205 protein-coding genes, 3 pseudogenes, 1 riboswitch and 1 other annotated feature (2 of these 210 running past the window's edge) are annotated in these 230,686 nt (G+C 42.3%); of the genes and pseudogenes, 116 read left to right on the top strand and 92 right to left on the bottom strand.

From position 1 onward, the window contains the following. Nucleotides 1-181: the 3' portion of a hypothetical protein gene (locus tag AC2VOY_RS02575; RefSeq protein WP_491832079.1), read on the top strand. Its footprint begins 83 nt before the window's first position; 181 of the gene's 264 nt are visible here — the last part of the coding sequence; its start codon lies off the left edge, out of view; its stop codon occupies nt 179-181. 10 nt (nt 182-191) lie between these two features. Here AC2VOY_RS02575 and AC2VOY_RS02570 read toward each other — a convergent pair whose 3' ends face one another. The 3 genes from AC2VOY_RS02570 to AC2VOY_RS02560 all read right to left on the bottom strand — a co-directional run bounded on the left by AC2VOY_RS02570 (nt 192) and on the right by AC2VOY_RS02560 (nt 3,204). Beyond that, complete coding sequence (locus tag AC2VOY_RS02570; protein WP_491832078.1) at nt 192-1,124, bottom strand: YeiH family protein; 933 nt, start codon at nt 1,122-1,124, stop codon at nt 192-194. A 154-nt stretch (nt 1,125-1,278) separates the two neighbouring features. Further along, nucleotides 1,279-2,592, bottom strand: a complete 1,314-nt coding sequence (locus AC2VOY_RS02565) for an MFS transporter (RefSeq protein WP_491832077.1) — start codon at nt 2,590-2,592, stop codon at nt 1,279-1,281. Nucleotides 2,593-2,604: 12 nt separating this feature from the next. After that, nucleotides 2,605-3,204: a TetR/AcrR family transcriptional regulator gene (locus AC2VOY_RS02560; protein WP_491832076.1), complete on the bottom strand. Its 600-nt coding sequence runs from the start codon at nt 3,202-3,204 to the stop codon at nt 2,605-2,607. 354 nt (nt 3,205-3,558) lie between these two features. Here AC2VOY_RS02560 and AC2VOY_RS02555 point away from each other — a divergent pair, with 354 nt between their 5' ends. After that, nucleotides 3,559-4,476: a Tim44 domain-containing protein gene (locus tag AC2VOY_RS02555; protein ID WP_491832075.1), complete on the top strand. Its 918-nt coding sequence runs from the start codon at nt 3,559-3,561 to the stop codon at nt 4,474-4,476. Nucleotides 4,477-4,622: 146 nt separating this feature from the next. On the opposite strand, the gene pta is transcribed toward AC2VOY_RS02555, so the two are convergent. Next, entirely contained in the window at nt 4,623-6,764 is a 2,142-nt protein-coding gene (gene pta, locus AC2VOY_RS02550; RefSeq protein ID WP_491832074.1) for a phosphate acetyltransferase, read from the bottom strand. A gap of 125 nt (nt 6,765-6,889) precedes the next feature. Beyond that, complete coding sequence (locus AC2VOY_RS02545) at nt 6,890-8,086, bottom strand: acetate kinase (RefSeq protein WP_491832073.1); 1,197 nt, start codon at nt 8,084-8,086, stop codon at nt 6,890-6,892. Nucleotides 8,087-8,480: 394 nt separating this feature from the next. Here AC2VOY_RS02545 and yfbV point away from each other — a divergent pair, with 394 nt between their 5' ends. The 3 genes from yfbV to AC2VOY_RS02530 all read left to right on the top strand — a co-directional run bounded on the left by yfbV (nt 8,481) and on the right by AC2VOY_RS02530 (nt 12,149). Next, nucleotides 8,481-8,948, top strand: a complete 468-nt coding sequence (gene yfbV, locus AC2VOY_RS02540) for a terminus macrodomain insulation protein YfbV (RefSeq protein ID WP_491832072.1) — start codon at nt 8,481-8,483, stop codon at nt 8,946-8,948. Between the two features lie 292 nt (nt 8,949-9,240). Continuing rightward, the gene (locus AC2VOY_RS02535) at nt 9,241-10,611 is read left to right on the top strand and encodes a sensor domain-containing diguanylate cyclase (protein ID WP_491832071.1); all 1,371 of its coding nucleotides are present in this window, start codon (nt 9,241-9,243) and stop codon (nt 10,609-10,611) included. Nucleotides 10,612-10,661: 50 nt separating this feature from the next. After that, a complete protein-coding gene (locus tag AC2VOY_RS02530; protein ID WP_491832070.1) occupies nt 10,662-12,149 on the top strand; it encodes a sensor domain-containing diguanylate cyclase in 1,488 nt (495 codons plus the stop codon). Here the strand turns inward: AC2VOY_RS02530 and dusC are convergent. Further along, nucleotides 12,146-13,096, bottom strand: a complete 951-nt coding sequence (gene dusC, locus AC2VOY_RS02525) for a tRNA dihydrouridine(16) synthase DusC (protein WP_491832069.1) — start codon at nt 13,094-13,096, stop codon at nt 12,146-12,148. The two genes, AC2VOY_RS02530 and dusC, sit on opposite strands and share 4 nt — an antisense overlap. A gap of 146 nt (nt 13,097-13,242) precedes the next feature. Here dusC and AC2VOY_RS02520 point away from each other — a divergent pair, with 146 nt between their 5' ends. Then, nucleotides 13,243-13,911 carry a YecA family protein gene (locus tag AC2VOY_RS02520; protein WP_491832068.1) on the top strand — a complete coding sequence of 223 codons (669 nt, stop codon included), beginning with the start codon at nt 13,243-13,245 and terminating at the stop codon, nt 13,909-13,911. 48 nt (nt 13,912-13,959) lie between these two features. Here the strand turns inward: AC2VOY_RS02520 and dsbB are convergent, their stop codons facing one another. Together dsbB and nhaB are read right to left on the bottom strand one after the other, a co-directional pair. Next, nucleotides 13,960-14,487 (bottom strand): disulfide bond formation protein DsbB, encoded by a 528-nt coding sequence (dsbB, locus tag AC2VOY_RS02515; RefSeq protein WP_491832067.1) that lies wholly within the window; start codon nt 14,485-14,487, stop codon nt 13,960-13,962. An 89-nt stretch (nt 14,488-14,576) separates the two neighbouring features. Next, nucleotides 14,577-16,175, bottom strand: coding sequence for a Na(+)/H(+) antiporter NhaB (gene nhaB, locus AC2VOY_RS02510; protein WP_491832066.1), 1,599 nt, complete (start codon nt 16,173-16,175; stop codon nt 14,577-14,579). A 512-nt stretch (nt 16,176-16,687) separates the two neighbouring features. Here nhaB and fadR point away from each other — a divergent pair. Beyond that, on the top strand, nt 16,688-17,527 hold the full coding sequence (fadR, locus tag AC2VOY_RS02505) for a fatty acid metabolism transcriptional regulator FadR (protein ID WP_491832065.1): 840 nt from the start codon (nt 16,688-16,690) through the stop codon (nt 17,525-17,527). Nucleotides 17,528-17,704: 177 nt separating this feature from the next. Here the strand turns inward: fadR and metG are convergent, their stop codons facing one another. After that, entirely contained in the window at nt 17,705-19,750 is a 2,046-nt protein-coding gene (gene metG, locus AC2VOY_RS02500) for a methionine--tRNA ligase (protein WP_491832064.1), read from the bottom strand. A 347-nt stretch (nt 19,751-20,097) separates the two neighbouring features. Here metG and apbC point away from each other — a divergent pair, with 347 nt between their 5' ends. The 4 genes from apbC to AC2VOY_RS02480 all read left to right on the top strand — a co-directional run bounded on the left by apbC (nt 20,098) and on the right by AC2VOY_RS02480 (nt 25,850). Beyond that, the gene (gene apbC, locus AC2VOY_RS02495) at nt 20,098-21,180 is read left to right on the top strand and encodes an iron-sulfur cluster carrier protein ApbC (protein ID WP_491832063.1); all 1,083 of its coding nucleotides are present in this window, start codon (nt 20,098-20,100) and stop codon (nt 21,178-21,180) included. Between the two features lie 181 nt (nt 21,181-21,361). Further along, a complete protein-coding gene (udk, locus tag AC2VOY_RS02490; protein WP_491832062.1) occupies nt 21,362-22,039 on the top strand; it encodes a uridine kinase in 678 nt (225 codons plus the stop codon). Nucleotides 22,040-22,194: 155 nt separating this feature from the next. Next, a complete protein-coding gene (gene dcd, locus AC2VOY_RS02485) occupies nt 22,195-22,776 on the top strand; it encodes a dCTP deaminase (RefSeq protein ID WP_491832061.1) in 582 nt (193 codons plus the stop codon). A 41-nt stretch (nt 22,777-22,817) separates the two neighbouring features. After that, nucleotides 22,818-25,850, top strand: coding sequence for an AsmA family protein (locus tag AC2VOY_RS02480; RefSeq protein WP_491832060.1), 3,033 nt, complete (start codon nt 22,818-22,820; stop codon nt 25,848-25,850). A 78-nt stretch (nt 25,851-25,928) separates the two neighbouring features. Here AC2VOY_RS02480 and cobO read toward each other — a convergent pair whose 3' ends face one another. Beyond that, entirely contained in the window at nt 25,929-26,534 is a 606-nt protein-coding gene (gene cobO, locus AC2VOY_RS02475) for a cob(I)yrinic acid a,c-diamide adenosyltransferase (RefSeq protein ID WP_491832987.1), read from the bottom strand. A 367-nt stretch (nt 26,535-26,901) separates the two neighbouring features. On the opposite strand from cobO, the gene AC2VOY_RS02470 reads away from it, so the two are divergent. After that, complete coding sequence (locus AC2VOY_RS02470; protein ID WP_491832059.1) at nt 26,902-27,516, top strand: cytochrome P460 family protein; 615 nt, start codon at nt 26,902-26,904, stop codon at nt 27,514-27,516. 116 nt (nt 27,517-27,632) lie between these two features. On the opposite strand, the gene AC2VOY_RS02465 is transcribed toward AC2VOY_RS02470, so the two are convergent. Further along, nucleotides 27,633-29,186, bottom strand: a complete 1,554-nt coding sequence (locus AC2VOY_RS02465) for a SulP family inorganic anion transporter (RefSeq protein WP_491832058.1) — start codon at nt 29,184-29,186, stop codon at nt 27,633-27,635. A gap of 261 nt (nt 29,187-29,447) precedes the next feature. Next, complete coding sequence (rne, locus tag AC2VOY_RS02460; protein WP_491832057.1) at nt 29,448-32,642, bottom strand: ribonuclease E; 3,195 nt, start codon at nt 32,640-32,642, stop codon at nt 29,448-29,450. 658 nt (nt 32,643-33,300) lie between these two features. On the opposite strand from rne, the gene rluC reads away from it, so the two are divergent. Further along, nucleotides 33,301-34,317 carry a 23S rRNA pseudouridine(955/2504/2580) synthase RluC gene (gene rluC / locus AC2VOY_RS02455; protein ID WP_491832056.1) on the top strand — a complete coding sequence of 339 codons (1,017 nt, stop codon included), beginning with the start codon at nt 33,301-33,303 and terminating at the stop codon, nt 34,315-34,317. Nucleotides 34,318-34,376: 59 nt separating this feature from the next. Here the strand turns inward: rluC and AC2VOY_RS02450 are convergent, their stop codons facing one another. Both AC2VOY_RS02450 and purU read right to left on the bottom strand, forming a co-directional pair. Then, nucleotides 34,377-34,955: a Maf family protein gene (locus AC2VOY_RS02450; protein WP_491832055.1), complete on the bottom strand. Its 579-nt coding sequence runs from the start codon at nt 34,953-34,955 to the stop codon at nt 34,377-34,379. Nucleotides 34,956-34,974: 19 nt separating this feature from the next. Beyond that, nucleotides 34,975-35,835 carry a formyltetrahydrofolate deformylase gene (purU, locus tag AC2VOY_RS02445; protein ID WP_491832054.1) on the bottom strand — a complete coding sequence of 287 codons (861 nt, stop codon included), beginning with the start codon at nt 35,833-35,835 and terminating at the stop codon, nt 34,975-34,977. A 216-nt stretch (nt 35,836-36,051) separates the two neighbouring features. Between purU and yceD the strand changes: the two genes are divergently transcribed. The 13 genes from yceD to AC2VOY_RS02380 all read left to right on the top strand — a co-directional run bounded on the left by yceD (nt 36,052) and on the right by AC2VOY_RS02380 (nt 47,120). Then, nucleotides 36,052-36,573 carry a 23S rRNA accumulation protein YceD gene (gene yceD / locus AC2VOY_RS02440; protein WP_491832053.1) on the top strand — a complete coding sequence of 174 codons (522 nt, stop codon included), beginning with the start codon at nt 36,052-36,054 and terminating at the stop codon, nt 36,571-36,573. Nucleotides 36,574-36,635: 62 nt separating this feature from the next. Beyond that, the gene (rpmF, locus tag AC2VOY_RS02435; protein WP_190329796.1) at nt 36,636-36,806 is read left to right on the top strand and encodes a 50S ribosomal protein L32; all 171 of its coding nucleotides are present in this window, start codon (nt 36,636-36,638) and stop codon (nt 36,804-36,806) included. A gap of 9 nt (nt 36,807-36,815) precedes the next feature. Then, nucleotides 36,816-37,847: a phosphate acyltransferase PlsX gene (gene plsX, locus AC2VOY_RS02430; RefSeq protein ID WP_491832052.1), complete on the top strand. Its 1,032-nt coding sequence runs from the start codon at nt 36,816-36,818 to the stop codon at nt 37,845-37,847. Beyond that, entirely contained in the window at nt 37,844-38,794 is a 951-nt protein-coding gene (locus AC2VOY_RS02425; RefSeq protein WP_491832051.1) for a beta-ketoacyl-ACP synthase III, read from the top strand. Before plsX ends, AC2VOY_RS02425 begins: the two co-directional genes overlap by 4 nt. A gap of 218 nt (nt 38,795-39,012) precedes the next feature. Continuing rightward, nucleotides 39,013-39,939, top strand: a complete 927-nt coding sequence (gene fabD, locus AC2VOY_RS02420) for an ACP S-malonyltransferase (protein WP_491832050.1) — start codon at nt 39,013-39,015, stop codon at nt 39,937-39,939. Nucleotides 39,940-39,968: 29 nt separating this feature from the next. Next, on the top strand, nt 39,969-40,706 hold the full coding sequence (gene fabG, locus AC2VOY_RS02415) for a 3-oxoacyl-ACP reductase FabG (protein WP_491832049.1): 738 nt from the start codon (nt 39,969-39,971) through the stop codon (nt 40,704-40,706). A 330-nt stretch (nt 40,707-41,036) separates the two neighbouring features. Beyond that, entirely contained in the window at nt 41,037-41,270 is a 234-nt protein-coding gene (gene acpP / locus AC2VOY_RS02410) for an acyl carrier protein (RefSeq protein ID WP_004406112.1), read from the top strand. An 89-nt stretch (nt 41,271-41,359) separates the two neighbouring features. Next, nucleotides 41,360-42,601: a beta-ketoacyl-ACP synthase II gene (gene fabF / locus AC2VOY_RS02405; RefSeq protein ID WP_491832048.1), complete on the top strand. Its 1,242-nt coding sequence runs from the start codon at nt 41,360-41,362 to the stop codon at nt 42,599-42,601. 104 nt (nt 42,602-42,705) lie between these two features. Next, the gene (pabC, locus tag AC2VOY_RS02400) at nt 42,706-43,563 is read left to right on the top strand and encodes an aminodeoxychorismate lyase (protein ID WP_491832047.1); all 858 of its coding nucleotides are present in this window, start codon (nt 42,706-42,708) and stop codon (nt 43,561-43,563) included. Beyond that, complete coding sequence (mltG, locus tag AC2VOY_RS02395) at nt 43,556-44,572, top strand: endolytic transglycosylase MltG (protein WP_491832046.1); 1,017 nt, start codon at nt 43,556-43,558, stop codon at nt 44,570-44,572. Before pabC ends, mltG begins: the two co-directional genes overlap by 8 nt. Nucleotides 44,573-44,605: 33 nt before the next feature. Further along, a complete protein-coding gene (gene tmk / locus AC2VOY_RS02390) occupies nt 44,606-45,247 on the top strand; it encodes a dTMP kinase (RefSeq protein ID WP_491832985.1) in 642 nt (213 codons plus the stop codon). 60 nt (nt 45,248-45,307) lie between these two features. Next, on the top strand, nt 45,308-46,297 hold the full coding sequence (locus AC2VOY_RS02385; protein WP_491832045.1) for a DNA polymerase III delta subunit-related protein: 990 nt from the start codon (nt 45,308-45,310) through the stop codon (nt 46,295-46,297). Nucleotides 46,298-46,346: 49 nt separating this feature from the next. Beyond that, complete coding sequence (locus AC2VOY_RS02380; RefSeq protein ID WP_491832044.1) at nt 46,347-47,120, top strand: TatD family hydrolase; 774 nt, start codon at nt 46,347-46,349, stop codon at nt 47,118-47,120. A 362-nt stretch (nt 47,121-47,482) separates the two neighbouring features. Here the strand turns inward: AC2VOY_RS02380 and AC2VOY_RS02375 are convergent, their stop codons facing one another. Both AC2VOY_RS02375 and AC2VOY_RS02370 read right to left on the bottom strand, forming a co-directional pair. Then, on the bottom strand, nt 47,483-47,590 hold the full coding sequence (locus tag AC2VOY_RS02375; RefSeq protein ID WP_491832043.1) for a MetS family NSS transporter small subunit: 108 nt from the start codon (nt 47,588-47,590) through the stop codon (nt 47,483-47,485). A 1-nt stretch (nt 47,591) separates the two neighbouring features. Beyond that, nucleotides 47,592-49,070, bottom strand: a complete 1,479-nt coding sequence (locus AC2VOY_RS02370) for a sodium-dependent transporter (protein WP_491832042.1) — start codon at nt 49,068-49,070, stop codon at nt 47,592-47,594. Between the two features lie 709 nt (nt 49,071-49,779). Here AC2VOY_RS02370 and AC2VOY_RS02365 point away from each other — a divergent pair. The 6 genes from AC2VOY_RS02365 (at nt 49,780) to AC2VOY_RS02340 (ending at nt 57,408) form a co-directional block, all read left to right on the top strand. Next, complete coding sequence (locus AC2VOY_RS02365) at nt 49,780-50,946, top strand: patatin-like phospholipase family protein (RefSeq protein WP_491832041.1); 1,167 nt, start codon at nt 49,780-49,782, stop codon at nt 50,944-50,946. 434 nt (nt 50,947-51,380) lie between these two features. After that, entirely contained in the window at nt 51,381-51,911 is a 531-nt protein-coding gene (locus AC2VOY_RS02360) for a hypothetical protein (RefSeq protein WP_491832040.1), read from the top strand. A 201-nt stretch (nt 51,912-52,112) separates the two neighbouring features. Then, entirely contained in the window at nt 52,113-52,670 is a 558-nt protein-coding gene (locus AC2VOY_RS02355; protein ID WP_491832039.1) for a hypothetical protein, read from the top strand. Continuing rightward, nucleotides 52,667-55,570, top strand: a complete 2,904-nt coding sequence (locus tag AC2VOY_RS02350; RefSeq protein ID WP_491832038.1) for a TcfC E-set like domain-containing protein — start codon at nt 52,667-52,669, stop codon at nt 55,568-55,570. The genes AC2VOY_RS02355 and AC2VOY_RS02350 overlap by 4 nt, the downstream gene beginning before the upstream one ends. 21 nt (nt 55,571-55,591) lie before the next feature. Then, nucleotides 55,592-56,314, top strand: coding sequence for a fimbrial biogenesis chaperone (locus AC2VOY_RS02345; protein ID WP_491832037.1), 723 nt, complete (start codon nt 55,592-55,594; stop codon nt 56,312-56,314). An 11-nt stretch (nt 56,315-56,325) separates the two neighbouring features. Then, nucleotides 56,326-57,408: a hypothetical protein gene (locus AC2VOY_RS02340; RefSeq protein WP_491832036.1), complete on the top strand. Its 1,083-nt coding sequence runs from the start codon at nt 56,326-56,328 to the stop codon at nt 57,406-57,408. A 78-nt stretch (nt 57,409-57,486) separates the two neighbouring features. Here the strand turns inward: AC2VOY_RS02340 and pyk are convergent, their stop codons facing one another. Continuing rightward, nucleotides 57,487-58,932 carry a pyruvate kinase gene (gene pyk, locus AC2VOY_RS02335; protein ID WP_491832035.1) on the bottom strand — a complete coding sequence of 482 codons (1,446 nt, stop codon included), beginning with the start codon at nt 58,930-58,932 and terminating at the stop codon, nt 57,487-57,489. 333 nt (nt 58,933-59,265) lie between these two features. Between pyk and AC2VOY_RS02330 the strand changes: the two genes are divergently transcribed. Next, nucleotides 59,266-60,498 (top strand): ROK family protein, encoded by a 1,233-nt coding sequence (locus AC2VOY_RS02330; protein WP_491832034.1) that lies wholly within the window; start codon nt 59,266-59,268, stop codon nt 60,496-60,498. Nucleotides 60,499-60,602: 104 nt separating this feature from the next. Here the strand turns inward: AC2VOY_RS02330 and AC2VOY_RS02325 are convergent, their stop codons facing one another. Further along, nucleotides 60,603-61,361, bottom strand: a complete 759-nt coding sequence (locus AC2VOY_RS02325) for a YciK family oxidoreductase (RefSeq protein ID WP_491832033.1) — start codon at nt 61,359-61,361, stop codon at nt 60,603-60,605. A 137-nt stretch (nt 61,362-61,498) separates the two neighbouring features. On the opposite strand from AC2VOY_RS02325, the gene sohB reads away from it, so the two are divergent. Then, nucleotides 61,499-62,551 (top strand): protease SohB, encoded by a 1,053-nt coding sequence (sohB, locus tag AC2VOY_RS02320; protein ID WP_491832032.1) that lies wholly within the window; start codon nt 61,499-61,501, stop codon nt 62,549-62,551. A 169-nt stretch (nt 62,552-62,720) separates the two neighbouring features. Further along, the gene (gene focA / locus AC2VOY_RS02315; RefSeq protein WP_491832031.1) at nt 62,721-63,575 is read left to right on the top strand and encodes a formate transporter FocA; all 855 of its coding nucleotides are present in this window, start codon (nt 62,721-62,723) and stop codon (nt 63,573-63,575) included. Nucleotides 63,576-63,682: 107 nt separating this feature from the next. Here the strand turns inward: focA and AC2VOY_RS02310 are convergent, their stop codons facing one another. Next, nucleotides 63,683-63,943 (bottom strand): DUF2498 family protein, encoded by a 261-nt coding sequence (locus AC2VOY_RS02310; RefSeq protein ID WP_491832030.1) that lies wholly within the window; start codon nt 63,941-63,943, stop codon nt 63,683-63,685. A gap of 306 nt (nt 63,944-64,249) precedes the next feature. On the opposite strand from AC2VOY_RS02310, the gene topA reads away from it, so the two are divergent. Next, on the top strand, nt 64,250-66,883 hold the full coding sequence (gene topA, locus AC2VOY_RS02305; RefSeq protein WP_491832029.1) for a type I DNA topoisomerase: 2,634 nt from the start codon (nt 64,250-64,252) through the stop codon (nt 66,881-66,883). A 123-nt stretch (nt 66,884-67,006) separates the two neighbouring features. On the opposite strand, the gene miaE is transcribed toward topA, so the two are convergent. Both miaE and AC2VOY_RS02295 read right to left on the bottom strand, forming a co-directional pair. Then, on the bottom strand, nt 67,007-67,789 hold the full coding sequence (miaE, locus tag AC2VOY_RS02300) for a tRNA isopentenyl-2-thiomethyl-A-37 hydroxylase MiaE (RefSeq protein ID WP_491832028.1): 783 nt from the start codon (nt 67,787-67,789) through the stop codon (nt 67,007-67,009). 100 nt (nt 67,790-67,889) lie between these two features. After that, on the bottom strand, nt 67,890-68,210 hold the full coding sequence (locus AC2VOY_RS02295) for a hypothetical protein (protein ID WP_491832027.1): 321 nt from the start codon (nt 68,208-68,210) through the stop codon (nt 67,890-67,892). 284 nt (nt 68,211-68,494) lie between these two features. On the opposite strand from AC2VOY_RS02295, the gene AC2VOY_RS02290 reads away from it, so the two are divergent. Then, a complete protein-coding gene (locus AC2VOY_RS02290; protein ID WP_491832026.1) occupies nt 68,495-69,712 on the top strand; it encodes a methyltransferase in 1,218 nt (405 codons plus the stop codon). Between the two features lie 22 nt (nt 69,713-69,734). On the opposite strand, the gene ald is transcribed toward AC2VOY_RS02290, so the two are convergent. Next, nucleotides 69,735-70,850 carry an alanine dehydrogenase gene (gene ald / locus AC2VOY_RS02285; RefSeq protein ID WP_491832025.1) on the bottom strand — a complete coding sequence of 372 codons (1,116 nt, stop codon included), beginning with the start codon at nt 70,848-70,850 and terminating at the stop codon, nt 69,735-69,737. 163 nt (nt 70,851-71,013) lie between these two features. Between ald and lrp the strand changes: the two genes are divergently transcribed. The 5 genes from lrp to serS all read left to right on the top strand — a co-directional run bounded on the left by lrp (nt 71,014) and on the right by serS (nt 78,937). Continuing rightward, entirely contained in the window at nt 71,014-71,508 is a 495-nt protein-coding gene (gene lrp / locus AC2VOY_RS02280) for a leucine-responsive transcriptional regulator Lrp (protein WP_491832024.1), read from the top strand. Nucleotides 71,509-71,690: 182 nt separating this feature from the next. Next, complete coding sequence (locus tag AC2VOY_RS02275) at nt 71,691-75,485, top strand: DNA translocase FtsK 4TM domain-containing protein (RefSeq protein WP_491832023.1); 3,795 nt, start codon at nt 71,691-71,693, stop codon at nt 75,483-75,485. Nucleotides 75,486-75,577: 92 nt separating this feature from the next. Then, nucleotides 75,578-76,192: an outer membrane lipoprotein periplasmic chaperone LolA gene (gene lolA, locus AC2VOY_RS02270; protein WP_491832022.1), complete on the top strand. Its 615-nt coding sequence runs from the start codon at nt 75,578-75,580 to the stop codon at nt 76,190-76,192. Nucleotides 76,193-76,198: 6 nt separating this feature from the next. Continuing rightward, nucleotides 76,199-77,548, top strand: a complete 1,350-nt coding sequence (locus tag AC2VOY_RS02265) for a replication-associated recombination protein A (protein ID WP_491832021.1) — start codon at nt 76,199-76,201, stop codon at nt 77,546-77,548. An 81-nt stretch (nt 77,549-77,629) separates the two neighbouring features. Then, the gene (gene serS, locus AC2VOY_RS02260) at nt 77,630-78,937 is read left to right on the top strand and encodes a serine--tRNA ligase (protein WP_491832020.1); all 1,308 of its coding nucleotides are present in this window, start codon (nt 77,630-77,632) and stop codon (nt 78,935-78,937) included. 97 nt (nt 78,938-79,034) lie between these two features. Here the strand turns inward: serS and AC2VOY_RS02255 are convergent, their stop codons facing one another. Both AC2VOY_RS02255 and AC2VOY_RS02250 read right to left on the bottom strand, forming a co-directional pair. Beyond that, a complete protein-coding gene (locus tag AC2VOY_RS02255) occupies nt 79,035-79,817 on the bottom strand; it encodes an ATP-dependent zinc protease family protein (RefSeq protein WP_491832019.1) in 783 nt (260 codons plus the stop codon). A gap of 149 nt (nt 79,818-79,966) precedes the next feature. Further along, a complete protein-coding gene (locus AC2VOY_RS02250; RefSeq protein ID WP_491832018.1) occupies nt 79,967-80,155 on the bottom strand; it encodes a hypothetical protein in 189 nt (62 codons plus the stop codon). Between the two features lie 285 nt (nt 80,156-80,440). Between AC2VOY_RS02250 and htpX the strand changes: the two genes are divergently transcribed. Further along, the gene (gene htpX / locus AC2VOY_RS02245; protein WP_491832017.1) at nt 80,441-81,346 is read left to right on the top strand and encodes a protease HtpX; all 906 of its coding nucleotides are present in this window, start codon (nt 80,441-80,443) and stop codon (nt 81,344-81,346) included. Between the two features lie 67 nt (nt 81,347-81,413). Here the strand turns inward: htpX and AC2VOY_RS02240 are convergent, their stop codons facing one another. Genes AC2VOY_RS02240 through dinG form a run of 4 tightly spaced genes read right to left on the bottom strand, consistent with a single transcriptional unit; the run spans nt 81,414 to nt 85,074 of the window. After that, nucleotides 81,414-81,608: a DUF2496 domain-containing protein gene (locus AC2VOY_RS02240; protein ID WP_491832016.1), complete on the bottom strand. Its 195-nt coding sequence runs from the start codon at nt 81,606-81,608 to the stop codon at nt 81,414-81,416. A 1-nt stretch (nt 81,609) separates the two neighbouring features. Then, nucleotides 81,610-82,167 carry a primosomal replication protein gene (locus tag AC2VOY_RS02235; protein ID WP_491832015.1) on the bottom strand — a complete coding sequence of 186 codons (558 nt, stop codon included), beginning with the start codon at nt 82,165-82,167 and terminating at the stop codon, nt 81,610-81,612. A 29-nt stretch (nt 82,168-82,196) separates the two neighbouring features. Further along, entirely contained in the window at nt 82,197-82,967 is a 771-nt protein-coding gene (locus AC2VOY_RS02230; protein WP_491832014.1) for a TSUP family transporter, read from the bottom strand. A gap of 19 nt (nt 82,968-82,986) precedes the next feature. Continuing rightward, the gene (gene dinG / locus AC2VOY_RS02225; protein ID WP_491832013.1) at nt 82,987-85,074 is read right to left on the bottom strand and encodes an ATP-dependent DNA helicase DinG; all 2,088 of its coding nucleotides are present in this window, start codon (nt 85,072-85,074) and stop codon (nt 82,987-82,989) included. Between the two features lie 741 nt (nt 85,075-85,815). On the opposite strand from dinG, the gene AC2VOY_RS02220 reads away from it, so the two are divergent. Next, complete coding sequence (locus AC2VOY_RS02220) at nt 85,816-86,832, top strand: porin (protein ID WP_491832012.1); 1,017 nt, start codon at nt 85,816-85,818, stop codon at nt 86,830-86,832. A 152-nt stretch (nt 86,833-86,984) separates the two neighbouring features. Further along, nucleotides 86,985-88,289, top strand: coding sequence for an inosine/guanosine kinase (locus AC2VOY_RS02215; protein WP_491832011.1), 1,305 nt, complete (start codon nt 86,985-86,987; stop codon nt 88,287-88,289). A 134-nt stretch (nt 88,290-88,423) separates the two neighbouring features. Here AC2VOY_RS02215 and AC2VOY_RS02210 read toward each other — a convergent pair whose 3' ends face one another. Continuing rightward, nucleotides 88,424-88,837: an H-NS family histone-like protein gene (locus AC2VOY_RS02210; protein WP_491832010.1), complete on the bottom strand. Its 414-nt coding sequence runs from the start codon at nt 88,835-88,837 to the stop codon at nt 88,424-88,426. 630 nt (nt 88,838-89,467) lie between these two features. Next, nucleotides 89,468-89,688: riboswitch (Lysine riboswitch) on the top strand. Nucleotides 89,689-89,793: 105 nt separating this feature from the next. Between AC2VOY_RS02210 and AC2VOY_RS02205 the strand changes: the two genes are divergently transcribed. The 11 genes from AC2VOY_RS02205 to AC2VOY_RS02155 all read left to right on the top strand — a co-directional run bounded on the left by AC2VOY_RS02205 (nt 89,794) and on the right by AC2VOY_RS02155 (nt 102,479). After that, on the top strand, nt 89,794-91,371 hold the full coding sequence (locus tag AC2VOY_RS02205) for a Na+/H+ antiporter NhaC family protein (RefSeq protein WP_491832009.1): 1,578 nt from the start codon (nt 89,794-89,796) through the stop codon (nt 91,369-91,371). A gap of 278 nt (nt 91,372-91,649) precedes the next feature. Further along, nucleotides 91,650-91,776 (top strand) — a sequence feature (His leader region). 96 nt (nt 91,777-91,872) lie between these two features. Then, a complete protein-coding gene (gene hisG / locus AC2VOY_RS02200) occupies nt 91,873-92,769 on the top strand; it encodes an ATP phosphoribosyltransferase (RefSeq protein ID WP_491832008.1) in 897 nt (298 codons plus the stop codon). 4 nt (nt 92,770-92,773) lie between these two features. Then, nucleotides 92,774-94,069, top strand: a complete 1,296-nt coding sequence (gene hisD / locus AC2VOY_RS02195) for a histidinol dehydrogenase (RefSeq protein ID WP_491832007.1) — start codon at nt 92,774-92,776, stop codon at nt 94,067-94,069. A 98-nt stretch (nt 94,070-94,167) separates the two neighbouring features. Continuing rightward, nucleotides 94,168-95,208, top strand: a complete 1,041-nt coding sequence (gene hisC / locus AC2VOY_RS02190) for a histidinol-phosphate transaminase (RefSeq protein WP_491832006.1) — start codon at nt 94,168-94,170, stop codon at nt 95,206-95,208. A gap of 160 nt (nt 95,209-95,368) precedes the next feature. Further along, complete coding sequence (gene hisB / locus AC2VOY_RS02185; protein ID WP_491832005.1) at nt 95,369-96,469, top strand: bifunctional histidinol-phosphatase/imidazoleglycerol-phosphate dehydratase HisB; 1,101 nt, start codon at nt 95,369-95,371, stop codon at nt 96,467-96,469. Next, nucleotides 96,470-97,090: an imidazole glycerol phosphate synthase subunit HisH gene (gene hisH, locus AC2VOY_RS02180; protein WP_491832004.1), complete on the top strand. Its 621-nt coding sequence runs from the start codon at nt 96,470-96,472 to the stop codon at nt 97,088-97,090. A gap of 224 nt (nt 97,091-97,314) precedes the next feature. Beyond that, nucleotides 97,315-98,052, top strand: a complete 738-nt coding sequence (gene hisA / locus AC2VOY_RS02175; protein WP_491832003.1) for a 1-(5-phosphoribosyl)-5-[(5-phosphoribosylamino)methylideneamino]imidazole-4-carboxamide isomerase — start codon at nt 97,315-97,317, stop codon at nt 98,050-98,052. Then, nucleotides 98,034-98,807 (top strand): imidazole glycerol phosphate synthase subunit HisF, encoded by a 774-nt coding sequence (gene hisF, locus AC2VOY_RS02170; protein WP_491832002.1) that lies wholly within the window; start codon nt 98,034-98,036, stop codon nt 98,805-98,807. The genes hisA and hisF overlap by 19 nt, the downstream gene beginning before the upstream one ends. Beyond that, entirely contained in the window at nt 98,804-99,547 is a 744-nt protein-coding gene (hisIE, locus tag AC2VOY_RS02165; RefSeq protein ID WP_491832001.1) for a bifunctional phosphoribosyl-AMP cyclohydrolase/phosphoribosyl-ATP diphosphatase HisIE, read from the top strand. The genes hisF and hisIE overlap by 4 nt, the downstream gene beginning before the upstream one ends. 333 nt (nt 99,548-99,880) lie before the next feature. Beyond that, entirely contained in the window at nt 99,881-100,918 is a 1,038-nt protein-coding gene (locus AC2VOY_RS02160) for an HlyD family secretion protein (protein ID WP_491832000.1), read from the top strand. A gap of 22 nt (nt 100,919-100,940) precedes the next feature. Beyond that, a complete protein-coding gene (locus tag AC2VOY_RS02155) occupies nt 100,941-102,479 on the top strand; it encodes a DHA2 family efflux MFS transporter permease subunit (protein WP_491831999.1) in 1,539 nt (512 codons plus the stop codon). A gap of 34 nt (nt 102,480-102,513) precedes the next feature. Here AC2VOY_RS02155 and AC2VOY_RS02150 read toward each other — a convergent pair whose 3' ends face one another. The 4 genes from AC2VOY_RS02150 to AC2VOY_RS02135 form a co-directional block, all read right to left on the bottom strand. Continuing rightward, nucleotides 102,514-103,041 (bottom strand): YchJ family metal-binding protein, encoded by a 528-nt coding sequence (locus tag AC2VOY_RS02150; protein WP_491831998.1) that lies wholly within the window; start codon nt 103,039-103,041, stop codon nt 102,514-102,516. Between the two features lie 123 nt (nt 103,042-103,164). Beyond that, nucleotides 103,165-104,415 carry an EAL and HDOD domain-containing protein gene (locus AC2VOY_RS02145; protein ID WP_491831997.1) on the bottom strand — a complete coding sequence of 417 codons (1,251 nt, stop codon included), beginning with the start codon at nt 104,413-104,415 and terminating at the stop codon, nt 103,165-103,167. A gap of 71 nt (nt 104,416-104,486) precedes the next feature. Then, nucleotides 104,487-105,212: a UDP-2,3-diacylglucosamine diphosphatase gene (lpxH, locus tag AC2VOY_RS02140; RefSeq protein WP_491831996.1), complete on the bottom strand. Its 726-nt coding sequence runs from the start codon at nt 105,210-105,212 to the stop codon at nt 104,487-104,489. A 115-nt stretch (nt 105,213-105,327) separates the two neighbouring features. Next, nucleotides 105,328-105,819 (bottom strand): peptidylprolyl isomerase, encoded by a 492-nt coding sequence (locus AC2VOY_RS02135; RefSeq protein ID WP_491831995.1) that lies wholly within the window; start codon nt 105,817-105,819, stop codon nt 105,328-105,330. Between the two features lie 222 nt (nt 105,820-106,041). On the opposite strand from AC2VOY_RS02135, the gene cysS reads away from it, so the two are divergent. Together cysS and AC2VOY_RS02125 are read left to right on the top strand one after the other, a co-directional pair. After that, the gene (cysS, locus tag AC2VOY_RS02130) at nt 106,042-107,424 is read left to right on the top strand and encodes a cysteine--tRNA ligase (protein ID WP_491831994.1); all 1,383 of its coding nucleotides are present in this window, start codon (nt 106,042-106,044) and stop codon (nt 107,422-107,424) included. 106 nt (nt 107,425-107,530) lie between these two features. Next, on the top strand, nt 107,531-108,112 hold the full coding sequence (locus AC2VOY_RS02125; RefSeq protein ID WP_491831993.1) for a thymidine kinase: 582 nt from the start codon (nt 107,531-107,533) through the stop codon (nt 108,110-108,112). A 238-nt stretch (nt 108,113-108,350) separates the two neighbouring features. Here the strand turns inward: AC2VOY_RS02125 and AC2VOY_RS02120 are convergent, their stop codons facing one another. From AC2VOY_RS02120 to cmoA, 4 genes are all read right to left on the bottom strand, one after another. Next, a complete protein-coding gene (locus AC2VOY_RS02120; protein ID WP_491831992.1) occupies nt 108,351-109,331 on the bottom strand; it encodes an alpha-L-glutamate ligase-like protein in 981 nt (326 codons plus the stop codon). A gap of 3 nt (nt 109,332-109,334) precedes the next feature. Further along, on the bottom strand, nt 109,335-110,849 hold the full coding sequence (locus AC2VOY_RS02115) for an inactive transglutaminase family protein (RefSeq protein WP_491831991.1): 1,515 nt from the start codon (nt 110,847-110,849) through the stop codon (nt 109,335-109,337). A gap of 303 nt (nt 110,850-111,152) precedes the next feature. Beyond that, nucleotides 111,153-112,127, bottom strand: coding sequence for a tRNA 5-methoxyuridine(34)/uridine 5-oxyacetic acid(34) synthase CmoB (gene cmoB / locus AC2VOY_RS02110; RefSeq protein ID WP_491831990.1), 975 nt, complete (start codon nt 112,125-112,127; stop codon nt 111,153-111,155). 314 nt (nt 112,128-112,441) lie between these two features. Continuing rightward, entirely contained in the window at nt 112,442-113,170 is a 729-nt protein-coding gene (gene cmoA, locus AC2VOY_RS02105) for a carboxy-S-adenosyl-L-methionine synthase CmoA (protein ID WP_491831989.1), read from the bottom strand. Nucleotides 113,171-113,471: 301 nt separating this feature from the next. Between cmoA and aspS the strand changes: the two genes are divergently transcribed. From aspS to ybgF, 18 genes are all read left to right on the top strand, one after another. Then, a complete protein-coding gene (aspS, locus tag AC2VOY_RS02100; protein ID WP_491831988.1) occupies nt 113,472-115,250 on the top strand; it encodes an aspartate--tRNA ligase in 1,779 nt (592 codons plus the stop codon). Nucleotides 115,251-115,327: 77 nt separating this feature from the next. Then, nucleotides 115,328-115,936 carry a LysE/ArgO family amino acid transporter gene (locus AC2VOY_RS02095; protein ID WP_491831987.1) on the top strand — a complete coding sequence of 203 codons (609 nt, stop codon included), beginning with the start codon at nt 115,328-115,330 and terminating at the stop codon, nt 115,934-115,936. Between the two features lie 4 nt (nt 115,937-115,940). Then, nucleotides 115,941-116,462 (top strand): crossover junction endodeoxyribonuclease RuvC, encoded by a 522-nt coding sequence (ruvC, locus tag AC2VOY_RS02090; RefSeq protein ID WP_491831986.1) that lies wholly within the window; start codon nt 115,941-115,943, stop codon nt 116,460-116,462. Nucleotides 116,463-116,602: 140 nt separating this feature from the next. Then, nucleotides 116,603-117,208 (top strand): Holliday junction branch migration protein RuvA, encoded by a 606-nt coding sequence (ruvA, locus tag AC2VOY_RS02085; RefSeq protein WP_491831985.1) that lies wholly within the window; start codon nt 116,603-116,605, stop codon nt 117,206-117,208. A gap of 200 nt (nt 117,209-117,408) precedes the next feature. Next, entirely contained in the window at nt 117,409-118,419 is a 1,011-nt protein-coding gene (gene ruvB / locus AC2VOY_RS02080; RefSeq protein WP_491831984.1) for a Holliday junction branch migration DNA helicase RuvB, read from the top strand. An 841-nt stretch (nt 118,420-119,260) separates the two neighbouring features. After that, nucleotides 119,261-119,881, top strand: coding sequence for a hypothetical protein (locus AC2VOY_RS02075; protein ID WP_491831983.1), 621 nt, complete (start codon nt 119,261-119,263; stop codon nt 119,879-119,881). A 94-nt stretch (nt 119,882-119,975) separates the two neighbouring features. Next, on the top strand, nt 119,976-123,635 hold the full coding sequence (locus AC2VOY_RS02070; RefSeq protein ID WP_491831982.1) for a polysaccharide lyase domain-containing protein: 3,660 nt from the start codon (nt 119,976-119,978) through the stop codon (nt 123,633-123,635). A gap of 587 nt (nt 123,636-124,222) precedes the next feature. Next, nucleotides 124,223-125,809: a cytochrome ubiquinol oxidase subunit I gene (gene cydA / locus AC2VOY_RS02065; RefSeq protein ID WP_491831981.1), complete on the top strand. Its 1,587-nt coding sequence runs from the start codon at nt 124,223-124,225 to the stop codon at nt 125,807-125,809. Nucleotides 125,810-125,825: 16 nt separating this feature from the next. Continuing rightward, a complete protein-coding gene (gene cydB, locus AC2VOY_RS02060) occupies nt 125,826-126,962 on the top strand; it encodes a cytochrome d ubiquinol oxidase subunit II (protein ID WP_491831980.1) in 1,137 nt (378 codons plus the stop codon). Between the two features lie 12 nt (nt 126,963-126,974). Then, nucleotides 126,975-127,082, top strand: coding sequence for a cytochrome bd-I oxidase subunit CydX (cydX, locus tag AC2VOY_RS02055; protein ID WP_017024739.1), 108 nt, complete (start codon nt 126,975-126,977; stop codon nt 127,080-127,082). Between the two features lie 28 nt (nt 127,083-127,110). Then, a complete protein-coding gene (locus tag AC2VOY_RS02050) occupies nt 127,111-127,383 on the top strand; it encodes a cyd operon YbgE family protein (protein ID WP_491832983.1) in 273 nt (90 codons plus the stop codon). 229 nt (nt 127,384-127,612) lie between these two features. Then, nucleotides 127,613-128,044, top strand: a complete 432-nt coding sequence (gene ybgC, locus AC2VOY_RS02045; protein WP_491831979.1) for a tol-pal system-associated acyl-CoA thioesterase — start codon at nt 127,613-127,615, stop codon at nt 128,042-128,044. Continuing rightward, nucleotides 128,034-128,720 carry a protein TolQ gene (gene tolQ / locus AC2VOY_RS02040; protein ID WP_491831978.1) on the top strand — a complete coding sequence of 229 codons (687 nt, stop codon included), beginning with the start codon at nt 128,034-128,036 and terminating at the stop codon, nt 128,718-128,720. The genes ybgC and tolQ overlap by 11 nt, the downstream gene beginning before the upstream one ends. A gap of 3 nt (nt 128,721-128,723) precedes the next feature. Continuing rightward, a complete protein-coding gene (gene tolR, locus AC2VOY_RS02035) occupies nt 128,724-129,179 on the top strand; it encodes a protein TolR (RefSeq protein WP_491831977.1) in 456 nt (151 codons plus the stop codon). A gap of 4 nt (nt 129,180-129,183) precedes the next feature. Further along, nucleotides 129,184-130,257 carry a cell envelope integrity protein TolA gene (gene tolA / locus AC2VOY_RS02030; protein WP_491831976.1) on the top strand — a complete coding sequence of 358 codons (1,074 nt, stop codon included), beginning with the start codon at nt 129,184-129,186 and terminating at the stop codon, nt 130,255-130,257. 148 nt (nt 130,258-130,405) lie between these two features. Continuing rightward, a complete protein-coding gene (gene tolB, locus AC2VOY_RS02025) occupies nt 130,406-131,773 on the top strand; it encodes a Tol-Pal system beta propeller repeat protein TolB (RefSeq protein WP_491831975.1) in 1,368 nt (455 codons plus the stop codon). Nucleotides 131,774-131,798: 25 nt separating this feature from the next. Next, a complete protein-coding gene (gene pal / locus AC2VOY_RS02020) occupies nt 131,799-132,305 on the top strand; it encodes a peptidoglycan-associated lipoprotein Pal (RefSeq protein WP_491831974.1) in 507 nt (168 codons plus the stop codon). 13 nt (nt 132,306-132,318) lie between these two features. Continuing rightward, nucleotides 132,319-133,050: a tol-pal system protein YbgF gene (ybgF, locus tag AC2VOY_RS02015; RefSeq protein ID WP_491831973.1), complete on the top strand. Its 732-nt coding sequence runs from the start codon at nt 132,319-132,321 to the stop codon at nt 133,048-133,050. A 101-nt stretch (nt 133,051-133,151) separates the two neighbouring features. Here ybgF and AC2VOY_RS02010 read toward each other — a convergent pair whose 3' ends face one another. Then, nucleotides 133,152-133,733 carry a biotin transporter BioY gene (locus AC2VOY_RS02010; protein WP_491831972.1) on the bottom strand — a complete coding sequence of 194 codons (582 nt, stop codon included), beginning with the start codon at nt 133,731-133,733 and terminating at the stop codon, nt 133,152-133,154. 136 nt (nt 133,734-133,869) lie between these two features. Between AC2VOY_RS02010 and AC2VOY_RS02005 the strand changes: the two genes are divergently transcribed. Further along, nucleotides 133,870-134,676, top strand: a complete 807-nt coding sequence (locus AC2VOY_RS02005) for a BPL-N domain-containing protein (protein ID WP_491831971.1) — start codon at nt 133,870-133,872, stop codon at nt 134,674-134,676. Here AC2VOY_RS02005 and AC2VOY_RS02000 read toward each other — a convergent pair. From AC2VOY_RS02000 to AC2VOY_RS01950, 11 genes are all read right to left on the bottom strand, one after another. Continuing rightward, a complete protein-coding gene (locus AC2VOY_RS02000; protein ID WP_491831970.1) occupies nt 134,639-136,393 on the bottom strand; it encodes a mechanosensitive ion channel family protein in 1,755 nt (584 codons plus the stop codon). The genes AC2VOY_RS02005 and AC2VOY_RS02000 overlap by 38 nt on opposite strands. Nucleotides 136,394-136,521: 128 nt before the next feature. After that, on the bottom strand, nt 136,522-137,754 hold the full coding sequence (locus tag AC2VOY_RS01995) for a hypothetical protein (protein ID WP_491831969.1): 1,233 nt from the start codon (nt 137,752-137,754) through the stop codon (nt 136,522-136,524). After that, nucleotides 137,754-139,436 (bottom strand): VWA domain-containing protein, encoded by a 1,683-nt coding sequence (locus AC2VOY_RS01990; RefSeq protein ID WP_491831968.1) that lies wholly within the window; start codon nt 139,434-139,436, stop codon nt 137,754-137,756. Before AC2VOY_RS01990 ends, AC2VOY_RS01995 begins: the two co-directional genes overlap by 1 nt. After that, entirely contained in the window at nt 139,429-140,454 is a 1,026-nt protein-coding gene (locus tag AC2VOY_RS01985; protein ID WP_491831967.1) for a vWA domain-containing protein, read from the bottom strand. Before AC2VOY_RS01985 ends, AC2VOY_RS01990 begins: the two co-directional genes overlap by 8 nt. Continuing rightward, nucleotides 140,447-141,025, bottom strand: a complete 579-nt coding sequence (locus tag AC2VOY_RS01980; protein ID WP_491831966.1) for a DUF4381 domain-containing protein — start codon at nt 141,023-141,025, stop codon at nt 140,447-140,449. The genes AC2VOY_RS01985 and AC2VOY_RS01980 overlap by 8 nt, the downstream gene beginning before the upstream one ends. Then, entirely contained in the window at nt 141,022-141,966 is a 945-nt protein-coding gene (locus AC2VOY_RS01975) for a DUF58 domain-containing protein (protein ID WP_491831965.1), read from the bottom strand. The genes AC2VOY_RS01980 and AC2VOY_RS01975 overlap by 4 nt, the downstream gene beginning before the upstream one ends. Before the next feature lie 35 nt (nt 141,967-142,001). Then, on the bottom strand, nt 142,002-142,985 hold the full coding sequence (locus tag AC2VOY_RS01970; protein WP_491831964.1) for an AAA family ATPase: 984 nt from the start codon (nt 142,983-142,985) through the stop codon (nt 142,002-142,004). 234 nt (nt 142,986-143,219) lie between these two features. Then, a complete protein-coding gene (locus AC2VOY_RS01965; RefSeq protein WP_491831963.1) occupies nt 143,220-144,518 on the bottom strand; it encodes an anaerobic sulfatase maturase in 1,299 nt (432 codons plus the stop codon). A gap of 108 nt (nt 144,519-144,626) precedes the next feature. After that, nucleotides 144,627-146,153 (bottom strand): arylsulfatase, encoded by a 1,527-nt coding sequence (locus AC2VOY_RS01960; protein WP_491831962.1) that lies wholly within the window; start codon nt 146,151-146,153, stop codon nt 144,627-144,629. 355 nt (nt 146,154-146,508) lie between these two features. Continuing rightward, the gene (locus AC2VOY_RS01955; protein ID WP_491831961.1) at nt 146,509-147,513 is read right to left on the bottom strand and encodes an HAD family hydrolase; all 1,005 of its coding nucleotides are present in this window, start codon (nt 147,511-147,513) and stop codon (nt 146,509-146,511) included. Nucleotides 147,514-147,661: 148 nt separating this feature from the next. Next, nucleotides 147,662-150,049, bottom strand: coding sequence for a YgiQ family radical SAM protein (locus AC2VOY_RS01950; protein ID WP_491831960.1), 2,388 nt, complete (start codon nt 150,047-150,049; stop codon nt 147,662-147,664). Nucleotides 150,050-150,262: 213 nt separating this feature from the next. On the opposite strand from AC2VOY_RS01950, the gene AC2VOY_RS01945 reads away from it, so the two are divergent. From AC2VOY_RS01945 to AC2VOY_RS01935, 3 genes are all read left to right on the top strand, one after another. Continuing rightward, a complete protein-coding gene (locus AC2VOY_RS01945; RefSeq protein WP_491831959.1) occupies nt 150,263-150,610 on the top strand; it encodes a DUF4112 domain-containing protein in 348 nt (115 codons plus the stop codon). 74 nt (nt 150,611-150,684) lie between these two features. Then, entirely contained in the window at nt 150,685-151,371 is a 687-nt protein-coding gene (locus AC2VOY_RS01940; protein WP_491831958.1) for an HI_1241 family integral membrane domain, read from the top strand. A 207-nt stretch (nt 151,372-151,578) separates the two neighbouring features. Next, on the top strand, nt 151,579-151,773 hold the full coding sequence (locus AC2VOY_RS01935; RefSeq protein ID WP_491831957.1) for a DUF4250 domain-containing protein: 195 nt from the start codon (nt 151,579-151,581) through the stop codon (nt 151,771-151,773). Nucleotides 151,774-151,882: 109 nt separating this feature from the next. On the opposite strand, the gene AC2VOY_RS01930 is transcribed toward AC2VOY_RS01935, so the two are convergent. Continuing rightward, nucleotides 151,883-152,809 carry a LysR substrate-binding domain-containing protein gene (locus AC2VOY_RS01930; RefSeq protein WP_491831956.1) on the bottom strand — a complete coding sequence of 309 codons (927 nt, stop codon included), beginning with the start codon at nt 152,807-152,809 and terminating at the stop codon, nt 151,883-151,885. Between the two features lie 245 nt (nt 152,810-153,054). Here AC2VOY_RS01930 and AC2VOY_RS01925 point away from each other — a divergent pair. Beyond that, nucleotides 153,055-153,159 (top strand): annotated as a pseudogene (locus AC2VOY_RS01925) (hypothetical protein); the annotation flags it as partial. Nucleotide 153,160: 1 nt separating this feature from the next. Beyond that, a pseudogene (locus AC2VOY_RS01920) lies at nt 153,161-153,298 on the top strand (hypothetical protein); the annotation flags it as partial. A gap of 93 nt (nt 153,299-153,391) precedes the next feature. On the opposite strand, the gene AC2VOY_RS01915 reads toward AC2VOY_RS01920, so the two are convergent. The 5 genes from AC2VOY_RS01915 to AC2VOY_RS01895 form a co-directional block, all read right to left on the bottom strand. Then, the gene (locus tag AC2VOY_RS01915; RefSeq protein ID WP_491832981.1) at nt 153,392-153,847 is read right to left on the bottom strand and encodes a GNAT family N-acetyltransferase; all 456 of its coding nucleotides are present in this window, start codon (nt 153,845-153,847) and stop codon (nt 153,392-153,394) included. A 37-nt stretch (nt 153,848-153,884) separates the two neighbouring features. Further along, complete coding sequence (locus AC2VOY_RS01910; RefSeq protein ID WP_491831955.1) at nt 153,885-154,484, bottom strand: pentapeptide repeat-containing protein; 600 nt, start codon at nt 154,482-154,484, stop codon at nt 153,885-153,887. Nucleotides 154,485-154,493: 9 nt separating this feature from the next. Then, nucleotides 154,494-155,285, bottom strand: coding sequence for a PhzF family phenazine biosynthesis protein (locus tag AC2VOY_RS01905; protein WP_491831954.1), 792 nt, complete (start codon nt 155,283-155,285; stop codon nt 154,494-154,496). A 265-nt stretch (nt 155,286-155,550) separates the two neighbouring features. Next, a complete protein-coding gene (locus tag AC2VOY_RS01900) occupies nt 155,551-156,024 on the bottom strand; it encodes an ASCH domain-containing protein (protein WP_491831953.1) in 474 nt (157 codons plus the stop codon). Nucleotides 156,025-156,164: 140 nt separating this feature from the next. After that, on the bottom strand, nt 156,165-156,488 hold the full coding sequence (locus AC2VOY_RS01895; RefSeq protein WP_491831952.1) for an antibiotic biosynthesis monooxygenase family protein: 324 nt from the start codon (nt 156,486-156,488) through the stop codon (nt 156,165-156,167). Nucleotides 156,489-156,714: 226 nt separating this feature from the next. Here AC2VOY_RS01895 and AC2VOY_RS01890 point away from each other — a divergent pair, with 226 nt between their 5' ends. Beyond that, nucleotides 156,715-156,999, top strand: a complete 285-nt coding sequence (locus AC2VOY_RS01890; RefSeq protein WP_491831951.1) for a type II toxin-antitoxin system RelB/DinJ family antitoxin — start codon at nt 156,715-156,717, stop codon at nt 156,997-156,999. Beyond that, nucleotides 156,996-157,274, top strand: a complete 279-nt coding sequence (locus AC2VOY_RS01885) for a type II toxin-antitoxin system RelE/ParE family toxin (protein WP_491831950.1) — start codon at nt 156,996-156,998, stop codon at nt 157,272-157,274. Before AC2VOY_RS01890 ends, AC2VOY_RS01885 begins: the two co-directional genes overlap by 4 nt. A 238-nt stretch (nt 157,275-157,512) precedes the next feature. Here AC2VOY_RS01885 and AC2VOY_RS01880 read toward each other — a convergent pair whose 3' ends face one another. The 3 genes from AC2VOY_RS01880 to AC2VOY_RS01870 form a co-directional block, all read right to left on the bottom strand. After that, entirely contained in the window at nt 157,513-157,989 is a 477-nt protein-coding gene (locus AC2VOY_RS01880; protein ID WP_491831949.1) for a GNAT family N-acetyltransferase, read from the bottom strand. Nucleotides 157,990-158,190: 201 nt separating this feature from the next. Then, nucleotides 158,191-158,958 (bottom strand): GNAT family N-acetyltransferase, encoded by a 768-nt coding sequence (locus tag AC2VOY_RS01875; protein ID WP_491831948.1) that lies wholly within the window; start codon nt 158,956-158,958, stop codon nt 158,191-158,193. A gap of 73 nt (nt 158,959-159,031) precedes the next feature. Further along, nucleotides 159,032-159,484, bottom strand: a complete 453-nt coding sequence (locus tag AC2VOY_RS01870; RefSeq protein ID WP_491831947.1) for an META domain-containing protein — start codon at nt 159,482-159,484, stop codon at nt 159,032-159,034. A 182-nt stretch (nt 159,485-159,666) separates the two neighbouring features. Between AC2VOY_RS01870 and AC2VOY_RS01865 the strand changes: the two genes are divergently transcribed. After that, nucleotides 159,667-159,930, top strand: a complete 264-nt coding sequence (locus tag AC2VOY_RS01865; protein WP_491831946.1) for a DUF1289 domain-containing protein — start codon at nt 159,667-159,669, stop codon at nt 159,928-159,930. Here AC2VOY_RS01865 and AC2VOY_RS01860 read toward each other — a convergent pair. From AC2VOY_RS01860 to radD, 4 genes are all read right to left on the bottom strand, one after another. Further along, nucleotides 159,908-161,320 (bottom strand): ATP-binding protein, encoded by a 1,413-nt coding sequence (locus AC2VOY_RS01860; protein WP_491831945.1) that lies wholly within the window; start codon nt 161,318-161,320, stop codon nt 159,908-159,910. The two genes, AC2VOY_RS01865 and AC2VOY_RS01860, sit on opposite strands and share 23 nt — an antisense overlap. Before the next feature lie 9 nt (nt 161,321-161,329). Then, the gene (locus tag AC2VOY_RS01855) at nt 161,330-161,986 is read right to left on the bottom strand and encodes a response regulator (protein WP_491831944.1); all 657 of its coding nucleotides are present in this window, start codon (nt 161,984-161,986) and stop codon (nt 161,330-161,332) included. Nucleotides 161,987-162,312: 326 nt separating this feature from the next. After that, nucleotides 162,313-162,597: a 50S ribosomal protein L25 gene (gene rplY, locus AC2VOY_RS01850; protein WP_491831943.1), complete on the bottom strand. Its 285-nt coding sequence runs from the start codon at nt 162,595-162,597 to the stop codon at nt 162,313-162,315. 351 nt (nt 162,598-162,948) lie between these two features. Continuing rightward, complete coding sequence (radD, locus tag AC2VOY_RS01845; RefSeq protein WP_491831942.1) at nt 162,949-164,703, bottom strand: DNA repair helicase RadD; 1,755 nt, start codon at nt 164,701-164,703, stop codon at nt 162,949-162,951. Between the two features lie 147 nt (nt 164,704-164,850). Here radD and AC2VOY_RS01840 point away from each other — a divergent pair, with 147 nt between their 5' ends. Next, complete coding sequence (locus AC2VOY_RS01840; RefSeq protein ID WP_491831941.1) at nt 164,851-165,465, top strand: HAD family hydrolase; 615 nt, start codon at nt 164,851-164,853, stop codon at nt 165,463-165,465. Between the two features lie 121 nt (nt 165,466-165,586). On the opposite strand, the gene asnS is transcribed toward AC2VOY_RS01840, so the two are convergent. Next, nucleotides 165,587-166,990, bottom strand: a complete 1,404-nt coding sequence (gene asnS / locus AC2VOY_RS01835; RefSeq protein ID WP_491831940.1) for an asparagine--tRNA ligase — start codon at nt 166,988-166,990, stop codon at nt 165,587-165,589. A 213-nt stretch (nt 166,991-167,203) separates the two neighbouring features. After that, nucleotides 167,204-169,033, bottom strand: coding sequence for a gamma-glutamyltransferase (gene ggt / locus AC2VOY_RS01830; RefSeq protein WP_491831939.1), 1,830 nt, complete (start codon nt 169,031-169,033; stop codon nt 167,204-167,206). Nucleotides 169,034-169,189: 156 nt separating this feature from the next. Here ggt and AC2VOY_RS01825 point away from each other — a divergent pair, with 156 nt between their 5' ends. The 4 genes from AC2VOY_RS01825 to AC2VOY_RS01810 all read left to right on the top strand — a co-directional run bounded on the left by AC2VOY_RS01825 (nt 169,190) and on the right by AC2VOY_RS01810 (nt 172,104). After that, nucleotides 169,190-170,371, top strand: coding sequence for an MFS transporter (locus tag AC2VOY_RS01825; RefSeq protein ID WP_491831938.1), 1,182 nt, complete (start codon nt 169,190-169,192; stop codon nt 170,369-170,371). Between the two features lie 106 nt (nt 170,372-170,477). Beyond that, nucleotides 170,478-171,029 carry a DUF924 family protein gene (locus AC2VOY_RS01820; protein ID WP_491831937.1) on the top strand — a complete coding sequence of 184 codons (552 nt, stop codon included), beginning with the start codon at nt 170,478-170,480 and terminating at the stop codon, nt 171,027-171,029. A 48-nt stretch (nt 171,030-171,077) separates the two neighbouring features. Continuing rightward, nucleotides 171,078-171,650, top strand: a complete 573-nt coding sequence (locus tag AC2VOY_RS01815; protein WP_491831936.1) for a GNAT family N-acetyltransferase — start codon at nt 171,078-171,080, stop codon at nt 171,648-171,650. 70 nt (nt 171,651-171,720) lie between these two features. Next, the gene (locus AC2VOY_RS01810; protein WP_491831935.1) at nt 171,721-172,104 is read left to right on the top strand and encodes a hypothetical protein; all 384 of its coding nucleotides are present in this window, start codon (nt 171,721-171,723) and stop codon (nt 172,102-172,104) included. An 87-nt stretch (nt 172,105-172,191) separates the two neighbouring features. Here AC2VOY_RS01810 and AC2VOY_RS01805 read toward each other — a convergent pair whose 3' ends face one another. The 4 genes from AC2VOY_RS01805 to pabB form a co-directional block, all read right to left on the bottom strand. Continuing rightward, entirely contained in the window at nt 172,192-173,598 is a 1,407-nt protein-coding gene (locus tag AC2VOY_RS01805) for an L-serine ammonia-lyase (protein ID WP_491831934.1), read from the bottom strand. Nucleotides 173,599-173,672: 74 nt separating this feature from the next. Continuing rightward, nucleotides 173,673-174,938, bottom strand: a complete 1,266-nt coding sequence (locus AC2VOY_RS01800) for an aromatic amino acid transport family protein (protein WP_491831933.1) — start codon at nt 174,936-174,938, stop codon at nt 173,673-173,675. Between the two features lie 306 nt (nt 174,939-175,244). After that, the gene (locus tag AC2VOY_RS01795) at nt 175,245-175,826 is read right to left on the bottom strand and encodes a CoA pyrophosphatase (RefSeq protein ID WP_491831932.1); all 582 of its coding nucleotides are present in this window, start codon (nt 175,824-175,826) and stop codon (nt 175,245-175,247) included. Between the two features lie 29 nt (nt 175,827-175,855). Further along, entirely contained in the window at nt 175,856-177,256 is a 1,401-nt protein-coding gene (gene pabB, locus AC2VOY_RS01790; protein ID WP_491831931.1) for an aminodeoxychorismate synthase component I, read from the bottom strand. A 186-nt stretch (nt 177,257-177,442) separates the two neighbouring features. Between pabB and AC2VOY_RS01785 the strand changes: the two genes are divergently transcribed. From AC2VOY_RS01785 to AC2VOY_RS01760, 6 genes are all read left to right on the top strand, one after another. Continuing rightward, nucleotides 177,443-178,957, top strand: a complete 1,515-nt coding sequence (locus AC2VOY_RS01785) for a fumarate hydratase (RefSeq protein ID WP_491831930.1) — start codon at nt 177,443-177,445, stop codon at nt 178,955-178,957. Between the two features lie 124 nt (nt 178,958-179,081). Then, nucleotides 179,082-179,267, top strand: a complete 186-nt coding sequence (locus tag AC2VOY_RS01780) for a hypothetical protein (protein ID WP_491831929.1) — start codon at nt 179,082-179,084, stop codon at nt 179,265-179,267. A 110-nt stretch (nt 179,268-179,377) separates the two neighbouring features. Further along, nucleotides 179,378-180,778 carry a YcjX family GTP-binding protein gene (locus AC2VOY_RS01775; RefSeq protein ID WP_491831928.1) on the top strand — a complete coding sequence of 467 codons (1,401 nt, stop codon included), beginning with the start codon at nt 179,378-179,380 and terminating at the stop codon, nt 180,776-180,778. Next, the gene (locus tag AC2VOY_RS01770) at nt 180,775-181,878 is read left to right on the top strand and encodes a YcjF family protein (protein ID WP_491831927.1); all 1,104 of its coding nucleotides are present in this window, start codon (nt 180,775-180,777) and stop codon (nt 181,876-181,878) included. The genes AC2VOY_RS01775 and AC2VOY_RS01770 overlap by 4 nt, the downstream gene beginning before the upstream one ends. A gap of 63 nt (nt 181,879-181,941) precedes the next feature. Beyond that, nucleotides 181,942-183,480: a transcriptional regulator TyrR gene (gene tyrR / locus AC2VOY_RS01765; RefSeq protein WP_491831926.1), complete on the top strand. Its 1,539-nt coding sequence runs from the start codon at nt 181,942-181,944 to the stop codon at nt 183,478-183,480. A gap of 59 nt (nt 183,481-183,539) precedes the next feature. Beyond that, nucleotides 183,540-184,013, top strand: coding sequence for a DUF2947 domain-containing protein (locus AC2VOY_RS01760; protein WP_491831925.1), 474 nt, complete (start codon nt 183,540-183,542; stop codon nt 184,011-184,013). A gap of 394 nt (nt 184,014-184,407) precedes the next feature. Here AC2VOY_RS01760 and AC2VOY_RS01755 read toward each other — a convergent pair whose 3' ends face one another. The 3 genes from AC2VOY_RS01755 to AC2VOY_RS01745 all read right to left on the bottom strand — a co-directional run bounded on the left by AC2VOY_RS01755 (nt 184,408) and on the right by AC2VOY_RS01745 (nt 189,797). Then, nucleotides 184,408-187,206 carry an Hsp70 family protein gene (locus tag AC2VOY_RS01755; protein ID WP_491831924.1) on the bottom strand — a complete coding sequence of 933 codons (2,799 nt, stop codon included), beginning with the start codon at nt 187,204-187,206 and terminating at the stop codon, nt 184,408-184,410. A gap of 57 nt (nt 187,207-187,263) precedes the next feature. Beyond that, nucleotides 187,264-189,084, bottom strand: coding sequence for an Hsp70 family protein (locus AC2VOY_RS01750; protein WP_491831923.1), 1,821 nt, complete (start codon nt 189,082-189,084; stop codon nt 187,264-187,266). A gap of 80 nt (nt 189,085-189,164) precedes the next feature. Then, nucleotides 189,165-189,797 carry a DUF2760 domain-containing protein gene (locus AC2VOY_RS01745; RefSeq protein WP_491832979.1) on the bottom strand — a complete coding sequence of 211 codons (633 nt, stop codon included), beginning with the start codon at nt 189,795-189,797 and terminating at the stop codon, nt 189,165-189,167. Between the two features lie 394 nt (nt 189,798-190,191). On the opposite strand from AC2VOY_RS01745, the gene AC2VOY_RS01740 reads away from it, so the two are divergent. Then, a complete protein-coding gene (locus AC2VOY_RS01740) occupies nt 190,192-190,722 on the top strand; it encodes a 3'-5' exonuclease (protein ID WP_491831922.1) in 531 nt (176 codons plus the stop codon). Nucleotides 190,723-190,865: 143 nt separating this feature from the next. On the opposite strand, the gene AC2VOY_RS01735 is transcribed toward AC2VOY_RS01740, so the two are convergent. Next, a complete protein-coding gene (locus AC2VOY_RS01735; protein ID WP_491832978.1) occupies nt 190,866-192,269 on the bottom strand; it encodes an L-cystine transporter in 1,404 nt (467 codons plus the stop codon). 368 nt (nt 192,270-192,637) lie between these two features. Then, nucleotides 192,638-193,255, bottom strand: a complete 618-nt coding sequence (locus AC2VOY_RS01730) for a LysE family translocator (RefSeq protein ID WP_491831921.1) — start codon at nt 193,253-193,255, stop codon at nt 192,638-192,640. A 214-nt stretch (nt 193,256-193,469) separates the two neighbouring features. Here AC2VOY_RS01730 and AC2VOY_RS01725 point away from each other — a divergent pair, with 214 nt between their 5' ends. Together AC2VOY_RS01725 and queC are read left to right on the top strand one after the other, a co-directional pair. Then, the gene (locus tag AC2VOY_RS01725; protein WP_491831920.1) at nt 193,470-193,964 is read left to right on the top strand and encodes a GNAT family N-acetyltransferase; all 495 of its coding nucleotides are present in this window, start codon (nt 193,470-193,472) and stop codon (nt 193,962-193,964) included. Nucleotides 193,965-194,015: 51 nt separating this feature from the next. Further along, nucleotides 194,016-194,729 carry a 7-cyano-7-deazaguanine synthase QueC gene (gene queC / locus AC2VOY_RS01720; protein WP_491831919.1) on the top strand — a complete coding sequence of 238 codons (714 nt, stop codon included), beginning with the start codon at nt 194,016-194,018 and terminating at the stop codon, nt 194,727-194,729. 93 nt (nt 194,730-194,822) lie between these two features. Here queC and infA read toward each other — a convergent pair whose 3' ends face one another. From infA to aat, 3 genes are read right to left on the bottom strand one after another with little or no spacing between them, the layout of a single operon-like run. Next, nucleotides 194,823-195,041: a translation initiation factor IF-1 gene (infA, locus tag AC2VOY_RS01715; RefSeq protein ID WP_491831918.1), complete on the bottom strand. Its 219-nt coding sequence runs from the start codon at nt 195,039-195,041 to the stop codon at nt 194,823-194,825. 50 nt (nt 195,042-195,091) lie between these two features. Continuing rightward, nucleotides 195,092-195,796, bottom strand: coding sequence for an arginyltransferase (locus AC2VOY_RS01710; RefSeq protein WP_491832976.1), 705 nt, complete (start codon nt 195,794-195,796; stop codon nt 195,092-195,094). Between the two features lie 21 nt (nt 195,797-195,817). Next, the gene (gene aat / locus AC2VOY_RS01705; protein WP_491831917.1) at nt 195,818-196,534 is read right to left on the bottom strand and encodes a leucyl/phenylalanyl-tRNA--protein transferase; all 717 of its coding nucleotides are present in this window, start codon (nt 196,532-196,534) and stop codon (nt 195,818-195,820) included. 148 nt (nt 196,535-196,682) lie between these two features. Here aat and aroA point away from each other — a divergent pair, with 148 nt between their 5' ends. The 8 genes and pseudogenes from aroA to AC2VOY_RS01665 all read left to right on the top strand — a co-directional run bounded on the left by aroA (nt 196,683) and on the right by AC2VOY_RS01665 (nt 204,943). Beyond that, complete coding sequence (aroA, locus tag AC2VOY_RS01700; protein WP_491831916.1) at nt 196,683-197,963, top strand: 3-phosphoshikimate 1-carboxyvinyltransferase; 1,281 nt, start codon at nt 196,683-196,685, stop codon at nt 197,961-197,963. A 130-nt stretch (nt 197,964-198,093) separates the two neighbouring features. Continuing rightward, nucleotides 198,094-198,771 (top strand): (d)CMP kinase, encoded by a 678-nt coding sequence (gene cmk, locus AC2VOY_RS01695; protein WP_491831915.1) that lies wholly within the window; start codon nt 198,094-198,096, stop codon nt 198,769-198,771. Nucleotides 198,772-198,910: 139 nt separating this feature from the next. Continuing rightward, entirely contained in the window at nt 198,911-200,581 is a 1,671-nt protein-coding gene (rpsA, locus tag AC2VOY_RS01690) for a 30S ribosomal protein S1 (protein ID WP_491831914.1), read from the top strand. 472 nt (nt 200,582-201,053) lie between these two features. Further along, on the top strand, nt 201,054-201,338 hold the full coding sequence (ihfB, locus tag AC2VOY_RS01685) for an integration host factor subunit beta (RefSeq protein ID WP_491831913.1): 285 nt from the start codon (nt 201,054-201,056) through the stop codon (nt 201,336-201,338). A 214-nt stretch (nt 201,339-201,552) separates the two neighbouring features. Continuing rightward, a pseudogene (locus tag AC2VOY_RS01680) lies at nt 201,553-201,789 on the top strand (LapA family protein); the annotation flags it as partial. 240 nt (nt 201,790-202,029) lie between these two features. Next, entirely contained in the window at nt 202,030-203,199 is a 1,170-nt protein-coding gene (gene lapB / locus AC2VOY_RS01675; RefSeq protein WP_491831912.1) for a lipopolysaccharide assembly protein LapB, read from the top strand. A gap of 80 nt (nt 203,200-203,279) precedes the next feature. Then, complete coding sequence (gene pyrF / locus AC2VOY_RS01670; RefSeq protein ID WP_491831911.1) at nt 203,280-203,981, top strand: orotidine-5'-phosphate decarboxylase; 702 nt, start codon at nt 203,280-203,282, stop codon at nt 203,979-203,981. A gap of 119 nt (nt 203,982-204,100) precedes the next feature. Beyond that, nucleotides 204,101-204,943 (top strand): alpha/beta fold hydrolase, encoded by an 843-nt coding sequence (locus tag AC2VOY_RS01665; RefSeq protein ID WP_491831910.1) that lies wholly within the window; start codon nt 204,101-204,103, stop codon nt 204,941-204,943. 31 nt (nt 204,944-204,974) lie between these two features. Here AC2VOY_RS01665 and AC2VOY_RS01660 read toward each other — a convergent pair whose 3' ends face one another. The 12 genes from AC2VOY_RS01660 to AC2VOY_RS01605 form a co-directional block, all read right to left on the bottom strand. Then, nucleotides 204,975-205,295: a putative signal transducing protein gene (locus tag AC2VOY_RS01660; RefSeq protein WP_491831909.1), complete on the bottom strand. Its 321-nt coding sequence runs from the start codon at nt 205,293-205,295 to the stop codon at nt 204,975-204,977. A 13-nt stretch (nt 205,296-205,308) separates the two neighbouring features. Beyond that, a complete protein-coding gene (locus tag AC2VOY_RS01655; protein WP_491831908.1) occupies nt 205,309-205,956 on the bottom strand; it encodes a CDP-alcohol phosphatidyltransferase family protein in 648 nt (215 codons plus the stop codon). A gap of 49 nt (nt 205,957-206,005) precedes the next feature. After that, nucleotides 206,006-206,674 (bottom strand): ATP-binding cassette domain-containing protein, encoded by a 669-nt coding sequence (locus tag AC2VOY_RS01650; protein WP_491831907.1) that lies wholly within the window; start codon nt 206,672-206,674, stop codon nt 206,006-206,008. Next, entirely contained in the window at nt 206,655-208,412 is a 1,758-nt protein-coding gene (locus AC2VOY_RS01645) for an ABC transporter permease (protein WP_491831906.1), read from the bottom strand. Before AC2VOY_RS01645 ends, AC2VOY_RS01650 begins: the two co-directional genes overlap by 20 nt. Nucleotides 208,413-208,423: 11 nt before the next feature. Further along, on the bottom strand, nt 208,424-209,560 hold the full coding sequence (locus AC2VOY_RS01640; protein WP_491832974.1) for an ABC transporter substrate-binding protein: 1,137 nt from the start codon (nt 209,558-209,560) through the stop codon (nt 208,424-208,426). A gap of 357 nt (nt 209,561-209,917) precedes the next feature. Continuing rightward, nucleotides 209,918-210,724, bottom strand: a complete 807-nt coding sequence (xthA, locus tag AC2VOY_RS01635; RefSeq protein WP_491831905.1) for an exodeoxyribonuclease III — start codon at nt 210,722-210,724, stop codon at nt 209,918-209,920. 36 nt (nt 210,725-210,760) lie between these two features. Further along, a complete protein-coding gene (locus AC2VOY_RS01630; RefSeq protein WP_491831904.1) occupies nt 210,761-211,912 on the bottom strand; it encodes a ribosomal protein uL16 3-hydroxylase in 1,152 nt (383 codons plus the stop codon). Between the two features lie 56 nt (nt 211,913-211,968). Next, nucleotides 211,969-212,928 (bottom strand): YeeE/YedE thiosulfate transporter family protein, encoded by a 960-nt coding sequence (locus AC2VOY_RS01625; protein WP_491831903.1) that lies wholly within the window; start codon nt 212,926-212,928, stop codon nt 211,969-211,971. A gap of 201 nt (nt 212,929-213,129) precedes the next feature. Continuing rightward, complete coding sequence (purB, locus tag AC2VOY_RS01620; protein ID WP_491831902.1) at nt 213,130-214,497, bottom strand: adenylosuccinate lyase; 1,368 nt, start codon at nt 214,495-214,497, stop codon at nt 213,130-213,132. 173 nt (nt 214,498-214,670) lie between these two features. Then, nucleotides 214,671-215,288 carry a high frequency lysogenization protein HflD gene (hflD, locus tag AC2VOY_RS01615; protein ID WP_491831901.1) on the bottom strand — a complete coding sequence of 206 codons (618 nt, stop codon included), beginning with the start codon at nt 215,286-215,288 and terminating at the stop codon, nt 214,671-214,673. A 65-nt stretch (nt 215,289-215,353) separates the two neighbouring features. Further along, nucleotides 215,354-216,520 carry a tRNA 2-thiouridine(34) synthase MnmA gene (mnmA, locus tag AC2VOY_RS01610; RefSeq protein WP_491831900.1) on the bottom strand — a complete coding sequence of 389 codons (1,167 nt, stop codon included), beginning with the start codon at nt 216,518-216,520 and terminating at the stop codon, nt 215,354-215,356. Nucleotides 216,521-216,615: 95 nt separating this feature from the next. Next, a complete protein-coding gene (locus AC2VOY_RS01605) occupies nt 216,616-217,257 on the bottom strand; it encodes a pseudouridine synthase (RefSeq protein WP_491832972.1) in 642 nt (213 codons plus the stop codon). A gap of 345 nt (nt 217,258-217,602) precedes the next feature. Between AC2VOY_RS01605 and AC2VOY_RS01600 the strand changes: the two genes are divergently transcribed. Next, complete coding sequence (locus AC2VOY_RS01600; RefSeq protein WP_491831899.1) at nt 217,603-219,834, top strand: NADP-dependent isocitrate dehydrogenase; 2,232 nt, start codon at nt 217,603-217,605, stop codon at nt 219,832-219,834. Between the two features lie 403 nt (nt 219,835-220,237). Beyond that, nucleotides 220,238-220,843: an HD-GYP domain-containing protein gene (locus tag AC2VOY_RS01595; RefSeq protein WP_491831898.1), complete on the top strand. Its 606-nt coding sequence runs from the start codon at nt 220,238-220,240 to the stop codon at nt 220,841-220,843. A 128-nt stretch (nt 220,844-220,971) separates the two neighbouring features. Here AC2VOY_RS01595 and cspD read toward each other — a convergent pair whose 3' ends face one another. Continuing rightward, complete coding sequence (gene cspD / locus AC2VOY_RS01590) at nt 220,972-221,190, bottom strand: cold shock domain-containing protein CspD (protein WP_491831897.1); 219 nt, start codon at nt 221,188-221,190, stop codon at nt 220,972-220,974. A 760-nt stretch (nt 221,191-221,950) separates the two neighbouring features. Here cspD and clpS point away from each other — a divergent pair. Then, on the top strand, nt 221,951-222,271 hold the full coding sequence (gene clpS / locus AC2VOY_RS01585) for an ATP-dependent Clp protease adapter ClpS (protein WP_491831896.1): 321 nt from the start codon (nt 221,951-221,953) through the stop codon (nt 222,269-222,271). A 40-nt stretch (nt 222,272-222,311) separates the two neighbouring features. Continuing rightward, complete coding sequence (gene clpA / locus AC2VOY_RS01580) at nt 222,312-224,576, top strand: ATP-dependent Clp protease ATP-binding subunit ClpA (RefSeq protein ID WP_491831895.1); 2,265 nt, start codon at nt 222,312-222,314, stop codon at nt 224,574-224,576. Between the two features lie 146 nt (nt 224,577-224,722). Here the strand turns inward: clpA and AC2VOY_RS01575 are convergent, their stop codons facing one another. Together AC2VOY_RS01575 and AC2VOY_RS01570 are read right to left on the bottom strand one after the other, a co-directional pair. Beyond that, nucleotides 224,723-225,076, bottom strand: coding sequence for a DUF2750 domain-containing protein (locus tag AC2VOY_RS01575; RefSeq protein WP_491831894.1), 354 nt, complete (start codon nt 225,074-225,076; stop codon nt 224,723-224,725). A 110-nt stretch (nt 225,077-225,186) separates the two neighbouring features. Continuing rightward, complete coding sequence (locus AC2VOY_RS01570; RefSeq protein WP_491831893.1) at nt 225,187-226,374, bottom strand: class I SAM-dependent methyltransferase; 1,188 nt, start codon at nt 226,372-226,374, stop codon at nt 225,187-225,189. A 260-nt stretch (nt 226,375-226,634) separates the two neighbouring features. Between AC2VOY_RS01570 and yccX the strand changes: the two genes are divergently transcribed. Continuing rightward, nucleotides 226,635-226,898: an acylphosphatase gene (yccX, locus tag AC2VOY_RS01565; protein WP_491831892.1), complete on the top strand. Its 264-nt coding sequence runs from the start codon at nt 226,635-226,637 to the stop codon at nt 226,896-226,898. Nucleotides 226,899-226,968: 70 nt separating this feature from the next. Here yccX and AC2VOY_RS01560 read toward each other — a convergent pair whose 3' ends face one another. After that, nucleotides 226,969-227,298 (bottom strand): TusE/DsrC/DsvC family sulfur relay protein, encoded by a 330-nt coding sequence (locus AC2VOY_RS01560; protein WP_491831891.1) that lies wholly within the window; start codon nt 227,296-227,298, stop codon nt 226,969-226,971. Nucleotides 227,299-227,515: 217 nt separating this feature from the next. Here AC2VOY_RS01560 and thrS point away from each other — a divergent pair, with 217 nt between their 5' ends. The 4 genes from thrS to rplT form a co-directional block, all read left to right on the top strand. Next, a complete protein-coding gene (gene thrS / locus AC2VOY_RS01555; protein ID WP_491831890.1) occupies nt 227,516-229,441 on the top strand; it encodes a threonine--tRNA ligase in 1,926 nt (641 codons plus the stop codon). Nucleotides 229,442-229,444: 3 nt separating this feature from the next. After that, nucleotides 229,445-229,996, top strand: coding sequence for a translation initiation factor IF-3 (gene infC, locus AC2VOY_RS01550; RefSeq protein WP_491832970.1), 552 nt, complete (start codon nt 229,445-229,447; stop codon nt 229,994-229,996). A gap of 146 nt (nt 229,997-230,142) precedes the next feature. Next, nucleotides 230,143-230,337: a 50S ribosomal protein L35 gene (gene rpmI / locus AC2VOY_RS01545; protein ID WP_491831889.1), complete on the top strand. Its 195-nt coding sequence runs from the start codon at nt 230,143-230,145 to the stop codon at nt 230,335-230,337. 39 nt (nt 230,338-230,376) lie between these two features. After that, nucleotides 230,377-230,686: the 5' portion of a 50S ribosomal protein L20 gene (rplT, locus tag AC2VOY_RS01540; protein WP_491831888.1), read on the top strand. The gene runs 44 nt beyond the window's last position; the window shows 310 of its 354 coding nt (coding positions 1-310); it begins with the start codon at nt 230,377-230,379; the stop codon falls past the right edge of the window.

Raw genomic sequence — 230,686 nt, 5'->3', positions numbered from 1 at the left:
TGGTCAAGAGCAGGAAAAAGCAATTGATCTAATTTTGCTGTGTCTAAGCATTTTTTTCATCATCATAGGAAGTGTCACGCAAGAACTGACAGCGGCTTGCGCACATTTTGCGGCTTTCATTGGGATTGGCTTGATTGCTTGGCGTCGCCAAAAATCCACTCAATCCCATAAAATAGGCTAATTAAAAGCTGTTATTTGATAGCGTATAAAATATAACTCAGTGAAGCAGTCGAGATGAGTACCCATAGCAAAACGGCATAAGTTAATGGTTTGCTACCGGCAGCTTTAAGTTTTTCAACTGAAATCGAGCAGCCAATCAAAAACAAGGCCAAAACTAAGGTTTGTTTTGAAACCTGATAGATGATTTGATAAATATCACCAAACTGTGGCATTTGATCACTAAAAATAATCGCCAAAATATAAAAAACGATAAAGTACGGAATGGTAATTTTTGAGTTTTTGGTTCGAAAAGCCAACGCACTGATAAAGGCTACAGGAACAATCCATAAAGCACGCGCCAGTTTTAGCGTGGTCGCAATTTGCAATGCCTTCTCGCCATACGCGCCAGCAGCGCCCACCACAGATGATGTATCATGAATCGCAATCGCCGCCCATGTCCCAAATTGGGTTTGAGTCATCCCAATGGCATGCCCGATCATTGGAAAAACAAATAAAGCCACTGAATTTAAAACAAATACGCAGGCAAGCGCTAAGCCGACAGATTGATCTTTTGCGCCGATTGCAGGCGCGACAGCGGCAATTGCACTGCCACCACAAATCGCTGTGCCTGAAGCGATTAAGTGGCCGGTCTTTCTTTCAATTTGCATAAAACGTGCAATCAAAAAGCCAAATATCAAGGTACAAAAAATACTCGTGACAATAATTCCAAAGCCTTGTGAGGTCGCTGCAATCGCTTCATCTAAGTGGATCCCAAAGCCTAAGCCGATGATCGAATAAGATAAGAGCTTTTTCGTCATTGACGTTAACTGGACATTCGCTGGCAAAAGGTGAAAGGTTGAAAGTAAAAAGCCTAATGTCAATGCAATCGGAGAGCTTATCCAAGGCGTTAAGCTAAGCAGCCCAAAACCAATAAAAATAGACCAACGCCCAGTATTCTTATTCATTAAAAACCTTAATTATAACAAAAAAACATAAGCCGCTATTCTAGACTAAAAATAGGGTCAAGTAAGTTTTTATATTCTTAATCCTAGGTTTAATTTTATTTAACTAAACGTGAGGATTGGTACGGATTGTTGTCGCAGACGTAAGCGAGCAGATTTAGGATCTCAAATGCGCTTTCAGATGTGGGATTGGTTTAATTAAAAGAGCGAGTAGCAAACAGACATTGAGACTTGATAACAACAAAAATAGATCTTCAATCTGCAACGAGAAAAGGCTAATTGTGACGATACCAAGTAGGGCGCTGACTACCATAAACAAAGAATTAAAGATATTGTTGGCGGCAATGACTTGTGCGCGAACCGTATCTTGGGCTTGTTTTTGCAGATAAATATATAAGGGAACAATAAATAAAGCGCCGCTAACGCCAAGGAGGAAGATGCAGCCAAAAATTGGCCAAAAGTGTAAATGGAGTAAAAATGCGACAACGCCATAATTATTCTGCGCAGCCTCTGGGGTAAAATAATGCAGCGCAAAGCCAGCCACACTTAACCCAAGTACGCCAAGTAATAAACTCGATACTTTGGGATGATTTCGGATAAGCCAGCCCGAAGTGAGAGAGCCGATGGCGATGCCAAAGGAGAAGAGGGCGAGTAAAATCGACACAGAGCTTGCACTTTCTGACAGATAAATCTTGGTGTAATTAGGTATTTGAGTAAGATAGGTTGCGCCAAGTAACCAAAACCAGCTAATAGCTAAAATTGCATAGCCAAGACCTTTATCTTGTTTACAAATCGCAAGGGTTTGTTTGGTGTGGGCTTTGGGTTTAAATTCAAAATCTTTGAGCGATAAACTTGCAGGCGCTTTGGGGATAAATAAGCTAAACATAAACCCAAGTACTGCCATCAAACACACGCCAATCGCAGCAAGGCTTTGTGCATCTTGGCTATCGACAATCACACCAGCGACAAGTGTACCGAATAAAATCGCTAAAAATGTGCCAAGCTCCACCCAGGCATTACCAGAAATTAGCGCTTTGCCTTTTAGGTGGACAGGCAATATTGCATATTTAGACGGGCCAAAAATAGCTGATTGGGTGCCCATTAAAAAGAGCAAGAAAAGCAAAAAGAAATAACTTTGCGTATAAAAACCTACCGCCCCTAGAATCATAATCACAATTTCAAAGGCCTTGGTGTACTGGATAAGACGTGACTTATCCATATGATCGGCAAGAACGCCTGCACTGGCTGAGAAAATGAAAAAAGGGAGAATGAAAAGCCCAGCCGCTAAGTTGATAAAAATATTTGTCGACAATACCATTTGCTCGCTTGCTGCAAAGGTAACAAATAGGATGAGCGCATTCTTGAATAGGTTATCGTTGAAAGCACCGCAAAACTGGGTCAAGAAGAATGGCAGAAATTGTCGATGTTTTAATACTGAACCTTGAGTTTCAAGCGGTGCGCTGGGTTTCATCTTAGACCTCGTTTAATCTTGCCATTTGGCAAAATAATTGCGTAAAAAATTCGCAATCAAACTTTTACCATCAATGCTTTCGTTGGCAAAAAACTTATCTTCTAAACTTAGCATAGTTAAACCATGTACAGAGCCCCATAAAACACGACTCGTTTCAATTATTTGCTCTTCACTCATGCCTGCAGGTGCAATATTTTGCACTTGTGACTCCAGTAACCCCATAATTCGGTCGATACGTGCTTTAGCATGCTCAGGTAGATTTTGACCATACATTTGATGCTCAAACACAAGGTGCCAGCGATGTGGGTTATTAATTGCAAAATCATGATAGCAATAGGCAAGCTGGGTGACGGTTTCAACAGTCGAAAGATTTTGTTGAAGAACTTGTTGGCATTCTTGAGTAAGCTCTTCCAGTGCTCGGCCAACTGTTTCTAATAGTAATAAATTGTAATTACCAAAGAGTTTGACGAGTGTACTTGGCGCATAGCCTATCATTGAGGCAATCTTACGTAAGCTGAGATCTTGGTAGGGTCTATCTTTTAAAAATTCATCTACGCTATCTAAGGTCAGGGTGACTAATTCTTCTTTGGTATGATCGTTGCGGCGCGCCATAAGTTTGTCTCGTTAATGTGTTGTGTGAAATTATATTTTTTAGTTTTTGTATGCTGTTTTTATACTTAGAGTGTCACAGCCCAACTTACCATAAGATGGGATTTTCTCGATAAGATCAAGTCATAAAGCCCAAGTGTGCGAATTTGATTCAAAAATTACTTATCTTTCTAAGTGTAACTATATTTTACAATGATAAATCAAGATATTGTATCAATTTTAATACCCATATTAGCGTTTAAATATAACACATAGCAATATTTAGAAACGATTGAATTCATGAGAAGACTACTTTTTTGCAGATCGAATCGCTATGATACCTAGGTTGTTCATTATCTATAATAAAAAGGAAATACAATGAAGCACTTTATCGTCAGTATCATTGCCTTGCTGATGTTTAGTATTGCCACAGTACCAGTCGCGGAAGCAAAACGATTCGGTGGCGGGAAATCATTTGGTAAGAGTTTTAAAACAGCGCCAGCGCCGAAGCAAAATACTTCAAGCTTAAATCAATCCAATGCACAAAAAAATAATGCCAATAAGGCTGCAACAAATAATAGCCGTAAAGGCCTATTTGGCGGTATCTTAGGTGGCTTACTTGCTGGTGGCCTATTAGCTGCTTTCTTTGGTGGTGCGTTTGAAGGTATTCAATTTATGGATATCTTAATTTTCGGCTTATTAGGCTACCTGATTTTCCGCTTGATAAAAAATGCACGCGGTGTCAAGCCACAACCAAGGGCGAATCAAAATGCTTATCAAGGCGCAGGGCAAAACCAAAGCTTTGATGCAAATATGCAAAACTTTGAACGTCAAAGCTCAGAAAATCAAGGAACATTTGGCGCAAACACTGGCGCACAAACAGGTGGTTTTGGTGCGACAGGTCAATCAGACGTACCTTATAACTTCCCTCCAGGTTTTGACGCGCATGCGTTTGTAGAAGGCTCACGCGAGCACTATCGCACCATTCAAGGCGCATGGAACTACAATCAACTGGATACAATTCAAGAATATGTCGATGCATCGCTATTTGAAAGCCTCAAAGCAGAACGTGCGAGTCTTGAAGGTGAGCAGCACACAGAAGTAATGTACGTGGATGCAGAAATCGTACGTGGTGACTACAACCAATCCAAAGCAGAGCTAAGTCTGCAATTTAGTGGTCGTTATCGTGATTCAGCAGAAGGCGTCGAAGAAGATATCGATGAAATCTGGCACTTAGAGCGTGATTTGACGCGTGCTGATCAGCCTTGGTTGATTGTTGGTATTCAAACGAACTAATTTATTCGTCATATTTGAACCAATAACTGCGTTAACGGCGCTCATGAGCCCTAGTCTCATATTGATAACGGATAGGGCAGATACAAAAAGACCAGAGGGGATAATCCACTCTGGTCTTTTTTATGCTTAAAGCTTAGGGCTTACAATTAAGCTTTTGCTTTATCCGCTTGGTCTGCTTGGATAGCAGTTAGTGCGATAGTGTAAACAATATCGTCAACCAATGCACCGCGAGACAAGTCATTTACCGGCTTACGCATGCCTTGAAGCATTGGACCGATAGAAACAAGGTCAGCAGAACGCTGTACAGCTTTGTAAGTTGTGTTACCAGTGTTTAGGTCTGGGAATACAAATACAGTTGCTTTACCTGCTACAGGCGAGTTAGGCGCTTTAGAAGCAGCAACGTTTTCCATGATAGCGGCATCATATTGAAGCGGGCCATCGATCACAAGATCAGGGCGTTTTTGCTTCGCAATTTCAGTTGCTTCACGCACTTTATCAACGTCCGCACCTTTACCAGATGTACCTGTCGAGTAAGAGATCATCGCAACGCGTGGGTCAATACCAAATGCTTTTGCAGAATCTGCAGATTGGATAGCAATCTCAGCAAGTTGTTCTGCGTTTGGATCTGGGTTGATTGCACAGTCACCGTAAACCAATACTTGATCAGGCAGTAGCATGAAGAAGATTGACGATACGATAGATGCATCAGGTGCAGTTTTGATGATTTGGAACGGTGGAACGATAGTGTTTGCTGTGGTGTGAACCGCGCCAGAAACTAGACCATCTACTTCATCACGCTCAAGCATCATAGTGCCAAGGAAAACAGAGTCTTCTAGTTTTTCTTGTGCCACAACTTCAGTCATGCCTTTTGCTTTACGTAGTTCAACGAGGCGATCAACATAGTTGTTACGAACTGCGTCAGAATCAATGATTTCAACGCCAGCGCCTAAAGTTACGCCTTGTTGGGCTGCAACACGTTTGATTTCTTCAGGGTTACCTAAAAGCACACAAGTCGCGATACCACGCTCCGCACAGATAGCCGCAGCTTTTACTGTACGTGGCTCTTCACCTTCAGGAAGAACGATACGTTTTGCTGCGCGACGTGCAAATTCTGTTAATTGATAACGGAATGCTGGTGGGCTTAGACGACGGATGCCTTCAGTACCTTCAGATAGTGAGTCAATCCAAGGACCATCAATGTGGCTTGCAACGTGATCGTTAATAAACTCGATACGCTCTTTATCGTCAGCCGGTACTTCAAGGCTAAAGCTTTGTAGGTTTAGCGACGTCTGCCAAGTGTTACCTTGTGCTTTGAAGATAGGAAGACCAGAATCAAATGCAGGCTTACATAGCTCATAAATTGATTCAGGAATGTCATAACCACCTGTTAACAATAGACCACTTACGTCTACACCATTCATTGAAGCAAGCGCTGCAGCAACGATAACGTCTGGACGGTCCGCTGAAGTCACAAGAAGTGAACCTGGGCGGAAGTGCTCAATCATGTTTGGTAGTGAACGTGCACAGAAAGTAATGCTCTTCACGCGGCGCGTGTGGATTTCACCTTCGTTGATGATTTCAGCATTTAAGTGCTTCGCCATATCGCTAGTGCGAGTTGCAATCAGCTCAATGTTCCAAGGCACACAACCTAGCACGCGAATTGGGCTAGAGTTGAAGATTTCCATGGTTTCAATGTTGCCAGCTTTGTTGTTTTCAAAAACTTCTGACAAATCAGGACGTGTACGACCTGCATCATCAACTGGTGCATTAAGCTTGTTGATGATAACGCCAGAGATGTTTTTGTTTTTCATGCCGCCAAAGTTAGAACATGCAACTTCGATACGCTCTTTAAGTTGCGCTGCGTTTAGGCTACCTGGGGTTGCCACGAACACAATTTCTGCGCCAAGTGTGCTTGCGATTTCCGCATTCACTTGGTTTGCAAATGGGTGCTTACGCGTTGGTACTAGACCTTCAATTAGCGTAACTTCAGCAGTGTTCACTTGGTTGAAACGCTCAACGATTTGCTCAAGTAGCACGTCCATTTTCTCAGAGCTGATTAAGTGCTCAGCTTCTGACATAGGTGTTGGCTCAGCAACAAGTAGATCGCTGCTAGCTTTGATGATGCTAGAAGTTAGATCTGGTTGATCACCACCGTGACGCGGCTGTGCGATAGGTTTGAAAAATGAAACATTAACACCTTTACGCTCCATAGCGCGTAGCACACCTAAGCTCACGCTAGTTAAACCAACGCCAGAGCTAATAGGGATAAGCATAATTGTACGAGACATGAATTAATTCCCTTGAAATATTGAAAGGAAGCCAAAGAAAGCTATCCACAAATGCATGGTTCAAATGTGAAGGATATGGCTTAGAAAAAACTCAGGCTAACACTTGTGCTAGCCTGAGGTAGAAATTAAAGACCAGCTAGACGCGCTGTATCTTCAGCAATCACTAACTCTTCGTTAGTTGAGATAACCATTGCTGGAACACGGCTGCTGTCAGTTGTGATCACACCTTCGCCGCCGAAACGAGCGTCAAGGTTTTTCGCGCTATCAACTTCAACACCTAAAATCGCAAGACGTTTTAGAACTTCTTCACGGATTGGCGCAGAGTTTTCACCGATACCACCTGTGAACACGATGCCGTCAAGACGACCGTCAAGGTTTGCAGTGTAGCTTGCAACATATTTAGCAAGACGGTGACAGAAAACGTCCATTGCACGTTTTGCTTCAGGCTTGTCTTGGTAGTTGTCTTCAACATAACGGCAATCAGAAGTGACTTGAGTAAGACCTTGTAGGCCAGACTCTTTAGTTAGCATAGTGTTGATTTGATCAACAGAATAACCAAGCACGTCGTGTAGGTGGAAGATGATCGCAGGATCGATATCACCACAACGCGTACCCATTACAAGACCTTCAAGCGGCGTTAGACCCATTGACGTATCAACAGATTTACCATCTTTAATCGCACAAACAGATGCACCGTTACCTAAGTGACAGTTGATGATGTTTAGCTCAGATGCAGGTTTACCTAGACGCTCAGCCGCAACACGTGCGATGAATAGGTGAGATGTACCGTGCATGCCGTAACGACGGATCGCGTGATCTTTGTATAGGTTGTATGGAAGAGCATATAGGTATGCTTCTTCAGGCATAGTTTGGTGATATGCCGTATCGAATACAGCAACGTTTTTCAGACCTGGGAAAGCTAGTTTCGCAGCTTCGATCCCTGCAATAGCTGCTGGGTTGTGAAGTGGTGCAAGCGTGATGCAATCTTTGATGCCTTGTTCTACTGCTTCAGTGATAAGTGCTGATTCAGTGAAGTGCTCGCCACCATGAACAACACGGTGACCGATAGCGCCAAGACCTTCTGCAAGTTCTGGCTTAGAAGCAAGGATAGTCTCAACGATAAATTTTAAAGCTTCAGCGTGGGCAGCGCCTTCACCTAATTGTGCTTCGTGCTTACCGTCAAGTTTCCATTTAATACGTGCTTCAGGAAGACCTAAACACTCTGAAAGACCTGTTAGAAGCTCATCGCCAGACTGTGCGTCAACGATGGCAAATTTAAGAGAAGAACTACCGCAGTTTAAAACTAAAACTAGCTTTGACATGTGTGAATACCTGTATTCGCTAAAAATATTGTAATGAAATAAAACAGTTTAAAAGATAGTCTAAATCAGTAGCATATGTTGGTTGACAAGGCTAACTGCTATCAATTTTGTGTTTTTGACTCTATTCTTTATATAACAAAGCATGTTAATTTAGACATAGCTTGTTATAGCAGAGCTTATTGTTTGACCTCATGCGCATCATCTGATGCAATAGACCCTGAGTGATTTGGGGTTTACACAAGCTCAATCATGCTAAGAATAACGAGATTTGCATAATATAACAAAAAAAATTGACAACAACCTTATATCTAATCAATTTTTTACCTGTTTTTTTTATAGTTTCTACTTTTTGTTGAATTTTTAGCTTTCTGAATGTTTTAGAAAGGAGGCCAATATGAGCCAAGTTAGTTTTGTTTCACGTTTTCGCTCTGGGCAAACCTATATGAAAGAGTGGCCAATGCGTAAAGAACTTGCGCCTATGTTTCCTGAAGTTCGAGTGATTAAGGCCACAGGGTTTGGTATTAAATACATGCCTGCTGTTGCCGTGGTCAGTCTTGCACTTCAAATTTCATTTTACGGCCAAGCTGCTTTTCAAGAAATTACTGCACTTGCACCTGCGATTATGGTGGCACTTTTTGCATTGAGTATGCCTTTGCAAGGCTTGTGGTGGCTCGGCACTCGTGCGAGCACAGAATTAACGCCAGGTTTAGTGGCTTGGTATCATGAGTTATATGAAAAAATTGCTCAAACAGGCCAAGCGCAGGAGCCTGCGCCAAGTAAACTTACCTACCTTGATCTAGCATATTTGTTAAAACGCGCATTCAAGCAGTTAGATCGCCATGACTTTGAGCGTTGGTTCTAAATATTTAATGTTAAACTTTCAATTATTTAACATATAAGTAAAAGGGTTTTGTTATTTTGAATCCAATAAATTATGATAAGATAGACATCATTAGTTGTCTTTATTTAATTACCTAATGGATTGATAGTGCGCTGAAAAGCGGCAGAACCCTTAACCAATGGAGCGAACCAATTTCATGCAAATGTTGCGTAAATTATCCACGAAACTAATTATTTTCGTTCCATTATTATTCTCGTTAATCTTTATCTTTATTTCTTTTTTTCAGTATTATCAACAACTGGAAAGAGATACCATGCAAGAATACGATCGTATTGAATCTGCGCTTGATCGTACCGCAAAGATTTTAGCCGCAGTGACCTATACTATTTCAACTGACTACCTTGCCCCAGAGTCAATAGAAGCCAACTCACAAGTTGAACATCAAATTAGCCAATCAAATGGAATGTGTTGGTTCACGCCTGTACTCAATACACAAAAGCCGCAAGATATGCCTGATGGATTACTTGTATCCACTGTGGATGAACAAGATATAGATTATCAAGTCGTTGCTATGAAAAATGACTGTCAACCTGGTAGCCATGTTTATCAAAAAATTCTCGATAAGATTATCCTTGCTCCTATATTTCCAAAATTGAATGAGGTCGACCCTTTTCCTACAGGCTTATTTTTTGTCTCTAAATTTGATTATGCGCTCATATCGCCTAAGAATTTAGGTGTGCAATTAAGAGCCAAAGATTTTGACGTTATCAAGACGCGTGATTTTTGGAAACGAGCGGAAGAAGGGGAGCGTAAAATTTTATTCTATGGCCCTTATACCGACACGGTTACAGGAAATCCTGTGGTCACTTTTTCCGTGGGGCTATTTAACAATAATCAGTTTTTAGGCGTCAGCTTTGTTGATATTCAATTAAATGAAATGCTTAAAGGCAAAACGGACGCTTGGCCGTATATTGATTTGGTTAACCTGACTCGAGAGCCGCTTGATCAAGACGCTCGTTTTGTGAAAAAAATAATGATCCCTGGAATGGATATCGATCAGGTATTGGTGAGCCGCTTAAATGTTAAAAATGCAGCTTACGCTTACGCTAAAAACTATCAAGACATCTTAATTTTTGGTCTGGGCTTATGGATAATCGGTAGTATCCTACTTTTCTTGGTCAAAGCCTGGCTAGATAAACGCCACTTTGTCGAATTATCCATGCGCGATCCTATGACTGGGCTTTTAAATCGTCGAGGCTTAAGTGCCCATTATGAAGAGCGCCAAGCATTGAAATATGAAGGTGTGGCGATTTTTGATATTGACGATTTTAAACAAATCAATGATACCTATGGGCATGACATTGGCGATGAAGCGATTTGTTATGTGGCAATGAAACTAGATAAGAACACGCGTCAGACTGATATAGTGGCACGTTTTGGCGGTGAGGAGTTTGTGGTTTATATTACAGCCAAAACCTCGGAGCAAATCTTACAAGCAGTGAAGCGCATGCAAGAGCGAATTGGTGAGCATTCAACTCAAGTACGGGACTTAAACTTTACTATTTCTTGTGGCTTATCTATCCATTTATCCTCGGATCGAACCAATTTGGATCAAATGGTTAAAGAAGCAGACCTAAAGCTTTATGAAGCAAAAAATAATGGCAAGAATCAAGTCGCTGTTTGACCTATAACTAAGGATAGTTGCAGCCGGTAGGCCGTGGAGTACAATAAAAAATGCAAGAACATCAAACCAAGACAATTACTTATCGGCTGCTTTGGCTTCCGACATTGATCGCGCTAAGTGTCCTTGGCATGATTATCTATCAATATTCTGTCGATTTTAATGACAGGCTGGAACAAGAGTATCAAAAGGCTGAAAGTGCGATTTTACGTACAGCCAAGGTGCTAGACGTTTTAAACTTCACGATAGCGACCAATTTTCAAAAAGATAATCAAAATAACTCTTTATACAATAATCATAAAATTAATATTGGCGATGATATGTGCCAAATCGTGCCGATCAATGAAGCCAGAAACAATGCACTATTTGATGTCAGTACGAATTTGCGCGCAGACTACATCGCTGTGGCCAAACCAGATTTTTGTAGCGAAAGAAACCAAGCCTATCAAAAATTATTAGAAAAGCTGACACTTGCGCCTATGTTGTCGTTTTTAAATAGTTTAGATCCTTTTTCTACTGGGATGTATTTTGTCTCAACCGATAGCTTTGCCTTAGTTTCACCTAAGGTGCTTGGGCAGAAATTAACAATAGATAAACTCGATGAGATCAAAGAGCGTCACTATTGGAAAGTTGCTGAGCAGGGTGCGCGTGAAATGCGAATTGAAGGCCCAAATGTCGATGTAGTAACAGGTTTACAAATTCTAACTGTCTCTGTTCCTGTTTATAATAAAGATAAAATGATCGGCCTGAACTTGATTGATATTGTATTAGATGAACTCATTGATCCGCTAGAAGGGTATAAAACACGTAATATATATATTGGCGATCCTGATAAAGGTTTAGATTTTCCAAATCCATATCAAGTTCGTAAGTTAAACCTTGGAAACATTGTTTCTAACCAAGTGATTTATATTAATTGGTCATTTAAAGATCAGTTTATCCGCTTTATAAAGTCGGAAAGTACGCTTCTGATTGCTTTAATCGTCTTGTATCTGATTTCTTCGATGAGTCTTATATATTGGCAGTTTTATAATCAAAGGGACCAATATAGCCGCCTTTCTGCGCAAGATGTAATGACAGGACTACTTAACCGCCGCGGCTTTGAAACCGCCTATGATCAGCAAGCGAAACTTAGTTATCAGGCACTTGGAAGTTTTGATATCGATGACTTTAAGTCAATCAATGATACTTTTGGGCATGATGTTGGGGATGAAGTGATTGTGTTCGTTGCTGATGTGATGGCTAAACTCTCGCACTCACGCGATCTTGTCGCGCGCTTTGGTGGTGAAGAGTTTGTTATCTATGCCACTTCAGATGACAAGCAAGAGTTGATTGAGTTGTTTGAGAAGGTGCGTCAAGTGATAGAAACCGATGCCAACCTTGTGCTTGAAAGAGGTTTTACCGTTTCTTGTGGTCTGTGCATCAGTAAGCCAGCAGAACATGTCACACTGGCTGAGCAAATTAAAGCCTCAGATGTGAAGCTTTATGATGCGAAGCAACAAGGGAAAAACCAAGTTCAAATTAATGATTTAACCCTTTAAAGGTTCTGATTATTTTTTAGGCCTTGAATATATTCGACAATTGGCTCTGCTTGTTGAAACTTGCGAATGTTACGAAATAGATCATCCGCTTGTGCATAAGCTTTACGTAGATAAGCGAGCCATTGTTTAATTCGGTTTGGATAATACAAGCCCTTATCACCTTGAATTTCAAAGCTAGAATAAGCAAGCATAAGATCTAGTACCTCATCCCAAGGCATAGCTTGATGGTTGTATTTCACGATATTACCTAAGTTTGGCACATTAAATGCGCCGCGGCAGACCATGAGTGCATCAGCCTTGGTTTGGGCCAAACAGTCTTGCCCATCTTGATAGTTCCAAATCTCACCATTTGCAATCACAGGAATTGACGATTTCTGTTTGATTTGTTCTATATATTCCCATTTTATTTCTTCAGCTTTATAGCCGCCTGCTTTGGTGCGTCCATGAACCGTGATTTCATCTGCGCCACCTTGGCAAACGGCATCTAAAATCTCAAAGCAATCATTTGGGTCTTCCCAGCCTAAGCGAATTTTAGCGCTTAGAGGTACATCTTTAGGTAAAGCTTTGCGGCAGGATGAGATGATTTTTTCAATTTGCTCTGGGTGTTGAAGCAGGGCTGCCCCGCCACGACTACGGTTGACCAACTTGGCAGGGCAACCAAAGTTTAGATCTAAGCCTTTGCTACCCATTTCAACTGCGCGCACAGCATTTTCTGCCATCCAATTTGGATCTTGTCCGAGTAATTGCAAGCGCACAGGTACGCCTGATTTGGTTTGGCTATTGGTTTCAAGCTCAGGGCACAAACGGGTAAAAACGTGTTCAGGCAAGAGGCGATCAGTCACGCGAACAAATTCAGTGACACACATATCATAATCATTGATATCGGTGAGTAGCTCACGCATTAGGTGATCAAGCACACCTTCCATCGGGCCTAAAATGACACGCATGATGTTTCTCCAAAAGCAAGGTAAGGGGTAAGAGGGCAATTAGGGGCGAGATTGTACCGAACTTACACCAGATCCACAAAATTTTTCTGGTATAACTTAAAAGCTCTTGTTTATAATAAAAATACTATTCGAAAAGAGTGTTTGTTATGTATAAATTGATTGATGATTCCGCTTTTTCTTCGCTAAATTTAGCGCAAGGACATATATTGCATGGGCACAGTCTCAATGCTGCGTTTATAGAAGGTGCGATTCTGGCAGTGAATTTGAGTCCAAGGCCGATTGATCTCGATATTTGTTTGCAAGCACTCATTGGTAAAGATATTCAAAGTATGGGCTTAAGCCTTGAGGATCTGGCAGCGCGCAAAGCGAGTTTGATCACTCAGTTCGAGTCTCAGTATCAAGTATTGATGCGTAATGAATATCAAGTACTGGATTATTTTTCCAATGACGGCGAGCTAAAAGACTGGGCTTATGGTTTTTTAAATTTATGGCAAATCGTTGAAGAGAAATGGCAATCGATCCAAGAAATCAATGATGGCACCTTGCGTATGTTACAAGCATTGGTAACGACTTTAATGCTTGCGATTGATGAAAACTCAACGCAGCAGCAAATGCGCGAAGCAGGTATTGACCACCCACCGGCTTTTCAACACATGAAGCCTCAATTACCGATTATGATTAATGAAGTTGCAATGGCTGCAGATACCTTAATGCTTGGGCATCGTAGCCAAAGTATTAACCCATATAAATCTGTCGGTAGAAATGACCCTTGCCCGTGTGGTAGCGGCAAGAAGTTTAAGCAGTGCTGTGGCTAACCCCAACTTAAACTTCATAGGTTTATTTCTTCTTGGGTAAAAGAGCGCTTAGTTTTGCGCTTTTTTGCCTAAAAGTTGACTTAAAACGACACATCCGCACACCACCAGACTGACTGCAAAAATGACAATCAGCCATTGCGGCATAGACAAGCCTAAAAACTGCCATACAACTTTTGAGCATTCACCAGTTGGATGGAACATCCACGGAAACCATTGATCAAGCGGTGCCCAGCTTGGAAAATTAGGGAAAATCGCACACTGCTTAAATGGTGAAGGGTTAAATTGGTAATCTGCATGCTCAATTGCAAGCATCATGCCTTGATAACTAGCCAATCCCCACACCCCAAGTCCTGCCACACGAGTGACTATATTTTTTGGAGAGAGCATTCCAATAAGCCCAGCAACAATTAATCCAAACATGGCGACGCGCTCATAAACGCACATCACGCAAGGGTCAAGTTTCATCACGTGTTGAAAAAAGAGGGCACATAATTCAAAGCTAAGCCCTGCTAGAGCCAATAAGCCCCATGCTAAACGATTGATTGAAGCACGATAAAGTTGCTGAATTAGTTTCACAATTATTTCCATCAAAATAAATAAGTTATAAAAATGCCACACCTGAGTCAACAAATGTGGCAATAAATCATAGATTAAAAAATCTTAATTTAGTGACTGGCGGGAGCCATCAGGTTCATAATGTTGCTTGCACTCTCGGTGTCAGGCGCAGTGATCCAGTGTAAATGAACAAAATACTCAGTGACAGGTTCAACTAAATAGCTAATGCAGAATAGACCAACCAGAGCCAACACAATCGTATATGGCAGGGCCATCCATACCATACGGCCATAAGACAGGCGAATTAGCGGCGCGAGTGCTGAGGTTAATAAGAATAAGAATGCGGCTTGACCGTTTGGCGTTGCAACCGATGGTAAGTTTGTTCCTGTGTTGATAGCGACAGCGAGCAGGTCAAATTGCTCACGTGAAATAGCCCCTTCAAGTAGCGCCGCTTTGACTTCGTTAATATATACAGTGCCGACAAACACATTATCAGAAACCATAGATAATAAACCATTGGCGATATAGAACATGCTCATCTGTTGTGAGCCTTCAAGCTCAAGCACAGACTCGATCACAGGCTTAAATAAGCCTAAATCAATAATTACTGCCACAATCGAGAAGAATACAGATAACAGTGCTGTAAAAGGCAGTGCTTCTTCAAAAGCTTTACCCAGAGCATGTTCTTCTGTGATCCCGCACAACGAGGTCGCAAAGATAATCACTGAAAGACCGATAAGACCAACTGCTGCAAGGTGCAGTGCAAGACCAAGAATCAACCAAACCCCAATCACAGCCTGAACGATTAATTTAGCTACGTCTTGCTTCGTACGCTCTTCTTCTTCCTCTTTAGCATAATTATCTAAAATCTGGCGTACAGAATTTGGCAGCTTTGCGCCATAGCCAAACCAGTTAAATTTCTCGACTAAAATACAAGTGATAATCCCACAGATAAAAGTTGGTAGCGTTACAGGAAGCATACGTAAAATAAATTCACCAAACTCCCAGCCCGCTTGATCAGCAATAATCAAGTTTTGCGGCTCACCAACCATAGTCATTACGCCGCCAAGCGCCGTACCTACGCCAGCATGCATTAATAGCGAGCGTAAAAATGCGCGATAGTCTTCTAGGTCACTACGCGTTAACTCAGGAATATCATCATCAGTGGTATGATCATGTGCATTACCGCCACCTTCAGATGCGACGCGGTGATAAATGGCATAAAAACCAACTGCAACACTGATGATCACGGCAATCACAGTTAAGGCATCTAAAAATGCAGACAGGAATGCAGCGGCGCAGCAAAAGGCGAGTGAAAGAAGGATTTTAGAGCGAATGCCGAGAAGAATTTTGGTAAAGATAAAGAGTAACAACTGCTTCATGAAATAAATGCCAGCGACCATAAAGATCAAAAGTAGCAGTACTTCAATATTGGCGACAAGTTCATGCTTGACTTGATCTGGGCTAGTCATACCAATTGCAATCGCTTCAATCGCAAGTAGACCACCGGGTTGTAAAGGGTAACACTTTAAAGCCATTGCAAGCGTAAATATGAACTCAGCAACTAGCAACCAACCTGCGGTAAATTCATCAATCGCAAAAAAGACGATTGGGTTGATGATCAAGAAAGAAATAATAGCGACTTTATACCAGTCTGGCGCCTTGCCAAGAAAGTTTTTTATAAATGCACTTCCTAGTGTTGTTGTCATGTTTGAACCCTTTAAAAAATATAAAAAACCATAACAGCTTGTCGTTATGATCGCTTAAGGCGGTTTCATCCAATGGATGATTTTATTTTATAATATGTAAATAATTGCCTTAAATTGTAAGAAAATGACTTTTTTGTAACTAAATTATCTCACTCTGGGTGTATATATTCTTGCATAAAATCAAAGAACTACTCAAATACTTTGAAAAATCAATTTGCATTTTTGATACTCTATAAGCTAGCAGCATCCGTCAAGTCTAATCCTTGAAAAACGAAAGTCTTGTGAATCTTTTGTGAGTGATGTTGGATAATTAATTTCCACTTCAAATTAAGCGAAGTGCATTTCTAAGAAGAGGCATTTGTCGATCAAAACTTGGGTGATTTCTCATCTAGTGGTATGATGAGTTGATTAATATCTCAACACCCAGCACACAAAAACCAATATGGCACAGTTTTTACGCACATCTTGATGCACTGATGTCGATAAATTATGGGTTTAAAATAAGGTCACACATGGTTATTAAGGCAAAAAGCCCTGCAAGTTTTGCAGAAAAATATATTATCGAAAGTATCTGGAAAGGGCGTTTCCCTCCTGGCTCGATTCTTCCTGCTGAGCGCGAATTATCTGAATTAATTGGTGTTACTCGAACAACGTTGCGTGAAGTTCTGCAGCGTCTAGCACGTGATGGTTGGCTGACGATTCAACATGGTAAGCCAACGAAAGTAAACAAGTTTATGGAAACTTCAAGCTTACATATACTCGATACTTTAATGACACTTGATACCGAAAATGCGACCAGTATCGTCGAAGACTTGCTGGCGGCGCGTACGAGCATCAGTCCTATCTTTATGCGTTATGCGCTAAAAGGTAACCCTGAGGCAAGTATTAAGACGATTAAAAACGTGATTGATTCGTGTGAGTTGCTGTTGGCCCAAGAAAGCTATGATCAATTCCTTACGGTTTCACCTTATGCGGATAAAATTAAACAGTCGATCAAAGATGAAACATCAAGTGATACGGCGACCCGTCAAGCGGTGATGATTGCACGTACGTTTAACTTTTATGACTATATGTTGTTCCAACGTTTAGCCTTCCATTCTGGCAATCAGGTTTACGGGTTAATTTTTAACGGCATTAAGAAACTTTATGACAGAGTTGGAAGTTTTTATTTCTCAAATCCTCACTCGCGCGCATTGGCATTAAATTTCTATCGCCAATTGCTTGAAACTTGTGAGTCGGGTGATGTGGAAGATTTACCAAAAATTATCCGTCAATATGGCTTTGAATCTGGTCAGATTTGGAATGAAATGAAGCTGAATTTGCCGAGTGATTTTACCGAAGATGACAGCTAATATTTGAATTAACCTATTCGTATAAAAATAAAAAAGAGTTTGTAGGAAATTTCCCACAAACTCTTTTTTATTGTATTTTTTGGATTTTTCGTAGTTCGAAATATTATGCAAAAAAACAAAATATTTGGCATGACAGCTTAAGCGCAGTTAACACTGCTGCCGTGCCAAATATGACGCTTACATGACGCGCATGCCTGGTTGTGCACCTTCGTGAGGCTCTAATATCCAAAGATCTTTACCACCAGGGCCTGCTGCTAAAATCATGCCTTCAGACATACCAAACTTCATCTTACGCGGTTTAAGGTTTGCCACGACAACGGTTAGCTTGCCAACAAGATCTTCAGCATTGTACGCCGCTTTGATCCCAGAGAAGACTTGGCGCATTTCACCATTGCCAATATCAAGTTGGAATTTAAGCAGTTTATTTGCTTTTGGCACTTCTTCACACGACACAATCTTAGCTATGCGCATGTCAACTTTGGCAAAGTCATCGAACTCAATTTCATCTGCGATAGGCTCAAAATCAGCTTCGCTTGCTGCAGGTGCTTGGTTAGATTTAGCTTCCGCCTCGGCTTCTTGTTTTGATGATTCGATCATCGCTTCCACATGCTTGCCATCGATACGGCTAAACAAGGCTTTAAACTTAGTGATTTCATGCGCCACAAGTGGTGCTTTGATGCCTTCCCAAGTAAGCGTTTCATTTAAGAAAGCTTCTGTACGCGCAGCAAGCTCAGGCATCACAGGTTTTAGATACGTCATCAAGACGCGGAAGAGGTTGATACCCATAGAGCAAATTTCTTGAAGTTCTTGCTCTTTGCCTTCTTCTTTGGCTAAAACCCAAGGTGCTTTTTCATCAACATATTGGTTTGCTTTGTCTGCAAGCGCTGTCACTTCACGGATTGCGCGGCTAAATTCACGCGCTTCAAAGAGCTCAGCAATACGTTCACCAGCATCCACAAATTCTTGATAAAGCTCAGCTTCAACGCAATTGTCCGCTAATTTGCCTTCAAAACGTTTGCTGATAAAGCCTGCGTTACGCGAAGCAAGGTTGACAATCTTATTGACCACATCGGCATTGACGCGTTGAGTGAAATCTTCAAGGTTTAAATCTAAATCATCAATACGGCTGTTTAGTTTAGCAGCGTAGTAATAACGTAGGCACTCAGGATCTAAGTGTTTGAGGTAAGTGCTTGCTTTGATAAATGTCCCTTTTGATTTAGACATTTTTGCGCCGTTTACCGTCACATAACCGTGAACGAAGACATTGTTTGGCTTACGGAAACCCGCGCCATCTAGCATGGCCGGCCAAAATAGGCTGTGGAAATAAACAATGTCTTTACCGATAAAGTGATACAACTCAGCGTCACTGTCTTGCTTCCAATAGTCATCAAAGTTTAGATCGTCACGCTTGTCACATAGGTTTTTAAATGAGCCCATGTAACCTATTGGCGCATCGAGCCACACATAGAAGAACTTGTCTTTCTCGCCTGGGATCTCAAAGCCAAAATATGGCGCATCACGTGAAATATCCCATTGCTGTAGGCCTGATTCAAACCATTCTTGCATCTTGTTAGCTGTTTCAGCTTGGAGTGAACCAGAACGCGTCCATTCTTTAAGCATGCTTTGAAATTGTGGCAAATCAAAGAAGAAATGTTGTGAATCTTTCATCACAGGGGTTGCGCCAGATACAGCAGATTTAGGGTTAATTAAATCTGTTGGGCTATAAGTTTCACCACAGTTATCGCAGTTATCACCATATTGGTCTTCTGCTTTACATTTTGGGCAAGTCCCTTTTACAAAGCGATCCGGTAGGAACATTTGCTTTTCTGGATCAAAGAGTTGCGAAATAGTGCGGCTAGTAATAAAGCCATTTTCTTTTAGGCGATTATAAATCAGCGCTGAAAGCTCACGATTTTCGTCACTATGGGTGCTGTGATAGTTATCAAAGCTAATATTAAAGCCTGCAAAATCAGTTTGGTGCTCTTTTTGAACGGCAGCGATCATTTCTTCTGGCTTGATACCAAGTTGCTGTGCTTTAAGCATAATTGGCGTGCCGTGTGCATCATCTGCACAGATAAAGTTAACAGTATTGCCTCGTAGGCGCTGATAACGAACCCAAATATCTGCTTGGATATGCTCTAGCATGTGGCCTAAGTGGATTGAGCCGTTTGCATAGGGAAGGGCACAAGTCACTAATAATTTTCTGTCTGCGGTTGCCGTCATCTTGTCTTCGCTTCTTGTTAGATTTAAAAGTTAATAGATAAATTAATATACTCAAAACCATTGGAGTTGTAGCAAGGCAACAAGATGATGAGAGCCTAGGAGCATATAAGAATATGTGACTAGGGCGAATCAGCGTCGTTAACGCAGTTGCAACTTCAAGAGTGAAGAGTATAGAAAGTTATGATATTTGGGAATAGATTCTACATCATGCTTAGCCAGTCTCCAAGATGCAAGGCGTAATTGCTTGCAGATAGACGGGCAAATGCCAATTTTTTAATGGTTATTTAAACCGATTGAACTTGCTATACTCGAACTTGTTCATTTTTAATAAATTTATAGGGGCTTTTATGTCTGAATCTGTATTGATGACGCTCGATGAGTTGCTTGAGGCGTTAAATCAATTTTCGCACCCACATTGTGTCGAAGGTTGGGCAAGCACGGACTTTATTTGGCAAAAGCAAGATCAAACTTATGTCCTTGCTTGGCCCTTTGCGAGCCAAAGTATGCTGTATGCGTTTCAAACTTGGCTCAAAGATAAGGCGTTGCCTGTTTCACTTGAAGTCAGTTTAAAAGTGAAGCCTTTAAAAACAGTGCATGGCAACCAAGTCCCCGGCGTCAAAAATATTATCGCGGTGACATCTGCGAAAGGTGGCGTCGGAAAATCAAGCACGGCGGTTAACTTAGCTTTAGCCTTATCCAAAAGCGGCGCTAAGGTTGGGATTTTAGATGCAGATATTTATGGCCCATCTGTGCCGATTATGCTGGGCACCAAAGGTCAAAGCCCACAAATTATGGATCAAAAGTGGATGCAACCTGTACCAGCACATGGCATCTATAGCCAATCAATCGGCTATTTAGTTAGCCCTGAAGATGCAACCATTTGGCGTGGTCCTATGGCGTCAAAAGCGTTAATGCAACTTGTCAATGAAACCAAATGGCCAGATTTAGACTATTTAGTCTTAGATATGCCGCCGGGCACAGGGGATATTCAATTAACCCTTGCGCAGCAAATTCCTGTCACCGGCGCTGTGGTCGTGACCACGCCACAAGACTTAGCCCTTGCCGATGCAATAAAAGGCGTAGCCATGTTTGATAAAGTCGAAGTCCCTGTGGTCGGTTTAATTGAAAACATGAGCTATCACGTATGTGAAAACTGTGGGCATCATTCACATATCTTTGGTCAAAATGGCAGTTTAGCTATGGCGCGTGAGCACGACTTAGCTGTGCTTGGTCAAGTGCCTTTAAACATGAGTGTGCGTCAAAGTATTGATGCGGGCATGCCGACCATGGCCAAAAATGCCGAGCAACTGGATGATTTAGCTGAGCAAGAAATTGCCAAATTGTATCAAGAAATGGCGGATCAAATTGCTGCGCGCATTTATTGGCAAGGTGAGGTATCCGCCGAGACCATTCTATTTACTCAAGCTTAAGCCAATTTAAGCGGCTAATTATTTAGCGTAAAGAAATAAAACATGGGTTTTGCTTAAACAATGCGCGACTAAGCAAAATTCATGTTAAGGAAATGCTAGAATCTATGTGAATAAATCTCTATAATTAAAAGGTTTAACCGCCTTCGGGTATTTTTTCCTATTTTAAGCTTGGGTGCTATACATGTCTGAATCTCAAAAGTCGTCTGCTGAATCGGTAACAAATCAACCGCATCAATGTGTCATTGTCGGTATCGCAGGTGCATCAGCCTCAGGGAAGAGCTTAATTGCAAGCACGATCTATAAAGAAATTCGTGCCAAGGTTGGAGATAGCCAAATTGGCGTGATCACAGAAGATAGATATTATCGTGATCAAAGTCACTTAAGCATGGAAGAGCGCGTCAAGACCAATTATGACCATCCGAATGCGCTTGATCATGATTTATTATGTGAGCACTTACAAATGCTTATCAATGGTCAAGCTGTTGAAATTCCAGAATATAGCTACACTGAGCATACACGAACAAGTAACACGAGCACAATGACGCCACGTAAAGTCATTATCCTTGAAGGGATCTTGCTATTAACTGAGCCGCGTCTGCGCGAGCTGATGAGCGCAAGCATCTTTATGGATACGCCGCTTGATATTTGCTTGATGCGTCGTATTCGCCGTGATGTTGAAGAACGTGGTCGCAGCCTTGAATCTGTGATGACGCAATATCAAAAAACAGTGCGTCCTATGTTCCTACAGTTTATTGAACCTTCTAAACAACATGCGGACATTATCGTCCCTCGTGGTGGTAAAAACCGTATCGCCATCGATGTACTTAAAGCGCACATCGCGCGGCTATTAAAAGCTTAAGAGCACAAACTTCACGCCTGACTTAATTGTTGGGCGTTTTTTTATCTAAAACTTAACGTATCTCGCTTTTAAATATAGATGAGCTTCTATAATATCAAGCCAAGCAAATCTTTTTAAAAACAATCAATTTAAACGACAATATGGAGATAAATATCGTGCGATTATGTGATAGCGATATTAAAAAATACTTAGCCGAAGACAAAATTAAAATCAACCCAATGCCAAGTGAAGATAGCATTAGCGGTTTGACGGTTGATGTGCGTCTTGGACATAAGTTTCGTGTCTTTACCGATCACAGCGCACCTTATATCGACCTTTCTGGTAAAAAAGAAGATGTCGCGGCGCAACTTGAAAAAGTCATGAGTGATGAAATCTACATTGCTGAAGATGAAGCTTTCTACTTACACCCAGGACAACTTGCGCTTGCGGTGACGTATGAATCTGTTGATTTGCCAGCAAATATTGTTGGCTGGCTCGATGGCCGCTCATCACTCGCGCGTTTAGGCTTAATGGTACATGTCACCGCACACCGCATTGATCCGGGTTGGTCGGGATGCATTGTATTAGAGTTTTATAACTCAGGTCGCTTGCCACTTGCATTGAAGCCTTTGATGCCGATTGGCGCATTAAGCTTTGAAGTGCTTTCAGGCGATGCACAAAAGCCGTACAACAAGCGTGATAATGCCAAATATAAAAACCAACAGGGCGCCGTAGCAAGTCGTATTAATCAAGACTAATTGCAACCCACCGTGTGGATTTAAACTTAGGGATTTTATATATGAAGAAGTTTCTAATTGCTTTGCTTGCAGTCCCCATTTTGATATTCGGGATTGGAGCTGTGGCATTAAAATTTTGGGTTAACCCAAATCAATTTAAACCTTTAATTATTGAACAGGCTAAAGCGCAAGCAGGGCTAGATTTGGTGATTGAAGGGGATTTAAATTGGCAGTTTTTGCCTAAACTTGGCATAGAAGTCGGTTCAGCTAAGCTATTAAATCCACAAGGCTTTGATCAAGAAAACATGCTTTCCATCGAGCATGCAGCGCTTAGCCTTGACATCATGCCTTTACTCTCAAAAAAATTAAATATTTCAAACCTTGCGCTTGATGATGCAAATATTTATTGGCAAGTCAAAGCCGATGGCAGCTCAAATATTGATCCAGCGCTTGAAACTTTGGGCTTAAAACAGAAAAGCACTGACACGAGCGTGAGTTCAAATGACTCAACTTCTAGCGCCGAACAAGCATCAACGCAAGTTATGGCGCAAAGTGGTGTCGAAGAAGTGCCTGAAGAGATGAAAGCTTGGCAGGTGAGTCTGGCTGGGGTGAATATTCAAAATGCAAATCTAACTGCAATTGATGAACCAATGGGCTTAAATTTAGGCTTTGAGGGCGTAAACCTTACGCTCGCTGATTTTGCATTTAATCAATGGTCAACGCTTAATCTAAGTGGAAAAGGTTATTATAACCAAGAAGCTTTTGAGCTTAACCTGACATCAGATCTCAATATAGATAAGGCATCTAAAAATTACTCATTTAAAGCGCTCAGCTTAAATGGCAACTTTAGCGATAAAGCGCAAGACTTGTTTGTGGATGCACTCAAGCTTGATCTTGAAAGCCTTGCGATTGCTCACGGCCAATATAGTGCGCAAAACGCTAAGCTGGTCACCACGCTACGCTCACCACAGGCGAATTTAAATGAGTTTGCACTGTCATTTGCTAAAGCTGATTTAAACAGTGTTACCGATCTTGCTGTGCGTGATTTACGCCTGACAGGTCAAGTTCATTCGCCGCAAGGTGACTTAGATCTTGAAGAAGCAAAATTCAACAGCTTAAGTTGGCAGTCACAAGATTTGGCGATAAATGAAGTTAAGGTTTCTGCAAGCGGTAAAACTTCTGATTTAAGCTTCCCACAATTGAGCTTAAGTTTGAAAGATCTTAGTGCGAATACGCAAAAACTACTCGCAAGCAGCCTATCTTTACAAGCGCAAATGCAAGCAGCAGACAAGCCTGTGTCTGATTTATCGCTTAGTCTGAGTGAACTGAGTTCGGATTATAAATCCTATACTGCGCAGAATATTCAAGGTAGTACCAACTTTGATGCGTTTGGCGTTAAGCTTGATAATGCCACGCTAGCGACACAAAAGTTCGTTGCATTCGTGAATGATATGAATCATTTAACCAAGATTGATTTAGCGAAGCTAAGCTTGAATGCTAAAGCAGCTTATCAAATACCTGAGAGTGATGCGCAAGCTGTGCAAACATACAATGTGCAAAGCTTAAAGGTTGCCATTGAGACACTTGCTGCGGGCCTTGATTTAGCAAAAGAAAAACCATTGACCTCACTCATGCTGCGGGCTGCAGATTTGGATGCAACCGGGGTAGAATCCAACCAATTTAGTGGTGATGCGAGTCTACAGCTTGAGAAAATGCTGCCAAATGAAGAAGGTCAATTAAAGCTTGTACTAAAAGGAAAGAGCGCTGCCAACGCGCATACACAAATCGACTTGACCCAAACTGGCGTGATTAGCGTGAATGAGAACTTAAATAATATTAAACTCAGTAAACTTGCGCTTAATGCAACGGCCAGTGGTCAATCTATTCCATTGTCACCGCTGACGCTTAAAGCCGCGGGTAGTCTGAATTATCAAATTCCAAAACAGCAGCTTAACCTACAGCTCAATCAACTTGCTGCCAATGAGTATGCATTTAGCGGCAATATAGGTGTGAATACGAGTAAAACTATCCCCGCCGTAAGTCTGAACTTAACGACTGCGCGTTTAAATCTTGATCAGCTGCTGAGCGAGCTGACTAAAAAAACGGCTCAGTTTGAAAGTCCAAAACAAGACTTCAGCGGTGATGCCAGCTTTAGCTTCGTCAGCTCAGCGTATGCTGCGAACACACCGGCAAATCAAGAGCCAGATTTAAGTGCGCTGAAAACCTTAGATATCAGTGGTCAATTAAAAGCTAAGCAATTGACCTATCAAAAAGTGAATTTTGCCAACCTAAATACAAGCTTTGCTGTAAACCGCGGTGTGGTGAATTTAAATAGCTTCACTGCTGGGGTCTTTAATGGCAGTTTAAGTGCATCAGGACGCTTGGATGCGCGTCAATCAACGCCGAGTTATAATATCAAAGCGGATGTGAAAAGCATTCAAATTCAACCTCTTTTGAAAACAGTAGCGGATTTTAATGATTTATCTGGGGTTGGTAATTTAAATCTTGATGCCAAAGGCTCATCTTTGATCCCTGCGCGCTTAAAAGCAAATCTGGCAGGTCATACGACCTTTAGCTTAAATAATGGTGTATTGCATGGGGTGAATATCCCATATCAGATCCGTAAGAGTTATGCTCTGCTTAAAGGTCAAACTGCGCCACAAGAGAAAAATGAAACTAAGTTTGATGCGTTGAAAGGGCGCTTTGATTTTAAATCAGGCATCGCCACAACCCAGAACTTAACCTTAACTTCTGATGGCTTAAGTGCAAAAGCACAAGGGCAAGCGAATTATGCCAAAGAAAGTTTGGATATGAATATTCAAGCGGATTTAAGCAAGTTTAAAGATTTGAAAGGCAACACGATAAAGGATCTGGACGGTGTTGCAGTGCCCATTCGTATTCATGGTCCTTGGAAATCGCCAAGCTATCAATTAGATTTAAAAGGCCTGTTGAAAACTCAGGCAGTGAAGAAGGTGACGGACAAAGCTAAGTCTAAAATTGATAAAGAAATCGAGCGTTTTACTGGTGGCGATGATGATAAATCAAAGCAGCTCAAAAATGCTGCAGATTCTTTGTTAAAAGGCTTATTTAATTAGGCTTCCAATATATCTATTAACTAAGCTAATGTGACCTAACCTCCCCTTAGCTAGGGGAGGAAGAGAGGCAAGCGTAAATTAAAAATCTATCCCTTCTCTGGCTTGCACACCATTATCAAACGCGTGTTTCACTGGGCGTATTTCAGAGACGGTATCTGCAAGTTCTGTTAATCGACGGTGCGCTGCGCGGCCTGTAATAATCACAGATTGCTCCGCAGGGCGGTTTTCTATTGCACTAATAACCTCATCAAGATCTAGATAATTAAAGGTTAACATATAAGTGATTTCATCAAGCATCACGACATCAAGGCTTGGATCACTGAGCATACGCTTGCAATCTTGCCAAACTTCTTCAGCTGCCGCTTTATCTGTTTCTTTGTTTTGAGTCTCCCATGTAAAACCAGTTTTCATTACATAAAAAGGCACATCAAAACGACTGAGTATTTTTTGCTCAGGGTTTTCCCACTGTCCTTTGATAAATTGCGCCACACCACAACGTTTGCCGTAGCCAATAGCTCGTAACAGTGTCCCAAAACCAGCTGTCGTTTTTCCTTTACCATTACCTGTGAGAACAAGGACTAAGCTTTTTTCAATTTGCGCGGTCGCAATTTGTGCATCCACATGAGATTTTAGACGTTGTTGCCTTTCTTTATGCTTATCTTGGCTCACTTCATTATTTTGCATATTTGATTCATCCATTTCATACATCCTTAAACATGGGTTAATGTTGTCTAGTTTAACTTAAAATTGAGCATAATTCTTCGCTTAGCCTAGCCTAAATTAATGTAAATAAAATGTGAAATGGATCCTTTTGGCATGTAATATTCATGTAAATAAGGAGCTATTGTTTGACATCTATCTTATTGAAAATAATATAAATTCACGTGATCTGTGTCTGATTTATTGGCACACTGTGGCTTGCTTCATGTTAAAGACATGTAATTGATGGTGATATTTGATCTCTTTATTAAACAGCACTTAGACTAAGTGTATTGCCTGATCATAAGGTTGTGGTTTGCGCAATAAAATAAATATAAAGAGGAGTGCAAGTATGCAAAAACAAGTGAAAGGCCATCTAGGCACATTATTAGCTTTGGTATTAGCTGGCGCCGGGCTTGGCTTATCAGCGAATGCCGTGGCAGATGATTTATCGGTTCCTGAGGCTTATACATTTAATGATCAAGGCGAGCTGATGCTACCTGAGGCGAAAGAATACCGTAAATGGGTGTATGTCGGCACTCCGTTAACGCCAAATGAATTGAATAATGGCAAAGCACCTTTCCCTGAGTTTCATAACGTTTATATTGAGCCGAAAGCATTTGAAGTTTATGAAAAAACAGGTAAGTTCCCAGATAATACTATTTTAATCAAAGAGTTGATTAGTGTTGGTAGCAAAGCAGCAGTAAGTGGTAAAGGCTATTTTATGGGTGAATTCATCGGCCTTGAAGCGACGATTAAAGACAAAGATAGATTTGCGAGTGAGCCTGGCAATTGGGCATATTTTAGCTTCTCTAGCCCAGATCACGACTTTAAAAAGCTAACTAAAACAGCGAAAGCTTTTGCCGCAGCGTCATGTAATGCGTGTCACGCGGCAGCGGCTCAAGATGACTTTGTCTTCACTCAATACTACCCTGTGTTGCGTGCAGCGAAAGCTAGTGAAAAATAAACTTGGTTCGGTGACGAGTTTAACAACGATACTGAAACTAATATAGTTATAAAAAAGTCCCCAAGTAAATTTTTTCTCACTTGGGGACTTTTATTTATATAAGATTTAGACAGGGATTAAGACAGAAGGTCATCCATTACTTTATAGGTTGGATCTTCTTTTAAATTAATCTCAATTAAGCTGCCTGCTTTGGTTAAAAGCTTACGGCAATCTTGGCTTAAATGACGAAGGTGCAGCGTCTTACCTTGCTTCGTATAACGATCGGCGATGGTTTCAATCGCTTCAATCGCAGAGTGATCAACCACGCGAGAACCAGCAAAGTCAACAATCACTTCTTTTGGATCATTATAAGCATCAAACAGATCGCTAAAGTTTGCTGCAGAGCCAAAGAATAGCGGACCATTGATTTGATACACTTTTGCGCCATCTTCATCGATATGCGTTACAGCGTGAATGTGTTTTGCGTGCTCCCAAGCGAAAGTCAGCGCAGAAACAACAACACCCACACCCACTGCAATCGCAAGGTCAGTTAAGACTGTCACAACTGTCACTAAGATAATCACGAAGAAGTCTTTCTTCGGTACGCGGCGTGCAAGTTTAAAGGTTGCCCATTCAAACGTACCAATCACTACCATGAACATAACGCCAACAAGCGCCGCTAGTGGGATCATTTCAATTAAGCTTGAGGTAAATAGAATAAAGCAAAGTAGACCAATACCGGCTGTGATACCAGATAAACGGCCACGACCACCAGAGTTAATGTTGATCATAGATTGACCAATCATCGCACAACCGCCCATAGCGCCAAACACTGAACAAGTCATATTAGCAAGGCCTTGACCGATACATTCACGGTTACCTTTACCGCGTGTATTTGTCATTTCATCCACAACAGTAAGTGTCAGTAGTGATTCAATCAAACCAATGGATGCAATGATAAGTGCATATGGGAAGATGATTTTTAATGTATCTAAGTTAAATGGCACATCTGGCATTGCAAAGCTTGGCAATGAACCTGCAAGCGTTGCGTTCATGTCACCAGACATAGTGCGCAGATAATCAACCACAGTGCGGGTATCAAGATCTAAACCTTGCACAAGTAGCGTTACCGCCACAATGGCCACAAGTGAAGATGGCACAGCAGTGGTCAGCTTTGGCAAGAAGTGGATAATCGCCATAGTGAGTATAACTAGGCCAAGCATAATCGTCATCTGAGACGATGGCAGCCAATCCATCACACCATTTGCATCAGGTGCTTGAAACTGACCAAGCTGAGCTAAGAAAATCACAATCGCAAGGCCATTGACAAAACCAACCATCACGCTATGTGGCACGATGCGGATAAATTTACCTAGGCGGAACACACCAGCAAGGATTTGGAGCACACCCACGAGTAAAACGGCGGCAAAAAGGTATTGGACACCGTGAGTGGCGACTAGGCTAACCATTACGACAGCTGTCGCGCCAGTTGCACCAGAAATCATTCCAGGACGACCACCAAAAATAGAGGTGATTAGGCCCATGATACATGCAGCGTACAGACCAACCATAGGGTCAACACCAGCAACAAAGGCAAAGGCAACAGCTTCAGGCACAAGTGCAAGCGCAACTGTTAAGCCCGATAAAACATCATTTTTTATAGATTGAGTGGGAGTTGGGGATTCAAACATGCAGTCTCAGTTTTGTTAAGTTATATACCAATAGATTTGGCATGGTTTAAATGACATCATTAGCAAGAGATTTGAAGAGTGAGGGGCTCGGTCAATCTCAAGTTAAATAAAGTGTAAAAAAGAGTAAAAAACGGACGAGAGTTTAACCAATTACTCACAGTATTTCAATTTTTGCGAGCAAAGATACAAAAAAAACCGCCGCTACATATATGCAGTGACGGTTTATTTGCGTTATTTAACAGTTTAAGTTTTCACTAACTATTAAGCGTCGCTGGTTTTAGCCATTTGCGCTGTGGCGCTTGAGCGAGCAGCTTGGCTACCTGCAACTTTGCCTTCAAACACAGTTTCTTTGAACGCTGCAGCTGTGATCTCAATATCCTTGAGCTCACCACTACCAGGTGCTTTGGTCATGCCTGAAGTGGCTTGAACTTTAGCACTGCTTGCGCCTGCGGCTTGCAGAGGCGTTTTTGCTTTTGGCTCAGCTTGAACGACAGGTTGAGCAACTGGCTCAGGTTTTACAGCTTGTTGTGGCTCAGCTTTTACTTCAGGTGCTTTAGCAACAGGCTGATTGACAGCTGGCGCAGTCTGAGCTTTTGGCTCGACCTGAGGTTTAGCTTGCGGCGCAATTTGCTGCTCAGCTTTTGGCGTAGTGTTTTGGATCGCTTGATCTTGCTTCACTGGTGCTTCATTTGCTGGTGCGGGCTTGGTTGCATTTTTTGCTTGCTTAGCCGGTTTTTTAGGCGCTTGAGGCTTATTCATGCTTGCTGAAAGTTTTTGACTTAAAACAATCACTTTACCCATAGCCATTTCAACTTGTGAGCCACCAAAGTTTGCATTGCCAACAAATGTTGGAACAGCTTTTACTTTGTTGTGCTGACGTGGTTTACGCTTGTCTTGACGTTGTTGACGCGGCTTACGTTGCTGCGCTTTCACACGTTTTGGCTTTTCAGTCGTCCAAACTTTGCCCATCGCCATTTCTGGTGATACAAATCCGCCCGCGATAGGGGTTGCAGATTCGAATACCGGCGCTTGTGGCGCTTTTGGCTTGGCAACATCATATTTAGGCCAAACTTTACCCATCGCCATTTCTGGTGATGCCATACCTGTATAAATACGATATGGATTCACGCGGCGATCACGGCTACGACGACGGCGTTGACCGCTGGTGCGTAGGTGACGCGGAGTACGACGGTTACGACGTTGTTTGTTTTCGCCTTGCTTGTTATCCGCTTGCTTATTCTCAACTTGGCCAGATTGCTTTTGCGGTGCATCTTGCGCAGCTTCCACTTTGGCATCATTTGCAGGCGTTTGAACAGCATTGTTTTGCTCAGCGTTTTGATCAGCAATGCGAACCTTTTTCTTCAGCTGACGACGTTGACGACGTTGCTTCACTTGGGTTGCTTTTGGATCTTTCGCTGCCTTTTGCTCAGGCGCAGCTTTTTGCTCTGGCGCTTTGTTTGCTTGTTCAACAAGTTTTTGGCCTTGCTCCATGACTTTTGGATTCGGCTTTCTTTCTTGTTGTTTAGGCTTGCGTTTTTTATCGTTGTTACGCGCATCATTCGCATTCGTGTTTTTCGCGTTGTCATTCTTACGGCGCGCTCGATTGCGATCTTGATTGTTATTGCGTTGATTACGCTGATTACCTTGGTTTTGACCTTGGCGTTGCGGCGTTGTCGTTTGTTTTTGCGCTTCAGAAGCCGTTGTTGGTGCTTCTTTTTTACCACAACCAAATAGCGAAGCAATCGCACCAAAGATGCTTGCGAAGAAGCCTTTTGGTTTTTCAGCTGGCGCAGCAGGTGCTTGAGCTGGTGCTTGTGGCGCTGGCGCTGCAACAGGAGCTGGCGTTGCAGCTTGGGCAAAGCCTTGGAGCGCAGGCTCTTCAATACGGCGAGGTTTTAGCTCAGCCAATGAAGGCTCTTTCACTTCTGTTTCTTTTAATGCTTCAACATGTTTTGGCATTAAATAAGACAGGATTTGATGTTCTTCACCGTCACGTAGACGCACAACTTCAAAGTGTGGCGTTTCCATCTCGGCGTTTGGCACGACGATAATGCGAACATCTTGATGTTTTTCAATGTGTGCAACTGAGCGGCGTTTTTCGTTTAATAGATACGATGCAATCGGCACAGGTACAACCGCAAGCACTTGCGAGCTGTTATCTTTCATTGCCTCTTCTTCGATAAGACGAAGCACAGATAGGGCAAGCGATTCGTTATCACGCACAACACCCGTACCAGTACAACGTGGGCAGATGTGATGACTTGCTTCAGCAAGAGATGGGCTTAGACGCTGACGCGACATTTCCAATAGACCAAAGCGTGAGATACGACCGATTTGCACACGTGCACGGTCCATACGCACAGCTTCACGCATTTTGTTTTCAACTTCACGTTGATGGCGAACTGGTGACATATCGATAAAATCGATAACCACAAGACCACCTAAATCACGTAAACGTAATTGACGGGCGATTTCTTCTGCCGCTTCAAGGTTGGTATTGAGCGCCGTTTCTTCGATGTCACTACCTTTGGTTGCGCGCGCTGAGTTGATATCAATAGAAGTCAAAGCTTCCGTTGGATCAATCACAATCGAGCCACCAGATGGTAGGCGAACTTCACGTTGGAACGCAGATTCGATCTGGCTTTCAACTTGGTAATGACTAAATAGCGGTACTTCGCCATCGTATTTTTTAATACGTGAGACGAAATCAGGGCGAACCAATTCAATGTGCGCTTTAGCACGTTCATAAATGGTGCTGCTATCAATTAATATTTCACCAATATCGCGACGTAAATAGTCACGAATCGCACGGACAATGACGTTACTTTCTTGGTGGATAAGGAAAGGGGCTTGCTGCTGATTGGACACATCAACGATTGCTGACCAACGCTTGATCAACATGTTTAAGTCCCATTCTAGCTCTTCTGCGCTTTTACCTACACCTGCCGTACGCACGATAAGACCCATGCCTTGCGGCAATTCAAGCGTGCTGAGCGCCGCTTTAAGTTGGGTACGCTCATCGCCTTCGATGCGACGTGAAATACCGCCAGCGCGAGGGTTGTTTGGCATTAAAACAAGATAGCTACCTGCAAGCGAAATGAAGGTCGTTAAGGCTGCGCCTTTTTGACCACGTTCTTCTTTTTCAACTTGAACAATAACTTCTTGGCCTTCTTTAAGCACTTCTTTAATGCTTGGGCGACCTTGGTAGCTGTAGTTTGCAGGGAAATATTCGCGTGCAATTTCTTTAAGAGGAAGGAAGCCATGACGCTCAGCGCCATAATCGACAAATGCAGCTTCTAGACTTGGTTCGACACGTGTAATACGGCCTTTATAAATATTCGCTTTTTTTGATTCATGGCCCGGGCTTTCGATATCTAAATCAAACAGCTTTTGACCATCAACCAAGGCAACACGTAACTCTTCTTTTTGAGTTGCGTTGATTAACATTCTTTTCATTGTGGTTAATTCTCGTTATTTTTTATCTTAATCTTCTGATGTCTTGTCAAGATGCGCAAAAATGGTGCCGATCCCATGGCTTTTGGTGCAACCTCACGGCTGGAAAAGGGATGCGCTTAGGCACGCGATCTAAGTCATCAAAATAGAGATTGAAAACTTAGCTCGAACTGTGTCGAGATCTCGTCTATATATTTGCGGAGTAGATGACAAGTTTGCTTTTCGACAATCAAGTCTTACGCCAATGCTGCTCTTTTTCAAAAAGCATCTACTCAGACCATAGTTGCTCAACTGTATAGTGAAGGTTGAATTCATATGGTTGTTGTTGCTAAGGTGAGTCCGAAATGTTTATAAGGGGTATAAAAATGTTATAAAAAGTTCATTCTATCCCTAGCAGATGTGAACTATAGCAGTGCAAGCAAATTCGAGCAATCAGCTTTCGCCTCTGAAATGAAAATAAATGGCAAAAGCTGTGCATAAGTTCTCAATAAGTCTAAAAAATGACTTTTTGCGGGTGTTTTTTGCGCACTTGTGCTGACGATGAAAAAGCAAGCTCTTTTTATTCCTATCAATGCTTAAGTTTGCCTCTCAAAACAGGTTTGACGGTGACATTTTTGTTTTTTAGGTTACACTAAGCCCAGCTTAATTAAGATGAATGATTATGAATCCAGAACAAGAAACAAACCAAGGCGATCAGCTTCAAGAAAGTAAACCAGAAGCTAAAGAAATTAAAACTGAAGTTAAATTTGTCGAGATTGACGCCGATATGGCAGGTCAACGCATTGATAATTTCTTAAAAAATCAGCTTAAGCAAATCCCGAAAAGCATGATTTATCGCATTATTCGCAAAGGCGAAGTGCGGGTGAATAAAAAGCGAGTCAAAGCCGAATATAAGCTCAAAGATGGTGATTTAGTTCGTGTGCCACCGGTTAAAATTGCGGCGCAAACCGATGATGCACCAGTGATTAGCACTAAGCTCAACCAAGTCGCAAAACTTGAGTCATGCATTATCTTTGAAGATGACAGCTTGCTGATTTTAAATAAGCCATCAGGCCTTGCGGTTCACGGTGGCAGTGGGCTGCATTTTGGCGCCATTGAAGCGCTGCGCGCATTAAGACCGCAAGCACGTTTTCTTGAGTTGGTGCATCGCATTGACCGCGATACTTCAGGGATCTTATTGATTGCCAAAAAGCGTTCGGCGCTGCGTCATTTGCAGGCGCAATTTCGTGAGAAAACGATTCAAAAATCTTATTTTGCTTTGGTCATGGGGCAATGGCGCGCACAATGTAAATCTGTCAATGCGCCTTTATTAAAAAACGAGCAAAACAGCATTGTTCGAGTCAATCCAAATGGCAAAGCATCGTTAACTCGGTTTAAGATTATTGAGCGTTTTGAAGAGGCGACGTTAGTGCAAGCCAGTCCAGTCACAGGGCGTACCCACCAAATTCGTGTGCATTGCCAATATATGGGCAGCCCGATTGCATGGGATGACAGATATGGCGACCCACGTTTTGATGCCTACACCCGTGAGTTTGGGTTGGATCGTTTATTCTTGCATGCAGCAGAAATACGTTTTACCCATCCAAAAGATGAGACGGTGATGGAAATTAGCGCGCCAATGGAAGCCAAGCTTGAGCAAGTCTTAGCTGGTCTTGCCAAAAAAGCCAAACGTAATTAAGAGCTAAGCGCACTTAAATATTCAAACATATTTAAGCAAGCGTATGTAAATACAAATATTTACAGCACCTCAACGCCAAATTTATTTAAAAGCTTAATTAAATCGATTAACGGCAAACCAATTAAGGCATTGGGATCATCGCCTTCGAGTTTCTCGAAGAGGGCGATCCCAAGCCCTTCACTTTTAAAACTCCCCGCACAATCAAGTGGCATTTCTTTGGCGACATAGCTTTCAATTTGCGCATGCGTCAGTTTTTTAAAGTGCACTTTAAATTCATTACATAGCACTTTGGCTTGCTCGCTTTGGCTATGATAAACACACAATCCAGTATAGAAACTGATCACTTTGCCGCTCGCTTGAGTCAGCTGCTTGATTGCATTTTCTTGCGTATGCGGCTTGCCGATGATTTGCCCATCGAGTACGCAGACTTGGTCTGAGCCAATAATCAAACTTGGCGCCATAGCTTTCGGCGCGCAGGCCATGGCTTTGGCTGTGGCAAGACGCATAACCAAATCTTGCGCCGACTCTCCAACATGTGGGGATTCATCGCAATCTGGCGTTAAACAAGAAAACTCAAGCCCAAGTTTTGCTAAAATTTGACTGCGATATTTAGAGCTTGAGGCGAGGATAATATTCACTAATTTTCCTTATAGCGGCTTATAAAATAACGGTTTTATTGCCGTAAACGAAGACTTTATCTTGGACTAAATGGCCTAATGCACAAGACAAGACGTTTTTCTCGACATCTTTGCCCGCGCGCGCCATATCTTGTGCGCTAAAGTTATGATCCACAGGGATCACGTTTTGCGCAATGATCGGCCCTTCATCTAGGTTGTCGGTAGCAAAGTGCGCAGTTGCGCCAATGATTTTCACGCCGCGATCATAAGCTTGCTGATAGGGACGTGCGCCGATAAAGGCAGGCAAGAAGCTATGGTGAATATTGACAATCTTATGCGGAAAATGATTGATAAATTCAGGCGTTAGAATGCGCATATATTTCGCTAAAACAATAAAGTCTGGCGTATAGCTTTGGATCACCTCAAGCATCTGCATATCATGCTCTTTACGGGTAAGCCCTTCATGGCTGACATGGTGGAAAGGGATCTCAAACTTATCGACAAGTGGTTTTAAGTAATCGTAATTACCAATCACCGCAGCGATCTCAACATCTAAGCTAAAATCAAATGCTTTGATTAAAATATCCCCTAAGCAGTGTGCTTCTTTGGTAACTAAAATAACGATCTTCTTACGTTTTGAGCCCACTAAGCGGCGCTTGCTATTTGCCGGTAAAAGGGCATCAAGATCAGCAAGCAGCTTGTCGTCGTCAAATTTGCCTTCCAGCTCAGTGCGCATAAAGAAATGGCCACTGATATTGTCCACGTATTCGTTGTTTTGGATGATGTTGAGTTGATGTTCAAAACAAATCGTGGTGATTTTTGCAATCAGACCTTGCTCATCTGGACAATGGGTGAGTAAGACTTTACGCTCGATTTGTGTTTCTTCGGTTGTGCTTTTCATTTGCATTCCTTGCAAGGTATTTGTAATGATCTTTTATTGATCTTGTTATTTGCCAAGGTACAATAGCCTCGGGCTTAGTAAGTTTGCCAAGGTCATGAAACTAAATCAAACTTATCTAAGGTACAAGTCAAGAAAATATACAACTCGGTCAAAAATGCCTGTTTTTTGTAATTTTCCTTTGACTAAATCTCTTTTCAAGGATAATATTCGCGCCCTATGCAAAAGGTAAAAATACCGCGTACGGTTGATCCAGCCAAGTCCGCTCAAAAACGTCTTGATTATCAAGGTATCATTCAAGAAAGTTTATTGAAACGATTAGCTGAGTCGGTCGAAGGCGTAAAACGTGAAGCAGAAGTCTCTTTGTCCTTTGGGCATGATGAACAAGGTTTAGTCGTTATCTCTGGTAAAGCTAACGTCGAAGTCGATTTAGAGTGTCAACGCTGTAATGAAGTCTTTTCACATTTATGTGAAATCGAAATTCTGAGCTCGCCGGTTTCCCGGAAAGTAAATGAAGACGAAATCCCGGAAGATTATGATTTGGTAGATCTTAATGAGTACGGTGAATTGGACCTGATTGCACTCGTTGAAGATGAGTTCATCATAAATTTACCCCAAGTGGCGATGCACGATTTTTCGCAATGTCGCGTTCAATCAGATAACTTGGTATTTGGCGAACTTCCAGAAGAAACGGAAGAGAAACCGAATCCATTTGATGTTTTAAAAAATTTAAAGCGTTAAGCTAGATGTAAACGAATTGCTCGTTTAGATTTAGTAAACGAATTTTACATAGGAGTAGGGTCATGGCCGTACAAAAGAGCAAAAAATCACGTTCAATGCGTGGCATGCGTCGTTCACATGATGCACTAACAACAAGTGCACTATCTGTAGATGCAACTTCAGGTGAAACTCACCTACGTCACAACGTGACTGCTGACGGTTTCTACCGTGGCAAAAAGGTTATCAATAAGTAAGGTTAACCTTTGCAAATGATGACCGTTGCACTTGATGCAATGGGCGGGGATTTCGGTCCTCGTATCACAGTGCCTGCCGCCGTGCAGGCATTGTCGTATTTCCCATCGCTAAAAGTTATTCTTGTGGGTGAGCGCTCGCTTATCCAGTCTGAATTGGATGCCCTCGGACACAAGCCAAATCCTCGTCTACATATCTATCATACAAATTTATGGATAGATAATGATGACAAACCCTCACATGCCTTACGCCATAGCAAAGGTACGTCGATGCGTATCTGCATTGATATGGTTGCCGATGGATTCGCCGATGCCGCTGTCAGTGGTGGTAATACCGGTGCACTCATGGCGATTGGAAAATCCCGTCTTAATCTTATCGATCATATCGAACGCCCAGCTTTAATTAGCCAACTTCCAACCATGCAAAATAACAAAACTTGGATGTTAGATCTTGGCGCGAATGTGTCGTGTAGCAGTGAGATTTTATTCCAATTTGCTGTGATGGGGCATACACTCGCACAAGCACAACTTCCTCATCCACCGCGAATTGCTTTACTAAATATTGGTGAAGAGTCAAATAAAGGCTATGATGAGCTAAAAGAGTGCGATGAAAAATTAAGACAAACCAGTGAGTTAAATTATATTGGCTATATCGAAGGGGATAAAATCTTCTCTGGTATTGCGGATGTTATTGTCTGTGATGGCTTTGTCGGAAATGTGTGTTTAAAATCAAGCGAAGGGGTTGCACGTTTAGTTAAACAGCAATTTAAGCAGCATCTTCAAAGCAGTTTACGTGGCCTGATAGCCAAATTTTTGTTTTCTGACCTTTTTTCAGGCTTAAAACAGCTGAACCCCGACCAGTATAATGGCGCAAGTTTGTTAGGATTGCGCGGCACAGTCGTGAAAAGTCATGGACATGCAGATAGCGCAGCAATGCTTCACGCAATTGCGCAGGCTGTCGATGAAATAGAACAAAAAGTGCCACAGCGCATACGTTCGCATATAGAAGCGACATTACTCAAGAGGCATGATAAGTCTTCATGAATAGTAAAATTTTAGGAACAGGTAGCTACTTACCGTCACAAATCCGTACCAATGCGGATCTCGAGAAAATGGTAGACACAAGTGATGAGTGGATCGTCACCCGTACTGGTATTCATGAGCGCCGCATTAGTGCGCCAGATGAAACCGTTGCGGACATGGCATCAAAAGCTGCTTTCAATGCAATTGAAATGGCGGGAATTGATAAAGAAGAAATTGATTTGATTATTGTTGCCACCACAAGTGGTAGTCATAAATTCCCATCTTCTGCATGCCAAGTCCAAGCTGCGCTTGATATTAAAGGTTGCCCAGCATTTGATGTGGCAGCCGCGTGTTCTGGTTTTGTGTATGCGTTAAGCATTGCCGATCAGCACATTAAAACGGGTATGGCAAAAAAAGCGTTGGTTATTGGCGCTGATGCCTTATCAAAAATGACAGATCCAAGCGATCGCTCAACCATTATCTTATTTGGTGATGGTGCGGGCGCGGTTGTGATTGGCGCAAGTGAAGAGCAGGGCATTATCTCAACGCATATGCATGCTGATGGCCGTTTTGGTGAATTATTAAGCCTTGAAGAGCAGCGTCGCGGTGAAAACATCGATGCATGGATTCACATGGCAGGTAACGAAGTCTTTAAAGTTGCGGTGACTCAGCTTTCTCGTCTTGTCAAAGATACGCTTGATGCCAATGGCATGAATAAAACTGAGCTTGATTGGCTGGTGCCTCACCAAGCAAACTTGCGCATTATTTCGGCGACAGCGAAGAAATTAGCTATGTCTTTGGATCAAGTGGTTGTAACCCTTGATCGTCATGGTAATACGTCGGCTGCAACCGTGCCAACAGCGTTAGATGAAGCGGTACGTGACGGGCGCATTAAGCGTGGTCAACTCTTGCTGCTTGAAGCTTTTGGTGGCGGTTTCACTTGGGGTTCTGCGTTAGTTCGTTTCTAGCCTTTCTGGTTTAAGAGCTTTTATTTTCAGTAATGTTTATCGATATTTAATAGGATTGTGTATCAGCGCAGCAAAGATGATGAGGCACAAGGATGTGCCGAAAAAGCGCCCATGGATGGCTTTGAGCGTTTTTGCGCAGTCGATATACAACCGATTAAAACAACCTCTCATTAATGAAAGTTACAAAATTAATTATATTCAATGAATAAGGAAAACTCATGAGTTCATTTGCAGTTGTTTTTCCCGGTCAAGGTTCACAAGCATTAGGTATGCTGAGCGATCTTGCAACCGAGCATCCACAAGTTCAAGATACATTCAAAGAGGCAAGTGACGTCTTAGGTTATGATCTTTGGGAACTTGTTCAAAACGGCCCTGTAGAAGATCTAAATGAAACCTTCCGCACCCAGCCTGCGCTACTTGCAGCATCTGTTGCAATTTGGCGTGTATGGCAAGCACAAGGCTTTGCACTGCCAAGCGTGATTGCAGGCCATAGCTTAGGTGAATACTCAGCGCTCGTTTGTGCAGGCGTCATTGATTTTAAACAAGCAATAGCTTTAGTTGCGCTACGTGGCGAGCTAATGCAACAAGCTGTGCCTGCGGGCGTTGGCGCTATGTCTGCAATCATCGGCCTTGATGATGATGCAATCGCAAAAGCATGTAGCGAAGCGGCGCAAGGTGAAGTCGTTTCACCAGTAAACTTCAACTCACCGGGTCAAGTGGTGATTGCAGGGCATAAAGCTGCTGTGGAGCGCGCGGGAGCACTATGTAAAGAAGCGGGCGCAAAACGTGCATTGCCACTTCCTGTTTCTGTGCCATCTCACTGCGCACTAATGCAAGGCGCGGCTGAAGAACTAGCGAAAGCGCTTGAAAGTATTGAGTTTAATACGCCGCAAATTTCAGTTATCAACAATGTTGATGTGGCGAAAGAAACTGATGGCGCAGCTATCAAAGATGCACTCGTACGCCAGTTATATAGCCCAGTGCAATGGACGCAAACCGTTCAAGCGATGCACAAAGAAGGCGTGACTGAGCTACTTGAGTTTGGCCCAGGTAAAGTTTTAACTGGCCTAACTAAACGCATTGAAAAAGGCATGAGCGCAGCAGCAGTCAATGATATTGCTTCACTTACTGCGAACCAAAAATAATTCAAATCAAGCTGAACAAGCGAGGGTTTATGTTAGATCTAACAGGTAAAATTGCACTAGTTACCGGTGCAAGCCGTGGTATTGGTCGTGAAATTGCGCAAACATTAGCAGCAAGTGGCGCAACAGTGATTGGCACTGCAACGAGCGAAAGCGGCGCAGAAAAAATCACAGAATATTTAGCTGGTAAAGGCAAAGGCCTTGCGCTAAATGTGACGGATACAGATTCAATCACCAATACATTAAAAGCAATTAACGATGAGTTCGGCGCAATTGATATCTTGGTCAATAACGCAGGTATCACTCGTGATAACCTATTGATGCGTATGAAAGATGACGAATGGCAAGATATCATTGATACCAACCTAACGTCGATTTTCCGTCTGTCTAAAGCAGTGCTTCGCGGCATGATGAAAAAACGTCAAGGCCGCATCATTAATGTTGGCTCAGTCGTTGGCACTATGGGTAACGCAGGGCAAGCGAACTACGCAGCAGCTAAAGCTGGCGTGATTGGCTTTACTAAGTCAATGGCGCGTGAAGTCGCATCACGTGGCGTCACAGTCAACACAGTTGCACCTGGCTTTATCGAAACTGACATGACCAAGGCACTTACTGACGATCAACGCGCAGCAACACTTGCTCAAGTACCTGCTGGTCGTTTAGGCGATCCAAAAGAGATTGCACACGCTGTTTTATTCCTAGCATCAAATAATGCGGGATATATTACAGGTGAAACCTTGCATGTTAACGGCGGTATGTATATGGTGTAACTATATTCTTTATTCTTGTAATCAATGACATAATTTTCATTGCATGAGATTTTGGAAAATATGTTTGCGAAATAAAAGAAAGCGAATATAGAAATAAACTTTATTATCAGATATTGAACAAAACTTGGTATCTGCTAATAAAGTCAGTAAAAAACAAGTGAGTGAAAATTCGACGATTTGCTCGTTTTGGTTAAAAAGGTCGCAGATTTCATTGAAAAATATAAAATTTGTGGTTTGACCACCCACTCACTACTTGCAACTTTTTATAGTTAGAATAAACTACGTGCATCATCGCACTTAAGCGAACTCTCTGTAATAGGAAAAGAAAAAATGAGCAACATCGAAGAACGCGTAAAAAAAATCATCGTTGAACAACTAGGTGTAGACGAAGCTGAAGTTAAAAACGAAGCATCTTTCGTTGACGACCTAGGTGCAGATTCTCTAGATACAGTAGAGCTAGTAATGGCTTTAGAAGAGGAATTCGACACTGAAATCCCTGATGAAGAAGCTGAAAAAATTACTACAGTTCAAGCTGCTATCGACTACGTGAACAGCGCTCAGTAATTTTTAAAGTTACTCTTTTTATTTCTCAGGCGGCTATTTTAGTCGCCTGAATTTTTTTATGGCGACAAGATTTGTGATGGAGAAATATAGTGTCTAAACGTCGTGTTGTGGTAACTGGTCTAGGAATGATCACACCCGTTGGTAATAATGTTGAAACTTCATGGAAAGCATTGCTGGCTGGGCAAAGCGGTATTTCTGCGATTGAACATTTTGATACTGAACCCTTTTCAACAAAAATTGCTGGCCTAGTAAAAGACTTTAACGTCGAAGACTATATGTCGAAAAAAGATGCACGCAAAATGGATCCTTTCATCCAATATGGCGTTGCAGCAGGCTTACAAGCATTTGATGATGCAGGCATCGAGATCACCGCGCAAAATGCACACCGTATTGGCGTGGCAATGGGCGCAGGTATCGGCGGTATCGGCACGATTGAAGATTCATCTGTGATGCTTGAAAAACGTGGTCCGCGAAAAATCAGCCCATTCTTTGTTCCTGCGAGTATCGTTAATATGATTGCAGGCCACTTATCTATCATGAAAGGCCTACGTGGTCCAAATATCTGCATCTCAACAGCTTGTACCACAGGCTTACATAATATCGGCCATGCGGCGCGTATGATTGCTTATGGCGACGCTGAAGCTATGCTTGCGGGCGGCGCAGAAAAAGCATCGACACCACTAGGCATGGGCGGTTTTGCAGCGGCGAAAGCGCTTTCAACACGTAACGATGATCCAACCAAGGCATCACGCCCTTGGGATAAAGATCGTGACGGCTTCGTCTTAGGTGATGGCGCAGGCGCTATCATGCTAGAAGAATATGAACATGCAAAAGCACGTGGCGCAAAAATCTATTGCGAACTGGTTGGCTTTGGCATGAGCGGTGATGCGTATCATATGACATCACCAAGCTCAGACGGCTCAGGCGGTGCATTGGCAATGAGCGCAGCACTTAATGATGCGGGTCTTGAAGGCAAAGACATTGGCTATGTGAACGCACACGGCACATCAACACCAGCAGGGGATGTTGCAGAGACGCTTGGCATCAAACTTGCGCTTGGTGAAGAAGCCGCGAAGAATACACTAGTTTCGTCAACTAAGTCTATGATTGGCCACCTTTTAGGCGCAGCTGGCTCAGTTGAGTCGATCATCACGATTATGGCGCTGGTTGATCAAATGGTTCCACCAACGATTAACTTAGACAACCCAGATGAAGGCTGCGATCTAGATTATGTGCCACATACTGCACGTAAAGCTGAGCTTGAATATGCATTGTGTAATTCATTTGGCTTTGGCGGCACCAATGGCTCGCTGATCTTCAAGAAGATTTAAAGCAAACTGACTCAAAATAAGGTAACATAATAGTTATCTTCTTCGAGTTTGCAATAAACGGCTTAGTTAAACTCTAGGCCGTTTTTTTATTTAAAATAAAGTATATGGACAGACTTCCAACCTATTGGCTCAATGGTGAGCGCGCAACCAACATTGCTATCCAAGATCGCAGTTATCACTATGGCGATGGATGTTTTACGACAGCTAAAGTTTGCTATGGTGAGGTTTGCCTTTGGCAAGCACATTGGCAGCGCATTTCGCATACCTGTCAGGCTTTAATGCTTAATGTACCGGAAAAGGCGCAGCTCGAACGCATGATTGTGCAAAGTTTAGCTGAGTTTAAAGGCTTGCCTGAGCTTGGGCTTAAAATTTTACTCAGCCGCAGTCCTGGCGGTCGAGGCTATGCGCCCGATCCTGCGGCTCCCACAGAGGTAATGATCCAAGTCTTTGACTATCCGAAAGCTTACCCACAAATGCAAGCTGAAGGCATTCGTATGGCGCTTAGCCATATCAAGCTTGCCGATAACCCCATGCTTGCCGGGCTAAAGCATAACAACCGCTTAGAACAAATCTTGGTTAAAACCGATCTCGCCAAGCAAAATCAGTCTATCCTTTCCCAAGATAAGCATTTTGATGATGCTGTGGTGTTAGATATTCACGAACATGTGATTGAAGCTTCTAGCGCGAATTTATTTTGGGTGACAGATGGCGCGGTTTATACGCCAAGCCTCGAACGTGCTGGTGTCTCTGGGATTGCTCGTGAGCAAATTATTCAAACTTGCTTCGCGCATAACATCTTGCTTAAAATTGGGGACTTTTCTTTCGATACACTCAAATCAAGTGATGAAATCTTTATTAGTAATGCATTGCATGCCATCGTACCTGTGATTGCTTTACAAGAAAAAACCTTTCCAATCGGGAAGTTAACACGTCAGTTACAGGAGTTTTTACCTAGTGTTTAAGAAGTTTATTATTTTTTGTCTTTTGCTAGCCATCGCTGCTGCAGGGGCTTTTTATTATGTGAAGCAAGAGACAGCGGCCTATTTAGCGCAGCCCTTGCAGATCCAAGAAACTGAATTTGTCGATGTTCAATCAGGAATGAACCTACCCAAATTGCTCACTATGCTTGAAGCTGAAGGTAAAATAACCCCGAGTCCGTTTAAACCTGTGATGCGTTTTTTAGCGCCAGAGTATACCAATATCAAGGTCGGAACTTTCCAAGCAACGAATGAAATGAGCCTTGCGGACTTACTTGCGATTATCGTTAAAGGAGTGGGCCATCAGTTTAGTATACGATTTGTCGAAGGTTCAACTTTCAAGCAGTGGCGTGAAATTTTAAAGCAAGATACCACCTTAATTGATAAAACCAGCCAAATGAGTGAAACTCAAATCGCTAAAGCGCTTGGGGTTGAATATGACAATCTGGAAGGTATGCTTTTGCCTGAGACTTATCATTACACCAAAGGCATGAGTGATTTAGATGTGCTGCAACGCGCCGCAGATAGCTTAAAAGCCGAACTTGAGCTTCAATGGCAAGATAAAGCTGCCAATTTACCGCTTAATAGCCCATATGAAGTGCTGATTTTAGCCTCAATTATTGAAAAAGAAACCGCAGTTGATGCGGAGCGCACCCAAGTTGCCTCTGTGTTTGTGAACCGCTTAAATAAGAAAATGAAGCTGCAAACTGACCCTACTGTGATTTACGGCATGGGTGATAAATATCAAGGCAATATTCGCCGCAGTGATCTGCGTGAAGCAACGCCTTATAACACTTATATCATCGATGGCTTGCCGCCTACGCCGATTGCCATGGTGAGTAAAAAATCTATCTATGCTGCGACCCATCCAGATAAAACAGATTTTATCTATTTTGTTGCCAGCGGTACAGGCGGGCATGTGTTTAGCAAAACCTTAGCTGAGCATAACCGCGCAGTGCAAAATTATTTAAAAGTCTTGCGTTCACAAAAATAAAGCGAAAAATAAGGAATGAAAGTGAATTCTAATATGAATCTAGGCAAATTTATTGTGATTGAAGGCCTTGAAGGGGCGGGCAAGAGCACGGCAATTAAGTGTGTGACGCAAGTATTAGCCCAAGCCGGTATTCAAGATCCTGTTCTGACTCGTGAGCCGGGTGGCACAGTGCTGGCTGAAAAAATGCGCGCCTTAGTCAAAGAGGATACCCAAGGCGAGATCTTGCATGATAGAAGTGAGTTAATGCTACTTTATGCTGCGCGTATTCAATTGGTTGAAAACGTAATTAAACCAGCGCTTGCAGCAGGTAAGTTTGTGATTGGCGATCGCCATGATTTATCTTCACAAGCCTATCAAGGGGCAGGGCGTCAAATTGACCCGCAAATTATGCAAAGCATGAAGCAACTTGCACTTGGGGATTTTAAGCCAGATTTAACACTCTATTTGGATATCGACCCGAAACTTGGGCTTGAACGAGCCCGTGGGCGTGGCGAGCTGGATCGAATCGAAAAGATGGACATCAGCTTTTTTGAACGTGCCCACCAAAGATATAAAGAACTGGCGGCAGCCGATGACTCTATCGTGACGATTAATGCTGCGCAAGAGCTTGAACAGGTTCAAGCAGACATCATCCATGCACTCAATGCTTGGCTTGCAGTGCAAGGCTTAAATTAAGCGCCTGATGTTTGTCTACCCATTGACTAGCTATCCATATATCAAGATAAAGAGATCAAGATGAATGAATACCCTTGGTTAGCGCCACTTATGCAGCAGTGGCAAGATGCGATTGCAAATAATAATATCAATGCTGCGAACTTGATTTTAAGCCCGCAAGGCGCAGGGATTGAGTATTTTGTGGCAGATTTAGCCCGTCGTTTGGTTTGTATCAATACCCAAATCAGCGCCGATCGCAGCAGTGCGTGTGGTTTGTGTCATCATTGTGAGCTGAGCGCTGCCAATGAAGAAAGTTTAAACGGTAATCATCCTGATATTCATTGGCTGCGTTCGCCTGAGGGCAAAGCTATTACGGTCGATATGATCCGCGAGGCCAATCAATGGGCGCTTTCTTCCTCTCAGCTTGGTGGCAGACGGATCATTATTATCGAACCTGCGGATAAAATGAATGAATCTGCAGCGAATGCGCTGTTAAAAACCTTAGAAACGCCGCCGCAAGATTGTATTTTTATTTTGATCACCCAAGATAAATATCAAGTTTTGCCGACGATTCGTAGCCGCTGTATTCAAACCAAGTTGCCAGCGATTGAATTAAGCGTTATCCAAGATTGGTTAAAGAGTAAGACCAAAAAGCCGCTTGATTTGCTCGCGCTGCATATGTATCAAGATGCACCATTGCGTGCGTTAGATTTTATTGAGCAAGGCAAAGATAAAGCGTGGCAACAACAGCTTGATCTTGTAGTATCCGCGAAGCGTGCGCAACTTAATCCAAATGCGAGTTTGCCATTAAACCAAGTGAGTGCTTTGTTTAAAGAAGATAGCCTTGAGAAAGTGACTTGGCTTTTGTATCTTTTCCACGAAGTAAAAAAAGCGCATATGGGCGTCTCTGTTTGGCAAAATCATCCAAGCCTTGCTCAAGTTCAGCAAGTTTTTGATTACCAAGACGCTGACCTTGCTTACAAGGCTTTGATTGATTTGAAAAAGCAAATGAGCCAATTTAGCGGCTTAAATACTGAGCTTTTAATGACTAATTTTTTACTTCAGTTATAACCCAGTACAACAAAATCAAGAAGCACGACCAAGAAATAAGGAAACAGACATGTTTGTCGACTCCCACTGTCATTTAGATAAATTAAATTATACCGAACTGCATCAAGATGTGGCGGATGTGTTAGCCAAAGCGAGTGCAGCTGGCGTTGATAAACTGCTTACCGTCGGTGTGACTTTAAAAGCATTCCCAGCCATGATGGAAATGATCAAAGATTATCCTCAGATTGTTGCTTCTTGTGGGGTGCATCCATTGGACGCTGAATCTGAGTTTGCCAAAGAAACCTTACTTGAATATGCCCAAGCGCCGCGCGTGGTGGCTATTGGTGAAACAGGGCTTGACTATCACTATCAGCCAGAAACCAAGGCGTTGCAGCAAAAGCTGTTTGAAGAGCATGTCGCAGCAGCGGTTGAGCTTGATAAGCCTTTGATTATTCATACGCGCCAAGCACGTGAAGATACACTAGCGATTTTACGAAATGGCAATGCGCAGCGTTGTGGTGGGGTGATCCATTGCTTTACCGAAGATATGGTATTTGCGCAAGCAGCGATGGAGCTTGGATTTTATATTTCAATTTCAGGAATTGTAACGTTCAGGCAAGCTACTGAGCTTCAAGCTGTGGTGAAAGATTTACCTCTTGAGCGTTTACTGATTGAAACTGACTCACCATTTCTAGCGCCAGTGCCACATCGCGGCAAAGAGAACCAACCTGCCTATGTGAAAGAGGTGGCGCAGTTTGTAGCCGATCTGAAGCATACTTCTGTGGAAAATATTGGTCAGGTGACGAGTCAAAACTTTGCGGATTTGTTTTTATCTAAAGCCTAGTAAAAGCAATAAACCCCAACCCCGCTTCCCCTTGAATACCTAAAGCTCTAACCCTTAGCACTCTGCGCAAGGGGAAGAGCTTTTTTACTGTATTATGAGCTGAAGATTTATCACAAAATGCCACTATCCTAAAATGTTGAATTCAAAGTTATAGCTAGAGGAAATCTCAGATGCATATTTTCACTCAGTCCAATCACAAGTAAAAAAGCGAATAAGTCCTTCCCCTTGTTCGTTGAAGCTTAAGATTTAGCCAGATTCAAACCAAGGGGAAGCGGAGATGGGGTTAGATTGCGTTAAAAAATAAAAAAGCCAACATAAATGAATACGTTGGCTTTTAATTCTTTAGTTTCTATTCACTAAATTTAATCTTTTGCGTGACTCACTTGCATCGCTTTGCGGATACATAACGCAGCGCCGCCCCAAGTGATACCTAAGCCAAAGATCATCATAATAATTGCACCAGTAGTCATATTAAATCTCCTTTGGCGTTTTGTTAGTCGAGTTCACAATCACAGCCACAATTAGCATTAGCGCAATCATACCCCAACCTAAAGTCAGTAGATCAGATTGTGCATAGCCACCGTAACCATCCGTAATGGTTGTGATGAACTTGTTTGCAAGGATCACAGCAATCATGATTGGGCTAACAAAGCGGATGCAAAGGTTAAACCAGTTGCCGACTGTGAATTCAGATATTTTATTTGCATGGCTGCGGATATCTGCCAGTTTAAATAACCAACCGACCAAGATAAGCTCAATTAAGCAACTCGCCAATAGGGCAATGTTATTCACAAAGAAGTCAACTAAATCAAGTAGTAATAGACCACCATTAGTTGCAAACGCCATTGAAACTATCGTACCAATACCACAGACAACGGTTGCAGCTTTCTTACGTGACCAATGTAGTTTATCGATAATTGCAGACGTCACGGCTTCAAGAATCGAGATGTGAGAGCTTAAACCGGCAACAACCAAGGCAACGAAGAATAGTGGACCTAAGATATATGGCGCAGGCAGTAGGTTAATTGCTGCTGGAATGGTAACAAATGCCAAGCCAACACCTGAGCTGACAACATCGGTTAAAGCTTTGCCCTGTTGATCGGCCATGTAGCCCAGTACAGAAAAGATCAAAATACCCGCAACGATAGAGAAGCCGCAGTTGATAAGTACCGTCATTAACGCATTGTTGTTAATGTCTGATTTTTCAGGCAAGTAGCTTGAGTACGCCAGCATGATTGCAAAACCAACCGAAAGCGTAAAGAAGATTTGACCGTAAGCTGCAGCCCATACGTTAGGGTCGGTTAGCTTGCTAAAATCTGGTTCAAATAGATAGTTAAGACCATCAAATGCACCTGGTAGGAAAAGCATACGTGCAATCAAAGCAAGTACCATAAATAGCAGCACTGGCATCATGATTTTATTCGCTTTTTCAATCCCGCCTTTTACGCCGCGGAAGATTGCAGTGAAGGTAAAGGCCCATGCCGCAAGCATAGGGATAGCAATATGCCATTGAATCGAGCCAAGTTTACTTGGGCTATTGTCATCGCCTAGCTGTAGGTATTCACCAAAGAAGTAGGCGTTACTGTCCGCGCCCCAGCTTTGATCCACAGAAAGACCAACATAAGAAATCGCCCAACCGATAATCGCAACATAATATGTACCGATAATGGCAGCGATCATGACTTGGAACCAACCTAGCCATTCAAATTTAGAGTGGATTTTACTTAGGGTTGCTGGCGCAGCGCCACGGAATTTATGACCCATAGTAAACTCTAGAATCATAAATGGAATACCAGCGGTAAGCATAGCGAAAAGGTAAGGGATAAAGAAGGCGCCGCCACCGTTTTCATAAGCCATATATGGAAAACGCCAGATATTACCTAGGCCGATTGCCGAGCCAACAGCAGCAAGGATAAACCCTGTGCGCGAGCCCCATTGTTCTCGTTTCATATTCAACATCCTTGTGATACGTCTTATATTCTAGTGATTTAATGTTAGAAGGAAGAAGACGCAAAAAGTGATAAACCATGCTAAATTTTTAGAAAGCCCGATGAGTCATGTCAAAAAGGAAGTTTTGAACTTCAAGCTTTTTCCAATCAAAAGACGATCCTTATCCTTAAATTTAGCTTTAACTTGATAGACGATTATTCGTCTGTTGTGGACAGATTAACTATAGATGCAACGTTATGCAACCAAATCAATGGTTAACCTTTAAGTAGTTTTGAAGTGGATTATTCTGTATGGCAGGGGCAAATTTAGCTGATTAGTAGTTTTTTAAGCTATTTTTCTGTTAGCAGCGCTAAAATTCATATAAATGTTAGTGGATTATTTGAATAAAATTAGTTTGAAAAAAAATGAATTTGTCTGATTTATAAACATAAGTATCTGTTTAGACCACTAAATGAATCTGAAAGGTAACTTTTTTGCTAAAAAATTGTATATAGATCATCGAGCAAGCGCATCGCTAATGGTATACTACAAGCCAAGTTAAAAATCCCTCACTCTCAATAAGGATCAATATAATGGATACAGACAAGAAAATGACCACAGTCATCGTAGCTGTGATTATGTGTGTGCTGATTAGTTATATGTTTATCGTTGCATTACACTAAAATTATCACTAACTTAAAGTGATATGCATGTGGTCAAGGAGGACAACATGAGCAATACTGGCCATATCACAGAGCTAAGTACAAAGTTTGAATTAGAAGATCTAAATAAGTATTGGGGAGTGAAGCACGCACTTGTGGCGCAAGGCGGTGGGCAAAAAGGAATTTTTACCGCAGGAGTACTCGATGCCATTTTACTTTCCAAGCTTGATCCTTTCGACGCCTTTTATGGTACGTCTGCCGGCGCAATCATGATCACTGCCTTTTTGTGTCAACAACCTAAGTTTGCCAAACGCTTTTTAATGCAAGTGACGACGCAAAAAGAATTCTTTAGTTTATTTCGTCATGACGACAAGCCACCTCTTGATCTTGATTGGGCATTTGAGCATTTAAAAGCCCCTCCTTTTGAGTTTGATATTGCCCATGCGCGTCAAGTGCTTGGAGAGCGTCAAGCCTTTGCTACAGTGACAAATCGTGAAACTTTACAAGACGAATACCTCAGCATTTTTTGTGATGACTGGCTGACGCGCTTAAAAGCATCGAGTGCATTACCTAGTTTGTATCAACATAATGTGCCGATTTTAGATAAGTTTTATGTGGATGGTGGCGTTTCAGCTGCGATACCCGCCCAACAAGCTTGGCGCGATGGGGCGCGGTTTTTAACTGTGATCCGCACAGAGCCTTTTGATAGCCAAGAAGAAATTGAAACTTATGTGCCAGAGAAAAATGCCCAATTAACTTCGCATATAGAAGCGACGCGCTTAGGTGAAGCAGAATTTAATTTAAAAGCATTATTAGCACGGGTCTCAAAACGTTGGCGGCGCGAGTTTGAACGCTTTATGCATCAAAGACGCGATAATATGGACCAATCCCATGAGCAAAAATTACAAGGCGGTCGCTGGCTTTTTGGTGGTAAAGATTTATATCGCTTACGTCATCTACTAGGAAGGGGATTGGGCAGCAGCTTTGAAGCAAATTTAATGGACATGTTTATGGTTCATTACCAAACCTATCATTTAACCCGTCATTTTTTATTTAACCCACCTGAAGATTGCTATATTTTGCAAATCGCCCCTGAGCAGTCATTAAAATCAAAACCATTACGTTCTAGTATCGAAGATTTAGAGCATGATTATCAATTAGGTCTGCATGCTGGCATGCGTTATGTTCACCTTATTGATTCCTTAAAAAGCTATTCAAATCAAACAAAAATGTAAGAATAATTAATATTAATTTATTAATGTGATGAATGGAAAATTATTCTTTAATCAAAAATATAGCCAAGTGATACATATCACATTAAATATTAATAGAATGTAAGATATCAGTTGACATAGGCTCTATCGATAGCCGAAACAATGTAATACAGCTTAATCAAACACAGTTCACAATTTTTTATACGATCACGATCTCATTAATAAAGTAAGTCAATGCAACGACAAATATCAAAGATGATCTAACTTTTATTCCCATACTTATAATGTGACTATGTCTATGTTTTTATCTTATTTACATAGACGAAATGAAAGAAAAATTATTTAATTAACTTGCAAGTTAAGGAAGTAACACTAACTGGAAGTTAAATATAGGCTCATTAAGGATAATGAATCATTATTTGACTTGTGATTGATACATAAAAGAGGAATGTATTATGTTGAATAAAAAAGTATTAGCAGCAGCGGTTGTTGCAGGTTTAGGTTTCTCATCATTGGTGAATGCGGCTGCAGAAGATGGCACAGCTGAAGCGAATGTAAGATTTATTGGTTTAACCTCAAATACAGTGGCCAGTGAAACACTAATGTTGACTGGTCTTGATGGGGCACCGGTGATTGAAGATGGTACGCTAGTGATTGCAGCGGATGGTACATTCCAGACAGCTAACCCAGTGGATGTAGAAGCTCGCAATAATGATGGTACCGCTGATGTACCAGATGCTGGGGATCTTGTGGATGTAAACTGGCGTATCAACAGCATCACAACATTATTTGATGCTGCGGCAAGTGAAGACGTAGCAGTGGAACTTACCGATGCAAATGGTGTTGATGTCAGCACGCTGGGTACCTTCACTGGTCCTGCAAATGCATTAAAACTATCGGTTGCAAACAATGCACCAATTACAGATTTAGAAGGTTATAGCCAAGTGCAAGTTCAAGTTAATTTAACTGCACAAATGCCAGGCTAATTAAAACGATCTTTTGAATTAAAGCAGCAAAATATTAAAGCCTTATTCTGTGATCGGATAAGGCTTTTTTTTTTAGAATATGTTATTTAGTTAAATTTTTTTGATAATAATACAATATATAATATTTACTCAATTCAATATCTTAAACTAATAATAACTTAGTTCATTACTTGGTTATTTTATAAAATATAGAGAGTCAAAATGAGAAGTTTTACATATATATGTGGTTTGATTTTGACCTTAACCAGTCTTCATTCAATCGCAGACAATAGTATTATTAAGCCTGTTACTGTTATTTCAAATATTAATAAAAATAAATTTTTTGATGTTGAAATTACTAAGTTTGAATTCGATCGCCCTGAGTTATTATTAATGTTTGATCAATCCAAACAAACTTTCAGAGACGAAAATTTACGATTAATTGTTGAAACAACTGTCCCAGAAGATAATACCGATATTCATCTTGCGATACGTATGAGTCAGAATTGGTCAAACTGTTATAACGAACCTTTTGGTAGTGAAAACGCTGTGCCTATTGCTGGGTATGATCAAATAGCAAGTCTCACGTTTATTGATTCGGCCATGGATGGTTCAACTGAAATTAATCTCGATGAGTCATTACCTTTTGACTTTAACGACAACATAGATGGGTTTAAGGCTGCGCAATACGATACACGTGTTTCATTTCAGACCCCAATCTCATCTGAAGTTCAATTTTGCCAAGGTGGCATCACTATGACGTTGGAATTCGCCTTATGATAAATCTTAAGATAAATTTAAACCCTGTTCGGTTGTTAATGCCTGTGCGCTTGTGCAGTTTTGCTTTTATCTTATTGACGCCAACATTAAGCGTTCAAGCTGAACAAACAAGCATGCAAGTGCCAGAAGGATTTGATGACGTTTTACAAACCAAGGAAAAACAAGTTCAATTTGAAGATGCTAACGGTGAGTTTCACCCTGTCACTTTAAACGTTAACTACCAAGGCGTAAGCTTAAGCGACCCATCACAAGCGCAAAAGGTAAAGGATTTTTTAATCCAAAGCCAAGTGAGTGAAGATATGGCTTCGCAAATTGTGTCAGATCTCAAGACAGGTAAGCTCAATACCGATGCGTGCGTCGGGGATATTGATAAATGCCTCGTCACCCCAGATACTTATGCCATTTTATATGACTACTATTCAGATAAAGTACATTTTTGGATTAACCCTAATTATCTCACTCGTAGTTATGCTGCTTCAGACACTCAATATGCCCCAGCGTTTCGTCCCAAGTCTGCTTTCATTAACCACTTTGATGCTTATTTGAGCATGGATGAAGACACAGATGATAACCTTATTTTATATGATGAGAGTATCTTTGGCCTGCCTTATGGTTATCTCTCAACGGATATGACGTATGAGACAGAAGGGGGGGATTATGATTTAGATGAAGCCCTCTATAACCTAGATATAGAAAAATGGCGCATGGAGCTTGGGTATACCAATAATACTCAAAGCTTTAATAGTACGGATTTTTTAGTTAATACCAACCAAAATGGCCAGTGGGCAGTGGATTTTGCAAGTTCAGATCGCTTGCTCCTTAATGGTACCCAACAACTGCAAAAAATCTTCTTCTTTGCACCACAAAGTGGTGTGCTTTACGTTTATCGCGATGATCGCATTATCTATCAAACCAATGTCACTCAAGGGCAAGGTTTCTTTACCAATGCTGACTTACCTAGTGGTCGTTATGATGTAGATATTGTGCTGGTTTCTGGCGGCCAAGAAGTTAGTCGAGAAACGCGTCCAATTTATAATACTTCAAATGATACTTTAGCCGTCAACGATTTCGATTTTCGTTTTACCGCTGGTGCGTATGGACGCAGTGGTGGCGATGCGATTGATGCGCTAGATAAAGACGAAGAGCCTGAGTTTAATAATCCAAACCTTGATCCTGATGATCTTAACGATCTTGATGGTGTTTCACCTGGGACTCTTGCGGATAATATAGATAATAATGATCGCGATGTGATCAGCGATGGTTTTGCGCGCGCATTAACAAGTTATCGGGCAACCGATAGTTTATTACTAGGCGCAGGTCTAACCGGCTCAAGTGATGACTCTTATGCAAGTTTGGGCGCAGCTTGGTATCTTCCTTACTCAGCTTTAATGACGTTAACCTCAGATATCTTTTTCGATGAGACCTATCAAACTGAGCTTAACTTTGGGATAAGTAATTTTAACTTAACCTATGAGCGTCTTGATGATTCGAAAAACTCAAACCTTGCACGTTATTTATATAATGACTCAGACTTTGAGCGTGTCACAGCATCAACTAATTATCGTTTTACACCAAGTGCGTATGGTTATGTCACTTACACATATCTGGAACAAGATGGGTTTAATGACAATGATTTTGATGGCTTTAGATCATCCTACATTAACCTTGGCTTAAACTTTTTTACCGTGTTTGATTCAACGCTTGATCTCAATGCAAGCTATGACTTCTTACAATCTAATAACCGTGAGCAGTTATATGCAAGTGTCGTTTGGTCGATCCCACTATCTACTAATGTGACCTCGCGTCTAACCATCCAAGGTAATGAAAATGATGTCAATTTATATCGCGCAGCTGTTGAAGCAAGAGATTTAATAGATAATCCGGATTACTATTCTTCTATTGAAGTGGCGCAAACCCATGACTCAGATTTATCGCAGCAAAACTATGCCTCATTAACCGCATCTTTGCAGGCCAATAAACCTAAGTTTCAGGCTAACGCGTACACTTACCTTGATACCAAAGGGGACAAGAGTTTAAATGCGGGCTTTAGTAGCTCTCAAATCATTACCGCCAATGACATTTATTTAACCTCTGATCGCTCGGATGCTTATGCTGCGGTTGATAACCAAAGTGAGCTGGATTTGGCCGATCAAAGCCAAGGGCTATTGGTGGTAGAAGCAAATGGTTCATATGCCAGTCGTCGTAGCTTGACGCCGGATGAAAACATTCAACCGCTTAAAGCTTACAACCAATACAATGTTAGCCTAGATACCTCAAGTGAAGATTTACTCAACACAGGCGAAACGTCTGATTCTGCCTACGCACATCCAGGCACAGTGCTTGAAATTAGACCAAACATTACGCGTATTTTAGGTTTTGTTTCAGGTTTCAGAGATATTTTTGACCGCCCGCTAAACGATGTTAGCTGTGAAGGTGAGGCATGTTTAGCTGCTTCTGAAATGGCAAATGGCGTCTATAAAGTCTCAGTACGAGAAGCGCAAGAATTTGAACTTGCGTCGAAAAATGCTAAGTGCGTGATCCCTGATGTCAACGATATGAATATGTTTAACCTTGGTCAGAACTATTGTTTACCAGACCTTAAAGTGAATACATCAATCTCGGAAAATGTGCCTACTGAGCAAGGCGTGAAAGCGAAACAAGCGATTTTTGTTGGTGGCTTTAATGCGCAGCAAACCTCTGCGGTTGCCAAACAACTTGGACAGTTTAAGCAAGGGCAATTTGAGGTCAAACGTGTCTCATTTAAAACGCTTGATTATTACTATTTGATTTTTGGTAAAGATCAAAAACTATCGCGTTCACAACAAAATATTATTGCAAGTGTGGCACAAAAAGCGCAAGCAACTAGTGTTGAAATACCTGCTTATCAAGTTCAAAGATAAATCAATTATAGAGAGTTTAATATGAAGAAGTTTATACCCCTTATTGCATTAGCTTTGGCATCTCAATCAGCGCATGCGCTACGCATTGATAAAATGCTGACCACGAGTGATGAAAAAGGTAACGGATATTTCACCCTAGTCAACGAACTTGCGCAAACGAGTTTTATTACCGCGCAGATAGATAAAGTCAATGTTGTTAATGGTGAACTAGTCAAAGAGCCTTATACAGAGAATAACCTTAAAGATTGGGATATTACCGTCACAGCGCCGAAGCTTATTCTCGAGTCAGGGCGTGTTCGACAAGTTGGTGTGCGCTCGTTATGTGCAAGTAATTGCCAATTTGAACAAGATAGGGTTTATCAAATTACCTTTTCACCCGTTCCTTATGTTGCAGAAGGTGAGGAACCGGCAGAGGGTGGCGCTTTAAACATTAACTTTGGTTATTCGCCTTATTTCATCATCCCTGCAAAGGAGAGTGATGTCGGATATAAAATGACTTATGACGGGAAGAGTATTCATGCAACCAATACGGGTAATACTTATGTACGTTTTATGGTGAGTCAGTGTACATCGAATACTCAAACGGAATGTAGTGCTACGTATACCTTACTCTCTGGTCGAACGTTAACGATAGATTTACCTGAAAAGCTGCGACAAGATACGCTCAATCTTATGGTCGTCAACCACGATGAGTCTTATCGTCAACGTCAATCCTTGAGTCGCACTAAACCGATTCAAGAATAGTGAGGCAAGATATGAATAAGAATATAGATAGGTTATATAAAGCGAGTCTTCTTGTCGGCCTTTTAGCTGCGGGCTCTGCGCATGCTTTTACAGCAAATGTGTCCATAGCAGGCGAAGAAGTCCGTTGGCGAAATGCGACTGGATCTGAGTCCAGACGTGTCTTAACCGATTGGACGCCAATAAGTGGCTTGCCTACTACCACAAGCTGGGCGCCAGGGATGTTTTTGGCAACCACGCCAACGACTATTAATCTAGCAGGACCTGGCGGATCAGTAGAAGTACCGATTAAGTTTATTGGTATGGAATATAATTTGGGACGAAGTGGTGGCTCAGAAGATAGCACCTTGAATGTCCCAGGGCCTTGCGCAGGAGGCAATTTTAGCGGCAGTATCGCCTCGGTTGAAGATAGTTCACAATCAATTTGTGGGGCCAACTACTCGGTCTCAACAACCTCATCTGTGGCGCCATTTTATTTCTATCGCCCTATATTTGAAATGAATGATACTGAGTTAAGTGAAGCGTTAAATGATATCGCAGGAAGCGGTGGAACCTTTAGTGGCACAGTGCCTTTAAGTTTGGTGTATTACTACACCTCAAATGGCGGTGCGCTGACTTACTATCAAATCTCTGAAACTTTTACTTTATCGGCGAATGTCGCGGCAAGTGAAATTACTTCCGTGCACATTCAAGCTAAAAGTGCGGGTGGTGAAGGTGGCGGTTCGACAGGGATTATTCGACCTGAATACGATACTTCTACGCGAACGGTTTCAGGCGAAGTCACGTTTGTAATCGATGCTAAGGGTAGTTTTCATCAAGGCTTGAATATGACTTTGCAGGACACAGGCACTTATGAGTTAAAAGGTGAACACACAGGTTTGACTATCCCTTATTCCATTTTATGTGATATCTGTGAAGATCCTCTGCTAGTGGATAAAGGAAGTGTGAAAGCACAAACCACAAAAATCGGCGATTCAAGCTATCAAACGCAGTATTTGTTTGACTTGAGGGTACGTTATGATGACATCTCTGCTGTTGATGTCGAAACCGATACTTATTCCGATACCTTCTTTTTAATATTTGAAGCTGGATTATAAGGCTTGCTGTTTAGTCACATCAAAGAAAAAGCCTCCCTCTAGATTAGGGGGAGGCTTTGATTATATATCTCAATAAGATTATTGAACTTCAATAATACGCATTAAGTTGGTTGAACCTTCCAGATCCATCACATCACCTTGAGTGATAATAATCTTATCACCTAAATCAAGTAAGTTAGCTTCTTTTAGCGTTTCAATCGCAGCTTTTGCTGAAGCAAGGCCTGCATCGGCATCACACTTGAAATATAGCGGCGTTACGCCACGGTAAAGCGCAGCGCGATTTAACGTATCATGGTTACGAGATAGCGCAAAAATAGGTAAGCCTGAGCTTAGGCGAGACATCATTAGTGGGGTACGGCCTGATTCAGTTAACGCCACAACCGCTTTGACGCCGTGCATGTGGTTGGCAGCATACATAGTTGACATTGCAACCGTTTCTTCTGAGCTTTCAAATTTACGTTCTAGACGATAGTTTGAAACATTGATAGATGGCATTTTTTCAGCGCCAATACACACTTCTGCCATAGATTTAACGGTTTCAACAGGGAAATCACCAGCAGCTGTTTCACCTGAAAGCATCACCGCATCAGTACCATCAAGAACGGCATTCGCCACATCCATGACTTCTGCGCGGGTTGGCATAGGGCTTGAAATCATCGATTCCATCATTTGCGTTGCGGTGATAACGACACGGTTTAAACTGCGAGCGCGACGGATTAGTTTCTTTTGCACGCCAACAAGCTCAGGATCGCCAATTTCAACACCTAAGTCACCACGTGCAACCATAACCACATCGGATGCTAGAATAATATCGTCGATATTCTCATCATTGGCAACTGTTTCAGCGCGCTCAACTTTGGCAACTAATTTTGCTTTTAAACCAGCTTTCTCAGCTAATTTACGCGCATAATGCATGTCTTCACCATTACGCGGGAAAGAAATAGCAAGATAATCCACGCCAATTTCAGCAGCCGTGAGCATATCTTTTTTATCTTTTTCAGTTAATGCTGGCGCAGATAAGCCACCACCTTTTTTGTTGATGCCTTTGTTGTTTGATAAAACGCCAGCTACCGTCACTTCGGTGTGAATTTTATTGCCTTCAACACTCACTACTTTCAGCTGTACGCGGCCATCATCGAGAAGTAAAATATCGCCAGAAATCACATCTTTTGGAAGATCTTTATAATCAAGTCCAACCGCTGTTTGGTGACCTTCACCTTTTGCCATATCACTATCTAAAGTGAACTTATCGCCGATATTAAGCGTGATTTTACCGTCTTTAAACGTGGATACGCGAATTTTAGGACCTTGTAAGTCACCTAGAATCGCGACATGAATGCCTAATTTTTTTGCAATTTCACGCACATCTTGTGCACGCTTAATATGATCTTGAGGCTCGCCGTGAGAAAAGTTCATGCGCACCATGTTTGCGCCAGCGAGGATGATTTTCTCAAGATTATTATCTCGATCAGTTGCTGGACCTAAGGTAGTTACAATTTTAGTGCGGCGAAGTTTAGTCGACATATGGTTTCCTTTTATATGTAGGGTGCCAAATTTTGCATCGCTTTTTGTCTCTTTGCGTAGCATTGGCGGTTGGCTAAGTAATAGATCGTTTGTGAAATTTTATGGATTAACTCAAATACTAAAGCCCATATTAGCAAAGTTAGTCTTCATAATTTTGACATGAGTCTGAAAATTTAGCGACATTAATGTAACAAAAATCCAATCTTGACCAAATTTTGGAAGAAAATTTCTTTAGATCAAAAATATAATCACAACTTAATGATATGCTAGGCTATATGAAAAATTTCGCTATCTAAAAAATAGGCGAAAACAAATACTTAATGGGAGCTAGAAATGTTTAGCGCACAACCTGGTCACATTGACCAAATTAGACAAGCAAACACAGGACGTGTTTATCAGCTGATCGAACAATTCGGTCCAATTTCGCGTATTGACTTATCTAAGCTCAGTGGGCTTGCACCGGCAAGTATCACTAAAATGACGCGTGAGTTGATGAATGCCAATCTCATCCATGAAGCCATTGTCCAAGAAGTGAATAGCCGTGGTCGCCCAGCAGTTGGCTTGCAAACGCAAAATCAAGGTTGGCAATTTATCTCGATGCGTCTTGGGGAAAACCAGCTGACCATCGCTTTGCATGAGCTTGGTGGCAGTGTTGTGATTGATGCAAAAGTCAAAATTGACCCAAATAATACTGAGCACCTACTTGAAACCATTATTGCTGAATTGAAGCACTTTATCGATAACTATCATATGATTATCGAGACATTAACCAGTGTTGCAATCACTTTACCAGCAAGCGTAGAAATGAAAACAGGCCTTGTTTATGACATGCCTTGCTATGATTTCAACCAAGTGAAATTAGGTGAAGCTTTATATGAGGCGTTTAATTTACCAATTTTTGTCGGCAACGATGTGTGCGCTTGGGCATTAGCTGAGAAGCTTTTTGGTAACAGCCAAGAGGTTGATTATAGCTTCTTAATTACCAACCAGCCGGATGTGCGTGCTGGGGTGGTGTTTAATGGTAAATTGCTCGCAGGGCGTTTAGGTCACATTGGTGAGCTTGGGCATATTCAAGTTGATCCGGATGGCAAGCTTTGTCAGTGTGGCAATCGCGGCTGCTTAAATACCATTGCAAGTGTCCAAGCAGTATGTGAAAAAGTGAATGCACGTCTTCTGGCTGGTGAGGCATCGATTTTAGAATCTGAGCACATCACAATGGAAACGATTTGTGTTGCGGCAAATGCAGGCGATGCACTGGCAAGCGAAGTGATTAGTGAGTTAGGGCGTGATATGGCAAAAGGCATTGCGATTTTAACTAACTTTTTCCAGCCTGAAAAAATCCTAATTGGTGGTTCGCTCAATAATGCGAAAGGTATTCTTTATCCAGAGATTGCGCATGGCCTTAAGCAGCATCAATTGCCACAAAATGCGAATGGTCTACCATTGGTGCAAAGTCGCTTCTTTACCCAAACGACTATGCCAGGTGCAGCCTTGATTAAACAAGCCATGTTTGATGGTGAGTTATTAGTTAAAATTTTAGATAAACAGTCCCAAACCAAAGCATAATCATTGCGTTATTAAATTAATACTTGATAAATATAAATAAACCCCAGACGTTGAGTCTTCACGCTGGGGTTTTTAGTCTCTAGCTTTTCTGTTCTATAAAGGCATTATTTGGGCTGTGCATCAATGCATACGCCATGCTCAGCAATGCCTTCTGGCGCCATTAAATAAAGATATAAAGGAATAATATCTTTTGGCGTTTTCAAAAGGTTGGCATCTTCTGCTGGATAAGCACTGGCGCGCATGCTGGTGCGGGTTGCGCCAGGGTTAATTGCTGTCACGCGGATTTTTGTATCCGTGAGTTCATCGGCAAGGGTCTGCATCATGCCTTCAGTGGCAAATTTAGAAATCGCATAAGCGCCCCAATACGCACGGCCAATATGTCCCACAGTGGAGCTAGTAAACACAACTCGTCCATCGTCTGATTTGCGCAGAGCAGGCAGGAGGGCTTGGGTCATCAAGAGTTGTGCTTTAACGTTCACCATCATCACATCATCAAAAGTTTGCTCATCGATTTGCTCAAATGGACTTAAAGTGCCTAATAAACCAGCGCTATGCAGCAAACCATCTAAGCGGCCAAATTGCTCAAGGATGGTGTCAGCCATATCTAAATAGTGTTGTTTAGTCGCGCCAAGCATATCGAGTGGAATAATCGCTGGCTCAGGGTGACCTTGCTGGATAATTTCATCATAAACTGCTTCAAGTTTTGCCACTGTACGGCCTAATAAAATCACTTGTGCGCCATGCGCAGCATAATCTAGCGCAGCTTGACGACCAATGCCTGCGCCAGCGCCTGTAATTAAAATGACCTTGCCTGCGAGTGCATTCGGGGAAACCTTATATTTTTGCTGCAATTCTGGAGTCATGAGGGATATATCCTTGTCTTTATATTTGAAGCGTTAAGCTCAACTATTATTGGGAATAAGTATTTATTTTATGGTAAGTTAAGTGTAACTTTTTTTATTTCAAGATACACATAAGAATCATCAACGAGGGACATCCATTGGAATTTTTAGCTGAATATGCATTATTTTTTGCCAAAATCGCGACATTTTTAATCGCTATCGTCGCACTTTTAATTGTTGTAAAAATGCTTAACAAAGGCTCAGATCAAGAGCAAGGTCAGTTGGAAGTCACAGACCTAACTGAAACCTATAAGAATCGTCGTCAATCGCTTGAAGCGCAGTTGCATGATGAGACCTTTTTAAAAGCACGTGACAAACAAGAGAAAAAAGAAAACAAAGCCAAGAAGAAAGAAGCTAAAAAAGAGCTTAAAGAGGGCGTAGATTTAACTGCCTCGCATCAGCCGCATTTATTTGTACTTGATTTTAAAGGCAGTATTGATGCGAAAGAAGTGGCAAGCCTGCGTGAAGAAATTAGCGCAATCCTAGCGGTTGCCAATGAGCAAGATGAAGTGCTAGTACGCCTTGAAACTGGTGGTGGCATGGTCCACGGTTATGGCTTGGCATCTTCGCAACTTGATCGCCTTAAACAAGCTAATATTCCCTTGACTGTCGCGGTCGATAAAGTGGCAGCCAGTGGCGGTTATATGATGGCGTGTGTGGCGGATAAAATCATTAGCGCACCGTTTGCAATTATCGGCTCAATTGGCGTCATTGCACAAATTCCAAACTTCAATAAACTTTTGAAAAAACATGATGTTGAATATGAGCAAATGACAGCAGGTGAGTACAAACGTACCTTGACTATGTTTGGTGAGAATACTGACAAAGCGCGTGAGAAGTTTAAGCAAGAACTTGAGCTCACTCATGAACTATTTAAGGACTTTATTCGTGAGCACAGACCAGAGCTTGAACTTGAAAAAGTTGCCACTGGTGAGCATTGGTTTGGCAAAACAGCACTTGAGCTTGGCCTTGTAGATGAAATCAATACCTCCGATGATCTTATCCAAGCAGCGTGCAAAGACAAGAAAGTTTTAAAACTGCACTTTGCGAAAAAGAAAAAACTGACCGAAAAGTTTGCCGGCGGCGCAGCCCAAGCTGTCGATTCAACACTTTTAAAGTTAGTTGAACGTGGTCAAAAGCCTATTTTGTAAGAAGAAATAGACGCTTAAAATAAATTTTATATCTTCAAATTCTGATATAAATCAAAAGAAGTATCAAAAGCTCGCCATTGGTGGGCTTTTTTTAATTCTAGAGCTTGATCCCATATTTAAATCGCGTCACTATCTAATTTTTAATGATACAAAATGTAACGGGTGCATGATGGACAGTAATCAATTTGAACCATTGCCGCCTCTTGAAACAGCAAAAGCTGCTGCGGAAATTGGTGCTTATAAAGTCAATAAACCTTTTTATAAAACTTTTTTACTCGCCATGACTGCAGGCATGCATATTGGTATTGCGTTTATTTTTTATACCACAGTCACATCCGGTACAGGTGACGTTGCGCCAGGTTTAGCCCACTTTGTTGGCGGTTTAGCATTTAGCTTAGGCCTGATTTTAGTTGTGATCACAGGGAGTGAGTTATTTACCAGCTCAACCTTGGTTGTGGTTGCACGCGCAACGGGCAAAGTAACATGGGGACAGCTTGGTAAAAACTGGGTTCAGGTCTATTTTGGTAACCTAGCAGGTTGTTTGCTTTTAGTTGGGATCATGCTCGTTGCTCAGCAATACATGAGTGATGATGGCCAAATTGGTATCAATGCAATGAAGATTGCGCAGCATAAAATGCACCATAGCTTTATCTCAGCGGTAGCGCTTGGGATCATGGCTAACTTAATGGTTTGTATTGCTGTTTGGATGTCTTATGCAGGCCGCACACTGACAGATAAAATGCTGATCCTTATCTTGCCTGTGGCAATGTTTGTTGCATCAGGTTTTGAGCATAGCATCGCAAACATGTTCCAAATTCCAATGGCAATTGGTATCAAAACCTTTGCTTCGCCTGAGTTTTGGCAAATGACCGGCATGAGCGCAGCAGACTTTGCGGATCTAAACCTTGCCGATTTTGTCATGCACAATCTTATTCCTGTGACTATTGGGAATATCATCGGTGGTGGTGTGTTTGTCGGACTTTGGTTCTGGACTATTTTCTTACGTGATGATAACAAACACTAAGTTATTCTTGATTATAAATAGCTCGCAATTGAGCTTATGAACCGCACGATTCAAACGCCTTTGTGACTTATTTTACAAAGGCGTTTTTGTGCGCTCACAGTCAAGGTTTATGCCTTGAGCGTGAACTCTTTTGATAAATGGTGCGCAAGGTATTTAAACATATTAAATGCAGCCGTGGTTTGAAGTGTTGGCATGCCTTTTTCATCGAGGAAGTATTCACCTTTGAAAATCAACACGTCATCTTGCTCAGTTACAGATGTTGCACGCATGCCTTCAATATAATCTTGGTGATCCTGAATCACTTGATTGGCAATAAGTAAAAGCTCGAATTCCGAGATTTGTTTCTTGGCACTTGAATTTTTCGTCATACAAATATACCTTGTTGATTTTGCTTCATCATGAAGTGAGTAAATAAGAAATTTGTAAAAGTCCATTTTGTGCAAGGATATATTTCAACGGCTTATGAATCAAGATCACAAACTGAATTTAAATTTGTTTAAATAGTCAGCGTTTAAGTCGAGAAAAGCAGAAATATTTAAAAACAGGTTGACCTTGTTCGCATCTCGCTTAATAGTAAAAAGTAATTAAATATATAGATATTAAAAATACAGGTCACTGGTTGCATATAAAATAAGCAATCTTGTCAATTCACCTGAGAGGAATTTTGATTCGATATGGGTAAATCTCTTGTTATTGTGGAGTCACCTGCCAAAGCGAAAACGATAAATAAATACCTAGGTAAAGATTTTATCGTTAAATCAAGTGTTGGCCATGTTCGTGACTTACCTACTGCTGGACAAAGCAGTGGCAAAAAAGCAGCCGCTATCTCAACCAAAGGTATGAGCGCAGAAGAAAAAGAGCGCATCAAAAAAGAGAAAGCGCAAACTGCTTTGATCAAAAAAATGGGAATCGACCCTTATAATCATTGGCAAGCGAATTATCAAATCCTGCCGGGTAAAGAGAAAGTCGTTAACGAACTACAAAAACTGGCGCAAGATGCAGACGCCATTTATCTCGCAACCGATTTGGACCGCGAAGGGGAAGCTATCGCATGGCACCTTCGTGAGATCATCGGCGGTGATGATGCGAGATACAAACGTGTTGTGTTTAACGAAATTACCAAAAACGCGATTCAACAAGCCTTTGAAGTTCCTGGCGAGTTAAATATGGATGGGGTCAACGCGCAACAGGCTCGCCGTTTCATGGACCGTGTAGTTGGCTTTATGGTTTCCCCTCTATTATGGAAAAAAGTCGCACGTGGGCTTTCTGCGGGCCGTGTGCAGTCGGTTGCAGTCAAGCTTCTGGTTGAACGTGAGCGCGAAATCAACGCTTTCATTCCTGAAGAGTTTTGGGATATCCACGCAGACACCAAAACAGCAGACAAAACAGATTTTCGTTTATTGGTTGCGCAAAAAGATGGCAAAGCATTCAAACCTGTCAATGAAGCGCAAACTAAAACCGCGATTGCAGCGCTAGAACACGCAACTTATGAAGTCTGTAAGCGTGAAGATAGACCTACGTCAAGCAAGCCATCAGCGCCGTTTATCACTTCAACCTTACAACAAGCGGCGAGTACGCGCTTGGGTTATGGAGTGAAGAAAACCATGATGCTGGCGCAGCGTTTGTATGAAGCCGGTTACATAACTTATATGCGTACCGACTCAACCAACCTAAGCCAAGAAGCGGTTGCTGCGTGTCGTGAATACATCGAAACTAACTTTGGTCAGCCATATCTGCCTGCGAGCGCAAATGTGTATGGCAGCAAGCAAGGCGCGCAAGAGGCGCACGAAGCGATTCGTCCTTCTGATGTCAGCGTTGTAGCGGATGATCTAAAAGGTATGGAAGCAGACGCGCACAAATTATACCAACTGATTTGGAATCAATTTGTGTCATGCCAAATGACGCCAGCAAAATATGATTCAACCACGGTGAGCGTGAAAGCCGATGACTATACGCTTAAAGCCAAAGGTCGCATTCTAAAATTTGATGGTTGGACTCGCGTGCAGCGTCCACTGGGTAAAAATGACGATCAAATTCTGCCAGCAGTGGAAGTGGGTGACGTGTTAAGCCTTGAAACGCTTGATCCAAAACAGCACTTTACGAAGCCGCCAGCACGTTATACTGAAGCGGCCTTAGTTAAAGAGCTTGAAAAGCGTGGCATTGGTCGTCCGTCAACTTATGCTTCCATCATTTCAACGATTCAAGATCGCGGTTATGTGAAAGTGGATCAACGTCGTTTCTACGCAGAAAAAATGGGTGAAATTGTCACCGATCGTCTCGATATGAGTTTTAACGATCTGATGAACTATGATTTTACCGCGCGTATGGAAGCAAAACTTGACCAAATCGCAGCCGGTCAAACGACTTGGACCAATGTGTTAGATGAGTTCTTCGATGATTTCAGCCAAGATCTTGAAAAAGCAGAATTGGATGAGTCTGAAGGTGGGATGACGCCAAACAAGATTGTCGAAACTGACATTGAGTGCCCAACCTGTGGTCGTCCAATGGGGATCCGCACCGCATCAACCGGTGTCTTCTTAGGTTGTTCTGGTTATGCGCTGCCGCCAAAAGAGCGTTGTAAAACGACGATTAACCTTGGTGATGAAGACGGCATTGTCAATGTCTTAGAAGAAGATGTTGAAACCGCTGCGCTACGCGCGAAAAAACGTTGCCCAATTTGTGAAACCGCAATGGATGCTTATCTCATTGATGATAAGCGTAAAATGCACATTTGTGGTAACAATCCAAATTGTGACGGCTATGTGATTGAACACGGTGAATTCAAACCGAAAGGCTATGACGGCCCAACGGTTGAGTGCGACAAGTGTGGCAATGACATGGTGCTTAAAAACGGTCGTTTTGGTAAGTACATGGGCTGCACCAATGAGGAATGTAAGAATACACGTAAGATCTTACGTAACGGCGATGTTGCGCCGCCAAAAGAAGATCCAGTGCATTTCCCTGAGCTGCCTTGTACCCAATCGGATGCTTATTTTGTGTTGCGTGATGGGGCATCTGGCCTCTTTATGGCAGCAAGTAACTTCCCTAAGTCACGTGAAACCCGTGCGCCACTTGTGGCAGAACTTGCGCAATATAAAGAACGTATTTCTCCTAAGTTCCATTTCCTAGCGGATGCGCCAAGCGCGGATCCAGATGGTCTGCCAACAGTGGTACGTTTTGCGCGTAAGACCAAAGAGCATTATGTGCGCTCAGAGATTGACGGTAAACCTAGCGGTTGGTCAGCACTCTTTGAAGATGGCAAATGGGTTGAAGTGGATAAGCGTAAAAAGCCGAAAAAAGAGAAGTAAGCTTAGCTTAATGACGATTTAGTTTTTGCAACACAAATCAAAACATCCAGTGGCTCATTTGAAGACTCACTGGATGTTTTTTTATGCCTGCAAGCTAATTATCGGTAAAGGCGTGAGAGGTTATTAGCTAATTGCCGTGCTGAGCGCCGGCGCGCCACTGTGGAAACGAAACTCGCTATCATCAGAGCGGATAAGCTCGGCTTCAATCTCTCGAAACTCATCAATACGAGCTTGAATATCTTTGCCTGCAACTTGCTCGGCAAGACTCAGGTAGTCTTGATAATGGCGCGCTTCAGAGCGTAATAAAGAGATATAAAATTTCTCTATATCCGCTTCTAAAAAGGGCGCTAGTTTGGCGAAACGTTCACATGAACGGGCTTCAATTAACGCGCCAATAATGAGTTTATCGACCAAAGCGTCCGGTTCATAAGTTTTCACATGTCGCATCAGGCCTTTAGCATAACGACTGGCCGTCACGTTTTGATACGGCACACCTTTTTGCTCCATGATTTCAAGTACTTGGTAGTAATGGTGGAGCTCTTCTTTGATTAAAAGCACCATTTTATCAATCAAGTCTTGGCCATAGGGTGTATTTGGTTTTGGGGTTAAAGCTTTTGAAAACTGGCTTTTACCTTTGAGATCTTCCATCGTGCCAATATAGCGATAGGCAAAATCTTCATAAGGTTTGATCCATTGGTTGAGAACTTGCGCACTGTCTTTGTCGACAGCATATTTGCGGATCAAAAATAACGCGCTTTGCGCCGCTTTAAGTTCACAGAGCATATGATCAGATAAAATAATCGGTAGATTTTCAGGCTTTTTAGCTTCATCTACCCATGAATCAGGCGTGGTCGTTTTTAAAAACGAATAGATAGGTGCGAGGAGATCTTGATATTTAGCAAGCATAATTTGTATCTTTGGATTAAAACCTCATATTTTACCTGTGTTGATGAGGGATAGCAAAACTCAAAGATACAAACTATTTTTTATAAGGATATGGCTGTGGTTATGGATATTCAAGTGTATACAACATACCAATGGTTTGCTGCGCACGTTTAGATTGAATTTTCTCATAGGTGACTTTTGTGCGTGGCCAGACATGGCCGATTTTGTCTTGCTCAAACCCCATTTTAGCGCAGTATTTACTCTCACGAATTGCTTTGGTTAATTTGTCACTTTGATTTAATGACACAAGGGTTGGCGTTGTTTTTGCGCAATCAGCCTCTGTAATTCGGCCTTTAAAGTTAATATGCCCAGTTTGTGCATGAGCACTGGGTAAAAAACTAAGCATTGTAAAGAGGATCAATGATAAAATCTGGTACTTCATAATATTCTTACTAAGTGCGAGTGATCACCTTCAATGCAAGGTAAAAGGGATCGACTACGAGTCAAAAGAGAGCGCATACTAGTTAAAAATGCGATGCGAGTCAAAAAACAAACAAAAATATTGCAAAAAAGTTGCAAGTATATCTATTTGAAAAATAAAGGTTTATTTTAATTTTAGAAATAGATATAGCTAATTACCTGTTTTTAAAGATTAAAAAACAAGCAGAAAATATCTAAATTTTTTTAAATGTTACTTAGCTGTTAACCAATTAAAGAGAGCAAATAGTGAATCAGGATCTTGCATCTATTTTTCGTCAACTCACAGATGAATTAATCAACACACAAGCATTATGGCGGCCTGATCCATTTCTTATGACGCTGTTTGGTTGCCCATGGAAGCCTCAATTTCCAGATCTCTATGAAGCCATAGAGCAAATGCTTGAAGAAGGGGCGAGTCCTCTTCATTTACCTATTCAAGATCACTTGAACTTAAGTCACTTGTTTGATGCGATGGCTAAATTTAACCTTAGTATATGTAATGTTAATGGGTGGCAGTCAATTTCGAAAGAGGAAACTGGAAGCGAGATCACTAAGCTAATGCAAGGCGTTCCTGGGCGAAAATTGGCGCAAATTCACTCCTTTAGTCAGTACACATACGCAAAAAATAATGCCAGTAAATGGCTTGAATGGTGCAGTGGGAAAGGCTATTTGGGGCGTTTTTTAACTCATACTAGCCAGCGACCAGTTGAAAGCTTTGAGTGGCAAGAAAGCCTATGCCAAGCTGGGCAAAGTTATGCTGATAAGCATGGTTTAGCGATGCGTTTTATCCAAGGGGATGCATTTGCAGACGAAAGTCAGCACATTTTTTGTGAGGATCAGCATGTTGTGGCTTTGCACGCTTGTGGTGATTTGCATATTTATGCGCTAAAGCATGCAATCAGCGCAGGCAGTAAACAGATTAGTTTTTCACCATGTTGTTATCATTTGATTCAAGGTGATGCGTATCACGCTTTATCAAGGGCAGGGCAGTCTGCAAGGTTAAGCTTATCTAAGCAAGACTTACGTATTCCTTTGCAGCAAACAGTGACCGGTGGAGCACGTGTACAGCGGCACAGACAAACGGAGATGGGCTACCGCTTAGGCTTTGCAGCCATGCTCAAGCAAGAGTTTGCTTTTAAAGACTATGAACCTATTCCTAGCATAAAAAAATCCCAATTAAGCGAAGGTTTCGCAAGCTTTTGTCAATGGGCGATTAAAGCCAAACAATTGTCGATTCGACTACCGCAAGATTTAGAGTATTGGGAGCAAGTTGGGCAAGCTTTATTTTATAAAATGGAAGCTTTAGGCGCAGTCCAAGAAATATTTAAGCGACCGCTTGAAGTTTGGTTAGCGCTAGATAAGATGCTGTATTTAGAGGAAAATGGTTATAGAGCTGAGATTATAGAATTTTGCAAGCGTGAACAAAGCCCAAGAAATTTTCTGATCCATGGGGCTAGGCTTTAATTCACGCTTGAAGCTCGGTGGTTTAACTGAGCAAAGTCTCGGCAGGGGTGTAATCCAACCCAAAGGCTTGAGCCACTGGCGCATATGTGAGCTTGCCTTGGAAGACGTTTAGACCATTGAGCAAGCCTTGATTATCGAGTAGCGCTTGGCGATAACCTTTATTCGCGATTTCTAAAATATAGGGCAAAGTGGCATTATTAAGGGCAAAGGTCGAGGTGCGGGCGACGGCACCAGGCATATTGGCTACGCAATAGTGCACAATGTCATCAACAACAAAGGTTGGCTCAGCATGAGTGGTAGGATGAGATGTTTCAAAGCAACCGCCTTGATCAATCGCCACATCGACGAGCGCTGCACCTTGCTTCATCATTTTTAGATGTTCACGGCGAATTAATTTTGGCGCAGCAGCGCCTGGAATAAGCACAGCGCCAATGATTAAATCTGCTTCTTTTATCGCAGCTTCTAGCGCATCTTGGGTCGAATAAATAACCTTAGCCTTGCCTTGGAACTCTTGATCAAGTTGACGCAACGTGTCGATATTTTTATCGAATATGCTGACATCTGCACGTAAACCTACCGCCATTCGCGCAGCATTGGAGCCGACAACCCCGCCACCTAAAACGACAACCTTTGCTGGCGCGACACCTGGCACACCGCTTAAAAGTAACCCCATTCCACCGTGGGATTTTTCTAAGGTTTGAGCGCCAGCTTGGATCGCCATACGGCCTGCAACCTCAGACATAGGCGCAAGGAGTGGCAATCGACCCTGTTTATCTGTTACAGTCTCATATGCAATACAAATGGCTTTTGATGCAATTAAGTCTTTTGTTTGGGCCAAATCTGGGGCAAGATGTAGATAAGTAAAGAGAATTTGATCAGGTTTGAGCATTGCACGTTCATTTTCCTGCGGCTCTTTAACCTTGACAATCATCTCAGATTTCTCAAATATTTGAGGTGCACTCGAAAGGATAGAGGCACCAGCAGCCATATAAGCGTCATCATCAAACCCTATGCCTAAACCTGCATTGGTTTCTACATAGACTTGATGACCATGTTGAATTGCTTCTTTCACACTTGCAGGGGTCATGCCCACGCGATATTCATGATTTTTAATCTCTTTTGGGATACCAATAATCATGCTAATTCCTTTTACTTAAGTAGTGTTAGTGACTAGACATTTCAATATTATTGAAATATTATTCAAGTGTAGTCGTAACTTATTAGAATTTCTTTCTGTATTTTCACAAAAAGAACAAAAATTAAGCATAAATGTTCACAAGGAAGTCATAAGGTAGGAAAAAATGCCGGAACAGAGTAAAAAACCGTCTAAGGATTTGGACAGAATCGACCGTAATATTTTAAGTGAATTACAACGCGATGGACGTATCTCAAATGTTGAGCTTTCAAAGCGTGTAGGTTTATCGCCAACCCCTTGTCTTGAGCGTGTTCGTCGCCTTGAACGCCAAGGGTATATTTTAGGTTATAGCGCACAGCTTAATCCTCAATATCTCGATGCATCATTATTAGTTTTTGTTGAAATTACACTAAATCGTGGTGCACCTGACGTGTTTGAACAATTTAACACCGCTGTGCAAAATCTTGATGATATTCAAGAATGTCACCTTGTTTCGGGTGATTTTGATTATTTGCTTAAAACCCGCGTAGCGGATATGGGTGCGTACCGTAAATTATTGGGCGATACCTTGCTGCGTCTACCTGGGGTCAATGATACCCGCACTTATGTTGTCATGGAAGAAGTCAAACAATCCAATCAACTCGTTATCCAGTCACGTTAATTCTTGTCAGATCTCTGTGCTAGGTGTTTTAAGCAATTTCAGTTATTGTTATACTCATTTGGCGCAGATTTTATCTTTATTCACAAACGAATAGGGTATTTCGCGCTGAGCATCACTTTTATGGCGCCATTTCTATATTAAGATTTTTCGCTTTTGCATTCCGTATTTAGCTAATTAAAACTATGACAAAATCATCTACATCTAAATCTGTAACACATATAAAATCCAAGCTTACAAAAAATGCTGATAAAGCACATTTAAACGGCTCACAACGCTTACGAGAATTTTTCTTTATTGTATGCGCTTGTTTTGCGGTTTTGATCTCGATTGCTTTATATTCTTTTGAGGCCAGTGATCCAACTTGGTTGCAAACAGGGTGGAGCCATGAAGTACAAAATGCCGGTGGTGCTTTTGGTGCTTGGGTCGCAAGTTTATTATTGTTTTGTTTTGGTGTATTTAGCTATGCAATCCCTGTTTTACTTGTCTTTTTAGGCTGGCGTATCTTACGCCCAAGTCCGTCAAGCAATGTGTCGTTTGATTTCTTAGTTTGGGGAACCCGTTTTCTCGGCGCAGTCTTGCTTGTTGTGAGTAGCTGTGCCTTAGCGGGTATTCATTTCGATGATATTTGGAGCTTCCCATCCGGTGGTGTGATTGGCGACTTGGTTGATCGCATGCTGGTGCCTATGTTGAGCTCATTCGGCGCAACCCTTATCTTTTTATTTACTTGGCTTGCGAGCATCCCACTTGTGAGTGGTTTATCTTGGCTCGCGATTGTTGAAAAGCTAGGTTTAACTTCAATTAAAAGTGTCGAAAAAACAGCCCATACTCTGCGCGGTGACCGTAGTCAAAGTTTTAATCCTGATCTTAGTGCGAACCATGATTTTCGTAACCATTTTCAAGATGAAGATCTGCAACTTTCACCAGATGAGCATCCGCAGTTTGACGTCAGTGATCTTGAAGTGCCAAATGTTGCGATTTCAACGCAGCAACTTGATGCGCTAGAGGAAGAAGAAGCAAACGCGATCCGTGCGACGGATGCACCCAAAGCGGTTAAAAAAGCTGGGGCAAAAAAAGCGAAGTTTTCTTTGCAAGCGCCGAAAAAAGCAAAGGCCGCGGCCCAAGCACCAGCTGCTGAGCAAGCGTTAGCAAGCAAACCTGTTGCGAAAAAAATTAGCTTAGCGGGACCGGCAGCGGCGGCTGCAGCGCAAACCATTGCTGCGAAAGCGCAAGCATCTGAAGATGATGAATTTGAGGGGCCTAAACTCGGCGATTTATCACAACTTGATATTGATGATGACGCTATGCAAATGCCAAGTACACCGCCTGCGCCTCGCGCACAACCTAGCCAGTCCGTGGCGCCAGTATCTGCTGAGCCGCAAGCGGCAGTGGTATCTGAAGCCCTAGCTCCCCAAAGTACAGCTCCAGAGAGCAAGGTTGCAGCGCAAACTGTTGAAGAAGTAACGCCTGTTACTGAGCCAGCACCTGCGCCTCAAGTCCAAGTTGCTGAGGTTGAAGCGGTTGCAGCAAAAGCTGAGGCGATACAAGCCGAATCAGAACCAGAACCAGAAGAAAAGCCTGAAGCGCCGCGTCGTTTAAGCATGGCTGAAAAAATCATGGCAATTGAAAAGCGTGAAGCGCAGCGATTGGCAGAACAAGAAAAGGCCGCAGCACAAGCCGCAGCGCAAGGGCCGACGCCTGAAGAAATTGCCGCCGAGCAAGCACGCCAAGAGCAAGCTGCGCGTCAACTTGAGGCGCTGCGTCAGCAACAAGAAGCAGAGCGTTTGGAAGCTGAGCGTCAAGCGCAGCAACAAGCACTGTTTGCCCAAGCACAGCAGCAACAGCAGCAAGAAGAAGCAAGACAACAAGAAGCGATGCGCCAAGCCCAAGAGGCCGAGCGTTTAGCAGCAGAACGTCAAGCCGCTGAGCGCCAAGCTGAAATTGCGCGCCAAGAAGCTGAGCGCCGTGAGCAAGAAGAAGCACAGCAGCTTGAAGAAGCGCGTCAATTGGAAGCGATGCAACAAGCACAAGCCGCAGAATCACAAGCTTATAGCATGCAAAATAAGCTGCAATCCGTTGCAGCAAACAACATTCATCAGTTATATAGCGCATCCAATGCACCCGATTACCAAGATGATGTGTATGAAGATGAGAGTCTTGAGACTGCAAGCTTTGATGAAAATAATTTTGAGCAGACACTTAGCACGCAAGATGTTGCACAAACCTCTACGCCTAGCTTTGAGCAGCCACAAGCACACATGCCAACGCCTGCTTATGTCGAGCCGACACCTGAACCGCAGCACGTTCCTACGCAAGCTGTGACGCCAACCCAGGCGCCAGTTCAAGCGAGTAGTCAAGCGCAGACGGATAATCAAGCTGAAGCCAAAGCCTTGTATGACATGGTGCAACAAGCGCAGGCCAAAGAAAAATTAATGCAAAACCCATTCTTAATGGATGAGCCAAACTTACCAGAACCCACTACGCCAATGCCAACTTTAGATTTACTTGAGCAGCCGCAAAAGGGTGAGAAGTATATTGATCATGAAGCGCTTGAAGATATGGCGCGTTTGGTTGAAGAAAAACTGGCTGACTTTAAGATTGAAGCGCAGGTCGTGGATATCTTCCCAGGCCCTGTGATCACACGCTTTGAGCTAGATCTTGCGCCAGGTGTAAAAGCAAGCCGTATTACGGGTCTTTCAACAGACTTAGCGCGTTCTTTGTCTGTGTCTTCGGTACGCGTGGTCGAAGTTTTACCGGGTAAACCTTACATTGGTTTAGAGTTGCCAAACATTATCCGCGAAACCGTTTATTTCTCTGAAGTTGTCGGCAGTGAAGTGTTCCAAGAACAAAAATCAGCAACCGCTGTCGTACTTGGACAAGACATTGCAGGTGAACCTGTGGTGGCTGACCTTGCCAAAATGCCGCACGTTTTGGTTGCTGGTACAACAGGCTCGGGTAAGTCGGTTGGGGTTAACGTGATGATCTTGAGCATGCTGTATAAAGCCAAGCCTGAAGATGTACGCTTTATCATGATCGACCCGAAAATGCTTGAATTGTCGATTTATGAAGGGATCCCGCACTTACTTTCAGAAGTTGTGACGGATATGAAAGATGCAGCCAATGCACTCCGTTGGTGTGTCGGTGAGATGGAGCGTCGCTATAAGCTACTATCTAAGTTAAAAGTTCGTAATATCAAAGGCTTTAACGAAAAAATTGAAATGGCGCGCGAGGCTGGTTATCCAATCCCTGATCCGCTATGGCAACCGGGCGATACTATGGATGAAACGGCGCCGCTGCTTGAAAAACTACCAAGTATCGTGGTGATTGTGGATGAATTTGCTGATCTCATCATGGTGGTGGGTAAGAAAGTTGAAGAGCTTATCGCACGTCTTGCGCAAAAAGCACGTGCCGCGGGGATCCACCTTGTATTGGCAACTCAGCGCCCATCGGTAGATGTGATTACCGGCTTAATTAAAGCTAATATTCCAAGTCGTGTGGCGTTTACGGTTTCAACTAAAACAGATTCACGTACCATTTTAGACCAAGGCGGCGCCGAATCTCTTCTTGGTATGGGGGATATGCTCTATCAACCGTCTGGCACCAACCATCCTATGCGTGTGCATGGTGCATTTGCATCGGATGATGATGTGAACGCGGTCGTCAATGACTGGAAAGCGCGTGGTCGCCCGCAATATATTGAATCTATCACCAGTGGCGAGAAAACGGCGGATAACTTACTGCCGGGTGAGTCTCTAGATACTGGTGAAGCGAGCAAAGATGAGCTATATGACCAAGTGGTTGAGTTCTGCGCAGAAACGCGCAAAGGCTCGATTTCAGCAGTCCAGCGTCACTTTAGTATTGGGTATAACCGCTCTGCGAAGATCATTGACCAACTGCAAGCTGAAGGTATCTTAAGCGAGCCAAGTAAAAACGGGATGCGAGAAGTCTTGATCCCGCCACCGATTAAACAGTTTGATTAACGAGTCTATGCCCTAGAGAGGTTACACTTTGGGGCAAAGCCTAAAGTATTATTTAAAGTCGCGCCTTGCGCACTTGGGTAAAAGGATAAAATATGAAAAATCTTTTCATGGCGTTAGGTTTAGCAACAAGTGTCTTGGTTTCAAGTATTGCGCTTGCTGCGCCAAAAGATGTTTTAAGTGAGCGCTTAAACTTAAATACTGGGTTTAGTGCTAATTTCAGCCAAACCGTTGTGGATGCAGATGGCACAGTGGTGATGCAAGGTCAGGGCAAAGCGCAAATCTTGCGTCCAAATCAATTTCGCTGGGAAACCACGACGCCAAATGAGACGTTACTGGTTTCTGATGGCAAGTCGGTCTGGTATTACGACCCATTTGTTGAGCAAGTGAGCATCCTAGATCAAGCCGAGGCGACAGCGCAAACACCTTTCGTGCTACTGACTCGCAACCAAGCTTCAGACTGGGAAAAATACACCATTGTGCAGCGTGATGACTTGTTTGTTCTTGCGCCAAAAGATCGCTCAACCAATGTCAATCAATTCCAAATCGAAATTAATGCCAAAGGCGTGGTGAAGCGTTTTTATGTGATAGAGCAAGATGGTCAGCAAAGCCGTTTTGGCTTCCAAAACTTTAAATCTGCCAAGCCTTCAGCGTCACAATTTAGCTTTGTGGTGCCAAAAGGTGTCACGGTTGATGATCAGCGCCAATAATTTGTTATGAAAAACTTAGATTTATCTTTTTCCAATGAGGATGACTTTCGCCCACTTGCGGCAAGAATGCGTCCTCAAAAGATAGAAGAATACTGCGGGCAGGCGCATTTGCTTGCCCCAGGAAAACCGCTACGCCGCGCGCTAGCATCTGGCCATTTACACTCTATGATTTTGTGGGGGCCACCGGGCACAGGCAAGACCACATTGGCTGAAATTGCCGCCCATTATGCCAAGGCGCAAGTGCTGCGTTTATCGGCAGTGACCTCTGGAGTCAAAGATATTCGTCTAGCGATGGATGAAGCGAAGCAAAATAAACAAGCTGGCATTCAAACCATTTTGTTTGTCGATGAGGTGCATCGATTTAATAAATCGCAGCAAGATGCGTTTTTACCCCATATCGAAGATGGCACAGTGACCTTTATTGGCGCCACCACAGAAAACCCTTCTTTTGAGCTGAATCACGCACTGCTCTCACGTGCGCGTGTCTATAAGCTTCAAGCTCTAACTCAAGCTGATATTTTAGATGTGCTCAATCAAGCGATTAACGATGAGACGCGTGGGCTTGGGAAAACCCCAGCAAGCTTTGAAGGCAAAGTTTTAGAAAGCCTAAGTGAGTTGGTCACTGGCGATGCGCGTATGGGGCTGAATTATCTTGAGCTTTTATATGACATGGCAGAAGAAGATGCGCAAGGGATTAAACAAATTGATGTGGCACTGCTTGCGCAAGTTGCGGGTGAAAAGGTCGCGCGTTTCGATAACCAAGGCGAGATGTGGTATGACTTAATCTCAGCGGTGCATAAATCTATTCGCGGCTCAAACCCAGATGCTGCTTTGTATTGGTCAGCGCGAATCATCACCGCCGGTGGCGATCCTTTATATGTGGCCAGACGTTTACTTGCGATTGCCTCTGAAGATATAGGCAATGCCGATCCCAAAGCGATGCAAGTAGCATTAAGTGCTTGGGATTGCTATCACAGAGTAGGCGCAGCAGAAGGCACGCGCGCGATTGCCCAAGCTGTGGTTTATCTTGCTTGTGCGCCCAAAAGTGACGCTGTGTATACTGCATGGAAGCAAGCTTTGTCTGATGCGCGTGAGCATCCAGAACTTGAAGTGCCACTGCATTTGCGCAATGCGCCAACTAAATTAATGTCCGATATGGGTTATGGCGAAGAGTATCGTTATGCACATAATGAACCGGGCGCTTACGCCGCAGGCGAAGTCTATTTACCACCTGAACTTTCTTCACGGCGCTATTACCAACCGCATGATCGCGGCCTTGAGATAAAAATTCGCCAAAAGTTAGAGTATTTGGCTGATTTAGACGCAAAAAGCCCGCAAAAGCGCTATCAAAAATAAGTGATTTTAGGTATCTTATTAGCAATTGGCTCGTCGATGACGGGCTGTGTTTTCAACTTCAAATATATCACAGGATAAGCAATGCTTGATTCTAAATTATTTCGCAGTGAGCTAGACCAAACGGCTGCTCAACTTGCTCGTCGCGGTTTCCAACTTGATGTGGAAACAATTAACCAACTTGAAGCTCAGCGTAAAGCGATTCAGGTGACAACAGAAGAACTGCAAGCAAAACGTAATGCAAGTTCCAAAGCGATTGGTCAAGCGAAAGCATCCGGTGATGAGGCAAAAGCGCAACAGCTTATGGCTGAAGTTGGCACTTTAGGCTCTGACTTAGAAGCTGCAAAAATTGAGCTAGCTGAAGTGCAAGCAAAACTTGATGCAATTATTCATTCTGTGCCAAACATTCCAGCAGCAGATGTGCCGGATGGAAAAGACGAGAATGATAACGTTGAAGTTTCACGTTGGGGCACGCCAAAAGAGTACAACTTTGAAGTGAAAGATCATGTTGATCTTGGTGAAATGGGCGACGGTCTTGACTTCGCATCAGCAGTTAAAATCACAGGCTCTCGTTTTATCGTGATGAAAGGTCAATTTGCGCGCCTGCACCGTGCGATTGCTCAATTTATGCTTGATTTGCATACAGATAAACATGGCTATACTGAGCTATATGTACCATATTTGGTCAACCATGAAAGCTTGTTTGGTACAGGTCAAATGCCTAAATTTGGCGAAGACTTGTTCCATACACGTCCATTGACTGAGCAAGTAAGCGATCAACCGCTGAAAAATCTATCACTGATCCCAACAGCAGAAGTGCCAGTGACAAACCTTGTGCGTGACAGCATCACAGATGAAGCAGATCTTCCGCTTAAAATGACAGCTCATACACCATGTTTCCGCTCTGAAGCTGGTTCTTATGGCCGTGATACACGTGGTCTTATTCGTATGCACCAATTTGACAAAGTTGAGCTAGTACAAGTCACGCGCCCTGAAGATTCAGAAGCTGCGCTTGAAGAGCTAACCGGTCACGCTGAGCGAGTACTACAGCTTTTAGAACTGCCATACCGTAAAGTTGTGCTATGTACAGGTGACATGGGCTTTAGCGCATATAAAACCTATGATCTAGAAGTTTGGGTACCTGCGCAAGAAACATACCGTGAGATTTCATCTTGTTCAAACATGGGTGACTTCCAAGCACGTCGTATGCAAGCACGTTTTCGTCGTAAAGGTGAGAAAAAACCTGAGCTTGTACACACACTAAACGGTTCTGGTCTTGCTGTAGGTCGTACTATGGTAGCGATTCTTGAAAACAACCAACTTGAAGATGGTCGTATCGAGATCCCACAAGTGTTACGTCAATATATGAATGGCGCCACTCATATCGGCTAAACTTGTCTTTAGTGAAGATATAAAAAAAACCGAACGAGATAATTTATCCGTTCGGTTTTTTATGTTTTGGACGTTCTTAAAAAGAAATTAACTAGATTTAAGCCTTTTCTTTCTCAGAATCAGACTTGTCATCTTTTTTCTCTGAATCTTTGTCTGCATCTTTTGCATCATCAGACTTTTCATCGTCAGCTTTAGCGGTTTTCTCTTCGGAATCTTTTTTAGCATCAGCTTCTTTGTCTTCTTTATCAGCTTTTGCTTGTTCAGCCTTTTCTTTCGCCGCTTCGTCTTCTTTCGCTTTAGCTAGCTTTTCTTCTTCAGTAGGGGCAACTTTATGTTTCTTTTGAATATATTTATGAGAAACATCAACAATTGCGCGCTCATCGATAAAGCTGCGGCCAATCAGAACTGGGTAGCTGAGGTGCATACGGTCAGTCAGCGTAAATTCTGTGGTCAGTTTTTTCTCACCAATTTGAATTGGCAAGTCAACTACAGGGCGTTTATCTAGCTCTTCCGTACTTGATTGACGAACTTCAACCCAACGTTGGACAGGCAAAGTTACTTCAGGGCCTTCCCAGTCTTCGTGTTTTAATTTAAAGGTAACTTGGCTACGTTTGCCTTTTTCACGCTTAATATCAATCACATCTGCGCTGATAGAAGAAGTGGTTGCACCGGTATCAATACGTGCTTTTAGGTTACGGTCGAGTTCTTTAACATACACCCATTCCTTTTCACCTAAGATCAGCTTGTCGCCTTGCTCTGTCACAGGGCTAACTTCGATTGCTTCAGGTTTAACTTGGCTAACGGTTTTTTCTTTATCCGTTGCCGCTTGTGCTAAGGTACAAGTACCTGTAAATAATAGAAAAAGAAGCCACTTATACATAGATTACCTATTTAAAACTTAAGAATAGTTATTTGAATGCGAATATAGTTCACAGAAGAATAGGGGTATGTTGCATCATCTGTCAGTTGGTTTCAAGTATTCTAGCGAGCGTGGCTTAATAATTTATTACAAATTGTAAATCTACCGCCTTAATCTTGGCTCGATTGGGCAATATTAAAAGCTTCTACAAAATCTTGATCTTCTCGTTGGCCTTCCACTCCTAAGTGTTTGCGCGCCTCATCTTGGCTCAAGCCCAAGTGACAACGAAGAACGTCAATCGCCATTTGATTTGCTGCGTGATCTTTACAAGCTTGGAATGATTTTGGACGTGATTGCATTGAAAATTTCCTTATTTTAGTAACAGAGGTAATAAATCATGTATGTGTAGGGCGTCTTATAGTAGCAAAATTGTTCACATTCTCTATTCGACCAAAGTCGTAGACTACTAAAGGGTTAGTAACCATTAGGTTAAATATAAGTGTTGGTCTTACTCTGTTGGTGATAGATACTAAATGTTGCAATTTAATGCTTAACCTTACAGGCAAAATGATACATGATTACAACTAGATAACTGGCATGTGGTCATGCCTTCGCAAAACTCTTTCTATATAGGTAAAGAAAAAATGAAACGAATATTCTTATTCTTGTTAACAAACTTAGCGGTAATGCTTGTTTTAAGTATTGTGTTGAGTCTGGTCTATAGCTTTACAGGGATAAGCCCAGGTAGCATGTCTGGTCTCTTAATCTTGGCAGCCGTGTTTGGTTTTGGTGGTGCGTTTATTTCACTACTGATGTCAAAGAAAATGGCGCTTGCTTCTGTCGGCGGACAAGTGATTGAAAGCCCACGCAATGAAATGGAACATTGGTTACTTTCAACAGTTGAGGCACAAGCCAAACAATTAGGCATCGGCATGCCAAGTGTTGCACTTTATGATGCGCCAGAGATGAACGCTTTTGCTACAGGCGCTAAGCGTGACGATTCTTTGGTTGCAGTCTCAACTGGTTTGATGCACAGCATGAGCCGTGATGAAGCCGAAGCCGTATTAGCACATGAAATGAGTCATATTGCGAACGGTGACATGGTGACGATGACCTTGATGCAAGGCGTAGTGAATACCTTTGTGATTTTCCTTGCGCGTGTTGTTGCCGGTATTGTAAGCGGCTCGCGTGATGAAGAAAGCGGTGAAGTACAAGGCGGCATGGCATATTACCTAACTTCTTTTGTACTTGAATTGCTATTTGGTTTCTTAGCTAGCTTTATCACTATGTGGTATAGCCGTCGCCGTGAATTCTATGCGGATGCAGGCGCAGCGCAGCTTGTAGGCAAAGAGAAGATGATTGCTGCGCTTGAGCGCCTATCACACGGTATGGAGCCACAGCTTGAAGGTTCGATGAAAGCGTTCGGGATTAATGGTGGTGGTGCGTCATTGTCTGATTTACTTCGTACTCACCCACAAATTTCAGACCGCATTCAAGCACTAAAAGATGATGCCTATGCAGGTCAAAGCGGTATTACTGTTGCAGCTTAATCTAACATCTTGATATAAATAAAGGCTAACTCATTTTGAAGTTAGCCTTTTTTATTTCTGTCTGGCTTTATTTTTTCAATAAATCGTTTTTGACCATTTCAAGCGCAGATAATGCGACATCTTTTGGGATTTCGTTGGTTTCTAAAAGATAAATTAAATCCACTGCGAGTTTTACATCTTGCGGCGCATGAGCAAGTGGGTGCGCAGTTTCTTGTTCAGTATTTGTTTGGCCATCATCAGATGCTGGAGTTAAGTTTGTCATTCTAAAGTTTTCCATAATGCACGCTTTCGCGACGCGTGATTCGATTTTCTATTTTATTCTTAGCGATTTGGCAGCGCTTGAGTCTTTCTTCGGCTTTTAATAGTGCTTGTTGGGCTTTGCCTTGGGCTGGGCCAAAAGTTTGTGCCACTTTCTCTTTTTGCTCTTCGACAAGGGTCTTTAAACGCCTTTCCCACTCAATATGTTGCGACAAGTCTTGATATAGTTGGTGCATACTAACTTGATTATGTTGCCAGTGTTTAGGTTCTTTTTTGCGAATCTGAGTGGTTGCAAGCTCACGTGTAATGGCGCTAATTTGCGCGAGCAAACGCTCTGTTAGATATTGCGCTCGCGCAGCACTTAAGCGCTTTGCCTCATACTCTTGGACTAAATGGGCAAAGCTTTTTTGGACTTCCTTGACATAAGGTTGCAGCGTGTAAGATTGAGTTTGAAACAATTGGTGATCAAATAGAAACTGGTGATGCTCCCCATTGGCACGATCATAAACTTTAGAGCGTTCACTGATATCTGTCAGTAATGGGGTAATCGAATCAAAATTCATAGCGGTGAACCTTATTGCAATGACTTGATTTAAAACCAAGCATCATAAGCAAGTTTTGCAGCCATCACAGTGACTACACAAATAAACACTGGGCGAATAAATTTCGCGCCAAACTTTATCGCGGAATGTGCGCCTAAATATGCGCCGGCCATTAAGCAAACCCCCATGGTGAGGCCTAATTCCCAGTTAATCGTACCAAAAATAGCGAAGGTCACTAAAGAGGTTGCATTACTGGTAAAGTTCATCGCTTTGGCCACGCCAGAGGCGAGGAGCATATTAATTTTATATAGCGCCATATTGGATACCACCCAAAATGCGCCGGTTCCAGGGCCTATTGCGCCATCATAAAAGCCAAGACTTAAACCTTGCAAGCGTTGTTTTTTGGCTAATTTTGGATCATGCGCTGGCAGGACATTTTCTTCGCCAAGTTTTGGGCGGTGCAAGATGGAATAAATTGCCGTTGATAGAATGATCAAAGGTAAGATTTTATTTAGCCATTCGGTACTGATAAAGCTCACGACACAGGTGCCGATGATAGAACCAATAAGGGTTGCCCAAAAGGCATCTTTCCAAAATAGTGGCGAGAAGAGTTTTTTGCGGTAATAGGTGATAGCAGCAGTTGATGAGGCGAAGGTTGCTGACAATTTGTTTGTGCCAAGAGCTAAGTGTGGCGGCAGGCCTGCTGCAAGAAGCGCTGGTATGGTCAGCATACCGCCACCTCCGGCAACCGCATCAATAAAGCCTGCAGCGAATGCAACGAGTGCCAATAAAGCAATTACACTTGGCTCTAACATTTCCATGTTTGTTTTTCCTTAATAATTAATAGTCAATTTTTCGTGCAAAAGGGGGCAATGAATCAAGTAGTGCTTTACCATAACGTTTAGTGATAACTCGGCGATCAAGAAGCACAATTTTACCTGTATCTTGTTCTTTTCGCAGCAATCGACCGACGGATTGAATCAGTTTTTTACTCGCTTCAGGCACAGCAATTTGCATAAATGGATTGCCACCACTAGATTCGATGTATTCCGCATGTGCACGCTCAATCGGGGAGGTTGGCACCGCAAATGGAATTTTTGTGATGATAAGGTTGGTTAATAAGCTGCCAGGAAGGTCAAGCCCTTCTGAAAAACTACCTGTGCCAAAGAGTATACTGGTTTTTTGCATTTGGCAGTATGCTTTGTGCTGTTTTAGTATTTCAGAGCGGGATTTTTTTCCTTGGATCTGCAAGTGCCATTTCTTTTTTTGAAAATCTTTTGCTAACGCATCTGCGACTTGGTTCATCTGCCAATAAGACGAGAACAATACCAAATTTGCCTGATTTTCAGCAATATATTTTGGCAATATTTTAATTAAATAGTCACTAAATTTAGGATGTGAGGGTTCAAACTCTAAATTTGGAATTTCAATCACTGCCTGGTTTTTATAATCAAAAGGTGAAGATAAAGAATAAAACTGTGCGCCCATTTCAGGCTTCATCGATATACCCGCTGCGCGTGCAAAGTAATCGAACTTATTTAATGCACGCATGGTTGCGGATACTAAAATAGCGCCTGCGCAGCGGCTCCAAAGTTTGCTATCTAGCTGCCAACCAATCTCAAGCGGTGAGACATTAATAATAAAATCTTCTTTTTTTGCTTCAAGGGTTTTATCCACCCAGCGTGCAAGCGGGGCGCCTTTATCATTATTTTTTTGTGCCATCAGCGCCCAAACTTTAGCTAAATTTTCAAGGCGCTGCATAAAAAAGCCCGCTTCGGCTAAAATAGGTTCAACAATCCGAGAGGCCACTTGACCTTCTTTTATTCGCTCTGAAATAAGGTCGATAATTTTACCTAAACCTTGTTCTGCTTTTTTGGTTGTTTCTTTTAACTCTTTGGCTTGTTCAAATAACCACTCAGGCAGTTCACCATGTTCAAATCTGTAGTTATCATCTTCAAATCCAAGGCTAGAGCAATAATTCGTGACTTCTTTTAAGCTTGGAATAATTTCTTGAATATTTGAGATGAGTTGATCTAAAAAGCGATTGGTTTTCTTTATATCACCCGCGGTTGCAATTTTAGTCGCGGATTTATTTAAGGTTTCAAGCCAAGCGATTGCGCCTTTTAAGCTTGCCGCTGCCGCGTTGTGATCACGCGCGATATGTGGCAAGTGGTGCGCTTCATCAAAAATATAAATGCATTGCTCTGGCTCAGGCAAAATGACCCCACCGCCAAGTTCAATATCAGCCATGACTAAACTATGGTTGGCAATAATTACATTTGCTTTATCTAAGTCTTGACGCGCTTTTTGGAACGGGCAGTCACGATGCACTGCAACCCCGTTATGGCAAGAATGTTTATCGCTTACAATAGTTTGCCAAATCTCTTGGGGGATAGGCGTTGGCCATGCATCTCTATCACCATCCCATTTTTGCGCTTGATAGGCCTCATAAAGGCGCTTGAGAAGATCTTTATCTTTTGCTGTAGGTTTATGGCTAAACATCGCCATTTGTGGATCATCTGAAGACTGAGTGTCAGCCGCGATAGCAAGCTTTTCTGCGCAGCAATAACGTTGTCGCCCTTTGACTAAGCGGAACTCAAAAGGAACTTCGTTTAAGCGGCGATATAACGGCAGATCTTTGTCCATCAATTGTTCTTGAAGCGCGACAGTGGCTGTCGAGATGACAATTTTTTGCTGACTAAATTGTGCAAAGGGCACCGCACCCATTAAGTACGCTAAAGATTTCCCTATCCCAGTGCCAGCTTCGGCGACCAAAACGCGGTTTTTTTTGTGGTAGCGACCGGCCAAAGTTTTTGCAATTTCAGAGACCAAAAAATTTTGTCCACGTCTTGGGATAAATCCATCTAATTGCGCATGCAGGTTTTGATAACTTTTCTTTATGGCTGCTTGGATTTCTTTTTTAGGCATAAATATTCACTTTGGCTATGGCTTGATTTGTATGTAATTTAAGCACAATATGGTTCAAGTGATTGATATTATGCAAAATTATATCTCATTTTTAATCTGATTGAAGCTTAGATTATACATGAAATTCACTTGTGGCGCGGAAATAATGTATTGCAAGCTGCACACAATATTTTCTATTTTTATTAGATCTAGTTCACACTTTTTATCTATTTCCAATAAAACAGAGTTTCTTAAATAGAAATCAGTGTTTTATTTTGAATGATTTAATTTAATCAGCATAAGATATTAAAACACTGTATTTTTAACAAATTTTACAGTTTGTATTGCTGCTTATTTACAATTGTACATAATTTTCACAATCGTTTTGCTTGGTTACTAAATCCTTGTTTAAATTACGTGAATTATATAAATAATTGAAATATATAGAATTTTTAAAAGTTCAATAAAATTTTGGAAAAATTTGACATTCTCATTCAGCTGCTGCATCTTAAATCTGTCTTCGCAAGGAAACAAAAATTTCACATGATCGCCATTTATTTTCTAAATGTGTGATCTTTATGTGAATGAAGTGTAATGCGAGGTGAGTGATTGAGCATCTGGATACAATTTTGTTTACATCGAATGTAATTTTCTTACGCATTAGTTGTAAATGTATCCAAGTTGTGAAAACTCAACTGAATATAAAAACAATACTTTCGAATGGACTCCCACAGGGATGATTTAAAAAGGCAGTGGATTAATATGAAAAAAACATTATTAGCTCTTCTAGTTGCAGGGGCAGCAACAAGTGCAAACGCAGCAGTAACAGTTTATGACAATGGCGGTGTTTCTATTGACGTAACAGGTGCTGCAGAAGTACAAGTTTATAAAGATTATGGTGATTCACCAGATACAGATATTCGTATTGATGACGGTGATCTTGGCACCGTTGCGAAACTAAGCATCAATGAAGATTTATATGCAATTGGTGGATTCGGCCTGTATTTCGAGGATGATGATGTAGGTAGTGACGAAGCATATGTTGGTTTCGGTTCAGAAACTTACGGTGAGTTTACTATTGGTCGTCAATTGTTAATTTCTGATGATGCTGGTATCGGTAAAGATTATGAGTTTGGTACTGGTGGTGTTGACTTTGTTCAAACCGAAGGTGATGAAACATATAAATATGTATATGACAATGGTACTTTCTACTTCGGTACTTCAGGTCTAGTTAGTTCTGATAACGGTACATACCTAAATGATTCAAACCAAGAAATTGATGTAACAGGCAGCACTGAAATTTATGATGCTCGTGTTGGCTACCGTGTAGCAGGCTTAGATGCACGTTTCTACTACTACACAGGTAAGAACATTGCAACTAGCTTATTCGATGTAGAGAGCGGTGATCCAGGTGTTGATACAGATGTTTACTCTTTAGAACTTGAATATCAATTAACAGATGCAATTGGTCTTGCTGGTTCTTGGTCTAACATTAATTATGAATCTTCGGTTGATTCATCTCAAGAAGTTGAAGCTGATGTTTATCAAATTGCAGCAGATTATCAATGGAACAACACCAACTTCGCAGCAGGTTGGAACTTCTGGGATGAGACCAAAAGTTCACAAGAAATTGGTGAGATTGATGCACGTACATACTATGTAACAGTGACACAGCGTGTTCACCAGTTCGCTAAAGTTTATGCGGAAGTTGGTTACGACGATGATGATAGCCTAGATGAGAACGTAGCATACCTAGTTGGTATGGAAGTTGCTTTCTAATCTGACTTAACTTTTATTCAAAAATTTAATTCCTAATTTTCTTTTTTGCACTGATCGAAAGGTCAGTGCTTTTTTTTATTGTTCATATTTCAAGAACAAGTTAAAATTGTGACAAATCTCTCATAAAGTCACTAACTATACAGATAACGCATATGAAATTTCCCGGTCAACGTAAATCCAAACACTATTTTCCTGTTGATGCGCGCGATCCGCTCGTGGTGCAGGCACAAGAAAAGCAAGGAATCGCTAAAACTCATATCATAGGAATTGATCAGACCTTAGTTGATATTGAAGCGCATGTTGACCAAGATTTTATTGAAAAATATCAGTTGAGTAAGGGCCACTCATTAGTTATTGACGAAGAAAAAGCTGAAACCTTATATCAAGAACTTAAGCAAAAAGAGTTGATCACAGGTGAATTTGCAGGTGGTACAATCGGTAATACTTTACACAATTACTCTGTGCTTGCTGATGATACTTCTATTTTGCTTGGCGTGATGAGTAAAAATATCCAAATTGGTAGCTATGGCTATCAATATCTCTGCAATACTTCAAGCCGCATGGATCTTAACCATTTACAAGGTGTAGATGGCGCAATTGGTCGCTGCTTTACGTTAATTAGTGAAGATGGCGAGCGTACCTTTGCAATCAGCGAAGGGTTAATGAACCAGCTTTCACCCGAAGCGATCCCTGAAGAAATCTTTGAAGATGCCTCAGCATTAGTTTTAACCGCTTATTTAGTGCGTTGTAAAGAAGGCGACCCGATGCCAGATGCAACTATGCGCGCGATTGAATATGCCAAAAAATATGATGTGCCAGTTGTCTTAACGCTTGGCACAAAATATGTGATTCAAGATGATCCTGAATACTGGAAAGACTTCTTAAAAGAACATGTCACGGTTCTTGCGATGAATGAAGAAGAAGCAGAAGCTTTAACTGGTGAAGTTGATCCACTCCTTGCCTCTGATAAAGCATTGGATTGGGTTGACTTAGTCCTTTGTACCGCTGGCCCAATTGGTCTTTATATGTCGGGCTACACAGAAGACAGCGCAAAACGTCAAACGAGTCTGCCATTACTACCAGGTGCGATTGGTGAATTTAATCAATATGAATTTAGTCGCCCGTGTTTAGGCCGTACGTGTAAAACGCCAACAAAAATTTATTCACATATTGCGCCATATATGGGCGGCCCCGAAAAAATTAAAAATACCAACGGTGCTGGTGATGGTGCTTTATCTGCATTACTTCACGATATGGCGGCCAATAAATACCATAAATGGAATGTGCCTAACTCAAGTAAACATAAGCATTCATTTTTAACTTATTCGTCATTATCACAAGTGTGTAAATATTCAAACCGAGTGAGTTATCAGCTTTTATCGCAATACTCGCCTCGTTTATCACGCGGATTACCTGAGCGCGAAGATAGTTTAGAAGAAGCATATTGGGAAAGATAAGTAAGCAATAAGGAGAGGGCGCCCAGTGCGCTTTTTCTTTGGACTTATAATTTTTAAATGCAGATTTACTAAATAAGAGACAAAAAAAAGGTTGCAGGCTAAATTAGCTGCAACCTTTTTTTGGCTTTCTTGGATTAGATTAGGAAATCATTTAGAGATTGACCTTTATCTAATGCTTCTTGGATAACAGAAGGTGTACGACCTTGACCAGTCCAAGTTTTACGCTCACCATTTAGCATATATGCATATTTAGCTGGACGTGGTTGACGTTTCTTACGTGTTTTAGTTTTAGTTTCAGTACCGCTAAGCGCTGCAACTAAATCTTCAAGATCGATTCCATCTTCAGCAATTTTCTTTGCATATTCAGCAAGTTTTGCTTCACGCTCGGCTGCTTCTGCTGCTTCTTTTTCAGCTTCTGCACGACGCTCTTCAATCACTGTGCTTAATTTGCCTTGAAGTTCTTCAAGCTCTTCAAAAGTAAACTCTTCGCGTGCCAATACACGTAGGCTACGGATGTTTAGTAGTGTTGCTTTTTTAATCTCAGACATTTTAATTCCTCGGAATATTATATTTGTGTCATGCTCTGTTGGGTTAATAATAGCTTTAATGAAAATAATAATGCAAGCTTAATATTCTATAAATTGATTATTTTAACAATTAATACCCAATTTTGTTAAAATATGACTTAAGTTTAAATAACCATAACAAATATATAAGTAATTATAGGTATAGCAATAAAAGATTAATTGTTACGCAAGCTAGGTAATCAATTTAAGCAGACAGCACTTAGCTTTAAAAGTTTAAAAATTATCAGAGTGTAAACGTTTAGATAACAATTTAGCTTTGTTAGCAATTGTTTTCATTCGCATCTTTATATCATACATAAGCACGCGGAGGAGTATAAATACTTAGGTTTTTGGTATATATAGCTTTCAAGCAAAAGTATTAGTCGTTTTATTTATATATTAAATGCCATATGTATTATTTTAAGCCCAGTTTAATCATTAGTCATCGGATCGCAGGGGCGAAAGGGGGCGATTTGACGTTTTTTTGCACGCTCTGATGGGTTTTTATTTACAAGCGCATAAAAAACGAGCAAAAGGTCCACGTGAGGCTTGTTATTTTGAATTTCATCACTACAATGTGCCCAACTTTGCTCAAACGCTATATGTGTTTGGATGAAGTGTAGAGGTGCGGAGTTTAAGAGTCGTTTATGTGAGGGTGATGCCGATGACCATAAATAAAAGGAAACTTCGCCGAAGCATACCACAGTATCAAATGTGCTTGCTGGGGTTACATTGAATAAGTGTAACACTGCCATAGTCGATAACCTGTCTATCTGTTATTTCGGATATATACTAAGTTATCTAGTTTTTTACTATGGAGCGCTACTGTAAGCATAAATAAGCGGTAATGTTTTATTTATGCATGAAACCTTCTTTTCGGCATTTGCCAACTTGCTTTTCATACAGTAGATCTCTTACCAAATTTGGTTTTGACGATCATGAATTTAGTCGATTTTTCTACATCTTATTACTCTTTGTTTCCAGCTGCACTCGCACTGACCCTCGCTATTGTAACGCGTCGCGTCTTATTATCGCTTGGCTTAGGGGTTGTCCTTGGTGGTTTACTTTTAGCTGATTTTTCGTTATCGAATACTGTTTCTTATGTATCAAGTAAAGTATTTGCGGTATTTGTTGAAGATGGCGCGATTAATGCTTGGAATATGAGCATTGTTGGTTTCTTAATTTTACTGGGCATGATGACGGCTTTGCTCACGCTTTCTGGTGGCACTTTTGCATTTGCTAACTGGGCGCAAAAACGCATCAAAACGAAACGTGGCGCAAAATTACTCGCAGCCTTCTTAGGTGTGTTTATTTTTATTGATGATTACTTCAATAGTTTAGCTGTGGGTTCGATCGCGCGTCCGGTCACAGATAGATATTATGTATCACGCGCAAAACTTGCTTATATTCTTGATTCAACAGCAGCGCCGATGTGTGTATTAATGCCAGCATCAAGTTGGGGCGCATATATCATGACGGTTATCAGCGGTATTTTAGTTTCTCATGGTTTAACCGAATATTCACCGCTTGGTGCATACATTGCGTTAATTCCGATGAACTTTTATGCCATCTTTGCTTTATTAATGGTGTTTGCGATGGTGATTTTCCAAATGGATATCGGCCCAATGCGTAAACATGAAATCGAAGCAAGCCAAGGCATGGGCTTTGAAGATGACGATTTAGGTGATTTACATGAAGAGTCTGATATTGAGCAAAGCCAAAAGGGTAAAGTTTCGGATCTGATTTTACCTATCGTTGGTTTGATTATTGCAACCGTTGCTGCGCTGCTTATTTCTGGCGCAGAAGCGGCAAAAGCTGCCGATGTGGAAGTGACAATCTTCTCCGCATTTGAAAACACAGATGTAGGTTCTTCACTTTGCTATGGTGGCCTTGTAGGTCTTGCATTAGCACTCTTTACTGTATTTAAGCAAAAACTTCCGCTATCAGACATTGGTAAAACATTATGGATTGGCGCAAAATCAATGTTTGGCGCAATTCTAATCTTAGTCTTTGCTTGGACCATTGGTTCTGTGATCAGCGATATGCAAACCGGAGCTTACCTTTCTTCTTTAGTTGAAGGAAACATTAACTACCATTGGCTACCTGCATTGCTATTTATCTTATCTGGCATTATGGCGTTCTCAACGGGTACGTCTTGGGGTACCTTTGGCATCATGCTCCCTATTGCAGGAGATATGGCGGGCGCAACAGATCTTGCATTGATTATGCCTATGCTTGGCGCTGTGTTGGCAGGCTCTGTATTTGGCGATCACTGTTCACCAATTTCAGATACAACTATTTTGTCATCAACCGGTGCGAAGTGTCACCATATTGACCACGTCTCGACGCAGCTGCCGTATGCACTTGCTGTGGCGCTTGTCTCTATTTGTGGTTACATCGCACTTGGTATGAGCGGCTCGCTTGCAATCGGCATGGGTGTTGCAGTGGTAAGCTTTGTTGTGGTTTGTTTTGTGATGAACATGATGTCGAAGTCAAAAATGCAAAAAGCTGCATAGTAATTTAAGCGTTAAAATCGTTTAGCTGAAAGGGGAGGCCAGTGTGCTTCCCTTTTTTTGGCTTAGATTTAGTTAGCAAGCTAAAAATAATTCTTGAAATAGCACTTTTCTTGAAAATTTAGCTTGAAATTTGATGTTAGCTTGGTTAATGTGAAGTTAAGCCAGAGCAAGCCTGAAAGGATATTTTGGCAGTTTCAAAATTAGAAAGTGCATATGGCACACCATTTAAAGTAAATGACAACAGAGACTAAGTTTTATATGCGTACATTGATTAACATCCATCACCATCATCATCCGATAATATCTTGCGGGTGAGTGGCTGTGCGCATCCGGAAGAGAGTTAAGCTTCCGGCATAAAAAGTTTTTTAGACCCCCGGAAGCATATACTTTCGGGGGTTTTTCTATATATAGCGTTTAAAAAACAAGCATTCTGTTGAGATTTATAGCAATAAGATTTAAAACAACATTTAATTAATAAAAAGACTTGGGAAAGGAATCAAGATGACTACACAAAGACTACGCATTGCCATTCAGAAAAAAGGCCGTTTAAGCAAAGAATGCCAAGCGATTTTAAAACAATGCGGCATGAAGTTTAACCTAACCGGTGAGCGTCTTGTGGTGCACAGTGAAAACATGCCAGTTGATTTATTACTCGTGCGCGATGACGACATCCCTGGCCTCATTATGGACGGTGTGGTAGACCTTGGTTTTATTGGTGAAAATGAACTTGAAGAAGTGCGCCTTGATCGTAAATCACAAGGTTTAGCTTATGGCTTTAAACCGCTACGTCGTTTAGATTTTGGTGGTTGCCGTCTCTCCATTGCAATCGACAAAGATTTGGAATACAAAGGCGTAGAAGACTTACGCGGCAAGCGTATCGCATCGACTTATCCGCACCTATTAAAAGCTTATATGGATGAGCAAGGCGTTGAGTTTTCAACTTGTGTGCTAACGGGTAGTGTTGAAGTCGCGCCACGTGCAGGGCTTGCCGATGCAATTGCTGACTTAGTTTCAACCGGTGCAACCCTTGAAGCCAATGGCCTGAAAGAAGTAGAAGTTATTTTCCAATCTAAAGCAACCCTTATCCAACGTGAAGGCATGCTAACAGATGAGCAAAATAAACTGATTGATAAGCTGCTCACTCGTATGCAAGGCGTGCAACAAGCCAAAGAATCCAAATACATCATGCTGCACGCGCCAACAGATAAACTTGAAGCGATTAAAGACTTGCTACCAGGCGCAGAAGATCCAACTGTATTGCCGCTATCTAGCGAGAAAAACCGCGTTGCTGTTCACTTAGTAAGTAGCGAAACATTATTCTGGGAAACCATGGAAGCGCTAAAAGCTCTTGGCGCAAGTTCTATTCTTGTTCTACCAATTGAAAAAATGATGGAGTAAGGCGATGCGTAGTGTTGTATGGGAATCTTTAAGCGAGGCGCAACAGCGAAGCGTTTTGGCGCGTCCTGCAGTGAATGCGGGCGACTCTATCCGTGAGATCGTTTCAAAAATCATTACCAATGTGAAAGCGCAAGGCGATGAAGCATTAATCAGCTATGCGGCAGAGTTAGATAAAAAGCAAATCGACTCTGTGGTGATTGACCAAGCGCAAATTGATGCCGCATGTTCACGCCTTGGCAGTGAGATTAAAGCTGCGCTGACGGTGGCGCACCAAAATATTACTAAATTCCACCAAGCGCAAAAAATGCAGCCTTTATCTGTGCAAACTCAAGAAGGCGTCACCTGTGAGCTTGTCACGCGCCCAATCAATAAAGTTGGTTTGTATATTCCTGGTGGCAGCGCGCCATTGCCATCAACGGTTTTAATGCTTGCGATCCCCGCGCAAATTGCCGGTTGCCGTAAAGTTGTGCTTTGCTCACCTCCGCCAATTGCTGATGAAATTTTATATGCTGCGCAATTATGTGGCGTTGATGAAGTGTATCAAGTTGGCGGCGCACAAGCCGTTGCGGCGATGGCTTACGGCACACAAAGCGTCACCAAAGTTGATAAAATTTTTGGCCCTGGCAATGCTTTTGTCACCGAAGCAAAACAACAAGTGAGTCAAAATCACGGCGGCGCAGCAATTGACATGCCAGCAGGGCCTTCTGAAGTGCTTGTGATTGCTGATGAAACGGCGGAGCCATCATTTATTGCTGCGGATTTACTTAGCCAAGCTGAGCACGGTCCTGATTCACAAGTTGTGCTGCTAACGCCATCGCCTATGATTGCGGATCGCGTTGCGCATGAAGTGCAAGTGCAGTTAAAGCAACTTTCGCGTGAAGATATAGCGCAAAAGGCGTTGGGCTCAAGCTTGATTGTGTTGACTAAATCTATGACTGAGTGTATTCAAATCTCCAATGACTATGGTCCTGAGCACTTGATTGTGCAAACCCAAAACCCACGTGAATTGCTGCCAATTTTAGATAATGCTGGCTCGATTTTCCTTGGTAAATGGTCTCCTGAATCTGTCGGTGATTATGCATCGGGCACTAACCACGTCTTGCCAACTTATGGTTATACCAAAACTTATTCAAGCTTAGGTCTGGCTGATTTTTGTAAGCGCATGACAGTGCAAGAGTTAACGCCGCAAGGTTTGCTTGATCTTGGTCCAAGTGTTATGACGATTGCTGACGCTGAAGGTTTGGATGCACATAAGCGCGCGGTGAGTATTCGTTTGGATGAGTTAAAAAAGACTCAATAATTTATTGGAATTGATGTGCTTATTAGCATGGAATGTTTTGTATCACCGCCTTTACATCGACGATATAAAGCATTTCATGCTATATGAAAGGATGAAGCATGAAAAAATTAGCTAGACAAACAGTCCAAGATTTAACCCCTTACCAGTCAGCACGACGTCTTGGCGGCAGCGGTGATGTATGGCTTAACGCCAATGAATCTCCATTCGATAATCAATATGAAATTGCAGCCAATAAGCTTAATCGTTATAGCACTTGCCAACCAGACGCTATGATTGAAGCTTATGCCAAGTATGCTGGCGTGCGTCCAGAGCAAGTCTTAACCTCACGCGGCGCCGATGAAGTGATTGAGCTTTTAATTCGCGCATTCTGTGAGCCCAACCAAGATAGTATTTTATATTGCCCGCCAACGTATGGTATGTATGCAATTAGCGCACAAACTTTTGATATTGCGCAAAAAGTTATCCCACTAACTTCTGATTGGCAACTTGATTTAGATGCGATTTATCAAAATCTGGATGGGGTTAAAATCTGTTTTGTATGTAGCCCAAATAACCCAACGGGTAACTTAATTAACCAAGATGACATCGTTGCGCTGCTTGAAAAAACGCAAGAGCAAGCCTTAGTTGTGGTTGATGAAGCTTATATTGATTTTTGCCCAGAAGCCTCAACGGTTGCGCTGCTTGATAAATATTCAAACCTAGTGATTTTACGCACCTTGTCAAAAGCCTTTGCGCTTGCTGGCCTGCGCTGCGGGTTTGGTCTTGCCAACCCTGAAGTGATTGAAACTTTACTTAAGGTGATTGCGCCATATCCTGTGCCTGTGCCGGTGGAAGATATTGCGCTGCAAGCGTTAAGTGAAGCGGGCGTTGCGCGCATGAAGTATCAAGTGTTAGAGCTTGCGGCAAATCGTGCTTATTTAGCTGCGGGTTTGTCTATGCTGGATGGTGTGAAGGTATTTGAATCTTGGGGTAACTATTTACTGATTAAGTTTGCTGATGCGGATCTTGTTTTTTCTAAAACTTGGGATAATGGCATGATTTTACGCCGTAGTCCGATTGATAATTGTATTCGTATCTCGATTGGCTCTCGCGATGAGTGTGAAAAAACCCTGAGCTTTATTAGAGAGTTACTGAGTTAATTTGTGAATTGATATTGATAAGCTTGGGGGTGTTTGTATCTGCGCAGCAAAAATGTCGGCGCACATGGATGTGCGACGTATAGCGCCCATGGATGGCTTGCAGCGGTTTTGCGTAGTCGATATAAATACCCCTAAGCTAAAAAGAAATTAAAAATTAAACATGCAAAAGGATAGCATTGTGAGCCAGAAAATTTTATTTATAGACAGAGACGGAACCTTAATTGTTGAGCCGCCAGAAGACTTCCAAGTAGACCGCCTAGACAAACTAAAACTCGAACCACAAGTGATCCCATCACTTTTAAAACTGCAAGATGCAGGGTATCGTTTGGTCATGGTCACCAACCAAGATGGCCTTGGCACAGATAGCTATCCGACCCAAGATTTTGAAGCGCCGCATCAAATGATGATGGAGATCTTTGAATCACAAGGCGTGAAATTTGATGATGTCTTGATTTGCCCACACTTTGAAGAAGATAACTGCAGCTGCCGTAAACCAAAACTTGGCATGGTTAAAGATTATCTACAACAAGGCAAGGTTGATTTCAAACAATCTGTTGTCATTGGAGACCGTCCAACGGACTTACAACTTGCTGAAAACATGGCGATTCGCGGTATTTTATATAACCCAGATGCAGCCCAAGAAGATGCCTTAAACTGGCCGCAAATTGTGGCTGATCTCACCACTTCCCCGCGCATTGCAAGTGTCACCCGCACCACCAAAGAAACCGACATCAATATCAAAGTTAATCTTGATCAAACTGGTGGCAACCAAATCCACACTGGGATGGGCTTTTTTGATCACATGCTTGATCAGATCGCAACTCACGGCGGTTTTCAAATGCAAGTTAAGGTCGATGGCGACTTGCACATTGATGATCACCACAGCATTGAAGATACCGCATTGGCGCTCGGTCAAGCACTAAAAGAAGCACTCGGCGATAAACGCGGCATTGGTCGTTTTGGCTTTAGCTTGCCAATGGATGAGTGCTTAGCTCAATGTGCGCTGGATTTATCTGGTCGTCCTTTCCTTAAATTTGACGCAGAATTTAAGCGCGAGCAAGTCGGTGAACTGTCGACAGAAATGGTTGAGCACTTCTTCCGTTCACTCACAGATACATTAGCTTGCACGCTACACTTATCAAGTGCTGGTGAGAATGATCACCACATCATTGAAAGCCTATTTAAAGCCTTTGGTCGCACGCTGCGTCAAGCAATCAGTGTGCAAGGGGATGAGCTACCAAGTAGTAAAGGGGTGTTGTAAATGGATGCCAAACAAACCAAAGTTGTCATTATCGATACAGGTTGCGCCAATGTGTCATCTGTACGTTTTGCGATTGAAAGACTCGGTTACGCTGTTCAAGTCACAGATGACAGAGCGGATATCCTAAGCGCAGATAAGCTTTTCTTACCCGGTGTTGGCACTGCAAGTGAAGCAATGAAAAACCTTGATGATCGCAACCTGATTGCATTGATCAAAGAAGTCAAACAACCGATCCTTGGGATCTGCCTTGGGATGCAACTTCTTGCTGAGCTTTCAGAAGAAAACATTCAAGGCAAAACGAGTAATGTGCCATGTTTAGGCATTTGTGATGCACATGTTTTAAAACTTGATACCAAAGGCTTGCCACTGCCTCACATGGGTTGGAATACGGTAAAAGTTATCGACAATCACCCGCTATTTAACGGCATTGCAGAAGACAGTTATTTCTATTTTGTGCATAGCTATGGCATTCCAGCAGGGGATTACACTATTGGTCAAACCACCTACGGACAAGGCTTTAGCGCTGCGATCCAAGTGGGTAATTTCTATGGCGTGCAATTTCACCCTGAGCGTTCAAGTAAAGTGGGTGCGAAATTAATTGAAAACTTTTTGAATTTATAAGTTTTTTTTGAAATTTATAGCGAATAAAGAACTTCAACATAGGGATCTGGCAATAGGTGGAAAAAAAGTTAAAACGACAGGGACGTCGTTTTCAAGCGCATGGATAGCGCGGCGCCTTTTTTGGAACCTATGCCAGATGGCTATGCGGCTCAAGATTTTGATATAAACATAGTTAATTGTTTACTCAAAACTTAAGTCAGATACAAAATTATTAAGGACAAATAATGATCATCCCAGCATTAGATCTCATTGAAGGCCAAGTCGTGCGCCTATATCAAGGGGATTACGGACAAAAAACCGAATACAAAATCAACCCAGCAGAGCAATTTCAAGCTTATCAAGAAGCCGGCGCGACTTGGCTTCACCTTGTTGATTTAACCGGCGCCAAAGACACCAGCAAACGCCAACTTGATTTAATCTCAGAGCTACTACACAGCACCAGCGCAAATATCCAAATTGGTGGCGGTGTACGCACCGAAGAAGACGTCGCTTCACTGTTGCAAGCCGGTGCGCAACGTGTGGTGATTGGCTCAACCGCGGTGAAATCACCAGAGATGGTCAAAACTTGGTTTGAACGCTATGGCGCAGAAAAATTCGTTCTTGCACTAGACATTAACATTGATGAAAACGGCGTGCGCAAGGTTGCGATTTCAGGCTGGCAAGAAGACTCAGGCGTGACCATTGAAGCCCTTATCGACGACTACCTCACCGTTGGTCTAAAACATGTGCTATGCACAGATATTTCCCGTGATGGCACGCTACAAGGCTCAAATGTTGAGCTTTATCGCGACCTGTGCACGCTATATCCACAAGTGGATTTCCAATCTTCAGGCGGCATTGGCTCATTAGATGACATCGCAGCATTAAAAGACACTGGCGTTGCTGGCGTGATTGTTGGACGCGCATTATTAGATGGCAAATTTAGCGCCAAGGAGGCATTCGCATGTTGGCAAAACGCATAATCCCTTGTTTAGATGTTCGTGATGGGCAAGTGGTTAAAGGGGTGCAATTTCGCAACCACGAAATCATTGGCGACATTGTTCCACTGGCTAAACGTTACGCAGAAGAAGGCGCAGATGAGCTAGTTTTTTATGATATCACTGCCTCAAGTGATGGCCGTGTGGTCGATAAAAGCTGGGTTGCGCGCGTGGCAGAAGTGATTGATATTCCATTTTGCGTAGCAGGCGGGATCAAAACAGCGAATGACGCAGCAAAAATATTGCAATATGGCGCAGATAAAGTCTCGATTAACTCGCCAGCATTGGCGCATCCTGAGCTGATCAACGAACTGGCAGATAAGTTTGGCGTGCAATGTATTGTGGTCGGGATTGACTCTTATTTTGATAAAGACACAGGTAAATACCAAGTTTATCAATACACAGGTGATGAAACGCGCACCCAAGCAACTAAATGGCAAACCATTGATTGGATTAAAGAAGTTCAATCACGCGGCGCAGGTGAAATCGTACTCAACATGATGAACCAAGATGGCGTGCGTCAAGGCTATGACCTAAAACAACTTGAAACCATGCGCGCAGCTTGTCAGGTGCCTTTGATTGCATCAGGCGGCGCAGGTGAAATGGTGCACTTTTATGATGCCTTTGCAAAAACCAATGTCGATGGCGCACTCGCAGCTTCAGTTTTCCATAAGCAAGTGATCAACATCGGCGAGCTAAAAGCTTATCTCAAACAAGAAAAGATTGAGGTGCGTGTATGAGCCACGAAACAGAGAAAAAAGGCTTAACCAAGCAAAAAGAGCGCGCCAATATTGAACCGCGCGCAATTGCGCCGCAAACCTATGAAAAAGCAGCGATTGATGAGTTAATCGGGCAGCTTGATTGGGAGAAAGTCGATGGCATGATGCCGGCAGTGGTGCAAGATATCCGCTCAAGCCAAGTGCTGATGCTAGGTTATATGAATCAAGATGCACTGGTGAAAACCATGCAAGCAGGCTTAGTCACTTTTTATTCACGCACGAAAGATAGACTTTGGACCAAAGGTGAAGAGTCGGGCAATTCACTAAACCTTGCACGCATTAGCTATGACTGTGACAAAGACACGCTGTTAGTGCTCGTTAATCCAATTGGGCCAACTTGCCACACTGGCACCACCACTTGTTTTGATGCAGGTGCGGTGAGCGAGATAGAGAGCCAGACGAGGGCAGATGTCCCGGATCTGGTTTGGCTTCATCAATTGGAACAGCTATTGGCTGAACGTAAAGGCGCGGATGCAAACACCTCTTACACCGCCAGCCTCTTTGCCCGTGGCACCAAGCGTATTTCGCAAAAAGTTGGCGAAGAAGGGCTTGAAGTCGCGCTTGCGGCGACGTCGGGCGACAAGGAAGAGTTAGTCTGTGAGTCGGCGGATTTAGTTTATCACTTGCTAGTGTTGCTCCAAGAGCAAGATCTTTCCCTTGGGCATGTGATTGATAAATTAAAACAAAGACATTCTAAATAAGTGTTTATCGATTGAATAATATAAGGGAGCTTCGGCTTCCTTTTTTATTGTCTATACTCTTCATATTTGAAACTGCAGCGGCGTTAACTGCTCTACGTCACCCTAGTCACATATTCTTATATGTTCCTAGGGATTCCTCGCTTGTTGCCTTGCTGCAATTCCAACTATTTTGAGTATAGCTTTTGCTGTTTAGCTATTTTGGATAATAAAATAAATAGATTTACATCTTCTTACAATTGGCTTAAAATTTGTTGCACACTTGGATAGTAAAAATAGTATTTTTTATCCAAACTGACTTTCTTTATCCTTCCTGCTTAAATACTGAGAAAGAAAATGAGCCAAGATCCTAAAACCAATTCTAAACGCCGCTTCTTTTTATATGTGGTGCCACTTTTAGTTATTCTCCTTAGTTTAGGGGTTTATCTGGCAACAGGACGTTATGTGAGCACAGAAAATGCTTATGTGAAGGCTGATAAAACGCCAATTCGCGCAGAAGTTTCAGGGAAGATAGTCAAAACATTTGTGGATGATAACCAAAGCGTTAAAGCAGGTGATCCACTTTTTCAAATTGATCCTGCCAGTTATGAAATTGCCCTTGAGCAAGCCAAAGCCAATCTTTTAGATGTGAAAGCCAACTTATTTGCGCAACAATCAGCCTATCAAAGCAAATTAAAAGAACTGAAATTACTTGAAAGTGAATATGCGTATCATCAAAAAGAAGAAGCGCGTCAAAAACAAATGCGTAGCAAAAATTATTTGTCTGCCGCTGAGTTTGATAAAGCCCATCAAAGCAGCCAAATTGACCGCATTAGTATTGAAATGATCCAAGCGGACTTAAATAAAATCGAAGCGACTTTAAATGGTGATGTCAAAGCAGATGTGAGCGAGCATCCAAAATATAAAGCAGCACTTGCAGCAATTAAACAAGCTGAGCTTAATTTAAAACATACCCTTATTAAAGCGCCAACCGATGGCGTGGTGACTGAAACAGCCAAACTCGGGCAACTGGTTTCACCTACAAATATTACCACCGTCTTGGTCGGTGACACTCACTTATGGATTGAAGCTAACTACACTGAAAAAGAGCTCACTTATGTGCGTGTAGGGCAAGAGGTTGAGATCAATATCGACAATGCCCCCGATTATACATGGACAGGCAAAGTGGAAAGCATGAGCCCTGCAACCGGCGCTGAATTTTCGGTGATCCCTGCAGAAAACGCAACCGGTAACTGGGTGAAAGTCACCCAACGTTTACCAATCAGAATTGCGATTGATCCGCAGCCAGAGGCGCCAAAATTACGCGCCGGTTTAAGCGCAGATATAACAGTCGATACTAAGCATCACCGCAGTTTATTTGGTTTGAGTTTATAGTCCTTGAGAAGAGAGTTTAGATATGAGTGAGATAACTCAAAACGAACAGGCTCTAAAGGACGCGAAGCAGGTTTCACATCAACGGATTTTTATTACTTTATCCGTGATGTTAGCAACGATAATCCAAGCCTTGGATACCACAATCGCCAATGTTGCCTTGCCGCATATGCAAGGGGCAATGGGTGCGACGCAAGATCAGATCTCTTGGGTCTTGACCTCTTACATTGTTGCCGCAGCAATTTGTATGCCATTGACGGGTTTCTTGGCTGCCAAAATAGGGCGCAAACGCTTATTTGTGATTTCAGTGATTGGCTTTACGCTCGCATCTATGATGTGTGGCGCGGCGCAATCGCTTGATCAAATTATCTTGTTCCGCTTGCTGCAAGGGGTTTTTGGGGCAAGTTTGGTGCCTTTATCTCAATCAGTGCTGCTCGATACTTATCCAAAAGAAAAGCATGCGCAAGCGATGGCGATGTGGGGCATCGGCGTTATGGTTGGGCCTATCCTTGGGCCATCACTGGGTGGTTGGCTGACAGAGTATTATAACTGGCGCTGGGTGTTTTATATTAATATCCCATTTGGCCTTATGGCATGGCTTGGGATCACGACTTTTGTCAAAGAAACCAAGCTGGATAAAGACCGTCAGTTTGACTTATTTGGTTTTGGATTATTAGCGATTGCAATCGGCAGTTTGCAAATGATGCTGGATCGCGGCGAGTCGCAAAACTGGTTCACCAGCTATGAAATCATCATTGAAAGCATGTTAGCTGCGCTTGGCTTTTATATGTTTGTGGTCCACAGTTTAACCGCGAAAAAGCCATTTCTTGAGCCAAGTATGTTTCGTGATAAAAACTTTGTTGTGGGGATCACCCTTGGCTTTATCCTCGGAGTCATTTTGCTCACCACTATGTCACTTTTGCCGCCATTTATGCAAACCTTGATGGGCTATCCTGTCATAGATGTTGGGCTTTTACTCACGCCACGCGGTTTTGGCACCATGACAGGCATGATGTTAGTCGGGCGTTTGGCAACACGTGTGGATTTACGTGCATTAATTTGCACAGGGCTTGTGCTGCTGGTGTTCTCTCTCAACGTGATGACCCAATTTACCTTAGACACGAGTCAGTTTGAGATTATCTGGTCTGGGATTGTGCAAGGACTTGGCTTAGGTCTGATCTTTGTACCGCTTTCAACTATTACCTTTTCAACAATTAATCCTGCGTTTCGCAATGATGCGACCTCGCTGTATAGTTTGATTCGTAATATAGGGAGTAGTATCGGAATATCGGTAGTGACCACTTACTTGGCGCACCGCATTCAAATTAACCATGCGGTGTTTTCTGAATACATTACGCCGCACAGTGTTGCCTTGCAGCGTGCGGTGGATTTAGGCCAAATGAACCTTGACTCCACCAAGGGGCTTGCAGCAATTGACGCTTTAGTGAATCAACAAGCTGCAACCTTGGGCTATCTGCAAGACTTTCGGTTAATGATGTGGGTGTCTTTGATTGCGTTTCCGCTGGTGTTTTTATTACGCCCAGTAAAAGCCAAAAAAGCTTAATTTAAACAAGTGTGCGCTTAACCGTGACTCAGGTTTAAGCGCAGCACTTTTTAAACTTTTTGCCGCTGCCACACGGGCAAGGATCATTGCGGCCAACTTTTATTTGCTGTACGGGCATTTGCATCAATGATTCTTGCTCAGCTTCTACTTCTGGCGCATCTGGCGCTTGCATCTCGCCATCAATATAAAACCATTGTCCATCTTCAAACACAAAGCGTGACTTTTCGTGCATGCAATATTGCGCGCCATCCTCGCTAAAATAGGCCTTGAATTCAACAAAGCCTTGATTATCTTTTATGTCTGAAGTTTGAACAATTTCAAGCCCTTGCCATTGGCTTTGGGTAGACTCAGCAATTTGCGCACGCTCTTCACTCGCATGGCAACTAGGATGATAGGTATTCACAATAAAATCCACCAAACCTAAAACATGGGCGCTGTATCGAGCCTGCATCAACGCGACAGGTTTAATCGCGGATTGTGGATTTTGGTGAACGGGTTGGCAGCAAGTTGCATAAGAAGCGCCTTGTTGACAAGGACATGGCTGAGATGAAGAATGAGTCATAAGAGATTACCAGTGATTACTTATTGGTGAGTGCTGAGGGTTTATTTAAAGTAAAAAGCCTAATTTTAAAAACTAGGCATTTAGGTTTGAGTCGTGTTTAAACGCTAATAACTTAGCGCCAACTCAAAATGGTTCAGAGGATAAGCAGTCTTCAATTTTTACTGTATCTTTGAGCCAGACTTGGGTTTGGTTGTATAAATTGGCAATATTGGATTTATCCAATGTTAATTTTTCACATAATTGCTCAAATAAAGCATATTGCTGAGTTTCATAGGCGACAACCAGATGCAGTAGTGCACCGTACTGGCCTTTATAGTTTTCGAGCGCTGCATGTGCTCCTGCAGATAGACAGATATTATCACGCGCACTCGCATCTAACATCGGCTCTAAAAACGAATATACGCCAATGAAAAAAGAATCCGATGCATTTAATTTGGGAAAATGATTTTGGGTAATTAATTCTAAAAACTTAGCCCGAGAAATCGCTTGATTATAAAGAGTGCGAATTTGTAAGCTGGTTTTATCAGAAATAGTCGAAAAAATCGTCAGTATTAAGAATAAACGCAGCATTTCACTGCCAATTTTTTCAATCGCTTCTTGAAAGTCAGTGATCGGCTCATCGTTACCGAGCATATATTGAGCAAAGTGGATAAAACGATAAGATAAAACGATATCGTGACGGATAATATACTCAAAAAACTTACGACTAATTTTAGCATCTGCAACACAGTGACCAGCACGCAATAAAGCTAGGAAAGATAGGTTTTCAAATTTATTTTGATAGATGACTGGGCGGCTAAAATAATAGCCTTGAAACCAAGTAAAACCTGCGGCAAAGCACTTGTCAAACTCTTCTTTGGTTTCAATCTTTTCGGCTAAGAAAGTCAGCTGATGGGCTGCAAGTTTGTGCATTTGACGCTGAGCTTCTTCAATTGAAACAAGATGGATATCAAATTTAATAATTGAAATATAAGGATAAAACTCTTCCCAGTCAGAATGTGGGATATAATCATCTAAAGCAAAAACATAGCCTTTGGCATGAAGTTTTTTGACCGCGTTGAGAAGTTTTTGATCCGGAATGCAGGTTTCTAAAATCTCAATCACAATATTTTGCGGAGGGAGCAAAAGTGGGATTTCATTGACGATGCTTTCATAAGGGAAATTAATGAAATTTAAATAGTCATCGTTATTGTACTCTTTATTTTTGAACTGGCTTGGCGCAGTAAAAAAACTATTTGTCAGCAGGCGGCTGGTCGCAACATCCGCTTCAATGTCAGGAAAAGAATTGGTCGGCCCATCTCTAAATAATAACTCATACGCAATTGTTTGTTGGTCTTTATCAACAATTGGCTGGCGGGCATGATATCTGTACACAATTTTCCCTTAACATTCATAAAATTTTGATTCTATAACAAAATAAGCCAAGCAGTGTCAATATTCAAGCATTAGAGTGCAAGCTTTTGCACAGAGAAGCCTGTTGGTTCACAAAATAGCAGATAAGCGTGTGAGCCCCAGTCACCTAGAACATATCGGGTTAAAGTTTGACCTTTTACTTGATATGTATGAGTGTTGGGTCTATGCGTATGACCGTGAACAAGCTGGGTGACTTGGTGCTTGTGCATCACGTTAAGCACAGCCGCTTGGTTCACATCCATAATAGAGAGAGATTTATCTTGCTTGGTTTGTTTCGCTTTGCTTTGGACATTTGTAATAATTTTTTGGCGAATAAAGCGTGGGATAGCTAAAAATAAAACTTGTAGCCATTTTTGTTGCACTTTTTCGCGAAAAGCAAGGTACTGATGATCATCCGTGCATAAGGTATCCCCATGCATAATAAGAGTCGGGATGCCGTAAAGATCGATCACTGTTTCTTCATCAAGTAGGGCAACGCCTGTCTGTTTACTGAATTTCTGGCCAACTAAAAAGTCACGATTACCAAAGATAAAATAACAAGGCACACCTGAATCGGTTAAAGTTTTAAGTTTTGCACGAATGCTGTTGGCAAATTCTGAGTTATCATCATCACCGCCCCAAAATTCAAATAAATCACCCAATATATACACAGCGTCGGCTGTGGTGGCAGCTTGGCTTTGGAGTAAATCAAAAAAGCCTTGATTAAGCAAAGGCGTACTCGGTGAAAGGTGAAGATCAGCAATAAATAATGTATGCATAAGTTTGATAACAAAGAATGGATAGCGAAAGACTTGCTAAAACCTTACTTATAAAAGCAAAAACGGTTTTAGCAAGTAAAAAGATTTAAAATATTTAAATCAGCATGTGATGTGATTAAGCGATAGTTACGCCTGTGATCACAACTTCTTCTAGTGGCACGTCTTGGTGCATGCCCATAGAACCAGTATCCACACCTTTGATTTTGTTTACTACGTCCATGCCCTCTGCAACTTCAGCAAACACGCAATAACCCCAACCATCTAAAGATTCAGAGCGAAAATCTAGGAAAGTGTTGTCATTCACATTGATGAAAAACTGAGAACTTGCTGAATGTGGTTCCATCGTACGTGCCATAGCTAGGGTGCCAACTTTGTTGCTTAGGCCGTTATTTGCTTCATTTTTGATTGGCGCACGTGTGTTCTTTTCTTTCAATCCTGAAGTCATACCACCACCTTGGATCATGAAACCATCGATCACACGGTGAAAAAGAGTGTTGTCATAAAAACCATCTTTGCAATATTGAAGAAAGTTTGCACAAGTTTCCGGTGCTTTGTCTTCAAGTAGGTTTACAGAAATGTCACCGAAGTTTGTATGTAAAGTAATCATTGTTGATCCTTTGTGTTATCACGAAAAAATAAGAATGCTCATTCTATAATAAGTTGCCTCAGATTCAAAACCTGACGAGATCGGTTTGAAGCCAAGTCGAACTCTTGCTTAATCTTTCACCTAGAATGTTTTTTCAGGTGTTTAAAAGTAAGATTTTATCGACTTCGGTTTGGGTTTGCGTATAATTAAGCAAAGTTAAATATCTGAAAAGAATCGATAGCCATGCTTAAAATATATAACTCTCTGACTCGACAAAAAGAAGAATTCAAGCCCATTCATGCTGGCAAAGTAAGCATGTATGTATGTGGAGTAACCATTTACGATCTCTGCCATATTGGTCATGGTCGTACTTTTGTTGCCTTTGATGTGATCTCGCGCTACTTGCGCTATGTTGGGTTAGATCTAACTTTTGTTCGTAATATTACGGACATTGACGATAAAATTATCAAACGTGCTGCTGAAAATGGCGAATCATGTGAAAGCTTAACTGAGCGTTTAATTGGTGAGATGCATCAAGATTTTGATGCGCTTAATATTAAACGTCCGGATGTAGAGCCAAGAGCGACTCATCATATCGCAGACATCATCACTTTAGTTGAACGCTTGATTGAGCGTGATTTTGCTTATGTTGCTGACAACGGCGATGTGATGTTTGAAGTGAAGAAGTTTGCAGAATACGGCAAGCTATCTGGTCAAGATCTAGATATGTTGCAAGCAGGCGCGCGCGTTGATATTGAAACCGCAAAACGCAGTCCAATGGATTTTGTGTTGTGGAAAATGTCAAAAGAAGGTGAACCTGCATGGCCATCGCCATGGGGGGAAGGTCGCCCAGGTTGGCACATCGAATGTTCTGCAATGAACAAAGCTATTTTAGGTGATCACTTTGATATTCACGGTGGCGGCTCTGATCTTCAGTTCCCACACCATGAAAATGAAATTGCACAATCTTGCTGCGCCCATGACACGCCATATGTGAATACTTGGATGCACTCAGGTATGGTGATGGTTGATCGTGAGAAAATGGCTAAATCTTTGGGCAATTTCTTTACTATTCGTGATGTTCTAGCCAATTATGACGCTGAATCTGTGCGTTATTTCTTGATGTCTGGGCATTATCGCAGTCAGCTAAACTATAGCGAAGAGAACCTAAATCAAGCACGCGCGTCACTGGAGCGTTTATATACGTCATTGCGTGGCCTTGATTTAAACAAAGCGCCAGCTGGTGGCAGCGAGTTTATCGAAAAATTCAGCCAAGCTATGAATGATGATTTCAACACGCCAGAAGCTTACTCTGTACTCTTTGATATGGCGCGTGAAATTAACCGCCTGAAAACATCTGATTTGGATAAAGCATCAGCACTTGGCGCATTAATGCGCGAGTTGGGTGATGTGTTGGGTATCTTGCATCAAGATCCTGAATCCTTCCTCAAAGGTGACAGCGCAGATGACAGCGAAGTGGCTGAAATTGAAGGCTTAATTAAGCTGCGTAATGACTCGCGTGAAAATAAAGATTGGGCTAATGCTGATCTTGCGCGTGATAAGCTAAATGAGCTTGGCATTATTTTAGAAGATGGGCCAGAGGGCACAACTTGGCGCCGTAAATAAAATACGCTGCGTATAATAATGAATAAAATATAAAAAGCTGAGTCTTATACTTGGCTTTTTTTATGAGTTAACATATTTATAAATAAAAGATTTAAAGGAAAGCCCCGTGGCACAAATGTACTTTTACTACTCGTCAATGAATGCGGGTAAATCAACAACTTTGCTCCAATCTTCATTTAACTATCAAGAACGTGGCATGAATCCTGTGATTTTCACGGCAGAAATCGATAACCGAGATGAAGTTGGGAAGGTGAGTTCAAGGATTGGCTTAAAAGCCGATGCCTATTTATATAATCTTGAAACTGATCTGTTTGACGAAGTTGAAAAATTGCTGAGCCAAGGGCCGATTCATTGCGTGATGATAGATGAATGCCAATTTTTAAATAAAGATCAAGTTTTTCAGTTGACTCAAGTTGTTGATAAATTGCATATTCCTGTGCTGTGTTATGGTCTTCGTACCGACTTTTTAGGTGAGTTATTTGAAGGTAGCCAATATCTTCTAGCTTGGGCGGATAAGCTAGTCGAACTTAAAACCATCTGTCACTGTGGACGTAAAGCCAACATGGTATTGCGTTTAGATGAGAACCACAAAGCAGTGTCTCATGGCGATCAAGTAGCGATTGGTGGCAATGATAGATATGAATCCGTGTGTCGCGAGCATTATAAAGAAGCGTTAGGCTTATTATAAAATTAACTTTATTGATGCAAAGTATCATGCTTAGATAATAAAAAAGACTTCCAAGAGTATTCAAGGAAGTCTTTTATTATTTGGGGCATTAAAAACTATTTTTATATACTCTTCATATTTGAAACTGCAGCGGCGTTAACTGCTCTGCGTCACCCTAGTCACATATTCTTATATGCTCCTAGGGGTTCCTTGCTTGTTGCCTTGCTGCAATTCCAACTATTTTGAGTATAGTAGAGGATTACTCTTCAAAAAATAGCGGCTTGGCGCCGAATTGCTGCGCAGAATATGCCACACGCTCAGCAGGTTTTGGATATTCTGCTGGGACGCCCATATTTTCGATATGTTGTAGGCGAGGCAATAAACCTGCGCCATTGGCAATTTGAATCGCAAGACCTGGGCGCGCGTTTAGCTCAAGCACCATAGGGCCTTCGTGCTTATCCAGCACCATATCTGTACCCATATAGCCAAGACCTGTCATTTCCCAAGCACTTGAGGCTAAAGTTAGCAGGCGCTCCCAATCTGGCACCTGAAGCTCAGAAAGTGCGCGACCTGTATCAGGGTGATGGGTAATAGGGCGGTCAAATTGCACCGCGCGCACAGCTTTACCTGTCGCAATATCAATCCCTACGCCTACTGCGCCTTGGTGAAGGTTGGCTTTGCCATCTGATGCAGCCGTTGAGCAGCGCATCATTGCCATCACAGGGTAGCCTTTAAACACAATCACGCGAATATCTGGCACGCCTTCATAGCTAAAGCCTTCAAAAGCTTCATCATCAAACTGGATTAAGTTTTCGACTACCGCCACATCATTTTTACCCCCAAGCGAGAACAGCCCCGCAAGTGAGTTAGAGATATGACGTTCGACGTCTTCTTTGCCAATTTCTTGACCTGAAGGTTTCACATACACACCGTCTTTGTGTTTGACGATAACTAAAATACCTTTACCGCCACTGCCTTGCGCAGGTTTAATCACAAAGCCTGGCCAGTCTTTGACCATCTCATGAATGCGGCGTACTTCTGCTTGTTGACCAATCACGCCGATGAGCTTAGGCACTGTTGCGCCATGTTGCTGAGCGATGATTTTAGTCTTGAGCTTATCATCCACCAAAGGGTATTTTGAGCGATCATTGTAACGGCCAATATAGTGACCATTACGCTTGTTCATGCCCATAATGCCTTTGGCTTTTAACTTACTCGGTGAGGTAAAGTTCTCAAACATACTTTAGTCCTCCGCAAGTGGTTTAAAGCGGCGCAGCTCGGTTAAACGATAACCAGTGTAGTTACCTAGGGCTAAGATACAAGCTAAGATAATGAACTGAGTACCAATAAAGTTAAAGGTAATGTGTTGAACATAATCATTGGTCATTGCAAGGTAAACAAATACCGCAGTCAGTAGCGAGCCACCGCCTTGCATAAAGACTTCTTTCGCGCCTTCTTCTTCCCACAGAATCGACATACGTTCAATGGTCCAAGAAAGGATGATCATAGGGAAGAAAGTAATGGTTAAACCTTCTTGCAGACCCATGTTAAAGGCAACGATCGTGAACACTGAGATAATCAAGATAACCGTGATGATCACCGCAGATATCCTTGCCACCAAGAGCAGGTTGAGCTTGGAGAGGTAACCGCGAATCACCAAACCAGTACCGACAATCAATAAGAAACCAACAATACCTGTGACTAATTGAGTTTGTACGAAAGCTACGGCGATCAGTACTGGCATGAAAGTACCAGATGTTTTCAGACCAATCAGTACGCGTAGGAACACAACAATTAGTGCGCCGATAGGGATCAGCATAATAGTTTTAAACATAGATTGCTCTTCAAGTGGCAAGCTATGAATAGAGAAGTTAAGCAGGTTGTCTGCAATCACTTTTTGATCCGTAGCCACGCTCGGGGTAACGTTTTGCTTGATCATAGAGAACAGAACTTTAGAATTTTTACCGCCAATCACATCAAGCAGTGAAACATTTGATTCATCCCAAACCAATAGGTTTTTCGGATCAATAGTTTCCGCGCTTTCTAAATCAGGGTTAAACAGTTGCCAGACATTGCCATCCCAAACTTCAACCATAGGCATCACTGATTGACGACGACGACCATCTTCAAGCACCACAACACCAACCGTTTTGCTGTGAATTTCAGACAGTGACAATAAGTTAACCATAGCTTGTGATTTAGACATGTCATCTAACAGCAGCGATGCATTTTGGTTATCTTCATCATTTAATTGCTTGATCACTTCACGTGCAAAGGTGACGTTATCCGCTGAGCGCTGAGTTGCTTGCTCTAAAATAGCTACAACAGCTGACTCTTGTGGGCCAGTAAATGCCACTTCAGGGAATTCATCTTCAACTGGTGGGATAATTTGTGATTTTGCGTTGGGATCAACTAAGAATTGAGTTTTGTAATAGATGTTTTGCGTGCCGCTAGCTTTGTTAATCGACCATTCAGCGCGACGGCCACTGTCTGTATCGACATAAGATAAGCCGTAACCTGGAGACGATGCGCTTTCTTCAACAAGTGTGAAGCCTTTTTGTGTTGCCGGCGCAGCAAGTGAAACTTTTACTGCATCGCCTTTGGCTTCAAATTCAATCAGAGCTTCAACATCCCAAACTTGTCGAGATTCGCCCGGAGTCCAAGGCACCCCATAATCTTGGTGGCGCATAATGCTCAAAGTCACACCTGTGATTACAAGTATGGCAATGAGAAAATAAAATGGCACGCGTGACGTCATAATTTTTCCTTAAGCTATTTTTATTTAGTTATAAACCCAGTTGCTGCGCGTTGAATAAGATGGTGCTTATATCAGTGCAATCAACTGGGTATTCAATCCAATGATATTTATAAGAGTTTACACCTTTACGCCTTGATTGTAGAAGCATATTTATATCTTTTAACTCGAAATTCACCAAAAAAAGGTTTTTAAAAGCGCAATTGTTTCATTTTTAATCAAGTGCAAATCAATCAAGGTTAAATATATGTTAAAGGCATAGCTAACTCAATGGTTTGCTTGATGTCATTTGTTAAATGTTAGTTTTTAATTCGGTTTGTTGGCAATTAAAATAGCGCGACGTGGTGCTGGATAGCCTTCAATGGTTTTACTTGGATCATTTGGATCAACATAATCAGGCAATGAGTTGTGGGTCATCCACGAAGTGGTGCGCTGCTCATCAAGGCTGGTGACGTTTTCATCTACAATGCGAACATTCACAAAGCCAACTTTTTCTAACCAAACTTTTAACGCTTTAGCTGATGGGAAGAAGTACACATTGCGCATTTGTGCGTAGCGATCAAAAGGCACCAGAACTGCGTTTTCATCCCCTTCAATCACTAAGGTTTCAAGGATCAGCTCGCCGCCTGCAACTAACTGGTTTTTAAGCTGTTCTAAATGCTCAATCGGTGATTTTCTATGATACAACACACCCATACTAAAGACAGTATCAAAGGCTTCAAGTGTTGGTAGTTGTTCAATCCCTAGAGGCAAGTGATGAATACGCTGATCATTGCCCATGAGTTTGCGAATGGCTTCAAACTGAATTAAGAAAAGGTGTGATGGGTCGATGCCGACACAAAAGCGCGCGCCAGCGCCAAGCATGCGCCACATATGATAACCATTGCCACAACCGACATCGAGCACATGACGATTGGTGAGATCAGAAATATGCGGCAGCAGGCGATCCCATTTCCAATCTGAGCGCCATTCCGTTTCAATTTCAATCCCATGCATGTCAAATGGGCCTTTGCGCCAAGGGTGGAAGGTGCGCAATAGGTTTTCGAGTTTTTTCAATTCACCTTGGGCCAGCGGTGCATGATTGGCAACTTTTACTTGCTCTTTGAGCTCGATGATATCTGGCGTATCACTTGGGATTTTATCTAATGCTTTGAGCCAACGTGCAAAGTCACCGTGTTCGGCATTTTGCCAGTCGGTAAGCTGCTGTGGCAGGGTGTTGAGCCAGTGTTGCAGGCGAGTGTCTTGCGCAATGATTTGGTAAAAGTTAGCAAAGTTAAACATATGTGTGTCTTAATATAAGGGTGAAAGTGGTGAATGTTATTTTTTATTTTGAAGCGAAAGCTTGATTTAAGATGAGGAGTGAGGAATAGACTGGAGAAAAGCATAAAAATACATGGATGTATTTTTATGAGCGCCCATGGATGGTTTAAGCGCCTTTTCAAAAGTCTATCCTTACTACTCATTTGAGCTAAATTTTTAGCGATCATTACTTTGAGTTAAGACTACGTCATTGCAAACATCGACCCAAAAAATATATGACTCGGTCGAATTAGCGCAGTTAACGCAGTTGCAGCTTCAAATATAAAAGGTATAGATTATTTAATTGCAAACATAGAGCCAAAGTTAAAGCACTGAAACCAAACCTCAGACGAACTAAAGCCAATTTTAGCAAAACGCTCTTTATGAGTTTGAATACTATCAGGGCGCATCACATGCTCAATCGCACTACGTTTTTGACTGATTTCAAGCTCGCTATACCCATTGGCACGCTTAAAATCATGGTGCAAATCAATCAATAATTCATGCGAAGCCTCATCTTCAAAGATATACTTTTCAGACAAGACCAAAATGCCGCCTTTATTTAAGCCTTGATAGACCTTCTCAAGCAGCGCATATCTATCTTCAGGGGCTAAAAACTGCAAAGTGAAATTCAGCACCACCATTGATGCATTTTTAATCTCGATTTCGCGAATATCCGCTTCAATCACCTCAACCGGCGTGTCTGCGCGATAAGCTTCAATGTGTAACTTACAACGCTCAACCATAGCGCTCGAATTATCCACAGCGATGATTTGGCAGTTTTCTTGATCAATATGACGACGCATAGATAAAGTTGCCGCGCCCAGCGAGCAGCCGAGATCATAAATATTCGTGCCCGTTTTGACATAACGCTGCGCCAACATGCCAATAGCCGAAATAATATTGCTATAGCCCGGCACCGAGCGTTGGATCATGTCTGGAAAGACTTCTACAACTTTTTCATCAAATTGGAAATCGCCCATTTTTTCAATCGGCGCAGAAAATATTTGGTCACGTTGGCTCATGTTTGGCTCGTTTGGTTCGTCTTATAAAACGCATATTTTAAGCCAATCAGTTTTATTGTCCAATAAGATATAAAGCAGAATCAAAGAAGAGAGAAGAAAATGCGCGAATTTGATTAAAAAATAACTAAAAAAAACCTGTATCAGAAAATATATACTTAAAAACCGCTTTTTCTTATGACAAAGGTCGATTTTTTTGCCTGTTCCAAGTATAAATAGGGGATTGAAAATTTTTGATCTAGAGCGCAAAGCATTGACGCTTTAGATTTGGTATAACTTCTAATTAGAAATTGGGAAATTCATTATGCGTACCCAGTATTGTGGTCAATTAAACAAGTCTTTAGCAGGACAGAGCGTTGAGCTTTGTGGTTGGGTGAACCGTCGTCGTGACCTAGGTGGTCTGATTTTTATCGACATGCGAGATCGTGAAGGGATCGTACAGGTCGTTGTTGACCCGGATATGACGGAAATCTTCGCAACTGCGAACCAACTGCGTAATGAATTTTGTATCAAACTTGTGGGTGAAGTGCGCGCACGCCCAGAAAGCCAAATCAACAAAGACATGGCAACGGGTGAAGTTGAAGTCCTTGCCACTGGCCTTGAAATCATCAACCGCTCAGAAGCTTTGCCACTTGATTTTAACCAAGTGAACTCAGAAGAGCAGCGTCTAAAATACCGCTACCTTGATTTGCGTCGCCCTGAAATGAGCGATCGCATTAAACTGCGTGCACGCGCATCAAGCTTTGTTCGTCGTTATTTAGATGAGCATGGTTTCCTTGATATCGAAACCCCAGTGCTGACTAAAGCAACGCCAGAAGGCGCACGTGACTACTTGGTGCCAAGCCGTGTTCACAAAGGCAGCTTCTATGCTTTGCCACAATCACCACAGCTATTTAAACAATTGCTGATGATGTCTGGTTTTGACCGTTATTATCAAATCGTAAAATGCTTCCGTGATGAAGACTTACGCGCTGACCGTCAACCTGAATTTACTCAAATCGATATCGAAACTTCTTTCTTGAGCGCAGATCAAGTGCGTGAAATCACTGAAGGCATGGTTCACGATATGTGGAAAGAGCTTTTAGACGTTGAACTTGGTCAGTTCCCAACCATGACGTTTGCAGAAGCGATGCGTCGTTTTGGTTCTGATAAACCAGACTTACGTAACCCACTTGAACTGATTGATGTGGCTGATCTTGTGAAAGATGTTGAATTTAAAGTATTCAGCAGCCCAGCAAATGATGAAAAAGGCCGCGTAGCTGTGCTTTGTGTACCGGGTGGCGCATCACTTTCACGTAAGCAAATTGATGAATATGGCAAGTTTGTTGAAATCTATGGCGCGAAAGGTTTGGCATGGATGAAGGTTAACGACATCGATGCAGGCGCAGAAGGCGTTCAATCGCCAGTGGCTAAGTTCCTATCTGCTGATGTGATCAACGGCATTTTAGCGCGTACCAATGCTAAAACTGGCGACATCATCCTATTTGGCGCAGACAAAGCAAATGTTGTGGCGGAAGCGCTTGGCGCATTGCGTCTGAAGATTGGTCTAGATCTTGAAATTACGGATCTGAATGCATGGAAACCGCTTTGGGTTGTTGACTTCCCAATGTTTGAAGAAGATGACGAAGGCAACTTACATGCCATGCACCACCCATTCACCTCACCACTAGGCGTGACCCCAGAAGAGCTAAAAGCGAACCCTGCGGGCGTGAATTCAAATGCATACGACATGGTTTTAAACGGCTATGAAGTCGGTGGTGGTTCAGTGCGTATCCACAGCGGTGAAATGCAAGCAACTGTGTTTGATATCCTTGGCATTGATGAAAGCGAGCAGCAACTTAAATTTGGCTTCTTGCTTGACGCTTTAAAATACGGCACACCACCACACGCTGGCCTTGCATTTGGTCTGGATCGATTAGTGATGCTACTTTGCGGCACTGAAAACATCCGTGACGTGATTGCCTTCCCGAAAACAACCGCAGCAGCATGTCTGATGACCAATGCGCCAAGCGCAGCAAACCCTGCGGCGTTGGAAGAGCTTGCGATTAGTGTACGTGAAGCAAAAAAAGACGCTGACGCATAATCTAAGCGTGTTTTAGCTTTAAAAATATAAGCCCATGCCATGAATTTGGTGTGGGTTTTTTATCAGGGAAGAATTAAATGTTAAGTACCTATGTTTCGGGCTTTACGCTCGGACTTTCTTTGATCTTAGCCATCGGCTCACAAAATGCTTTTGTGATTAAGCAGGGCTTAAAACATCAACATGTGTTTTTAATTTGTCTTGTGTGCGCGTTATCGGATGCGATTTTAATCTCCCTTGGGGTCGCAGGGTTTGGTAAAATCATCCAAGCACACCCACAAATTGAATCTTTTGCACGCTACGCTGGCGCTATCTTTTTGTTTGTATATGGCTTTTTAAGTTTTAAAAGTGCCTTTACGCAAAGCCATCAACTCGATTTGAATCAAGAATCGACGCAAAGCGCGCTAAAATCGATTTTGATTTGTTTAGCGTTCACTTGGTTAAATCCGCATGTGTATTTAGATACAGTCGTATTGCTAGGCTCTATCTCAACCCAATATCAGCCGCATCAAATGCAATTTGCGATTGGCGCAGTGTCAGCCTCTTTTATATTTTTCTTTAGCTTAGGCTATGGCGCACGCTTATTAGCGCCAGTTTTTCAAAAACCGAAAGCATGGAAGATACTTGAGTTTATTGTTGGCTGTATGATGTGGGCGATTGGCTTTTCTTTAGTTTTTAGCGCAAGATAATTTTATGACTATTATTTTAGGGATCGATCCCGGCTCGCGGATCACAGGCTACGGCGTGATTGCGCAAAATGGCCGCCACTTGCAATATTTAGGTAGTGGCTGCATCCGCATGAGTGAAAAAGAGCTTCCCGGCCGGTTGAGACAAATTTACGCTGGGGTAAGTGAGATCATCACCCAATTTCAGCCCGATGTGTTTGCCATCGAAGAAGTCTTTATGGCAAAAAATGCCAGCTCGGCATTAAAGCTTGGGCAAGCGCGGGGCAGCGCTATTGTTGCAGCGGTGAATGCGGATTTACCTGTCTATGAATATGCAGCAAGGCTAATTAAACAGTCGGTGACAGGCACGGGCGGTGCGGATAAAACCCAAGTTCAGCATATGGTGATGTCTATGCTTAAACTCCCTGCACGACCGCAAGCCGATGCAGCGGATGCCTTAGGTGTGGCGATTTGTCATGCGAATACGAACAAAACTTTGGTGGCAATGGCGGGTAAGGCGACAGGGGCAAGGCGCGGGCGTTATCGCTGATTTTTTACTGGATATTTACACAGTTAACAAGTATTCTAGCTAGTATATAAGATTAAATATATTTCATTTGAGTAGGGGAGTGAACCCTGCTCATTGGTTTGCAAGAAGCAGCAAACATTGCTCAATTAAGGAATAAAATCGTGATAGGTCGTTTACGAGGCGTAATAATTGAAAAACAGCCACCAGAAGTCTTAATCGAAGTCGCTGGGGTAGGGTATGAAGTTCAAATGCCAATGAGCTGTTTTTATGAATTACCCAATGTGGGTGAAGAAGCCATTGTTTACACTCACTTTGTGGTCCGTGAAGATGCGCAGCTTTTATATGGCTTTAATACAGTAAAAGAGCGCGCACTTTTCCGTGAAGTGATTAAAGCCAATGGTGTCGGGCCAAAACTCGGTCTGGGCATTCTTTCTGGCATGACAGCAAATCAATTTGTGACTTGTGTTGAACATGAAGACATTAGCTCGCTAATTAAACTGCCAGGCGTTGGGAAGAAAACAGCAGAGCGCTTAGTGATTGAAATGCGCGATCGCCTCAAAGGCTGGGTCACGCAAGACTTATTTAATCAACCACTTGTGGATACGCACGCCGTCCTTGGTGAACAAAATGCGCAAGAAGAAGCGTTGAGCGCACTGGAATCACTTGGCTATAAACCAGCTACTGCTGCCAAAGTGATTAAACAAATTGCTAAAGCGGATATGAGCGCGGAAGATTTGATTAAAGAAGCTTTGAAATCTATGCTCTAGGTTTGCGAGCATTTTGACAAAAGAGGTTGTGCGTTAAGTGGAACAAAGATTTACTTGCACAAGGATGTGCAAGTCATAGCGCGCATGGATGCCTTGAGCGTCTTTGTGGAACTTATGCACATCCTCTTTGGTGTTCACTTTGCTCAACGGTTTGTAGACACCTTTTGTTTATCTTAGGAAATAATTTTTAGGAAACCCCAATGATAGAAGCGGATCGCCTTATCGCACCCGATAACCCAAATTTTCGTGAAGAAGAAGTGATTGATCGCGCGATCCGTCCGAAAAAACTCCAAGACTACCGTGGTCAAGATCAAGTCAAAGCGCAAATGGAAATCTTTATCCAAGCTGCGCAAATGCGAGATGAACCGCTTGATCACCTGCTTGTTTTTGGTCCTCCTGGTTTAGGTAAAACCACACTAGCCGGCATTGTCGCCAATGAAATGGAAGTCAATATCCGCACCACTTCAGGCCCAGTATTAGAAAAAGCAGGGGACTTAGCCGCGCTTTTAACCAATCTTGAAGAAAACGACATCCTCTTTATTGATGAAATTCACCGTTTAAGCCCAGTTGTCGAAGAGATTTTATATCCGGCAATGGAAGACTATCAGCTCGATATTATGATAGGCGAAGGGCCTGCCGCGCGTTCCATCAAAATTGATCTGCCACCTTTTACCTTAATTGGGGCAACCACGCGTGCGGGATCGCTCACCTCACCACTGCGTGATCGTTTTGGCATCGTCCAACGCCTTGAATACTATAAAGTGGAAGATTTGCAGTTTATCGTCAAGCGCAGCGCAGATTGTTTAGGGCTTGATATGTCGGATGAAGGTGCGTTAGAAGTCGCCCGCCGTGCTCGCGGTACGCCACGTATCGCCAACCGTTTGTTACGCCGTGTACGAGACTTTGCCCAAGTGAAGTCAGATGGACATATCAGCCAAGATATTGCTGATGCAGCGCTCAACATGCTTGATGTCGATACCCAAGGCTTTGATTACATGGATAGAAAGCTTTTAAGCGCGATTATTGAAAAATTCTCTGGCGGGCCAGTGGGTTTAGATAACCTTGCCGCAGCAATAGGCGAAGAAAAAGATACCATTGAAGATGTGATTGAGCCGTATTTAATCCAGCAAGGATATCTGCAGCGTACCCCAAGAGGCCGGATTGCAACCGAGCGTGCATATCTTCATTTTGGCTTTGATATAGAAAGCTAAAAATTTATTTACTCTTATTTATTAAAAGGAGCCGTTGTGCTCTTTTTTTATGCCTAAAAGCTTTTGCTAACTATCAGCATAGGGATGAATTGCGATAGACTTCATACTTAAGTAATCTCTGACTTCTTTGAGTTTCCTCGCTCATGACTTTTATTTCATTAAGTAACAATGGTTTGCTTGATCTATAAATATATAGACTATATTTTGCGATCCATATCATCTTGAATAGACAGTTCAGTATATTATTATAATACAAATTAAGTATTCCCTCAGCCAATAAGTCATCTTAAATCTAAATATAAAAAGAAATATAATTTGCTTCTTTGAAAAGGAAAATAATATGTTCAAGAAATGTATATACAGAAAGCTCATTCAATTTACTACTTTGATAGCGATTTTTATTTTCTTAATTCTGCATAAATCTTTTCAGAGTATTCAATCTATTAGTTATTACTCATTTCAAGATCAAAAATAGCTTAAAACTAATGATTTAAAAGGGCTAAGTTGCTCCTTTTGCTTTTAAATTCGAATACTTAGGTTTCAAATATAATAAATAAAATCTGATTATTTATAAATAATTTTGAAGTTTTCAATATTAGATATATTTTTTCAACTTAAAATTATTAAGTACTATTATAATATTGAGATGTGCGTCATATTTAAGTCTTTCTATTTAGCAATGTCATTTCTGTGTAAAATTATATAATCCTATTTATATCAGTATGTTATGATTATTGTGTGTGTTTAATGAAGCATTTTTGCGATCTATATCACCTTGATTAATCGGTCCTGTATCATATTATATTACAAAACAAAACGTGATCACTTAAGGATAATGATAATGAAAAAATTACCTCTTACACTTTTAATTGCTGCTTCTGTAGCTGGATTTTCTAGCCTTTCTATTGCTGCGGATGCAAACAATCTCATCCAAGATCCACAGTTTTCAGAGTTTCGTGCAAACCAAAGTAAAAGCGATGTTTGGGTAAAAGACGCAGACAAAAATGCAGGCAAGGGTGATGTAGGCAGTTCAAAAGATACAGCTTTTGGCGATGAAGGTTCAGCGCGTTTTCGTTTTATTGACAAAGGCGATGACTTCAGTGCAACACCTGGAATTCACCAACAAGTGACGCTAGAAGCAAATTCTAATTATGAATATTCATTTTATATGCAAGATAGCAAAGGTGAAAATTCAATTTCTCAAGTCGAATTTGGTGTACTTGATGCATCAGGTAAACCAATTAAATCACAAATGGTACATATTAAAGACTTAGCTTCTGCGCCAAAAGGTGAAGTGAAGAAAAGTTTCCGCCAAGTAAAAATGGACTTTAATTCGGGTTCAAATACAAGCGCGACAGTCTATGCCAAATTACATTTGAATGATGGCACTAAAATTTCCTCTGGTGATATTGGCAAGCAAACGGAAGTGCGTGTCGATGAATTTAAGCTAATTAAAAAGTAAGTTAAATTTTAATTAATAAATATAAAGCTGCAGTTTATTTCTCTCCATAAGCTGTGGCTTTATTTTTAAATTTAATTATTTTCTAGGATGGATTATGAAGAAAACAAAAATCGCTTTACTTATGACAGCAATATTAGCTATCCCGCTCACGGGATGTGGCAGTGATAGTGATGGACCTGACTATAATGTGATAACACCGACAGACCCAACAGAGCCAGGCACAGACCCAACTAATCCTGGAACGGATCCAACAGACCCAACAGAGCCAGGCACAGACCCAACAGACCCGGTCGAAACGAATTCTGCGGCGCTACCATTACCAGAATCGGCTGATATTATCGTGGGCGGAGCAACGCGCTCGGCATTATCTTTCGCAGACTTACAAGAAGCCATTGATAATGCGGCGGCAGGGGATGTCATCGGTCTAACAGCAGGCGCTGATTTCTCTAATCTTGGGGTGGTTAAATTAACCAAACCTGTGACCATAGTGTCAGTTGATGCAAGTGGCGCCGTGAGTGCATCTGGGAAAGATCAAGCTGAAATTACAGGCGCGTCATGTTTTTATGTTCCAACCACAATTGAAGAATCAGAAGAACATGTACGTATTGCGAATGTGACTTTCTCTGATGTGAGCGTTATTGATTGTCCAACAGGCGTAGCAGAAGACAGCAGCGATGACGCAGATGATCCTGATTTAGCCATTATCAACATTGGCAAAGTCAGTAATGGTGTTTACCTTGACCGTTTGACTTTCAATGGAGCAGGTTTTACTGAGCAGCAAGGTTCAAACTGGATCCATACGCGCGGCTTGATTTATGTGGATAACAACAAGTTCATTACTAAAGATTATGCAACTTATGCAAGTAAAGACGACATCATCACCAAGACTTCCATTATAGAAACAAATTGTAGTAGTGATGCATCACGTGACGCTGAAGGCGTTGGCTCTCAAATTCGTCAAAACTACTTTGGCGCACAAGCTCTCCCTTCTAAAACATATGAAGAAGGTTTTAACTTATCAGATGTTAAAGTTAATGGCATTATGCTAGGTGATTACGACAGCAATCAATGTAATGCGACGGTTTCTGAAAACTTATTTGCTTACTTGCAATCTAGTACCAGCTCAAGCGATGGCGGGGCATTAGTTGTTGCAAGTAATGGTAATACAGTAACAGGCAATACCTTCTACAAAAACTTTGGTGGCTTACGTATTGGACGTTTAGATAGCAACACTGAAGTGGGTGAGGTCGCGAATAACACGGTTAGCGATAATGTATTCTTCGGTAGTGAATTAGAGGGCGATAATCAAAAACATGATGGCGGGATTGCTGTTCATAGTTTAGGTGGAAATGTTATCACTAATAACTATCTAGACAGTATCATTCTGACGAAAGGTACATCCAATACAGCTTCTATCCGTATCGCAACGTATGATACTCAAAAGGGCGAAAGTGTAGAAATTAGCCACAATACAATAGTAGATACGCGCCAAGGTCTTTATTTCCAATCCGCAGAGCAAGATGCTGAGGAATTACCAGAATTATTGGGAGCAACTTGTTATCTAAATGATGGTGCATTAAGCAAAAACTTAATCGTGTCGTCTAGCACCTTTAGTGGCACAAGTGACGTGGCAGTTGTTAATGAAAATGATTGCATTGCTGATCCTACAGCTGTCGGATATTGGAATGATGATTTCTATGCTACAGCAAACATTCTAGGAGAGGATAAAGAGTCTAGAACCCCATTGCAAGGCGTCACATCTGTTGGTCAAGATGACGATGATGTTTATCTAACAGAAGCGCTTACAGGCACTATCTTAGGTAATTCAGTCTCTATTCGCTTAGGAACGGGTGAAGCAGCCGCATATGGTGCTTCTATTGATACGCTTGAAATTGTTTCTGATAACTTAGTTGGCCCATTCGCTGCTGGCGATAGCACTGATAGCGGCACTGATGGTGGCACTGACGGAGGCACAGATGGTGGTACAGACGGGGGCACCGATGGTGGTACTGACGGTGGTAATCCAACAGATCCTGTGGATCCGACGGACCCTACAGACCCAACCGATCCTGTGGACCCAACAGCACCAACGGATGTTACATCACAAGCTCAACCTATGCCAACAACAGTCAATGACACAGTTACAAATGGTGCAGATCTGCAAGCTGCAATTGATGCATTAGGCACAGCGAGCGCAGCGCGTGGATTAGCGGCTGCAGATGATGTTGCTGAAGTGACGCCTTATGTGATTGGATTAAGCAAGGATGGCGATTATAGTGATTTAGGTGTTATCACATTAAGCCAACCTGTGACTTTAGTTTCTGTAGATGATAAAGGTAATGTGAGTGCGCCAGGTGAAAACCAAGCTGTTGTAAGTGGTGCATCATGTTTCTATGTGCCTTCAGCAAGTGATGACATTATTAAAGATGGCACAGGTAACGTACGTTTATCAAATATCAAATTTGAAAATATTAAAGTTACTGAAACATGCTCAAGTGATAATGCTGATGCTGAAAAAGCAATCATCAATATTGGTAAAGTCGGTAGTGGTGATAAACCTGTTTACCTTGACCGTCTATCATTTGATGGTAGTGGCTTCACTGAAGTTGAAAAAGAAGGTAATAGTTGGATTTATTCTCGTGGTTTAGTTCATCTTGATAATAATGAATTTTTGAACAAATCCATTACAGCTGAAAAAACCAATATTTTCTCCCTAAACTGTGGCAGTGTTAGAGTTAAGGGAAGTGGGGATGAGAAAGTTCAAATCCGTAATAACTACTTTGCTTCAGATGCCATTCCAAGAGGCGCTACTGATAACCTTGGCAAGGTGAAAGCCTTAGCGATTGGTGATCAGTTTAAAGGTAAAGATTGTGGTGCAAATGTAGAGCATAACCTATTTGCTTATTTCCCTGCTCTTTCTAACACAAATGATGGCGCTGTGATAAACATTGGTAGTATGAATAATACTGTCCAAAGCAACACCTTCTTTAAAACCTTTGGTGGGGTGCGCCTCGGTAAGCGTGATATGTCAGCAACCTTAGATACAGGTAATACTATCGATAGTAACTTATTCTTTGGTAGTGAGCTAGATAGCAGTTCTGACGGTGATAATGATGAAGTCGCAAAATATGATACAGGTATCTTTATTCATAATGCGGGTAATACTGTTACGAATAACTATATTAGTAAAGTAATGTTGACATCAAAAACATCAAATTCAGCATCGATTCGCATCTCTTATAAAGGAACAGAAGAAACCAATATCAGCAATAATACTATTGTGGATACGCGTCAAGGTTTCTACTTCTTCACTGAGGATGAAGGCGATGAAACTGCATATTGCGATTCAGTGTTAGGTGCACTTCCAACAACAAGCATTACTAAAAACTTAGTTGTGACTTCAAGTGAATTTACAAGCACGAATGATAGCGCAATTGTTGATGAGTGTGGTGTGACAACTGGCGGTGCAACCCCTTGGTTAGATGAGTTGTATGCAACAACAGCAACAGTACAAAGCGAAGAAGCAGTTACTGAAATTGCTAATGTGCAGCAACTTCGTAAAGATGAAAATGACCTCTACCTACAAACTGCAGCTGAAGCAACATTGGCAGGTACTATCTTAGGCCAAAATGTCACCGTTCGCTTAGGTAAAGGTGATGCAGCAGAGTATGGCGCAGCAGCGGATAAACTAGTTCTTATTAATGAAGACCTAGTTGGCCCAGCGGCTACAGTGGAAGCTGCAACAGCAGAATAATTCCTCAAACGCTATACCAAGCTTACATAGTTAACAAAACGACAAGCTTCTCACTTGAAAGGGTGGGAAGCTTTTTTTTGTAAGTAAAATGTCATATTTTTGAGGCCTTGGTTCCCACCTTGCTCGCGATAACCAGCCAATCTAAGGTATGCAACCAAGAAACAATCATACATTTAGATATATTTCGTAACTTTACTACAAAAAATGAAAGTTAAACTAAAATATAGGGTATTGATCTATTTCAATTTAAAGAGAATAAAAATTAGCGAGGAATGAATTTACTTGAAACTTTTGTGATCTAGTTCAATGAAATTAATACTTTTGTGTTAATACCATACAAAAAATAGACAAAAAGATCGGAATATTGGAAAAAGAGCCGAGATTTCCCAGAAACCTTTTGAAACACGTGTGAAATAACAGTAATATTGAGCCAGCTATCATAGCTGCTGATTAATGAATAATCAACTTTAAATCAACAACTTGTTAACATTTGTAGTGAGTGTTGATTTAAATGCGATAAATGTATTGAACTCATCCTATTCGCTGCCTTGCCTGACCTTGCAAGCTGCGACACAAAAGGAGTTAACATGATTGATGTGGTTGATTTATCCCGTCTGCAATTTGCAATGACGGCGATGTATCACTTCTTATTTGTACCTTTAACGCTAGGTATGGCGTTTTTGCTTGCGATTATGGAGTCTGTTTATGTGATGACAGGCAAGCAAATCTATAAGGACATGACGAAGTTTTGGGGTAAGCTTTTTGGTATTAACTTTGCTCTAGGTGTGGCGACAGGCCTTACCATGGAGTTCCAGTTTGGTACTAACTGGTCTTACTATTCTCACTATGTAGGTGACATCTTTGGTGCACCGCTTGCGATTGAAGCCTTAGTTGCATTCTTCTTAGAATCAACCATGGTTGGTCTTTTCTTCTTTGGTTGGGACCGACTCTCAAAACGTCAGCACTTAGTCGTGACTTGGCTGGTTGCGATTGGTTCAAACTTCTCTGCACTTTGGATCTTGATCGCTAATGGCTGGATGCAAAACCCAGTGGGCGCAGATTTCAACTTTGAAACCATGCGTATGGAAATGGTGAGCTTCTCAGAAGTGATCCTAAACCCAGTTGCGCAGGTGAAATTTGTTCACACCGTTGCTGCGGGTTACACCACAGGTGCGATGTTCATTTTGGGCGTGAGTTCTTACTATCTATTGAAAGGTCGTGACGTTGCGTTTGCGCGTCGTTCATTCGCGATTGCCGCATCTTTTGGTATGGCCGCGATTCTATCTGTATTACTACTTGGTGATGAATCAGGTTATGAGCTTGGTGATGTGCAAAAAGTAAAACTTGCTGCCATTGAAGCTGAGTGGAACACAGAAGAAGCACCAGCAGCTTTCACTGCCTTTGGTTTCCCAAGTCAAGACGACATGGAAACAAAATACGCAGTTAAAATCCCTTATTTAATGGGTATCATTGCAACACGTTCTATCGACACGCCAGTAACAGGTCTAAAAGATCTTAAGATTGAGCACGAAGAGCGTATCCGTAACGGTATGGTTGCGTATGATTTACTTGAAAAACTTCGCGCAGGTGAGCGTACGGATTCAAACCTTGCTGCATTTGATAACGTGAAGAAAGATCTAGGTTATGGCCTACTTCTAAAACGTTACACAGATAAAGTTTCTGATGCGACAGATGAGCAAGTGATGCAAGCTGTGGATGATTCCATCCCAACAGTATGGCCGCTATTCTGGTCATTCCGTATCATGGTTGCATGTGGCGTAATTATGCTACTTATCTTCGGTACAGCATTTGTGATGACGTGTCGTCAGAAAATTGGTAAGCACCCACTGCTTCTTAAAGCGGCGATGTTTGGTATTCCACTTCCTTGGATTGCAGTTGAAACCGGTTGGTTTGTTGCAGAATATGGTCGTCAGCCATGGGCTGTAGGTGAAATTCTACCTGTAAATGTTGCAGCTTCTGCGCTTTCACGTGGTGAAATTATTACCTCTATCATTGCAATTTTAGCGCTGTATACTTGTTTCTTGATTGCAGAAGTATACCTAATGGTTAAATTTGCACGTAAAGGACCAAGCAGCCTAAAAACAGGCCGCTACCACTTTGAGCTAAACGATACCTCAGCTGAGAGTAAAGTTGCGCGTCAAGTTGAAAGCTAGGCCAAGGAGATAATTCATGTTTGAATATGAAATTTTACGATTTATCTGGTGGGTACTAATCGGTGTGCTATTCATCGGTTTTGCCGTGACAGATGGATTTGATATGGGTGTTGGCGCGATGCTGCCAATCCTAGGTAAGACAGACACAGAGCGTCGCGTGATGATCAACACCATTGCGCCGCACTGGGATGGTAACCAAGTTTGGTTAATTACCGCTGGTGGTGCGCTATTTGCAGCATGGCCACTTGTGTATGCAACCTCATTCTCTGGTTTCTATTTTGCGATGATCATTACCTTGGCGGCGTTATGGTTACGTCCAATTGGTTTGGATTACCGCTCAAAAATTGAATCACCAAAATGGCGCAGCAACTGGGATATTTGTATCTCAATCAGTGGTTTCGTACCACCGCTAATCTTTGGTGTGGCATTTGGTAACTTGCTTCAAGGTGTACCATTTGAGCTTAACGATCTGCTTATGTCACAGTACAAAGGTTCATTCTTTGGCTTATTGAACCCATTTGCCTTGCTATGTGGTTTAGTCAGTGTGGCGATGATTACCCTACAAGGTAGTGCATGGCTACAAATGAAAACCAAAGGTGACTTATTAATGCGTGCACGCAAAACATCTGTGATCACAGGTCTTGCAACCGCAGCATTATTCGTGATTGCCGGTTTTTGGATTCAACACATTGATGGCTATGTTGTTAAATCAGTGATTGATGGCAACGCGGCATCAAACCCACTTGGCAAAGAAGTTGCACGTGAAGCGGGCGCTTGGATGCTAAACTTTGAAAAATATCCACTGATGTGGGCAGCGCCTATCTTAGGTGTAGTGATGCCACTGCTTGCAGTTGTGTTTGCCAAAGCAGGCAAAGGCGCACTGGCTTTCATTGCCTCAAGCTTAACTAACGCAGGCGTGATTTTAACAGCTGGCTTTACTATGTTCCCATTTGTAATGCCTTCAAGCTTAAATCCAAACCACAGCTTAACCATGTGGGATGCGACTTCAAGTGAGCTAACACTGAACCTAATGACTGCGGTAGCAATCGTCATGGTTCCTGTGATTTTAGGTTATACGATCTGGACTTATTACAAAATGTTTGGTCGTTTGGATAATAAATTCATTGAAGATAACAAGTCTTCACTTTATTAAGGAGCTAAAATCATGTGGTATTTTGCTTGGATTTTAGGTGTATTGCTTGCTTGTGCATTCGGTATTATCAATGCACTTTGGCTTGAACACAGTGAAATGATGGACGAGGATCGTGACTAAAAAGCATATCAATCAGCAATTGAGCGATATGCACGATCCAATCAATGGGGCTCTTGTTAGGGCCCTATTTTTTATTTTGACTATCATGCATATTGGTTTGTTTATGTGGCAGCCAGAAGATTATGCAGCGCATATAGGTGGTTTTAATATCGCCATTGGCCTGAGTTTTATTTGGTGCTTATGCAGCGCAATAATTTTCAGTGTCGGCTTTCGGCCAATCTTTTGGCTCTGGCAAATTTTGTTTAGCCCGTATATAAGTGGGTTACTCTTAATTTACTTTAGCTTTCGCTATTTTGTGTAAGTGATAAAGAAATCTATTTCAAACGCTAATGACGCAAGTTGTTGGCGTTTTTTATTACTTGCAATGCAGAAAATGTAATCAGTTCGTCATCTTTTGGTCAAAAACGCCTAGAAAAAGCACGCTAATCGCTTAACTTTAAATGAATTTATCCTGATGATAAAAAAAACTTGTTATGATACTGAGATATATGATGTTATATACTCATGCAAATATTAAAAGGTGACAACAAATGAGTTTAGACTCAGTTTTTGACCCAGAAAAGGGCTTCCAATGGCCAATACGTGTGTATTATGAAGATACAGACGCAGAGGGCGTGGTATATCATGCCAATTATTTAAACTTTTTTGAGCGTGGGCGAACAGAGTTTTTACGTGCGATTGGTGTTGATCAGCGTAAACTGCTTGAAATGCACACAGGTTTTGTAGTGAAGAACATGGATATAGATTTTATCCGCGCAGCGAAACTTGATGATGCACTTGTTGTCCATACCAAGGTTGCACAGCTAAAACGTGCTTCGCTTGATTTTTTACAAGAATTAGTCAATCTTGAGGGCGATGTTTTATGCCGCGCAAACGTTAAAGTCGCTTGTGTGAATATGCAAAAAATGAAACCTCAGGCTATCCCAACAACTATTGCTTCGGAGTTACAAAGTGTCAGGTGAAATCTCGATTATTGGTCTAATTATGGACGCAAGCTTATTAGTGAAGCTTGTGATGCTTATTTTATTAGGAATGTCAGTGCTTTCTTGGGCAGTGATCATTAAGCGCAGTAAAATTTTAAAAACCGCTGCGCAAGAATCTGCCGTTTTTGAAGATAAATTTTGGTCCGGCACTGATTTAGCAAAGCTCTATCAAGAAGTGAAACAACGCAAAGATGAGCTATGTGGGACAGAAGAGATTTTCTATGCTGGTTTTACTGAGTTTGGCCGTTTGCGTCGCACGCCAGGCGCGAAAGCTGCATATATTATGGATGGCGCAGGCCGCTCAATGCGTGTCAGTGTGTCACGAGAAGTGGAAGAGCTAGAAAACCAATTACCATTTTTAGCAACAGTTGGCTCAATCAGCCCATATATCGGCCTATTTGGTACCGTTTGGGGGATCATGACAGCATTTATTGCTCTAGGTCAGGTGAAACAAGCCACGCTTGCAATGGTTGCACCGGGTATCGCAGAAGCCTTGATTGCAACAGCAATGGGTCTGTTTGCAGCAATTCCAGCTGTCATGGCGTATAACCGTTTAAGCAATCAGGTTGCAAAACTTGAGCATACTTATGCTACGTTTTCTGAGGAGTTTCACAGCATTTTACACCGCCAAGTAATGAGCGAGTATAAGGATTAATACATGGCTGGATATGTAAAACGTAAACGCAATCTAAAGGCTGAGATAAATGTCGTGCCTTATATTGACGTCATGCTCGTGCTTTTAATTATCTTTATGGTGACATCACCTTTCGTAACCCAAGGGGTTGAGGTGGAATTACCAAAAACGCAAACGGCGCAACCTGCTTCTGAAATTGCAGGTGATACAGATGCGAGCTTTATTATTGTTGAGATTGATAGAGATGGTAATTTAGGCTTGAGCATTAATGATGAAGATATGGTACGTGGCCTTTCGCTAGATGATGTGATCACTCGCGTCAAAGCTGAGCGCCAAATCTCGCCTCAGTCACCGGTTGCTGTCGGAGGCGATGCGAATACTCCGTATGCAGATGTTGTTTTAGTTCTGGATAGTTTAAACCAATCAGGCATTGAAAAAGTTGGTTTGCTAACAGACATTAAAGAAGATGATCCGAGCTAATTAAATGTTCTTAAAAGAGTATAAGTCGGCAATAATTATTTCTGTCATCATTCATATATTGGTGATAGTGCTGGGGATTTGGATAAGCTTAATCAAAAGTCCGGAAAAAAAGACTGTTGGACGTATGGTTGAGGCGGTTGTGATTGACCCTAAACTTATCGAGCAGCAGGCGAAATCTATCCGTGAAAATAGAGAAACGGCGCAAAAAAACCAGCAACTTAATGTAGATAAACAGCGCGAGCAATCTAAGCTTGAGGAGCAAAAGCGCCAGCAAGAACTCGAAAAGCAGCGTCAGCAAAAAGAGCAAGAAGTTGCCCAAAAGCAGCAGCAACTTGAAGACAAACGTCAGCAAGAAATAGCGCAAAAAGAAGCAGCTGCAAAAGCCGAAGCCGAGAAAAAAGCCGAAGCTGAGCGCTTAGCGAAAGAAAAAGCAGCCAAAGAAGAGGCTGCGAAAGAAAAGGCCGCTAGAGAAGCCGCAGCGAAAGAAGAAGCTGCGAAAAAAGCTGAGTCTGAGCGTGTAGCCAAAGAAAAAGCTGCAGCTGAGGCCGCTGCGAAAGCCGAAGCCGCCAAAAAAGCTGACGCTGAACGCGTAGCAAAAGAAAAAGCAGCGCAAGCCGAAGCAGCTAAAAAAGCGGAAGCCGAGCGTGTAGCGAAAGAAAAAGCGGCAAAAGAAGCGGCTGCGAAAAAAGCTCAGCAACAAGCACAAAAGGCCAAAGAGTCTGAAGTCTTGGATGATATTTTTGCTGGTGCAGCGTCAGATACCAACCAAGTGTCTGTGGCTAAGCAAAAAGTGAATGCAACTGAGCTCGATAGATATGCCGCGATTTACAAACAAATGATTCAAGAAAAGCTGCTAATCGATGATTCATTTAGAGGTAAATCGTGTCGGGTTAATATTCGTTTGGTGCAATCTGGTTCTAGTGCAATTGTGAGTAAATTAACTATCCAAGGTGGTGATGCACAAGTCTGTAGTGCAACAAAAACCGCGGTTGGCTTAATTGATAACTTCCCAATGCCTAAAGATCAGGCGGTTGCGAATGAGCTTAAGAACATTAATTTGACGGTTGAGCCTAAATAATTAGTGTGGATAAATCTTTATCCAAGTGATTGAAATTTTAGTTATACTTACTATCTAGTTACTAGATTTAGATGTATATTAATACTTAGGTATTTAAAATGCGCGGATCTTCTTGCGCATTTTGGACAAGCATAATAAGGAATATTTTGTGGTTAAAATGATACGACTTGGGCTTTGTTTAGTCCTTCTCAATATCTCAGCGATGGCGCATGCAGCGCTTGAACTTGTGATCACCGACGGAATCGACTCCGCGCGTCCAATTGGTGTCGTGCCGTTTCAATGGGATGGTAATCCACTGTCACAAGATATTGCAAAAATTGTGGCAGCAGACTTACGCACTAGCGGAAAGTTTAATCCGTTAAACGACAGTCAATTGCCGCAAAAACCATACAATGCAACAGAAATAACGCCAAGCTTATGGCGTGCGAAAGGTGTTGATGCAGTTGTCACAGGTTCAATTGTGCAAACTGGCTCAGGCTTTGAAGTGCGCTATCAATTAACCGATGTCAGCACTTCTGGTCAAGTTGCATCTGGCGTTGATGTAACCGGCGAAGGTTTGAATCAGCAAGCGGCGCAAGTTGTTGACAAAGTTTCAGCAAATAGCGTGCTTTTAAATAAGAGTGCGCAAATTACTGAAAGCCAACTTCGTGCTTATGCACACCGTATTTCTGATGCAATTTATGAAAAATTAACCGGCAATCGCGGCGCATTTTCAACCCGTATTGCCTACATAGTGCAATCATCAGGTGACTATCCGTATTCACTACGCGTAGCTGATTATGATGGCTATAACGAGCGTACACTTATTCGCTCAAAGCAGCCGCTAATGTCGCCAGCATGGTCACAAGATGCATCTAAAATTGCATATGTAAGTTTTGAAAATAAACGCGCTGAGATCTTTATGGTGACAGTGGCAAGTGGTCAAACCCAGCGTTTAACCTCATACCCACGTCATAACGGTGCACCAGAATTCTCACCAGATGGCCGTAAACTGGCTTTGGTTTTATCTAAATCTGGTAGTTTGCAAGTGTATGTCTTAGATCTTGCAAGTAAACAGTTAACGCAAGTGACCCATGGCAGTGCGAATAACACTGAACCTTATTGGTATCCAGACGGTCGTGCATTGGTATTTACTTCCGATAGAGGTGGCGCGCCACAAATCTATCGAGTAAATCTGTCAGATCAGTCAACATCAAGATTGACTTGGCAGGGAAGCCAGAACTTAGGCGGACAAGTAACCCCAGATGGCAACGGATTGATCATGGTCAACCGTAATAGCAATGGGTTTAATCTTGCACGTCAAGATCTGGAAACAGGAGCAGTCCAAGTTCTAACAACAACCCAATTGGATGAATCTCCAAGCCTAGCACCCAACGGTGATATGGTGATTTATAGTTCTATTTATCAAGGCCGAAATGTGTTGTCTATGGTATCGGTTGATGGCCGCTTTAAGGCTCGACTACCAACAACATCCGGGCGAGTTCGTGCGCCTGCTTGGTCGCCATTTTTGAATTAATCATTGATATAGAAGGAAATACACTATGAAATTGAACCAAGTTTTTAAAGGACTTATGATTGCAGTCCCTGTGCTTGTTATGTCAGCATGTAGCTCAACTGACGAAGCAGCAAACTCAGATTCAATGACAAATGACAACGCTATCACAACACCAGTTGATCCAAACGCAGGCCTAAGCGAGCAAGAACTTGCAATGCAAAAGCTACGTGAAAACTCAACTATTTTCTTTAAATTTGATAACTCTGAGATTTCACCAAACTATGAAAATATTTTGGCAGCTCACGCAGCATACCTAAGTGCAAACCCAAGCACACAAGTAACTATTGAAGGTCATGCAGATGAGCGCGGTACACCTGAGTACAACATCGCACTTGGCGAGCGTCGTGCACAAGCAGTATCAAACTACATTCAAGCGCTTGGCGTACAAGCAAACCAAATCTCTATCGTGAGCTATGGTGAAGAGAAACCTCTTGAATTTGGTCAAAGCGAAGCGGCTTACTCACAAAACCGTCGCGCTGTTTTAGTATACTAATGAAGGAGACTTCATGTTAAGTAACAAACGTATTTCCACGTTGTTGTTACTGGCGAGTGCAGTAAGCCCTGTGTTTACTGCACAAGCTGCAACAGATCCGGAAACCTTGGCTAAAATTGAACGCCTAGTTGATAATGCAACTAAGGTTCAAATTCGCATGCAAAAACAAATTGATGCACAAGCCGCCGAGATCTCAAGCCTACGTGGTCAAGTTGAGCAGTCGAACTATCAGATCAAGCAATTGACCGATAGACAAAGACAGCTCCTAATTGATTTAGATAACCTACGCTCAAGCAGCGTATCTTCAAGCAGTGCTGATGTCAGCACACCTTCGACAACATCTAGTTCTGCTGCAAGTGCGCCAGCAAGTAGCGGCTCAGAAAAAGATGATTATGACGCAGCTGTCAGTCTCATTTTAAAAGATAAAGATTACCCAAGCGCGACTGCTGCATTTGAAGGCTTTGTCACCACATACCCTAACTCAGACTATCTTCCAAATGCTTACTATTGGTTAGGCCAGCTGTATTATCAGCAAAACCAAGATAGATCTGCGGCGAAAAACTTTGCCAAAGTAATCACTTATGCAAACTCAAGCAAACGCGCCGATGCGTATGTTAAGTTAGGTGATATCGCTAAACGCAACAATAGCGTCGATGGGGCAAAGAAATACTATCAAAAAGCGATTGATGAGTACCCAAACTCTTCTTCTGCCAAGCAAGCACAAGCGGCACTTGCAAGTTTATAATTTAGTTTTGCTTATAGAGAAACCCCCAATAGGATATTGCGCCTATCGGGGGTTTTTTATTGCTTAAGCAAGTTGATGGCTTAGTACTTAACTGGTTCAGCTTATTTCTTTGCGAAGAATTTATGTGTTGGCACAACTAAGAAAGTTGCGAGCACAGCTTTGATGATGCCACCTAAAATGAAAGGATACAGACCGTATTCCAACACAGTGCCTGCTGGCACAAAGAAATATAATTGTGCAAGGCCAAAGACAAAAATTGCAGCGCTCGCGAGTAGGGCTACTAGCGCTGTTTTAAAATAGTTATTCAATACGCCTTTATCGCTGAAATAGCCCAATATTGCCACCGCTGCAACAAAACCATATAAATAACCACCGCTCGGCCCCATAAAGGTTGCTAATCCTGATGCGCCTCCTGCAAAAACAGGTAAACCTATCGCACCTTCAAACAAATATAACAACATAGCGCTTACGCCAGCTTTACGCCCCAATGCAAGCCCAACGACTGTTATCGCAAGGGTTTGACCTGTGATTGGCACAGGGTACATAGGTACAGAAATCTGTGCAAAGAGCGCGATCATAAGTGAGCCAAAAATAACTTTGCTGATAAAGCTCGCGTGGCTTTGTGAAATGAACCACTGCTTAGCGCTGGTTAATAATGAGGTGTTATTTGCGAGTGTTGACATGAATTTTCCTTATTTCTATCAAATTAAAGAGCCTAAGCTTATGGCGAGAATAAAATCTTGTCAACTAAAGTTGTCTTTATAGGTTTACTAAATTAAGCTATGCAAATGAAAGATTTGATACAAGGTTTGTAGGAAAATGGTAAAGCCAAGAAAATTTATTTATATCTATAGTGATATTGGTGCAAGTGAGTTAAGTGTGGATTCAGTGATAAAGTGCTTTGCGAATAAATTAAGCACTAAATTTGAATATCATATAAAGCGTATTTCCAGCGCGCAAATTTTAGCAGGCGAGCTTCAAGGACAAGGTTTGTTTGTGATGCCAGGTGGCGCTGATCTACCTTATTGTCAGCAATTAAATGGGCGTGGTAACAAGCTCATCCGTGAATTTATAGAGGCTGGAAATATCTATATTGGTATTTGCGCGGGCGCTTATTATGCAGCGCAAGCAATTGATTTTGTTGGAGAGGGTTATACAGTCAAAGGGCAGCGTGAGCTTGGTTTTTTTAGCGGCACTGCGTTTGGTTCACTGGCTTATTTGACGGCGAGTGAGAAGTGCCCGAAAGGTCTGCACTATAATGGCCTGGCAAGTTCAAAAGCGATTGCGTCAATAGGGTACAAGAGTGGGGTACAAGAGGGTATTTATTATCATGGTGGGCCACATTTTGTGCCACAACCTAAGGCGCAGTTTGATGCAATTGCTGTCTATCCTGAAGGTGAATATGCAGCGGTGATAGGAGAGGTTGGCAAAGGTGCTTATTTACTTTCAGGTGTCCATTTTGAACTCTGCGGCGAAAGTTATCAGCGCCATGCTTTAATGCTTGCAAAGACGCAAGATAGTACCCAAGAAGCGAACCTCTTGCGTACTATCTGCGCGCCCAATTATGCTGCTGAAATCTACCAAAGGATTAACCAGCTTCTTGAGCGCTGCTTTGTTTATTCTTAATCACTAGTTCTTTGGAATCATCTGCAAGGTGCAAGTGAACATCTTGTTGTGGGAATGGAATATTGATCCCTTCGGCGTCAAAACGCATCTTGACCTCACGCGTCATTTCCCGCATCACGTCCATATAATCATCGGTGCGCACCCAAGGGCGGACGATAAAGTTCACCGATGAATCACCAAGTGTGTCAAGCGCAATGATATACTCGGGGCTACGCAAGACGCGCTCATCCGCTTCGACGACTTCTTTTAAGATACGCTCAACTTTCTCGATTGGATCAGAGTAAGCGACGCCAAATAAAAGATCGACGCGGCGAACGCGTTCATAGGTTCGGTTGATGATCACATCGCCCCAAATTTTGGAGTTAGGGATAATCAATACTTCGTTAGAGAAGGTACGAATCGTTGTATTCACAAGACTGACCTTGCTGACCTTACCCTCAACACCGCCGGCAAATACCCAGTCGCCTACATCAAATGGGCGATAAATCAGCAGCATCATGCCAGATGCAAAGTTGGAGAGAGTATCTTGCAGCGCAAAACCGATCACGATACCGGCAACACCCATACCGGCAAGGACAGGGGTTAAGTCTAAGCCAATTTGTGCCAGTGCAAATAAAAGTCCGACACAATAAATAATCTTTGACGACATTGATGTGACAAAATTTTGCATTAATTGACTCATTTTTAGGTGTGAGTTGGTCACCATGTTGCCAATGCCTTTTTGAATTGTGCGGGCAAGAAAACGCACCACCAACATCAAGCTACAAAATATTAAAATATTAAATAAAACAGTAGGTAAGTTATTAATTACCCAGCGCTTAACCTTAAGTAAATATTCGGCCGCAGAGAGCTTAAAGACTTGCCAGTTTAATAATTCATGCGTCAATTGACCGGTTGCGGCAAAGAGTTGGTTTTTAAGATCAACCGTATCAATGCCCATAGGATCAGAAATATCTATGATGCGTTTTAAGCGTTTGGACGCTGAGTCCATATTGCGCTGACGATAAATTAAATCCAATTGAAATTGGGCGATTTGATCGGCTGGCAAGGAGTCAATCTGAGTTTGCAACGTTTGCTGGCGCAGGCGTGAAAAGTGCAGCGCAGCAGCAGTAAACTTACCTAAATTGGTTAAATCAGAAACAAGTTTTTTCTTCTGGACAGTTAAATCTGCACCTAAAATTTCTTGCCACTGATAGTTTTGGTATTGCTGTTGATACATAATGACTTCGAAATCTTTCGCTTCATTTAAGCCAATTTGCAATAACAGACGCTGCTCTTTGCTTGCTTCTTCGACTTGCTGCGTCATTTTCTCGATTTCATTTTTCGATTTCTTCAAAGCCAAATCGATATATTCAACCTGTTTATCCAGCAAAGGCTTAATTTTTTCAGCTAAAGATGGAGAAATTTTGGCGTTGATCTTTGAATCAAGATATTCGCGCAACTTGCCATTTTTATCATACCAAGCAACTTGGACTATGGTTAGATTATCCCCAGTCAGGCGCTTCGCATCTTCAAATAGCATCTGAACTTCTTGTGCTAAAGCTTGGATCTGCGCTGGCAAAGGTTCATCTTTAACTTCATTTAAGGCGGTTTCGAGGTTTTGATTGGCAGCTTCTACCTTAGCTGCTGCATCTTGCACGCTAGACTCAGCAGTAGATGCCCAAAGCGGGGGGGTAAATAAGCTAAAACATAAGACAACAAAGGGTAGTAAGCGCATATAAGATCTCCATTTCACGAACTTATATTATTCACTTATCTACCCATGAGCACAAGCTTTGTCGTAGCACAACGAAAGAGAATTGATACTTCTAACCAAAACTTTTCATTGTTTAACTTGGTTAAGATTTATTTCTCTAAGCGACGCAGTGCCGGTAAGGCTTGATACTTAGATGCCTTTTGACTTTGGGTATCTTGAATACCTTGCCATGTTTCTTTTAAGGCTTGCTTGGTTGGCTTTTGGCTCTGCACTGTGTCTGAGTTTTGCTGCCAAGCATCGTCATCACTATATTTCCCAAGGCTGAGTAAACCCGTTTTACGGCGCAACTTTTGATAAATCAAAGCGCGCGTACGATTATATTTGTGTCCAACTAAGCTCTTATAAAACAGATACCAATCCGGTTTCGGGTGGGTTTTAAAGTACAGGACAGTCATACGCCAAAGCACAATGAGCCCAATGACACCACTAGCGGCAAGCGCAAGCCAAGGCCAATAATCGCGCATCCAAGATTTAAAGGTATGTTTTAAAACAAAGCTTTTGCCTTCAAGGGTTTTAGTCTCAAGGCTTTGGGTGGTTGGATCCCAGACCAAGATCTCAAGCGCAGGCAATTGAAGTGTGCCGCCATCTTGTACCAAATAGGTTTCTGACTCGACCCGCGAGGCAAAATATTCGCCACGGTTATAAGTGTCTTGTAGCTGGCTTGGGTCAGGATAGACGCGGATCTGATCGGTATTTGACGTTTTGAGTATGTCCGGTAGTAAAATTGCCATGCTATCGGCTGCTTTAATCGTCACTTTACGGGTGATCACATCACCAACTTTAATAGAGTCGGCAGATTGTGACCAAGTTTGATCCACTTGAACATCAGCGCTTGTCACCCAAGGTGTCTCTTTGGTCAGCGCCGCATCGGGAAGGGCTGCGCTAAATTTGACAGCATCTGACATTAAGGTTTTTTTGATCACGCGGCCATCTTCAGTCGTCACTTGTACATCTACGGCGACCGGCGGAATTTCATAATTGCCAGAGGCTTGCGGGTAAACCGGAATATCCCAACGCTGGTGCGCCCAAACTTTGCTGCCTTCGGTTTGCGAATAGTTTGCTGCTTGCAGGTTGGTTTGTTTGATCACAAGGTTCGGCACTGAAATTGGCGCAAGCTTAGTGCCTGAGCTAAACCAACGTGTGGTTTGCAAATCAAGCACAAGGAGGGCTTGCTGACCAATCGCAAGCGGTGCATTTTTATCTGCCGTCTCACTTTCATGTGGCACCACAAGCTCGGTTTTAAGTTTAAACTCAATTGGCTCTGCAGCGTGAACACTGGCAAGGCTAAATAACCCTAGGATAAATATTAAAATTGATCGCATTATTTAGCCTCCTGAGATTGGTGATATTGAATGCTAAATTTCGAGCGCATAAAGAGTTTAGGATCCGCTTCCACACGCTCCAGCCATTTATCTGCAAGACTCGGATCGCCAATGATATCATCCGCGGTAAGCTTTTCTTCTTCCATTTTTTCTTGCGAGACCTCTTCATCTGCGCCATCTGAGGTTTGCGGCTGGTCATCTGGCAATTCAAATGAGGTACTTTCACCATCGGTTTGGCTGGCACTAAAGTCATTCGCTTCTTGGATGATACGCTCGATTTCGGCTAAGTTTTTAGCTATCGCTTGATCATCTGGGTAGTCTTTGGCAAGTTTACGTAACAAGCCGCGCGCTGCGACATATTCACGTTGACGGGCAAGCGCCATGGACGCATTAAATAGCATGACCTTGTCTTGCTTTAGCATAAACACTGTCTGGGCATTTTTGTAATCCGAGGCGTAATATAACGCGACGCCGCGCCAGAGCGGATCAACAAAGTGCTGCGCAGCTTTGGCGTATTCTTCATTGTTAAAGTAATACTGGCCTTGCTGATCGGGCGTGAGCCATAAATCCATCCAAGCTTGCTTGGTTTTATCCCATAGCGTGAGCTCAACGTTTTGCGCCGCTGCCTCTTCAGCTAATGCCGCGTCAGATTTAGACGTAGTGATAGGGTTGGCATAAACTGGCGTGGGTAAATAGCTCCACTGCGCCAAGACTAAAACCAAAGACCATTTCACTAGCCAGCCGCGACGGAACCATAATAGATAAATCAAGACCACAGGGTAGAGCAGGTAATAACCCATATCTTTCCACGGCTGCTGATTTTTCGGATTAACTTGCTCATGAAAGGCAATTTTGGACAATAGCCACTGCAAATCGCTTTGATCGACACTGATTTGGGTCAAACTTGCATTTGCATCACTGGCAAGATCTTTGAGTGATTCCAGATCAAAAGGGATCTCACTGGTGCGATTAAGATCGCCTGCGCCAAGAATGAGCAGTTGATCGTCACGCTCAGCAAAAAAATCACTAATCGCTTGGTTATCCGCAGGCGTCATGCTGTCTGTGATCCACAAAATAGATGCTGGCATTTCTTGATCAGTGAGTTGCTTTTCAATCAAAGGCAAGGCGGCTTGCGCTGATTTTCCTTGCACTGGAAAGACCTCAGGGCTAATTGCTGCCAGCATAGGTTTAAAGACTTCAATATCTTGCGTCAGTGGCATCGCAAGGTGGGCACTGCCTGCATAGGTGATCAAGGCGTTTTTACCGCCATCACGCATTGAGAGCAAGTCAGAAATTTTTTGTTTGCTGCGCTCCAAGCGACTTGGCGGCAAATCTTTTTGCAGCATGGTTTCACTGCTATCTAACACGATAATCAGTGGCGTTTTGTCTTCACCAAAAGGTGAGGCTTCCTTTTTCCATGTTGGGCCTGAACAAATGATGATCACAAGCAGTGTCATGGTTGCGAGCAGAATCAGCGGCAATTGTTTTTTCAAACCACTTTCACCAACAGTTAAGGCGCGGCGCAAATGCTCAGGCAAGCGTTTTTGCCATTTCAGACCATTATCATCAAACTTCCAGCGACGATAAAAAAGTAGTGCAAACGGCAGCAGCATTAACAACCACCACGGGCGGATAAAGTGAAACTGTCCTAAGGTTGCCAAAAAAGTAGAAAAATCAGTCATTTTGGTTTCCTTCTCGAGCTTTGTTTTTAAACATATTACGGCTTGCAAAGCTGTACACCAATAAATGCACGAAGACCAGCAGAGCCATCAAATAGTAATGCAGCGAAATCTTAGGGCGGTAGGTCGTGCTTTGATACAGGCTAGGCTCAAGCTCATTGATGGTTTGATACGCGGCTTCTAGGGCATCTCTATCCAGTGCTTGGAATGCCTTACCGCCAGTTTGCTTGGCAATATCATTAATGATGTTCATATCCATAGCTTCTTCGCCTTGGGTCGCAGGATCGCCCATTGCAATAATATGAATTTTGACGCCTTTAGCTTGTGCGACTTTGGCGGCATCCACTGGCGCAACATAACTGTCAGTATCATTACCATCGGTGAGTACAATCGCAAGTTTTTGCTTATCTGGTGTGTCGATGCTGTTGTCTTCGAGGGTTTTCACCCCAAGGCCAATCGCATCACCAAGGTGAGTACTTTGACCTGCCATGCCAGTTTGAGCTTCATCTAATAGCTCAAGCCATGCTTTATGATCAGCCGTAAAGGGCGCTTGCACAAAGGCAGAATCACCAAATAGAATCAGTCCAAATCTATCGCCTTCACGTTGCGCGATAAACTCACTTAATACCTGTTTAACAGCAGTTAAGCGATCGATTTTTTTGCCATCTTGGGTGGTAAAATCTTGCGCATTCATTGAGCCAGATAAATCCACCATGATCATTAAATCACGCCCAGAGGCTTCGCGGGTTTGCGGCGCGCCTAAAAGGGTTGGCTGAGTGAGGGCAAAGACAATGCACAGCCAAGAGAAGCTGATCATCAAGTGTTGCCACCAAGTTGGGCGTAAAATACTTGCGCCTTCGGTTGGGGTTTCGCCTAAAGCTTCTAAAAGTGGTTGGAAAAATGGTACTTTTAAAGCGGTTTGACGAGTTTGATACGCAGGAATAAACCAGTAAATAATAAATGGCAGCGGAAGAATAATCAGCCACCAAGGATGAGCAAGCTCGATATTTAAATTAAACATGCAAGGTCTCGCTGTGCTGTTGGGTTGAAAACGCTTGAAGCGGCTTGTGGCTGCTGAGCTGATCAAATTCAATATGTAAATTTATCCAAGCCTCAACCATGTGCTCAAGCTTTTGAATATCTTGCGCGGTTAATTTGGTTTGATCTTCCGGCAGATACAAATCATCTTGCCAGGTTTGACCAAGCGCTGAATCAAAGTTTATCTCAGAGCGTGCTGATTTTGGCAAAAGAGCGTCCAGACAAGCAAGCATTGTCGAGCCTGTCATTTTGGCGCTTTGCGGGTAGATAAAGGCCGCCACTTGATTGGTGATAAAAGATAAATCACGTGATTTTTGCGCATCGGGTAAATCTTTAATCGCTTCAAGAGCGAGCAAGGCTTCGCGGCGATAGCGATTGGCAAGGTAGCGTTTGACTTTTTTATACCCAGTCCAAGCGGCAAAAGCTAAGATCAGCAGCGCAATAATTTTCCAGCCTATGGTTTGCGGCCACCATGAAATTGAATCAGGGATCGCCACATCAATCATATCTTTGAGGATATATGAATTGGGAGAGCTTGGAAGTGAATGGGTCATTTTCTGCCTCCTAATGCGCGTTCAAGGGCTTGAATATGCTGACCATCGGTTGACACCTCAATCAAAGGCAAATGGTTGGCGTGCATCAGTGAAATCAGCTTATCTTGCTTGGCTAAAAAGCGCGCACTCAGCTCTTGGTTGACTTCTGTCATGTTCGAGCTGCTATCGACATTAAATTGATACATGCCATCGCTTATCACCCATTGCTCGCCGGCTTCCATATCAAATGATTTTTCAAGTGGGTCGCTAATCATTACCGAAAGCACATTATTGTGTTGCTGTAGGTATTTGATTTTTTCAATCCCGTCATCATCTAATAAAAAGAAATCACTAATTAAGATAATCATGGCATTTTTAGGTCGTGTCGCCATGATTTTATCAAGCAAATTATCCAGATCTTGAGTCGTGTTGGGCGATATATCGCTAGATAAGGCTTGGTTTAGATGCGCCAGCTTTTGTAAATTCACCAAAAGATCGCCCTGTGAGCGTTTGGCTTTGGTGTGGATAAACTCAGTATTATTGAAAAGGGCAAAACCAACGCGATCTCCTTGTTTGAGCACTGTCCACCCGATTAACGCTGCAAGCTCAGCGGCAACCACAGATTTCATCGTGTCTTGTGAGGCGAAAAACATATTGCAGCGTTGATCGACGCACAAAAGCACATTGTGATCTTTTTCTTCGGTGTAAGCGCGCACATGCGGCTTGCCAGTACGCATAGTCACTTTCCAGTCAAGGTTGCGAATATCATCGCCTTGTTGGTAGTGGCGCAGCTCCTCAAAGTTTAAGCCGCGACCACGAAAACGCGATGCATGGCGACCGGATAGCAAACTTTGTGCTTTGAGGCTAGGTAAGCCTTGTTTGTTGGCTTTAGTTTTTAAGCTAACAAGTTGCTCATACTGACAATGCACGCGTGTGTCTTGATTTGATTTTGATTGAGCCATATCTGCCTCACTTAACAGGGTGAACCAAGAAGGGCTTAGCCGATCACAACGTGATCAAGTAATTGATTCACCACATCTTGGTGGGTTACACCATTGGCAAGGGCGTTATAGCTTAAGTTTAAACGGTGACCGAGCACAGACATTGCAATTTCACGCACATCATCAGGTTTCACATGATCACGGCCAGAAAGCCAAGCATTGGCGCGGGCACATTTATCAATCGCAATTGACGCACGTGGGCTTGAGCCAACTTCAATCCAATTAGCAAGATCTGAATCAGGGTAACGCTCAGGGTGACGGGTTGCCATCACGAGTGCAACGATATATTGCTCAACTACTTCAGAGACATGAATCTGGGTGATTTCACGACGCGCTTGCAGCACCACACTTGGATCGATTTTCTCGATGCTGTCTTGTTTCGCTTTCATCTCTTCCGTGTTTTCTTCTGAGCGCACTAAGCGGATGATATCGAGCTCAGCCTCATCGGTTGGGTAATCCACAATTACTTTGAGCATGAAGCGGTCAACTTGCGCTTCTGGCAGCGGGTAAGTCCCTTCTTGCTCAATCGGGTTTTGAGTCGCAAGGACCATAAATGGAACAGGCAGTTCACGGCTAGAGTCGCCGACTGTGACTGTGCCTTCAGCCATAGCTTCAAGCAGGGCTGCCTGCACTTTAGCTGGTGCACGGTTGATTTCATCAGCTAGTAGAATATTGTTGAAAATTGGGCCACCTTGGAAAGTAAGCAGCGGCTTGCCATCGACTTCTTGGTAAACTTCGGTGCCGGTAATATCAGATGGAAGCAAATCAGGAGTGAACTGAACACGTCCAAAGCTGGTTTGCATTGCATTGGCAAGGGCTTTGACTGAACGGGTTTTTGCAGTGCCAGGTAAGCCTTCAAGGAGAACGTGACCATTGGTGAGAAGGCCAATCACAATCGATTTAGCCACATGAGATTGGCCCACAACAGATTGATCAATGATAGTAAGCAGTTGGTTGATGGTTTCTTGCGTCTGGTTCAATGTGATTTCCTCTCATGGGAGCAATAAGTATTTTAATATTAAGAGATTAGCTCTTTAATTCAAGGGATTTCTGGGTTATTTCAACCATAATCATTAAGCGCTAATTTAATCTGCTGCTATTTTATGTTTGATTGATAACTATGAAAGTTTTATTTCAGAAATATTACAATGCAAAAATGAATCAAAAAAAAGCAAAGGCGCAGGGCTCTTTGCTTTATTTAAGTCTATCCTTGCTTAATTACCTTGGCGTTTAAGCAAGGTCGCAAGGCCGACTAAAATTGGCGAGGCATAGGTATAAAACTTATGCAGGCCAACACATAAATAGTTGAGGCCAACTTCACCATCTGGGGTGCGGATCAAACGGTTTTTCGGACACTCGCCCCAGCAAAGTTTTAAGTGATCACATTTTAGGCAATGCTCTGGCAAGCTGTCACGTTTTGACATCCCAAAGGCTTCTTGACGGGTCGAGAAAACTAAGTGATTGAGCTTGTCTTTGTTGATGTTGCCCAGTTTATATTCAGGGTAAACATAGTGATCGCACGAGTAAATTTCGCCATCATGTTCCATCGCAAGGCCCTTGCCACAAAACTCAGCGGTCACGCAAAGCTGTGATGGGTAACCCATAGTTTGGGCAACAGCTGTTTCAAATAAGTTGACCAAGACGCGGCCTAAGTCGTTGTTAATCCACTCTTCAAACACAGCAATTAGGAAGTCACCCCATTCATCAGGGTCAACCGACCAATCGGTTACCACAGACATAGGGTGGCCAGGTTTAGCTAAGTCCTCGCCACGTTTTGGCAACATGCTGTCATTCCAAAATTGTGGCGCTGTGGTTTTAAACTCAGAAGGCTCCACACATGGGGTGAACTGGATATACGTTGCGCCTAACTCTTGGGTTAAAAAGCGATAAACTTCAAGTGGATATTTCGCGTTATAGCGGTTAATTACAGCGAGAGCGTTAAAGCTGACGCCGTATTTTTTAAGACGCTCAGCTGCAGCCATTACAAGGTGGTGGGTTGGTTTGCCACTACGGGTGACGCGATATTTATCATGCAGATGCGCCGGACCGTCGATCGATAGACCAACTAAGAAATTGTTTTCTTTTAAGAACTCGCACCATTCGTCATTTAAAAGGATGCCGTTGGTTTGCAAGTCATTATTGATTTTTACATTTGCAGGTTGGTGTTTTTTCTCAAGCTCGACAATCTTTTTGAAATAGTCAAGGCCAAGTAACGTCGGTTCGCCGCCTTGCCATGAGAAGGTGATTTCTTCACCGTCTTGATTCTCAATATAGCTCTTAATGAAGTTTTCCAGCGTTTCATCATCCATTTTCGGCTGCTTTGGCTGGTGTAAGAGGTTTTCTTTGTGCAGGTAAAAACAATATTGACAATCAATGTTACATTTTGAGCCGCCAGGCTTTGCCATCACATGAAAACGGCGCGTATATGCAGGGTTATCGCTAAGATCTTTTTCAGCAGTTGCAAGCGGCACAATATCAAGAAGGGTCGTTTCGTTTGCGTGGACTTTTTTCATGAGGCACTCATATATTTGTAGAGAATTAATAATTTAAAAAAATGGTGCATAGGCAACCTAAAAAGATTGTACTACACACCACTTATTAAGGCTTATATTAACCTAATCTTATTTTACTTCAACAGTAAAGCTTGCTGGTTCCATTCGAGGTGGGAAATCCTTGAATGTTTGAATCATCTTCATCGCTTCTGGCGCAGCAATACCTGAAAGTAGGAATTGACGCTCATACTGCCATGGACCATAGAAGTCAGACGTGTCGCCACGCTCGAATGGGTCCATTTTCAGGTCAAATAGTTTAGGCACACGTAGTTTAGTGAACGGACGTTCCCAAACATCCCAACCTGTTTCGTGCTCTTGGATCGCGAAGTGGAATTTCCAACGACCTTTACGCATTGCAAGTAGGTCACCATCATCAGACCAGTAGAAGAATTCGTCACGAGGACCTTTATCTGTCTCACCAGTTAGAAGAGGAAGCATGTTATAACCGTCTAGGTGAACTTTATATTCTTTACCTTGAGCAGTTGTGCCTTTAAGTAGGTCTTCTTTAACAGTTGTGTTACCAGCTGCTGCTAGAAGTGTAGGGAACCAGTCTTCACCCGCAACGATGTCGTTGATAACTGTTCCTGGTTTGATGTGTCCAGGCCAGCGGATCATAGCTGGAACGCGGAAACCGCCTTCCCAACCAGTGTTCTTCTCAGAGCGGAATGGTGTCATACCCGCATCCGGCCAAGACATGATCATAGGACCGTTATCTGTGGTGTAAAGAACGATTGTGTTGTCAGCAATTTTTAGTTCGTCTAGTTTATCAAGAATACGTTTAACTTGATCATCATGCTCGATCATGCCGTCAGCGTAATCACCTAGACCAGTTTTGCCTTTCCACTTGTCAGCGATATGCGTTTTGTTATGCATACGTGTTGTGTTGATCCAAGTGAAGAAAGGTTTGTCAGCTTTCACTTCACGATCGATGAAGTCAAATGCTGCGCCAAGGAATTCGTTATCAACAGTTTCCATACGCTTACGAGTTAGAGGACCTGTATCCTCAACTTTGCCGTCTGCTGTTGATTTGATAACACCACGAGGGCCGAATTTCTTAGTAAATTCAGGATCTTTTGGCCAGTCAACGTTTTCTGGTTGCTCTTCAGCATTTAGGTGATAAAGGTTACCAAAGAATTCATCAAAACCGTGGTTAGTCGGTAGATATTCGTCACGGTCACCTAAGTGGTTTTTACCAAATTGACCTGTTGCATAACCAAGATCTTTAAGCATTACAGCCATTGTTGGATCTTTTTCACTGATACCAAATGGTGCGCCAGGTACACCTACTTTAGATAGACCTGTACGTTTTGGCATTTGACCTGTGATGAATGCAGAACGACCAGCGGTTGAGCTTTGTTGTGCATAATAGTCAGTGAATTTAGCACCTTCGTTTGCGATACGATCGATGTTAGGTGTTTTATAACCCATCATGCCTTCGCTGTATGTGCTAAGGTTCCAGTAACCAATATCATCACCAAAGATAACAACGATGTTTGGTTTATCTGCAGCGTGCGCTGCAACAGATGCTGCGCCTAAAGCTAGTGTACACGCATTTAGCGTTAGCTTTTTCATTGCGCTTTTATTCTTGAGCTTCATAGATTCTCCGAAATAGATTCCACTTTATTATAGGTAATGCACAAAACATATAAATACTAGATTTGAAAGCTAGGTAATAATTAATATGCCATATTATTATAGGGGGTTTGGATTGAATCACAATATCAAATCAAATGATTTTGACAAAAACTAACTTACACAAGCCGTTTAACTGATATTGATCAATAAGTAGGAAAGTCTTTTTTCAACAAAGATTTAGCACTTAAGTGGATTTGTTAACATTTGGTTGTAAAATATTAAAAATCCACTCAGTGCTTGATTGTAGACTTAAATAATTAAGTTTTATTTAAGTTATTTTGAAGATGGAAATATCTGTGAAGTATAATGATTATTATTATTTATTTAGCTGCGGATAAATAACCTTCCAGTCTTGTTTCATATCCACAACTGTCCAACCATTCTTCTTCGCTTCAACTAGGCCTTCTTCTAATGCGCCAACATCAGAGTCTTTATCATACGCCCATTCACGCTCAGCGTCGGTGTGATGCACATATAATCCAAAGCGCGCGCCATCACCTTGAGTGGTGTATTGGAGCATTTGCAAGTCACCATCTGAATTACCAAACGCGGCAACAGGGCGGCGACCAATATGTTGGTGGATGCCTGTTACTTTTTCAATTTTGTCGTCGATAAAACTAAGCTTAGGATCGCGATTCACCACGAGCTTACCATCTTTTTCTATGATACTCGTTTGAATGCGACTGCCGACAACTTGTTCAGGTGGGATGCCATATACTTCTTCAGTAAAGGCGCGCATAAAGTCGATCCCGCCACCTGACACGATGAAGGTTTTGTAGTCGTTATCACGCAAATAATCTAATAGCTCTAACATAGGTTGATAGATCATTTGAGAATAGAGACGACCTGTGGTTGGATGCTTGGCCGTTTTAATCCAATCTTTCACATTTTGTTGGAAGTCTTCTTGGCTGATGTTTGAATGTGTCGCATAGACAATTTTAAACAGTGCTTCTTCACCACCAGCAAGTGCGCCTTTTAGGTCATCTTTTAAGATTGACGCAAAAGGTTCAGTGGTTTTCCATTCTGGATGCTGATCAGCCGTTTTTTTGATTTGGTCAATCGCAAACAGAAGTTGGAAGTAAGCAGGTTTTTCTGACCAAAGGGTGCCATCGTTATCAAAGGTTGCGATACGGCTTGGAATAGGAATAAAGTCAGAAGAGTCTTTGTCAGTGGTTTTTTCAACAAATTCGATGATAGAGGTTTTAGCTGCGCCATCATTCCACGATGGCAGGGGATCGGCGGCAAAGCTTGAGAAGCTTGCGGCAACAAGAGATGCACAAAGTAGTGGCTTTAAACTTTTGTGTAGATATGTGTTCATCATATATCCTTATTTTAATGAAAATAATAAGTTAGCGAAGCTTTTTACTCTTTGAGGATATACTTAAACAGGGTTATATGCGAGAAAAAATAAATGCCACTTAGGTTATAAGCGGCATTCATAGTGGTTTTATTAAGAGATAAGCTTAAAGCTAGCGTGACAAGTTAGGCTGTCTGCGTCCATTTGGCTTTTTGTTTTGAGCAGGCTTATTTGGCTGGCCGTTTTGGCTCGCTTTTTGGCCACGGCTTGCACCGCTTGGCTTTTTGCCATTTTGCGGCTTTTCTTTGCGCACATCTGGCTGGCCTGAACCATTTTTAGCTGTAAACTCAGTATGCTTGGTAGCAAACTTTTGCTTTTGGCCGGATTGCTTTTGGTTTGAGCCTCTTGGCGAGGATTGACGCTTGCCTTGTCCTGTACCATTTTTTTGTTGCCCAAAGCGGTTTGCGCCATGACGACCTGACTTGCGGCGTTGCGCTGGGGTCAGTGCATCAATGTCTTCTTCAGGCACTAAACAATGTGGCTTATCGCCAATTAAATGCTTTTTACCCATGCTAATTAAAGCTTCACGGATGATCGGCCAGTTGGCTGGATCATGATAACGCAACAGGGATTTATGTAAGCGGCGCGCACGTTCACCTTTGGCTACCGGCACATCTTCACGCTGTTTGTATTTCACGCGTTTGAGTGGGTTGGTTTCTGAGTGATACATTGCCGTGGCGTTACACATAGGCGATGGGTAGAAGTTTTGCACCTGATCGCACTCAAAATCATTGGCTTTAAGCCAAAGCGCGAGGTTAAGCATATCTTCATCTTCAGTGCCTGGGTGGGCTGAAATGAAATATGGGATCAAATACTGCTTTTTACCTGCATCTTTTGAGTATTTCTCAAACATTTCTTTGAATTTGTCATAAGTGCCCATGCCCGGCTTCATCATTTTATCAAGCGGGGCTTTTTCAGTGTGCTCAGGGGCAATTTTTAGATAGCCGCCGACATGGTGAGTCACGAGCTCTTTCACATATTCTGGGGATTCAATTGCCAAATCATAACGCACGCCCGATGCAATCATGACCTTTTTAACGCCTTTGACTTGACGCGCTGCGCGGTATAAGTCGATGGTATGCTGGTGATCTGTATTAAGCTTGTTACAAATGCCGGGGAAGACGCAAGATGGACGACGGCAGTTTGCTTCAGCTTTTGGATCTGAGCAGCCAAGGCGATACATATTCGCGGTTGGGCCGCCAAGATCTGAGATTGTGCCAGTAAAACCTGGGACTTTGTCACGAATTTGTTCAAGCTCGTTTAAGATAGACGCTTGCGAACGGTTTTGAATAATACGGCCTTCGTGCTCAGTAATAGAGCAAAAAGAGCAGCCGCCAAAGCAGCCGCGCATAATGTTGACCGAGGTTTTGATCATCTCATACGCTGGTATCTTTGCTTTGCCATAGCTAGGGTGCGGCACACGTGCATACGGTAAATCAAACACATAGTCCATTTCTTCTGTGGTCAATGGAATCGGCGCTTGGTTCACCCAAAGCTCACGGTCGCCATGTTTTTGCACCAAAGCACGCCCAGAATATGGGTTAGTTTCAAGATGCATCACGCGACTAGCATGCGCATATAAAATTCTATCGTTGCGTAGTTTTTCAAAAGAAGGCAAACGCACAGCAGTATTGGCTGCGTCATGGCGAGATGGACGCACATGAATTGGCTGCGCCACTTGTACGCTAGCTTTTTCTGCAGCTTCGTTTTCTTGGCAGTTTTCTTCGGTTTGATACGGGTTTTGCGCCACAAAAGGCTTGCCTGGCTTTTCGATCCGTGACGAGTCCACAACTGTATAGCCGTCAGGCACTTGCGCTAGGTTAACCGCGGTGCCGCGAATACGTGTCATGTTTTCAAGAGGCTCTTGGTTGGCAATGCGGTGCGCCACTTCAACCAGTGCACGCTCAGCGTTACCGAAAAGTAAAATATCTGCTTTGGCATCAAATAAAACCGAACGACGAATTTTATCTGACCAATAATCATAATGTGCAATACGGCGCAAACTTGACTCAATGCCACCTAATACAATCGGCACTTCTTTAAAGGCTTCACGGCAGCGCTGCGAATAAACTAAAACAGCACGATCTGGGCGTTTACCACCTTCATTATTTGGTGTATAAGCATCATCGTGACGCAATTTGCGATCCGACGTATAGCGGTTGATCATCGAGTCCATGTTGCCCGCGGTGATCCCAAAAAATAAATTGGGCTTGCCGAGCTTCATAAAGTCATTTTTATTGTCCCATTTTGGCTGGGCAATGATCCCGACGCGAAAGCCTTGCGCTTCTAAAAGACGGCCAATGATCGCCATGCCAAAGCTTGGATGATCCACATAAGCGTCACCTGTCACCAATACAACATCGCAAGAATCCCACCCTAGAGCGTCCATTTCTTTACGCGAGGTCGGCAAAAATGGTGCAACACCATAACATTGCGCCCAATAGGGTTGGTAATCAAAGATTTTGGTTACTTGATCTTGGAGTTTTTGGGTAAAAGACATAAGGCTCACTTGAAGGAATAAATATAGATGAAGCAGAAAACAAGGCACTTGCTTGATTTGGGCGAAAGTTTACACTGTATTTTAGCAGATAGCTAATAATAGTGTGCAAGATTTTAAAAACCGAAATAAGCTAAATCCCTTGCGTTGAAAGGGGTTTGAACCTTTTTAAATAATAAAATTGGATTTTCTTAGGCTCAATAAAGGATGAATAGAATGCAAGATACAGATTTTACTAGAAGAATGGCAAAAGTTGAGCGAATCGCCAAATGGATGGATGGCAAATTTAAGATCCCAGGAACCAATTTTAAGTTTGGTTTGGATGCATTAATTGGTTTATTGCCTGTCGCAGGGGATACGGTCAGTTTAATGCCGCAACTGTATTTGGTTTATCAAGCCGCGCGTTTAAAAGCGCCCACTGGCTTAATTATAAAAATGCTGTTTACGGTTGTCTTTGACTGGCTTGCCGGCAGTATTCCTGTGGTCGGTGATATCTATGACTTTTTCTTTAAAAGTAGCCAAAGAAACGCCGATCGCTTAAAAAAACATTTTGAGAATCTCTAACTGTATTTGGAGCTTAGGCTAAGTTTTTGCTAGACTCTGCTCCTTTACTTGACCGACACCTTACAAGGCAATCCATGTTTAGCATTTTATCTTTGAGTTTACTTCCCGCTATTTTGGGCGCATTACTTACCTTAGTGATTATCCTTAAAAAAGGCGATATTTGCCCAGGACAAAGAGGGCGCATTTATAAGCAGCTGTTAAACCTTGGGATTTTAGGACTAGTCGCAGGCTTGACCTTTTGGCCAATCGCGCTCACTGGCGTGTGTTTACTGGCTTTTTACAGCCAAGTGCGTTTAGGCAAAAAAGGCAAAACGACAGATACAGGCCCAGAATGGCTACTTTATCTCGCACTTTTGATTGCTGTAGGTTGCTGCATTTACTTAAGTTTGAATATGGGCGCTTTGTTTAGTTTCTTTATGCTTGGGGTCTTTTGCTTGCTTGGCGCAGGTCTTGCGCATGTGCTCTTAATTGCGGGTCGTACGCGCTTGCAAGCATTTCATACTTTATTGCCTGTGATTGGCGTATTGGCAACAATGGCGATTGCTGTGGTGGTGTTAGTGAAAGGTATGCAACTTGAGCCGAAAATGCTTGAGATGCTAGTGCCAGGCATTTTGGTCAATTTAGGCGCTTTATTGGTGTCGATTGTGCTCTGGGTATGGCATTTGTTTACGCGTCAAAAACCTGTCGTTTGGCCAGTGCTGGCGAGCCTTTTAATTAGCTATACGGCGCTAACAAATCTTGCGATCCTTATCGGAGTCTAACTCTAAATTCACATACATAGCTTGATTTTTGCGCTATCCTTTTAGATGTATATGTGGAAAGTTGCTGCTGCTTATACCAATACACAAAGACGCTCGAGCCATCCTTGGTCGCTATACACTTGCACATCCCTGTGCAAGTAATCTTTGTTCCATGGTATTAAGCAACATCAACTATAGGCATCGCAACAATACAAAAGGATAGTCACTATGGATTTAAGTCATGTCCAACATATGGATCCTGCCATTCTATTTGGCATCGTCAATGAAAAGCTGCGCCTAGAGTGTGGCAGCCTAGATGAATTGTCCAAAGTCTACGAAATGCAGACAGATACCTTGCAAGATAAAATGAATCAACTTGGCTTTGCTTATGATCCATTAACCAACCAATTTAAGCCCAAATAAACATCAAGCCAAAGCCATTTATATTTAAACCGCTAATACTCAATCACGCCAATGTGCTCATCAATTCACTTCCCGTTTTGCATGAGCACATGGTTTCGTGCACTTGCCGTTATCCACGCGGAGAAATTGCCTTGATCCCCTGAAGGCTAGTCTCACAATAGTGCTTCGCTTGCTTGAAAAAATCCTGAATATAAGGTTTGTCTTTATCTTCCACACGCACCGCCGCATAGAGCCTGCGCCACAAACCATCCCCTAAGCTTAAGTTTGCTAATAAATCTTGGCGATTAAATTCATACACCGCCCAACTTGGAATCGTCGCCACACCAAAACCTGCGCCCGTCATTTGCACGAGTAGCAAAGTGTTATCCACTTGACGCCATTTTTTAGGCTGTACATTGGCTGGGGCTAAAAAGTAATTCACTATGTCTAAACGCGCTTTGGGAACGGGGTAGGTGAGCAAGGTTTGATCGGCTAAATCCTTTGCGTCAATGCTTTGCTTACTTGCAAGGGGATGATCATTGGCTGTGATCAGGCGCATTTCAAAATCAAACAAAGGCGTGTAATAAACCTCATTTCTAGGCTCGATGTCAGAGGTGATGACCAAATCAAGCTGACCATTTAATAGCGCAGGCAAAGGCTCAAAATCAAAGCCTGAAATAAAGTCCAAATCCACATCTGGCCATGATCTTTGATAACTTTTTAGAGCCGGCATAATCCATTGCAAGCAGGCGTGACAATCCATGCTTAAATTCAAACGCCCGCCATGCTCACCTTTGACCAAGTTAAGTAATTGGCTCTCGGCTTGTTCAAGCTCAGGAAGGACTTTTTGCGCTAAGGCTAATAACAATTCACCTTGCGGCGTAAAGTGCACGGGTCGAGTTTTTCGGTAAAACAAGGGCTGCCCAATGCGCTGCTCAAGCTCCTTAATTTGATGAGATAAAGCCGATTGCGTCATATGCCTTGCGGTAGCGGTTGCCGCTAATGAATTGGTTTGCGCCAAACAAGAGAGAGTCTGTAAATGCTTTATTTCGATCATTATGCTTCCTTTGCAATCTAGCCGTTTAGATGTCTAAATATCCAAGTTAACAAAAAATGCGAATAAAAGCCAAGGATTACGTCTTGAATTTTTTTCATTCTCACCTCTAAAGAAGTTTGATTGTTTTTTCACCGCTTTCACTTGAATATAAAAATACAAGATAAACATCTAGATGGCTAAATGAGTAAAGCTATCAGTTTAACCAGCTAATCAATCAACTTGAGATCAGGAAGAAGGAATTAACCATGACGAAAGCACACATTTTAGGCTACCCAAGAATCGGTCAAGCACGTGAACTTAAATTTGCATTGGAAGCTTACTGGCAAGATAAAAATCAAGCGCAGTTGAAGGGCGATTGCGCTTATCCCAATTGAGCGTTTATGGGTGAATCCTGATTGTGGGTTAAAGACGCGCGGTTGGGAAGAAACCAAAGCAGCCTTGGTGAACATGGTGAAAGCGGCGGACAATGTGCGTCACCGTTATGCTTAATTTTTACTAATTCTTCCTTTCACACAAAATAATCGGGCAAGTTGCAGTGACAATTGCGGTTTGCCTTTTTATACTTTGGCTTCTTATGTTTCGCTAGGGAATATTTCGCGCAATCATCAAGACCTCATCCGCTGAATATAGATTGGCGATCACAGCTTCAACTTCAGCCCCAAGGGTGGATTTGTATAAGGCTTGGGCATGGTTATCTGCTCTTGTGGTCACCATAATATGTTTTAATACTGAGCCTTGTTTGGCGAGTTGTTGTTTGATTAATGGCAAGCTTTGGGAGATAAGGGCGCGGCCAATGCCTTGGCCTTGATGCGCAGACATCACTGCGAGTTGCTCAAGCTCCATCACGGTTTCATCACGAAAACCACTTTTTTGCGCCCAACTGATATATCCAACCACTTGCTCATCTATTTTCGCTACAAATAATAGATAGCGCGGAAAGGCATGAAAGCTTGACGCTAACCATTGCAGCGAATTTTTTTGGCGCGCAAACACGCTCTGATGAATCGCGGCAGCTTGGCTTAGCTCAGTTTCTTTTATTAAATCGATCTTCAATATGGGCTCCAAGACTTCGTCCTTAATCAACTAATTCAATTCCTAAGCTTTCAAGCAAGCTTAACGCTTCATATCTTGAGAACTTGGCCTGTTTAATATTATTTTCTAAAACGTCAATGCTATAAGCTGTTGAATCTCTAAAATCAACACCTTGCAAATTAGTGCGCATAAATAAACTATGCGTAAAGTCACACTCAGTCATGCTTGAGTGCGCAAAGTTTCCTTTACGAAAATCAACATCGTGCAATTTACATTCTTCAAAAACTAACTCATTGAGGGTGAGCCCAAAAAAAGAAGCATCATTTAAAATGCAGCGCAAAAAGCTCAGCTCAAAATCTGAGTGATAGACAGGCCAATCGGCTTTGGTCCAATCAATGCCGACTAATTTGCTGTCTTGAAAGCTTATTTCAAAGAGCCTAGTATTTGAAAAGTCAGTCAAGCTTAAGTTACAGCTTTTAAACTCGCAGTTGATAAATTTACATTGATGAAATTTAACCCCGGAGAAATCACAATCAATGAATTGGCATTCTTCAAATTCGATATCTTGATATGCCTTCGCCAAACCAGACAGCTTTTCAAAAGAGAGGTCAAAGTAGGTGTGATGAGCTTTAAAATTCGTCATGCTATTTTCCTAGACGTTGATTTTGCCTTTTAAATACAGAACGCCTTGGCCTGAAATAACAATCTTCTCGCCTAAAACACAACACTTGATGACGCCACCTCGTTTAGAAGCTTGATAAGCAAGTAAATCAGCCTTGCCTAATTTATCAGCCCAATAGGGCGCTAAACCAGCATGAATCGAACCTGTTACGGGATCTTCATCGCCGCCGTTTGCGGGCCAAAAATAACGTGAGACAAAATCATAGTGATTCGATTGCGCTGTGACGACAAGATCTAGCGGAGAAAGTTGTTTTAATTGCGCTGAGTCATACGTAACCTTTAACACTTCTTCTTCGCACGCAAAGACAGCAAAGTAGGCTTGCCTGTTTTTGAGAACCTCAACTGGCGTGTGGGAGAGTCCATCTAAAATTTGTGTCGGGATATCGCTCACAGGCGTTGGTTTTTGGTTGGGAAAGGTCATTTCAATTTCATTTTGCGTATTGTGTATGACTTTTAAATTGCCAACTTCTTGAGTGATGAACTCAATTTGTTCTTCAACAGCAAAATGATGAAACAATACATAAGCTGAGGCTAACGTTGCATGACCACAAAAATCAATTTCAGTGAGAGGGGAGAACCAGCGAATTTCATACTGGTTAGCACTGATATGTTTTATATAGGCTGTTTCTGATAAGTTATTTTCAGCGGCTATATTTTGCATTAGCGCATCGGGCAACCATTCTTGCAAGGGAATCACTGCTGCTGAGTTGCCTTTAAATTGTTGATCGGTAAACGCATCAACGACGAATATGTCTAATTCCACTCTATACACTCCATTTGAAAGCTTATACATTGTAATTGTAAGTTAACCCTTGATGATATCCTTTTCTATCGTCTAGTCAGGTATGAGTTTATAGTCTCCTCGAGCTAAAACTGATTCTGCTTTTTCTGCTACTAAGAACACATTTAAATCTTCAGCACCTAACCGGCGAATTAAGATGCGAATAAACTTACCTAATTAAAAACACAGTAAGCAGCTAACTTACTGTAAATTACTGTAGCTATGGGCGTTCAGGGTTAAATGCTGGTTATATTTTTGCTGAATATACCGTTTTGAAGTGCTCTAATACGAGTAGCATATCTTCTGATGGGCTTATATTGAGTGTTTCACACTCTTTTGAAAAGAAATCCCAATGCGCTTTTTTCCACCAACTCAGTGTCTTATCGCCTTCACCCTCTGATGCGGCAAATTCTGCTGTAACTTCGTTGTATTTGCACTTACTAACCGATGTTATTTCGACAATACAAACAGGTTCACCGTTCCAATTCGTTACGACCATTAGATGTCCTACTTTTGGCATTGTTTCACCTTGCTCGCTATACCAGATATCAAGACTACATGTAGCGGTCTTTTCACCTTTCAATATTAGATCTGCACAAGTATTTACATTGTATTCGTCAGCACAAAAGTAATCTGCGCTGAATGAGGTGTACTTTACTGCCACGTCATCGGGCAAGGAACTAAGGTATTGTTCTAAATATGACTTACTTCGTTCATCCATGATTCTAACCCTGAAATCGATTAAAAATATAACGCTTGCTTAAACGGTGAACAACAAACCTATTCACCGCTTAACACTATAATCACTGAATTTAATGTAAACCGCAGATGCCAGACTTGCGAATCCCCTTGAGCAGTTGGTTAGCACTCTGGCGCTTGAGAGGTTTGTAGATAATCATCGCTAACTTCTAATTGATAAACTGTTCTCGATTGTACTAGGCAATTTCGCATTTCTTCGCGAGCTTTGTCGTACAGTTCACCAGTTAAATTATGATCTTTTTCCCATTGCTCTCGACTCGGCCACTGTGCGTAACCCACTAAAACATTTGGCTTATCTGATGTGTGAAGTCTTGAGCCAAAACTACCGCACTTTTGATAAATTATCTTTGTGACTTCGAGCCATGCTTCTCGAAATGGCGCTTCCATCCCATCCTTTATTTCAAACTCATAGACTGCTATAAACACTTACTTTCCTCCTTGAGTGCTAACGCCTTGTTAGGAGATTTTTCTCGGCATGCTGTGAAGTCTATCATCAGAACTAACGCACCAATCCCAATCAACAGAATAATGCTCCTAGTATGAGCGCGTATTTACGTAAGAAATCTTAGCCGAAGCTGATAAATCTTCTGTTTGTTGCTCAACTTTAAATCTAGTGCTAACATTTGTACACACGCCGAATATGGAGCATATCATGGACACTAGAATTCAATTTAGAATCGATGAAGAAACTAAACGCCTTGCTCAACAAATGGCTGAAAGCCAAGGTAGAACCCTAAGTGACGCATGCCGTGAATTAACTGAACAACTCGCTGACATGCAAAGAAAAACTTTATCTCATGACTCATGGTTAACAGAACAAGTAAACATTGCTTTTGATAAATTTGACTCGGGTCAATCTGTTTTTACTAACCATGACTCAGCTAAATCTCGAATGGCAGAGCGTAAAGCTAAAATACGCAATCGAGGCAAGCTATGATTCAGTGGGAAGAAGAGTCCCTTAACGATCGTGAAAAAATCTTCGAATTTCTTTATGACTTCAATCCTGACGCTGCTGAAAAAGCAGATGACCTCATTGAAACGAGAGTCGAATCTTTATTAGAGCAACCTCTTATGGGAGTAAAGCGTGATGGCATTCGAGGACGATTACTCATTATTCCTGAGGTTTCAATGATCGTTTCCTACTCGGTACAAGGCGATATCATTCGAATAATGCGAGTTTTACATCAGAAACAAAAATTCCCTGCAAACTGATAGTATTGCCGAGCAACTAACGCTCTATACAGCATTTTGCTGCTTAACTTGCAGGCTATCGTAATATCTAATTATAGGCAATAACATAACCAACAATGCTGATTCTAAACTAGCGTCAAATTTATAATTTAATTTGAGAGCTATACCTCGACACTATCAGAATTTCGAACATTAGGTCGCAATGCTTGTTAGCGAGGTTAAATCTCAAACGAGTATTCTGCATCACCCAATTATCTTGTTATAACCGTTTTTCCATACGTAAAAGATCCCAAACCTCACCGTCGAAAGAGCGAGAGCCATTTTCACGCGATGTCACGGTAAAACCAAGAGACTCATAGCAATTTCTCGCAACTATGTTCCGTTCAAATACAGCCAATGATAGTAAGCTAGCGCTATATTTTTCTTTTGCTAATTCAACTAACTGACCAAGCATGCGTTTTGAAATACTCTTTCCGCGAAAGTTTTCTGAAACAAATACGCGGCAAATTCTAAAATGTGACGCTGAAACTTTGAATAGTTCAACATAGCCAGCGCTCTGACCTGAAACAACGAAGATAAAGGGAAACACTTGCGCTTGAGAACAGTGTTTAGAAATTTGCACTGAATCCAATGGAAACTCATAATTTGGACCACCCCATTGATAATTCAATTTATCCGAGTCGATCCAACCGATAAGCAAGTCATGATCTTCCTTTTCAAATGCTCTAAGTTCCATTGTTCCCTCTTAGGTGATAACGAAGCTGTAGGATTTCTCCATTCTTGAGAAAATACTGCAATTATTAAAAACAAATAACTATATAAAACAATTATTAAAAACAAATAACTATATAAAACAATTGGTTAAACTGGTAGTTCCTTATAAAATTACTAGGGTAGTGAAAATGCCACGCGTTGCGAAACTTTCTTGAACAGCTTGTTAGCTATTTGGTGAAGTGTACCCCGCAGTTGTCGCTACGACTTCAAAACCACGCTTTGATACGATTGGTTTACTCATATCTGAGGCATCGATTATAAGATATTTAACTCCTTTCGATTTTGCTTCAGCAATACGCTTATTGAGTAGCAAACTATAATAACCATTACCCCGAAATTCTTCGATTGTGCTTCCGCCCCAAATACCAGCAAATGGACTGCTTCCATTAAATGTTAACCAAGCAGAAGTGACGGGTTGATCGTTGACATACACTACATAAATGGACACTGAATCTGGAGAATGTTCTTTGAGACTCATTAGGTAGTTGTATTGCCAATCGAAGTTTCCACCCCAAACTTGTTCTTGAACCCTTATTGCGTCACGAATGCCTGTGCTGTCAGAAACCTCTGTGATCTGAGATTCATCAAAGGACTCAGCTATGGCCTTTGAAAGATCCAAAACCATAAATGATTCGGAGGCTTCTTTTTCAAAACCATTAGCAAGTAATACTTCGCCGATATTACTTGGTTTATCCGTACTGTACGTTTTCCACTCAAAGCACAAATTGCGCTTGTTAAAGTATACAAGTTGCTCTTTAACTATTGATTCAGTGAGGCTTTCGTCGAAGCTGAAGAATGAAATATAGCTACCATGACGGTCATTTGATACGAACTTAGTCAGATTACTATCTGTTTTCTTTACACCATTAAACGAGTTAATGCGCTTTCGTTCAAACTCATTGTACTCTCGCATTACATCCACTGTATTCATATTATCCTCGTATATAGCTAACACTCTTTAAGCAGCACTTTGCCAGCTAAAGATAAATTAGTGACAGATAGACTTAATTCATCCACTCACTTAATTTATATGTTAGCGTATGCTCATCACCTTTAAACTCAAACTCATCCTTGCTAAGCGTTACTTTTGACCAAGTCGAAAGGGTACTTGCGACCGCACGCTCAGTTGCCATCGCATTGCTGTCTGCGCACATTTTCATCGTCATGGCCATTTTATCGACTTTAAACTCGCCACTTTCTTGATCGACCATAGCTTGACCTTGGAAAGTATTGCAACCAGCAAGACCGCCTGCATACATGTTCTCGCCAATCTCTAAGTATGATATTGCTGCTTTGTTGGCAGGCTCTGGCACTTTCTCGCCATCAATTTCAGCCAGTACCCAGCGATGATGTTGCAGATCTTGCGGCGTTAAAATGGTTGGGCCCATCGCTTCGTCGACACTGCTACATGCATTTAAAATAAAAGGTAGGCTTGCAGCGAGTATTAGTTTTTTCATAAAAGAAGTCCTTTTTAATATAAAGTTAGATCTTGAAAGGTGCGCTTGAGCACTTTTACAGTAACTTAGGTGTAATTCTTAATTTAGTTAGACTATTATCTTAACCAATAGTCTCAGATTTTACAGGCATTTACAAAAGCAAGTCACGTAAAAGTAGCCAAGAATAAGGAGGAGATCGATAAATGGAGCAACTCGACTTTTTTGACGTACCCAGTCCTTGTATTGGCGTTTGCCAAATGAATGAGAAAGGATATTGCAAGGGGTGCATGCGTAATCGAGAAGAGCGATTTGAATGGATGCAATTCTCGAATACGCGCAAAAAAAATGTAATTCGTTTGTGCCAGCAGCGATATTATCGTGAGAAACTAGCGCAGCGTAAGGCCGCTGAGTCTAGCGCGCAAGTGCCGCCAGAAAACCCTCAGTTTAACTTGTTTGATGAGGACTAAAAAACCGCACTTCAAAGCAATTTCCGATTTCGGATTGATTTGGTAATAACCGCAAACTTGCCTGATGCAGTTGGGCAATATCGGCAGCAATGCTCATGCCAAGCCCCGCACCATCACCACGCTCAGAATGCCCACGATAAAACTTTTCAAAAATACGCTCGCGCACTTCAACACTAATTGCTGCGCCTGTGTCTTTGACCTGTACGACATAGTCATCATTTTCAATAAAGCTCAGGACTTCAATTTTTGCCTGCGCGCCCGCATAGCGAATCGCATTATCAATCAAGTTACTAAATAAGCTTTCAAGCAAAATAGGATCAACCAAACGGGTGGCAAGGGGATCTTGTTTGGCGCTTTCATCTAAGCTAATTTCTTGATTGTTTTTAATTGCCAGTGGCGCAAGGTAGGCAATACATTGGCCTAAAATATCTGGGATATACATAGGCTGGGCATCAATTTGTAGCTTAGATTCAACCTTGGATAAGGTGAGCATTTGAAATATTAAACGGTCGGTTCGATCAATACTAATTAATATATTGCTTAAATCTTGCTGACGCTCTGCTTCACTGTCGGCTTTCAATGCATTTTCCGCATTGAGGCGCAGCACCGCAAGTGGGGTTTTAAGCTCATGCGCAGCCGTTCGCGTAAAGCGTTTTTCACGTTGCCAAGCGGCTTCTAATTGCGCCAATAAACGGTTGAGCTCATCGACTAAAGGCGTTAATTCTTGAGTGGGTTCAGGCACCTTGATGCGATCAAGTTTGTGAATGTCGCGCTTGCTGACAGCTTTTTCCAAATCAGATAAAGGGCGCAAGAATCGGTTGATTAAAAAAATCAGCAGCGCTGTGACGATGGGAATAAAAACGAGCAATGGCACTGCTGTCGACAATGCAATCTCATTGATGAGTTCATGGCGGATTTTGGTCTTTTCGGCAGTCAGTACAGTGTAGTCTGCATCACTATCAATATTAATTTGATAATAACGCCAATATTCGCCATTTACTTCAGTTTGTCCATAGCCTTGAAAGCCTTGCTTGCCTAAAAATTCACTTGGGGCAGGGGTGGAGTGCAGAATAACTTTTCCATCTTGAACAATCTGAAAAATAATGTTTCGCTCATAAGGATGACCATACGGGCGGATTTCTTTGCTGTAGCCGTGATTATGCGATACCTGCAACTTCTCAAGGAAAGCTTCCCAGTTTTGGGTGCTAGGATCATCAAGAAGCTCTGGGGTAAACAGCGCAAAGAATTTCGCAAAACTGCTTAGCCTTGCATCATAGACTTCTTCGATCTCATGATTGGTACTATCATAAATAAAACCGGTTGTGATCAGCTCCAAAATGACAATTGCAAAGAGGCTGACTAAAATTAGTCGACGCTTAATTGAAAACACTTCATATCCTTATTTTTCAACAATGTAACCAACACCGCGAATATTTTTAATTAAGTCTTTAGGTAGTTTTTTCCTAAGATTATGAATATGAACTTCAATCGTGTTTTCTGTAACATCAAGCTCCCAACCATGCAGGGCTTGTTGCAATTGACTCTTACTCATGACTTTGCCGCAATGGGTCGCAAGAGTGGCAAAAATTTTAAATTCGCTACGGGTAAGTTTAAGCTCTTCATCTTGAATATAAACCCGATGATCAGAAAGAGAGAGTCGCACCTCACCGATATGAATATCTTCGCTGGCAAAACCGCCAACGCGACGCAATAAGACGCGCAGTCTTGCCATCAGCTCATCCAAAGAGAAGGGCTTGGTAAGATAATCATCCGCGCCAAGATCTAAACCTTTGACTAAATCACGTTTATCATCACGCGCAGTTAAAATCATGATCGGCAGCGTATGTCCATGTTGGCGAATGCGTTTGAGTACAGTAAGACCATCGATATCCGGCAAAGTAAGATCAAGAATTGCAATTGAGAAACTTTCAGTATTGACGCTAGTGATCGCTTGTTCACCAAAGGTAACCCAATCAACGGTAAAACCGCCACGGGTTAAAGAGGTGACCATAGACTGGCCAAGCATTTCGTCATCTTCAATTAATAATAGGCGCATAGTTGTGTTTTTCTTTGAATGTAAGTTTGATTATACAAAGAATAAAAAACAAAACTGAAGAAAAACTTAAGAATTTAAGAGTTGTGCAACTAATTGATGAAAAAAGAAATACACTTTAAGAATAAACAAGAGAAGATAGATAAATAGCTAAAAGAGAATCGTTGGATGATATCGTAGATAGAGGAGAGGTTTGTGGGAGCCTAAAACGGCAACAGGCCAGCGTTGGTAGCACTGGCCTGTCTAATTTTTGATGAATATCGATTGGTAAGGTCGATTTCAATCTATATGCAAAAGGGGATCATACGATCTGTTCGCTTGGTAGGCGATTAGATGCGGATGAAATCCATGTGCTCAACTTTTGGCTTAAACGCGTGACGTTGAACGTCTTGTGGTTTAACCTGAACTTCAGCACCATCAATAACAAGAGTGATTGCTTCGTAGAAAGCAGGCTTGTCCATTTGGTTGAAAACTTCGTCGTGGTTTAGTGCGATAGCAACTGGCGCTGCTTCACCACCGTAAACGATAGCTGGGAATTGACCTGCGTGACGTAGGCGGCGGCTCGCACCTTTACCTAGTTCTTTATCAGTACGTACGACTGCATTGAATTTCATAGTATTACTCTCAAATTCGAAAATTAATTATTTACATTGACTTGCGACCAGCCAATGCCTGCACTGGGTAAGTTTGTCTGATTTTAGATCAAAGCTTACGCAGCGAGCGCGGATTCTATCATTAACTGATGTGTGGGACAAGTCTAATTGTCAAAGTGGGAGAGATTTTCTAACTTGGTGCTAGCATCTCATCTACATGTGTATGTATCGACTACGCAAAGACGTTCAAGCCATCCATGGGCACTCTATTCGACACATCCATGTGTCTCAAATCTTTGCTGCGCTGATACACACACATGCAGATACTTGAACATTGCACTCAGGTATAATTTAAGCGCCATAATCTAATGGTTAAAACTCCAAACTTAACGGGCTTTGTAACTCATCCTCAAAGATTAAATCACGCAGCTTCCAAAAGCGCCCAGACTTTCTGGCAATCACAAACAAAGGTAAACGAAATCTATGTTGCTCCGCCACAACCTTAGTCGGTGAAGTCGCATCAAACGGACGATGCTTATCTGCCAAGTGCGAATTGACAAATTTTTGTAGGAAAACTTGCTTTTGCTTGGGCGTGGATAAAGACCAAAACTGATGCACCTTGGCATCGTTATCGCCCACATAAGTCACTTTTAAGTTTAATTTGCCCTTGTCATTTTTAAAAGTATCGAGCAGTAAATCACGGCACTCAAAGACCAGCGCATCTTTTAAATTCAGCGCTTCTTTGAGCTTTTTATCGGCATCGACCAAGGTAGTGTCACACTCATGGCAAACGCGCGCTGCAATGTCATTATCCGCGCCACACTCTGGGCAATATTTGGCGCGAAAGCGATAATTGCAATGTTCGCGCACGCCTTCTTCATCTTCAAAATAACCTTGGCATTTGCGCCCATAATGCTCAATCAAGAAGCCATTTGTATCTAATTTACCCCAAAAGTTATTATTAAAGCCGCAAGCAGGGCAAGGAATGGTCACTTGCTCACTGTTTGAATCTGGCGCGCTTTCGCCAATTTCAGGTTGAAATAGATCATAGCTGTTGCCAGCATAATCTAGCACTAAACACTCTGTTTTGCCCTCAGATAGACGCAAACCCCGCCCTACAATTTGTTGATATAAACTCACGGATTCGGTCGGGCGCAAAATCGCAATCAGATCCACATGCGGCGCATCAAAACCTGTCGTTAATACGGATACATTGACTAAAAATTTAATCTTTTGCGCTTTAAAATCTTCAATAATTTGCGCCCGCTCAGAGACTTTGGTTTCACCAATCACAAGGGCGGCGCTATGCCCATCAAGCAGTTGCATAATTTCTTGAGCATGGCGAACCGTGGCCGCAAAGATCATCACGCCTTTTTTATCTTTTGATTTCTCAATGATTTGGCTAACAATTTGCGGTGTGGCGCGCTTGGCGGATTCAATCACGCTATCAAGCTCAGAAGTTTTAAATTTCCCTGCAAGGCTTGGCTTTAAATGTGAGAAATCATAGCTAAGCACAGGCGCATCAATGATTTTGGCTGGGGTTAAAAAGCCTTCATCTAAAAGGTATGAAATTGGCAACTCGAAAATACAATCACGGAAAAATCTTGGCTCTTCAGATTTGACTTGCCCCTTGGTGTGATACTGATATATCCAGCCCAGACCTAAGCGGTAGGGGGTTGCGGTTAAGCCTAAAATTTTGATATTTGGGTTGGTTTGTTTTAAATGCGAGATGACTTTTTGATAGCTAGAGTCTTCATCCATCGGCACGCGGTGGCATTCATCGATGACCAAGAGTGAAAACTCATGCTCAAATACATCTAAGCTTTTGACCATAGATTGCACCGAAGCAAACACCACTTGATCACTGACTTCTTTGCGTCCAAGTCCAGCGGAGAAGATGCTCGCCTTAGGGCCATAGCTTTCATATTTAGCATGGTTTTGTTCTACCAACTCTTTTACATGAGTGAGCACCAAAACTTTGCCACGAGCAATGCGCGCAAGTTCTGCCACGACCAAGCTTTTACCCGCGCCGGTAGGCAAGACAAGTACGGCAGGATCGCTGCGTTTACGAAAATAATCAATGGTGGCGCGAACACTGTCGCTTTGATACGGGCGGAGTTTGAACATGGGGCAAATTCTAAAGATATGTATATTTAGACAGTATATGGAAGTCGGTGCTCGCTTGCAAGTCGCTTTAAATGGGCGTAGCTTAAAATAACTTGGCTAAAAATAAACCAAGTTAGCTAAATGTGCTTGGGTCGATAAGGAGAATAAATGAGCGTGCAAATTAAACATATCATCTTTGATATAGGTAATGTGATGGTGCGTTGGTCACCAGCAGAAATTTCTCGTTTAACGTTTGGTCATTCGGTTGGGGATGAGATGCTAGCACATCTGACCCATAGCCCAATTTGGAAAGCGCTAAACCTTGGTCAGTTGACAGAAAGTGAAGCCAAGCTTGCGTTTCAAAATCAACAAAATTTTTCAATGCAAGAGCTTGATGCGCTTTTCTATTATATAAAGCACACGCAAATCTTATTATTTGGCAGCCTAGAGTTATTAAAACAAGCCAAAGCGGCAGGCTATCAAGTCTATGCCTTAAGCGATAATATTCATGAAATCGTCACTTACTTAAAACAAAATTATGATTTTTGGGATTTATTTGATGGTGAAATCATCTCAGCTGATGTCGGCTATCTCAAACCATCCCCAAAAATTTATCAATGCTTATTAGAGACTTATAACTTGAATGCTGATGAATGTGTTTTTCTCGATGATGTGCAAGCCAATATAGAAGGCGCCAAAGCGCAGGGGATGCACGGGATTGTGTTTGAAAATGCGCAGCAATCAAGGCAAGCACTGAAAGCGCTCGGCGTTAATCTTGATTAATCATGCAAATCTATAAGTAAAAGAAAAGCCTGCTTATCAACGACAGCAGGCTTTATTATATTATTTAACAGCTAACAGCTAACAGCTAACAGCTATGCTTTACTCTGCAAAAGAGCGAGGCTTAGAAGTTTGCGCTACGTGGCGTACGTGGGAATGGGATCACGTCACGAACGTTCGCCATACCTGTTACATAGGTCACAAGACGCTCAAAACCAAGACCAAAGCCTGCGTGAGGCACTGTGCCATAGCGGCGAAGATCACGATACCAAGACATGTGCTCAGGATCGATGTTCATTTCACGCATACGCGCATCAAGCACATCTAAACGCTCTTCACGTTGGCTACCACCGATGATTTCACCGATGCCAGGTGCAAGTACATCCATCGCCGCTACAGTTTTGCCGTCATCGTTTAGACGCATGTAGAACGCTTTGATATCTTTTGGATAGTTCTTCACGATAACAGGCGCTTTAAAGTGCTCTTCAGCAAGATAACGCTCGTGCTCAGAAGACATATCAATGCCCCATTCCACATCAAACTCAAACTTACGGCCAGAGTCTTTAAGGATTTGGATTGCATCTGTGTAGTCCACTTGTGCAAAGTCAGAATCAACAAATTGCTCAAGGCGAGAAATTGCTTCTTTGTTGATGCGCTGCGCAAAGAACTCTAGGTCGTCACGACGCTCTTCAAGCACAGCTTTAAATACATATTTAAGCATGTCTTCAGAAAGTTTTGCCACATCATCAAGATCAGCAAATGCAACTTCAGGTTCAACCATCCAGAACTCAGCCAAGTGACGGCTAGTGTTTGAGTTTTCAGCGCGGAAGGTTGGACCAAACGTATAAACTTTGCTTAGCGCACATGCATAAGCTTCAGCATTAAGTTGGCCTGATACAGTCAGGAAAGTTTCTTTACCGAAGAAGTCTTCGTTGTAATCCACATCGCCGGCTTCAGTGCGAGGAAGGTTTGCCATATCTAGGGTTGAAACGCGGAACATTTCACCCGCACCTTCTGCATCCGATGCAGTGATAAGCGGCGCAGACATCCAGAAATAACCATTTTCATGGTAGAAACGGTGGATTGCTTGCGATAGGCAGTTACGTACACGCGCCACAGCGCCGATCACGTTTGTGCGTGGACGCAGGTGTGCCACTTCACGTAAATACTCAATTGAGTGACGCGTTTTCGCCATTGGATAAGTGTCAGCATCTTCAACCCAGCCAACAACTTTAACCTTGGTTGCTGCAAGTTCAAAATCTTGACCTTTCGCAGGAGATTCAACAATCTTACCCGTTACTTCAACAGAGCAGCCTGTTGTTAGTTTTAAAACTTCGTCTTGGTAATTATTCAACTCATTAGGAACCACGGCCTGAATCGGGTCAAAACAAGAGCCGTCGTAAATGGCAAGAAAAGAGATCCCAGCTTTGGAATCACGACGAGAGCGGATCCAGCCGCGTACAGTTACTTCACTGTCAACAGCTAGTTTACCGCCAAGAACGTCTGTTACAGGCGCGTAAGTTGTCATGGTTAAATCATTCTCCGTGAATAGATATAAAAATAAGTCTCCCATATTACCTGTCAAATACAAGGCTTCAAGTATTTATCAGCATTTGCTTTAAAATTTATGCCAAATTGTTCAAAAATTAACGTTTTCATCTTAAAACAAGCACCAAGAGATAACTTTTACTTAAAGCCTTGGTGACAGTAAGTGGCGAGTAGGCTGAGATATCAGGCAGTTTTATTGACTGATCACCTTGCCTTCACGTCGTGGATCGGCTGCGCCATATAAGCCATCTTCTTTGATCGCAATCGCTTGAATACCAGAGTTGAGATCTTTAACTTGCACCTCATAGCCTAATTGCTCAAGTTTTGGTTGCCATAAGCTTGCATCTGTATCTTTTTCAAGCTCAAAGGCGCCAAAACGATTATTCATATTTGGCAAGTTGATGGCTTCTTGTAAGCTCAAATTCCAATCTAAATAACCGACCAAAGTTTTTGCAACATAACCTATGATTTGGCTACCACCGGGTGAGCCTACGGCTAATACGGGCTGCTGATCTTTTAACACTATGGTTGGCGCCATGGATGAGCGAGGGCGTTTACCCGGCTCAACACGGTTGGCAATCGGCACGCCATTATCTTGGGTAGCAAAGGAGAAATCGGTCAGCTCATTGTTGAGTAAAAAGCCGTCAACCATTAAGCGCGAGCCAAAGCCGTTCTCAATCGTGGTGGTAATTGACACCACATTTCTGTCTTTATCGACAATCGAGAAATGACTGGTGGATGGAAATTCAATCGCATTGTCTTGACCAAATTGATCAGCGCTTGCCGTATTATTTTTGGCAAATTCCCAAGGAGGCTCGCCTGCGCTGACTTCTGTGAGCGCGCGGTTGCCTGAAAGCAATTCTGCGCGTTTGGCTAAATAGTCTGGATCTAATAAACCTGAGGTTGGCTGGGGCACATAATCAGGATCAGCCATATAGCGGCCACGATCAGCAAAGGCAAGACGTGAGGCATCACCAATTAAGCGCCAGCTTTGCACATCATCTTTGCCCATTTTAGCTAGTGGGTAGTGAGACAACATGCCAAAGATTTGCCCAAGGGTGAGGGCGCCAGAGCTTGGTGGCCCCATGCCGCAAATTTCATAGCTTTGATAGGAAGCGCAAGTCGCAGGGCGTTCTTTGACATTATAAAGTTGAAAATCTTTGAGGCTTAACACGCCTGGGTTATCTTCAGCGCCTTGCACGGTTTCGACGATATGCTCAGCAATATCCCCTTGATAAAACGCCTTGGCACCATCTTTGGCAATTTTCTCTAAGGTTTTAGCATACTCAGGGTTTTTGAGTAAATCACCTTCTTGGATGGCTTTTCCATTCGGAAAGAAGTAACTTTTTGTGACAGGGTAACGTTGCAGGTATTCGCTATCAGCAGCCACTTGACCAGCAAGACGCTTGCTTACAGGGAAGCCATTTTTCGCCAAGGTGATCGCAGGCTCAAGCACATCTTCCCATTTTAGCTTGCCTAGCTCTTGGTGGGTTTGCCACATCAGCTGCACTGTTCCCGGCGTGCCAACTGAGCGACCGCCAACCACGGCATCAAAAAAGGCGAGTGGCTGACCTTTTAAGTCTTGAAAGAGTTGTGGGGTCGCATTTTGCGGCGCAGTTTCGCGTCCATCAAAGGTTCGTAAGCCTTTGACCTGACTATCCCAATAGACTAAAAAAGCGCCACCTCCAATGCCCGAAGACTGCGGCTCAACCAGCCCAAGCACCATTTGGGTGGCAACCATGGCATCAATTGCGCTGCCGCCTTTTTGCAGCATCAATGCGCCAGCCTCACTTGCCAGAGGGTTAGCCGTAGCAATCATCCAATCTTTGCCTTGAACTAATGTGTGATCGCCACGCGCGATGGTGGATTCAGGTGAGACTAAATCTGCCGTCTGCACGCTTACCTTCATTTTTGATGTTTGATCTGCGCTAGGGGTGGTATCTGCCAAAGCGCCTTGGCTAAAGCTGAGCGGGATAAGTAGGGCAAGTGTGTTAAGGGTGAGTGGCTTGTATTTTAATGACATCATATATCCTTATACTATCAATGAGTTATTTTTAGGTTGTATAAATACTAACCTAAGTATAGTGTAAGGATTTAAATGAAAATGTAAGCACTTATTTTGAATATTTGTGTATATTATGTCTATTCTTTACCAATAGATGATTAACTTGGGCTCTTTATGACTAAAAATTGGCGTACGCCACAAAACTTTTTATTTCTCGTTTCCATCATTATGCCAATTGCCTTTTCAACTTGGGGCGCTTTGCTGAATAATTTTGCAATTGAAAAAGCTAACTTTAATGGCTCTGATATTGGCCTGTTGCAAAGTATTCGTGAAATTCCGGGTTTTCTTGCTTTTACTGCTGTGTATATCTTGCTCTTTATTCGTGAGCAAAAGTTTATGATTATTGCTTTAACCTTATTTGGTTTAGGCGTCTCCTTAACTGGTTTCTTCCCAAGTTTGACAGGTCTTTTATTGACAACCTTTTTGATGTCAACTGGCTTTCACTATTTTGAAACCTTAAAACAGTCTTTATCTTTGCAATGGCTGTCAAAAGAAGAAGCGCCGGAATTTTTAGGTAAATTAATCGCAGTCGGCGCCATGGCATCATTGTTAACGTATGCGGGCAACTGGGTACTGCTTGAAGTGTTCAAGTTGGAATATAAATATGTGTATTTAATTTCAGGTGGAATAGCCTTAGCACTGGTTGCTTTTATTGCGTTTGCTTTTCCAAGCTTTGAAGCGAAAACCGTGCAAAATAAATCACTTGTGTTACGCAAGCGCTATTGGCTGTATTACGCCTTAACTTTTATGAGCGGGGCGCGTCGCCAGATATTTACCGTGTTTGCCGGTTTTTTGATGGTCGAAAAATTTGGTTATTCGGCCGCCGATATCAGCCTATTATTTTTAATTAACTATGCCTTTAACTTTTTGTTTGCCAAGAAAATTGGCGCATGGATTGGACGCGTGGGTGAGCGCCGCAGTTTAAGCATTGAATATATTGGCTTGTTTGTGGTGTTTGTTGGCTATGCGCTGGTTGATAATGCGCATTTTGCCGCGGCGTTATACGTGATTGATCACTTGTTCTTTGCGATGGCGTTGGCAATCAAAACCTATTTCCAAAAAATTGCCGATCCTGCTGACATGGCCTCGACCGCTGGGGTGTCGTTTACGATTAACCATATTGCTGCAGTTGTGATCCCCGTGACCTTTGGCGTGCTTTGGCTCACCTCACCAGCATTAGTCTTTTATCTTGGCGCAGGCATGGCGTTGGTTTCACTTGCCTTAGCTTTGATGATCCCGCGCGATCCAACGGCAGGCGCTGAGACGCGTTTTAACCTGCAAAGCCAAGTGAGCTAGGTTAGGTTTTAATCACTTGCTAAGTTTTAACTATGAAAAAACCTTGTTTTCTCTCATTTTTAGTCTGTGCATATAGGCATAATCTAGTTTAATAAAGGAGTGAGCGATGGAAAAAGTATTTGAAACTTGGCAAGAAGTGATTGAGTTTTGGTTTGAAACTATCTCCCCAAAGCAGTGGTGGTATGGCGGGCAAGAATTTGACCGTGCGATTGAAAAACGTTTTAAATCGATTCATCTACGCGCTGCCAAAGGGGAGCTGTATACATGGCGTGAATCGGCTCAAGGGGCATTGGCCGAAGTGTTATTACTAGATCAAATTCCGCGGCATATTTATCGCGGTCGTTCCCAAGCATATGCGTATGATGGGCAAGCTTTAATGCTCTCTCAAGTGGCGATCGCAAAAGGCCAAGATCAAGAATTAAGTGCGCCGCAACAACAATTTTTATACATGCCATGGCAGCATAGCGAGTCACTTTTCATTCAAGAGCAAGCGGTAGCATTATTTAAGCAATCTCAAATTAAAGGTTTGCAGTCGGCGCTTAAACATTGGCAGGTCATTCAAACCTTTGGTCGGTTTCCACATCGAAATGAGGTTCTGGGGCGAGAGAGTACCGAATGTGAGCGCATTTACCTTGAAAAAAATCCAAATCCATTTTAGTTCTGTGCTATTTTAAGAAAACTTTTAGCCTTTAACCTTCTAAAAACAATGACAATCGAACTGACTTCAAAGCGTTGTAAAATCTGGGTCCCAAGCTCAGTTGATGCGCCTGCACTGCTTAATTATGTGACGCGAAACCGCGAACACCTTGAGCCTTGGGAGCCGAAAAAAAATATCAATTATTTCACCACTGAATATTGGTCAGCAGATTTAAACCTTGCTGCGCAAGCCGCGCAAATGAATATTGGTTTTAAGTTTGTGGCAAAATTAATCGATACGCCAGATAAAGATCCAGAAAAAGTTATTGCCGCCTGTAATTTTACCGGCCTAGTGCGCGGAGCGATGCAAGCCTGTTATCTGGGCTATTCGATGGATAAAGATCATCAAGGCCAAGGGCTGATGAGTGAAATCATTGACACTGGGATTGAGTACATGTTTAGCCAGCAAAAGATGCACCGAATCATGGCAAGCCATCTGCCTGAAAACCGTGCAAGTGAAGCGATTTTAAAAAAACTCGGTTTTGAAAAAGAAGGCTATGCCAAAGACTATCTACATATTAATGGTCAATGGCGCGATCATGTATTGAATTCTAAACTTAACCCTAAGCATCCATTTGCATAAGGAAAGATAAAGAATGAGGCAATACCTGAATCGGTATAAATTCTGCGCTCTTTTCCTTGGCGTGATATTTTTGAGCTGCGCTTGTCACTCTCGTCCGCCAATTAGCCCAGAGCAACAAGCAGGGTTAAAATTGCTTCGCGTGACCAATGACATGCGTCAAGGATCGCTTGCTAATACAGAAACGAGTAAAGCTTTGATCCAGCGCTTATATCCTATCTTTGAGTCCAAAGGCTGTGACAAAGCATCGGGACATAAATCATATATCTTCCTCAATTCTATCCAAGATACTGACGTGCAAAGGCAATGGGTTGAACGTTGGATGGTCTATGGCTGTGGCGCAGTTTACCCTGTCGATGTTCACTTTGAACAAAAAAAATCCCAAGACAGTATCGAGAAGAACAATACTGAAACTTGGGAAGTCAAAGCGCCTGATCCAAGTTTGAATCAGACGTGATCTGGTTTTTCTTAGTTGATAAGAGCCGTTATTCTTAGCTTCGAGTTAGTATCATGTTATCAGCGCCAGATTTTATTATTGGCTTCGCTAACAAATCACCTTAATCGCAAGACCGCCTTGTGACGTTTCACGATATTTCGCATTCATATCCTTACCTGTCTCAAGCATGGTTTCAATCACTTTATCTAGCGATACGCGAGGCTTGGATGCGCGGCGCAGTGCCATACGTGTTGAATTGATTGCTTTGACTGCTGCAATCCCATTGCGCTCAATGCATGGCACTTGCACTTGACCCGCAACGGGATCACAGGTTAAACCAAGGTTATGCTCCATCGCGATTTCAGCCGCCATGCACACTTGTTGCGCGCTGCCGCCCATTAGCTCAGCAAGACCCGCTGCAGCCATTGAACAGGCCACACCGACTTCACCCTGACAGCCTACTTCTGCGCCAGAAATCGAAGCATTTTGCTTATATAAACCGCCAATTGCGCCAGAGGTTGCGAAGTATTTTAAGTATTCACGCTCAGTTACAGGTTGAATAAATTTATCATAATACGCCAGCACTGCCGGGATGATCCCACAGGCACCATTGGTTGGCGCCGTCACGACTCGTCCACCCGCTGCATTTTCTTCATTAATCGCAAAGGCGTACATATTCACCCAATCTATCACCGCCATAGGATCGCTTGAGGTTTGATTGGTGGTTAATAGCTGCTGATAAAGGGCAGCGGCGCGGCGTGGCACGCGTAAAGGTCCGGGTAATAAACCTTCCGTATTCATTCCGCGAGTTAAGCCTTGCTGCATGGTGCGCCAGATTTTTGCAAAATATTCAGGCACGCGTGCATCGCCATGAATAGCTTTTTCATTTTCTAGCACAAGAGCGCTAATCGACAGACCTGTTTCTTCACATTGCTCAATCAGCTGCGTCGCGGTATCAAAGTGATAGGGCGCGTTGAGTTTGCTCGTGGTTTGCTTGCCAAAATTTTCATCATCAACAATGAAGCCGCCGCCAATCGAATAGTAAGTCTTGCTATAAATCACCTCACCTTGCGAAAGGGCATGAATTTGCATCCCATTTTCGTGTTTTTCAAGGTTTGTGGTATGAAAACACATGTCCGTATCATAATCAAAACTTGCCAATACAGGCGCATGCGCGATAGCCGTATCTTTTAAATTTTCGCTAAGTTTTAAGTCACAGCCAAGAGGTAATTCTTGCGTCGCTTTCACTGTCTGAATGAAGCTTGGAATCTTATCTATATCCACATTTTCTGGGTTATTCCCAGCCAGACCCATAATGATTGCAATATCTGTATGGTGGCCTTTGCCGGTTAATGACAATGAGCCATAGACATCAATTTTTATTTGATTGGTCTTGGTGAATAAATCCTTTTCAATTAAATCATTTACAAAGCAAAAGCCAGCTTGCATAGGGCCATTAGTGTGCGAGCTTGAAGGGCCAACGCCAACTTTATAAATATCAAAAACACTGATCATAACTTACCTATAAGGAAAGAAAGCCAAGCACAAAAGATGTTCTTCCACGCTTGGCTTTAAATTAACAAAAAGGCTTAAAGAGCGCCGTAAATGACTGATGAAATTGCTGCCAAGCCACAAATGAGAGTGAAGATCTGCGCCATTGGCGTGGTTTTAAATTTAGCCATTGCAGGGACTTTATTCATCGCAAAAATTGGCATTAAGAATAAAATCGCAGCAATCATAGGCGCGCCCATGGTTTCAATCATGCCAAGGATACTTGGGTTCACAACAGACACAATCCAAGTGGTCAGTACAATGAAGAGAAGTGACGCTTTGTTGACTTGAGAGCTAGACATATTTGAGCGCGATTTAACTAAGCCAACAAGACCTTCGTGCGCGCCAAGAAAATGTCCAAAGTAGCTTGAAGTAATGGCTGCAAAAGCAACAATCGGGCCAAGGTATGAAATCCAAGGCGATGCATGCACATTTGCAAGATAAGACAGCACACTAATGTTTTGTGCTTGCGCTTGATGTAATTGCTCAGGGCTCAGCGAAAGCACGACAGAGAACACAAAAAACATCACAAAACCCATCAGCATCATAGCTGCGCCACCTGTGATCATGTCAGTTTTATTGACGGCATCATCGCCATATTTTAGGCGCTGCGCTTTGGTAAACTGGCTGATAATCGGGCTGTGATTAAATGAGAAAACGATAATTGGGATCGCAAGCCAAACTGTGCTTGGCATATTTGTCCAGTCAGGTGAGACAGATGCAATCGATAGATCCCATTCAGGGATAAGGTATAAAGAAAGTGCCAGCAGGATAAAGACAAGTGGATAAACCATCATTGAAGTGGCTTTGAGCATGAGATCTTTACCAAAAACTACGCCGCAAGTCATGGCTGCAATTAAACCGCCAGAAAGTAGCCAACGCGGTGGGGCGCTAATCATTAACTGATTGACAAGGAAAGACTCAACCGTGTTGGTGATCCCCACGCCATAAATTAAAACAATTGGGTAAATCGCAAAAAAGTAAGCAAAAGTGATGATGTTTGCGCCGGTTTTACCAAAGTGTTCTTCAACTGTGTCGGTAATGTCTGAATTTGGATTTTTTGATGAAAGGACAAATCGTGCAAGGCCTTTATGTGCCAGCCATGTCATTGGCGCGGCAATTAAAGCGAGGATCACGAGCGGCCAAAAACCACCAGCGCCAGCTTTAATTGGTAAAAATAATACGCCAGCGCCCACAGCGGTGCCAAAAAGGGATAATACCCAAGTAAAATCTTGATAATTCCATTTTTTGTTTGTGGTTTCTGTGTATGTTTGAGTTACATTTTTTACGGCTTGTGTACTCATGTTTAGGCTCACTTGTTATTGAATAATAAATATTACTTATCCATCCTTGGCCTCTATCTAGCAGTCACTTGCTGATTACGCCACATCTAACGTGTGTTCGTGCGAGTTGTGAGCCGTGATTATCCATGAATCAATAAATAAAAACAGGATCAATATCAAGAAAAAGCAAACTCAAACATTAGAAATTCTAATCTGAAAGTTAAGAAATCACTAAAAATGAGTCGAATTATAAAATTTCATACTCAAAGTATAAAAAATCTAATTTTAACCCATTTAAAACTAAGGTTTATTTTAAGTTTTATATAATTATTTGAAAATGCCAACAGGGTGAAATTGCTGCTGCATACGCCAAATAATTTGCGCAGTCATGCCCCAAATAAAATGTTGACGATAGGGAATGGAGTGCACTTGGTGCAACTTATGGCCACGTTTAATCGATTGAGTATGCATATTCTTTGGGTTTAATAAAAAGCTGAGTGGGACATCAAAGACGTCCTGCACCTCGTTACTATCAATAATAAGCTCAAATGGAGACTCTAAAAACCCTAAGATGGGCGTGACATGAAAAGCGCTGACGGTCGAAAGCGGTGGCAATTGGCCAATAGGTGTGAGTAAGGCTGGATCTATGCCAACTTCTTCATTAACTTCACGGCAAGCTGTGTGCCAAAGGCTGGTATCTTCAGGCTCAACTTTACCGCCGGGGAAGCTAATTTGACTTGGATGATGGCGCAAATGCGCCGCGCGTTTGGTAAATAGCAGGTGAAGCTGACCTTGCTTTTCAAACAAAGCCAATAAGACTGCAGCTTGGCGCAAATGCGAAGACGCACCTTGATGAAATTGAGGTGGCATATATAAATGAAAATGGCGCAAAAATTCATCTTTGTTCATCAAGGCTCCTTGTCGTCATCAAAAGTTAATTATACATCTAAAATAGGCAAAATTTTGCTCAGTTTATCAAAGGTTTCTTGATATTCTGCGGCGCATTCACTGTCTGCCACTAGGCCGCCACCGGCCCAAACATGAAGCGTTTGATCGCGTGCAATGAGTGTTCGAATACAAATATTGGTATCCATTTTCCCACAAGCGCTAATATAGCCAATGCTGCCACAATATAAATCGCGGCGATCCGGCTCCAGCTCTTCAATGATTTGCATCGCTCGCACCTTGGGCGCGCCAGTGATCGACCCACCAGGAAAAGAAGCCTTAAGTAAATCACACGGGCTATATTCTGGCGCAAGTTTGGCGCGAATCGTGCTGACCAAGTGATGCACAGCAGGAAAGCTTTCAATTTCAAAAAGATGTGGCACATGCACGCTGCCGATTTGGGCGACTTTACCTATATCATTGCGCAATAAATCCACAATCATCAGGTTTTCAGCTTGATCTTTAGGTGAGGCTTGCAGTGCTTGCTTGGATGCCTCGTCTTGCTTGGGATCGTCAAAGCGCGGACGCGTGCCTTTAATCGGCTTGGTTTCGATGTTTCTATCTGCTTCTAATAAAATGAAACGCTCAGGTGAGAGGCTTAAAATACTCGCTTTTTCTGTGCGCACAAAAGCTGAAAAAGGTGCATGATTGTGTGCTTCAAGCTTCGTATATGCTTGCCATTCACTGCCTTGATAACTGGCTTGAAATTTTTGCGTCAGGTTAATTTGATAGCAATCGCCACTTTGAATATAGCGCTGCACTTGGGCAAATTTTTGAGCATAGTCTTCAGCGCTCATGTTGGATTGCCAGTTTGACGTCAGTTGAAAGTCTTGGTCAGCCTCTATCTGTTCATATTTCATTTGCTCTTGATTTAGCCAAGCAAAATGCTCAGGCGCATTGACGCCAACTAAATACGCCTTTTGGCTGTGATGATCGCAAATGAGCGCCCAATCATAAATCCCCATTGCAAGTTCCTGAGCTTTAGGGTCGGCTTTAGCAAGACTTGGCAGTTTTTCAATCTGACGACCTAAGTCATAGCTTAAATACCCCAAAGCGCCGCCTAGAAAAGGCAGTTCAGCATGATGGGCGACGTCACCGAGTTGGTTTTTAATCTGCGCTTGAAGTAAAGCAAAAGGGTCATCTTGGCTTACTGTTTCACTAGGGCTGCTATCATGGTGATAAGTTTTGATAATAGTTTGATCCCCTTGGGTTTCTAAGGTTGACAAGGGGCGTGCAACTAAGATATCAAATCTATTGTTGGGGTGGTTAGGCGCAGCCGAGCGCAGCAACATCGCCCACGGCAAGTCTGCAATCGGCGCAAATAAATCAAGGCTTAAGCTTGGCTGGTAGGGGATTTCTTGTATTGGCGTTGAAAGGTTAGAAAGCTTTGGCATAAAAGATCAAATATTAAAAACAAATAAAGTTTAGCTTACCATACAAATTGTGATCTTGAATGAAAATTCTAGCTTAGATCAAGGTATTAGCTTTAAGGCGTGCTACCATCGAGAAAGCCCAGTTTTAATAAATTATATAAAAATAAACCCATTGAGGTTATGGAAAAACACTAAGGTGAGGCAAGTATGACTATAATTCGCAAGCAAGATTTAATTGATAGCATTGCAGATGCATTGCAATATATCTCTTATTATCATCCACTTGATTTTATTAAATCCCTCGAAGAGGCCTACCACAAGGAAGAGAGCAAGGCAGCCAAAGATGCGATCGCACAAATCTTGATTAACTCGCGTATGTCGGCGCAAGGTAAGCGACCACTGTGCCAAGATACAGGCATAGTCACTTGTTTCGTCAATATTGGTATGGATGTGCACTGGGATGACACCAGCATGACGGTGCAAGAAATGGTCGATGAAGGCACGCGACGCGCGTATACCAATCCAGATAACCCGCTACGCGCCTCAATTTTACACGATCCTGCTGGCAAGCGTATTAATAGCAAAGACAATACGCCAGCTGTGGTGCACATCAATATGGTGCCTGGTGACAAAGTCGACGTACAAATTGCAGCCAAAGGCGGCGGCTCTGAGAACAAGACTAAAATGGCGATGTTAAACCCATCGGATGATATTGCGGATTGGGTTGAAAAAACGCTTCCAGCAATGGGCGCAGGTTGGTGTCCACCGGGCATGCTCGGCATCGGGATTGGTGGCACTGCAGAAAAGGCGGCCGTATTAGCTAAAGAATCCTTAATGGATCACATTGATATTAATGAGCTTATCGCGCGAGGCCCTGAAACCACAGAAGAAAAATTGCGTGTTGAAATCTATAAGCGTGTGAACAAACTTGGCATTGGCGCGCAAGGCTTAGGAGGAATGACAACCGTTGTGGATGTGAAGATCAAATCAGCGCCAACTCACGCTGCGTCAAAACCTGTGTGCTTAATTCCAAACTGCGCAGCCACTCGCCATGTGCACTTTACCTTAGATGGCACAGGGCCGGCAGAGCTGACGCCGCCAAACCTTGACGATTGGCCAGATATTAGCTGGGAGCCGGGTGATGATACGCGTCGGGTTAACCTTGATACCGTCACTAAAGAAGAAGTTGAAACTTGGCGCACAGGTGAAACTGTCTTACTTTCAGGTAAAATTCTAACCGGTCGTGATGCGGCGCATAAACGTTTGCAAGGCATGATAGAGTCTGGCGAAGGTCTGCCAGAAGGCGTTGATCTCAAAGGCAAGTTTATTTATTACGTCGGGCCTGTAGATAAAGTGCGCGATGAAGTTGTGGGACCTGCGGGGCCAACGACCTCAACCCGTATGGATAAATTCACCGATATGATGCTCAGCAAAACTGGCATTTTAGGCATGATAGGTAAAGCTGAACGCGGCCCTGAAACGGTTGAGCTCATCAAGCAGCATAAAGCGGTTTATCTGATGGCGGTCGGCGGGGCGGCTTATTTAGTTGCCAAAGCGATTAAGAAATCTCGCGTGGTCGCATTTGAAGATCTTGGTATGGAAGCGATTTACGAGTTTGAAGTCAAAGATATGCCGGTGACGGTAGCAGTAGATTCAACCGGTAGCAACGCGCATCAAATTGGCCCAGATACCTGGAAAGTTAAATTAGCGCAAATGGATTAAATTCGAATAAGTTTTTAACCAGATTGATATTTTTGTCTAAGTTAAGGCCTTGAGTATTTGTATTCAAGGCTTTTTTTCGGCATGATTAGAAAATACTTAGAAATAGATGACCCAAGGAGAGGTTATGCCTAAATTTGTTAAATTTTTACAGCTTTTAGTTTTGGTGTTGGTTGCAGGGTTTATTGGTTACACTTTTTTCTTACAAGGTGTCGTGATTTTCCAAAACCCATATGTCATGATCACTATCGCCCTGACTGTGCTGCTTGAGTTGGCATTGTTTGTGATTTTCAAACTAATCGAACACGATTAAGCATTTAAAGTGATTTATTTTGCTTGAAGCGCTGGCATCTGCTGGCGTTTTTTATTTAAAATCAATAATGTCTAAAACTGATAGACATGGTATTGATAAAAGAGGTGGGTATGCTGCTGGAAAAACAAGTTAAAGATTTGCTTAATCAAGGCATTGAAATGGGGCACCGTACGCTCGATCGCCATTTGCGCCTTGCGGTCACAGGTCTTTCACGCGCAGGCAAAACGGCCTTTATTACCTCTTTGGTCAATCAGCTGTTGCATAGTGCAACACATGACAATTTACCTTTATTTAAAGCAGCGCAAGAGCGTGCTTTGTTAGGCGCTAAGCGTGTGCGTCAAAACGATGAAACAGTGCCAAGCTTTGAATATGACTTAGCGATAGAGCAGCTTTCAAGCCAGCCCCCTGCATGGCCCATGCCAACGCGTGATGTGAGTGAAATTCGCCTTGCCTTGCGTTTTAAACCTCGCTCTGGGGCGCTTAAGTACTTCTCTAAAACGGCCACTTTGTATCTTGATATTGTGGATTATCCTGGGGAGTGGCTACTTGACTTACCTATGCTCAACTTAAGCTTTGAGCAGTGGAGCGCTCAGCAATATAAAGCCATCGTTGAAGGGCGCAAAGAATATGCCGAGCCTTGGCTTGATCTTGTAAACGGTTTTGACCCTTATGCGCAAGAAGATGAGAAAGAAATTAAGCACATAGCGACAGCCTTTCGTGATTATTTGCATTTATGTAAAAAACAAGGTTTGCACTGGATTCAGCCGGGACGTTTTGTCTTGCCGGGTGAGTTTGAAGGCGCGCCAGTGCTGGACTTTTTCCCTTATATTTTAAAGCAAGATGACTCAAAAAAAATGGCGAAGGATTCAAGCTATGCATTGCTTGTCTCGCGCTATAAAAACTATCAACAAAAAATCGTCAAAGCCTTTTATAAAGAGCACTTTGCAACCTTTGATCGCCAGATTATTTTGGTCGATTGCCTACAGCCATTAAACACAGGTTTTCATGCTTTTCAAGATATGAGTTATGCACTTGATGAGCTGATGGAAAGCTTTAAATATGGGCGTAACTCGTTTTTAAGTCGTATTTTTTCTCCGAGCATAGATAAAGTTTTATTTGCGGCGACAAAATCGGACCATATCACCCCAGATCAACACGCCAATCAAGTGGCATTACTCCAACAGTTGGTGGAGAAAGCATGGCAGCATATTGCTTTTGAAGGCATAGAGATGGAATGTCAGAGTTTGGCCTCGATTCAAGCCACAGAAGTGGGTTATGTGGGCAAAGGGGATGGACAAATTCAAGCTCTGAAAGGCACCACGCTTGATGGCGAAAGCTACACTTTGTTTCCGGGGGAAGTGCCGAAAAAACTGCCACAAAAAAGCTATTGGCAGCAGAATCAATTTGAATTTTATAGTTATCGACCTCAGCCTTATGATCCAAGCGTGCCACTGCCGCACCAAAAAATGGATAAAGTCTTAGAGTTCCTATTAGGAGATAAACTGGCATGAGTGAGCAACAAAAAACCTATCAAGGTAAGCAGATATTTAGCCATGAGCCACAACTTGATGAGCCTGAATCTATAAAGCAAAGCGCTGAAATGTTTGAACAAACTCAAGCCGATCCGCAAGAGCGAGATAACTTTGAGCACAAGCAGATTTTTGAGCAAGATTTAGAATTTGTACCTATTTCTAGCGCAGATGACACTTTGCTGATGAGCCAAGAGCAGGTGCTTGAAGAGCAATTGAGTAAAAAATCCAAATCATCTTGGCTGCTTGGTTTTGGTTTGACAAGTTTTACACTGCTTTTGGGCGCGCAAGCGGCTGATAGTATTTATACTGCGTATCAAGCCCAAGATTGGCTCAATCTTGCTTGGTCAGGCTTGCTTGGAATAGGCGCAGGCACCGGACTGATATATTTAACCAAAGAATGGATCACCTTAAGACGGCTTAAAAATCAGTTAGATACCCAAACCAAAGCTGGGGATTTGATCCGCGCCCAAGGCATAGGCCAAGCGCAAAAATTTTGCCGTGAGTTGGCAAAAGACTCAGGCATCACCCTTGAGCATGCTGGTTATGATCGCTGGCATCAAAGTGTGCGTAGCGATCACAATGACGCTGAAGTGCTTGCGCTTTATGATGCTATGGTGCTTAAAGCGCAAGATGACAAAGCCAAGCAGTTGATCGCAAATTACTCTGGTGAGGCGGCGGTATTAGTTGCCCTGAGCCCATTGGCTGTGGCGGATTTATTGCTGGTTGGTTGGCGTAACTTAAAGCTGGTACAAAAAATTGCCCAAGTGTATGGGGTTGAACTTGGTTATTGGTCACGACTTAAAATGCTTAAACTTGTGTTTGTGAACATGGCTCTTGCTGGTGCCAGTGAGCTTGTCGCTGATGCGGGCATGCATGCCTTGTCGATGGATATGGCGGGCAAGTTGTCAACGCGTGCAGCGCAAGGCATCGGGGTTGGCATTTTAACCGCGCGCCTTGGCTTAAAAGCAGTTGATATTTTGCGTCCATTGCCTTGGCAAGAAGAAAAGGGCTTACGTCTTGCCGATATGCGCCGTCAAATTAGCAGTAAAGTGCTAGGTTTATTTAAAAAGAAGGCTTGATCTAAACCTATCCTTGCGCCAAACTGGTGTCAAGTTTTATGAACACCTAAAAGGTTATTCAGCGTGCGTTTAGAAGTACTTTGTGAAGATAGGATCGGTATTGCCCAAGAAATACTTGATCTACTGGTAAAAAATAAGATAGATCTAAGAGGGATCGAACTTGAAGCACGTGGTGTGATTTATTTACACTGCCCAGAAATTGAGTTCGATTCTTTTCGTGATCTGCTTGCGCAAATTCGTCGGATTAAAGGCGTAAAAGATGTGCGCAAAATTGATTTTATGCCAAGTGAGCAAGAGAGTAGCCAATTAAGAGCGATGCTCACCTATCTCCCCGATGCGCTGTTATCGATTGATTTAAATGGTCAAATTAGCCAAGTCAACCAAGCATTTTTGGCTTTATTCGATATGCCGATGCACAAGGTTGAACATAAAAACCTGTCCCAACTTATCCCAGACTTTGATTTAGACGCTTGGAAAACAAAAGAATATCAACGTTTTAGCCAGAGCATCATGCTGCATGGGCTTGATTATCAACTTGATGTGATCCCAGTATGGCTGCAAATTGAGCATAAAAATCAAATCACAAGTGCGGTGGTAAGCCTCAAGCCTTTAGCTGCAAGGCAGTTGAAAGGGGATTTTTATCAAGCAGATAAGCATGATTTTGATCACCTTGTGGGGCAATCTAAAGCCCATCAAGATTTAATCGCGCAAGCGCAAAAACTTTCCCAACTGGATAAACCTTTATTGATTGAAGGTGAAACGGGCACAGGTAAAGAGGTACTTGCGCGCGCCTGTCATCAAGCCTCACCACGTAAAAACAAGCCTTTCTTGGTGCTAAGTTGCGCCTCAATGCCGGATGATGTGGCTGAAACTGAGCTGTTTGGGCATGCGCCGGGGATGTTTAACCAAGATGCTGGGCACAAAGGGATCTTTGAGCAAGCCGATCAAGGCACAGTATTCTTAGATGAAATCGGTGAAATGAGCCCGCATTTACAAATTAAACTGCTGCGTTTCTTACAAGATGGGTCGTTTCGCCGCGTTGGTGAAGAGGAAGAAATGCATGTTGATGTGCGCATTATTGCCTCTACCAAGCAAACCTTAACTGAGCTAACCGATCAAGGTCAGTTTCGCACTGACTTGTATTATCGCTTAAACGTACTCAACTTAGTGATCCCACCATTGCGTGAGCGTCCGCTTGATATTGCACCTTTTGTCGAGCGCTTTGTGCGTCAATATGCGCATCAATTAAATATGCAAGTGCCGTCTTTTCAGCCAAGTTTAATTGAAGCCTTGTGCCGCTATCCTTGGCCGGGAAATATTCGTCAACTTGAGAACATGGTGCTGCGCGCAATGACGCAAGTGACGGATAATCATCTGCGCTTTGAGCATTTCCAATTGCCACAAGAAGAGCAAGCAGAGAACTTACAAGTCAGCCATGCGATTGATCCTGATGCCAGCTTAGATGAGGTGATGAAGCACTATGAGGCGAATATCTTGCGCCAGCTATATCAATCTTTCCCATCAAGTCGCAAGCTTGCGAAACGTTTGAATGTGTCACACACATCGATTGCGAACAAACTAAGAGATTACAATATACGTTAAATTTGACTCACGCTTAAATTTAACCATATTTTTGATTTAAAGAAGAGAACCAATAATTTATGTCCTATTTGCCATTAGATGAATACCCAAGAAAGTGGATTTTTACCCATCAATCCATGCCTGTTCCAGAAGAAGATTTAGAGCAAATTAAGCCTTTATCTATGGCGCGCGCGGCGCAAATTTGGCGTGATAATATTAGTGCGCAAAGCCCTGATAGTGAGCGTTTTGCCAAGGATGATTGGCCGTCGAAAACTCAAAATTGGCAGCAAAGCTTAGACTGGATGAAAACTTGGGATTCAGAAAACGCAGACTTACCGGCTGAAGTGCTAGAGTTTATTGAGTGGCAAGATGATGTGACGGTTTATTTTTGCTATGAAAAGTACAATGTGATTGAAACCAAGTGGTCTATCTTTAAAAAGCATTGGAAGAATTTTTTATTCTTTGATGATGGCCCGATTTTGATTGCGCGTCGTCGTAATGAGGCTTTGTGGTTTCATTCAAAAGGGCATGTGGATTTGGGTGTTCGCAGTTAATTAGTCAAGTTAATTAGCCATATTGAGTGAGTAAAGTCCGTGCTCGATGGCTTATGCTTATGTCATGCCACAAAGACGCTGTCGCTCCATGCGCGCTATGATTTGTACATCCATGTACAAATAAATCTTTGTTCTATGACATGAAGCATAAGCCATTTTAAGTTCAGTGCTTACATTGACTCAAAGCCCAAGGATGGCTTGAGCGTCTTTACGATGTGGTATAAGCATGAGCAGTGTGCCACGAATAAATCTTTATTTTATGACATTAAGCACAAGCGATTTTAAGTTCAGAGCTTACATTGATTAAAAGCCCAAGGATGGCTTGAGCGTCTTTACGATGTGGTATAAGCATGAGCAGTGTGCCACAAATAAATCAATATTCATGGCAACAAGCCTAAGCTAAACTTAATCCCGCCGGCAAACTATCACCAAACAAACGTTTCGACTCTTTCTCATCCAACTGGGCAACAGTTTCAACCAAATTCACCCAAGATTGCGGGCTACGAGATTGCTTCAACTTCTCAATCACCTGAGTACGCATGTTTTCATCAATATCCAAACTGCGATCGCCAGTTTTACGGCTCATCATCATGGCAGCAAAACCTATCATAGGCTCAGCTTTCCAATCGAGATCTAAAATTTTAGCTAGCCAAGTTTGCACTTGATTCTTATCAATCACATTGTGCGCACTAGCATACATTTGCGTGCGTGCAGCCAGACGCGCCACCGCCCACCAATGGGCTTGGACAAAGTCAGTTTGCTTTTGCGCGCGAGTTAAAAACCAATTAACTAACAATGCTTTATCTTCCACTTCAAGGTGCTCAAGGGAAGCAGCAAGGCGCACCATAGCTTCATAGCCATGATCATTAGCATCTTTTGCGCTTGATTTTTGACGCATTGCGCCCGGGTGCAAATATTTTGCAATGTCAGCCAAAATGCTTTCTTGCTGCTCCGTTGTTAGGCCACCTGAAATGCGACGCCAAAAAGTCCACCAATCCGACCAAGATTGATGTGACGGGAACTGTAAGTTTTGTGGGTAAATCGACCAAATTTGCTCAATACGCCAGCTATCTGCCGCATCACCAAACCCTGGACGCAGAGCAAAGCCCGCTAAACGCAGCCACTGCTGCTCATGGCTATTTGAGCGGCGACGACGTTTACGACCGAGTGCAAAGCTATCAAACAATTGACGCGAAAGGGCAAAGTCCCACGTATCACGTTTGCCAAGCATTTTCTCTAGATCTTTGGTTAAGGTCTTAATTTGATCTTTTTGATCTGTCTTGCGGTTCGCTGAGAAGGTCGTCGCAATCAAAGCTTTAGCACGTTCAAGATTTGGATGCAGATCCTCATCTTGCTGCATTTCTTGTGCATTACGCGCATCAAATTCAAGCTGCCAACGCTTGCTGTCATCTTCAAGACTAATGCATTCAAGCGCAAGAGTGCCTACTTCGGTGAGTTGACAGGCCAGCATGACGCGTTGACGCTCTTTTTGGTTCGCTGCTAACTCATCACGGTTTTTCTCACCTTCTAGGGTTGCGATATATGGCGGCAGCGGTTGAAACTGAGCTTGTTCAAGGTTTTGCGAAACATCCAATAACAGGCTATTTTGCGCTGACACTTTCGCATGCTGGGCATTGATAAAGGACTCTTGGGTCGAGGTCAAAATATCAATCTTAACCGGCTCGCCAAGGGTTAATAAAAACTCGCGACCAGTTAAGCGAATTTCTTGGTTTTCTTCGGTGCCTTTGGCAAGTAGGCACAAGGCTTGGCTCTTATTTTTTTGCTTTAAATGCAAGAAATAAGAACGGGCACTACCACCACCGATTTTTAGCGCTGCGCCGCGACGGGCTTTGGCATAAGCAACTGCGCCAAAGGCAACCGCAAGATCTGGGTTTGGATTTTCCAATAGGGTGACTGGTGCGCCGCGCCATTGGCTTAAAATTTCAATGAGACGCGCTTTAATCAAATCACTGTTAAAGATCCCACCATTAAATAAAACGGCTTCAGGGACTTGCTTATCTGGTGAGTGCTGGGCTAAAAACTGAGCGATATGTTTACTAATTGCAGCGTCGTGCGCATAGGGCAGGCCAAATTCAACCACAGCTTGGGCGCGTTGATCTGGCATTTGACTTTGATCAGTTAATGGGAAGAAGCCATCTAACACCATTTTATGCAACGCTGTTTTTTCAATTAAGGCGCTTTGCGTGCCACCGATTAAGCGTGAGCCACTACCAAGAATCGAGATTTTGGCTTGCTCAGGCGCATCAGGGCGCAGCAGGCTTTCTTTGACTTGGCGAGTTTGGTTAATCAGCTTCATTAACGCTTGCGCATTCATCGGCTTAGATTTATTTAAGCTTTGCTCGGCATAATGGGCAAGGGCAAGGTCAATATTATCCCCGCCAAGCATTAAGTGATCGCCAACGCCAACACGGTTGAGTGCAAGGCCATTTTCTTTATCTTGGCTTGCTGCGATAAGGCTTAAATCCGTTGTCCCGCCGCCCACATCACAAATTAAAATTTGCGCAATATTTTGCAGTTTTTCAGCTGCACTGTCTTGATGGCGCTGATACCAGTCATAACACACAGCTTGTGGCTCTTCGAGCAGGACAATATTGTCAAGACCAGCTAGTTTTGCCGCTTCTAAGGTAAAGCTACGCGCACTTTCATCAAAGGATGCAGGAATGGTGATCACCACATCTTGTTCATTTAATGGTGCGTCACTATGGTGATAGTTCCAAGCTTGATGCATATGATGCAAATAGCTGGCGCTCGCTAAAATAGGGGAGACTTTTAAGACATCGTTATGTGCGCCCCAAGGCAAAATGTCTTGTGAGCGATCGACGCCATGATGTGAGAGCCAACTCTTCGCACTCGAGACTTGGCGGCCTTCAATTTGCGCGCCTAAATCACGCGCCCATTGACCGACAATAACTTGGTTATCATCTTGGGGAAGATGGCTGTCTTGCCAAGGCAATTGCACATCTTGAGTTTGGAATTGATTGGCGCTATGAAACCGAAAAGATGGCAGCATCGGCTTACGGGCAACTTCCCCTGGGCCGACAAGCTGGTCAATTTCAAATAGTTTCACTTCTGCTTGGCTTAAATCCTCACAAATTTCACTATAAGCCATCACACTGTTGGTGGTACCTAAATCAATACCAACCAAATAACGGGCATTCTTTTTCGGTTTCATAGTCAATCTATACTTATGTTAGTGCAACATGTTGATTACACGAATGAGTTTGGATGATTAATCTCGGACACTAAACTCAACTTGCCAAGTTTGGAAGTTGTCGACTGCAATCGCTTCCAATGCCAAGGTGCCAATTTCCGTGATTTTTGTTGACAGCTCAACCATCACGACTTCACCAGCGCTGCGGCCTTCTTGCGCTTCAAGTGTCACTTCAATTGGCGGCAACTCTTCGAGTTCATCTGGCATCCAAAAATCAAGGTGAGTTCCTGTTTCATCTTCATGACGCACAGTTGAGCCATAGAATTGGAAGGTTACAGGCTGACCAATGATAAGACCAAATTCGCGGTTTGAAAGGTTTGATTCTGTGCCTTCTTCCATGCCAAATGGTGCGATACACACGGCTTCCATTTGCGGCGGAATGCCCGGAATCGCTGGCATAGAGCTTTCAACGCCAACATAATAACTGCTTGCCAGACCGCCACGGATACGCACGCCGCCTTTGTTATGCGCCAGTGCATGACGCACATGACCAAAGTAGCTTGCGCCACGGGCAACGGCTAAATCAAGATCAACACCGGTTAAGCGAGAAATGCTGCCGTGTTCAAACCAAGACTCAAGCACGCCCATTAAGCGAGTGGATAAGAGATCAGATTTTAGAACGCCACCGTTAAATAGAATTTTACTTGGACGAACAAAATCTTGCGCCTCTTGAATGCCTGCTTGCTTGGTTAAGAAACTTGCAATATGGCGGGTAATGCCTGCATCTTGTGCATATGGCAGACCAAGTTGGGTCAAGGCGCTACGCTGAGTTTGCACTGGGTGCTCATGCACGCCAATATGTGGGAAGAAACCATCGAGTAAGGTTTGCTCTATATCGGCTTGGGTTAAGTTAGTTTTTAAGCTGCCACCAATCAATTTTGAGCCACGGCTTGGGATCACGATTGGCACAGTTTCAACATCTGGGTTTTGCAGTAATGTTTCTTTTGCATCACGGCAAAGGTGGGCGAGGGCATTGACTTGCCAAGGTTGCAATTGCTGACCTTGGGTCGCAAGGTTCATCTTGATGCGATACGCCAATGCCAAATCCATGTTGTCACCGCCAAGCAAGATATGCTCACCGACAGCCACACGCTCAAGGGATAAATTGCCTTCTTCTTCGCTCACTTTCACAAGTGATAAATCCGTGGTACCACCACCGATATCGACCACAAGCACAAGATCGCCAACCGTGACTTGATCGCGCCAGTTATCTTGGCTGTTATCAATCCAGCTATAAAGCGCAGCTTGCGGCTCTTCAAGTAAGGTTAAGTTTTCAAAACCAACCGCTTTGGCAGCTTCTGCGGTTAGCTCTTTTGCCGCAGGATCAAAAGATGCAGGAATTGTAATCGTGACTTGCTGCTTGGCAAGTGGCGCGTCAGGGTGCGCATGATCCCAAGCACTCATTAAGTGATCAAGATACAGCTCAGTTGCATCAACAGGTGAAAGGCGCGTAATATCATCGCCTTGGCCTTGTGGCAAGAATGCTTCACGACGATTGACGCCGCCATGGCAAAGCCAGCTTTTCGCGCTACCAATGAGGCGCATAGGTGTTTTATGACCTAAATGACGTGCGATGCTGCCCACAAGTGCTGGCGGCTCGTCAGTCCAAGGCAGGCTTAAAAGCGATTGATCCACTTCACTTTGATGCGCTTGATAAACAAAAGATGGCAGCTGATTTAAAGACTCGACTTGTCCAGGGCCAATCAATTGCGGCACGCCAAAAACTTCAACTTGCGCTTGGTCAAGGTCAAGCTGGGTATAAGATAGCACGCTGTTGGTGGTGCCAAGGTCAATCCCGACACTAAACTTCGGGCTTGATTGTGATTCAAATTCTTGCATAGTTTGGCTCAATTTTTACTAAATTAGGTATATAAAGTGAATGCCCACATCGATGCGGGCACTCCTTAGACTGAGAGGGATTAAAGCTCAACCTCAGCTGGTGCAATGATGCTTGGATCATAGTTTTCAGTCAGTTTTGGCAGGCTAATCTCTTGAGCTTTCCAACCAGAGTGGATAAGCGTACCTTGGAATGGTGCATTACCAGTGACATTGCCAGTTAAACGAATTTCTTGCGCATTAAAGCCTTCAGGCACTTGGATGCGTGACTCTTCTGCTTCACTGCGAACTGGCGCCAGTTTAAAGTGATCTTTTAAGACTTTTTGACCGCCAGAGTGAATCACGCGCGCAGCAGCGCCAACTTCTTCATCATTAAAATGGGTTAGATCTTCGTGTAAGAAATCAACTAAGCGTGCTTCTTGTTGGAAAATCGCAAGTAATTGCAACGCTGAGTCAGTCGGCGCAGATTTAAGCTTAGACTCGACTTCCACACGTTTTTCCACGACTTTTTCGACTTCAACCACTTTCTCAACTTCGACAATCTTCTCGACAGGTTTTTCAACCTCAACAATTTTTTCAACTGGTTTTTCGACGATTTTCTCAACGGTTTTACGTGGCTTAAATAAAGCTACCAACAAAAAAAGCACAGCCACTGCTGCTAAAATTGCATGCAGCTGGTCGAATGTTGTTGGAAACAGGTTTAAATCATAAGTCATGGTATTCATTTGAACGTCTCTTTGTCATTTCAGTTTGAAGTGAGATCAAAACTGAAAATTTAGGAATTTATGAATGTATACATCATCTTTTGGCAAGTGGCTTATACCTTCATGCCAAATATACAGGATTAATACTCAGATCATGGGCGTTACCGCTGATGGGATAAGAGTATAGATGTCAGCATTTTATCATAATCAATAATAAGTCTTTAACTAAAACTTGGTGCAGATGTTTAAAATATCAAGTCTTTTGTTTGATTTTTCAGCAAAAAAAATTAAAGCGTGTGAATTTTAGGCAAGTATTGCCGCTTTCGCTGCTTCTTTTTGCCTTATGCTTTGGCTCAGGTAGAATAGGAGCGATAGCAAAAGCCTAATATGATTGAGTAAGAAAAGTATGAATCACAACCGAATTGTTTGTTTTGACCTAGAAATGTGCTGCTGGAATGAAAACGGTGTCGGGCAAACAGGTGAAATTATTGAAATTGGTTTAGCTGAGATTGATTTAACCGAGAAAAAAATCGTCAAACGGGCGCAGTTTTATGTGCGTCCAGAGTCAGATAAAGTCTCTGAGTTTTGTACTGAGTTAACTGGCATTACGCCAAAAACCGTGCAAAAACAAGGACGTCCGTTAGCCGATGTCTTAAAATCTTTGATTAAAAACTTCGGCGGGCCAAAAAAGATATATGCGGCGTGGGGGCGGGATGATTTAATTCTTGCCAAAGAATGTGCACAAAAAGGGCTCGATGTGCCATTTAAAGAGTTTATTAATTTGGCGACTTTATATCGCATTCGCGAGCGCTCCAAAGATAAACGCATTGGGCATAAAGCCGCCCAAGAAGCGCTGGGCATTGAATGGGAAGGGCGTCAACATTCTGGTTATGTCGATGCCTACAATTTAGCGAAACTTGCGCTAGAAATTTTATAAGCTTGTTTATATTAAGCTTTTTATATCTAGTGCTGTTAACCTTCGTCTCATTACAAGACTAAGCTTAAACAAAAAAAGTCACTTCACTATCCGTTTTAGGATGCTGAAGTGACTTTATGTTTATCTAAAAACTAAGCTGATGATTAAGCTTTATTTTCAATAAAATCTTGCTGCTTTAACTCTTCATCAAAGGCTTGATTCAATTCTTTTTTATCCCCAAGCAGACGTGAAGTGATAGTGCCCGCTGTCATTGCGCCACTTACATTTAACGCCGTACGCGCCATATCAATTAAAGGCTCAATCGAGATAAGAAGCGCTGCGATAGTCACAGGTAGCCCCATTGCAGGTAGAACAATTAACGCTGCAAAGGTTGCGCCGCCGCCCACACCGGCAATACCGAATGAGCTGACGGTAATAATTGCTACCAGTGACAAGATAAAGCTAAAGTCCATTGGGTTGATGCCCACAGTTGGTGCGACCATCACAGCAAGCATAGCTGGGTAGATCCCCGCACAACCATTTTGGCCAATTGTCGCGCCAAAGGTTGCAGAAAGGTTTGCAATCGCTGGTGGCACTTTCAATTTCGTGGTTTGCGCTTCAACATTTAGCGGAATCGTTGCTGCAGAGCTGCGTGAGCTAAAGGCAAAGGTAAGCACAGGCCAAATTTGCTTAAAGAAGTTCTTTGGATTGACGCCAACCAGTGACACAAGGAAGCCATGCACAAGGAACATCAAGAAGATAGCTACATAAGAGGCAACGATAAAGCTAAGCAAGCTTAGAATATCCGCAAGGCTAGACGTGGCGACAACTTTGGTCATCAAGGCCGCGATGCCAAACGGCGTCAGTGCAATGATCATCTTCACAAGGCGCATCACAATCGCTTGAGTCGATTCTACAAAACCTTTGATTGGCGCTTCAAGCTCTTGTTTTTCAGCCATCACTTTGCGCGCTGCAATCCCAACTAAAATCCCGAAGATGACCACGGCAATAATAGAGGTTGAACGAGCACCAGTTAAATCAGCAAATGGATTGGTTGGGATAAAGCTCACCAACATTTGCGGAATCGTTAGATCGGCAACACTGCCAAGTCTATCTTCAAGAATCGCGATACGCGCGGTTTCACGTGCACCTTCAGAAAGACCTGCTGCAGATAAACCAAATACATGGGCAATCGCGATCCCAACCAGCGCAGAAATCGCAGTGGTAAAGAGCAGCACACCAATGGTGAGGCCACTGATTTTACCTAAGGATCCAGATTGCTCAAGGCGAACCACAGCAGCAATCATTGAGACGAGCACCAATGGCATGATCACCATTTTAAGTAGGCCAACATAGCCACTGCCGACCACATTGATCCACTCAAGGGTCGACTTAATGATATCGCCGCTGCCTGCATAGATTAACTGGAGTAAAAAACCAAATAAGCTACCTAAGATCAAACCAGATAAAACTTGGCGTGAAAGGGTATGTTTTTGACGTTGGAGCTTAAAGAGTACAAATAAAATGCCAACAAATATCGCAATGTTTGCGATCACAGCAATAGACATCATGGTGTTATTCCTTCATAGATTTCCCTTTGATTCAGCCATATAGGCATTGGCTGAAGGGTATTTGCAAATATATCGCTTAGGGAGAAGGCCTTTGCGAATTCAGTCTGTCATTTAAGACATTATCTAAATCCTTGTCGATGTATTCAATAAGTTGATCGTATCAAGGATTTAGATGATAAGTAGACAATTTACAAGGATATAAAAAGGAAGAAAAGGTTAGCTTTGTTATGCAATATAACTAAAAGATATATATACTTAAAATTGAACAAATATCAATCAGATCTACGGGGGATTCGTCAATAGCTAGCTTTCTATTTGTTCATTTACACATTTTAAGAATAAAAATATTTTTAAGTGGCTACTTATTAACCAAGTGCTAACCAGATACCAACACCGACCATTAATGTGCCAGCGATTCGGTTTAATAAACGTACATTGCCAGATTGATTTAAAAGATGACGTAAACTTTTGCCACCGGTTGCATAGGCAAGCATAGAAATAAACTCAGTACATAAGATAATCCCAACCAATAAAGATAATTGCGCTGGCATCGGCAAGCTTGGATTAATAAAAGGTGGTAAAAGGGCGATCATAAAAGCCCAGCCTTTAGGGTTGGCAATTGCCGTGACAAAACCTTGGGAGATTAACTTAGTTGGTTTTGGCGCTAAGATTTCAGCGTCAAAATCAAAAGATAAACCGCCTTTGGCGCGCCACATTTTTATCCCCACCCAGATGAGGTAAGCACCACCTAAATATTTTAGCGCAAGGAAGACTTGCGGGTGCTCAAGCATCACACTGGCGACACCAAGAACGGCGCAGGTTGCGACTAATGCAACTCCGACTAACTCACCTAACATCATCCATAAGGTTTTTTTGAGGCCAATAGTCATCCCTAAAGTTAAGGCTAACGTCATGCAAAGACCTGGCGTGATGGAGACAAAGAAAAAAGTTGGAATAAAAGCACTAAGTAGTAAAAAATCCATGTTTATTTGATAACTCGTCTGAAAATATCGCAATATGTTAACTTGGTTTGATTATTTTACCAATATCAATCTCTTGTGTGTGGCATTTTATAGTAAAATATTGAGTGTTAATGAGAAATATATTCAACTTAAACGCATTTTATAAATATCTATTTAGTTAATGAATACACACGCTTATTTCAAAGTTCGCTAATTAAAATTAAAGAAGATTATTGTGATAAAAATTCGAGCGGCAAATATCCAAGACAGTGCTGCGCTAGACGATCTCATGTGGGCGTTACATCAAGAGCATCACGAAAAAGCGCCAGATCTTTGTAAACCGGCAGCACAAGTGATGCAAGAAAAATCGATTCAAACCTATTTAACGCATCCTGAATGTTTGGTCTATTTAGCAGAAGATGTGACGCAATCAGAAGAAGATACATCCCCACAAGTGGTAGGATTTATTTGTGGGAGTTTCGCAAGTTTTGATTCGCCAATCCATCCAAAGGTATTACTTGGAAATATTGATGAGTTTTATTTATTGCCAACAATGCGTCAGCAGGGCATAGGCAGGCAACTTTTAACTCAAATTGAATCTGTTTTTGAAAGTTATGGTGTAGAAAAAATCGCCATTGAAGTGTTTGACTTTAATCATGTCGCACGTAGTTTTTATCAAGAACATAAATTTGAGCCCTATATTCATTGCTTAATGAAAAAGATTAATTAATGCGCTGCGCAATGACGCTGTGTGGGAGCATAAAAAAGAAAGGGAAGTATCATGAGTAAAGCGGTCGTAGTGTTTAGTGGCGGTCAAGATTCGACAACTTGTCTTATTCAGGCCTTAAGAAACTATGATGAAGTCCATGCGATCACTTTTGACTATGGACAACGCCATTCACTAGAAATTGAAATCGCCAAAGGCTTGGCAAAAAAACTTGGCGTGAGCGCACATAAAATTATGGATGTACGAACGATGAGTGAATTGGCTGAAAGCTCCTTAACTCGTGAAGATATTCCGGTTGATCACGCTGATCATAAATCTGAGATGCCAAACGCTTATGTGCCAGGGCGCAATATATTATTTTTTACCTTAGCGGGTATTTATGCTTATCAAGTCGGTGCACACGCTATTATTACAGGAGTGTGTGAAACAGACTTTGCCGGTTATCCTGATTGCCGCCATACTTTTGTGCGTTCAATGCAAGAAACGCTTTCACGCGGAATGGGGTACGAGATGCAAGTGCAAGCGCCGTTAATGTGGCTAAATAAAGCCCAAACTTGGGCATTGGCAGATAACCTTGGAGCATTGGATATGATCCGAGATGAAACATTGACTTGTTATAATAACATCATTGGCAGTGGGTGTGGCGATTGCCCAGCTTGTGCGCTGCGTCGCGCTGGCCTGAGTGTTTATCAAAATAATAAAACAGCGGTGATGATTGAGCTGCATACGATTTTAAAAAGCTTGCCAGCAGTCGGTGAGGTGGGCTAACTAACCTCAAGCATAAAAAAACCTCAAGCTAAGAATCTGGCTTGAGGTTTTTTAATTAGGTGTATTCAAAAATGAATAATTAAAAGGTCTTAATTAACGTGCACGGAAAACGATGCGACCTTTTGTTAAGTCATAAGGTGTCATTTCAACAGTCACCTTATCACCCGTAAGAATACGGATATAGTTCTTACGCATTTTACCAGAAATGTGCGCTGTTAAAACGTGACCATTTTCTAGTTCAACACGAAACATAGTATTTGGAAGTGTGTCAAGGACAGTGCCTTGCATTTCAATTACATCTTCTTTTGCCATTGAATCCTCGTTGCGATATTTAGGCTAGGGTATAAAAGTTTTGCCGTATTCTACCCTTGCCAAGCATGATTTACTAGCTTTTGATGCCTGTTATATAAAACTTTATACTTCATTGCATCACATTCGTCGATTTGAAAACCTAAATAAAGGTAACTTTTATTCGTTTTTTGCGCCACTTCAACTTGGGTTAAGATCGCAAGTGCGCCAAGAGATAATGGGTGCTCAGGTTCAAAAAATGTATAAAAAGCACTTAAGCTATGGGTTAAATTATCCGTTACCGCCACAGCTATTAATTTTTGTTCTTGGTAAAGGTGTAAAAAGCTCGGATTTAACCAAGAACTTTGAATAAAATCTAAAAATGTTTGTTTATTAGGCGGATACATACTGCCATTTTGATGGCGAAGTTCAATATATTTAGCATATAAATCATACCAATCATCATCTAATTGGGATTTTAATTGATAGCTAATTTGCGCCTTTTTAGCTTTATTTAATAAACGTTTTTGACTTTTACTGGGTTCAAATTCATCGACCAAAATGCGAATGGGTTGGCAGGCATTGCACTGCTGACAGTGCGGGCGATAAATCATATTGCCGCTGCGGCGAAAACCAAGGCTTAGAAAAGCTTCAAAAAAGCTCTCTGTTTGCAAAGCCTCACTCATCACCACTGCAATTTGTTCTTCTTGATCGGCAAGATAGCTACAAGGATGAGGGGGACACAGGCCAAGTTGAATTGAATCTGGAAGCATAATCATAGGCATTATCCTTTTTCCTTGTTACAGCCATCGCTTAAAATCTGTGATCTCATGCGCGAACAAGAAATCCTCATTAATCATAGCGGATTGATGTTGTTTTAGGTAGTTTAAATATCTCTCTCGTGGGATTAAATAAGCACCTAAGGATTCAAGGTGAGGGTTATGTAATTGACAATCTATTAATTTTCCGCCCATTTCACCAAAGTGATGGCACAAGCCCCAAAAGGCAAATTTCGAAGCATTGGATGCCAATGAAAACATGGATTCCCCACAAAATGTTTGGCCTATGGTTAAGCCATACAAGCCGCCAATTAACTTATCTTGATGATCCCACACTTCAACAGACTGACATTTACTTTTGCGTGCAAGTTGAATATAGGCGGCTTGCATTTCGCTGGTGATCCAACGTTCTGATTCTGGGCGCGTGCTAGCGCATAAGCGAATAACCTCTTCAGTCGCTTGATTAGCACTCAACCGCCAATTGGTTTTACGAATAAATTTACGCATGCTTTTGCTTGGCTGCATTTCATCAGTGCCAAGTACCATACGCTCACTTGGACTCCACCATAAAATCGGTTCATCTTGGCTAAACCAAGGGAAAATACCATGTTGATAGGCATAAATCAGGCGCTCACTTGATAAATCACCGCCCATAGCAAGTAAACCGTCAGGCTCAAGCAGGGCTTCACTTGGGTTAGGGAAGGACAAGTGAGTGTCAAGCTCTGGTAAATAGATCAAACTAAAACTCCAAAAAATACTCCATATCCCGCTGATTTTAAGCTTTTTTAGCAGTATATAAATGTTGAGGTGCGTTAAGGCTAGATTCTAAACATATTTTTGGGTAAGGTGCTAGAAGATAAAAATTTTGATAAGGAAAATAATCATTATGCAACAACTGACATTAGACCCAATTTCACGCGTTCAAGGAGAAGTGAATCTACCTGGTTCTAAAAGTGTATCCAATCGCGCCTTATTACTTGCGGCGTTAGCCAGTGGCACGACAGAGCTGACCAACTTGCTTGATAGCGACGACATCTCACATATGCTTAATGCCTTAAAATCGCTAGGCGTCAGTTATTCTTTATCAGAAGATAAAACATCTTGCACGGTTGAAGGCCTTGGTCGTACTTTCACATCAGCTCAGCCACTAGAGCTCTTTTTAGGCAATGCAGGAACCGCGATGCGCCCACTTGCCGCTGCGCTTTGTTTAGGTGAGGGCGAGTATGTGCTTACCGGTGAACCGCGCATGAAAGAGCGTCCAATTTTGCACCTTGTGGATGCGCTGCAAACACTAGGTTGTGAGATTGAATACCTTGAAAATAAAGGCTACCCGCCACTGAAAATTCAAGGCACAGGCTTAAATGGAGGTAAAGTGCAAATTGATGGTTCGATTTCAAGTCAGTTTTTAACCGCTTTATTAATGGCCGCGCCATTTGCCAAAGATGATTTAGAAATTGAAATTATTGGTGAGCTAGTGTCTAAGCCGTATATCGATATTACACTAGATATCATGGGAAAATTTGGCGTGACGGTTGAAAACAATAACTATCAAACCTTTGTTGTGCGCAGCGGTCAGTCTTATCAGTCGCCTGGTAAATACTTAGTTGAAGGCGATGCATCGTCTGCTTCTTACTTTTTAGCGGCAGCCGCAATTAAAGGTGGTGAAATCAAAGTCACTGGAATTGGCAAAAACAGTATCCAAGGGGATATTCAATTTGCTGATGCGCTTGAAAAAATGGGCGCAGAGATTGAATGGGGTGAGGATTACATATTATGCCGCAAAGGCAAGCTCAATGCCATTGATATGGATTTTAACCATATACCTGATGCGGCAATGACGATTGCAACCACAGCTTTATTTGCCCAAGGCACGACACGCATTACCAATGTGTATAACTGGCGCGTGAAAGAAACCGATCGCCTTGCTGCGATGGCATGTGAGTTACGTAAAGTAGGCGCTGAGGTTGTGGAAGGGGAAGACTTTATCCAAATTACGCCGCCAGAAAAACTCATCCACGCTGAAATTGAAACCTATGATGATCACCGCATCGCAATGTGCTTCTCATTAGTGGCATTAAGCGATACGCCGGTGACGATTTTAGATCCGAAATGCACCTCGAAGACATTTCCTACTTATTTTGATGAATTGCATAGACTCGCGCAATAATTCTCCAGTTAAGGATGTAAAGCAGGTCCATTCATAGGTTTAGCCTTTGCATCTGAAGTTGACTTGGGTATAATCGCGGCCAAATTCAAGTAACAATGAATCAGATTAACCCCAGAATCGGAGAGAAATTATGAATACTCAACATCCTATTATTACAGTGGATGGTCCAAGTGGTGCAGGAAAGGGGACTTTATGCATGCAATTGGCAAAACGTTTGGGTTTTCATCTTCTTGACTCTGGGGCAATTTACCGCGTCCTTGCACTGGCAGCGATTCACCACGGCGTTGATGTGGAATCAGAAGAAGCGCTCGTGCCACTTGCCATGCATCTTGATGTTGAATTTATCGCTGAAGGTGACTTAGTCAAAGTTTTACTTGAAGGCGAAGATGTCTCAAAAGAACTGCGCAAAGAAGAAACTGGCACAGCAGCCTCGAAAGTTGCCGCATTCCCGCGTGTACGTGAAGCGCTATTGCGCCGTCAACGTGCATTTGCAACGGCGCCAGGCCTTGTTGCAGACGGTCGAGACATGGGCACAGTGGTCTTTCCTAATGCCGATGCGAAGATATTTTTAGACGCATCTGCCCATGAAAGAGCAAATCGCCGCTTGAATCAGTTGCAACAAAAAGGATTAGATGGTAAATTTGACCAACTTTTACGCGACATCGAAGAGCGTGATGATAGAGACCGTAACCGTTCGGTAGCGCCTCTACGTCCTGCCGATGACGCTTTTGTGCTTGATTCTACTTCTCTAAATATTGATGAAGTGATTGAAAGTGCAATGAAATTTATCCAATCTAAGGTTAAATAAGTTTAACTTCTTATCCAACAGGTGAGCTGTTAAAAACTACTTAATCTTAAACCGTTGGTTGCAAGGATGATAACCAACTATATTTTCAACCCCATGCGGTAGGATACCCGTGGACGTTTATTAATTTGAAGATCATATAATGACTGAATCTTTTGCTCAACTCTTTGAAGAGTCGCTAAACGAACTAGAACTACGCCCTGGTACACTTGTTAAAGGTACTGTTGTTGCTATCGAGAACGGTTTTGTTCTTGTTGACGCTGGCCTAAAATCTGAATCAGCTATCCCTGCTGAGCAATTCAAGAACGCTGCTGGCGAACTTGAAGTTGAAGTAGGTGCAGAAGTAGACGTAGCACTTGACGCTGTTGAAGATGGCTTCGGTGAAACTCAACTTTCTCGTGAAAAAGCGAAACGTCACGAAGCTTGGATCGTTCTTGAAAAAGCATGTGAAGAAGCTGAAACTGTTGTTGGTATCATCAACGGTAAAGTTAAAGGTGGTTTCACTGTTGAACTAAACGGCATCCGTGCATTCCTACCTGGTTCTCTAGTTGACGTACGTCCTATTCGTGACACTGCGCACTTAGAAAACAAAGAGCTAGAGTTCAAAGTAATCAAGCTTGACCAAAAACGCAACAACGTTGTTGTTTCTCGTCGTGCTGTTATCGAATCTGAAAACAGCGTTGAGCGTGATGAACTACTTGAAACACTACAAGAAGGTACAGAAATCAAAGGTATCGTTAAGAACCTTACTGATTACGGTGCATTCGTTGATCTTGGTGGTGTTGACGGTCTTCTACACATCACAGACATGGCTTGGAAACGCGTTAAGCACCCATCTGAGATCGTAAACGTTGGTGACGAAATCAATGTTAAAGTTCTTAAGTTCGATCGTGAGCGCACTCGCGTTTCACTAGGTCTTAAGCAACTTGGTGAAGATCCATGGGTAGCAATTGCTAACCGTTACCCAGAAGGTCACAAACTAACTGGTCGCGTTACTAACCTAACTGACTACGGCTGCTTCGTTGAAATCGAAGAAGGCGTTGAAGGTCTAGTACACGTTTCTGAAATGGATTGGACTAACAAGAACATCCACCCTTCTAAAGTTGTTAATGTTGGCGACGAAGTTGAGGTTATGGTTCTTGATATCGACGAAGAACGTCGTCGTATCTCTCTAGGTCTGAAACAATGTAAAGCGAACCCATGGCAGTCATTCGCTGAAGCGCAAGCTAAAGGCGATAAAGTAACTGGTAAGATCAAGTCTATCACTGACTTCGGTATCTTCATCGGTCTTGAAGGCGGCATCGATGGTCTTGTTCACCTATCTGACATTTCTTGGAATGTTCAAGGTGAAGAAGCAGTTCGTGACTACAAAAAAGGTGACGAAATCTCTGCAGTTGTTCTTGCAGTTGACGCTGAGCGTGAGCGTATTTCTCTTGGCATTAAGCAAATGGAAAACGACCCGTTCAACAGCTATGTTGCTGACAACAAGAAAGGCACTCTAGTAACTGGTACAGTTACTGCAGTTGACGCGAAAGGCGCAACTGTTGAGCTAATCGAAGGCGTTGAAGGTTATATCCGTGCTTCTGAAGCATCACGTGACCGTATCGAAGATGCATCTCTAGTATTCTCTGCTGGCGACAGCGTTGAAGCTAAATTCATGGGTGTTGATCGTAAGAACCGCGTAATCAATCTTTCTATCAAAGCGAAAGATGAAGCTGAAGAGCAAGAAGCAATGGCTTCACTAAACAACCAAGAAGATGGTGCGTTTGGTAATGCTATGGCTGACGCGTTCAAAGCGGCAAAAGGTGAGTAATTCACTTTTTGGCTAAAGCTTGATTAAGTGTAAACTTAATTAAAATTAGCTAAGCTATAAAAAAGGGAGTCCTACGGGGCTCCTTTTTGTTTTTTGCGTTTGGAGAATTTGGGATTTGAAGAGTGTTGCTTAACTTGATGTTCGAGAGGTGTCAGAGAAATAACACTCGATTTTGCTTGAAAATGCCTATGTATGCGCTCACAATAAAGTTAAATAGTTGTGATCTATAGATAAATCTGTGGTCAATAACTAGCAATTTATAAAAGAATGAACTATATTCTGAAAATAAAGCTTATTACTAAAAATAACAAGGGCTTAGAAATATCATAAAAAGAAAGAGATATGATAGATTCTCGGTCAACTTATGGGAGGCATAAGTAGGGTACTGTTTATCTTAAAATTTGTATAACAACCTAGCTTATCCTAAATAAATTATTTACCTTAAAATTGAGAGTATGCAATGAGGCAACCTATGACAAAATCTGAGTTAATCGAGCGCTTAGCCGCAGAGCAATCGCATTTATCAGCAAAAGAAGTTGAAGATGCCGTAAAAGACATTCTTGAACATATGGCAGGTACATTAGAGTCTGGTGATCGTATCGAGATCCGTGGCTTTGGTAGCTTCTCACTTCATTATCGTGAACCACGTGTCGGTCGTAATCCTAAATCAGGTGAAAAAGTTGAATTAGATGGCAAATATGTGCCACACTTTAAGCCAGGTAAAGAGCTACGTGAGCGTGTGAATAATAGCTTATAAGCCTTAAGTTTATCTGCTTGAACAAATTTAAAGAGCAGCCTTATTGATTGGGCTGCTTTTTTGTATCTGCTTTTTAGTCCATCAATTTGGTGTAAACTCTGACCAATTAAGTCATTTATATAAAAAATATTATTCAGGATCAAACAAATACAATGGAGACTTTGTTGGTTTTACTGCATAATCTATAGATTCAAATACAAAAGAGGATCTAAGCGTGAAAATTATCAAAACTATCTTGGCCTTGGCCTTATTCGTTGTTGCTATCGCTCTCGGTAGTGAAAACCAAGAAGTGGTTAATTTTAATTATCTTATTGCCCAAGGCGAGTTTAAGCTTTCAATCTTACTTGGTATTATTTTTGTGATTGGTTTTCTGGTGGCAGGTTTATTCTTTGCCTCTTGGTATTTCAAAGCACAAATTGAAATCAGTCGCCAGCGTCGTCAACTAAAAAAACTAGGTTATATCGATCCAAGAATTGATGAAGCTAAAAAAGCGAAGCTTGAAGCAAAAGCCGCTGTAAAAAAACAAAAAGAAGCAAAAGCTGTGAAAAAACTTGAAGCAAAACAAGAAAAACAAGCGCCTGCAAAAGTAGAAGATAAATCTACGGATGTGAAAGCACAGACAGCTGAAGAAAAAACACCTAAAGTAGAAGAGAAATCCCCTGAAGACAAAGCAAAAGCCTAGGTTATCTGAATGCTAGAGCTACTCTTTTTACTATTACCCATTGCCGCCGCCTACGGTTGGTATATGGGTAATCGTAGCGCCAAGCAAGATAAACAAGAAAAATCTCATCAAATCTCGCGCGAATATGTGCGAGGTTTAAACCTTCTTTTGTCTGAACAATCAGATAAAGCGGTTGATCACTTCATCGAATTACTCCAAGTCGATAATGAAACCATCGATACTCACTTGGCGCTTGGTAACTTATTCCGTTCACGCGGAGAGGTCGACAGAGCGATTCGTTTGCACCAAAACTTAATTACGCGTGATGGTTTAACCATAGATCAAAAGCATATTGCGCTGCAGCAATTAGCCAAAGATTATATGGTATCGGGTATTTTTGATCGCGCAGAAAAAATTCTTGAGCAGCTTATTGATGAGCCCGAACATCGTCAGCAATCCCTTGAGCAGTTAATGCAAATCTACCAACAAACTAGTGAATGGGATAAAGCGATCCGTTGCGGTGAGTCTTTGCTAGCGCTGGGGAAAAAGCGTGTGCATCGAGATATCGCCCATTTTCGCTGTGAACTTGCAATGCAAGCTTTGGCTTCCAATGAAACTAAACAAGCAATTAAACTCTTTAAGAAAGCACTGCAAGATGATTCAAAGTGCGTTCGCGCGAGTATCGGTTTAGGTAATTTGTATCTTGAACAAAAAGCCTATCAGAAAACTATCGATCAACTTGAAATGGTGATACGACAAGACTTAGATTTTGTTTCCGAAGTTCTGCCAACGATTGCTGACTGTTATTATGCACTTGATGATGAGCAAGGTTTGTTGAACTTTCTGCAAACCTGTATAAATCGTAAAACTGGCGCCTCAGCAGAATTGATGTTGGCTCAAATCTTAGCCAAACATGAAGGTATTGCCAAGGCACAAACTATGATGACGGCGCAGCTTGAAAAGAATCCAACCATGAAAGGTTTCTATCGCTTGATTGATTATCATATTGCAGAGGCTGAAGAAGGGCGCGCGCGTGATAGTTTGACCACGATTCAATCTATGGTTGGTGAACAAATGAAGCTAAAACCTCATTATCAGTGTCGCCAATGTGGGTTTGCTAGCCAATCTGTGTATTGGCATTGCCCATCGTGTAAGAAATGGGGCTCAATTAAGCCGATCCGAGGCTTGGACGGTGAATAATAATGACTATAGATAAACCAGAGTGCGTCACATGCTCTGGTTTATTTATATTTTTTGTTTGAATAAAAGAGGAAGAGAGAATGTTAGACCCAAGAGTCATTGTTGCCTTAGATTATCAAAACGAAGACGATGCATTTGCTTTTGTGGACAAAATTGATCCAAAGCAATGCCGTTTGAAAGTTGGCAAAGAAATGTTCACTTATTTTGGGCCAAACTTTGTACGCAGCTTACAAAGCCGCGGCTTTGACGTCTTCCTTGATCTTAAATTTCACGATATTCCAAATACTTGCTCAAAGGCAGTGCAAGCTGCAGCTGAGCTTGGCGTATGGATGACGAATGTTCACGCCAGCGGCGGTGAGCGTATGATGACAGCTTCTCGTGAAATCTTAGAGCCTTATGGTAAAGACCGACCAATCTTAATTGCAGTGACTGTGCTCACCAGCATGGCGCAAGAAGATCTTAACGGGATTGGGATTGAAGTACCAGCCAATGAGCATGTGTTACGTTTAGCCCGTTTAACCAAAGATTCTGGTTTAGATGGGATTGTGTGCTCAGCGCAAGAGGCGAGCACTTTAAAACCAGCGCTAGGTAAAGCATTTCAGTTAATCACCCCAGGGATCCGCCCAGCGGGAAGTGACGCAGGGGATCAACGCCGTATCATGACACCAGTGGATGCAATTTCTTCTGGCTCTGATTATTTAGTGATTGGCCGTCCGATCACCCAAGCGAACAATCCTCAACTTGTACTTGAGGAAATTAACGCATCGCTTGCGAGCATTTAATCTCGTATACAAGTAATACAACTTTAGGGCTAACAAGATCGCTAGGTTTTGTTAGTTCTGTCTTTTTTTCGGGTTTTTCGGTATGCTAGGACTCCAGTCGTCTTTTAAATTAGGTTTCAATGACTCAAGATCTATTATTTCATAAGGTTTATGCGCACCCGACAAGCCAAGAATGGGTTGTCCTTGTACATGGTGCTGGCGGAAGCTCTGCCATTTGGTTTCGTCAAATCAAAGCGTATAAAGAGAAGTTTAATTTACTCTTAGTCGACTTACGTGGGCATGGCAAATCAAAACCTAAAGAGGATCCACAAACGACGAAAAAGTTTGGTTTCTTCCAATCTCAAAAACGTATTTATACCTTTGATGAAGTCAGCCTTGATGTTTTAAATGTGTTAGATCACCTCAAGATTGAGAAATGCCACATGGTTGGCCTCTCATTGGGCAGTATTATTGTGCGCAAACTTGCCGAGCATCACCCTGACAGGATCCAAAGCATGGTACTAGCGGGCGCGGTGACGCAACTAAACTTGCGTAGTCGATTCTTAGTTAAGCTAGGTAACTTAAGTAAACACATCATCCCATATATGTGGACCTATAAACTATTCGCCTATGTTGTGATGCCTAAATCGAATCAGAAATTGTCGCGTCACTTGTTTATTCGTGAAGCAAGAAAGCTCTGCCAGCAAGAGTTTAAGCGCTGGTTTAAGTTGTCGAGTGAAATGAATCCGATGATGCGTTATTTTAATGAGAAAGAAACCAATATCCCAACGCTTTATTTGATGGGCGCGCAGGACTATATGTTTATCCAGCCAATCAAAGAAATGCTGAAAAAACACCGCAGAAGTAGTCTTTATGAGATCCCAGATTGCGGCCATGTGTGCAATGTAGAAAAACCCGATCACTTTAATCAGGTCTCGATTTCATTTATTGAGTCACAAGCCATGCAGCCGAGTATGAGCTAATTCAATCGACGGTGCTTAAGCTTTGCAGGGGTTAATCTTCGCAAGGCTTTGGCGCGCCACACTGCCAACAAATCTCAAATTCCCCTTCAACTTCTTCTTCGCATTGATGACATTGCCAACTAATTTTTGGCGCATTGGCTTTCGCTTCATACGCATCTAAGATATGTTTTGCTTGCTGCGCTTGGCTTGGATCATTGAGCCAAAGGTAAGGGTCGGTTTCTGTGGTCATCGGCACTTCACCTTTTAAGCTAAATAAGCCATCGCCTTGCACTTGGACATCTATCCCATGACTTTCTAATAGGCCGGCGAGGATATGTGCTTGAGTTGGGTTCTTGGCACTATAAATTTTCATAACTGACCTCTTCTTAAGATATGGATGATTCTTGATTAGTGGGGGCTTGCTCAGCTTGTTTAAGGGTTTGATAACCTGAATAAATACGATTAGCAGTGGTGAGATAGCAAATTGCTGCAAAGATATAGGCAAGCAGCGCAAAAGCAGATGGGAACAGGCAAATACAGATTAAAAAGGCGATTGTTTCTGTGCCTTCAGCCAGTCCTGCCATGTAATATAAAGATTTATGCTGATAATCAGGATTATCGAGTCGATATTTGTGTGCGACGGACGCAAAGGCGAGAAAGCTTGTCCCTGTGCCGACAAAAGAGAGGATTAAGACAGCGCCTGCAACTGCATTGGCCTGCGGATTGGCGAGCACAAAGCCAAGTGGGACGAGTGAGTAGAATAAAAAATCTAAAGCGATATCGAGAAAGCCACCGGCATCCGTGCGTCCTTGAATACGTGCGAGTGCGCCATCAAGTCCATCTGCGAAGCGGTTGATAAGAATGCAGATTAATGCCAAGCTATAAAACTCAAAGGCTAAAAGTGGCAAGGCGGATAAGCCAACCACAAAGCCATAAAAAGTTACCTGATCGGCGCGGATCCCTAATTTATCTGCGCGATCAGCAAGATCCGCTAAGGGCTTTTTTACCCATTGCACACTGTATTTATCTAACATAATACATCCTCGTTGAATATGAGTGCCACTCTTTAGACATGCGTTGGGTTTAATCAATCACATTAAGCTGTGTGATATGTTGCTGCCAAGGCCAAGCAATACAAAGTTTTGGATCGGGCACATCAGCCATATCATGCGTAACCATAATACATGGGATATGGCGCGCCTTAATTTGCTCAAACACCCAAGTGCGAAAATTATCACGTAAACTCTCATCTAACTTGCTAAATGGCTCATCGAGCAGAATGGCTTGCGGCTCACTGGCAAGTAAGCGACCTAAACTGACCCGTGCGCGTTGACCACCTGAGATTTGATCTGGCATATGATTTGCCAAATGCACTAACTCAATCGCTGCTAAATATTCCATTGCTTTGGCTTGGCGCGCAGCTTTACCTTTTATGCTTTCTGGTAGGGCAAGGGCGATGTTTTGCCAAATATTAAGATGCGGAAATAACAAATCATCTTGAAATAATAAACCGATGCGACGTTGGTGCGCAGGTAAGCATAAAATATCTCGCCCATTTAACATGACTTCGCCAGATAAACTAAAACTCGACTCTAAATGCCCACTCAAGGCACTCAATAGCGTTGACTTACCGCAGCCGCTTGGCCCCATTAATGAAACAATATTTGCAGCTTGCACTGTGAAGGTTAATGGTTCGAAAACAGGATGTTTGTCCGGATAGAGGATCTGCAAATTACTTAACTTTAGGCTCATACGGTTTCGCTTTATTGATTTGTGTTTGCTTAGTATTTATTTTGAAAGACCAAGGTTTAAATGGATAACTTTGGCTAAGTAAATGTGCCAAAATAAAGAAAATCAAAGGCAACAAGGCTTGCCATAGTGCATATAAGGCCATTAGGCGGCGATCATACCCACTGGCAAGTGCGACAGCTTCTGTTGTCAGCGTGGCAATTCGGCCGCCACCTAACATTAAAGTTGATAAATACTGTGCAAGGCTCACGCTCATGCCAATGGCCCAAGCGGTTAAAATGCTTGGCAATAACAATGGCAATTTAACTTTAAACCAAAACTTTAATGGCGATAGACCAAGGCTTGCGCCAATCGCTTGATATCGGCTAGGGAAGCTTTTCCAAGGACCATCTAACGAGAGGTAAACATAAGGGAAGACGAAAAACACATGTGCCCATAATACCCAAGGCAGGTATACATTTTGGCCTAAATATAAGGTAAAGACTTGCAGGCCAAATAAAATCGAGAGTTGCGGCAGCAGCATTGGCAGCGCAATTAAAAGCATCGGCAAACGCTTTGGAAATTTTAAACGATACTCTTGAGCAAAAATCGCCAGCAATGTGGCAAGAATACTGGTGATGAGGCCAATAATTATACTATTTTGCAAACTATCTTGTAAGTATGGCCATTCTTGCGCCCAAAAGCTTAGGCTCCATTGGCTTGGGAGTAGATCAGGGAAGCGCCAGCGCTGGGCAAAACTCCAGATCACAAGTAGCAAGCTTGCGGCTAAGCTAGTGAAAAGAATTAGCTTATATATCCAAGCTTTTGGGTTGATAAACCAAGGCTGGTTGCAGTACATCCAATGACGAGCTTTGGATACAAAGAATCCTTCTAACATTCGATAGCCAACTAAAAGGCTTAAGCAGAGTATAAATAAAACAAATGCACCGGCCGCTGCGCGAGGGAAAAGGCTGAGATCGCCATCACTAAACCACTGAAAGACGAGTACGGCAAAGGGCGCAGGCGTGCTCGGAGCAAGGATAAGGCTCATGTCGACGACAGAGCAAGCAAAGGCGAGCACAGCAAAAATAGAGAAGCGCATTTTGGGTAGCCATTGCGGCAAAATCACTTGCCAATAGGCTTGGTTTAAAGATAAGCCGACGCTTTGCGCTATTTGCAACTGCTTTTGGACGGGAAATTGATTGAGTACACTTGCTGACATTAAAAGCAAGAATGGGACTTCTTTTATCGTCAAACTTACAATTAAGCCTAAGCCCCAAGGATCGCGCACGAGCCAAGGAATATCCACCTCAACAAAGACTTGGATGAAGCGGGCAAGCAAGCCTGTTGGAGATAGCAAGAGTAAAAAACCGACCGCAAAGGCGACGTGAGGCAGAGCCAGTAGAGGAGCAAGGCTGGTTTGAAGCTTGTTCCATTTAGGCGTCAGCCAGACTTGCTTTAAGATTAAAAAGCAAATCAGGATGGATAAGAAAGTGCTCATTACGGCGCTAAAAAAAGACAGGGCTAAGGATTGTCCCACGCCGCTCCAAGCAAAGACTTGCGCAAAGCCATCAAGGTTCACTTCGGTTAAGTTAAGCGCTGGCACATAATGTAAACTGGCACTTAATACGCCGATAAAACCTGGCACAATAGGAAATAAGCAAATTAAGCAGATGCATGCAAAGCCCAATTGGACTAAAAATTGTCCGCGTCTTGGCTGCGAAGCTTTATTTGGCCTGATGGCATCAATCGGCTTATGCATAAATAAATCCTTTAGCTGCCATAACGCTTCAGCCATTCTTCTTCAAGTGCATTCTGCCAACTTGGATGCGGCTCAGCAATCGCTTTAAACATTTCATTTTGCTTTGCGCTACCTGTTAAATACTCTGGTTTTAAAATCGAAGGATCGCCCCAAACTTCTGTATCCCCTTTATGCGATTGAGCCTCTGGGCTTAATAAAAAGTTAATCGCAACCTGAGCCGCTTCTTTGTGGCTCGCATTCCAAGGAATCGCTAAAAAATGCACATTAGATAGTGCGCCTTGCTCCCATGCATAGGCTTTTGTGCTCGATGACAGTTTGCCCTGATTTTGCGCAGCAAGCACTTCATTCGGGTTAAAGGTAATGGCTAAATCGACTTGATCATCATCGAGTAATTGCACAAGCTGTGGCTGATTGGTTGGAAAACGTTTACCAGACTCCCATGCGACTTGATGCAGGGCATCTAAATAGTCCCAAAGCGGCGCTGTTATTGCTGCAAAGTCTTCAGATTCAACTGAATTTTTAAGCGCCTGTGGCGAATCAGTGAGTTCGAGTAATAAGGCTTTTAAAAAGCTACTACCATGAAACTCTGGTGGTTGCGGGTAAGTAATACGTCCTGGATGAGCTTTGGCATAAGCGAGCAGCTGCGCAGCAGATTGTGGCGGCTTGGTCAGTTTTTTAGTGTCATAGATAAACACAAGTTGTGCGAGTCCCCAAGGGGCTTCAAGGTCGTCTGTTGGCTCGGTAAAATCTTGCGTTACAGGCAAATTTTGATCAACATTTTGCCAGTTAGGTAGATGGCTAACAAAAGGGCCGAATAAGAGGTTATTTTGTTTTAAAGACTTAAAGTTCTCGCCGTTAATCCACATCAAGTCAACACTGCCTTGCGTATTTTTATTCGCACTTTTTTCAGCCAGTAAACGGGCACTTGTTTCTGAAATATCACTGACTTTGACATGCACTAAATTAATTTGATAACGATTTTTAAGCTCACGCGCAGTCCAACGTAAGTATTGGTTGATGGATTGACTGCCACCCCATGCATGAAAATACACAGTTTGACCTTTTGCTTTGGATTCAATCGCTTGCCATTTGGTTTCTTGCGCCAATGTAGGGCTGATAACACTTAGGCAAAGCAGTAGTGCGCCAATCAGGGATTGAAATAAACGTCGTAGTATAAAAGGTTTCACTGTTACATTCCTTGTCACAAATGGCTATCCTCTAACGGATAAGATATCTAATTTTGAAAGCTATTTCTTGATTAACGGAGCATATTTGAAAAATAAGCTTAAGGAATACAAAAATTTGTAAGCCTCATCAAGCTTTAAAAGGAATTTGTCCGTCACTATTATCTCGACATGGGAAGGCTTGGAAAAATTTCACTTGAAGGCAAAATAATTGAAATTAAATACAAAATGCCTCTTTTGCTATGCATTTACTGATTGAGTAAGTGCTAGCGCAGAGGCATATAGTTTGTCAGATTAGTGCTTAAATATTAGCAGGCGCGTCTATTTAAAACATGACCAGATCGGTGCGTGATCCGATGGTTTTTCGATGCCACGTAATTCATAGTCAATATCTGATTCATAGCATTTTTTCGCAAGCTCTGGCGTTGCTAAGATCACGTCAATGCGAAGGCCGCGGTTATCGTTAAAGCCTTTTGAGCGATAATCAAACCACGAGTATTTCTCGCCAAGATCTGGGTGTACTTCACGGAAAGTATCGATAAAGCCCCAATCTAGCAGACGCGCAAGCCATTCACGTTCTTCAGGTTGGAAAGAACATTTACCCGTTTTGAGCCAACGTTTTGCATTTGCATCCCCAATCCCAATATCGAGATCCGTTGGGCTGATGTTGATATCACCCATCACGATGATTTGGTCATCAGGTGTATGGTTGGTTTCAAGGTGCGTCATCAGGTCTTTATAAAACTGGCGCTTGTATGGGAACTTGGTTTCATGTGCAATGTTCTCACCTTGCGGGAAGTAGCCATTCATCACAGTTACTTCTTTGCCATCTTCATCTAAGACAGTCGTCATGATCATGCGTTTTTGGTGTTCTTCAGTATCGGTTGCAAAGCCTTTTTGCACGCGAACCGGTGCTTGTTTCGTCAGCATTGCCACACCATAGTGGGCTTTTTGGCCATGAAAATTCACGTGATAGCCCATAGCTTCAACCGCTTCAAGCGGGAAGGCATCATCATGAACTTTAATTTCTTGTAGGCCAATCACATCAGGTTGGTGCTTGTCAATGATGGCTTGTAGTTGGTGCAAACGTGCACGTAGTCCATTGATGTTAAAAGAAATATATTTCATTTAGGTATGTCATCCTTTTTGCAGTAAATACTTGTTCTATTCGTTTTCTTGAATAAACCAATAGCCTTTATTCAGCAATTGGCAAATGAGCTCAAGTGCTTCAGGTTTGTCTGTGAGTTGATTTAATATATCAGAGCTTAAACATTCACGATCAGCAAGCAGTGGTGCCATGGCGCTTAAATCATCTTCTAAGTGAAAGATTTCGCCATTGATATATAAAGTTAACGGTGCGTCTTGGTGGTAAAAACAGCGCAGACCCGCTACTTTTTCAATGGCTAAGCCAGCTTGAATATGGGTTTGCAAATCATCTTGTGACCACTCTTCTTCTGCTTGAATAATATTTAAATGATGGCGTGATTGGCTCAGCATACAAGCCAAAAACTTATCAATAAAGGCATCGTCGCTTAGATCTTGTTTTAACATCTCAACGAGCTTATCCATATCATTGCGCGCCAGCATGCCTGATTGAGCTTGAAGTTGTTGCATTGGGTGGTGCATATGTACATCACCTCTATCATGGGCAAGCACAAAATCAGCGAAGTTACTTAAAAGCTCTTGGGATTTTGGTGAGCGATAACCCATTGAATAACTAAGAGAAGGCTCAAGCGCGTAGCCATGATGCGGGAAACCTGCAGGGATATATAAAATATCACCGGGCTCAAGTACATCATCTAAAATGGCATCAAAACCTTCAATTTGACGTAGCGCTGGGGTGCGTAAGTTCTCGCTATATTGACCCACATCTTTTGCGCCAACTTGCCAATGGCGTTTTCCCATACCTTGGCAGATAAATACATCGTATTGATCAATATGTGGGCCAACGCCGCCATTTGGCATGGCAAAACTTATCATCACATCATCAAACAGCCAGTTTGGGATCGCTTTAAATGCTTGATACATATTCGCAACTTCTGGGTGCCAGTGATTGGCCGCTTGCACAATCAAAGACCAATCCGAGTCACCAAGATTGGCAAATTTTTCTTCATCAAATGGGCCATGCTCCGCACACCAGTTGTCATTTAGATTACTGACAAAGCGTGAATCGACTTCTTCTTCTAAAGATAAGCCCGCTAGTTCATCTGGCGAAAGAGGATCGGTGAAATTTTGAAAACCAGCTTTAATGATAGTTGGCTTTTTTTGCCAAAATTCTTGCATAAAGGCTTCAAGCGAAAAAGAGAGTTGATACATGGAAAGCTCACATTGGAAAATAAAGCGCTCATTGTAACAGACTCTCTTTTTGAGTGTTAGTGGGGTTTTAAGGAAGATGAGTTTAGTTGCTCCAGTTTTGTTTTAAGCCAATCAGCAAATTTTAATCCGATAAAAATACCCGAGATCATAAAGAAGATACTTGCAAAGCCTGCTGGAGATAATGAGGGCAGGGCAATTAATAGTTGTGCATCGTTGCCACCGCCGGCCAGGACTGCGCCAATGCCCATTAAAGTGCCTGCAGCGAGATGCCCAAGATAACGGAACAAGCTATATCTACGTGGTTTGAGATCGCCTTGGCGCACTGCTGCGATTAACATGCCAAGCATCAAAAAGAGGATTAAAATAAAACGCGTGATTTGTGGCCAAGTCGTATCGTCCATCTTCCAAATGCTTAAACTGACATCTTTAAGCAGACCACTAGGCGTCCATTTGGGCTCGTATAAGAAAATCAAACTGGCCATAAACCCAATAATGAAGAGATCCAACCAAAGCTGACGATTTGACTTATCAAATTTTAAAATCAAACCCTGTAATATAATGGAGAAGCCCATTAATAAAAATGTTTGATGGGTTAAATCAAAAGATAGTTTTTGATGTGGGATACTTTGCGCGTAATCGCTTAATAAAATCCAACCGATAAACCAACCTAGCACAGTGGCAATCATACTCGAGTGACCTTTGACAAGACGGGAAATAGTGGAAACACCACAACCTTGATTAAACGCTGCCCCAAGGCCAAATAGAAAACCGCCTAATATTGAATAAATCGAGGCTTGATAGGTGCCAAAGTGCACACTGGTTTGATTAAATTGCAAAATTAACATCGCAATCCAAGCAAAGGCGCCACTAAATAAAATCGCAAGAATAAAGCTAAAATTACCACGAGTCGCTTGTTCGACGCCGCGTACCATGCACAGCCCGATACGTTGGGCCTTATAGCCAAGCGAGAAGATCAGAATTAAAGACAATATAAAGAAAGTCAAAGTATGCGTCATAGGCCTGCTTATAAAATGATATTAGGTCTATCAATTATAAGGAGATTATATTTAGAACTTGGTGGGGAAGTTTAGAAATGTGATCAAATTGTAAACTTTTGCGAGAAAAAGTGAGTTTATCCTCAAATTACATATAAAAAAGAGCCCCAATAATAGGACTCCTTTTATAAGATTATCTTAGTGTATGAGTTTACAGTAAGATTAAAGCGCGTCAGTTAAACGAATGGCATCACCAATATAGTTCGCTGGTGTCATTTGTTTTAGACGCGTTTTTTCATCTTCAGGGATCTCAAGGCTATCGATGAAATCACGCATGCCTTGTGCATCAACACGTTTACCGCGCGTTAGCTCTTTTAGTTTTTCATATGGCTTTTCAATGTTGTAGCGACGCATTACAGTTTGCACCGGCTCTGCCAATACTTCCCAGTTATGATCGAGCTCATTTAGCAGTGCGTCCGCGTTGACTTCAAGTTTGCTGATACCTTTTAGAGTAGAGGTATAAGCAATGATTGAATACGCACAAGCGACGCCAAGGTTACGCAATACAGTTGAGTCAGTCAGGTCACGCTGCCAGCGCGAAACAGGTAGTTTTTGCGCAAGGTGACTAAAGATAGCGTTAGCAAGACCAAGGTTACCTTCTGAGTTTTCAAAATCAATCGGGTTAACTTTATGCGGCATGGTTGAAGAACCAATTTCGCCCGCAATGGTTTTTTGTTTGAAGTGACCCAGTGCGATATAGCCCCAAACATCACGATCAAAGTCGAGGATGATAGTGTTGAAACGCGCATACGCATCAAAGATCTCTGCAATGTAGTCATGCGGTTCGATTTGCGTGGTGTATGGGTTCCAATCGATACCTAGGCTTTCAACAAATGATTGGCTATATGCATGCCAGTCGATTTCAGGGTAAGCACTGATGTGCGCATTATAGTTGCCCACTGCACCATTGATTTTGCCTAAAATTTCAGCGTTTTCAATTTGCTTTAATTGACGCTCAAGACGATACGCAACGTTTGCCATTTCTTTACCCATAGTCGATGGCGATGCCGGTTGACCGTGGGTACGAGAAAGAAGTGGAATATCTCGATATTCAACAGATAATGCGCGAATGGCATCTGTTAATGAACGCATGGTTGGCAACATGACTTGATCACGCGCTTCTTTTAGCATTAACGCATGCGAAAGGTTGTTAATATCTTCAGAAGTACAAGCAAAGTGAATAAATTCACTGATTGCAGCAAGCTCAGGCAGGGCTGCAACTTTTTCTTTTAGGAAATACTCAACCGCTTTCACATCATGGTTAGTTGTCATTTCAATGCTTTTGATGCGGTTTGCATCGGCTTCATCAAAATTATCAGCAAGATCATTTAGCAGCTTGTTTGCTGCATCACTTAGCGCTGGGACTTCAGTAATTTCTGCTGTCGCAGCCAATTTTTGTAACCAACGAATTTCAACGATAGTACGGTATTTTAGTAGACCAAACTCACTAAAAATCGGACGTAACGCTGCCGCTTTGCTGCCATAACGGCCATCGACTGGGGAAACAGCAGTTAATGCTGATAATTCCATGGGGATCTCCTGAAGTGATATATAAATTAAGGTATAAAAAATGTGTTCAATCTATTGCGGCGTATGATAACAAATACGCAAACGTTTGCTAAGAGTAAATTTGCTCTAAAATACGTAAATTTGTTTGAAAAATATGCATTCGGAACAAATTACTCACTTAGTCTTAATCTTGATTAAAAACGAGCTTGTAGAATTTTAGCTTGATTTAGCATTTTGTTGCGTCCAAACAAGAGTTGGATACGACTGCCACCCACTTGACGCCAAAGTACTGCGCTGCGGATCCCAGATAATAAAAGCGCGCGGACTTTATGTTGGACCTGTGGCTGACTTAAAATGCTTTGCTCACCAGCAATTTGAATGCGCGCACCTAATGGGCTTATCACGTCCAGATAAATACTGGCAAAGTTTTCAACCATTTGATCGCTAGTTAAATCAAAGTGATTGGTTTGATTATTCGCAATGCTAATGCGGTCGCCCAATTGAGACATGGCATCAGGGCGTTTGTTAAGTTGGCGCTCTAGATTAATCAAGCTTACCAGATAACGTGTAAGCTCACGCCCTTTATCTGAGCTATCAATACGTTGGACAAAAGTCTCTAAACCTAGACGTAATTTTGATTCGTCGCCATAAACATTCAAGGTGGAGCTAGGATTCATATTGATGATGCTTTCAAGACTGGCTGCAAAAGCCGCCTCATCACATTGACCTTGGCGTGCAACTTGTTGAACTAGCATCACAGCTTGGCACATGCCAGCGAAAGCAATTGTTCTATCATAAAGCGTATAAGCCACTTTTTATCTCCTTGAAAAATGGGTATCAAAGGGAGTGGGGTGCTCCCTTTATTTATAATTGCGCTTTAAACGAGAGGGGTTCTACGCTCGATAATACCACCACCTAGGCAGACATCACCTTGGTAGAAAACAGCAGATTGGCCTGGGGTGACAGCTACTTGCGGCTCATCGAAAATGACCTCAATCGTATCATCATCTAATGGTTTGACGGTGCATGCAATATCTTGTTGACGATAGCGAGTTTTGACAGTGCATTTAAATGCTTCACGTACAGGCTCACGTGACACCCAATGTAGTTGCCCTGCAACCAAACCTGTTGATTTAAGTAGGGGATGATCGGCGCCTTGTACGGCGATTAACACATTACGTTTAAGATCTTTCTCTGCCACATACCAAGGGGCTTCGTTACCACCGCCACCTTTTTGGCCGCCAATATGCAGACCTTTACGCTGACCTAAAGTGTGATACATCAAGCCTTGATGCTCACCAATCACTTGACCCTCTGGGGTTTCAATATTACCCGGTTGTGCGGGTAGGTAGCGAGATAGAAAGTCGGTAAATTTACGTTCACCAATAAAGCAAATACCAGTTGAGTCTTTTTTCTTCGCAGTGATAAGACCTTGTTCTTCGGCAATGCGGCGAACTTCTGGTTTTTCAATTTCTCCCACAGGGAAAAGGCTACGCGCCACTTGCTCATGACTCAATGTATATAAAAAGTAGCTCTGATCTTTGTTTTGATCGTGACCGCGTAACATTTTTACTTTTTCACTTGGCGTACCATCTTCATTTAATGCAGGGAAAGAGCGGTGCACATAGTGACCCATTGCAATGTAATCTGCATCGAGTACTTCATCGGCGTATTCTAAAAATGCTTTAAATTTGATTTCTTTATTACATAAGATATCAGGGTTTGGGGTGCGGCCAGCTTTATACTCTTCTAAAAAATATTCGAACACATTGTCCCAATATTCAGCAGCAAAGTTGATTTTGTGTAGGTGGATCCCTAGTTTGTCACAAACCGCTTGCGCATCGGCAAGATCTTCTGCTGCTGTGCAATATTCTTCACCATCATCTTCTTCCCAGTTTTTCATAAACAGGCCTTCAACTTGATAGCCTTGCTCTTTGAGAAGATATGCAGAAACAGAGGAGTCAACGCCACCGGACATGCCGACGATAACTTTTTTGTTTTGATTCGCTTGTTTTGCGTGATGATCTTGATTTAAGTCTTTCATATATAAAAATATTCTCTTTAATTAAAAAAATCCTAAAATGGTGAAAGGCCATCTAGGATAGGCGGGCTTAGTTTATCATAAAAACCAAGCTTGGTTTAAGCATTGAGTAAAAAAGAAATATCCGTGTCATCGAGGCGATATTGGCCCGATTGCAAGTCATTTAAATGCCAAGGACCAATGCTTGCGCGAATTAAACGTAAGGTTGGAAAACCTATGTGCGCCGTCATGCGTCTGACTTGACGATTACGACCTTCAGTGATGGTTAACTCAATCCAAGTGGTTGGAATATTAGCGCGAAAACGCACTGGTGGTTGGCGTGGCCAAACATCTGGCTGGGGCATTAAGCTTGCTTTTGCAGGCAGGGTTAGACCATCTTTGAGCTCAACGCCTTGGCGCAATTTATCGAGATCAGTTTCGCTCGGTGCACCTTCAACTTGAACCCAATAGGTTTTCGGCTGCTTAAATGTTGGCTGAGTGATTTTAGATTGCAGATAACCGTCATTGGTCAGCACTAATAAGCCTTCACTATCACGATCTAAGCGGCCAGCAGCATAAACATCTTTAACCGGAATAAAGTCAGCCAAGGTTTGTCTGTTTTGATCATCAGTAAACTGGCAAAGCGTGTCAAAAGGCTTATTGAATATAAGCACTTTTCGTTCTTCGCTTGAGAGAGGGCGAGATGGACGACGCGATTTTACAGTTTGTTTTTTTTGCTTAGTTGATCGCATTTTTGCCATCGCATGTGCATTTTTTGCTTGCGTTGGTCGACGCGTTTTCTTGCTTGGATTGAATTTTGGGCTCGTCATGTTAAGCGCCTTGCATATTTGTTGTAGAATTGTTAGCTAACGTTTTAATTTTCATCAAATTTGATAGTATGGATGCTCTAATTTGAGAAATATAGCATGCTTATGCGTTTTCTTTGTATATGTCTACCATGAGATATGCTACAAAAAATAATCAAAAGAGAGTAAAGTTTGGGGCTAAGATAGCGAAGTGTCCACTTTTCATCAAGCTAACTACCTGTATCCATTAAATTTGTAAGGGTAGTATCTGGTTTGATTTATTTAAAATAGGGAAATTACATGTCAACACAAAAACCAACCATTATTTATACAATCACAGATGAAGCACCAGCACTGGCAACGCATTCTTTTTTGCCAATTGTACGTCGATTTACCGCTTCATCTGATATTGAGGTTGAAACCCGCGATATCTCACTTGCAGGGCGTATCCTTGCAAACTTCCCCGATTATCTAACGCCAGAACAAAAAATTGGGGATGCGTTAACTGAACTTGGTGACCTTGCGAAAACCCCACAAGCAAACATTATCAAACTGCCAAATATTTCAGCATCGATTCCACAGCTTTGCGCAGCAATTAAGGAACTGCAAGCCAAAGGCTACGCCATTCCTGATTATGTTGAAACGCCAAAAACAGATGAAGAGAAAGCGATTAAAGCGGCTTATGACAAAGTGAAGGGCAGTGCGGTTAACCCTGTACTACGAGAAGGTAACTCAGATCGCCGCGCGCCACTATCTGTGAAAAATTATGCACGTAAAAATCCACACTCAATGGGCGCATGGACAAAAGATTCACGCTCACATGTGGCAAGCATGCAGCAAGATGATTTCTATGGCTCTGAAAAGTCAATCACAATTGATGGTGAAACGAGTGTTCGCATTGAATTTGTTGATGAAAAAGGCCAAACAAGCGTGTTGAAGCCAGAGTTTGCATTGCAAGATAAAGAAATTATTGATGCAACTGTGATGCGTAAAGCAAGCTTAGTGCGTTTCTTTGAAGAGCAAATTCAAGATGCAAAAGACAAAGGTATTCTGCTTTCACTTCATCTAAAAGCAACCATGATGAAAGTGTCCGATCCTGTGATCTTTGGTCATGCGGTGAAAGTTTACTATAAAGAAGTGTTTGAAAAGTATCAGGCTGAATTTGCAGAACTTGGCGTGGATGCGAACAATGGTATTGGTGATGTGTATGCCAAAATTGGCGCACTGGCAGAAGACAAACAAGCGCAAATCAAAGCGGATATCGATGCGCTTTATCAAGAGCGCCCAGCATTAGCTATGGTTGATTCAGATCGCGGGATCACCAACCTACATGTTCCAAGTGATGTGATTGTTGATGCATCAATGCCAGCAATGCTTCGCTCGTCAGGGCAAATGTGGAATCCAGCAGGTAAACTTGAAGATACTAAGGCTATGATCCCAGATCGTAGTTATGCTGGCATCTATCAAGCTGTGATTGATTTTTGTAAAGAGCATGGCGCATTTGATCCAACTACAATGGGTAGCGTGCCAAACGTTGGCTTGATGGCGCAAAAAGCAGAAGAGTATGGCTCGCACGATAAGACATTTATTGCGCAAGGCAAAGGTCAAATTCAAGTGGTTGATACAAATGGCAATGTTTTGCTTTCACAAGATGTCGAAGCCGAAGATATTTTCCGTATGTGCCAAGTGAAAGATGCACCAATCCAAGATTGGATCAAGCTTGCGGTCAATCGCGCGCGCGCAACAGGCGTACCAGCTGTGTTCTGGTTAGATAGCGCGCGAGCACATGATGCGCAGCTGATCAAGAAAGTAGAACAATATTTGCCTGAGCATGATACAAGTGGTCTTGAAATTAAAACCCTTGATCCTGTCAGCGCAACTAAGTACTCACTTGAGCGTATGAAACAAGGACAAGATACTATTTCAGTGACAGGTAACGTATTGCGTGATTACCTCACAGATTTATTCCCAATCCTAGAGCTTGGTACATCAGCGAAAATGCTATCTATTGTGCCGCTCATGAGCGGTGGTGGTTTGTTTGAAACCGGCGCTGGTGGTAGTGCGCCAAAGCACGTGCAACAGGTTGAAAAAGAAAACCACTTACGTTGGGATTCATTAGGTGAGTTCCTTGCATTAGCTGCGTCATTGGAACATGTAAGCGAAACGGCAGACAATCCCAAAGCAAAAGTCTTAGCTGATACCTTAGATCAAGCAACCGGTCGTTTCTTGGATGAGAATAAGTCACCATCACGTAAAGTGGGTGAGCTTGATAACCGCGGCAGCCACTTCTATCTTGCTTTATATTGGGCACAGGCACTTGCAAACCAAACGCAAGATGCAGAGCTTGCAGGGCAGTTTAAAGTGCTAGCACAAGAGCTTGAGACGAATGAGAAACAAATTATTGATGAGCTAAACCAAGCGCAAGGGAAGCCTGCGGATCTTGGCGGATATTACTCATTGGATGAAGCGAAGGCTGCAAGCGTGATGCGTCCAAGCCAAACGCTAAATAAAATTATTGATGCAATCGCTTAAGTGTTTTAACTAAAAACTTGAACAAAAACAAAAGCAGCCTGTGAAAATGGGCTGCTTTTTTTATACTCATAACTAGGTAAAAGATTTTCAGGAGAAAAAATAAGTACGCAAAACCCTGCATTTAGTGCTTTAATTGTTGTTGTAAGTCAAGTATATTTTTCCATAGTTTCATTATTTTTCATGGAAGTGTGACATATTTTATATTTTTCTGTATATTGTTGGCCAGTCTCTAAGCTTACGAAAAGATTAGAGCTGAAATTTTTAGCTACAAATAAGAGTCATCTTTGAGGTGTCACTTAGGCTCGCTTCTATATGCTTGAGCGAACAAGCGAAGGATTGTAGCGAGATACAGGGAAAGGCATTTTACCTAAATGCAAGTATATGATGTGAAGGTAACTGAGATATGATGCAACAAGTATGGCATGACCAATCTAAAGATTATACGACACATAGTTCGTTAACTAATGCGCAAGTTTATGCTCAAATTTTGGGAAATAGACTAAGGCAAGACCTTCCTGAAATAACAAATACTTTCATGCAAGGCTTACTATTAGGTGCGCTTTGGTATGATGTTGGAAAACAATTTATTCCGCGCTCATTGCTCAGCAGTAAGAACGCCTTAACAGAAGATGAATTTGATCTTATTCAAACCCATACGATTTCAGGCTATGAGTATTTAACTGAGCTTGAATTAGGTTGGCAGGGATCAATTAAAAAACACATATTAGACTGTGTATTATACCATCATGAGCGCTATAACGGGCAGGGCTACCCATATCAGCTTGCGACACATCAAATACCGCTTGTTGCACGAATTATTGCATTAGTTGATGTTTTTGACGCCTTAACGTCAGAGCGTAGTTATAAACCTGCTTTTAGTTTTGAAAAAGCCTATGACATCATTGTGGCGCAAAGAGGCCAACAATTTGATCCGATTGTCGTAGATGCTTTTATTGATACGCGCCAAGCGTTTTATCGCAACTTAATTTTGAATAAGGGTGTGGCTTAAATCTTCAGAAGCTGCGCTTAAATAGATTTTAGATACAACAAAAAACCACAGTCCGTTGATACTGTGGTTTTTTGTATATAAAGAAATGAAAATAAATATAAGACAGTAAAGTCGTTATCATTTCTCGATTATTTTTGCGAACCTTCAACAGGGACAACTTGGCTTGCATGAGAGCCTTTTGGTCCTTCCTCCACTTCATATGATACAACTTGGCCCGCTTTCAATGTACGGTAGCCTTCCATTTGTATGGTTGAATAGTGTGCAAAGATATCGCCATCCTCTCCTTCTGGGCAAATAAACCCAAAACCTTTGGCATTGTTAAACCACTTTACAGTACCTGTCGCCATGCTATACGTCCCTCATGCAGTTATTTAGAAATCAAAAGTGATAAATTTGACATACTATCCGTTGTGATTTGCGTGATGTCTCAACGCATACTCAAAAAAAGGATAGTCATAAAGCAAAAAACTTAAGCTTAATGAATATATATATCTAAATGATTCATCTCACTTATTTGCTCGTCATATTTTAATCTAGCTAATAGTAACAAGCTGTCAACATTTTTTGAACATTTATGCCTTGTCGATACAAAAAAATCATATTCGTTGAATGAGTTTAGGTTTATGCCAAATTTAGATGAGAGCTTATTCATGCTTTGTGGGTGTCTGAGTGATAGCTCATGTATTCAGGTAAAAAAAATGCTAGACTAACAATGTTTTTCACTGTGATGCGATGTCGCCCCTTGAGATCTTGCTTAATAAACCAAATATGTTTGCTTAGAGGCTAAGAAAGAAATGCCGTTAAGCCATGGTCTTATTTATAGATGGGTCACTTGCTATCCAGATTACGCTTCTGGTATGAACATCTAGCATCTAATTTATGGATGATGTTACAGTGAAAATGAAAGGATATTTAGGGTAATAAGCTAAGCTTAGATAAAGTCATAATAGTCAAAGATGTTAAGTTTTTCACTATAAAAGTCTTTTATTTTATCAGTACTTATTGCTAGATTGGTCTGTAACATAAGATGATCATTTATTATAGAATATTTACTTTTTATATTTTCAAAATGTTCTAAGATAAGTATCGTGAAGTAAAGAATTTGCTATGAGTAACAAGTTTCAATGGAACTCTCCAGATATTGAGCTGCTGGACGAGGAAGATGTAAAGATTCAACCCCCATCAATGTATAACGTTGTTTTGAATAACGATGATTACACGCCGATGGACTTTGTGATTGAAGTATTGGCTCGATTTTTCTCTATGGATTTGGAGAGCGCGACCGAGGTGATGCTGAAAGTTCATTATGAAGGTAAAGGCATTTGTGGCACGTTTACAGCGGAAGTCGCTGAAACAAAAGTCATGCAAGTGAGTTTATTTGCACGTGAACATGAGCACCCTCTGTTGTGTACAATGGAGCAGGTATAACTCATTCATTTTATAGAATGTGTTCTTTGGGGAGGTAGCTATGCTAAATAAAGAACTCGAATTAAGCTTGAACGAAGCATTCGCTAAAGCAAGAGACAAGCGTCATGAATTTATGACAGTTGAGCATTTGCTACTTGCTTTGTTGGAAAATCCATCAGCGAAAGAAGCTCTGATGGCCTGTGGTGTGGACTTGGAAGGTCTACGCACTGAGCTTGAGACATTTATTAATCAAACCACACCGCTAATCCCTAAAACGGATGAAACACGCGAAACACAACCCACTCTCAGCTTTCAACGTGTCTTGCAGCGCGCTGTTTTTCATGTTCAGTCATCGGGCCGAAATGAAGTCAATGGTGCGAATGTGTTGGTCGCTATTTTCAGTGAACAAGAATCACATGCGACTTATGTGCTGAAAAAGGTAGTCAGCCGTTTGGATATTGTGAATTTCATTTCTCACGGCATTTCAAAAGCCGATGCAAGTGATAATGAAAGTAATCCAAATGTGCAACCAGATGAAGCGCCGCAACAAGCAAGCAATGAAGAAAGCCTTGAAAATTTTGCGACCAACTTAAATGAAGTTGCCAAGTTAGGCCAAATTGATCCTTTAATCGGACGCGATCAAGAACTTGAGCGTACGATTCAAGTGCTTTGTCGTCGCCGTAAGAATAACCCATTGCTTGTCGGTGAAGCGGGCGTAGGTAAAACTGCGATTGCAGAAGGGCTTGCATGGCGTATTGTTGAAGGTCAAGTGCCTGATATTATTCAAAATAGCGTCATTTATTCACTTGATATCGGTTCGCTTTTAGCCGGAACCAAATATCGTGGTGACTTTGAAAAACGCTTGAAGAATATTTTAAAGCAGCTTGAAAAAGAAGATGACACTATCCTCTTTATTGATGAAATACATACCATTATTGGCGCTGGCGCAGCATCTGGCGGTCAAGTTGATGCAGCTAACCTTATCAAGCCTTTATTGAGTAATGGTAAACTGCGCTGTATTGGTTCGACAACTTATCAAGAATATAACAACATCTTTGAGAAAGAACGTGCCTTGGCGCGCCGCTTCCAAAAAATCGATATTCTTGAGCCATCGATTGATGATGCAACTAAGATTTTGATTGGTCTGAAATCTAAGTATGAAGATCACCATGAAGTGCGCTTTACTAATAAAGCACTGCGCGCTGCAGTGGAGCTTTCTGCGAAATACATCAATGAACGTCATTTGCCAGATAAAGCGATTGATGTCATGGATGAAGCGGGTGCGCGTAGCCGTTTAGTGCCTGCAAGTAAGCGCCGTAAAACTGTCGGCGTGGCGGATATTGAAGCTATGGTTGCTAAAATTGCGCGTATTCCTGAAAAATCAGTGTCATCGTCAGACAAAGAAGTGCTTGCCAAGCTTGAAAAACGCATGAAAATGCTTGTTTTTGGACAAGATCCTGCGATTGAAGTGCTAAGTGAAGCGATTAAATTAACTCGCGCAGGCCTTGGTCATGAGCATAAACCTGTTGGTTCTTTCTTGTTCGCAGGGCCAACTGGTGTGGGTAAAACTGAAGTCACGGTACAGCTTTCTAAGCTTCTGGGTGTTGAGCTGCTACGCTTTGATATGTCTGAGTATGGTGAGCGTCACTCAGTGAGCCGTTTAATCGGTGCGCCTCCGGGTTATGTTGGTTATGATCAAGGCGGTCTATTGACAGATGCTGTGATCAAACACCCACATGCAGTGGTACTGCTTGATGAAATTGAGAAAGCCCACCCAGATATCTTTAACTTGCTCTTGCAGGTGATGGATAACGGCACATTAACGGATAATAATGGACGTAAAGCGGATTTTCGTAATGTGATTTTGGTCATGACAACCAATGCTGGGGTACAAGAAACCGAGCGTAAATCTATTGGTTTGATTGAGCAAGATAACAGCCATGATGCAATGGCGGAGATCAAGAAAGTCTTTACCCCTGAGTTTAGAAACCGATTGGATAATATCATTTGGTTTAATCAGTTAAGCGAAGATGTGATCCATCAAGTGGTGGATAAATTTATCGTTGAACTGCAAGCTCAGCTTGATGTACGTGGCGTGTCGATGGAAGTCACTGAGCCGGCGCGTCGCTGGCTGGCAACCAAAGGCTATGATAAGAACATGGGTGCGCGTCCGATGGGCCGTGTGATCCAAGAGCATTTGAAAAAGCCACTTGCTAACGAATTACTATTTGGCTCACTCGTCAATGGCGGGACAGTCAAAGTTGGCTTGAAAGGGGATAAGCTAAATTTCACTTTCTTAAATGAAGCGGAAGAGGCTGTTCACTAAAGGCTATATTCATTTGAAAATAAGCGATTAGATAAAATAAAACCCAACTTCTTAAATTTGAAGTTGGGTTTTTGTATCTATATTTAGATAAGATCATTTAGACTTAGATAAGATCCAAAACAGCTAAATGATTCAATATAAGGTTTTTAGTCGATATAAAGCTTAGCAAGTTCAGATGGCTCCATCTCAACGCCATCGAGTTGATCATTCCAGTTTGCGCCGACTAAAACACCATCTTCAGCGAGCGTTAAAAGCCAGTCTTCAACAAAAATATCTAAAGGGATTTCAAGAACTTCAAAGTCAGCCCACTCTTCAACATTATGTGTTTTGGCATCTGCTTCATCAGACCAAAATGGCATCACTTCGCTTTCTTCAAATTCAGTTGAATCACAAGCTAGCCAACCATCTTCATTTTTTAAGCCCCAAACCAATTGCGTGGCTTTGGTTTGCTCAATAAAAAGCGCTAAGTTTGCTTGTAAATCTGAGGTTAATTTAGACATATTTCTTTCTCACTTCTGTTGCGCCGCCCAGTAGAGCGTTCGCAAGGCGATTAATCTTGCGCTTAGCTTAACATTAAGCGCAAAAATAGGATATTTATTTTGTATTGCAATTAAAAGACGCGGCAAGCAAAGCCTTTAAGGTAAAAACCTTCAGGGTAGGCGCTGTCAACTGGGTGATCGGCCGCTTGAGCAAAACGTTCAGTAAATTGCACGCGTTTACCTGCATCCAGCGCTGCATCAGCAAGAATTTTCTGGAACAAGTTTTGCTCCATCAGGCCAGAGCAAGAATAAGTGAGTAAGGTGCCGCCAGGTTTTAGAATTTGCATTGCAAGCATGTTGATATCTTTATAGCCACGGCATGCGCCATTAAGTTGTGCTTTTAAATCAGCAAACTTTGGTGGGTCCATGATCACCACATCAAATTGTTTGCCTTCTTCTCTATATTGACGCAGCAATTTAAATACATCAGCATTTAAGAAGGTTGCTCGAGAAAGATCAAAGCCATTTAATTCGGCATTTTGCTTGGCATTATCTAGCGCAGGTTGTGATACGTCTGCATTGATCACATGTTTTGCGCCACCTTTGAGGGCATACAAGCCAAAGCCGCCTGTATAGCTAAAACAGTTTAATACTTCTTTTTCAACCACGTATTTCATTGCGCCATAACGGCTATCACGCTGATCTAAATAGAAACCTGTTTTATGCCCAGATTCAATATCCACTTGGATTTTAACGCCATTTTCTGTGATAACTAAGTGCTTAGGTGGCGCATCACCATGTAAGACGCCTTGAGTCGGCTTTAGGCCTTCTTTTTTACGTACAGATACATCTGAGCGCTCATAAATATTGCAATCAGGAAAACGGGTTTTAAGCGCAGCAACGAGTAAGTCACGTGTTTTCTCTGCGCCAGCGCTTAGAAGTTGGCAAACAAAGTAATTTTGGTATACATCAATGGTGATCCCAGGCAGGCCATCAGACTCACCGGCAATTAGGCGATAACCCGTTAAGCCGTGACGCTTGATAATATCTTCACGCATGGCTTGGGCTTGATGGAGGCGTGTAACGAAAAAGGCTTTATCGATATTTTCGTTTTCAAAACTCCAAACACGCGCACGAATTTGTGATTGCGGAGAAAACGCAGCTTTTGCAAGCCAACGGCCATCGTGTGCGAACACATCAACTGTCTCACCAAGTTCAGGTTTGCCTTCAACTTTGGCAATACCGCGTGAAAAGATCCAAGGGTGGCGGCGTAGGAGTGATTTCTCTCGGCCTTTAACTAAATGTAGTGCAGCAGTCATAACTCTTCTCGTATATAATCGTTAATATTTTCGTGGTACTTGAATCTTTATCTCTTATTTTTTAAAGGGACGGATTCAAGCATTCTTGTTGTGCAAGATCACTAAACTTTTGTTTATCTGCGTTAAATCTAAGTGGTAACCTTGTTAAAATTGCGGGATATTTTAGTTAGCTAGAAAGAATATAGCAAATATTATGTGATCAAGCGCACTTTTTTAACGTTAAAGCTAAATTTAATTAAAAAGTGGCATAGGGAGGCGGTATGTCAACGAAATTTCTTGTAAAAGGGCGCGTACAAGGCGTGGGATTTCGCTATTTTACGAGCCATGAAGCACAAAAACTTGGCCTGACGGGCTATGCGCGTAATCTGGAAAATGGTGATGTAGAAGTGTTAGCTTGCGGGAAACAAGAAAGTATCGACGCGCTACATAAATGGTTGTATCAAGGCTCACCACACGCGAATGTGACATCGGTGCAGGCAAGCCAGAGTGATGAGGAAGTGCTGCGCGGGTTTAAGTGCGGTTAATTTGTCTTAGAAGATGGCTTTTATAGCCTTTTCATCTTTCAGCAAGACCTAGGTTTATATCAAGTTAGTGTTACAAGCATTTCGCAGGCTTAGGTAGACCCGCGAGTTTAGTGGCTTGTTTCGCAGGGCCTTCTCGGAAAAGTTGAAACAGGTATTTACTATTGCCTTTCTCTTCGCCGTACTCTTTTGCCATAGCTTTAACTAGCATGCGTACGGCTGGGGAAGTATTAAATTCCAAGTAAAAATTACGTACAAAGTGAATCACTTCTAGGTGATCTGGCGTGAGCTGAATACCTTCTTGCTCGGCAAGGACAGGGATCATCGCTTCTTGCCATTTTGTATGGTCCAATAAATAACCTTCAACGTCGGTTTCGATTGGCTCACCGTTAAATTCAAACATCTTTTTTCCTAACACAAATATGAAATTATATTGAATTTTAACGTATGACTTTAAATTTTAAAAGATTCAGTTAAAATGAGCGCTTACATTAATTTTGAATTGGACAAAATTCGTTCTATTAGGCTTTTTGTATGGTCTAATTTTCAAAACTAATTCTCAATTTCATACACTTCAAGTGCTACTTGGTAGGTGGCACCACTGACAAATAGGATAACTCATGCCTGTAATTACTCTTCCTGACGGCAGTCAACGTGCGTTTGATAACCCAGTTTCAACTATGGATGTTGCAGCGTCTATCGGCCCTGGCCTTGCAAAAGCTTGTATCGCTGGTCGCGTTAATGGTGAGCGAGTAGATGCTTGTGATCTGATTGAAAACGATGCATCGCTAGAAATCATCACAGCAAAAGATGAAGATGGTTTAGAAATCATTCGTCACTCTTGTGCGCACCTTTTAGGTCACGCGATCAAACAACTTTACCCAAATGTAAAGATGGCAATTGGTCCAACGATTGATAAAGGTTTCTATTATGATATCGATTTAGAAGAGTCTTTAACTCAAGAAGACTTAGAAAAAATCGAAAAACGCATGAAAGAGCTTGCGAAGACCAAATATCAAGTCATCAAGAAAAAAGTCTCTTGGCAAGAAGCGCGCGATACATTCGAAGCGCGTGGCGAAACCTATAAGATTGAAATCTTAGATGAAAATGTTTCTCGTGATGACAAGCCAGGTCTTTATCATCATGAAGAGTACATCGACATGTGTCGTGGTCCACACGTACCAAACATGAGTTTTTGTCAGCACTTTACATTATTAAATGTTGCTGGCGCATATTGGCGTGGTAACTCTGATAATAAAATGCTGCAGCGTATTTACGGCACAGCATTTGCAGATAAAAAGCAACTTAAAGAGCACCTAGTGCGTCTTGAAGAAGCAGCAAAACGTGACCACCGTAAAATCGGTAAGCACTTAGATCTTTTCCATATGCAACAAGAAGCGCCGGGTATGGTGTTCTGGCATCACAATGGTTGGTCTATTTTCCGTGAGCTTGAAGTATTCGTTCGTCAAAAACTAACTGAATATAACTATCAAGAAGTAAAAGGTCCGTTAATGATGGATCGCGTCTTGTGGGAGCGCTCTGGTCACTGGGACAAATATGCAGATGCGATGTTCACAACAAGTTCTGAGAACCGTGAATACGCCATCAAGCCAATGAACTGCCCAGGTCACGTGCAAATCTTTAACCAAGGCTTAAAATCATACCGTGATTTACCACTGCGTATGGCTGAGTTTGGGTCTTGTCACCGTAATGAGCCGTCGGGCGCACTACACGGCATTATGCGTGTGCGTGGCTTTACTCAAGATGATGCTCACATTTTCTGTACTGAAGATCAAATTCAAGCAGAGGTGACAGAGTGCATTAAAATGGTGTATGATACGTACCAGACGTTCGGCTTTGATAACATAGTCGTGAAACTTTCTACTCGCCCAGAACAACGTGTGGGTAGTGATGAAATCTGGGATCGCAGTGAACAAGCACTGATCGAATCACTCAATTCAATGGAGATTCCATTTGAGATCCAAGAGGGCGAAGGTGCTTTCTACGGACCGAAAATTGAATTTACTTTGTATGATTGTCTTGACCGTGCGTGGCAATGTGGTACAGTGCAGCTCGACTTTAACTTGCCAGGTCGCTTAGGCGCATCTTATGTAGGTGAAAATAACGAGCGTTTAGTGCCAGTTATGATCCACAGAGCGATTCTAGGTTCACTTGAGCGCTTTATCGGTATTTTGATTGAAGAATACGCAGGTTTCTTCCCAACATGGCTCGCACCTGAACAAGCTGTGATCATGAATATTACTGATAAACAGTCAGACTATGCGCAAGAAGTCGCACAAAAATTACAAAAATTTGGATTTAAAGCCAAAGCGGACTTGAGAAATGAGAAGATTGGCTTTAAAATCCGCGAACATACTTTAAAACGTGTTCCATACATGCTCGTTTGTGGTGACCAAGAAATGGCCGCCGGCGAAATTGCAGTGCGTACACGCAAGGGCAAAGACCTCGGAAAATTCAAAGTTGAAGATTTCATCTCTTATCTTCAAGACGAAGTGTCTAGCCGTAAGCTCAATCTGGAGGAATAAGCTATTAAAGGTGGAAGAAGAGGCCAACAACCGGCCAAGCAAAACCAACATCGTTTAAACGGAGAAATTCGTGGTGTTCGTGAAGTGCGTTTAACAGGTGTCGATGGCGAAGCTATCGGTGTTGTTTCAATTGCTGAAGCACTAGAAACAGCAGACCAAGCAGGTCTAGACCTTGTTGAAATCAGCCCGAACGCAGAGCCACCAGTTTGTCGCGTGATGGACTACGGTAAATTCCTCTTTGAGAAGAGCAAAGCTGCGAAAGAGCAGAAGAAAAAGCAAAAGCAGGTTCAGATTAAGGAAGTTAAATTCCGTCCTGGAACTGATATCGGAGACTATCAGGTAAAACTACGCAACCTGACGCGTTTCCTTGAAGACGGCAACAAAGTGAAGGTAACAATTCGCTTCCGTGGCCGCGAAATGGCTCACCAAGACATTGGTGTCGACGTTCTGAAACGTTTGAAAGAAGATACAGCTGAATTTGCAGTGGTTGAATCTTTCCCAACGCGTATCGAAGGTCGCCAAATGATCATGGTATTGGCCCCTAAGAAGAAGTAATTAACGGCTTTACAAGTAATAGAACCTCACATGGAATCGAGGCGTAAGTCTTGAAACTGAGTGGGGTTTTGTTCGCCCTAATTACATAATATTAACCCGATGTATTACATTTGTGATTAATACATACAATGCGGAGTTTCTTCATCATGCCTAAGATGAAAACTAACCGAGGTGCTGCGAAGCGCTTCAAAAAAACTGGTGCTGGTTTTAAATTTAAGCACGCGACAAAACGTCATATCCTGACTAAACGTACAACTAAAAACAAGCGTCAGCTTCGTCCAAATGCCATCCTTCCAAAATGTGAAGTTGCTGGCGTAGTTCGTATGCTGCCATACGCTTAATTTTTTATTTGTTTAATTTAATAGTTTAGGAGAGACATAATGCCTCGCGTAAAACGTGGTGTACAAGCTCGTGCACGTCATAAGAAAGTTCTAAAACAAGCTAAAGGTTACTACGGAGCACGTTCACGTGTTTATCGTGTAGCTTTCCAGGCAGTTACTAAAGCAGGTCAATACGCATATCGTGACCGTCGCAACAAAAAACGTACATTCCGTCAACTTTGGATTGCACGTATCAATGCGGCAGCTCGTCAAAATGGTCTATCTTACAGCCGTTTCATCAACGGTCTTAAGAAAGCATCTATCGAGATCGATCGTAAGATCCTTGCTGACATCGCTGTATTCGACAAAG

This window comes from Vibrio sp. KMM 9700 (assembly GCF_058545285.1).
The sequence above is the reverse complement of the archived record's forward strand: the minus strand, read 5'-3'. Positions and strand labels throughout refer to the sequence as shown.

What these genes read in the sequence shown, in the direction of transcription:
- AC2VOY_RS02570 (WP_491832078.1), bottom strand. Translation starts at nt 1,124, where the DNA reads ATGAATAAGAATACTGGGCGTTGGTCTATTTTTATTGGTTTTGGGCTG.
- AC2VOY_RS02565 (WP_491832077.1), bottom strand. Translation starts at nt 2,592, where the DNA reads ATGAAACCCAGCGCACCGCTTGAAACTCAAGGTTCAGTATTAAAACAT.
- AC2VOY_RS02560 (WP_491832076.1), bottom strand. Translation starts at nt 3,204, where the DNA reads ATGGCGCGCCGCAACGATCATACCAAAGAAGAATTAGTCACCCTGACC.
- AC2VOY_RS02555 (WP_491832075.1), top strand. Translation starts at nt 3,559, where the DNA reads ATGAAGCACTTTATCGTCAGTATCATTGCCTTGCTGATGTTTAGTATT.
- pta (WP_491832074.1), bottom strand. Translation starts at nt 6,764, where the DNA reads ATGTCTCGTACAATTATGCTTATCCCTATTAGCTCTGGCGTTGGTTTA.
- AC2VOY_RS02545 (WP_491832073.1), bottom strand. Translation starts at nt 8,086, where the DNA reads ATGTCAAAGCTAGTTTTAGTTTTAAACTGCGGTAGTTCTTCTCTTAAA.
- yfbV (WP_491832072.1), top strand. Translation starts at nt 8,481, where the DNA reads ATGAGCCAAGTTAGTTTTGTTTCACGTTTTCGCTCTGGGCAAACCTAT.
- AC2VOY_RS02535 (WP_491832071.1), top strand. Translation starts at nt 9,241, where the DNA reads ATGCAAGAATACGATCGTATTGAATCTGCGCTTGATCGTACCGCAAAG.
- AC2VOY_RS02530 (WP_491832070.1), top strand. Translation starts at nt 10,662, where the DNA reads ATGCAAGAACATCAAACCAAGACAATTACTTATCGGCTGCTTTGGCTT.
- dusC (WP_491832069.1), bottom strand. Translation starts at nt 13,096, where the DNA reads ATGCGTGTCATTTTAGGCCCGATGGAAGGTGTGCTTGATCACCTAATG.
- AC2VOY_RS02520 (WP_491832068.1), top strand. Translation starts at nt 13,243, where the DNA reads ATGTATAAATTGATTGATGATTCCGCTTTTTCTTCGCTAAATTTAGCG.
- nhaB (WP_491832066.1), bottom strand. Translation starts at nt 16,175, where the DNA reads ATGACAACAACACTAGGAAGTGCATTTATAAAAAACTTTCTTGGCAAG.
- fadR (WP_491832065.1), top strand. Translation starts at nt 16,688, where the DNA reads ATGGTTATTAAGGCAAAAAGCCCTGCAAGTTTTGCAGAAAAATATATT.
- metG (WP_491832064.1), bottom strand. Translation starts at nt 19,750, where the DNA reads ATGACGGCAACCGCAGACAGAAAATTATTAGTGACTTGTGCCCTTCCC.
- apbC (WP_491832063.1), top strand. Translation starts at nt 20,098, where the DNA reads ATGTCTGAATCTGTATTGATGACGCTCGATGAGTTGCTTGAGGCGTTA.
- udk (WP_491832062.1), top strand. Translation starts at nt 21,362, where the DNA reads ATGTCTGAATCTCAAAAGTCGTCTGCTGAATCGGTAACAAATCAACCG.
- AC2VOY_RS02480 (WP_491832060.1), top strand. Translation starts at nt 22,818, where the DNA reads ATGAAGAAGTTTCTAATTGCTTTGCTTGCAGTCCCCATTTTGATATTC.
- cobO (WP_491832987.1), bottom strand. Translation starts at nt 26,534, where the DNA reads ATGCAAAATAATGAAGTGAGCCAAGATAAGCATAAAGAAAGGCAACAA.
- AC2VOY_RS02470 (WP_491832059.1), top strand. Translation starts at nt 26,902, where the DNA reads ATGCAAAAACAAGTGAAAGGCCATCTAGGCACATTATTAGCTTTGGTA.
- AC2VOY_RS02465 (WP_491832058.1), bottom strand. Translation starts at nt 29,186, where the DNA reads ATGTTTGAATCCCCAACTCCCACTCAATCTATAAAAAATGATGTTTTA.
- rne (WP_491832057.1), bottom strand. Translation starts at nt 32,642, where the DNA reads ATGAAAAGAATGTTAATCAACGCAACTCAAAAAGAAGAGTTACGTGTT.
- rluC (WP_491832056.1), top strand. Translation starts at nt 33,301, where the DNA reads ATGAATCCAGAACAAGAAACAAACCAAGGCGATCAGCTTCAAGAAAGT.
- purU (WP_491832054.1), bottom strand. Translation starts at nt 35,835, where the DNA reads ATGAAAAGCACAACCGAAGAAACACAAATCGAGCGTAAAGTCTTACTC.
- yceD (WP_491832053.1), top strand. Translation starts at nt 36,052, where the DNA reads ATGCAAAAGGTAAAAATACCGCGTACGGTTGATCCAGCCAAGTCCGCT.
- rpmF (WP_190329796.1), top strand. Translation starts at nt 36,636, where the DNA reads ATGGCCGTACAAAAGAGCAAAAAATCACGTTCAATGCGTGGCATGCGT.
- AC2VOY_RS02425 (WP_491832051.1), top strand. Translation starts at nt 37,844, where the DNA reads ATGAATAGTAAAATTTTAGGAACAGGTAGCTACTTACCGTCACAAATC.
- fabD (WP_491832050.1), top strand. Translation starts at nt 39,013, where the DNA reads ATGAGTTCATTTGCAGTTGTTTTTCCCGGTCAAGGTTCACAAGCATTA.
- fabG (WP_491832049.1), top strand. Translation starts at nt 39,969, where the DNA reads ATGTTAGATCTAACAGGTAAAATTGCACTAGTTACCGGTGCAAGCCGT.
- acpP (WP_004406112.1), top strand. Translation starts at nt 41,037, where the DNA reads ATGAGCAACATCGAAGAACGCGTAAAAAAAATCATCGTTGAACAACTA.
- pabC (WP_491832047.1), top strand. Translation starts at nt 42,706, where the DNA reads ATGGACAGACTTCCAACCTATTGGCTCAATGGTGAGCGCGCAACCAAC.
- tmk (WP_491832985.1), top strand. Translation starts at nt 44,606, where the DNA reads ATGAATCTAGGCAAATTTATTGTGATTGAAGGCCTTGAAGGGGCGGGC.
- AC2VOY_RS02385 (WP_491832045.1), top strand. Translation starts at nt 45,308, where the DNA reads ATGAATGAATACCCTTGGTTAGCGCCACTTATGCAGCAGTGGCAAGAT.
- AC2VOY_RS02380 (WP_491832044.1), top strand. Translation starts at nt 46,347, where the DNA reads ATGTTTGTCGACTCCCACTGTCATTTAGATAAATTAAATTATACCGAA.
- AC2VOY_RS02375 (WP_491832043.1), bottom strand. Translation starts at nt 47,590, where the DNA reads ATGACTACTGGTGCAATTATTATGATGATCTTTGGCTTAGGTATCACT.
- AC2VOY_RS02370 (WP_491832042.1), bottom strand. Translation starts at nt 49,070, where the DNA reads ATGAAACGAGAACAATGGGGCTCGCGCACAGGGTTTATCCTTGCTGCT.
- AC2VOY_RS02365 (WP_491832041.1), top strand. Translation starts at nt 49,780, where the DNA reads ATGAGCAATACTGGCCATATCACAGAGCTAAGTACAAAGTTTGAATTA.
- AC2VOY_RS02360 (WP_491832040.1), top strand. Translation starts at nt 51,381, where the DNA reads ATGTTGAATAAAAAAGTATTAGCAGCAGCGGTTGTTGCAGGTTTAGGT.
- AC2VOY_RS02355 (WP_491832039.1), top strand. Translation starts at nt 52,113, where the DNA reads ATGAGAAGTTTTACATATATATGTGGTTTGATTTTGACCTTAACCAGT.
- AC2VOY_RS02350 (WP_491832038.1), top strand. Translation starts at nt 52,667, where the DNA reads ATGATAAATCTTAAGATAAATTTAAACCCTGTTCGGTTGTTAATGCCT.
- AC2VOY_RS02345 (WP_491832037.1), top strand. Translation starts at nt 55,592, where the DNA reads ATGAAGAAGTTTATACCCCTTATTGCATTAGCTTTGGCATCTCAATCA.
- AC2VOY_RS02340 (WP_491832036.1), top strand. Translation starts at nt 56,326, where the DNA reads ATGAATAAGAATATAGATAGGTTATATAAAGCGAGTCTTCTTGTCGGC.
- pyk (WP_491832035.1), bottom strand. Translation starts at nt 58,932, where the DNA reads ATGTCGACTAAACTTCGCCGCACTAAAATTGTAACTACCTTAGGTCCA.
- AC2VOY_RS02330 (WP_491832034.1), top strand. Translation starts at nt 59,266, where the DNA reads ATGTTTAGCGCACAACCTGGTCACATTGACCAAATTAGACAAGCAAAC.
- AC2VOY_RS02325 (WP_491832033.1), bottom strand. Translation starts at nt 61,361, where the DNA reads ATGACTCCAGAATTGCAGCAAAAATATAAGGTTTCCCCGAATGCACTC.
- focA (WP_491832031.1), top strand. Translation starts at nt 62,721, where the DNA reads ATGGACAGTAATCAATTTGAACCATTGCCGCCTCTTGAAACAGCAAAA.
- AC2VOY_RS02310 (WP_491832030.1), bottom strand. Translation starts at nt 63,943, where the DNA reads ATGACGAAAAATTCAAGTGCCAAGAAACAAATCTCGGAATTCGAGCTT.
- topA (WP_491832029.1), top strand. Translation starts at nt 64,250, where the DNA reads ATGGGTAAATCTCTTGTTATTGTGGAGTCACCTGCCAAAGCGAAAACG.
- miaE (WP_491832028.1), bottom strand. Translation starts at nt 67,789, where the DNA reads ATGCTTGCTAAATATCAAGATCTCCTCGCACCTATCTATTCGTTTTTA.
- AC2VOY_RS02295 (WP_491832027.1), bottom strand. Translation starts at nt 68,210, where the DNA reads ATGAAGTACCAGATTTTATCATTGATCCTCTTTACAATGCTTAGTTTT.
- ald (WP_491832025.1), bottom strand. Translation starts at nt 70,850, where the DNA reads ATGATTATTGGTATCCCAAAAGAGATTAAAAATCATGAATATCGCGTG.
- lrp (WP_491832024.1), top strand. Translation starts at nt 71,014, where the DNA reads ATGCCGGAACAGAGTAAAAAACCGTCTAAGGATTTGGACAGAATCGAC.
- AC2VOY_RS02275 (WP_491832023.1), top strand. Translation starts at nt 71,691, where the DNA reads ATGACAAAATCATCTACATCTAAATCTGTAACACATATAAAATCCAAG.
- lolA (WP_491832022.1), top strand. Translation starts at nt 75,578, where the DNA reads ATGAAAAATCTTTTCATGGCGTTAGGTTTAGCAACAAGTGTCTTGGTT.
- AC2VOY_RS02265 (WP_491832021.1), top strand. Translation starts at nt 76,199, where the DNA reads ATGAAAAACTTAGATTTATCTTTTTCCAATGAGGATGACTTTCGCCCA.
- serS (WP_491832020.1), top strand. Translation starts at nt 77,630, where the DNA reads ATGCTTGATTCTAAATTATTTCGCAGTGAGCTAGACCAAACGGCTGCT.
- AC2VOY_RS02255 (WP_491832019.1), bottom strand. Translation starts at nt 79,817, where the DNA reads ATGTATAAGTGGCTTCTTTTTCTATTATTTACAGGTACTTGTACCTTA.
- AC2VOY_RS02250 (WP_491832018.1), bottom strand. Translation starts at nt 80,155, where the DNA reads ATGCAATCACGTCCAAAATCATTCCAAGCTTGTAAAGATCACGCAGCA.
- htpX (WP_491832017.1), top strand. Translation starts at nt 80,441, where the DNA reads ATGAAACGAATATTCTTATTCTTGTTAACAAACTTAGCGGTAATGCTT.
- AC2VOY_RS02240 (WP_491832016.1), bottom strand. Translation starts at nt 81,608, where the DNA reads ATGACAAACTTAACTCCAGCATCTGATGATGGCCAAACAAATACTGAA.
- AC2VOY_RS02235 (WP_491832015.1), bottom strand. Translation starts at nt 82,167, where the DNA reads ATGAATTTTGATTCGATTACCCCATTACTGACAGATATCAGTGAACGC.
- AC2VOY_RS02230 (WP_491832014.1), bottom strand. Translation starts at nt 82,967, where the DNA reads ATGGAAATGTTAGAGCCAAGTGTAATTGCTTTATTGGCACTCGTTGCA.
- dinG (WP_491832013.1), bottom strand. Translation starts at nt 85,074, where the DNA reads ATGCCTAAAAAAGAAATCCAAGCAGCCATAAAGAAAAGTTATCAAAAC.
- AC2VOY_RS02220 (WP_491832012.1), top strand. Translation starts at nt 85,816, where the DNA reads ATGAAAAAAACATTATTAGCTCTTCTAGTTGCAGGGGCAGCAACAAGT.
- AC2VOY_RS02215 (WP_491832011.1), top strand. Translation starts at nt 86,985, where the DNA reads ATGAAATTTCCCGGTCAACGTAAATCCAAACACTATTTTCCTGTTGAT.
- AC2VOY_RS02210 (WP_491832010.1), bottom strand. Translation starts at nt 88,837, where the DNA reads ATGTCTGAGATTAAAAAAGCAACACTACTAAACATCCGTAGCCTACGT.
- AC2VOY_RS02205 (WP_491832009.1), top strand. Translation starts at nt 89,794, where the DNA reads ATGAATTTAGTCGATTTTTCTACATCTTATTACTCTTTGTTTCCAGCT.
- hisG (WP_491832008.1), top strand. Translation starts at nt 91,873, where the DNA reads ATGACTACACAAAGACTACGCATTGCCATTCAGAAAAAAGGCCGTTTA.
- hisD (WP_491832007.1), top strand. Translation starts at nt 92,774, where the DNA reads ATGCGTAGTGTTGTATGGGAATCTTTAAGCGAGGCGCAACAGCGAAGC.
- hisC (WP_491832006.1), top strand. Translation starts at nt 94,168, where the DNA reads ATGAAAAAATTAGCTAGACAAACAGTCCAAGATTTAACCCCTTACCAG.
- hisB (WP_491832005.1), top strand. Translation starts at nt 95,369, where the DNA reads ATGCAAAAGGATAGCATTGTGAGCCAGAAAATTTTATTTATAGACAGA.
- hisH (WP_491832004.1), top strand. Translation starts at nt 96,470, where the DNA reads ATGGATGCCAAACAAACCAAAGTTGTCATTATCGATACAGGTTGCGCC.
- hisA (WP_491832003.1), top strand. Translation starts at nt 97,315, where the DNA reads ATGATCATCCCAGCATTAGATCTCATTGAAGGCCAAGTCGTGCGCCTA.
- hisF (WP_491832002.1), top strand. Translation starts at nt 98,034, where the DNA reads ATGTTGGCAAAACGCATAATCCCTTGTTTAGATGTTCGTGATGGGCAA.
- hisIE (WP_491832001.1), top strand. Translation starts at nt 98,804, where the DNA reads ATGAGCCACGAAACAGAGAAAAAAGGCTTAACCAAGCAAAAAGAGCGC.
- AC2VOY_RS02160 (WP_491832000.1), top strand. Translation starts at nt 99,881, where the DNA reads ATGAGCCAAGATCCTAAAACCAATTCTAAACGCCGCTTCTTTTTATAT.
- AC2VOY_RS02155 (WP_491831999.1), top strand. Translation starts at nt 100,941, where the DNA reads ATGAGTGAGATAACTCAAAACGAACAGGCTCTAAAGGACGCGAAGCAG.
- AC2VOY_RS02150 (WP_491831998.1), bottom strand. Translation starts at nt 103,041, where the DNA reads ATGACTCATTCTTCATCTCAGCCATGTCCTTGTCAACAAGGCGCTTCT.
- lpxH (WP_491831996.1), bottom strand. Translation starts at nt 105,212, where the DNA reads ATGCATACATTATTTATTGCTGATCTTCACCTTTCACCGAGTACGCCT.
- AC2VOY_RS02135 (WP_491831995.1), bottom strand. Translation starts at nt 105,819, where the DNA reads ATGATTACTTTACATACAAACTTCGGTGACATTTCTGTAAACCTACTT.
- cysS (WP_491831994.1), top strand. Translation starts at nt 106,042, where the DNA reads ATGCTTAAAATATATAACTCTCTGACTCGACAAAAAGAAGAATTCAAG.
- AC2VOY_RS02120 (WP_491831992.1), bottom strand. Translation starts at nt 109,331, where the DNA reads ATGTTTGAGAACTTTACCTCACCGAGTAAGTTAAAAGCCAAAGGCATT.
- AC2VOY_RS02115 (WP_491831991.1), bottom strand. Translation starts at nt 110,849, where the DNA reads ATGACGTCACGCGTGCCATTTTATTTTCTCATTGCCATACTTGTAATC.
- cmoB (WP_491831990.1), bottom strand. Translation starts at nt 112,127, where the DNA reads ATGTTTAACTTTGCTAACTTTTACCAAATCATTGCGCAAGACACTCGC.
- cmoA (WP_491831989.1), bottom strand. Translation starts at nt 113,170, where the DNA reads ATGAGCCAACGTGACCAAATATTTTCTGCGCCGATTGAAAAAATGGGC.
- aspS (WP_491831988.1), top strand. Translation starts at nt 113,472, where the DNA reads ATGCGTACCCAGTATTGTGGTCAATTAAACAAGTCTTTAGCAGGACAG.
- AC2VOY_RS02095 (WP_491831987.1), top strand. Translation starts at nt 115,328, where the DNA reads ATGTTAAGTACCTATGTTTCGGGCTTTACGCTCGGACTTTCTTTGATC.
- ruvC (WP_491831986.1), top strand. Translation starts at nt 115,941, where the DNA reads ATGACTATTATTTTAGGGATCGATCCCGGCTCGCGGATCACAGGCTAC.
- ruvB (WP_491831984.1), top strand. Translation starts at nt 117,409, where the DNA reads ATGATAGAAGCGGATCGCCTTATCGCACCCGATAACCCAAATTTTCGT.
- AC2VOY_RS02075 (WP_491831983.1), top strand. Translation starts at nt 119,261, where the DNA reads ATGAAAAAATTACCTCTTACACTTTTAATTGCTGCTTCTGTAGCTGGA.
- AC2VOY_RS02070 (WP_491831982.1), top strand. Translation starts at nt 119,976, where the DNA reads ATGAAGAAAACAAAAATCGCTTTACTTATGACAGCAATATTAGCTATC.
- cydA (WP_491831981.1), top strand. Translation starts at nt 124,223, where the DNA reads ATGATTGATGTGGTTGATTTATCCCGTCTGCAATTTGCAATGACGGCG.
- cydB (WP_491831980.1), top strand. Translation starts at nt 125,826, where the DNA reads ATGTTTGAATATGAAATTTTACGATTTATCTGGTGGGTACTAATCGGT.
- cydX (WP_017024739.1), top strand. Translation starts at nt 126,975, where the DNA reads ATGTGGTATTTTGCTTGGATTTTAGGTGTATTGCTTGCTTGTGCATTC.
- AC2VOY_RS02050 (WP_491832983.1), top strand. Translation starts at nt 127,111, where the DNA reads ATGCACGATCCAATCAATGGGGCTCTTGTTAGGGCCCTATTTTTTATT.
- ybgC (WP_491831979.1), top strand. Translation starts at nt 127,613, where the DNA reads ATGAGTTTAGACTCAGTTTTTGACCCAGAAAAGGGCTTCCAATGGCCA.
- tolR (WP_491831977.1), top strand. Translation starts at nt 128,724, where the DNA reads ATGGCTGGATATGTAAAACGTAAACGCAATCTAAAGGCTGAGATAAAT.
- tolA (WP_491831976.1), top strand. Translation starts at nt 129,184, where the DNA reads ATGTTCTTAAAAGAGTATAAGTCGGCAATAATTATTTCTGTCATCATT.
- pal (WP_491831974.1), top strand. Translation starts at nt 131,799, where the DNA reads ATGAAATTGAACCAAGTTTTTAAAGGACTTATGATTGCAGTCCCTGTG.
- ybgF (WP_491831973.1), top strand. Translation starts at nt 132,319, where the DNA reads ATGTTAAGTAACAAACGTATTTCCACGTTGTTGTTACTGGCGAGTGCA.
- AC2VOY_RS02010 (WP_491831972.1), bottom strand. Translation starts at nt 133,733, where the DNA reads ATGTCAACACTCGCAAATAACACCTCATTATTAACCAGCGCTAAGCAG.
- AC2VOY_RS02005 (WP_491831971.1), top strand. Translation starts at nt 133,870, where the DNA reads ATGGTAAAGCCAAGAAAATTTATTTATATCTATAGTGATATTGGTGCA.
- AC2VOY_RS02000 (WP_491831970.1), bottom strand. Translation starts at nt 136,393, where the DNA reads ATGCGCTTACTACCCTTTGTTGTCTTATGTTTTAGCTTATTTACCCCC.
- AC2VOY_RS01995 (WP_491831969.1), bottom strand. Translation starts at nt 137,754, where the DNA reads ATGCGATCAATTTTAATATTTATCCTAGGGTTATTTAGCCTTGCCAGT.
- AC2VOY_RS01990 (WP_491831968.1), bottom strand. Translation starts at nt 139,436, where the DNA reads ATGACTGATTTTTCTACTTTTTTGGCAACCTTAGGACAGTTTCACTTT.
- AC2VOY_RS01985 (WP_491831967.1), bottom strand. Translation starts at nt 140,454, where the DNA reads ATGTTTAATTTAAATATCGAGCTTGCTCATCCTTGGTGGCTGATTATT.
- AC2VOY_RS01980 (WP_491831966.1), bottom strand. Translation starts at nt 141,025, where the DNA reads ATGACCCATTCACTTCCAAGCTCTCCCAATTCATATATCCTCAAAGAT.
- AC2VOY_RS01975 (WP_491831965.1), bottom strand. Translation starts at nt 141,966, where the DNA reads ATGGCTCAATCAAAATCAAATCAAGACACACGCGTGCATTGTCAGTAT.
- AC2VOY_RS01965 (WP_491831963.1), bottom strand. Translation starts at nt 144,518, where the DNA reads ATGAAAAAAGTCCACGCAAACGAAACGACCCTTCTTGATATTGTGCCG.
- AC2VOY_RS01960 (WP_491831962.1), bottom strand. Translation starts at nt 146,153, where the DNA reads ATGAAGCTCAAGAATAAAAGCGCAATGAAAAAGCTAACGCTAAATGCG.
- AC2VOY_RS01955 (WP_491831961.1), bottom strand. Translation starts at nt 147,513, where the DNA reads ATGATGAACACATATCTACACAAAAGTTTAAAGCCACTACTTTGTGCA.
- AC2VOY_RS01950 (WP_491831960.1), bottom strand. Translation starts at nt 150,049, where the DNA reads ATGTCTTTTACCCAAAAACTCCAAGATCAAGTAACCAAAATCTTTGAT.
- AC2VOY_RS01945 (WP_491831959.1), top strand. Translation starts at nt 150,263, where the DNA reads ATGCAAGATACAGATTTTACTAGAAGAATGGCAAAAGTTGAGCGAATC.
- AC2VOY_RS01940 (WP_491831958.1), top strand. Translation starts at nt 150,685, where the DNA reads ATGTTTAGCATTTTATCTTTGAGTTTACTTCCCGCTATTTTGGGCGCA.
- AC2VOY_RS01935 (WP_491831957.1), top strand. Translation starts at nt 151,579, where the DNA reads ATGGATTTAAGTCATGTCCAACATATGGATCCTGCCATTCTATTTGGC.
- AC2VOY_RS01930 (WP_491831956.1), bottom strand. Translation starts at nt 152,809, where the DNA reads ATGATCGAAATAAAGCATTTACAGACTCTCTCTTGTTTGGCGCAAACC.
- AC2VOY_RS01910 (WP_491831955.1), bottom strand. Translation starts at nt 154,484, where the DNA reads ATGACGAATTTTAAAGCTCATCACACCTACTTTGACCTCTCTTTTGAA.
- AC2VOY_RS01900 (WP_491831953.1), bottom strand. Translation starts at nt 156,024, where the DNA reads ATGGATGAACGAAGTAAGTCATATTTAGAACAATACCTTAGTTCCTTG.
- AC2VOY_RS01890 (WP_491831951.1), top strand. Translation starts at nt 156,715, where the DNA reads ATGGACACTAGAATTCAATTTAGAATCGATGAAGAAACTAAACGCCTT.
- AC2VOY_RS01885 (WP_491831950.1), top strand. Translation starts at nt 156,996, where the DNA reads ATGATTCAGTGGGAAGAAGAGTCCCTTAACGATCGTGAAAAAATCTTC.
- AC2VOY_RS01880 (WP_491831949.1), bottom strand. Translation starts at nt 157,989, where the DNA reads ATGGAACTTAGAGCATTTGAAAAGGAAGATCATGACTTGCTTATCGGT.
- AC2VOY_RS01875 (WP_491831948.1), bottom strand. Translation starts at nt 158,958, where the DNA reads ATGAATACAGTGGATGTAATGCGAGAGTACAATGAGTTTGAACGAAAG.
- AC2VOY_RS01870 (WP_491831947.1), bottom strand. Translation starts at nt 159,484, where the DNA reads ATGAAAAAACTAATACTCGCTGCAAGCCTACCTTTTATTTTAAATGCA.
- AC2VOY_RS01865 (WP_491831946.1), top strand. Translation starts at nt 159,667, where the DNA reads ATGGAGCAACTCGACTTTTTTGACGTACCCAGTCCTTGTATTGGCGTT.
- AC2VOY_RS01855 (WP_491831944.1), bottom strand. Translation starts at nt 161,986, where the DNA reads ATGCGCCTATTATTAATTGAAGATGACGAAATGCTTGGCCAGTCTATG.
- rplY (WP_491831943.1), bottom strand. Translation starts at nt 162,597, where the DNA reads ATGAAATTCAATGCAGTCGTACGTACTGATAAAGAACTAGGTAAAGGT.
- radD (WP_491831942.1), bottom strand. Translation starts at nt 164,703, where the DNA reads ATGTTCAAACTCCGCCCGTATCAAAGCGACAGTGTTCGCGCCACCATT.
- AC2VOY_RS01840 (WP_491831941.1), top strand. Translation starts at nt 164,851, where the DNA reads ATGAGCGTGCAAATTAAACATATCATCTTTGATATAGGTAATGTGATG.
- asnS (WP_491831940.1), bottom strand. Translation starts at nt 166,990, where the DNA reads ATGACAACTTACGCGCCTGTAACAGACGTTCTTGGCGGTAAACTAGCT.
- ggt (WP_491831939.1), bottom strand. Translation starts at nt 169,033, where the DNA reads ATGTCATTAAAATACAAGCCACTCACCCTTAACACACTTGCCCTACTT.
- AC2VOY_RS01825 (WP_491831938.1), top strand. Translation starts at nt 169,190, where the DNA reads ATGACTAAAAATTGGCGTACGCCACAAAACTTTTTATTTCTCGTTTCC.
- AC2VOY_RS01820 (WP_491831937.1), top strand. Translation starts at nt 170,478, where the DNA reads ATGGAAAAAGTATTTGAAACTTGGCAAGAAGTGATTGAGTTTTGGTTT.
- AC2VOY_RS01815 (WP_491831936.1), top strand. Translation starts at nt 171,078, where the DNA reads ATGACAATCGAACTGACTTCAAAGCGTTGTAAAATCTGGGTCCCAAGC.
- AC2VOY_RS01805 (WP_491831934.1), bottom strand. Translation starts at nt 173,598, where the DNA reads ATGATCAGTGTTTTTGATATTTATAAAGTTGGCGTTGGCCCTTCAAGC.
- AC2VOY_RS01800 (WP_491831933.1), bottom strand. Translation starts at nt 174,938, where the DNA reads ATGAGTACACAAGCCGTAAAAAATGTAACTCAAACATACACAGAAACC.
- AC2VOY_RS01795 (WP_491831932.1), bottom strand. Translation starts at nt 175,826, where the DNA reads ATGAACAAAGATGAATTTTTGCGCCATTTTCATTTATATATGCCACCT.
- pabB (WP_491831931.1), bottom strand. Translation starts at nt 177,256, where the DNA reads ATGCCAAAGCTTTCTAACCTTTCAACGCCAATACAAGAAATCCCCTAC.
- AC2VOY_RS01785 (WP_491831930.1), top strand. Translation starts at nt 177,443, where the DNA reads ATGACTATAATTCGCAAGCAAGATTTAATTGATAGCATTGCAGATGCA.
- AC2VOY_RS01780 (WP_491831929.1), top strand. Translation starts at nt 179,082, where the DNA reads ATGCCTAAATTTGTTAAATTTTTACAGCTTTTAGTTTTGGTGTTGGTT.
- AC2VOY_RS01775 (WP_491831928.1), top strand. Translation starts at nt 179,378, where the DNA reads ATGCTGCTGGAAAAACAAGTTAAAGATTTGCTTAATCAAGGCATTGAA.
- AC2VOY_RS01770 (WP_491831927.1), top strand. Translation starts at nt 180,775, where the DNA reads ATGAGTGAGCAACAAAAAACCTATCAAGGTAAGCAGATATTTAGCCAT.
- AC2VOY_RS01760 (WP_491831925.1), top strand. Translation starts at nt 183,540, where the DNA reads ATGTCCTATTTGCCATTAGATGAATACCCAAGAAAGTGGATTTTTACC.
- AC2VOY_RS01755 (WP_491831924.1), bottom strand. Translation starts at nt 187,206, where the DNA reads ATGAAACCGAAAAAGAATGCCCGTTATTTGGTTGGTATTGATTTAGGT.
- AC2VOY_RS01750 (WP_491831923.1), bottom strand. Translation starts at nt 189,084, where the DNA reads ATGCAAGAATTTGAATCACAATCAAGCCCGAAGTTTAGTGTCGGGATT.
- AC2VOY_RS01745 (WP_491832979.1), bottom strand. Translation starts at nt 189,797, where the DNA reads ATGACTTATGATTTAAACCTGTTTCCAACAACATTCGACCAGCTGCAT.
- AC2VOY_RS01740 (WP_491831922.1), top strand. Translation starts at nt 190,192, where the DNA reads ATGAATCACAACCGAATTGTTTGTTTTGACCTAGAAATGTGCTGCTGG.
- AC2VOY_RS01735 (WP_491832978.1), bottom strand. Translation starts at nt 192,269, where the DNA reads ATGTCTATTGCTGTGATCGCAAACATTGCGATATTTGTTGGCATTTTA.
- AC2VOY_RS01730 (WP_491831921.1), bottom strand. Translation starts at nt 193,255, where the DNA reads ATGGATTTTTTACTACTTAGTGCTTTTATTCCAACTTTTTTCTTTGTC.
- queC (WP_491831919.1), top strand. Translation starts at nt 194,016, where the DNA reads ATGAGTAAAGCGGTCGTAGTGTTTAGTGGCGGTCAAGATTCGACAACT.
- infA (WP_491831918.1), bottom strand. Translation starts at nt 195,041, where the DNA reads ATGGCAAAAGAAGATGTAATTGAAATGCAAGGCACTGTCCTTGACACA.
- AC2VOY_RS01710 (WP_491832976.1), bottom strand. Translation starts at nt 195,796, where the DNA reads ATGATTATGCTTCCAGATTCAATTCAACTTGGCCTGTGTCCCCCTCAT.
- aroA (WP_491831916.1), top strand. Translation starts at nt 196,683, where the DNA reads ATGCAACAACTGACATTAGACCCAATTTCACGCGTTCAAGGAGAAGTG.
- cmk (WP_491831915.1), top strand. Translation starts at nt 198,094, where the DNA reads ATGAATACTCAACATCCTATTATTACAGTGGATGGTCCAAGTGGTGCA.
- rpsA (WP_491831914.1), top strand. Translation starts at nt 198,911, where the DNA reads ATGACTGAATCTTTTGCTCAACTCTTTGAAGAGTCGCTAAACGAACTA.
- ihfB (WP_491831913.1), top strand. Translation starts at nt 201,054, where the DNA reads ATGACAAAATCTGAGTTAATCGAGCGCTTAGCCGCAGAGCAATCGCAT.
- lapB (WP_491831912.1), top strand. Translation starts at nt 202,030, where the DNA reads ATGCTAGAGCTACTCTTTTTACTATTACCCATTGCCGCCGCCTACGGT.
- pyrF (WP_491831911.1), top strand. Translation starts at nt 203,280, where the DNA reads ATGTTAGACCCAAGAGTCATTGTTGCCTTAGATTATCAAAACGAAGAC.
- AC2VOY_RS01665 (WP_491831910.1), top strand. Translation starts at nt 204,101, where the DNA reads ATGACTCAAGATCTATTATTTCATAAGGTTTATGCGCACCCGACAAGC.
- AC2VOY_RS01660 (WP_491831909.1), bottom strand. Translation starts at nt 205,295, where the DNA reads ATGAAAATTTATAGTGCCAAGAACCCAACTCAAGCACATATCCTCGCC.
- AC2VOY_RS01655 (WP_491831908.1), bottom strand. Translation starts at nt 205,956, where the DNA reads ATGTTAGATAAATACAGTGTGCAATGGGTAAAAAAGCCCTTAGCGGAT.
- AC2VOY_RS01650 (WP_491831907.1), bottom strand. Translation starts at nt 206,674, where the DNA reads ATGAGCCTAAAGTTAAGTAATTTGCAGATCCTCTATCCGGACAAACAT.
- AC2VOY_RS01645 (WP_491831906.1), bottom strand. Translation starts at nt 208,412, where the DNA reads ATGCATAAGCCGATTGATGCCATCAGGCCAAATAAAGCTTCGCAGCCA.
- xthA (WP_491831905.1), bottom strand. Translation starts at nt 210,724, where the DNA reads ATGAAATATATTTCTTTTAACATCAATGGACTACGTGCACGTTTGCAC.
- AC2VOY_RS01630 (WP_491831904.1), bottom strand. Translation starts at nt 211,912, where the DNA reads ATGTATCAACTCTCTTTTTCGCTTGAAGCCTTTATGCAAGAATTTTGG.
- AC2VOY_RS01625 (WP_491831903.1), bottom strand. Translation starts at nt 212,928, where the DNA reads ATGACGCATACTTTGACTTTCTTTATATTGTCTTTAATTCTGATCTTC.
- purB (WP_491831902.1), bottom strand. Translation starts at nt 214,497, where the DNA reads ATGGAATTATCAGCATTAACTGCTGTTTCCCCAGTCGATGGCCGTTAT.
- mnmA (WP_491831900.1), bottom strand. Translation starts at nt 216,520, where the DNA reads ATGAAAGACTTAAATCAAGATCATCACGCAAAACAAGCGAATCAAAAC.
- AC2VOY_RS01605 (WP_491832972.1), bottom strand. Translation starts at nt 217,257, where the DNA reads ATGGCAAAAATGCGATCAACTAAGCAAAAAAAACAAACTGTAAAATCG.
- AC2VOY_RS01600 (WP_491831899.1), top strand. Translation starts at nt 217,603, where the DNA reads ATGTCAACACAAAAACCAACCATTATTTATACAATCACAGATGAAGCA.
- AC2VOY_RS01595 (WP_491831898.1), top strand. Translation starts at nt 220,238, where the DNA reads ATGATGCAACAAGTATGGCATGACCAATCTAAAGATTATACGACACAT.
- cspD (WP_491831897.1), bottom strand. Translation starts at nt 221,190, where the DNA reads ATGGCGACAGGTACTGTAAAGTGGTTTAACAATGCCAAAGGTTTTGGG.
- clpS (WP_491831896.1), top strand. Translation starts at nt 221,951, where the DNA reads ATGAGTAACAAGTTTCAATGGAACTCTCCAGATATTGAGCTGCTGGAC.
- clpA (WP_491831895.1), top strand. Translation starts at nt 222,312, where the DNA reads ATGCTAAATAAAGAACTCGAATTAAGCTTGAACGAAGCATTCGCTAAA.
- AC2VOY_RS01575 (WP_491831894.1), bottom strand. Translation starts at nt 225,076, where the DNA reads ATGTCTAAATTAACCTCAGATTTACAAGCAAACTTAGCGCTTTTTATT.
- AC2VOY_RS01570 (WP_491831893.1), bottom strand. Translation starts at nt 226,374, where the DNA reads ATGACTGCTGCACTACATTTAGTTAAAGGCCGAGAGAAATCACTCCTA.
- yccX (WP_491831892.1), top strand. Translation starts at nt 226,635, where the DNA reads ATGTCAACGAAATTTCTTGTAAAAGGGCGCGTACAAGGCGTGGGATTT.
- AC2VOY_RS01560 (WP_491831891.1), bottom strand. Translation starts at nt 227,298, where the DNA reads ATGTTTGAATTTAACGGTGAGCCAATCGAAACCGACGTTGAAGGTTAT.
- thrS (WP_491831890.1), top strand. Translation starts at nt 227,516, where the DNA reads ATGCCTGTAATTACTCTTCCTGACGGCAGTCAACGTGCGTTTGATAAC.
- rpmI (WP_491831889.1), top strand. Translation starts at nt 230,143, where the DNA reads ATGCCTAAGATGAAAACTAACCGAGGTGCTGCGAAGCGCTTCAAAAAA.